This is a genomic window from Allobaculum sp. Allo2 (assembly GCF_022701175.1).
GTDB lineage: Bacteria > Bacillota_I > Bacilli_A > Erysipelotrichales > Erysipelotrichaceae > Allobaculum > Allobaculum fili.
Genome location: NZ_CP078088.1, coordinates 166,432 through 389,851, shown reverse-complemented (window position 1 = coordinate 389,851; position 223,420 = coordinate 166,432). Strand labels below are relative to the sequence as shown.

Sequence of the window (223,420 nt, the reverse complement as noted above, 5' to 3'; positions counted from 1 at the left end):
TCCCCGCTTTCCACCCAGACGGGGATAACTGCAAGTCACGCCGATTCAGGGCGGACGAACCAGACCATCGCAAAAAAGCCGCAGACGAATCTGCGGCTTTTAAACATCATCTGAACAGACAGTTCCAGAAAGAGGAGAGGGGAAAGAAAGAATGGAAGACTGCATCTGGAAAAGAGACAGGCGGATAAGAAACGGGGATAAGAAACAGGGAGAGACAGGGAAAAAGAAGGCTGTGCGGATGCATGGAGATCCGGCTGGATCGAGAACCGAAAGAAGAGCAGAACGAACAGCGGCGAGAATACTGCGCTGAAAATATACAGATAATAAAAGCTGAAAATATACAGATAATAAAAAAATATACAGATAATAAAATAGGAATCGGGACGAAGCAGAAATGCTGACAATCCACAGAAAAGAAGATCACCGCTGTATTTTCGGGTGCAGGCAGGACCTGCCGGGGTCTGTGGGGGAAGAATCCGAAAAAAGGCGAAAAAGATTGGAAAAACCGCCTGTTTACAGGTGATTGCGCGTGTCGTTTCTGTTATCCTTGTTTACAGATTGCCACGATACAGGATCGCTGCTGTTTAGCGGTGAACAGATAGGAATCGATCAAGCTGCGCAATCCATTTTTCTTTTATATTTCGCATGAATGAAAAGGACCTTTAAGAAAATCACCCCTGAAACGGCTTCGTGCGCGTTGACATCCTTTTTCATCATGATATAGTGACATGCGCAATTAATAAGAAAATAAGAATCACTCTTATAGAACGAAAGGAATTGAGTCGACATGAAACGTACTTATCAGCCAAGTAAAATCAAACACCAGAGAACTCACGGCTTCCGCGCTCGTATGGCTACCAAAGGCGGACGCAAAGTATTAGCAAGAAGAAGAGCTAAAGGCAGAAAGGTTTTATCCGCTTAATAAATCACCTGCAAAGGTGATTTTTTCTCTGTCTGAGTCAATGAAGAAACATCAGAGAATCCTTAAGAATGCAGAGTTCTCATCCATCATTTCCAAACGGAAGTCCTTCGTCTGCCCGGCCATGATTGTGTATACGGCGCCGAAAAAGGAAGAACATGCCCGTGTTGGGATCAGCGTCGGCAAGAAAGTTGGAAAAGCGGTTGTCCGCACCCGTGTAAAACGCCAGCTTCGCGCGCTGATCGATTCTGTATTCACCTTTGACGAGATCGTTTGATTCCATTGTTATTGTCCGCCCTGCCTTTTTAAAGATGGATTACGAACAGAGACACAAGATGCTCTCTGAACTGCATGAGCGGGCCCGCCTAAAATACGAAAGAGGATCCCATGAAAAAATCGCTTCTTGAAAAATCACGGATTCTGTTTCTGTGCGTACTGGTATCCCTGGGTCTTGCGGCCTGTTCCAACCCGCGAGGATCTGACGGAAAAACCAAACTCGACCAGATTATTGCTCTTAACCAAGAGACCATTAATAAGGAACAGGTCAACATTTCCGAAATCACGGATGAAGATCTGAAAGCCGAAGTCGAATCTTCAGAATCAGAAACAGTAACTATTGAACCCACCAGCTGGTCCTCCTCCTGGAAGAGAGGATGGTTTGACGGTCTGATCGTCTGGCCGATCGCCCAGCTGATCAACCTGTTTGCCAGCTTTACCGATGCCGGCTGGGGCATCATCCTGGCAACGCTCCTGATCCAGCTGCTCATTTTTGCGTTCACGTTCCGTTCGCAGATTTCCCAGCAGCGCATGCAGGAAATCCAGCCGGAAATGACGCGCCTGCAGGCCAAATACGAAGGCAAGAACGACGAACGTTCGAAAATGCTGATGGCGCAGGAAATGCAGAAGCTTTACAACGATAACGACATTCATCCGTTCGGAAGCATGCTCGTTATGTTCATTCAGCTGCCTGTCATGATGGGTATGTTCTACGCCACCATGCGTGCGGCAACGACCGTATACGGCTCCTTCATGGGCATGCCGCTGTCGGAAACGCCGCTGGCCGGTTTTCAGCATCTCGACTGGGGCATCATGACCGTCTACATTCTGATGATCGTCATGTCCATCCTGCAGATGCAGATTCCGAAATGGCTTGGCAAGCTGGATGTAAAAACCGGCCGTGTCAAAGCCCAGAAGGAAGAACCGAAAGCGGGCGGCATGATGGCCAACACCATGAACATGACCATGTACATGACGACGGCACTGATCGCCTTCATGTATATTTCCTGGCCGATTGCGATGTCCTTCTACTGGCTAGTTTCGTCCATTATCCGTGCCTTCACCAGTGTTCTCAGCCACTACATTTCGCTGAATCAGAGAGAAAAACGTGAAAAAGAAGAAAGAGTACGCGATACCGAAGGCATTCTGAAAAACAGAAAGAAGCAGGGATAGGAAAGTATGGAATTTGATCGTTTTCCGGGAAAACTCTCGATGAGGCTCTCGCCGCTGCCTGCAATGCGAAAAATGCGGCTGTTGAAGAACTCACGTATACCGTTGTAGAAGAAAAGTCTGGCTTCCTCGGTCTCGGTCGGACGATCACCATTGAAGCCTGGGCCGAAAGCGACATTATCGTTTTCCTTCACGACTACATTCAGACCTATTTTGACAACGCCGAAATGGATGGAACCGTCTCGATCAGAACTCGATGACACCGGCTTCTATCGTATTTCTGTCGATACGAACGCCAATGCGGTTCTGATCGGACGTCAGGGAAGAACGCTTCAGGATTTCACCGTCCTCGTTCGTTCCGCGGCCAGCGCGGTCTTCAAGAAACATATCCGTCTGATGATCGACGTCAACAGCTATAAGGAAGAGCGCTACGAAAAAGTCGCACGCATGGCGATCCGCGTTGCCCGTGACGTACGCCGCACGAAAGTGGACGCGGTTCTTGAACCGATGCCTGCCGATGAAAGAAAAGCCGTTCATAACGCCCTGAGCGATATGGATGACATTTCCACCAAGTCGCATGGCGAAGGACCGGAACGCCGTATTCATATTCTGTATACGCCCGGAAAAGTCAGCGAGCCCGCTGAATAATCCGATTTACGCCAAATGAATTCCGAAAGAAAAGGGATTGCTTCCCCTTTTTTGTGCAGATTCGAAAGCAGCAGGAAAAACGACAGGAAACAGGAAAAGGACAGAGAAAATCAGAAAGGCAGAAATCCGTTTCTGGATTTCTGCCGTATACAGAACTCTTTTTCCTTTTAAAATTCTTTGTCTTCCGGACTCAGAATATACTCCAGCGATCCGCGCAGCCGCTGATCCATGGCGATCATCCGCTCTTTCCCGATGAATTCTGGATTGTAGCCCAGCGTCAGAAGGATATCTTCCGGCGTGGCATGGCGTGTGCGCAGGCGCACATACATCAGACAGAACACCTGGGTGAATTCGATGGTATCGTTTGTCACGCGCTGGGTGTACGGATTGCCCTGAAGCGCAATAATCTGTTCCAGCGTAAATCGCTTGTTTGGCATTTCTTCACCTCTTTCATACATTCATGCATGAATAGTGTTTAAACAGTCAGCTGACATTCTGATTATATCGAAGTACATTTAAATCAATGTCTATAAAGACCGAAACCGTGGTCTTTTTCTGTTTCATGACTATTTCAAATTCTGTTAAAGTTATAACTAATTTATTTATAAAAGAATACTGTCTTCAAAAGACAAGACGGTATGGGGAATAAATGGACAGAACTTCGTTTTCAATCCGGATCGCAGGCAGAGGTGCTGGCATTCATCGATTTGACAGGGTTTGTCTTCAATCTGGCAAAAGCGAATTTTCATGTATTCCATGGGAAAAAGCATAAGATAGGAACATCGAAAACGAAGCCGAAACAGGAAGCAGAAACAAGCCGAAGCACAGCGCAATTTGCGCAGCAAGCGGATCTTTGTATCGTGCCGGATCCCGGCAAAAGGAGAAATTTATGAAACTGATTGTCGGCCTGGGAAATCCAGGCGAAAAATATTCGCGTACCCGGCACAATGCCGGGTTTATGGTCATGGACCGGCTGGCCGAAAAAGCCGGCGTGGAGATCAATAAAAACAAATTTGAAGCCCAGTACGTCAAAACCCGCATCAAGGGGAAGACGTTATTTTGCTGAAGCCGATGACGTATATGAACAACTCCGGCTTCGCCGTTCGCGCCTGCATGGACTTTTTCAAAATTGAACCGAAGGATCTTCTGGTCATTTATGACGATCTTGATACCCGGTAGGCGCCATCCGTCTGAAGCCGTCCGGATCCGCCGGCGGTCATAACGGAATGAAAAGCGTAATCAGCGCGGCGATGGGACAGGATTTTGACCGGATCCGCGTCGGCATCGGCCGGGATCCGAAAATTAAGATTATTGATTATGTGCTGACCCGCTTTCGCGCTGATGAAATGGACGATCTGAACGCGGCGATTGATCAGGCGGTCAAAGCGGCCTGGTTTTCCATTGATCACGGCTTTACCCAGGCGATGAATCGCTACAACGTGAAGCCGAAAAAGAAAAGAGCGACCCGGAAGCCGAAAAGCTCGCCGCCGCGCTGAAAAAGCAGAACGCGCAGACGTTCCATTCCGGAAAAAGGATGTTCTTTATCAGGAAGAGACCGGCCGGAGTCTTTCGGACTCTGCCATCGCCGAGCAGCTGAAAAAGAAGCGCTCGCCGCACAGGAAGCATCTCAGAATGCATCCGCTTCGTATACCTATCAGAGAGAAGAAACACTGGATAGACAGAATAAATCCGAACAGTAAGGAGTAAGGCCATGCTTTCCGACCAGAATATCAATCCCATTCTGAATTACATCGAAGCCAATCCCGTTACAAAGGAAATGATGTCGATTCATGGAAATGTCGGCAACCTCGGGGAGATGGAAGAAGCGCTGCTTCTGGCCGCTGCTTTCCTTCAGGATGGAAAAACACGCATTGTTGTGAAGAAAAATAAGTACGAAGCCCAGCAGCTGTACCGTCGTCTGGCGATGCTGCTGCAGGAAGTCGTACTTTTCGTCATGGATGAGTCTCTGCGTCTGCAGGCGATCGCAGCGTCTCCCGAAGAGAGGGAAGGCCAGCTGTCCGCTCTCGTGCAGATGCGTCAGGACTTTCAAAAATCATCATTACCAATACCGCTGCCTACACCCGCTTTCTGCCGGATGTGAACTACTTTGACGAAAGCTGCCTGACCATTCGTACCGGGCAGACGCTTTCTCGAAAGCGCTCATGGAGCATCTGCTGTGTATCGGCTATGCGCACGTCAACTACGCGCAGACCCCGGAAGCTTTGCTTCCCGCGGCGGCATTCTCGATGTTTACTCGCTGAATTACCCGGATCCGATCCGTATCGAATTTTTGATACGGAAATCGACTCCATCCGCTTCTTTAACCCGGATACCCAGCGGACGATCCGCGCCACTGATGAAGCGGTGCTCGTTCCGGCCAGCGATATTTTGTTCAGCGACGAACAGATTGAAAAACTTAAGGAAATTTTGCCGGTCAAACTGGAAGAACAGCTGAAACGCACAGATCCGGCGGGGCAGGAATTTTTACGGGATGCGATCGAAAAGGATCTGGAAGCGATCGAAACGCACGATCCGCAACCTCATCTGTACCGCTACTACGCTTGGCTCGACAGCGCCTCCGTTCTCGATTATGCGCCGGACGCGATGACCGTATTCTCCACAGTGGAAGGCGTAGAAGAAAACGCGAAAAAGACTGTGCAGGATAACGTGCAGTTCATGCAGGAAGAAGTCGAAGATTTCCACGCGCTGCCCAGATACATCCTGTTTCATGATCTGTACAAACTCGAAAAGAAGTCCGAGCCGCTCAAAATTCATACGTTCCTGGATCACGATCATCCCGTCCAGTCGGGAATTGAAAACATCGACGCTCCGGGTCTGAACTACCGGCAGTGGGTTCTTGAAGAAGCCAGAAAGGACAATGTCTATTTTGCGCTCGAGCGCGAAGACGTCGATCTGCTTAAGGAAAAGATCGATATTTCTTCACTGAAGCTGACCGATCCGATTTTTTATCAGGGCTTTCGGACCCCGGATTATATGGTGTATACGCGCCGTGAAATTTTCTCGCATCTGAACCGTAAAGTGCCGTATCAGAAGACGTTCTCCCGTTCGAATGCGCTCAATAACATTATGGAACTTGAGGCCGGCGACTATATCGTCCATGCGGAATACGGAATTGGACAGTATATCGGCGTGGAAACCCGCGAGCAGAACGGAGTCAAGCAGGACTATCTGCACGTTATGTACCGCGGCAACGAAAACCTCTTCGTTCCGCTTTCTCAGTTCCAGCTGATCCGCAAGTACGTGTCCAAGGACGGTGCAGTCAAGCTGTCCAAGCTGGGCACCGGCGAATGGGAAAAGACGAAAAGAAGGTTAACCAGAAAGTCGAAGAAATCGCCGGGCGTCTGGTCGAACTGTATGCCGCCCGTACGGAAGACATTGGATTTGCGTTCCCGAAAGACGACGCGCTCGAGCGGGAATTTGATGAATCGTTTGAATACGAATCCACGCCCGACCAGCTGCAGGCAACGGCGGAAATTAAAGCCGAGATGGAAAAGGCCAAGCCGATGGACCATCTGCTGATCGGCGACGTCGGGTATGGAAAAACCGAAGTGGCCATGCGCTGTGCCTATAAGGCGATCTGCGCCGGCAAGCAGGTGGCGTTCCTTTGCCCGACTACCATTCTTTCCATGCAGCACTACCAGACGCTTTTAAAGCGTTTTGAACCGACCGGAGCGCGCATCGCGCTGGTCAACCGCTTCATTTCCACAAAGGAAATGAAAAAGATCCGGGAAGATCTGGCAAACGGACAGATCGATATTGTCGTCGGTACGCACCGGCTGCTGTCCAATACCGTCAGCTTTAAGGATCTTGGCTTTCTGATCATTGACGAAGAGCAGCGCTTTGGCGTTCGTCACAAGGAAAAAATCAAGGAAATGAAAAACTCGATCGACGTGCTGGCGCTTTCGGCTACCCCGATTCCGCGGACGCTGCAGATGTCGCTGATCGGCGTTCGCACCATTTCCCAGCTGACCACTCCGCCGGCGCACCGTCATCCGATCCAGACGTACGTTATGGAAGAGCGCGGTCCGGTAGTGGAAGAAATCATTCAGCGCGAGCTTTCCGCAGCGGCCAGGTGTTCTTTTGCACAACCGTGTCGAAGACATTTACCTCAAGGCGCATGAGCTTCAGCAGAAATTCCCGGATATTTCCATTGGCGTTGCCCACGGAAAAATGAGCCGTGAACAGATTGAAGACGTCATGACAGAATTTGCGCGCGGTAAATATCAGGTGCTCGTCTGCACGACGATTATCGAAACGGGACTCGATATCGCCAACGCGAACACGATCATTATCGAAAACGCAGACCGTTTCGGTCTGGCCCAGCTGTATCAGATTCGCGGCCGTGTTGGCCGACGGGAAAAACTGGCGTACTGCTATCTGCTTGTAACGCCGGACAAGCAGCTGAGCGAAGAGTCGACGAAGCGTCTGAAATCGATCAAGGAATTCACGCAGCTCGGTTCCGGTTACAAAATCGCGATGCGCGATTTGACGATCCGTGGTGCCGGCGACATGCTTGGTCCAAAACAGGCTGGATTTATCGATTCCGTCGGTCTCGATCTGTACCTCGACATGCTTTCCGATGCCATCGCCCGCAAGAAGGCAGCCGCGGGTCAGCCGGTCGATGAAGAACTGAAAGAAGCCGAAGAAACGGCGGAAGCCGACAGCGCCAGAAGCGCGAATGTGCAGATTCAGGGCTATATTCCGGAAAAATTCTCGGATAACGACGGCGACAAGCTGGCGCTCTACCAGGAAATCCGGGCCATTCGCACCGAAAAGGAACTCGAAGACTTTGAATTCCGAACGGCCGACCTGTTCGGAAAAATTCCAAAGGAAGTGCAGGCTCTGTTCGATGCCAAGCGCCTCGATCTGTTCGCTTCGCGTCCAGGCGTCGATGAAGTCAGCGAACAGAACAGCCGGATTCAGATTGTCATGAGCGCATCCTGGAGCCGGAACGAAGACGGCCTCAAGCTGTTTGAAGCCATGAACGCTCTTTCCAAGGAAATCGCGCTCACCTTCAAAAATGGACGAATTCAGGTCAGCCTGCCGAAAAAGAAAAACTATATGGCTCAGCTCAAACAGGTGATTTCGGTCCTGTCCGATCCGCTCTTTCGAAAGGGGTAAACCATGAGACTTGATAAATATCTGAAAACCGCGCGCATTCTCAAACGCCGCGAAGCCGCTAAGGAACTTGCCCTTCAAAAACGCATTCAGCTCAACGGACGCACGGCGAAACCGTCGAGCGAAGTCGAAGAAGGCGATGTGATCTGCATGGAGTTTGGCAACCGGCTTCTGGAAGTGAGGGTGCTCGATACGCCGAAACAGGCGTCCAAGGAAAAAGCGCTTCTGATGTTTGAAGTGCTGCGCGAAGAGAAAAAGACTATGATGCGCCGGCTGAATGAGACGCGCGTTTTGCGCGATCCCGTCCACGGCTATATCCATATTGATCTGCAGGTCATCTGGAAGCTTCTCGACGCGCCGGAATTTCAGCGTCTGCGCCGCATTCATCAGCTAGGGGCGTTATGGCGGTTTACCATACCGCGGAACATTCCCGCTTTTCCCACTGTCTGGGCGTGTATGAAATCTGCCGGCGCATTCTGAACGAAGTGCCCGGCGTGACGGATACGCTCGATGAATTCGAACAGACCGCGGCGCTTTGCGCGGCGCTCCTGCACGATCTGGGTCACGGACCGCTTTCGCACAGCTATGAGGCGATCTCCCATATTCACCATGAGGCCGTTACGTGCCGTCTGATTACGAACCCCGAAGGCGAAGTGTATAAAATTCTGACCGGGGAAAATCCGAAACTGCCCGCCATGGTGGCTGCCATTCTGGAGCATCGATCCGGCTGCGCGCTTCTGGAAGATCTGATCAGCTCGCAGCTCGACTGCGACCGCATGGACTATCTGCTTCGCGACGCCTACGAAACAGGAACGAGCTACGGCCGCTTCGATCTGGAACGCATACTGCGTACTCTGCGTGTGAAGGACGGCCGTCTGTGCATTAAAAAAGCGGCGTCCATTCGGTCGAAGACTACATCATGGGCCGCTATCAGATGTACTGGCAGGTGTATCTCCATCCCGATGCGTTTGGCTACGATCTGCTCGTTCAGGCTTTCTTTGGGCGCTATGCCAGACTGCGTCAGGAAAACTTTGAAGAATACGGATCGAAAGCGCTCGAGCCTGTATTTGATCAGCCCTTTGATCCGGAGCGCTTTCTGGAGTTGGACGATTACGTTCTGATCAGCGAAATCGGAGCGGCGAAATCCGCCAAGGATCCCATTCTTGCCGATCTGGCCCATCGCATATGTGATCGGCGTCTGCCGCGCTGGGAAAACGAAGCTAGTCCCGAGCGAATCGAAGCCATTCGCGAAAAGACGCGAAAAGCGAGTTTTGATCCGGATTACTATGTTCATCTTAAACCGATTCGACTGGAAGAATTTCTGCCGTATCAGGAAGAGCAGTCCAAGCCGATTCTCGTTCTTGACCAGGAGAGACTGCTTCCGCTTTCGGACTGTTCGGTGGTGGTGCGGTCTTTGCTGGAAATGAAAAATCCCCAGCAGATCCGTGTGTATTTCCCCAAGGAAGTCCACACCGCTTCTTCGTAAACGCCGCCTGTATTCGGACGGCAAGCCTGTCTGGCATACCTGTTGAGTCTGTCTTTTCCTGTTTTCTGCAGCGGTCCTTCTTCCCGCGAGAAAACGGGATTTTGCGCAGAGGGGCAGACGAGGCGCGTATGGGCGGATTTTCACGATGAATAAAGCCGGAGAGATGGGTAATCCGTTGAAAAGAAGAATCTGTATGTTAAACTTTTCTTCGCTATGAAAAGTCAAGCCGCTTTATGCGAACTCACTGCGAAAACCGAGATTTTTAAAGGAGAAGCGGAGTTTGAAGAAAGAACAAAGGAATTTTTGTCACCATGGAAGCCGAGGACTGTCACTGCGTCTGGAAAATTCTTCCGAAAGGCATTGTGATTGAAAATCAGCAGGAAGCGCTGAGCGTGCTTTCCCTGTTTGATTCCGGCAAGGGCCGGGTGCGAATTTTCAGCGAATTCGGCGAACTGGAAGCCGTCTTGAGCGATGTGCGCATTGTCCGCGAACCGCATCGGATTCTGGTGAGCTACAAAATTGAAGAAGAAGCTGAATTTCAGTTTGAACTGCAAAGCGAAGACTTCTGTTTTATCGAACACGAACCGGCTGCCCCTCAGGGCGGAACGGATGACATAAAACTGGCATGAAGGAGTGAACAATATGTCTGCTATGGATCTGCAGCTGGCCAACGCTCTGGCGTCCGCCGCAAAAAGCCTGGGATCTGAGCCTGGAGCCCGGGAAATTACCATTGAAATTCCCAAACGAAAAGAACAGGGCGAGTATGCGACAAACCTGGCGATGAAGCTGGCGCGTACCCTCCGCAAAAAGCCGCTGATTATTGCGCAGGAACTGGTTGCTGCGCTCGATGACGATTCCATCGAAAGCGCCGAAATTGCCGGACCCGGCTTCATCAACTTCACGATGAAAAAGATCAGTATTCCCGCGTCATCCCGACGATTCTGGAAAAGGAATCGGAATACGGACAGTTTGAACCCAACGGCATCCGCGTGAATCTCGAATACGTTTCCGCCAACCCGACCGGCGATCTGCACCTTGGTCATGCCCGCGGCGCGGCGTGGGGCGATTCCGCTTCGCGCGTTATGAAGAAAGCCGGCTATGACGTAACCCGCGAATACTATGTCAATGACGCAGGAAACCAGATTGCCAATCTGGCGCAGTCCTATGGGCCCGCTATGCGCAGGCGCATGGCCAGGAAGCCGAAATCGGTCAGGACGGCTACATGGGCGAAGACGTTAAAGTCAAAGCCGAAGAAATTGCCCGCGAGCACCCGAATGTCTATCTCGAACCGACGAAGGAAACCCTCGATTTCTTCAGAAAAGAGGGAATTGCCTACGAGCTGGACAAGATCCGTCATGACCTGGACCGCTTCCGTGTTCACTTCGATGTATGGACTTCCGAACAGGCTTTACGCGACGCTGGAAAAGTGGACACGGCTCTTGAGATTCTGGAGCGAAACGGTTATACCTATGAGCAAGACGGGGCACTCTGGTTTCGCACAACGGACTTTGGCGACGACAAAGACCGTGTTCTGCGCAAGCAGGATGGTTCGCTGACGTATCTGGTTCCGGATATCGCCTACCATAACGACAAGTGCGAACGCGGCTTTGACAAGCTGGTCGATTTCTTTGGTGCCGACCATCACGGCTATATTCCTCGTTTAAAGGCATCCATGGCCGCTATGGGAAATGACCCGGATAAACTGGATGTGGATATCATTCAGATGGTTCGTCTGGTCCGCAACGGGGAAGAAGTCAAGATGTCCAAGCGTTTAGGAAATGCCTGGACGATCATGGACCTCGTCGATCTGGTTGGCGTGGACGCAGCCCGCTACATTTTCAGCAGCAGAGCCCTCGACAGTCATCTCGACTTCGACCTGGATCTCGCCGTTGCTCAGTCCAACGAAAACCCGGTTTACTATGCGCAGTACGCGCATGCACGAATCTGTTCGATTCTGAAAGCCGCTCAGAGTGAAAACTATCCGACCGTACAGTCTTATGAAGGCCTCGTTCACGAGAAGGAAATTGATCTTCTCAAAACTCTGGCTCAGTATCCGAACGTCATCGAACAGACCGCTCGCACCCGACAGGTTCACAAGATTTCGCATTATATTCAGAACCTCGCTTCGAAGTTCCACAGCTTTTATTCCGCATGCAAAGTCAACGACCCGTCTAACCCCGAACTCAGCGCTCAGCGTCTTGGTCTGCTGCAGGCAACCCGCATTGTGCTGGCCGACGCTCTGAGTCTGATTGGTGTATCCGCACCTGAATCCATGTAATTTGTGATCACGAGGAGATAATCGTATGAAAAAATCTATGATCGATAACGCGTTCGACATTTTAACCGATGAAAAGAAGCCCATGCAGTTCATGGACCTCTGGCACATCGTAGAAGAGAGAATGGGATTTACCCCTTCTCAGGCCGATGACAACATCGCACAGTTTTACAGCGACCTGTCCATTGACGGCCGCTTCGCTTCCCTGCCGAAAAACACATGGGACCTGCGTACGCGTCAGACCGTAGCATCGACGGTTGTGGATACAGATTCGCTCAGCGTTGAGGACGAAGAAGACTTCGTTCCGGCTGACGATGACGAAACAGAAGAAGAAGTCGTCGAAGAAACAGAATCGGAAGAAGAATAGTCTTCTCGAACTCTTCCGACCTTCGCCTGCCGACAAGAGTAAATCAGACCGGCATTCGAAGAAAACATACAGATCAGATAAATAAACGGAGCTGCTCTTCCACCTGAGAAGAACAGCTCCGTTCTTTATGTTTCCTGTTTTAATAAGCAAAGCCGGTGCGGCTTTCTGTAAGAGCCTCCGGTTTTTGCGGATCTATCTGGCTGCCGATTCTAAGATCGAGTTGGCTTCGTCTGCGTCTTTTGAAAGCTCTTCTCGCCGCTGTCGGTAAGAATGTCGCTGCGGTCGGTGAGCAGATCGGTCGGTTCTACGGTGACTTCAATCGTATAGCCGTCTACTTTTCCGGAAAGCCGGAGAATATCGGTCAGCGCGGATTTGGCGTTGCTTTCCGCGGCTTCAATGGCTCCGTTGGAAAGCATTTCTTCTTCCTGCTTTGACTTTTCCACTTCAAGATTGTCATAGATTTCTTCAGCGGTCAGCGGATTGAAGATGTTGTTGCTCGCGTCATACACTTCGATCGATCCTGGATCGATTTCGTTGGAAAGAATCTGAATGGCCGGGCAGTGCACATGAATGATTTTGTTTTCTTCGTCCGTGTCGACTTCAATCTTCTTTCCGTTGATGCCAAGCAGGGCTTTTCCCTGGAACGTATAGAGCAGCCGTTTTCCGGTAAAGGGGATGTTCCATTCCTGAAACTGCTTGGCCCCTTCAATTTTTCCAATGCCGGTGTAGTAGTTGTAGCAGGTCACAATGTCGTTGGACTCTGCGAAAACATTGGAAAGGGTTGTCGACTTCTGCTCGTACCGGTCTGTAACCTGAAAAAATTTCGTAAGGCCGACGCCTGCGACCAGTCCGACAGCCAGAATGACCAGCATGAGAACGGCGTTAAAACTGAGAGAATGCTTTTTCCGCTTGCGGGGCATTTTCCCTGCGGAGTTCTCGTTCGTACTTCTGGTACGTGCGGATTCGGCACCGCTTTTTCCCGATTCGAAGAATTGTTTTTACTGGATCTGACATATCTGCTTTCGCCTCCTTAACTGTCTGTCTCTATAAAATTGAGGGATGCAGGGAAACAGGAATTGTAAGATATGAGAAAAATGGGCGCCTGTTCTTTGCCTGCAGCGTTTTGCATCTTCCAAGCAGGTGAATGCGTAGTTATTATACTTGAAAAGAAAATGTAACGCTTTAGGAAAAAATTAAGAAAAATAAGCAAATTCTGAGCACAAACCGAGAAAATGACGATAACTAAATCGTATTTTAATAGATTAAATTTTGAAAGCGGTGACAAAAACCGCAAGGATTATGGCCTAAAAGTCCGCTTTGTTTGCGAATAAAAAGCCTCCTGTACAAGGATAGTCTCCTGCGGTTTGCCTCTCGGCGGCAAATCTCGTATATTTTCCTGACCGGCCGGCTCTGGAAAAACGGGCTTTGTTCTCCGTCAGGGGCCCAGATTGCCCGGCCTAATCCGGATGGGTATACTGAATTTATGAATAAAGACTCTTTTAAAAACGAACTGGCTGCCAAAGGACTGAATCTGTCCGCAGAACAGCTCGGTCAATTTGAAACGTATCTTCACCTGATTCAGGAGTGGAATCAGAAAATGAATCTGACCGCCATTACCGATGACAGTGAAATCTGGCAGAAGCATTTTTACGACTCCGTTGTCCCGTTTTTACATACATCGTTCCAGACGCTCTGCGACGTCGGTTCCGGTGCCGGCTTCCCCGGCATTCCTTTAGCCATTGCCTGGCCGAATCGTTCTTTTGTTTTAGTGGAACCGCTCGCCAAGCGCTGCCGTTTTCTGAATGAAGTCAAAACCAGCTTCATCTGGATAACGTAGAAATCGTCAACGCGCGGGCCGAAGACTTTGTGAAGGAGCATCGCGAACAGTTTGACGCGGTTTCGGCACGTGCCGTCGCGCGTCTTTCGATTCTGCTCGAGCTCTGCGTCCCGCTGGTGAACGATTCCGGTACCTTTATCGCGCTCAAAGGCGCAAATGGAAAAGAAGAGCTCAAAAATGCGGCTCCGGCTTTAAAGGCGCTGCCGGTTGTGCTCGACCATGAAGAAGAATTTGAACTGGGCAACGATGAAGGAACCCGCATCAATTTTTATTTTAAAAAGACGGGAGAAGTTCCCGCAAAATATCCCCGTCCGTACGGAACGATTAAGAAAAACCGCTCGAGGTGACGAATGGCTAAAATTATCGCAATTTCCAATCAGAAAGGCGGTGTCGGAAAAACGACGACCGCCATCAATCTGTCCAGCGCCCTGTCCTATCTGGGCTTGGACGTCCTGCTGGTGGATTTCGATTCGCAGGGAAACGCCTCGCAGGGGCTCAATGCGGTGAAGTCCAATCAGCAGCCGACCATTTACAACGTCCTGCTTGAAGAATATCCCGTTCGCGATGCGATCGTGCATGGCGAAAAGACGAATATCGATATCCTTCCGGCCAACATTTCGCTGGCCGGTGCCGATCTGGTCATGGATCGACTGAAAACCGGAAAGGAACAGCTGCTGAAAAACGTTCTGGATCCGCTGCGCGACGACTACGATTTCATCATCATCGACTGTCCGCCTTCACTCGGCCTTCTCAATACGAACGCCCTGACGGCGGCCGACAGCGTTCTGATTCCGGTACAGTGCGAATACTACGCGCTGGAAGGTGTGACGCAGCTGCTGCTGACGATCCGCCTGGTTCAGAAGACCAGCAACCCCAATCTGAGCATTGAAGGCATTCTGATGACGATGTTTGACTACCGTACCCGCCTTTCGGTCGATGTTTCTCAGGAAGTTCGCCAGACGTTCGGCCGTCTGGTCTATCAGAATTCCATTCCCCGCAACGTTAAGCTTTCCGAAGCGCCCAGCCGTGGCGTATCCATTTTCGAATACGATACAAAGTGCAAGGGGCCAAAGCCTATGCGGCTCTGACCCGCGAAATGCTGCACATTGAAGAGGTAGATGAAGCATGAGTAAAGACAGCAGTCATCTCGGCAAAGGCCTCTCTTCGATTTTCGGCGGCGATATCACACAGATGCTCGACGACATCCAGAACGGACAGAATCAGCCGGCCGCCCAGGTCAGCGAACCGCTCCGCCTTCCGCTCAGTCAGATTCGCCCCAATCCATATCAGCCGCGAAAAGTCTTTGATCAGACCGCGCTCGAAGAACTGGCTGCTTCCATTGCCGAACACGGCGTTTTCACGCCGGTTCTGGTCAAGAAAAGCATTTCGGGCTACGAACTGATCGCCGGTGAACGCCGTTTGCGCGCCAGCCGTCTGGCCAATCAGGAGACGATTCCGGCCATTATTGTGGATTTCGATGATCAGCAGATGATGGAAATTTCGCTGCTGGAAAACATTCAGCGCGAAAACCTGAATGTCATTGAAGAAGCCAAAGCCTATGATCAGCTGATCAAAAGTCTGCATTACACCCAGGAACAGCTGGCTGCCCGTGTCGGCAAAAGCCGTGAACATATTGCCAATCTGCTGCGTCTGCTTAAACTCCCGGACGAAGTGTCTCAGATGGTCGTCGACAAAAAGCTGTCCATGGGTCATGTCCGCGCCCTCCTTCCCTTAAAGGAAAAAGCAAAATGACCCGGCTCGCGCACGATGCGTTTGAACAGGGCTGGTCCGTTCGTACGATGGAATCCAAAGTCCGTCAGGTCATCGAGCAGAAAGACGCTCACGAAAGAAAAAATGCGGATCTGGATCCAGACGGGGAAGAAACAAAAGAAGAAAAAGAGAAAGCCCACAAGGAAAGTCTCTTTATTCAGGAAGCCGCAAATCAGCTGGAAGGCTACTTCCAGACTTCGGTAAAAATCCGCGCCCATTCCATTGATATTCATTTCGAAGACAATAACGATCTGACCCGGATTCTTGAACTTCTTTCGCTGACCGAAACCGAAGAAGAGTAATTCCCGAGAAAAATTGAAAACAAAAACCAGAAAAGAAAGCTCTGACCGACTGGAAAACCTCCAGATCCGGTCAGAGCTTTCTCGTTTTCTTCCGTTTTCCCTTCTTTTTACGACATGCGGGTAGAAATCTGTTTTCGACTGTGGTTAACTCGGTATGAACAGACAGAAAGGCCTGGTGAGAGGATGAATTCTATTTCCTGCAAAGTACGTTAATCCAAGCATGTTCCTGATCTGTTTTGTCATGGCCGGATGGCGCAATGACATTTTGTATCGGACTGTGCCTGGAAGCAGGAAACCATCCACTGTCCGGTCTAAATATTTGAATTGCCTGTTTTTTTGAACAGGCAGACTATGAATTCTTTTTATGACTTGCAAGACCGCGGGAGATTTCCTGCGGTCTTTTGCGAGTTCGGAATGTTTCAAATTCGCCTGTGTAAAAGTTTAAGGAGGAATGCATATGTCTATGATTCAGATTCGTGATTTGACGTTCAGCTATGAAAATGGGGCTGAACCGGTATTTGAACATTTCAATGCGGATCTTGATCCCCGCTGGAACCTGGCGCTTTGTGCACGAAACGGCCGGGGAAAAACGACACTGTTGAGACTTTTGCTGGGAGAACTGCAGGGATCCGGTACCATTTCTTCCCCGTGGAATTTGCGTACTTTCCGTGTCCAGTATCGGAAGAAGAACAGCTGGTCGCGGATGTGCTGCAGGAAATTGCCCCGCAGCCACAGCAGTGGGAATTTGTCCGGGAGCTGAATGCCCTCAAGCTGGATGAAGATATTTTGTGGAGGATTTACTCGACCCTTTCCTATGGCGAGAAAACAAAAGTACAGCTTGCGGCTCTCTTTTTAAACGAAGGAAAGTGTCTTCTGATTGATGAACCGGCCAACCACCTGGATACCGTCGGCCGTCAGGTTCTTTCTGCCTATCTGCACGATAAGCATGGCTTTATTCTGGTCAGTCATGACCGTGTACTGCTCGATGGCTGTACGGATCATGTGCTGGCCATCAACCGGTCGAGCGTAGAACTGGTCAAAGGAAGCTATTCAAGCTGGAAATCCGATTTCATCAGCCGGCAGAATACGGAAGATGCCCGCAACACCCGTCTGAAAAAGAAATTTCCGCCATGCAGAAAAGCAGTCGGCAAAGCGCCGACTGGTCAGGTCGCATTGAAGCGTCCAAATACGGAAACGCTCCAGTTGACCGCGGCTTTATCGGTCATCGGGCAGCCAAGATGATGAAGCGTTCGAAATCGATTGAACGCCGCCGCCAGAAAGCCATCGAAGAAAAATCCGCTCTGCTTCAGGATTTTGAAGAGAGCGAATCGCTTCGTCTTTCGCCAAGGAACGATTTGCATGGCACCCTGATTTCGGCGCATGATGTGGTCTGCTTTTATGATTCCCGACCCGTCAACAAGCCGGTCAGCTTTCCCCTTCATGAAGGCGACCGCATTGTACTCGACGGCTCGAACGGTTCAGGCAAATCTACCCTTCTCAAACTGATCCGCGAAGGAGGAGTTACGTATACGGGCGAGCTGTTCAGTCCTTCTCGTCTGATCATTTCCTGGGTTCCGCAGGATTCTTCCTTTTAAAGGGAACGCTGCGCGAATTTGCGGAAGAATCGAAAATTGACGAAAGTCTGTTTAAGTCCATCCTGCGCAAGCTCGGATTTGACCGGACTCAGTTTGAAGTACGCATGGAAGATTTCTCAGCGGGGCAGAAGAAGAAAGTGCTGATTGCCCGCAGTCTGTGCGAAAGCGCGCATCTCTACATATGGGATGAACCGCTCAACTATATCGATATTGAATCGCGCGAGCAGATCGAAGCGCTGATTCAGGAATATCACCCAGCGATGCTGCTGGTTGAACACGATCTGGCTTTCCAGCATGCGGTTGCTGATGAAATTGTTCCGGTTGAAAAGCGGATCGCAGGACCAAAGAACAGGACTGATTTTGAATAACCGAAAATCGATTCCTGGAAAGCAAACCGGCTGGCGCATTTTGAAGCTGCGTCAGCTGGTTTTGTTTGATACGGAATGCGAACATCCGGAAGTTTCCGGCTTCAGGACAACAAGAACTGATTCCTTAATTGCTAGCCTGAAAATTACGGAAAACTCAGATTCCGGGATCGCCAGTATGGCGCCAGCGGTTCAGTAAAAAGCGGATGCGCAAAATCGTTTTATCCATGCCGTGTTCGGCCAGATAGGTCAGAAGATATCGGATCTGGCGTTCGGTGTCGGGATGAAAAACTGTGCTGGAAAGATTGTTTTCAAAATACTGCAGGGGACTGTCGTCTCGATACTTATCCTTGAGATACGTCTGGGAAGCGGCTGCGCGATCGCAGAACATCTCGACAACGTAGTTAAATTCCATCGCGCGAGGAACCATTCCGTGCGGTCCGTTATCCATCCAGAATTCCCAGTGATGCGGATTTCTTCCCTTGTGATGGAGCCAGGAAAAGGAATAGCCTTCTGTTTCCTTCTGGGCATTGATTGGGGAGCGGTAGCCCTGGTAATAGCGAAAGCCGGTTTTGAGTTCGACGGGAGTGTATTTGGACAGATCATGAAGCAGGCCCTGTTTATACAGGCCGCAGCGAAAACACAGTTCCATGACCCGAAGCTTATGATCGTTAATGGTAAGCAGATGACCTTTGATTTTTTCAAGCTGGTTCATAGTTTCATACTAGTGATCTGTCGGCGCGCGCGCAAACAGATCCTGATTCTCCAGTTCAAACCTGAGATCGAAATAATTACTTGCGTTCCAGAAAAATGGACTCTGTGCAGGCAAAGCCATATACAGAGTCTGGAAAGTTTGAAGATCTGAAAATTAAGCCAGTTCCTTTCTGGCTGCATCCAGAGCAGAGGCAATAACACCGTCCATGTCGTAGTAACGGTATTCGCCAAGACGGCCGCCAAAAAGAACATTCTTGCGCGTATTCGCCAGTTCTTTGTAGCGGGCATAGAGCGTACCGTTCTTTTCATCATTGATGGGGTAGTACGGTTCATCACCTGGCTTCCATTCGCTGGAATACTCGCGGGCGATGATGGTGCAATCGCTGCCGAGATCTTCGAAATGCTTGAATTCGAGAATGCGGGTAAAAGGCGTTTCGCGATCGGTGTAGTTCACAACCGAAGTTCCCTGAAAATCCGGTTCATCGAGCGTTTCCATTTCAAAACGGACGGAACGGTATTCGAGATGGCCGAGGGAATAATCGAAAAATTCATCAATCGCACCGGTGTAAACAATCCGATCGGCAAGCGCGTCCCATTTTTCACGGGCCTTCAGATAATCGGTATTCGTGAGCACGTCCACGCCTTCGAGCATGCGTCCGACAAGATCGGTATAGCCGCCCTGCGGAATGCCCTGATAGAGCGCATTGAAATATCTGTTGTCATACGTCAGACGTACCGGAAGACGGCGGATGATAAAGGGCGGCAGATCTTTGCAGTCGCGACCCCACTGTTTTTCCGTGTAGCCTTTTACGAGTTTTTCAAAGACATCGCGTCCGACCAGAGAAATCGCCTGCTCTTCCAGGTTTTTCGGTTCGCCGGTGATTTCCTGACGCTGCTTTTCGATCATGGCTCTGGCTTCCTTCGGGGTGCGGACGTCCCACATTTTATTGAAGGTATACATATTGAAAGGCAGGGAATACATCTCGCCTTTAAAGTTGGCGATGACGCTGTGGGTGTAGCGGCTGAAGCGGGCAAAGCGATTGATGTAGTTCCAGACTTCTTCATTGTCCGTATGGAAAATGTGTGCACCGTATTCGTGGACATGAATGTTATGGTCAAGACGGGTATACACGTTTCCGGCAATATGAGGACGACGTTCGAGAACGAGAACCTTCTTGCCGGCATCGTAAGCCTGGCGGGCAAATACAGCACCGTACAGGCCGGCGCCGACAATCAGATAGTCATAATGGGAATGCGATAACGGGTTCATGAATACTCTCCTTATATTTGACTGCCGCCTTCTTCATGGAAAATAAAGAAGCAGGGCAGGGAATAAACCGGTTAGACAGAAGGGTCTGCGCTTAATGGAGCGGAAGAAATTCTGTATGAACTGGACATTCATTATGTCCGGTATGTCTTTCCAATTGTCGCATATTGCCATTCGAATCACATCTGACACCAACTGACCGGCTGTGTTTTTTTCACGCAGGTTTTCTATACAAACCGAAAAAACGGGATAAATACGGCATAATGACGGAAAAAAGAGAAATTGTTTTCCGGGTTGCGATGGAAATTGGGGATTGCTATAATGCATAGGCACTTACTTTAAATCAGCACCTGATTTAAGGCGGAAGGAGGATATGGCGATGAAAAAGGGAATCCATCCTAATTACCATACCGTAACTGTTGTATGCTCTTCCTGCGGTAACACATTCGAAAGCGGCTCCACCATCAAAGGTGACACCCTTCGCGTAGATACCTGCAGCAACTGCCATCCGTTCTACACAGGCCGTCAGCGTTTCGCGGCTGCCCAGGGACGTATTGAAAAGTTCAACAGAAAATACGGACGCAACGACAAGAAATAAGCTTAACGCTGTTTCAGGATCATTTTGCACACAAGGCGCTCATAACGAGCGCTTTTTTATTATGTGTCGATGAAGTTTAGCGCGGTTCTTTTTCCGTTTTTCTTTTGTCTGTGCTTTCTTTTGCCTGCGTTTTCTTTGGTCTTTGTTCTCGTCTTTATTCGGATGACTTTCTTTCGTATATCCAGACAGCAGGAGATCCAGTCCTCGGACGGACCGTTCGACTGGCAGTACTGGAAAAGGCGGAAACAGAATATGGAAAATGACCCATTCAAAAATCAGACGACGCATTCCGCTCAGCGGATTTCAAAGAAGGAAGAAAGTCCCAGACGGGAATGTCTGCGCTGCCACAACCGGGATCCGAAGCTTTTCTTTTTCCATGACGGTTTCTGGTACTGCCGCAAATGTCTGGATTTTGGCGCGCTGAAAGCCGGACAGAAACCACAGGCGCCCAGTCTGTCCCATCGTGTGTGGAAAGGAAAGCCGGTTCTGGAATTTGAACTGACGCCGCTGCAGAAAGAAGCATCCGCCCGATCGCTTTCCATTTTGCAGAGCCATCGGGATCTGCTCGTGTACGCGGCAGCTGGATGCGGAAAAACGGAACTGACGCTTGAAAGCATCTGCGCGTATCTGGCCCAGGGCAAGAAAGTGTGCTTTGCGATTTCCCGCCGTCAGGTGGTGATGGAAATCGCCGAACGGCTTCGCAAAAACTTTCCAGAGCTGCACATCGTTCAGATCTGCGAGGGCTTTACCGATGAAACGGACGGCGATCTGATCGTGTGCACGACGCATCAGCTTTATCGTTTCCCCTACAGCTTCGATCTGCTCATTCTGGATGAACTCGACGCGTTTCCGTATGCAGGAAACGAAGTGCTGGAAGCGATCGCCCTCCAAAGCTGTATCGGGCAGCGCATGCTGCTGTCAGCCACACCGGACGCGAAAAGTCTGGAAGCCATCGAACGGGGTGAGATGGAAATGGTCAATCTCTTCTTGCGGCCCCATCGTCATCCGCTTTGCGTTCCTGTCGTGAAACGAGGATCGAAGCTGAAGCAGGTGCTGATTTTAATCGCGTACTGCCGCCGGTACATTCAAAACGGCAAGCAGGTTCTGCTTTTTGTCCCCGTATTGCGGATACCCGCTGGATGAAGCCGGTCATCCGTCTGTTTTTTCCCTGCTCTGTTATTCATTCCAAAACGAAAAACAAAGATGAAGTCATGGCTGAATTTCATGCCCGAAAGACGATGGTTCTCATATGTACAACTCTTCTCGAACGGGGAATCACCGTTCCCTCCGTCCAGGTCGCGGTGTACCGGGCCGATCATCCGGTGTTCACCAGCGCCTCTCTGATTCAGATCTTCGGGCGCGCCGGGAGAAGCTTCAAAGATCCCTCCGGCGAAGGAATCGCCTTAATCGAATCGCCCTCCAGAGCGCTCGATGCCTGCATTCGCCAGCTGCGCTACATGAATTCTGTCTCTGGTGCGGATCAGAATTTTCCGGCTGCGAAACGCTCCCGTTTCTTTTAAGAGGACCGGATGCGCTCTGCCCGCAGTGCGCGGCTTTACGGGAAACGGCCAATATCGATATCCGTAAAAAGGGCGCCGTCTGCGCATTTTGTACTATCGAAACAGCGAATGCGACCGCATTCTGCGAAGAATTTTGCAAAACGGCGATCTGGAAGCCGCCTCCGGTTTTCTCGATGGCCACGAAGACGAACTTTCTGCGCTTTGCCGGCGTCCGGTTCGCGTGGCTGAGGCAGAAGCGTGTTCCACGCAGGTTTTTGAAGCGTTTTTGGACGGCGCGCGCTGTTGTGGCAGAACCGGCTGGCGCAAAAGCGCCGGTTAAAGACAGGCCGACGAAAGCGGCCTTCGACTTTCTATACAGCCTTAAGCTATACGGGACTTTCGTATGCGCAAATCGAGGAAATCCTCGAAGATAACGACTGCCGGGAAATCTGGATCCTGATGCAGAAGAAAGAAGATGCCGACCGAAAGCATCTGAAGCGCTGTCTTAAAAGGTGAAGGGAAAAAGACAGGATGACAGATCGAGCAGCGGGATAAACGATCAATCGGAGCATCCGCTCAATAGCGCATCCGACAGGACTCAGAAGTGGCGATCGTACAGAAAAGCCGGACGCAGATCCGGCTTTTTGACGGGCAGGCGTAAACAAAATGCAAAAAGGAAATGATAATACGATCGTCTGTACTTCGTCTTTAATCGGTTTTTCATCCAAATCGGGCATCGTTTCTATCCGTTTTTCCGAGATTTATGCAGGGGAAGGCAAATGTTAGCAGAACTTTTAGAGAAGCCGAAGAAAGAATCAGGCATTATAAAGAAAGCCTCTGCCGCCAAAATCCGGGTCGATATTCTAAAAGAAAGCGAATAACCCACAATGATTTTTCTTTAGGGTTGAACGGCAGGATAAAGGCGCAAATTCAGTACAATAAACTAAAAGGGGTACCTGTATACAGAGTCAGGAGAGCGCGAAAGCCTTTCCGTATTTCGAACACATCGATTTCATAGAAGATACAGAACAAAGGCGTGCAGACCGGCTGTCGGATCATGCACCCGGAATATAAAGGGGGTTTTTCAATGAGCGATCAGAACCGTGATGATAATTTTGATTCCCTGCTGGATTCATTGAGCGGAAACGAAGAAATTGAAAAAAGATGGATGATTTTGCGCGGAACAAAGAACGGATTGAACGCATTCAGCGGGCAAGAGAAACATCGGAACAGTTCCAGCAGACGTATTCGTCGGCCGCACGCAATAAAGCGCGTTCGGAAAACGAAGCGGCGAAAAATGGAACGCCCCAGGTGATCTATACAGAAAAGCCTGGCAGTGCGCCAAACGGATCCGATTCGTTTTTGCGTCCAAAGAAGAAACCGCCCCTTCGGCGGAAGACCAGTATGCCCAGAATGCGGGGATGACCCGCGAGTTTGGCGCGCCGCAGAGCGCTCCGGCTCAGCCGGGCGAGCAGACGCGCGTGTTTAACGGCGCTGCGCCGGCAGAAGAAGACGAAATCGGTCAGACCAAACCGGTAACGATGCACAGCGATGAAATCGCCGGTCTGCTGGAAAAGATGAACCGCTCCTTCACCGGGAATACGTACGCGAGGACGAAGACGACGATTACGACGACTATGACGATTCGTACGACGACGAAGAGGACGATTATGACGACTACGATGAAGAAGACCGTCATGTAAGAGTCCGTCACCACGATTCCCGCGGCTCTTCGCGTCCGGCGCCTTCCCGCTCTTCGCATTCACGTAAAAAATCGAAAAACAATATGAGGACCGTCGGCATTATTGCTGGTATCGCGCTGGCGATCGCTGTGGTTTCGGTCGGCGGCTACATGGCGGTTCATTTCATGAACTCCGGCGCGCAGACCCAGACCAGCAAAGGCTACAACGACCTCCTTAGCTGGGCAGAAAGCTTTAACGGCCTTACCGATGACAACAAGCAGCAGGTTCTGGATTTCCGTTCCGTGTATGACAAGCTTTCCGAAGATGAAAAGCGAAAAATCAATGAACAGCTGCTGGCGAGAACGTCCAAGACGTTTGATGAACTGCTTGCTGAAGCCGGCGCTCAGCAGAAGCCTTCTTCTTCCAACTCCGATGTGAAAAACGCGGAACGAAAAGCGGAACTCCGCGATGAAATCGAGTCGCTCAGCGGCGACGTGGCGGTTCTGCAGGGCAAGCTGGACGGTATCAATAAGCGAAAGAACGATGCGGAAAACACGTACAACTCCAAAAAGAATGCGTACGATCAGGCAGTTCAGGCCACAAACACAGCCCAGAGCAAAGTCAATCAGATTCAGGACGATCTGAACAGCTATCCAAGCGCGGACAGTATTCGTGCTCAGATCAAGGATCTCCAGGATCAGATCAACGCCATTAATGCCGGCGACGGATCGGATACTGGCGGTTCAGGTGCGGACAAAGAGCAGCTGCAGTCGCAGATCAACAGCCTTCAGAAAGATCTCGACAGCGTCAATTCGCTCAACAGCCAGCTTTCTTCCGCGACCAATACGCTGATCGATGCCCAGCGCTCCGAATCGGATGCGAAGTCCGCAATGGATTCGGCCTACAACGACTGGCAGGCGATTGTGGCAGAAGCCTCCCGGTAGAAACCGAAATCAATAACAAGAACAACAAGATCAACGAGCTGCAGAGCGAATACGATTCCATTGATTAATGCGATCGGTTCGGACGGAAAAAGAAAGTCCGTCGGATCGGCTCCAGAACCGTTTGAAAAGCCGGAAAAAGCGAAATTGTCATCGCTTTTCCGGCTTTTTCCATGCCGGCATGCCGCAGACATGGTCCTTTGAAGACGCTTTGAGGAGAATCTGCTGTTTTATCAAAAGCCATTTTTGATTTTGTCTAAAAACCCTGAACAAAGAGGAGGAATGTCGGGGATGTGTTAGAATACCTGCGAAAGGTGGTCCCATGACAAAACGGAATGCGATTATTCTGGCTGCCGGCAAAGGAACCCGGATGAAGTCGGAAAAAACAAAGTAATGCATGATCTGATTGACCGACCGATTCTGGCTTATCCTCTTGGCGCGCTGAAAAAGCAGGCGCAGAGAGGATTGTCATTGTTGCCGGCTATCAGGCACAGTCCTTAATGGACGCTTTCCCCGAAGAAGAGTTTGCGCTGCAGAAGGAGCAGCTCGGAACCGGACATGCGGTCATGCAGGTTTCGGCCCTCAAGGACGAAGACGGCTATACGCTCGTCATGAATGGAGATGTCCCCTGTCTCCAGCCGGAAACCCTCGAAATGCTTTATGACCAAGCACAGGGAAAGGCTCTTGTTCTTCTGAGTGCCATACTGGAAGAGGGCGGAAATTACGGAAGAGTTGTCCGCGATGAAACCGGTGCGGTAAAAGAGATCGTCGAAGCTCGCGACTGCACTCCCGAGCAGAAAGAAATCCGAGAGATCAACGCGGGCGTTTACTGCTTTAACAACCGAGATCTTTTGATGCGCTCAGCGAGCTGACAACCGATAATGCCCAGAATGAATACTATCTGACGGATCTGGTTCGAATTCTCAATGAAAAAGGCAAGCACGTGGATGCCATTGCCGCTTCGGATCCGGATGAGATGGCGGGCATTAATACCGTCAGCGAACTGTACGATGTATATCGCTGGATGAAAGACAGAATTAACCGCAGACATATGTTAGCCGGCGTGCAAATTGTAGATCCGCAGCGAACGGTTATCGGCCAGGATGTGAAAATCGGTCACGATACCGTGATTTATCCGGATACGGAAATCCTTGGCAAAACGGCGCTGGGCAATTATGTCGAAATTTTCCCCAGACCTGGATTAAAGACAGTGTCATCGGTGATGGTGTCCGCCTGCAGATGTGCAAAGTCCAGAACGAAATGATTTCAAATGCCCTGGATGAGGAACCCGCAGGAAATGAGGAAGGAACAGGTACGCAAGCATGTTAAACAAAGATGAGCTTAAAAATTCAACCGTTGTATTCGCGCTGACCAGCAGCCGCGATCTGGCCAGAGAAATCTGTGAGATTCTTGAAATCCCCTTGGAAAATGTGATGTTCATCATTTTGCTGATGGAGAAATTCTTGTTGAACTCGGTGAGTCTGTACGTGGAAAAGACGTATTCTTTGTACAGAGTACCAATCGCCCGGTAAACGCCAATCTTATGGAGCTTCTGATCGGTATCGATGCCTGCAAGCGTGCTTCGGCTCGTTCCATCAACTGTGTTATTCCGTATTTTGGCTACGCCAGACAGGACCGCAAGGCGAAACCGCGTCAGCCGATTACAGCCAAACTGGTGGCTTCGCTTCTTGAACGCGCCGGTGCAAACCGCGTGATCACCATGGATCTCCATGCTGCCCAGATTCAGGGCTATTTCGATATTCCGGCAGATGACATCAATACGCTGTCTCTGATCAGTGAATACCTCAAACACAAACCAGGTCTGAACATCGAAGATGTTGTCGTTGTTTCTCCTGACCACGGCGGAACCGTTCGTGCCCGTCGTCTGGCTGACCGCCTCGGCGCTCCGGTTGCCATCATTGACAAGCGTCGTCCAAAACCAAACGTTGCGGTTGCCATGAACCTGCTTGGTGAAGTTGACGGAAAAGTTGCAGTTGTCATCGATGATATGGTCGATACCGCCGGCACACTGACCAGCGGCATCAACATGCTTTACGAAAAAGGCGCGAAAGAAGTTATCGCAGCCTGCGCACACGGCGTACTTTCCGGACCGGCGATTGAACGTCTGAAAAACTCCGGCCTGAGTGAATTCATCGTTACGAACACCATCGATCAGACTGAAAACGCAAAACTGTACGATGAAATGGTAGTTCTTTCCGTTGCTCCGCTTGCAGCTGCTGCCATCGAAGCGGTTGAGCTCAACGAATCGCTGTCCTACGCGCTGCAGACAGCTCTCGTTCACGAAGACGACAACCGTCACTAATTCCAAATCGAATTGGAAACGCTCGTCTGGGATTTCTGGAACTCTCCAGTCTTCCGCGGGATATAAATCGACAAAAGAAAACCGCCGTCAGGCGGTTTTTGTTTCAGAATTTACGATCGAATCCGCTGTCGGCTGCGGTCGGCTTCTGATGGTCGATTCGCGGGAATGCATTCTGTGGAATGCGTTTATTCGGATCCGTTTTGAAAAAGAGACAGGAAGTTGGCGCGGATCTGTCGGGCCAGATCATCGGAATCCATTTCTTTTAACTCAGCCATTTTTTCAAGCGTCGCTTTGACATAGGCAGGCTGATTTCGCTTGCCGCGATACGGAACCGGGGCGAGATACGGCGAATCGGTTTCGCTTAAAATTCTTTCGGGCGGACAGGCGATGACATTGGCAGGCCCCTGTTTATTGTTTTTAAAGGTGATGGGTCCCGCAAAGGAAATCATGGAATCCAGTTTGAGGGCTTCTCTCATGGTTTCCGTTGAACCGGAATAGCAGTGGAAGATGATCGGCGTACGGGCATGGGCTTTAAGAATATCCAGGGAATCCTTTGCGGCGTCCCGCATATGTATGGAAACCGGAAGCCCCGTTTCGGCCGCGATATCGAGCTGAGCTTTGAAGAGGGCCTTCTGTTCTTCTTTAAACGACATGTCCCAGTAATAGTCCAGGCCGATTTCGCCCAGAACATCCATATTGCCGCAGGCGGCTTCTTTTCTCAGCTCTTCGAGATCTTCTTCTGTGATCTCTCTGGCGTCTTCAGGGAAAAAGCCCCAGGCGACTTTCAGATTTTCGGGATACTGTTTTTTCAGCGCAAGCGCCCGGTCGTATTCCTTACGGTTCGTGCACATGATCATCATCAGATCTACGCCCTGTTCCAGGGCGCTTTCGATCAGCGGCACCGCGTTTTCGTACAGTTCGTCACACGTAAGATGGCAATGCGTATCGGTGATCATGCTACTTGCTTACTTTCTTATAGCCGAGCGATTCAATGATGTCTTCCATGGCTTCGCGCGTATCGTCGCGGTTGAGTGCGAATTCGATCTGCGCCTGGAGGAAGCCTTTGCGATCGCCGACGTCATAGCGTCTGCCGTCGAACTGGCAGGCGTAGACGGTATCTTCCTTGGCCAGACGGTCAATGGCATCGGTCAGCTGGATTTCGTTGCCTTTGCCGGCTGCCTGGGTTTCGAGCTTTTCGAAAATGTCCGGTCCAAGAACGTAGCGGCCAAGAATGGCCATGTTGCTTGGCGCGTCTTCCTGCGCGGGCTTTTCAACGAACGTGGAAACGGTCATCAGGCCGTCTTCGATTTTTCCAGCGGGTCGATAATGCCGTACTTGGAGACATTTTCTTCAGCGACTGGCTGAACGCCGACAACGCTGCATCCGGTCGTTTCATACACGTCCATGAGCTGGCGAATGGAGCCTGGTCCACCGGCATTGATGACGATGTCATCGCCGAGCAGAACGGCGAACGGTTCATTGCCGACAAAGCTCTTGGCACAGAGAATGGCGTGGCCAAGACCTTTTGGCGTTTTCTGACGAACCGATACGATGTTGACCATATCGGTAATTTTCTGGATCATTTCCAGATGTTCCAGATCGTTGCTGGCTTTGAGCTTTTCTTCCAGTTCAAAGGAGCGGTCAAAATGGTTTTCAATGCTCTGCTTGTAGGAATTGGTAATCAGGCAGATTTCTTCGATGCCGGAATTTACGGCCTCTTCAATAATGTACTGAATCGTGGGAATATCCACGATGGGAAGCATTTCCTTCGGGATGGCCTTGGTCGCCGGGAGAAAGCGCGTTCCAAAACCTGCTGCCGGAATGACCGCTTTGCGGACTTTATGTTTCATAGGTTCTCCTTTACCCGCATATCCTGCGGAGCGAAAGTGAAATATTCATAACGCTTACCTATTATTCTATCCGGAACGGATAGGGGCTTCAACCTTGCCCGGCGCAGGGGAAATTGTCCGAAACCTCAGAGTGGGCACAAAAAATCATAAAAGACTTGACAAAGGGTGAGCGAAAAGCTGTTTGCTATAATGAAAACGATACGAACAAGAATACAGACTCAGAGGGAAGGATGAGATAAACAATGGCAAAAATGGAAGAACGTCTCGACAGGCTTGCAGCGCGTCTGGATGAGATTAATGAAAAAATGATGGATCCAACGGTTGTCAGCGATCGCCGGCAGATGTCCAAACTTGGACGGGAAGCCAACGAACTGACACCGATTGTAGAAACCTATAACGAATACAAAGCAGCAGTTTCGGAACTGGAGGACGCCCGCGTGCTTCTCGAAGAACATGATAAGGAAATCCGGGAAATGGCCCAGATGGAAATCACGGAACTCGAACCGAAAATTGACGATTATATTGCTCGCCTCGAACTTCTGCTCGTTCCGACCGATCCGAACGATTCTCATAACGCATTCATGGAAATCCGCGGAGCAGCCGGCGGCGACGAAGCCAATATTTTCGCAGGTGACCTGTACCGCATGTACGCCAAGTACGCTGAAGGCAAAGGCTGGAAAGTCGAAGTGACGGATGCAGAAGAATCCGAAGCCGGCGGCTATTCCCTGATTGCTTTTAAAGTCAGCGGCCAGCATGCCTATGGCACTTTGAAATATGAGAGCGGATCGCACCGTGTACAGCGCGTTCCAAAGACTGAGTCGCAGGGACGCATTCAGACTTCGACCGCGACAGTTCTGTGCTATCCGGAAATTGATGAAGAAGATTTCGATATCGATATGAACGATCTGGAAATCGAGACCATGCGTGCGTCCGGAGCCGGCGGTCAGCACGTAAACAAAACGGACTCCGCTGTCCGCGTTATTCATAAGCCGACCGGCATCGTCGTTAAATGCCAGGACGGCCGTTCCCAGCATGAAAACCGTGCGACGGCTCTGGCAACGATCGCTGCACGTGTCAAAGAAGAACATCAGCGCGCCATCGACGAAAAGAACGAGGCAGAGCGCAAGACCAAAATCGGTACCGGCGATCGCGCGGAAAAATTCGTACGTACAACTATCCGCAGAACCGTGTCACCGATCATCGCATCGGCTATACCGTAAACCAGCTCGACCGCATTATTGACGGCCGTCTGGAAGATCTGATGCAGGCGCTGCAGAAAGCGGACCAGCAGGCGAAGCTGGCTGGAGAATCGCTGTCATGATGCGTTACCGCGATCTTCTGAGCGAAGGCAAGGATCGCATGGTAGCGGCTGGTCAGTCCGATCAGGCGGCGATGCTTCTGCTCAACGAGCTCTGCCAGAAAAAGGACATCAATCTGTATATGGATATGGATGAAGAAGTCGATCCGGAAATTCAGACCGACTATCTTGAGGGGATTCACCGCATGGAAAAAGGCGAACCGCTCGGCTATGTCCTTGGCTATGAAAACTTTTATGGATACGACTTTACCGTCAATGAAAACGTGCTGATCCCCGTCCGGAAACAGAAGAACTGACCGGGCAGGTTCTGATTCAGTGCGATGTGCTGTGCGAGCAGATTGAACACCCTGTTGTGTTTGATGTAGCCACCGGAAGCGGCGCCATCGGAATTACCCTTTCCCTGGAAAACGATCAGATCGACGTGTTCGCTTCCGATATTTCCCGGGAAGCCCTCGAAACGGCCTACGCCAACAATGAACGGTTAGGCGGTTCGGTTGTTTTTGTACAGGGCGATATGCTGGATCCGTTTATTTCCCGCAATATGCACTGTGACCTTCTGGTGTCTAATCCGCCTTATATTCCGAAAAATGAAAAAATGGATCACAGCGTTGTGGACTATGAACCGAACGTGGCGCTGTTTGGCGGCGAAGATGGCCTTTACTTTTACCGGAAGATTTTCCAGAAAGCGGATCAGGTGCTCAATCCGGGCGGCGTGATGTGCTTTGAAATGGGCTGGGACCAGGGCGATCGTCTGAAAACGCTGGCTGCCAAGTTCTTCCCGGAAGCGGAAGTAACAGTCCTTAAGGATATCAATGGAAAAGACAGAATTCTGATTGTTCAGATGGAGAAAGAAGGAACTAAACATGACCATGCGTAACGATCCGTGCTGGTGCGGAAGCGGAAAGAAATACAAAAAGTGTCATGAAGCGTTTGACCGGACACTGATGGACCTGAAGAAAAAAGGGTGCAAGGTGCCCACGCATAAAATGATCAAGTCCGAAGAAGATCTGAAGTGGATCCGTGAAGCGGCGAAAGTCAATAACGGCGCGCTCGACCTGGTGCAGTCCAAAATCAAGGCGGGCATGACGACCAACGAAATTGACAAGATGGTTCATGACTACACGATCGAGCACGGCGGCATTCCGGCCTGTCTGGGCTACGAAGGCTTTCCGAAAAGCTGCTGCACGTCGATTAACGATCAGGTTTGCCACGGCATTCCAGACGATACCGTTCTGGAAGACGGCGATATTGTCAACGTCGACTGCACGACGATCGTAAACGGCCATTATGCGGATGCATCGCGCATGTTCTGCATTGGCGAAGTCAGCCCGGCAGCCAAAAAGCTGGTGGATGTGACGAAAGAATGTCTGGAAGCAGGCATTGCGGCCGTGAAGCCGTGGGGACATCTTGGAGATGTCGGCGCAGCAATTCAGGAAATCGCGCACGCCAACGGCTATTCCGTCGTTCTGGACTACTGCGGTCACGGAGTCGGCAACGACTTCCATGAAGATCCGATGGTCCAGCATGTGGGAACACGCGGGACGGGCATCATTCTTGCACCGGGAATGGTGTTCACCATTGAACCGATGATCAATGAAGGCGTATGCAGTCTGTTCATCGACGCTGATAACGACTGGACCTCCTATACGGATGACGGCAAGCTCTCAGCACAATGGGAACATACGATTGCGGTTCACGATGACGGCGTGGAAATCATCGCCTGGTAAGCTTCAAAAACAGATTTTAGTTTTTCAATACGGCAGGATACTTTCAGAAAACGAAAGTATCCTGCTTTTACGAATCTGAGGATAGCAGCTACTCTCCGATCCGCACATGGCGACAGGGAATAGCCGTCCAAACGTGTCTTAAAAAATCAGAATCTTAAAAAGAAACGAATAGAGTGAAAAAATCCATATAAAAATGGTGAATTGGATGAATTGAAATAGTAAACGCAACCATTGAACTGATAAAAACGAGCGTTCCATTTACTGTTTCAAAAATCTACTTTTCCTCTCAATTTCCTTTATCTAAGCCAGGAAACTGAGGGGATTTTTCTTTACCAGGGCCGCGTTTCGCCTTTTCTGTGCTTCCATGCTAAAATTTTTGAGTTGGAAGGACTAAATGCAACCACGACAAAAAGAGCAGTTGATTAGTGTATTTTTTGCTCCGATACTAAATGCAACTGCCAAATATGTGAATTAAGGTGTGTTCGTTCTCCTTCTTAACTCTAGTTATTGTTTAGCGAGTTAACAGATCTGGCTTCAAGTGGACAGAAGCCGGATCTATTTTTTGATTCCTAGTTTTTCCAGAATTTCAGAAGATTTTTCCAGAAAGCGGAAACAATCGTACGGGGTATGACCGTGCAGACTTTTTAATCCATATGAGTTGATATGCGAGATGGCGATGTTCAGCTGCTCCTGACTGGTCAGTCCCAGCTTGACTAAATCAAAAATATGGCTGCCTCGGTTCTTCAGGAAAATTCTCCTTAAAAGAAGATGTTTGTTCTCAACGGAGGTTTTCTGGATGGACTGCATCGGATCGCAGTAAAACACTTTCACACCGAGTGCTTCGATTTCTTCGACTGCAGTAAATTCTGAACCGCGATCGGTCAGAATCACCGCGAACAGTCGTCGGAAAGTCTGGGCTCCAAGCTGATCGTGGAGAGTTTTAAGCCCTTCATACATCGCCTGAGCGGTCTTTTCTGTGTGGTAGACAGCGAGAAACAGATGGTGCGGATCGCGAAATAGAAAAGTCTGCATGAATGGCCCGTTGGTTACGTCGTTATAGACCGTATCCATTTCAACTACCGATACATTTGGGTGTGAAGCGAGGTGTTTCTGAAAATCCTCATAAGTTCGGCCTCGAACCACAGAATTGTCTTTCCGCTTTTTCGTTTTGATAGAGGGCTTGAATCGGATTTCTCGCTTTACCTTAAGGGGAGATCGATATTTAAGACTCCCTGATCGGCTAATTCCCGGTGTTCGATCCAGGTATAGACAGTACGCTCCGTTACTGGGATCTCTGGGCAGCGCTGACAGATAGAGGAAAGAGACTGCCCGTTTTTAACTCCTTCACTGATGATGCGTTTCACATATTGGAATTCTTCACCGGTAAGGTTGATCCCAGTGCGTGATTCTCTAAGAGTTTCTTCGTACTCCTCCTGCGCCTGTTTCGCTTTGTAGAGGCGCTTTTCGAGTTTGCATCGCCGAGGCCGATGGGCTTTAGGACATCCGTTGCACAATCCTTTTTGTCTCTGAATTCGCGAGGAATCGGCTTTCGCTTTTTACATGGAGATTTACAAATCCCGTTGTCAGGGCTGCATTCATGAATACAGACGCAATCCCAGATGACAGCTTTACCGTTGGAATCAGATTCCTTAAGACACGGCTGAAAGGAAATGTGCGTTTTGACTTCGCGGCTGACGGTGCTTTTAGACTTGTCGATCTGTCGGGCGATTTCAGGCATAGAAAGCCCCTGGTCCAGACTGTCTTGAATCAGTTTTCGAGTGACAGCGTTGAGATGTTTTTGATTAGGCATAAGGCCCTCCTGTCTGTTTTGGAAGGAGAACATAGAAGACTGGCCGAATCGGTCAGTACATTTTTCGCTAAACAAGAACGACCTTAGGTTATCTGGACTGAAGGACTAAACGCAACGATTGTGGTTGAAGGACTAAATGCAACGAGAAAGAGTTCAATGGTTGCATTTACTATTTCAATTCACTACCTTCTTTTCGTACACAAAACCAACATTTTATCAGTGCCCGAAACCTGCAAAATTACAGTACCCTTAACAGAAGACATATGGCTTCACCTTTAAGATGAAATAACCAACGGCCGGAATCCCCGTATTTATAGCGGATTCCGGCCGTTTTGCGTTTCCTTTGAATTATTCAGGTCATCAGTGATAAAGTAAGCGTCAAATAAAAGACGGGTATTTTCTCGACCGCCTCCTTGGGATAATTCCTTTATTCAAGGAGGCTTTTTCATGGAATCAATCATCCCTGCAATCGATCTCGGTATCGATTTCTCCAAAGTTAAAAACATCTATCTGGCTCAGATGCCTGCTGACCTTCGCAAAGGAATTGACGGTTACGTCTCCCTGGTTCAAGGACCTCTCGCTCTGGATCCGCTGGATGGATCCCTCTTTCTCTTCGTTAATCGACAGAAGAACAAGATCAAAGGTATCCTTCGTGACGGAAATGGATTCTGGCTTGTTTATAAGCGACTCTCCAGATCTTCCCTTCAGTGGCCTGTCAGCACTGACCAGTCCGACTTCATGCGAATTGACTGTTCGCAGCTGGCTTCTCTGCTTTCCGGTCTGTCGATTGTTCCCCAGCCGGCATTTCTGCCACGAACTTATAAGTATGTTTAAACCAATTTAAAAGGATGATTTTCTTGAAGGAATATCAAGATAAATCATCCCATTTACTTTATCTATCGCTCTAAATATGTTAAAATTAATACATGAATGTGCCGAACCCTTACCAGACAATCCGCAACGAGCTCCTCGAAGATCTTCATCATCAGATCAGCACCATGACGGAAGAAGAGAAAGACAAATTTATTGAGGATATGTACCTGGATCTCTATTTCGCTAAAGAAATCAATAAAGCCGTGAAAAGCGGCCGCTTTGGTCCTTCTACGGAAAAGATGGTTCCCTTGAAACTGGATTACTCTGAAAACGAGGACGGCGGCCCAGATATCAATATTCTGAATAAACAGCTGGCTCAGCTTGATCTGAAAGCCGATGTTTGTTTTAACCGGGCTGCGAAATATCAGGAAGAGGGAGACCGCTATCGTAAAGAAGCTGAAGATTTAAAGCTCAGTTCTGTTGAAGGAAGCAAGAAAAACCTTCCACCAAGTGCAGAAAGCAGGAAGCGGTCAAAGAAACCACTACCTTCAGTGTAGAAGGGGAAAAGCGCATTTGCCCAGTTTGCGGCTGTGAGATGAAAACTGTTGGAATGAAACGTCACTATAGGATTCATCGGATTCCCGCTCGCTATAGGCTGGAAGAAGTGCTGCGTGAGACAGTCGCGTGCCCAAACAAGTGTACGGATGAAAACGGGAAAGCCATCATCCGCACCGCCGAACCTGACGAGCCTGCACTGATCGACAAGAGTGTCGCAACTTCCTCTATGGTCGCGGGAATTGCCTACGATAAGTTCGTAATGGGAACCCCGGCCTATCGTCAGGAAAAGCACCTGAGTCTCACGGGACTGCCGATCAGCCGTCAGACCATGGGCAACATCCTGGAAAAAACTTACGATCTTTATCTGAAGCCCCTCGTAAAACAAATGATTGAGGATCTCCCAAACTGTAACGTCGTCCATATGGATGAGACGGTTTTAAAGTGCACGGAGGTTAAAGATCGAAAACAGTCTTCTATGGTTGTCGCCGTCAGCGGAATCTATGAAGAGAACCAGATGGCTGTCTATAAGTTTTTCCCTTACAAGAAACAGGAGTTCGTAATCGCCCTCCTTGGCGGTTCTTTTCGTCATGCCCTTATGACAGACGGGCTTTATGCATATGCCAACTACTATGGCCCCTGCAGAAAGCTCAACTGTATGGCCCATGCGAGAAGAAAGATCTTCGAAGCCATCAAAGTCCGGTCAGACTTCGCGCAGTATCAGGCAGACGTCCTGAAGTGGGAAAAGACCACACTGGAGAACGACGAAGAGGCCGCAGAAGCGGCAGCCCAGCTGGACGAAACAGAGAGACCCGAACCAAGTCCGGGTCTCCAGATTCTGCTCACAGCCCTGTCTCTGTTCGGGAAGCTCTACCACATCGAATCCCACGTTGCTTCTTACTCGCACGAGGCGAGAACCGAAGTTCGGCAGGAACTTTCAAAGCCCTGCTTTGAAAGACTCACAAGAGTCATGATGGAGATTCAGAGTGGATTCGAGGAAAGAAGCACCGCCTACAGAGCAGCCAAGTACTTCATGGATCGAGCGAACTCGTTGGGAAGGTACCTGGAAGACGGTGATTATCCGATCGACAATAATGTGGCAGAAAGAGCCGTAAAGCCATTCGTGATCAATCGCAAAAACTTCCAGACTACGAAGAGTATCAAAGGTGCGGAAGTCGTCGCAGCGTTTATGACTTTGTTTCGATCGGCTGAAATGAACGACTTAAATCCAGAGCGCTACATGGAGTACGTTCTGGATGAACTCAAATGGTTCAAAGACGATGAAATCGCGGTAGATGTATTGAAGTCACTTCTGCCGTATTCAAAGGATTTACCTGAATATCTTCGAATTGGATACCGTGGACCGGATCCGAAGTATGAAGAAAACGATGAAGAATAAAAAATACGCCAAGCGGGATCTCGAAAGGGATCCCGTTTAGCGTATCTAATATTCAGTCTCGCGTATACCCGTCGATTGTTTGACACTTACGTGATAAAAACGACTGATGCCGGTTTAGTGTAGACGCTTTGTTTCACTTTACCAGCAGCATTTATTAACATTTTTGGTTGTCCCCGAAGACGGGGGATTATGGGCTTCAAGGATCTGAGTTGAACTGTAAGCGCAGCTGGCAGCATAGTTTGTCCCTTCAATCCCTCCAGAGGACATATGGGACGGTCTGCCCCGTGAAAACAGCCAGGTTAACTGACCAAAACAGGCCAGAATTTGATTACCCATAGCGACCGGTTTCTGTTCCGTCCTGCTTCAGCGATTTCAGACGCTGATCAGGCTGAAAAGAATGCTATGAAGCCGGCTTCTTTGCCTGCCGTTTGGTGCCTGACTGGGTATAAACATGAAGAGAATTTAGAATACAGCACTGATAAACAGAATAAAGCCGTTCCCGGGCAACCAGGGAACGGTGAGGTGAAAAACTGCGGCAGTATGAGCAGTAGCTTTCGGGAGTACAGTCTTTTTCACAGCGGTGTTTCGTACAGAAGATTCAGTTTTCCAACTGCTCCTGATGACTGAACAGATCTGTACAGTATTCGCCGGTAAAGCATGCCATACAAAGAGCGCTGGGTTCAGCAGCATTCTGCAGATCTTCCGGGGAAAGAAAGTACAGTGTATCAGCCTGAATGTAATCTTTCATTTCTTCCAGAGTCATCTGTGCACCGATGAGCTCCTTTTTCGTGGAGGTATCGACCCCATAAAAACAGGGAGAAGTAATGATGGGAGAAGCAATGCGTACATGTACTTCCTTAGCTCCCGCTTCCCGCAGAAGATTGACAATACGTCTTGAAGTTGTGCCTCTGACAATGGAATCATCAATGAGAACCACTCTTCTACCATCTATGACTTCTCTGACAGGAGAAAGTTTCATTCTGACTCCTCTGTCCCGCATGGCCTGAGTTGGTTGAATAAAGGTACGGGTGACAAAGCGGTTTTTGACCAGACCATACTGGAAGGGCAGGTCTGCTTCTTCGGCATAACCCATGGCAGCGGAAAGGGAAGAGTCAGGACATCCGATGACCACATCAGCCTGCAGATCTTTGTCCTGTCTGGCCAGCAGGCGGCCGGTTTCCTTGCGCAGAGCATGGACATTTTTGTCTTCAATGACGGAATCCGGTCTGGCGAAGTAAATGTATTCCATGGCGCACAGGTGATGATCTCTTTTGGGGGTATAGAAGGAAGAGCGGGGAAGACCGTCTTTGAACACCACCATCTGTCCTGGCAGAACATCGGTATGACGGTAGATGCCCATGACTTCAAAGGCGCAGCTTTCCGAGGAGATGATCCAGCCCTGCCTGTTTCGGGCATAGCTTAAGGGGCGCAGACCATGAGGATCTCGGAAGGCGATGAGGGTGTCATCCTTCATCACCAGAATGGAGAAGGCCCCTTCCAGGCGCTGGGCAGCCTTTTTCACCCGTTCTTCCAGGGTGCCGGTCTGCTTTTCAATGAGATGCAGAATGACTTCGGAATCACTGGTGCCCTGAAAAATCGCGCCGGCTGCTTCCAGCTCCTTGCGCAGTTCTCTGTCGTTGACGATCTGGCCGTTGTGGACCAGGGCGATGTCGCCCTGATAGCCTTCTGCGGCAATGGGCTGAATGTTTTCATATTCCTGTCCGCCGGCAGTAGAATAGCGGACATGACCTACAGACAGATCTCCTTCCAGCTGATCCAGATCTTCCCTGGAAAACACATCCACTGTCAGGCCCTTGCCTTTGAATACCTGGATTTTTCCATGACTGGCCACCGCGATGCCGCTGGCTTCCTGTCCTCTGTGCTGTAAAGAGTGCAGACCATAGTAAGTCAGGCTGGCGGCATCCTGGCACTGATAACATCCAAAGACACCGCATTCTTCATGAAGTTCATCAAACATGAGAAGTTCTCCTTTCATCATTCAGGTTGTGAATCCGCGAAATCATACAGGTCATACGGGTATTCCCCGTTAAAGCAGGCAAGACAGGCATCGGAAGGCAGGCAGGTTTTGAAGGTGTCCAGATCCAGGAAGGAAACGGAATCCGCATCAAAGACTGTCTTCATTTCTTCCAGATTCCACAGATGACCGGCCAGCTGATCCTTTGGAATAAATTCAGTTCCCGAATAGCAGGAATGGGCAATGAGAGGCGAAGCGATGCGCAGGTGAACTTTCCTGGCGCCGGCTTCCCTTAACATCTGGCAGATTCTTCTGGCAGTCTGTCCTTTCTGAACTGAATCATCCACCAGGAAAATGGATTTGCCGCTGACGATGGAAGAGATGACATTGAGCCTGGAGCGCATACCCTGTTCGCGCTGAACGGCCGTGGGCCTGACATAGGTGGAACCGATATACCGGTTCTTGATGAGGCCGATTTCATAAGGCAGACCCAGTTCTCTGGCAAAGGCGGCTGCTGCAGGCAGCGCAGTATCGGGAACACCGATGACCAGGTCGGCTTTTACAATTTCCTGTCTGGCCAGGGCTTTGCCGGCGGCTTCTCTGGAGAGGTGAACGCTGCTGTTTTCCATGCTGGAATCGGGCCTTGAATAGTACACGAATTCCATGGCGCACACATGGCCAAGAGGAGGCTGGATCTGCTTTCGCTCCAGACCGTGCTTTCCCAGAATAATGAGTTCGCCGGGCAGGATTTCTTCGATGGACTCTGTCTCCATCATGGTGAAGGCGCTGCTTTCTGAACCAAAGAGAATACTGCCTTCCGGGGTGGAGGCCATATACAGAGCCCGGATGCCATCTTTGCTTCTTACGGCATAAAGCGTGTTTTTGGTCATGAGCAGAAAGGCAAAGGAGCCCTTGAGCATCTGCACGGTGCGTTCAATGCGCTCGGCTAAAGTGCCTCTGGAAATCTGAATCAGATGGGCAATGATCTCGGCATCGGAAGTGCCCTGGAAAATCAGGCCTTCCTGCTTCATGGCTTTGCGAAGGCTGGGTCCATTGAGCAGCATACCGCTGCAAACCAGGGCGAACTGGCCCTGGAAGGCTCTCACCGCCACAGGCTGCAGGTTTTCCTTCTGCCTGTCGCCGGGAGTGGCCATACGTACCTGTCCGATGGCGGAACGGCCTTCCATGGCGTCCAGCACCTGTCCGGTCATGTTTTCGGAAAGAAGACCCTTGCCTTTATGAAGGGAGAGGGTTTCTCCGTTGGATACTGCCATTCCGGCACCGTCACTGCCCCGGTGCTGGAGAGAGTGAAGAAGATAGTACAGAACATGGGATGCATCCAGCATGTTGTAAACACCGGCCAGACCGGAACAGTTCTGTACGCTGTGTCCATGACTCATCGTGTGTCTCCTTTTTATGCGGCTTCTGGCCGCAGCTGTTTAAACAAAAGCGCGCCCGGAAAAAGGGCGCAGAGAACGGACAGAAAAAGAGACTGAAGCAAATGATTCTGATGAACAGACGTTCCATGCGGCCTGCATAACAATCCCTTCCTTCTGTAAAAATGACTTCATTATTCTAGAAAACTTCAGGGCGGTGTGCCATACGAAAATGAATTTGATATCGGTTTCTTTCTGAAAAATCAGAGCCTTTCTGACAGATCCATCTTCGAAAACCGGGATCAGAGAATATCGATTCTGTTCCGGTACTTTTCCAGATACTGGCTGTTGCAGCTATCGCCGTGATCCACGTTGCCGGACACCCAGATTTCAGGATTGACACCGGCATCCAGCAGCCGTTCCACTCCTTCTCCCATAAGGCCCACCAGCAGATGCATCCCCACGATGGTGGAAGGAGAGCAGAAGCGGTCACCTTCGACCAGTCTAGGATCCTCCAGAACGGCATCGCCTTCAATGGCGCAGCAGTCCAGCACCACATCACTGATATCCTTCAGCTTCAGGCCACTGGAATGTCGGGAAACGGCTTTGTTGGTATAGTCCATGGACGTCAGGGCAATGACCTTCATGCCTTTTTCAGGGGATGCCATGGCCATATCTATGCCGGCGGCATTGCGTCCGGAAATGGAGACAATCAGCATGATGTCTTCCGGTCTGGGGACAAAAGATTCCAGCACCTTATGGGCTGCATTTTCCTGGCACTCTATCAGCTGGCAGAGCCAGATATCCGGATAAATGACGTACTGGGGAACCAGAATGGCGTTCACAGGCACCAGTCCGCCGGTGTGGCAGCAGAGTTCTTCGCCAAACATCTGGGAGTGACCGCAGCCAAAGACGTGAAGCACGCCACCTTTAGCCATGGACTGCGCAATCAGATCAGCGCCTGGTCAATGGCTTCTTCCTGCTGCAGAGTGGCTTCCGTCTGTTCTCTGCAGACTTCAAAAATTTTCTTGCCTGTTTCATCTATCTTTCTCCTGGCAATTCTTCCGAAGTTCCACTCCCGGCAGAGGGACTGAGGCGGGATACAGTTTGCTGCAGACTGCGGCTGAATCTTTGTTAAGTTCATTATGCTTTAGGAATAATATGGTTCAATGAAAAAACCTTTGGGATCGAAGGGCTGACATTCTAATTGCGTGATGCATCCATAATCTTCAAAAGAAGTAACCATCGTCGCAGTAGCCATACGCCTGTCTTCTAATCGTCTTGATCTTATTGTTGACTCCTTCGATCTTTCCAGTCGAAATCCCATAAATGGCATGTGAAAGGATGCCCTGATAGTGGTTTTCAATCAATCGGGCAAACCATTCAAAGTGTTTGCTCTTCGTACCTCTACACGTATCAATCAGGTTGTTAAGCAGCACTGCCATCTCTGATTTGTTTCTGCATTTGAAGGCTTGTTCAAGCTGGATTTTGACGATATCGCAAGTGGTGAATAAGGTATTCAGTTTCAAAAGCTCCTTGTATCGTTTAACGTATCCTGTTTTAGCCAGTACTGGTTTCAGGCCAAAAGGGTCTTTTCCACTCGCAGCACAGTTTCCGCTTCGCCGCGTGCGTCTTTTGTTCCAGCGTTGCAAGCGAGGACATCAGAATATACTTTGATCCCTTAAGCTGCCTGGCCTGTTCGATTTTATCATCGGCAGTCAGATCCTTTTGAACATCTTTACGAACTTCAGAGGTTACTTTATCGTTGAAATTCTACACGATATTAAAATAGTCAAAAACGATAGAGATATTCTCACAACGTTCTTCAAACGCTTCCTGAAAGTCGGAATTCATATCGCATGCGACTGCTTTGACATGGCTCATCCATTCGCTTCCTACATGGTCGATGAAATCATAAACAACCTGCTTCTTCTTACCTTTGGCGATCCAAAGCACATGCCTGGTTTCTAGATCGATGATATGAGTTGCGTATTGATGTTCGTTTTGAAGCTTGAACTCATCAATAGCCGAAAAACGACTATAGGTATCAGATTTCTTTAAGGATGGACCCTTTGAGTTCTCTTCGACATACAGTCTGCTCAGCCTGGCTTTATCAACGGCCTTTACCAAGTGCGCCCCTACGCCAGTCAGTTCCGCAATTGTCTTCAGAGTAAAGCGTCCGCTGGCAAGCAGATCTTCAATATAGATTTCGAGATTTCTGGTAATGGAATGATGATCTGCCTTGAATGGAATTGTCTGCATAAGCGTGTTGTGACAGTGCTCACAGAACAAGCAATGAATCTCGACAGTGACATGTGTATAGGCATTGCCAAATGGAATATGGCGAAGTGTTCGAGTATGTGAAGACTTGATATGCATCTTCTTTCCACAGATCGGGCATCGGGCAGATGAGGTCATCTTCTGACAGGGCTGGAAGACTGTCGATGCGCTGATTCAGATCATGTCCATGTGAATGTTCGGGATGGGTAACAAGACTGTTCTGGGTAAAACCTGGCAGGTAAGAAGGTAAATAAACGAAACCTTCATAAGCAGGTGCTGCTTGAAAAGTAGAAGCTAAGTCGATAGGGTGCGTATTGGATCTCCTGTGTCTGGCGTGTCTTGGTCGACTCTTCCAGCATACGGGAGATCCTTTTTACTTGTCATTTTTTGGTTGTACTGGGGTGATCCCACACAAATTTTCAAAGAACCCATTTTTCGCTAAACAAGAACGACCTTAGGTTATCTGGATTGAAGGACTAAATGTAACGAGAAGGGTTCAATGCCTGCATTTACTCTTTCAATTCACCGCGAGAAAAAAGTGGGGTCATCCACGCCTTATTGCTTGCGCAAGATCCATAGCTGCGGTATAAATAGAAGGCTGTTTTTCTTCTCCAGCAAAAAACGCGAGAGAGAAAAACAGATCGTTCAGCTAATGTGAAAATATTTTAAAAATTCACAAATAATGCTTGCATCGCTTCGATGCCCGTGTTATTATAGTTGAGCGCTGAGGGAATTGCTTCTCTCAGTCGTCAAATCACCTTTAGATATCGAAGAAAACAGCTTAAGTGAAATTATTAAAGAAATTCACAAATAAGTTGTTGACAGAGATTTCTGCAGATGATATGATAAGTAAGCCTTGTGAGAGACATTGAGTTTCTCACAAACAGATGGCTCTTTGAAAACTTTACAGACAGATCAAGAAATTCGAAATACACAACGTCGATTCTTAAAATCACAATAAGTACTCGAACAATCATTTATTCACGAAACATAAACGCATAAGCGTTTGAGTCAATATCAAATGGAGAGTTTGATCCTGGCTCAGGATGAACGCTGGCGGCATGCCTAATACATGCAAGTCGAACGGATATCTTCGGATATCAGTGGCGAACGGGTGAGTAACACGTAGATAACCTGCCCATACCCGGGGATACGCTTTGGAAACGAAGTCTAAAACCCCATAGGAAAGAAGAAGGCATCTTCTTCTTTTGAAACAGGCGTTTGCCTGGGGGACGGATGGATCTGCGGTGCATTAGTTAGTTGGCGAGGTAACAGCTCACCAAGACGATGATGCATAGCCGGCCTGAGAGGGCGATCGGCCACACTGGGACTGAGACACGGCCCAGACTCCTGCGGGAGGCAGCAGTAGGGAATTTTCGTCAATGGGCGCAAGCCTGAACGAGCAATGCCGCGTGAGCGAAGAAGGTCTTCGGATCGTAAAACTCTGTTGCGGGGGAAAAAGGAAGGGAAGAGGAAATGCTTTTCTTTTGATGGTACCCCGCCAGAAAGTCACGGCTAACTACGTGCCAGCAGCCGCGGTAATACGTAGGTGGCAAGCGTTATCCGGAATGATTGGGCGTAAAGGGTGCGCAGGCTGCGCGTCAAGTCTGAAGTGAAAGGTACGGGCTTAACCGGTACAGGCTTTGGAAACTGGCACGCTAGAGGACAGGAGAGGGCGGTGGAACTCCATGTGTAGCGGTAAAATGCGTAGATATATGGAAGAACACCAGTTGCGAAGGCGACCGCCTGGACTGTTGCTGACGCTCAGGCACGAAAGCGTGGGGAGCAAATAGGATTAGATACCCTAGTAGTCCACGCCCTAAACGATGAGGAGCAGGTGTCGGAGGGAGGACCCCGGTGCCGAAGCTAACGCAGTGACTCCTCCGCCTGGGGAGTATGCACGCAAGTGTGAAACTCAAAGGAATTGACGGGGGCCCGCACAAGCGGTGGAGTATGTGGTTTAATTCGAAGCAACGCGAAGAACCTTACCAGGCCTTGACATAGGACGCGAAGACTTAGAGATAAGTTGGAGGTTACCGTCCATACAGGTGGTGCATGGTTGTCGTCAGCTCGTGTCGTGAGATGTTCAGTTAAGTCTGGCAACGAGCGCAACCCTCGTGATATGTTGCTACCATTGAGTTGAGAACTCATATCAGACTGCCGGTGACAAACCGGAGGAAGGCGGGGATGACGTCAAATCATCATGCCCCTTATGGCCTGGGCTACACACGTACTACAATGGCGTCTACAAAGGAAGCGAACCTGTGAAGGGAAGCGAACCCCATAAAAGACGTCCCAGTTCGGATTGAAGTCTGCAACCCGACTTCATGAAGTTGGAATCGCTAGTAATCGCGGATCAGCATGCCGCGGTGAATACGTTCCCGGGCCTTGTACACACCGCCCGTCAAACCATGGAAGCCGGCAACGCCCGAAGCCGACGGCATAACCCTTAAAGGGAGTGAGTCGTCTAAGGCGGGGCCGACGACTGGGGTTAAGTCGTAACAAGGTATCCCTACGGGAACGTGGGGATGGATCACCTCCTTTCTAAGGAGAAAGTACAAGGAAGTCCATAGGCGAAAGCCGATGGCAAAGAGTAATGAGTGAGGATTTGTCTGTGAGGTTTTGGAAGAGCGATCTTCCAGAGAATGGATCTTTGAAAAACGAGCATCAGTAAGAAGACATAACAGAAGGTCTAACGAAAAGTTGAAGAGTAATAAAGATTTAACCGAAAGTTGGAAACAGTTAGTGGAACAGTTCTTACGAAATAGAAAAATCTCGAAACAAGCATAACTAGAACCAAAGTTAGAGAACTAGATCAAGCAAGGAAGGGCGTACGGAGGATGCCTTGCCACTCTTGAATGATGAAGGACGCGCCAGGCTGCGAAAAGCCGTGCCGAGCTGTCAGGGAAGCGACGACACACGGATATCCGAATGGGGGAACCCGGCTGGTTTTATAGCCAGTCATCCATGCAAATGGAGAGAAACCCGGTGAACTGAAACATCTAAGTAGCCGGAGGAAAAGAAAACAAAAGTGATTTTCCGAGTAGCGGCGAGCGAAAGGAAAGAGCCCAAACCATAGCGATATGGGGTTGTAGGACCGCTGGAAATGAAAGACGAGCGAACGGGAACGCGATGGAAAGCGCGGACAGAGAAGGTGAAATCCCTGTACCGGCAAGCGAGTCAAGTAAGGAGCGGAATCCTGAGTACAACGGGACACGTGAAATCCTGTTGGAAGCAGGCGGGACCATCCGCCAAGGCTAAATAAGTAAGAGTGAGCGATAGAGAAGAGTACCGTGAGGGAAAGGTGAAAAGAACCGCGCAAGCGGAGTGAAAGAGAACCTGAAACCGTATGCCTGCAAGAAGTCAGAGCCCGACCAAGGGTGATGGCGTGCCTTTGTAGAATGAACCGGCGAGTTGCTTTTGAATGCAAGGTTAAGCGGGAAAACGCGAAGCCGAAGCGAAAGCGAGTCTTAAGAGGGCGACAAGTAGTCAGGAGCAGACCCGAAACCGGGTGATCTAGCCATGGGCAGGTTGAAGCAGAGGTGAAACTTTGTGGAGGACCGAACCGACCATCGTTGAAAAGCTGGCGGATGACCTGTGGCTGGCGGAGAAATTCCAATCGAACCCGGAGATAGCTGGTTCTCCCCGAAATAGCTTTAGGGCTAGCGTCAATGTTATGGCTGCGGAGGTAGAGCGCTGAATTCATGATGGCCCCATCCCGGGGTACTGAATGGAATCAAACTTACGAATGCCGCAGCGGGAAGTCGTTGGCAGTCAGAGTGCGGGTGATAAGGTCCGTGCTCAAGAGGAAACAGCCCAGACCGCCGTTTAAGGCCCCAAAATGACAGCTCAGTGGAAAAGGATGTGGGGACGCACGGACAACTAGGAGGTTGGCTCAGAAGCAGCCATCCTTGAAAGAGTGCGTAACAGCTCACTAGTCGAGTGGCCCTGCGCCGAAAATGTACCGGGGCTAAGCTGTCTGCCGAAAGCGCGGATTAAGTACTGAAGTATTTAGTGGTAGGGGAGCGTTGCATGTTCATTGAAGCGTTACCGTAAGGGGATGTGGAGGACATGGAAGTGAGAATGCCGGTGTGAGTAGCGAGATGCAGGTGAGAATCCTGCACACCGAAAGCCCAAGGATTCCGGGGAAGGTTCGTCCGCCCCGGGTCAGTCGGGACCTAATGCGCAGCCGACAGGCGAAGCAGATGGAAAGCAGGCGAAGATTCCTGCACCTGAGATAAAGGCGATGGAGTGACAAAGACGGGAAGTGTGACCCTCTTAATGGATTGAGGGCGAAGCGCGGCAGTACCGGTCCAGGCAAATCCGGACCAGGAGGTACAGAGCGTTACAGGTAAGCGAAATCCTTGGAAAGTAGCGAAGCACATGGAGCGGCTTTCAAGAAAAGCTTCTAGCGATACTTTATCTTGGCCCGTACCAAAACCGACACAGGTGGGCGGCAAGAGAATTGTAAGGTGAGCGAGAGAACTGTTGCCAAGGAACTCGGCAAAATGGCCCCGTACGTTCGCAAGAAGGGGCGCTCGAGAGAGCCGCAGTGAAAAGGCCCAAGCGACTGTTTAACTAAAACACAGCTCTATGCAAAGCCGTAAGGCGAAGTATATGGGGTGACACCTGCCCGGTGCTGGAAGGTTAAGGGGATCTGTGAGTCCGCAAGGAGGAAGCAGTGGTCCGAAGCCCCAGTGAACGGCGGCCGTAACTATAACGGTCCTAAGGTAGCGAAATTCCTTGTCAGGTAAGTTCTGACCCGCACGAAAGGTGAAACGATTTGGGCGCTGTCTCGGCAGCAGACTCGGTGAAATCTTAGTACCTGTGAAAATGCAGGTTACCCGCAACTAGACGGAAAGACCCCATGGAGCTTTACTGCAGCCTGGTATTGGGTTTTGGATGATCATGTACAGGATAGGCGGGAGGCGAAGAAAAGAGTACGCCAGTATTCTTGGAGCCGACGTTGGGATACCGCCCTGATGATTTGAAGCCCTAACATAGAGAGAAACTCATAGACAGTGCCAGGCGGGCAGTTTGACTGGGGCGGTCGCCTCCCAAAGAGTAACGGAGGCGCCCAAAGGTGCGTTCAGTCTGGATGGAAACCAGATATAGAGTGTAAATGCATAAGCGCGCCTGACTGCGAGGCCGACAAGCCGAGCAGGGACGAAAGTCGGGATTAGTGATCCGGCGGTGCCGAATGGAAGGGCCGTCGCTCAACGGATAAAAGCTACCCTGGGGATAACAGGCTGATCCCGCCCAAGAGTTCACATCGACGGCGGGGTTTGGCACCTCGATGTCGGCTCATCGCATCCTGGAGCTGGATTCGGTTCCAAGGGTTGGGCTGTCCGCCCATTAAAGCGGTACGCGAGCTGGGTTCAGAACGTCGTGAGACAGTTCGGTCCCTATCTGTTGTGGGCGCAGGAGATCTGAGGGAAGCTGTCCTTAGTACGAGAGGACCGGGATGGACCTGCCAATGGTGCACCGGTTGTTACGCCAGTAGCATAGCCGGGCAGCCAAGCAGGGATCGGATAAGCGCTGAAAGCATCTAAGCGCGAAGCCGAGCCCAAGATAAGATCTGCGGTATATAAGACCCCTTGAAGACGACAAGGCGATAGGCTGGAGATGGAAGCGAAGCGATTCGCGGAGTTGGCCAGTACTAATCGGTCGAAAGCTTAATCTAAGATTCGAGAAAGCTATACGCAAGAAGCCACTACGAAACCAACGATCGCGTTAGATCGTTATGTTGGAAGACTGATGTTTGTTTTTGGAAGATCCATTCAAAAAATCTAAGTACGGTGACGATAGCCTGCAGGATACACCCAGAAACATATCGAACCTGGCCAGTTAAGCTGCAGAACGCCGACAATAGCCGCAAGGCAAAGATAGGAAGTTGCCGAACATGAAGAATCCCCGAGAGATAAAGGAGAAATCCGATATCTTTCGGGGATTTTCTTTATTGTCTCGTCGGTTTCAACCTTCGAGCGGGTCGGATACTCGATTACGGCAACTGGAAGTCAGTCTGGGCAAGCTGACGAATACGGGTCTCGTCTTGCCCAGTCATGCCGTATCTGTGCCGCAATGGGCACTTCCTGCTCATAAAAACGGTCTCTCTTGGATACCGGATTGCTGCATGGGGCGTTTGCAGAGCGTATACAACGTGTACAGCTTGTACAGTTCGATCTGCTGCAAAGCTGTGTCCAGATAAGGCCTTAGCTAATCCGGAATGGGCGCTCCACAAAGCAAACGTTTTCTCTTCGCTAAACATCAAACGGGCGGTCCCGTTCTGTATCTGCCGTTTTACATGATCCTGTTTTATGGTAGTTTCCAGGTATAGCCGCTGGGCTTCGGCATCTTCATTTTCTTCCCGTTCGCAAAGAAAACCCCTGCGGTCCGGTTATGTCCGGTCAGCAGGGGTTTGGCGTTTCTTATGGAAAATCAGGCTTCAGGGGTTACGTGTTTCTCGTTCCATGAGTTGAGAAGATCTTTCAGAGATGGAATGGTGGAGAAGGTATCGATCGAGTAAACGAAGGCACAGTCGGTGTACAGATCCGAGCCGAGAACCAGATCCAGATCGTCGTAGTAGTAACGGGGATCGATGATGGTAATCGATGAGAAATACGGAAGGAGATACTGGATCATGCTGTTGGCATAGGAATCCTTGAACAGCAGCAAAGTCCGATCGGTCTGGGCATCGGTATCGATCCGTATGCGGGACTGGTTGGCGCCCAGGAAAACCTGATACTGATCCTTGGTTTTCAGCGCATCCTTGTTATAGATCGAAGACGACTGCGTACCGTCCGCCCAGGTCACAATGTAGCCCGGGTTGTTTTTGGATACTGCGATTTCGATACGGTCTTCCAGACCGACGGATCCGGTTTTGGACGCGAGCGTTCCTTCGAACGTATCGGAAACCGGCATGCGATCGAAATCTTCGGGATTGGGCGCGATGCCCATGGAATTCAAAAGCTGAATCGACGCAATTGCCGCACCGAGAGAAGTCCAGTGATGGTCAGTTCGATAGTAGATGTATTCGTTTTTCTGATCGCTTAAGCCGGAGCGGACATCTACGCCGGCCGGTCCGTTCAGCGACGAATAGATCAGATCGAACGATGGATTGACATCGCGCGCCTGCGCATCGAGCGGCAGTTTCTGCGGCTGAATGGTGGCGGCAGATGGTGCTGTCAGCACGTAGCAGGGAATGCCCTGCAGGGAAGAAAACTGATTGATCGCATCCACGCTGGAGCGGATAAGATCTTCATTCGCCTCTTCCGGATTCGCGAGCAGCGCTCCTTTCCGAGAAAAACAGAATTCAGCTCACGCTGACCGGACAGCTTTCGAATCAGATAGTTCGCGTGAAAAACGTATTTCGGCCGGGAATCTGGTCCGTGAACCAGGTGTTCATTTCCTCGCCGGTTTTTCCGGTTTGCAGCGCATTCAGCGACCAGTCTGCCCCCTGGCCAGCGAACGGTTTTCAACATCGGAAAACGAGCGGTCGGGCTCAATGAGGAAAGGACAAGCATTCCCGCCAGAAGAACGCTCATCGAGGGAACCAGATAGGGATTGGTTCTTTTCTTTTCTTCATTGGGAAGTCTCCTTTCTAAAACGCCGCATAGAGGAAGGTCTGCGCCGTAGCGCTCACCAGGAACGATACGCAGATCAAAAGACAAGGCACCAGCTGACGGTAACCAGAACCGAGCTGGCTTTCGGGAACAGGCGATGAACCAGACGGCCCAGATAGACGCTCAGACCCGAAGAAAGCACAATCGCAAGGATCAGCAGGAAAATGGACTGACAGAGCACAAACAGCGCGTCTGCGTCTGCAAAAGACGATACGCCGATAAAGAAGTAACGGCCGATGACGGAAAGTCCGCCAAGCAGCGTCGGCGAGAAGAAGAAGGTCCAGCCGATCAGCTGCGTCAGCACGAGATAAATATGACGAACCCAGTGCGGCATCTTCTCCATGAACTTGTTGATCCACTGGTTTTCCGCCAGAATCAGAGCGCCCTGATACAGTCCCCACACCAGGAACGGAAGGGTTGCTCCATGATACAGGCCGGTCAGTACCCACACCGTCAGGACGTTCAGAATCCAGCGCGTATGACTGACGCGGTTGCCGCCCATCGGAATGTAGACGTACTGCCGGAACCAGCTGGTCAGTGAAATGTGCCAGCGTCTCCAGAATTCCTGAACGGAAAGCGCCATGTACGGCAGGGAGAAGTTGGGATCGATCGTAAAGCCAAAAAGCGAACCGATGCCGCGAGCCATGCGGGAATAGCCGGAAAAATCGAAATAAAGCTGGAAAAAGTAGGCAAATCCATACAGCAGGGAACCGACCCAGCTCGTATTGCTGGCGAGGGCCGCAAAGATCAGAGCAAAGTTATCCGCAAGGATGACTTTACGAAAGAGCCCCTGTAAAAACAGCGTCATGCCGTCGAACGTCTTCTGTCTGGATGTCGGATGATCTTCAAGCTGTTCCTTCATTTTGGCGTAATGGGCAATCGGTCCCATGTTAATGCGGCCAAAGAACGCGGCGAAGACACCGAATTCCACAAAGGAAGCCGGTGCTTCGGCTCTTCCGTAATAGACGTCAAACAGGCAGGACATGCAGGAGAACATGTAAAACGAAAGTCCCATCGGCATCAGAGACGGCAGGCGCGAAAGCGTTGGGCTTAAAAAGCCAAACCAGACGCCGATATAGCGATAGAACAGCACGATGAACAAATCCACGCCAATGGCTGTCCAGAGCATGATTTTGCTCGTGTGTTCGTCTTCGCTGGCGCCGATCGTATGGGCAGCTCCATAGTTCCAGAGCAGAATGATCAGAAGCGTAAGCAGAGACGTCAGACCGCCCCACGCGTAGAAGAGCAGGGAAACGATCAGAATGTAGAGATTGGCCAGGTGCGTACGGCTGACATAGCGATAGAGCAGCCAGACGACGGGCAGAAAGCCAAACAGAAAGGTCAGATCCGTAAATACCATAAATCCATCATCCTTCCTTTAAGGCCAGTTCAAACGTCGACTGGATCTGTTCCGGATGGTCGCCGGTATAGTAAAGTGCGTAGTTGTCCTGGACATCGACCAGGGCGTTTTCCATCAGGCCGGCCTGTTCAGGGGCATAGCCCGAATAAATGTCATGCTGGGTGGAGATGCGGGACTCGACCGCCTCTTCAAATTTCTGCGCCTGTTCCGGAGTGGAAAAACGTACGAGCACCAGTTCGCTGGCGGACATGGCGTCGTCCACACGGTACATGGCCGCATTCTCGAATTCATCCGGATTGAGATTGATGTAGCGGCGAATTTTTGACGCCGATACTTCCGGATAGACGGCGGAATCAAGCGTTTCGGTGAGTTTCGCCTGAACGGTTTCAAAAGGGACTTCGGAATGAATCTTTCCGCCAAAGAGCTGAAAACCGAACAGCGCAAGCAGCAGAACCAGAGCCGCGCCCTGTAAAAACAGATAGCGTCTGGATTTAGAGGAAGACTGAAAATGCATGGGCAGGCTCCTTTCGCTAAAACAAAAACAGGGAAAACAGTCCGTAAGGACTGAAAAGGTCAGAATCCGCATCCAGTCCAAAGGGAAAAGGAAAGCGGAATTTCAGAAAGATCCAGAAGGTTAATTCATGCCGGCCATGATCATGTTCTGGGCCCATTCGGGGTAGAAGCTGGTCAGAAAGTGAATGCCGTCGCGTTCATAAATGTTCGCGTGCCCGCCTTCGCTGAGGGAATCGTTATCCACATACGTCCAGCCGCGGCGTTCGCACATTTCCCTGATCTGCCGGTTGTAATCATCGATCTTCGTCCAGCGCGGATTCTGTTCTGTCTGTTCTGGAGAAGCGGAAATGATCGAGTTGATAATGATCTGCGTATTGGGAGAAACCGCGAGAATCTTATCGATGTTTTCTTCATAAATTTCGGCATAGCCGTTGTCGCCGCGATCCGCGCCGACATTGAGTTCCATATCGTTTACGCCATAGGAAAAGTAAATTTTCTGCGGCTGAACCTGAGCAATCTGATCCACAAAATCGGGAATGTTCAAAATCGTATCGCCGGCATGGGCGTCGACCTGTTCGGCGGGCAGGAAGCTGTACGCTTCAAAACCGTACATGCGGGAATCCCCAAGAAGCAGAGAATTGCCAAAAGGGAGAAGATCGAGCTCTTCCCGGACTGAACGGCTGCCAGCATCCGCTCTCTTCGCCGTTCGGAAAGCGAAGAGGAGAGGTCCTTAGTATCTTTTGTCGCCTGCGCTTCGAGATAGTCGCGGCCGGCTTTCAGATCGCTGTTGGGACGCGATAAAAGAAGACGGCAGTCCCGATCAGAATGCAGGCAGCCAGAAAGACGGGCAGACCAATTCTGGAAAAGCGGGAGCGGCTGGATTTTTATCGGCAGCCGGTTTCTTTTTTCGTGCGCGCAGAAGGCGATGCCGCATTCTTATTCTGTCTCATACACACCTCATCAAAATCTATATCGACTGGAGTTTCTTTTAAATTCCAGATTTATACAAAACCAAAAAAATGGGAAACAAAAAGATGGCTGTTCGCCATAAATTTGCCGATTCCTGAACGGAAAGAACGGAAGGCGACGGGATAAGTTTGAAAAAGGCGCGCTTCCGTTTTCGCCAGAAACTTCTGTCGAAAAAGAAACAGTCGCCAAAAATTCGTATTCGCGTTCCTTGCTCATTATCGCATATTTCCAGGGACTTAGCCGTCCCGATACGGCAAAAAGAGGGAAGCGCCTTCGGTTATCAAACGAAGGAACACATTCGCCAGACCAGTGGAAACTTCGTGCGCTTCCAGGCCGGTTCCGTTTGAGTGATCGGCTTTGAAATTGCCCGGAACTGTTGATTTCCTTATCGGATCTGGACAGCATGTACGCTCATTATAGGGGATCCGTACGGGAAAAGAAGGTCAATCTCCGGTTTTCTCCAATTCCCTTTCGAAAACGGGTAAAGCGCAGAACACCGTTCTCAGTACGGTTCCTGCGCGCTCGTCTGTACGGTCAGCTTGTAGTACGTGCGGGCGGTCAGCTTATAAATCAGATAGTAGACCAGCGAGAACACGGCGAAGCAGAGAATGGAGATCGTATAAAACAGACGATCCGGAATTCTTGTCATGCCCGTAAGAATCAGCCGCAAAATCGGCAGAGCGAACAGCGTATGGATCAAGGCCACATTTAAAGGCAGAAAGAACAGAATGCGCGTCTGCCGGGTAATCAGCCTGCGCAGTTCCTTTCGCTCAAAGCCGAGGTTTTGCAGGATCGTAAAGCGTCTTCGGTCTTCACTGCCTTCGGAAAGCTGCTTGTAGTACATGATCAGAATCACCGCAAGCATGAAGAAGGCACACATGTAAATGCCGAGCAGAAACAGCGCGTTAAAAGCTCCATGACGTCACTTCGATAGGACGTCCGAAACTGACAGTTAACACGGAAGGCATCCGAGTAAACCGCTGGATCCAGCCGTTTCGCAAATTCTTCTTCCAGGTGCTGCTGGAGGACGGGATCGTCCGCGCCGGGAAAATCGATCAGAACCTGCCAGCGCTGATTTTGCGAATCCATCGTTTCCGGAATATGTCCGGCGTAAAGATAGCGGGACATCAGATAGGCAGGGATAGTTCCTTCCAGCGTTTCGATCAGGCTGTCGTCTTCCACAATTTCATACATTGCCGCCATCGAATCGGATCCGGAAGCTTCTGTCGCGGCGCTGCTCAGCGGAATATACAGCTTCAGCGGGTCCGGCTGGACGGCTGTTTCGGTCAGCGCCAGCAGCTGACCGTCCTTAAGGGAAAGATGCGTTCCATTCATGCGATTCAGATCGTCAAGGTCGAGTATGGCCACATACTGGTCGGAAACATCGGCACAGAGCATCCATGCAGTGTGCAGGACGTGCACGGAAGACGCATCGATCGAAAGGTCCTGAAGAATGTCTTTGGAGTCCTGTTCAAGCTGCGTGCTGTCAAAAGCCAGCGGTTCTTCACTGAGCAGATCGATATCCACTTCGACAGGCGCAGGCATGACGGCCTGCACATTCATTTCCATGCCCGTCACCAGCGACAGTGTGGAGGACATGGTCACAATGAGCATGGTCGACAAAATAGCGATATTGGCCAGCGCCCATGCGTTTTTGCGCAGACGAAATTTCTGTATGGACAGCGAGACAAAATGGTCCGGCGTGTAATAAAACCGTTTCCACTTCTGAAGCAGGCTCAGAAACGCCTGAGCGCCATACAGAAAGGTGAGCCAGGTGCCGATAATGACGAGAAAGACCGCCGCAAAAAACAGGAAAAGCGCCGCACTTGGAGACTCGGTCAAAAGCGCAATGAGATAGCCGCTCACCAGACAGGCGAGCCCCGCCAGAGCGGCGATCCAGTGGGTCCGGCGGCCGCTTTGCGAGACGTGAGAGGCCTGCATGGATGCCAGCGGATCGCTGCTCCACAGCTGCAGAAACGACCACAGAAAAAGCGCCCCGTAACAGAAGGCGGTCCAGCAGCACAGACCGCGCAGGCCGAGCGGGGAAATGTGCAAAGACGTCAGAGGCAGCACTTCAATCATGCGGCAGATGAACAAATACAGAATCTGATCAAAGCTGACGCCAACGAGCAGAGAAGCCGGTACGGTCACCAGAGCAAACAGACCCAGCTGATAAAACAGAATGCGGTAGAGGTGGCGCTTCTCCATGCCAAGCACCATCATCAGGCCGTTCTGTTTCTGGTTGGCCGAAATCCAGGCGGAATTGAGATAGAAGAAAAGAATCAGAGTAAAAAGATCAGAAGCGGCAGTTCGAGGAGGAGCATTTCCCGATACCAGGAAATGCCGTAAATCGGTGAGGCTGAAAACATCGGGTTTTCGATCATCGACAGGACGGAATACACCATGGCGCCCATAAGAATGCCGCCGCCCGCAAACGGGACGGAAAGCCTGTAGTTTTTCTGAATGAAGTGCAGGGCGAGATGGAGATAGAGACGTTTTTCATAAACCGTGCTCCTGACGGTTCATTAAAAGCAGTGCGTCCGTAATTTTCTGGGCAAACTCGCTCTGGCTTTGCCCCCGCGGTAAATCTGATGGAAAATGCGGCCGTCGCGAATGAACAGCACCCGGTTCGCAAAACTGGCGGCCATGGCGGAATGCGTCACCATGACGATCGTCTGGCCGCGCGCATGAAGCCGCTCAAACAGCTCAAGCAGCTGATGCGAGCTCGAAGAGTCGAGCGCGCCGGTCGGCTCATCCGCTAAAAGCAGATCGGGATTACAGATGAGGGCTCTGGCCGCTGCGGCCCGCTGTTTCTGTCCCCGGAAATTTCAAAGGGGTATTTATTGAGGATGGACTGAATGCCAAGTTCATTGGCGATGGAGCGCATTTTTCTTCCATTTGCGCCGGAGCTGTGCGGTTTAAAACAAGCGGAAGCAAAATGTTGTCGCGAAGGGTAAAGGTATCGAGCAGCGCGTAGTCCTGAAAGACAAAGCCGAGATGATTGCGGCGAAACGCGCTGCGCTTTTTGCGGAAAGGGAATAGAGATCTTCGCCATCGATCAAAACGCTTCCGCTCGTCGGAGCGTCGAGCCCGGCGAGAATATGGAGCAGCGTAGATTTTCCAGATCCGCTTTCGCCCATGATGGCGGTAAATTCGCCGCGCTCAATGGAAAAGCTGACATCCTGCAGCGCCAGCGTACTCAAAGAGGAAAAAGACGAACGATAAATTTTCTGAACATTGCGTACATCCAGTAAAGCCATGTCTTTCTCCTTTCTCTTCTGGACACCGGGCTGCCGCTTTCAGGCAGCTTTGGCTTTTCCAGAGTCTTTCCTGCATGCAGACAGGCAAATAAGCAAATGCAATTATGCAAAAATGATTTTTCATTTAGGGGATCAGTCGCTGATCCAGGAGCTGACCGGGAAAGTCAGCCGCACATCCAGACCGCAGGGCCCCGGCAAAGGCGGTGCTGGTGAGCAAGCCGGTGCATTCGGATCCTGCCGACGGACAGTGCTGTCCACCCCTTCATCCAGATCTTCTTCCCCTTCGACATCGCTGTCGTCTTCGGGTGCATCGAGATAGACCAGCGGACAGCTGCGGTTTTCGAGTTCAATGGAAATGGAGAGCTGATCGCAGACTCCTTTGACCAGAAACAGGCCCAGACCGCTCGAAGCGGACATGTGCGTTCGGCCGTTTTCGCCGGTAAAGCCTTTTTCAAAAACGCGGGGCAGATCCGATTCTGGAATGCCCGGTCCTTCATCCCGGAGGATGCACGTTGCCCCCTCGGAAACGATCTGAATGACGGAAAAGTCCGGGGCGTATTTCAGGGCGTTGGACAGAAGCTGCTCAAAAATAAAGGTCGCCCACTTCTGATCGGTACACACTTTTTCGCCGCGCAGATCGGTTTCCAGACGGATGTGCCGCCGAATGAACATTACGGCGTTTTCCCGCAGAACGGGACGGATGATGGATTCGAGAGAATACCAGCCGATCTGAAAATCGCTGCCTTCCATGCGTACGTACGCCATGGCCAGCGAAATACAGGAATCGATGCGCTGGCATTCGTGGTCGAGCGCGTCCGCATGCAGCTCGGGCAGTTCGAGCTGCAGATGCAGAGCGGAAAGCGGCAGCTTGATCTGATGCGCCCACAAAGAAAAGTAGTCCTGCATTTCGGTACGCATCTTCTTTTCCTGCGTCGACTGCTTCTGCATTTTTTCTTTCTGGTCCGCCATCTTTTTCACGCAGGCGTCCACTTCGACTGGATAGAGCGAAGGGTCAAAATCTTCGGCCTGAAGCAGATGCCGGATGCGGTGCAGACGGCCTAAATAAAACCCGCACCAGATGATCAGAGCGATCGCACTGAGCATGAGATACAGAATGGCGGGTTCAACCGGCAGCTGATACAGCCACAGTAAAGCGGCCATTAAAAGGCCGCTGACCAGCCACGCGGCAAAGAGCAGACGGTTTTCGCGCAGCATGATTTTTAAGTAGTCCCAGTACTTGTGTTCCATAAATGCGCCTTTCTTCCTTTCTGCTCCATTTCCGTTTTGGCTTTTACTTTACGGCTTCCAGAACCCAGAAGCCTTTTTCGCGCAGCGGGCGTTCGACTTCAAAGCCGAGCGACTCCAGATAGTCCACAGCGCTCTGGGCGCCATGCTGCTTGCGGATGACAATATACAGCGTGCCGCCTTCCTTTAAGTGGTCATACGCCTGCGCAAACAGGGAATAGATGACGGTTTTGCCCGTACGAATCGGCGGATTGAGCACGATCGAGTCATACAGCGCGTCGTTGATGTGATCGGCTTCCATGATTGTTCCGTCAACGTGATTGGCTGCATAGTTTTCTCTGGCCAGATGGCAGGCCTGCGCGTTCGGATCGATCCCGGTAATTTTGCACGGGTGAAAGCGGGAAAGAATCACGCCGATCACGCCGATGCCGCAGCCCAGATCGAGGACGTTTTCCCCAGATCAGCCGCACGGTGCTCAACAATGTACTCGCAGAGAATGCGCGTTCCGGTATCGAGCCTGTCCTTGGAAAAGACGCCGTCGGAAGAGAGAACGCGAAAGGACTGTCCATTCAGCTCAAAGGTAAACGGTGTTTCGGTGCGATCCAGATTCGGATCGTTTTCATAATAGTGAGACATAAAAATCTCCTTTCCATACGCCCTGTTCCTGGAAGAAGAGGGCTGAATTCAGCCGACTGAGAAGAAGATCGGACTTTGTTTTCAGTTTGGCGTCTTTTCGGGTAATTCTCAAAAATATCTGCCTGAGCAATACGGACTTTCCGCACGCCATGAGAAATGGAGAGGATCTTTTCGCATCCCGTACGTCCAGTATGACCAGAGAAACGAAAGAAAAGCGCCATTCTCTTAAAAAGAAAGGATAGCCCGCAAAGCGCGGACTATCCTTGAAATTTCTTAACGACAGATGAACTAGTCCTGCGGACGGGTTACCTTGAAAATCTGGGCGCCCAGAGCCGGAAGCTGGACGTTGATGCGCCAGGGCTGGCCTTCGAGCGGGAGATGGAACGCGCGCAGAACCTGCGGCTGTTCGTTTTCAATGCGTCCGCCAAAGCGGGACCACTGCGTATTGATGACTTCCTGATACATGCCCTGGAACGGAACGCCGAACTGGAGCGTGTACGGGTTGGTGGAGAAGTTGATGATGAAGACGAAGACATCCTTCGAACCCTTGCGCATGAAGGAGAAGGTGTTGTGATCGGAATCATCGGCGTTGATCCACTGGAAGTTGGTCGGATCGTAGCCGTAGAAGAAGGCGTCGTTTTCGGTGCATACGCCGGTCATTTCCGCGAAGAAGCGTTCGAACGAAGAATGCATCGGGTACTTGCGCAGGAACCAGTCGCAACCTTTCTGCTCATCCCATTCGCGCAGCATGCCGAGCTCGTTGCCCATGAAGTTCAGCTTCTTGCCAGGATGTCCGAACATGTACGTGTACAGCGCGCGGGCCTGTGCGAACTTGTCTTCGTAGCTGCCCCACATCTTGTCGACGATGGTCGCTTTTCCGTGAACGACTTCATCGTGGCTGAGCGGCAGAATGAAGTGTTCGGAATAGAAGTATGCCATCGAGAAGGTGATGTCGTTGTGGTGCCATTTGCGGTAGATCGGGTCGAGCTTGAGATACTTGAGGGTATCGTTCATCCAGCCCAGGTCCCACTTGTAGTCAAAGCCAAGACCGCCGTCGAGAGTGGACTTACAGACGTTGGGGAAGTCGGTGGAGTCTTCCGCAATCAGCATGATCTTGCCCTGGTATTCGGAGTTCAGCATGTAGTTCATGCGCTTGATGAAGTCGGTCGCGCCTTTGTTTTCCCCATCATCTTGTTGCCTTTCCAGAAAATGGCATTGGAGATGGCGTCCATGCGCAGACCGTCAAAATGGTATTCCTTCAGCCAGTAGTTGGCTGCGGACATGAGGAAGGAACGTACGGTTTCTTTCCAGAGGTCGAAGTTGGCGGTGCCCCATTCGGAGTTGGCGTCTTCGGGCTTGGAGTATTCATACAGCGGCGTGCCGTCAAAGCTGGCAAGCGCGTAGGCGTCTTTACAAAGTGAACCGGTACGAAGTCCATGATGACGCCGATGCCGGCTTCGTGCAGACGGTTGACGAACTCTTTCAGTTCGATCGGGGTGCCGTAGCGGCTCGTTACCGCAAAGAACGCGGAAACCTGATAGCCCCAGGAACCGTCAAGGGAATTCGGAAAGCGGCATGACTTCCACATGAGAGAAATGGTACTTCTTGCAGTGCAGAATCAGCTCATCGACGATGTCGCCGTAATGAACGAAGAGCCCTTCTTCGTTCTGGCCCGGATCGTTTTCGAGTTCTTCGACACGAATGTTCTTGTCGCGCCAGCTGCCGACGTTCATTTCATAAATGGAGACGGGAGAATTAAACCCTTTGTTCCGGTTTTTCATCCATTCCTGGTCCGTCCAGCCGTCAAAGGCAAGGTCGGTGATAATCGAATCATGATCGGGACGCAGCTTGGCCTGGAAGGCAAACGGATCGATCTTGTTATTGATCTGACCGTTCTTGGACGTGATCTGATAGAGATAGGCTTCTCCCGGCTTCGCGTTTTTACGGTAGCCATCCAGACGCCGTTCTCATCCTTTTTCATTACATCTTCTGTTTCGTCCCAGCTGTTGAAGTCGCCGATGACCGAAACGGCTTTGGCATTGGGGGCATATACGCGAAAAGCGATCCCGTCGTCCGCGGCATGCGCACCGAAATATTCGTAGGCGTTCAGTTCCCGCCCCTGAAAAAAAGCGGTGAGATCCATGGTTTTCATAAATGTCCTTTCTCAATCGGCTATCGGACAGCCAAGGGCAGGCTGCCCGACCGATTTTGTATCTTTTCCTGATCATATTAATGAACGAAAAAGCCAAAATTCGGGAATTTGGCTTTTTATTAAGCGTTCTCTTTTTGAATATTCTCTTGTTTATTGTAGCGGAAAATGAAGGAATGTGAAAAGAGACAACAAAGGGATCTGCCGGTCTCAATGCGCCATAAAACATTTTTTAAGGGCTTTCAGACGGTTCGGGCCAGAGAGGTCAGGGGTTATCGGGCGTTCGAATTGACAGGATCTTTCTTCAGAGCATCCGCACTGGATTCCTGGCTGGAAAAACCGTTTTCTGCAGGGGATTCCAGAGACGGTCCCGGCATATTGTGGAGGCGCAAATCGGGATGATCGCTGGCGGCATCTTCGCGCAGAACCTGCTCGTATTCCGTAAGAATTTCATCGAGTTGGGCATACGTCGTGATTTTGGAAAGGCGATCCTTGTAGGCGTGGCTGCGCGGCAGTCCCTTGAGATACCAGCTGGCCAGACCGCGCATCTGCGACAGCGCCACCCTCTCGGGCAGATCTTCGCAAAGGTAGTGGGCATGACGCCGGCAGGCATCCATGCGCATGGACAGCGTGAACGGATGGGATGTCCCGTTAAAGTAGTCGGCGCATTCCTGAATCAGATACGGATTGCCGACCACGCCGCGGCCGATCATGACGCCGTCGCATCCGGTTTCTTCCATCATGCGGACGGCATCATCCACGCTCAGTACGTCACCGTTGCCGATGACCGGAATGGACACCGCGTCCTTGACCTTCTTAATCCAGGACCAGTCGGCTTTTCCTTCGTACATCTGGGCGCGTGTCCGGGCGTGCAGCGTAATTGCGCTGGCCCCGGCGGCTTCCATGGCTTTCGCCATTTCGACGCAGTTGATCGAGGACGAGTCAAAACCCAGACGCATTTTGACGGTGACCGGCTTCTGGACCGCATCCACGATAGCGCGCACGATCTGGCTGGCGTAATCGATGTCCTTCATTAGATAGCTGCCGGCTTTTGCCTTGATGACTTTGTTGACCGGGCACCCCATGTTGAAATCGATGATGTCGCAGTCGGTTTCCTGATCGAGAATTTTTGCCGCGTGAACGATCGTGTCGATATCGTGGCCGAAAATCTGAAAGGAAACCGGATGATCATCCGCTTCGCACGCCAACATGCGGCGGGTTCTGGCGGAATCGTAGTACAGAGCCTTGTCGGAAACCATTTCGTTGCAGACAAGCCCGGCTCCGAATTCACGCGCAATGCGCCGGAAGGCCCGCGTCGAAACGCCGGCCATCGGGGCGATGACGATTGGAGAGGGCAGCTCAATTTCCCGAATCTTCAGCGACATGGGACTCCAGTTCTTCGGTTTCTTCGAGATGCTTCTCGGTATCGTTGAGAATTTCACGCAGTTCGTGTTCGTTGAAGTGATACGTGCTGCTGCAGAAATTGCAGGTGACTTCGGCACCGTGGTCTTCTTCGATCATGGCTTTGATCTGATCGGGCGCTACAGTATGCAGCAGACCGGCGGTCTTTTCCTTCGAGCAGGTGCACTTGAAGGAAATCGGGATCGTTTCGAGCACTTCGGTATCGTCAAACAGGTCTTCGGCCAGAAGCGCCAGAGAGGCGTCATCGTAATCCTGAATGATGGCCGTCATCGGTTTAAGGCCGCTTAAAACGTGCTCGCAAATGCGGATATTGGTATCGTCCGCATCCGGCATCATCTGCAAAACGAGCGCGCCGGCAGCGAGCACTTTGCCTTCTTCGTTCATGCGAACGCCGACGCTGACCGCAGTCGGGGTCTGTTCACTCAGAGTGAAGTAGTAGGCGAAGTCCTGACCGATTTCTCCGTTCTGGAGTTCTACGGTGCCGGACCAGTTTTCCGACATCGAAAGGTCCTTGGTTACGGTCAGCGTACCTGGCAGACCGATCAGGCTGCCGGCGGTTACGTTGGGATCGCCGTCCAGGCCGGCTTCCGGGTTGTCGACAAAGCCGCGGACGGTACCGTCGGCCTGCGCATCAACGACGATGCTGCCCAGTTCGCCCTGGCCCTGGATGTTGATCGTTAACATTTCTTTTCGCTTTTCAGCATGCTTCCCATGATGGAAGCGACAGAGAGCACACGACCAAGAACATCTGCGCTTGGCGTGCTCATGCGGAAGCGGTCCATCGCTTCCTGAACCAGATCGGTCGTCCGGTTAATATACAGGCGGACATGGCCGTCGAGAGCCATGGCTTTGACAAGAGAATCTTTCATGTCTGTACCTCTTTTCTATGCATTTTGTATCCGATTTTAAAACTTCGACTAAACGCGCCGGGCACGACGCGTTTTCGATTTCATGAAGCCTGTACGCATAAAATCGTATGTAAACCATACGGATTCAGACAGGCTTTTATATTTCTTTATTATAGTCAGTTTCTGCTAACACTCCGTTTGGAAAGCCTGATCGAGCCGCTAGGCGATACAGGGCATTTTTCAAACTGCAGGAAAGAAAAAGCACTCGCTTTCTCAGTCGAAAGGGAGTGCGATTTTTATAAAGAATGGAAAGCCCGAAGCTGCGGAACTAGTGCTTTTGGTCAGCTCGTTGAGCGCTTCGTCCATGTCTTCCTGCGAAAGACCGCGATGCGCTTCCGGTTCGGAAGACGTCTGACCGCCGTCTTCTTTTGGAAGAGCGGGCAGCGCAGCATCAGAAGACGAATCGGAATGGCTTTCGTTCGCATCCGAAGAAGCCGCCGGTGCTGTTTCGGCCGGTGCCGGCTTTTCCGGCGCGTTTGGATCGGTAAGCGTTCCGTAGTTCATCAGGTTGTTGATTTCTTCGCTGGTGAGCGTTTCGTGATCGTACAGGTTGTGAGCGATCAGATCGAGCAGTTCCCGGTTTTCTGTCAGGATCGCCTTGCACTTTTCATGGCACGAATCGACAATCGAACGGACTTCGCGGTCGATTTCGGTCGCAACACCGGCGGAGTAGTCGGAGCCTTTCGTGTAGTCGCGGCCCAGAAAGACGTTGCCTTCCGGATCGGCGTACTGAATCGGGCCGAGCGAGGACATGCCGTAAACGCGGACCATGTTTTTCGCGATGGACGTCAGACGTTCGATATCGTTGACCGCTCCGGCGGAAATTTCGCCAAAGACGATTTCTTCCGCCGTACGGCCGCCAAGCAGACCGGTAATTGTCGCTAACATTTCCGATTTGCGGTGGAAGTATTTTTCCTCACGCGGCGTCATCAGGTTGTAGCCGCCGGCTTCACCGCGCGGAATGATGGTGACTTTCTGCACGATGTCGGCATCTTCGAGCTTCAGACCGATAACCGCGTGACCGGCTTCATGATAGGAAACCAGCCATTTGTCTTTTTCGGTGTATTTCTTCGATTTTTCGCCGGGCCCATCATGACGCGGTCAATCGCCTCGTCCAGATCGGTCTGGGTAATTTTCGCTTCGTGGTTGCGCACCGCGAGGATGGCACTTTCGTTAAGCACGTTGGCCAGATCCGCACCGGAGAAGCCCGGGGTACGCTGAGCGAGATTTTTCAGGAAACGCCAGGTTCGAGTTTCTTGTCCCGGGCGTGTACTTCCAGAATGGCTTCACGGCCGCGCACATCCGGCAGAGAGACCGTGATGTTGCGGTCGAAACGTCCCGAACGGCGCAGGGCCGGGTCGAGAACGTCCGGACGGTTGGTCGCCGCGATGACGACGATGCCGTTGTTGTTGGACATGCCGTCCATTTCGACGAGCAGCTGGTTGAGCGTCTGTTCGCGTTCATCGTTGCCGCCGCCCATGCCGGCGCCGCGCTGGCGGCCGACCGCATCAATTTCATCGATGAACAGGATGCACGGAGCGTTTTTCTGCGCGTTCTTGAACATGTCGCGGACGCGGCTTGCACCGGTTCCGACGAACATTTCCACGAAATCCGAACCGGAAATCGAGAAGAACGGAACGTTGGCTTCGCCGGCAACGGCTTTGGCCAGGAGCGTTTTACCGGTTCCCGGAGGACCGACCATCAGGATGCCTTTTGGAATGTGGGCGCCCATGTCGGTAAACTTTTTCGGCGAGCGCAGGTAGTCGATGATTTCCTTGACTTCCTCTTTTTCCTCATCGCAGCCGGCGACATCCTTGAAGCGGACTTTGACGTCGTTTTCAATGCGGGCGCGGGATTTGGAAAATTCAAACGCCTTGTTGGCGCTCCCTCCACCGCTCATTTTCGAAAGCATGAAGTAAAACAGGACGCCGATCAGCAGCAGCGGAATGATCTGCGCAAGCAGGCTGACCCAGAGGCTGTTGGCGGAAGGATCGCTGACGGTAATCGTACCGCCGTTTTTTCGAGAGTGGTCGTGAGCCATTCCATGTTTTCTTCCGTGTTCGGAACGATGGTGGAAAAGGCTCGCTTGTTGGCGCCGCTGGTGTAGACGCCTTCGACTTTGATAATGGAGCTTGAGATGTTGAGGGTGGATTCGTCAAAATGCGCGGTATCCGCGATTTTCTGAAAATCCGTATAGTTCATTCGGTTGACGGATCCCCGCGTGGAGAACCCGATAATCGAAATGAGGATGATAATCACAAAAAGCGTGGGCAGATAATTCAGCCATTTTTTCATGGAAGCTCCCTTTCTTTTTCTATTTCCTGGTTTGCGTAGTTACGTGCCGTTCGCTTTTTCAAAGCGTCGCTTTGCCCGTTCAGACGCGCATAAGCATGCCGTCTTAGCGGTAGGCTTCTTCTTTCAGTACGCCGATGTAGGGCAGGTTGCGATAGCACTGGTTGAAGTCGAGTCCGTAGCCGACAACGAATTCGTTGGGCACTGTAAAACCGACATAATCCGCTTCAATATCGACAACGCGGCGGTCCGGCTTGTCGAGCAGAGACACGATGCGCACATCGTTTGCGCCCTTGTTTTCGAGCAGACGGCGCACTTCACGAATGGTGCGGCCGGTATCGACGATATCTTCCACGATCAGAACGTTTTTCCTTTGACAGACAGGTCGGTGTCCTTGTTGATTTTGACATCGCCGATCGATTCGGATCCGGAATAGCTGGAAACGGACATGAAGTCGATTTCAATAGGGTGACGGAAATACTTGATGAGTTCCGCCATGAAAGGAACGCTGCCTTTGAGCAGACCGATCACGATCGGGACGATCCGCTTTTCCTCATAGTCGGCTTCAATCTGGCCGGCGAGTTCCTTGCAGCGAGCTTCGATTTCGTCTTCGCTGATCAGAACGCGTTCAATATCTTCACTGATCACTTTTGACATGATGAAATGTACCTATCCTTTTCTGTTGTATATTTGAAGTTTCTTCTTGTTCTGGAAGTTTCTTCAATGCAAAAACGGCCCGTCTGATCCAGAGAGCTTCTGTTCAAAGCTCTTCTCTTTGCACCTGGTCAGGCAGGCGAAAAAGCGTAAGAGATCGGGTCAACGCAATGCGAAATCCTCGGAATCTGGATGAAACACGCGCCCGCATTTTCTTTATTTTCAGCCTGCAGGGCACACGAAGAGGATTTTATTCAAACGCAATGCTTAGGGGAAATTTTACCATAAAAATAAGGGCTTTTCCACATAATGATAAACATCACAGCCCGTATCCATCGCAAAGAGAACACCTTGATCCGAAGCGATCACCCGATAGAGATCGCGCTCGATAGCCGGGATTTTTCTGGAGATCATGCGCCGGCGAAGATGAAGTCTTCCACCGCGCATTTCAATGGTATCCCCGTTTTCCCACGGACGGATGAGCAGGGGAAATCGTCATCCGAAACCGAGAAAGTTTCCATACGGGTGCCGTGCGTGCTCAGCTTCATGCCGTACCAGACGTAGTCCATCTCGCAAAGCTGCTGCAGCTGGGCAAGCGAGCCGACATAAAAGGGAAGCGGAGGCGCTTCCTTTTGCGCAGACAGATTTTGCCGTCCACGTTCTGAATCCAGAAATTTTCGATTTCCTTTCGCCTGCCGCTTTGAAGCTGTTCGATCAGCTCTTCCATATGGCGTCTGGAAAAATGATGCTTCACATGCGCAAAGAGCAGCTGATCGAGAAGCAGCCAGCCATCCTCCCTGTTCAGATCGTCCATCGTTACGCCCTGTCCGCTTCGCGTTTGGGCGTTTTCCTTTCGCCTTTCCAGTTTTCGATTATCGGCTTCCATTTCGCTCAGCCACGCCTGTTTCTGGCTGGCGCTGGCGGGTTCGATTGTTGCGTGGCGGATCTGATTGCGCCGGTAGTCGTTTTGAAGATTGCTTTCGTCAATTCCGTACGGCAGACGGCGCCGGTCCATTTCCTGCTGAATTTCGGCTTTGGAATACGCCAGCAGCGGCCGATACAGCCGAAGGCCTTCGTAGTCAGTCCATTCCTGCAGACCGTAATGGCTGACGATGGCGTTTCGCTCCTTTTGCATCATCCACGTTTCGATCGAGTCGTCCATATGATGGCCGAGCGCAATCGTGTCCGCTCCCGTCATTCGACAGAGCCGGACAAAAAGCCGTACCGGTCGGCTCTGGCCTGCGCCTGAAAATTGCCGGCTTCATGGACGGCCGGATGCAAAATCCACAGGGTTTTCTGGTGCTCGGCCGCAAACTGACGAACGATCGCCTCATCGCGCGAAGCACTGGGGCGATGGTGATAGTTCACGTGGGCAATAAAGTAGGGGACATGGCGGGATTCGAGAAACCAGAGCAGGGCCATGGAATCCGGACCGCCGCTGACGGCTGCACAGATCATGGCTTTATTGTAGCGAGTGCCCAAAACAATTCACGCAAAACGGACCTTCGCTTCGCTCCGACCAAAAAGCCGGTGCCAAAGACACAAAGGTCCGAAAGGGAAAACGGCTTAAAAATAAGTCCCGTACATTAAGGAGAAAACGGCCTGTGTACTCAGCCACGCCAGGCCAAGCGAGCAGAGAAAGAGCAGAACGATCGGTCGAGAGCCGCTGTTCTTTCGGGCATCCCTGGAAAAATCCAGACTTTGCAGGCCGTAAAAGGCGAGGCAGAAAAACGCCGCAAAGACGATCATGTACAAAATGCGGCTGCTGTTCATCGAATCGGTCCTATGTACGCGGGATAGACAAAGGGATAAATTTCCGCGAGATTTTCGCAGGCTTCTTCCATGACGTCGTCATCGACGCAAAAGCCCATCAGACACGAACCGGAGCCGGTCATCAGAACGCGGACCAGGCCGTTGTCCTGCATCTGTTCCTTCTGTTCGACCAGTTCGTCGAGCGCTTCAAACGCCTGCGGCTCAAACGCGTTGACCATCGTCTGATACAGCAGACCGATGTCCTTTTGCGGACCGCATCCGAAACGATATCGATATCTAAAGCCGAAGACGGGGCGCTTTCAAAGCGTGCGAACGCCTCGGGCGTCGAGATGCCCTTTACGCCCTGTACGAGCAGAACCGGAATGTGCCAGTCGCTCGCAATTTCCTTTACCTGTTCGCCGGCACCGCCTATGCGAGTAAAGGCGTTGTGCAGGCAGCAGGGAACGTCGGCTCCGACCAGAAAGCCGAGCCGGTCCATGTCTTCCATGGACAGACCAAGCTGTTCCATGTCGTTGAGCGCCTGAATCAGCGCGGCGGCATCGGCGGAGCCGCCGCCCAGACCGGCTTTGTCGGGAATGGACTTGGTCAGGGTAATGACATAGTGATTTTTCAGACCGGCATGCTCGCGAAGAACGGCCAGCGCTTTATGCAGGGTGCTGCTGCCTGGCAGCTTGAAGCCGACGGCAGAAATGATATCTTCTTCCGTATTGGACGGTTCGATATCGAGTTCATCGTAAAGAGAGACCGGCGCGTTGACCATATCCATGATGTGGTAGCCGTCCGTGTCCCGTACGCCGAGAATATCGAGAGCCAGATTGACTTTGGCATAGGCTTTAACTTTCATAATTCACCTTAAACAGGCGGATGAAATCATCCACGCTCAGCTGCTGGGCCCTGGTCTGCAGGGGAATGCCGGCTTTTTCCAGCATGGCCTGCGCTTTGGCTTTGTCTTCGGTCCAGCCTTGAAGATTGTTATAGATGGTTTTGCGGCGCTGCGTAAAGCAGGCTTTGACCATCGAAAAGAAGCACGCTTCATCTTCTACGGGATGTTCGTTTCGAAACCGAAACTGCAGCACCGTACTGCCGACATTGGGGGACGGCCAGAAGACGTTGCGGTTGACGTCCATGACTTTGCGGATCGTGCAGCGATACTGCGTGATGACGGAAAGCGCGTTGTAGGACGCCGATCCGGCGGTAGCCGCAAAGCGGTCGGCGACTTCCTTTGCATCATGACGGTAATGGCGGCGATCGGCTCGGTCGCTTCAAACAGCTTGAAGAGAATCGGTGTTGTTACGTAGTACGGAAGATTGGAAGCAAAGCGGACGGGCAGTCCTTCTTTGGCAAACGGCGCCAGAAGCACATTGACATCCACATTCAGAAAATCTTCCTGAATGATTTCGAGATGATCGCTGCCGATTTCTTCTTTTAAAATGGGCGGAAAGCGCGGATCGATTTCAAACGCGATGACTTTTTCGTTGTCTTCGCAAAGATACTGGGTCAGGGCGCCAATGCCCGGACCGATTTCGATCATGACGCCTTTTCCGTCGCCCGAAGCTTCCCGGGCGATTTTTTCAACGACGCCAGGTTCGACGATGAAGTTCTGGCCAAAGCTCTTTTCGTCTGCGCGTTCCACTTTTCCTGGATTTCGCGCGTCCGGCTTTTGGTAGCAATTGGACGATCGATCATAAAACCTCCTCAATCTGCGTACGGGTGACGCCCATCGCGTTCAGCCGCTTGAAGCACGTTTTCGCGTTGCAGGGGCCGATGCGGAAACGATCGCAGACTTGTTTTCGAAAGGCGGCGTCGCCTGTCAGGCCCAGATCGAGAAAATCGTTCCAGGAAAGGGTGGACAGACGCTCGTCGTACGAAATGAGATGCGAAAGGCTTTCGGCGAGATCTTCGTATTCGGCATGCTCGACGCCGACTTTCTTGTCGGTTTTGGCTTTGTCGCGATCGATATAGGCGTGTTTCACGCCGGGAATTTTGCGGGAAATGATGCTGCGGATGTGTTCGCCCGAGCGGTCGGGGTCGGTAAAGACGATGACGCCGCGGCTTTTCTGCGCCGCCGCGATCCGATCGAGAATCTGACCGGTGACATGACTGCCGCACGTTTCGATCGTGTCGCAGTCAAAGAAGGTTTTCAGCCTTCGCGTATCGCTGCGTCCTTCCACGACAATGACTTCATGAATGTGCATGGACACACTCCTTTCCAGGAAAGAAAAAGATTCGAAAAAGAAATACGTAAAAGCGATTCGTTCCAATGAACCGAAAAGCGATTCCGAACGAAACGTCCTCCCGTATAAAAAGCATAAAAGATAAAAACGCGTAAAAGAATCAGGAGGCAGGAAGAGACAAAAAGCCAGGAGAGATCCCCTGGAATTGTCTTCTGGAGTACAGACTCAGGCTTTTGGCTTGGCGGAACTGGCCTTGGCGAGTTCAGCGGCCGTTCCGGACTGCGTTGTACCTTCCGGCTTTTTCTGATGATGGAGCAGTCCGGGATTTTTCTGGGGATTGTCGCTCCACGTAAAGCCTTCGCCGCGGACTTCGTGAACGGAGTTGGCGATCACAAAGGCGTGCGGATCGATGTCCGCGATTTCCCGCAGCAGCTGGCCGTATTCACGGTTGCGTACGCAGCACATCAGAACCGGGCGCTCCTGTTCGGACCAGGCCCCTTGGCGGAAAGAATGGTTACGCCGCGGCTGAGGGTATTGAGCAGGAACGTCTGGATTTCTTTATGCTTATCGGAAATGATCATGACATTCTGCGCGTTTTCACCGCCGAACGTCGAAATCCAGTTGATCGCAAAGGAAGACGCAAAGACAGCGGCCAGACCAATGAGGATGGAATTCAGACCGAAAATCCAGAGACCGGAAAGAATGGTCAGCGTATCAACGATCATGACGCACTGGCCGGTCGGCAGACCGGCGTACTTGTGGATTAAAAGCGCGGGAATGTCCATGCCGCCCGTACTGGCATTGACACGAAAGACCAGACCGAGGCCGGCACCGGTCAGCAGACCGGCATAGACGGCGGAAAGGACGGGGTCCACTTTTTCAAAGGGCGTCACATCCAGCATGGAAAAAGCGAGACGAGCGTCGGGTAAAGAAATGTGGAAATGAGCGAACTTGCCGCGAATTTTCTGCCCAGACAAAGATAGCCCAGAACGAACAGGGAAATGTTCAGAATGGCAATCATGGGCACGCGTCCAATCGGCAGAAAAGAAGAGAGAACCATGGACGCGGTCGTTACGCCGCCGCACAAAATGTTCTGCGGCAGAATAAAAAGACCGAAGCAAAGGCCACCAGCAGGTTGCCGGCGATGATCAGAAGCAGGCGGCGCATATTGGAAGCATTAAAATTAAAATAGGAACGAAACGTTTTCATAGATCACACCTTCTGTTTAGTATATCATGCACGCCTGCGCCACAATCTGTGCGCGCGACGCGCACAGAAAATAAAATCCGGCTTTGCATGGCGAAAAGAAATCCCGTGCGTGTCCGGTACCATAAGACTGTATTCCAAGGAAAAACGGTGACAGGAAGCCGCAGAGTCTTCAGAATAAATGCGCAAAATGCGCGCATGAATAAATTTATATTGCGTAAAAATAGATTTTAGTATAAAAGAAAAACAGCCGACCCATTCGGTTCGGCAGAAAGCGAGGGTCATAAGATGAACTTTGAACCCAGCACGACATGGATTGCCCCTTCGGCGCTCCATCTCAGCCTCTATCGAAAAATCATTGAAGAAAACGGAAGCTGCCTCAATCAGAACGTCATGACGCTCGACACCTGGCTTGCCCAGTCGCTGTCCCGTCCCCGCACGCCTCTGATCCGGCTTCTTTACGAATACAGCGCAAGGCTGGACGATCTGTCGCCCGACAACCTGTTTTATGCCTCCCGCAGAGATTATGACTTTCTTCGCGAATGCGAAAACTTCATGCTTCTCTGTCAGCTTTACGATCTCAAGGACTTTCCCGTCCGAACGCGCCGCGAAAAGGATCTGAAGGAAATTATCGACCGGCTCATGCCCGTAAAACTGTGGGTAGACCAGGCGAAAACCCAGGCGTTTGAAGGCGCTTCAAGTCTGCGCATTCTCCTTACGGAAAGCACGCTCATTGACCGGTACTGGATCCGGCTTCTGGTTTCCAAAGGCGCGCACGTTGAAAAAATGCGTCATCATAAGCGGTTTTACTACTGGTCGTGTTCGAATGCGCGCAAGGAAATGGAAGTGTGCGCGGATGCGATCGTCCGCAATAAACTGGATGCTTCGACGTGCATGATCGCACTGGCCGATCCCGAACAGCGCTGGGTGCTGGCCAGAGCACTCGAATCGCGCGGCATTCCGTTTACCTTTATTCAAAATGACGGTTCGCGAAAAATTGTCGATCAGTGGAAAAGCGCGCTGACCTGGGTCATGAAAAAGGATGACGAATCCCTCATGGCGCTTCTGGAGACGCTCTATCCGATGGCCGCCTGCGATCTGCGCCGCTATTTGCGCCTCTTTGGAAACGAGGGGACGACGCTGCAGAGTCTTACATGGCGTCCCAACGCGCTGATCAGCGAAGAAACGTTTCTTTCTCTGCAGGCGCTTGAAGTCAGCGCCTCCCAGTGGAAGCCAGTTCTCGAATCGCTGCAGGCGCTCGATCTGAACTCCATCGACACCATCGGCCGTCTGATCATGGACCAGTCCCCGGATCCCAGTCCGGACGATCTCAACGCCTTTGAAGGCGTCATGAATCTGATTACCGCAGTACGCAGCGAACTGCATAAGCCCGAAGATCTCGCCCTTCTCATTCGCGAACTCGATAATCTGCAGCCTTCGCAGGCCATGAGCGAACTCAACGGGGTTCTGATCGGTTCGCGCGCGCAGATTTGCGGACTGTACGAAAACGTATTTTATATCGGAGCCGACGCAGCGCATTTCCCAGGCTCGCAGGTGCGCGGCGGCATCTTTGATGAAGCGTACATGGACCAGCTGAATTTCCCTTCGCTCGAGACACGCACGCAGGAGCATTTTGAAATGCTTACGCAGGTTCTCGAAGAGCCGGAAAGCCTGTTTCTGATGACGGCGCAGTCCGATTATATGGGAAAAAGCATCGATACGAGCCATGAGCTCAATACGTGGCTCGGTCTGCTGCCCAAGTTCATGGCGCCGGCGGAGCCGATTTCCGATCCCCGGCCGTCCTTTACGTTAAAGGGCATGCACGCGTCTTCGCTGTTTGCTTCCCAGGACGGCATTTTGCAGACTAGACCGCGCTCGCTGGCCGCCTTTGAAGACTGCGCTCTCAAAAACATGCTCCAGTACGGGCTCCGTCTGAAAAACCGCCGACGGAGCGGGATCTGTTTAAGGTCAGCTCGGATCTGCTCGTACGCATGGTCGAAGAGGCCGGAAGCCGCTTTGGCGTTTCGTGCGATCAGCTGAGCCGCGAGCAGATTGAAACGCTGCTTACCGACGAATTTTCCTTTGCGCGCGAACTGTTTGCCGAGCGCCGCAAGAGTGAACTCGATGCGCTGTATGCGCAGAGTCTTCTTCGCATGGAGCGGATTTTCCATTCGCTCAAGCCGCTGAGCGCCATGAAACTGACGATGGTGCCCGGCAGTCCGGATGTGCAGATGAAGGAAGAGTATGACGGTCTGGCGATGAATATCGAAGGCCCGATTGCCTCTTCGTCCAGAAACCGGGCGGTGTTCAATCTGGTCGATACCGAGCCGTCGCCCTTTGTTTCCGATTCGCTGCCGCAGGCGACGATCAATCTGTCCATGCAGCCTTCGGCCATGCCGCAAAAGCGTTCGCTCTGCGCTACGGCCGCGGCGCTTCGCCGGTTCTTGCCGAATCCATCGGAACGCAGGAAGCCCTGATAGACGGCCAGCGCGATCATCTGCGCCATGCGCTCGTCGCTCAGAATTTTGGCGAGGACGCTCAGGGCATGCGCGCCGAACTGGCAGGCCGCGTACCGACGTATGTGAGCACGCAGGAAAAACTGAGTTCGCAGGCCGAACAGCTGGCCGACAGCCTGCAGAAAAACGACATTCAGCCGTATCATCGTCCGGCAGCCTGTCAGCACTGCCCGTACAAAACGATCTGCCGCAACGCGGCTCAGGAAAAGGAGTAACGCCATGGAGGATTCCACAAAAACGAAGCCGTCCAGCAGGCCCTGGAAAACGATGCGCAGCTGGATCGGTCCCAGGACAGCCAGATGCAGGAACTCCCGAAAAAGCCGCTCGTCTTTTCGCCGGCCCAGCAGAAAGTCATCGACTCGCGCAATAAGAATCTGCTGGTCAGTGCCAGCGCGGGCGCCGGTAAAACCGCCGTTCTGGTGGAACGGCTCTGCCGTCTGGTCGTGGACGATCATGTCCCCGTCTCGTCCATTCTGGCGGTGACCTTTACCGAAGACGCGGCTGCCGAAATGAAAGTCCGTCTGAAAAACCGTCTGATGGAAGCAGCGAAAACCGACCCGTCTCTGAATAAGGAAATCGGGGCGCTGGAAACTGCCATGATCTGTACGATCCATTCCTTCTGCCTGTCCATCGTGCAGCAGTATTACTTCGTCGCTGGCCTTCCGTATTCGATGGTCAATCGCATCGATAACGATCTCGCGGACAGTCAGGCGCTTGAGGAAGCGGTGGAGCAGAGCATGCAGGCACTCGATCCCGCCAGAAGCGCCGAACTGCTTCTGTACATGGAAGCGTGCGGTCAGAAGGAAGAACATCTGCGCAGCCGCCTGCTGCGCTATTTGTCGCTGGCCGAAAGCAAGGCCGATCCGGACGGGTGGATGAACGCCTGCCGCCATGAGGCGGAAGACATGTCCGCCTGGTTTTTGAAATACTTTGACGTGCGCTGTGAGGCGCTGATCGATATTTTTGAGGAAATGATCGAAGAAGTGCAGGTCATGGACTTTGCCAAAGCCGCCAAGCAAAGCGAATACATCGAGCGCTTCTCCCGGAAAGTCGAAGCGCTCGAGCGCTGTCGCGAAGCGCTGGCCAAAGGGGATTATGAAGCCTTTGGCGCGCAGTTTATCGAATATGCGGAAACAACGGACAAATTCACGCCCACCATTAACAAGATTTCCTTTAAGGACATTCAGACCGACTCCCGTAAGTTTGAAAAGGAAATCGCCGATGTCCTCTTTACCAGAAAGCAGTATGAGGAGTCCGCAAAACAGATCGAGCGCGTGCGCAATACGTTTATCGATCTGGCCATCGATGTGCGCCGCCGCTTTCAGGAAATCAAAAAGAAAGCCGGCTTTATCGACTTTTCCGATATGGAACTGTACGCATGGAAAATTTTGCAGGATCCCGAAACCGCCAAAGCGCTGCGCGATCGCTTTGAAGTCATTCTGATCGACGAATACCAGGATACGAACGACTTGCAGGAGACGATCATTCAGGCCATCGCCCGCAAAAACAATGTGTTCCGCGTCGGCGATATCAAGCAGTCCATTTACGGCTTCCGTCAGGCCAGACCCCAGCTGATGAAAAATCACCTGGAGCATCCAGGCGAATACGACGAGATTGTAGCGATGCAGGAAAACTACCGTTCCAGCGACAGTCTGATCCGCTTCAACAACGACTTCTTCCGCCATCTGATGAACGTCGACGGTCTTCCTTCCCAGTTTTCGGCCATCGATACGGCGGTAACCGGCAGTGCGCGCCAGAAGGAACAGGCGCAGAAGCCGGTGCGCTTTCTGTATACCGAGTTTGGAAAGGATGCGCGCCTTGGCGAAAGCCTTAGTGCCGCGGGAGCCCAGAAGGAACACCGGGAAAACCGGTTCGATCTGATCGCGCAGGATATCGAAAACCACGTGAAAAAGAAGGCATCGCCCTGCGCGACATCGCAATTCTTACCCGCTCGTCCACGTCCCACGACAAGATCAAGAAGGCGCTGGAAGCCTGGGGCATCCGTTCCGTGCATCATGTGCGCCATGGCTTTTATACGAACAAGGCGGTGCAGGTCGTTCTTTCCGCCATGCGCGTCATTGAAGACGAACGAAACGACATCGCGCTGATGTCCGTGCTCGCTTCGCCGCTGACCGGCTTTACGCAGCAGGATATTTTGCCGATGCTGAGCGGCAGCGAAGACGGTCAGTCGCTGTACACCCGGCTTCGTCAGAGCGAAAAAGGCTACGAACTGTTAAAAATCGTGCGCGACCTCAAAACGCTGAAGGATCTGAGTCTGCCCGAAATGATTGTCGGCATTTATCAGATCCGCGGCTTTTACGACTATTCCACTTCGGCGCAGGACAAGACGAACCTCGATCTGCTTCTGGAAAAGGCGGTTTCGGCTCAGGGCCTGCTCGATCTGGAAGGCTTTCTGTCTTCAGCCGCGCTCGAAGAAGATCTCGATAAGACCAGTGAAGCGATGCCTTTTGGCAAGGAAGAAGACGCGGTGCATATTTCCACCATTCACGCCTCCAAAGGCCTGCAGTACAAGCTCGTCTATATTCTTTGCGAACAGCGGCAGAGCGACATCGAAGGCATGAGTCCGATTCTGCTCGATGCGGATCTGGGCGTCGCCTTCAAGGCGCTCGATCCGAATACGATGCTCAGTCACAAAAGCGCCGCAACGATCGCCTTCGATACGAAGCGCTTCTTTGAAGAGCAGCAGGAAAAGATGCGTCTGCTTTATGTGGCGTGCACCCGTGCGGAAGAAGAATTAGTCTTTGTCGATACGCTCAAAAACGAAAATCTGTACGACGGCACGCTGAACCTGTATCGAATTCTGGCCAACAACGGCTTTACAAGCTGGTTTTTCTCCCTGTATCATCGAAACCCGATTGATCTGGTGGACTTTGAAGACGTGCCGGAGCTGCTTCAGCGTCCCGATCGCGGCGTCAGCCATCATAAGAAAATTTCCATTCGCCGCTATCAGGGACCCAGACAGATCGTCTATTCGCAGACCGCCTCCAAAACCAAGGCCCACGCCTCCTGGCCCAAAGGCGGCTATGGCAAAGGCGTCGAAAGCGGACTGGCCAAAGAGCGCGGCACCCTCTTTCATGAAATGGCCGCCACATTGCCCTGGCCGTATACGCGCGAGGACGTAGAAGAGCGCCTTCGCCAGTCCGGACTCGGTCTGTCGTCTGGCGATGCGGACTTGCTGCTGCGGCTGAACGACAACGCGACGTACGCGAAGTGGATGGAACTGCCCCATGAATTTGAATGCCCCTACTGTGTCATGGAAAAGGGTACGATCATTCACGGCTACATGGACCTGGTCGTTTTTGACGGCGACACGATCGACATTCTCGACTTCAAGACGGACGCGGCCTTTGATGAACAGTCGCTTGCGGACCGCTACCGCGGCCAGCTCGAAACGTATCGAAAAGCCATGCAGAGCATTCATCCCGACCGGAAAGTGCGCGCCTGGATTTACTCCTTTGAACTGGCGTCTCTGTTCGAAATCTGATCAAAACCGGCCAAAATCCGGATAAAATGTGGGAAAGAAATCCAGATCAGGAAACGATGAATAAATCCTGTACAATGCCCTAATCTTTATTGGATTGCTTTACAGACCGCTTACAGGATGCGAAAAATCATACAGTTTTAAGCAGAACGTAAGACTTGTTTTGAAAGCCTTTCGTTCTGTTATTTTACTTTTCAGGATTGGAAACGAGGACAATGACCGGTAAAACTAGCGGTTTCTGTAGATATTATTTTCCAATCGTCCTTTACTTTTCACTCGAATCCGTCCTTTTTCAAACGGTGAACCGCAAAAGAATCCCTTTTCCGTACACCCTTACATCCATCATTGACCCATCAAATGTCAGAAATTGAAAAATATTCTGCTCCATTATACTGTGTGTGTCCGGAAGACAAAGACCGGGATCTTTGTACAAGCGGACAAATGATAAAGGAGGATTCTTCAACCTTATGGAAAAGCTTTTCCATCTTAAAGAAAAAGGAACGAACGTAAAAACCGAGATCATTGCCGGTATTACCACGTTCCTGGCCATGGCGTACATTCTGGCTGTAAACCCGATGATTCTTGGGGATGCTGGCATGAAACCAGAAGCTGTATTCATGGCAACTGCACTTTCTTCCGCTGCTGCCTGTCTTCTGATGGGTCTGCTGGCTAACTATCCGGTTGCTCTTTCCGCCGGTATGGGTGTCAACGCCCTCTTCTCCTATACGGTCGTTCTGACCATGGGCTATTCCTGGCAGGCTGCACTTGCCGCTGTTTTTATTTCCGGTCTTGTATTTGTTCTGATTTCCGTTACCGGAATCCGTAAGAAGATCATCGATTCCATCCCTGTTCAGCTCAAGCTGGCCATCGGTGCCGGTATTGGTTTCTTCATCGCGTTTGTCGGCCTGAAAAACGCCGGCATCATCGTGGCGAACGAATCGACGTTCGTAGGTCTTGGCTCCTTCGTAGATCCGCAGGTTCTGCTGGCTCTGCTGGGCATCATCATCACAATCGTCTGCGTTGTCCGCAAAATTCCAGCCGGCGTATTTGTCGGCCTGATCATCACCGCGGTGATCGGCGTTATCCTCGGCCTTTGCGGCGTAGACGGCATGCCGGCCATCAACGGTGTTCTCACCACAAACTTTGACATGAGCGCTGCCGGTGCGTTCGCAAGCGGATTTGGCGAACTCTTCTCCCATCCGATGAATGCGCTGGTAGTTATCTTCTCCTTCCTGTTCGTAGACTTCTTCGATACCGCCGGAACTCTGGTTGCGATCGGAAACGAAATCGGTCTCGTTAAGGAAAACGGCGAACTCGAAAATGCTGAGCAGGCTCTGCTGGCTGACTCCATCGGTACCTGCATCGGTGCTGCTCTGGGTACTTCCACAGTAACCAGCTTTGTTGAATCGTCTTCTGGTGTAGGCGTAGGCGGACGTACTGGTCTGACTGCCGTAACTACAGGCGTTCTCTTCATTCTGTCCATCTTCATCAGCCCGCTGGTTCTCGGCATGATTACCAACGCGGTAACTGCTCCGGCTCTGGTTGTTGTCGGCGTCATGATGGCGCAGCAGCTCAAGGGCATCCAGTGGGATGATCTGACGATCGCAATTCCGGCGTTCATCACCATCATTTCCATGATCCTGATGTACTCCATTTCCAACGGTATTGCGTTTGGCTTCATCGCCTACGCAGTGTGCATGGTCGCTGCCGGCAAGATCCGTGAAATCCATCCGACCGTATGGATCCTGATGGTAATCTTCGTGATCTACTTCGCTTCGCCTTACCTGATGGCTTAGTCCATACTAAAAAACAATCGATCGAATATCCGCCTCAGACGGAATCCATACAAAAAGAAGCAGGGAAATCCCTGCTTCTTTTATATCTGTATCGTAGTGATTTTTTAATGGATCGCAGGTCGTATGCCGGCCTGCTTTCTGTTTTTCCCGTTCTGGAAAAGGGTTTAGACGGACTGGCTTTTCGACTGGCCATTCTGTGTTGCGCCGGACTGCGCGTCCCAGTCGCCGTACGTGTCTGTATCCGGTCGTCTGGACGGACGGTTTGGACGGCCGCCGTTCTGGCCATTGGAATTTCCGCTTTCTCCATCCGGACGTTCTGGGGGCATCATGCCTTCAAAATCGTCGGGCATGTCTTCCGGATCAAAGTCATCCGGCATGTTTTCGGGGTCAAAATCGTCCGGCAGATCTTCCGGATCAAACTCCTCCCGCATCTGGCCGCGGCCTGGACCGCCTTGCATGCCGCCCGGGCCCATAACGGAAATGTTTCCGACTGTGGTCAGGCCTTCTTCCACAGTAAAGAATTCGCTCTTTGTGCCGTCCAGCCAGAGTTCGGCGTCCTTTCCAGCTGTGAGGTCCTTGCAGGAAAGAGTCAGCGTGATCGAAGCGGCATTGCCTGTCTGGGTATTGTTCCAGGTGATCAGCGTTTTTCCGTTCTGCTTCAGTTCGAGTTTCTTGAAGGAAGAGGCTGCAATCATGACGGTGTTCTGGGCGGCATCAGTCGGTTTGGTCGCCGTCGTGGAAAGACCGACTACCGTTCCGCCGCTGATTTTAAAGGTGCCGCGATCCGTATCGAAGGCGCCTTCCGGATTCTGAAGAGCGGCCGCGTAAATTTCGCCGCCCGAGATGAGCAGATCGCCGTTCGAATCGACGCCGTCATTCGTTTTGGAAACGAGGGTGAGCTTGCCGCCCTGAATGATCAGGCTGTTGGCGGCATTGAGGCAGTCATCGGTACTGTTGATGGTATACGTTCCTTTTTCGATGGTCAGCGTGTCCTTGGATTCGATGCCTTCGCTTTCGGACTGGATCGTGTATGTGCCGTCTTTCAAGGTAACGGCGCCTTCGGCGCGCAGACTGTCGCCCTGGCTGGTGATCGTAAAGGTGCCTTTTTCGATGGTCAGCGTATCGTTGACATCTACGCCTTCATCTTCGGACTGAATGGTCAGATCGCCGTTTTGAATGGTCAGCGCGTCGCTGGCGTGAATGCCGTCTTCTTCAGCACTCAGCGCATACGTTCCGTTTTGGACAACGAGATCTTCTTTGGCTTTGACGGCGGAGCCGGCGGCATCGGAAATCGTCAGTTTCGCGCTGCCCGAAAGGGTCAGCGGCGCACGGGAATAAATCGCCGCGTCAAGAACGGCAATTGTACTGTCTTTGGCATGCGAGTTCGAAGAAACGGTGCTGGCTGCACTCGTTTCGATCGCCACGTCTTTCGCGTTGCGAACAAAGATTGCCGGGCCGTCGGTTACCGAAAGGTTGGCGCCGTCCAGCTTTAAAGTCACGCTCTGGTCTTTGGCGTCCACGACAACCGGATACTTGCCGGTTCTGGTCAGCGTGTACGTGCCACCGTTTACGATTTTCAGACCGGAAGACGCGGAAGACAGATCGATAGTACTGGAAGATACGCTTTGAAGGTCGGCGATTTCAATATCGTCGTCAACTTTTTCGGACGTGTCTTCCGTTTTCTCTTCGTTCTGTTTTTTATTGAACCGATCCTTTTCGTTCTGGATCGCGGAAGAATCGGTTTCCGGCGTGTTTTTTGAAGGTACACATCCCGCCAGCATGGATGCGGCCAGCGCCGCGCCAAGCAGGGCGCGAACGCCATATTTTCGATGGGTTTTAGGCATGGTCTAATGTATCCTGTGTTGGATAGATTTCGAAGAAAAATCCGGATCCGTCCGGATTTTTCTGATTTCAGGCAGAGGGAAATCCGCCTTACCCTTCGGATTTTTGATCCAAAGTTCAAAAAGCAGATGAAAGGATAAAAATGGAATTGTGGGAAAACAACAAGCAAATAAGGTTTTAATATTGTCTTTTATGGACAATATGGATTGGCTTTGCCTGCAGGAAGATTTTCCTGCCTGACTTTTAGAGCTGTTCGCCGCCGTCGTGCAGATCGAGCAGGGTGACGGAAAGGTTTCCGTTTTCCGCGCGGATTTCGTTGAGCAGGCGCGTACTCTCAAAATGGCTGTTGGGAAGGAACGTATAGGAAAGTTCGTACAGCGTGCCCATGCCGGCGGTTTTCATCTTTTCAAGGTGCACCTTTTTCCAAAGCGCGAAAGAATGTCCGTATAGACTGCTTCGTTTGGCATGGATTCGGGCACAACGATCTGAATCTGCATGAGGCTGCGGCGCGAAAAAATCCAGGCGGCCAGAAGCATGCAAAGGTCCATGCCAATGCAGAGATCAAGCGCCGCAAGGCTCGCCCCGCAGGCACAGAGCAGACCGGTGACCATCGAGTAAATGATGCAGATCATGTCCGTTCCTTTGGCCGGCAGAGAGCGGAAGCGGACCAGGCCAAAGACGCCGAGGACCGCGATGGACGTGCCGACTGAGCCGTTGACGGCAAGCAGGCACGAACAGACGAGCGGCGGCAAAAGGCGCAGGTCAGAAGCATGGAGCGGGTCGGCCGAAACGCGGCCAGACAAAGCAGAGCGCCGACAATGCCGATTCCAAACGCGGCAAGAGTCGGAAGAAACAGATTGGTAAAAACGAGTTCAGTCATCGTATGGGTTCCTTTCTAGTGAATTTTTCTGAAAAAGTCTTTTGAAAGCGGACTGTCTGGGGAGGACAGTCCGAGACGAATCGGCTGGATCGGGAAAATCGTTTTCTTTCGATTCAAACCGCCGGAAGGCGGTCGGTTTTCTGAATCTGGCGGGCATACGCCGCCCCGGCTTTGGAAAAGGAGCCGGGCACAATGCCGGGACGCTCAAGCAGGCGGCAAAGTTCTAAGGGCAGCGGACGGGAACACTTGATCTCAAAAATGTTCCATCCTTTTTCGAGCAGCGGGACATCGTCGGGATCGCGATACAGACCCGGGCGAACATCGCGATAAAACAGCTGGTCATCAAACGTCAGCCGCAGCGTGGGATCTTCCTTCCACACGTAGCAGAAGCGATGGGCGTACAGCGTGAAGCGCGGCCGTACCGGCCAGGTGTTTAAAAACGAAGCGATTTCTCTAGTGACGGAATTTTCGCCGGCATGTTCTGGATGGTCATAAAAGTTCTGAAGCGAAGCTTTCGTAAACGGGTGCCTTCGCTTAAACGAGCAGCCGCGAATTTTCTTTTTCAGCTCGAAAAGAAAGCATCCTCCTCGCTATATACGGGCTTGTAGGCGCGCAGTCTGGCTTTGCACTTGTAGTCGGGCTTGCCTTCGCAAAGGCGCATGAGATCAAAGTGTTCGGTATCGAGGTAAATCGTGTAAATATCGCATTCAAAGTAAGTGTCCGGAATGAGGTGCTCTCCGGCTTCTTTTAAAAACGCCGCCTTGGCGTCTTCCTCGATTCGGTATTTCAGTTCTTTTCGAATAAACGTTTCCATGGCCTCATCTTGCCGGGAGCGTTTCAAAGGATTGTTAAAATTCTTAAGAAAATCCAAAGAAGCGAAAAAAGCCCGTCCTTTTCAAAAAAGGCAGGCAGACAAATCGATATACTGCAAAAGAGGAACAAAACCGGCAAAACGGCATACAAATGCGAATAAAAAAAGCGCCTGTCGTTCAGGCGCATTAAATCTGGTGAAGAGCGGCTAGTCGGCCTGGGCTTCTTCCCACGTCCGTCTTTCCGGAGAAAGATTATCGACGTAGTAGCGTACCGTCAGCTTGCCGGCAATTCTGGATTTGACTTTGGGTTCTACCACAAAGCAGTCGCCTTCCAGCATCTGCGCCAGCATGACCTTGCAGGCGCAGGAAAGGTTTTTCGATCCCGGCTCGCATTCGTCCTGCATCTCTTTTGCATTCACTTCAATGTACAAATTCAATGCGTCATGAGCATTCTGTTTTCTGGTTTTCAGATACTGCTCATACTGCTCCTGAGTCCATTTTTCCATCGTTTTGCATCTCCTTTCGCTTCGGCAGCTCTTCGCTAGGAAGAAATGCCTTAGCTATCATAGATTGTTTGAAAGTGATGTCAAATATTGCATGGAAAGGACACAAAATGAAAGCGGCTACGAAAATTCAGGATGGCTGGACATGCGTCCAAACGAGAATGAAAGACGAGGAAAAAGAGTGCTTTTTGGCGTTAGGGCTTAATGACGGCGTCGGCTTCCATCATGCATTCCGTCATGTCCTTTAAGGATGTCGGCTCGCCGCATTCGAGATTTGCGGCCAGAGAATAGAAGACCAGACTTTCCTCGTTGACCAGAACTTTGCAGCCAAGATCCGCCAGCGCCTTGAGAGGCTTGAGAAGTTTCGAATCCTTGCAGGCGAGAACGACCGCCGAGTTATAGAGCAGGATGGCCTGCGGGACATTTACGCTTTTGGCGAGCGTATCGAGAAAGTCTTCCATCAGCGATTCGCCCAGACGCGGATTGCCCTGACCAAAACGGCTGGAGTTAAGAACGACAATGCGTGCGTTTGATTCTGACATGTAAATCCTCCTTGGATCCGAATCCCGGCGACAGGCCGTATTCGAATTTCTGTTTCCTTGAGTATTATACGTAAAACGAAAGAACCCATTCCAAAACTTCTGCTTTTGGGCGGTCCGCCTTTTTGCCCACACGGATCCGGAGAGATTTTTGAATGTCTGTTTTACAGGCATTCGTTTTTTATGCACATTGATTTTTACAGGGGCTCTCCGTACAATTTTGAAAGATTTAAAGAAAAGAGTGTTTTCAGGCGCCACAACGCCTGAAAGGAAAAGGGAAAAAGCGGGTATGAAGAGAGTGTGCGGAAAGATCGCTTTGTGTTTGATGGCGGCTGTTCTGGCTGTCGGGCTGTCCGGTACAGGATGCAGTGAACGGCTGATGGCGCAGGAAAACAGGACGGAAATCGATGGAAATGCATCGGTTAAAGCTCTGACATCTTCGCAGGCTTTGCGGGAAATGATGAGCCGCATTCAGGATGGCGTCGATCTGCGGCTGGCCAACGCCATTTCGCCCGGCAGACCGTCCGCAAAGGCAATGCGCAGGCGCTGCAGGAAGCGCTGAATGAGGAGATGGACAAAATTATGGAAGAATACGCCATCGATGAAGATTCAACGGGCATCGCCATCCATTCGCTGGACGGTTCCATTTCCTGGACGCTCAATGAAGATGAGCTGTATACCGGAGCGAGTCTGTACAAGCTGCCGCTGGCGATGATCTGGTATGACCGCCTGGAGAAAGATCCGTCCCTGCTCAAAAGCCCCTGCTGTACCGGGCCGACATGTACGAAGATGTCTCTGTTATTGCCTCACGCTATGCGGCCGGTTCGTATATCGATCTTGAAGAACTTCTCGAACAGGTTATTCTGACTTCGGACAATACCGCCGGCCACATTTTGTTTGAACATCTTGGCGGCTGGGAAAAGTTCAAATCGATCATGAAAGAACGCTGGCCGAACCATACAGAAGACAAAGACTTTGTTTCCATGGACAATCTGATGAGTCCGGGCGTTATGGTGGATGTTCTTCTGGAAATCGCAGCTTCGCCTGAGCGGTATGAAGAGCTGATTGAAGATATGGAAAACGCACAGCCGGCCAACTATCTCAACCGTTTCCTCGATCGGCCGATTGCCCAGAAATACGGAGCCTATGGCTCACAGGTCAACAGGGCCGGGCTCGATCTCGAAGCATCCTGTCCGTATGTCCTCTGCGTAATGACCGACGATATTCAGGCGGAAAAATTTGTCGGCGATCTGGCGCTGCGCGTGCAGAGTCTTCTGGATACCGAAGAGAAGCAGGGGAGTAGTTGAGGAGCGTTTCGGTGTTCCTGTTTCCATTCCCGTTTAAAAAGAATACGATAGGACTAATGGCCTGCGGATGGATCATCGGCAGGCTTTCTTTGACGGTACTCGCACGCGTTCCGGCAGGAAAGCCGCTAAGACACCGAAAATACAAATACGTAAAAAGAAAAAACGGAAAAGCAGAACGCGCAAAACGAGGCACATTGGATCGGCGCGCAGTGGGAAAACCAAAGCAGATCCCGAAGCACATGCCAAAGCGAATGCCGAAGCCCAGCGGAAAATAAAAAAGCTGAAGGCGTGCCGCATGGCTTCCTTCAGCGTTAAGTTCTCGTGGCGGAGACGGTGGGATTCGAACCCACGAGCCCTTTCAGACTACCTGATTTCGAGTCAGGCCCGTTATGACCACTTCGATACGTCTCCGTGTTGCGTTCAATATTCTACCATATATTTTCAGAAAAGAAAGAAGGCAAAATTATGGTTACCTGGCTGGTCAACCGAATTCTCCGTAAGGAAAAAACAGACGATATGACGAAACTGCGTTATATCATCAGCCGGCTCTTAGGCTGGGTGGGCATTGCCCTCAACTTTACACTGTTCCTTTCGAAATACATTATCGGCGTTCTCGTCGGCAGCGTTTCGATCTGCGGCGACGCCATCAACAACTTAACGGACTCGCTGAGCAATGTGGTTTCGATCATTTCGTTCAAGATTGCTGAAAAGCCGGCGGATAAGGAACATCCGTACGGGCATGAGCGGACGGAAACGATCGCCGCGATGTTCATGGGCATGGTCATTGTCTATCTGGGCATCGACATGGTGACGCAGTCTTTCCAGAAAATTATTCATCCGACGCCGGTTCATTTTGAGTGGGCCGCCGTCATCATTCTGGTGCTTTCCATTTCGGTCAAGCTGTACATGTACGCTTATAACCATAAGTACGCGAAGCTGTATAAAAGCGAACTGCTGGAAGCCAACGCCATCGATTCGCGAAACGATGTGATCGGTACGGCGATGGTTCTTCTTTCCACGCTCATTTCCCGCTTTACCGGATTCGATCTGGACGGTTACATGGGTGTCGTTGTATCGGGCATTATTTTCTATTCGGCCTGGGGTCTGCTGCGCGAAGACAGCAACATCCTTTTAGGTGAAGCGCCGACGCCGCAGGAAATGAATCAGATGATCGATCTGATCATGATCAATCCGATGGTCATCGACGTCCACGATATCGCCATCCATAAATACGGTCCCCGCTACAAATACGCGACCGCCCACGTAGAAGTGGACGGCACCCTTAATCTGATGGACGTCCATCAGGAAGTGGACCGAATTGAACGCGAAGTCATGAAAGTCATGGGCATCGAGCTCGTCACACACGTCGATCCGGTTCTTCTGCACGATGAACAGACGACCCGCGCGGAAGAAAAGCTTACGGAAGCCGTGCGCAAAACGAATCCGAACTGGATGATTCAGGACTTCCGCATTGAAGAGACGCCGGAAAATCAGATGGTTCTCTATTTCGATCTGATCGTCCCCTATGACGAAAAGCGTTCCAAAAGGAAATCGAAGACGTACTGAAATCCCGTCTGAACGACGACAAAATCGCCTGGATGGAAATGCGCATCGTCCATCCGTACTCCTGATTGAATTCTCAGCCCCCATGGCTGGCTTATCGTTTACATTTATTCACACGAAAGCGCCGGCTCGTTCTTGCAGCGAGCCGGCGCTTTGATATGTCTGGGAAATGGAAATCCTGAAATCGCAAATGAAATTCGGAACAGAGAAAGCGGATTTCTGTCTATTCCGAGAGCCATCCGGCCGCGAACCATCCGGCGGCAGCGGCGACAAGACCGATCAGAAGCTGTCCGATGGAGAAGGACGCCCAGCTGGTCTTGAGCAGAATGGCGATCGGGCTGGCGCAGATCAGGCCGATGATGGCCCACATTGTCTGCAAATGCCATTTGTTCATAATCCACTCGATCAGCTTGGCGATCGCAAAGATGCCAAGAACGACGCCGATCGCAAAGGGGACGCCAAGAATGACGCAGTGACCGATCATGCCCCAGTCGAGCTTGAGCAGAGCGGTGATGCCGTCGGACACCAGGTTGATGACGGGCTGATAGTATCCCATCAGCATGAGCATCATCGAACCGGAAACGCCTGGGATAACCATAGTCGCCGCCGCGATGACGCCGACGATGAATAACATGAACAGGCCGAAAAAGTTCGTATGCAGAACGACATCATTTCCTGAGCTTTCGTTAACGACGGCCAGCACGACGATCAGCACGAAGAAAGCCGCAAAGCAAAGGCCGCAGGAAAGCTTGAATCCCTTATGCTTCACGTGCTTGAAAATCGAAGGCAGAGAGCCGAGGATCAGACCGCAGAAGCCCAGGTTGGTCGCGATCGGCCAGCGCGCCAGCAGAAACGAAAACAGCTTGGCTAAAAGTGCGAGCGCCAGAACGATACCGATCAGAATAGGAAGCAGGAAACGGAAGGACTTTTTGAAGTCCGAAAACAGATGCGTTACCGAATGAATCAGTTTGTCATAGATGCCCATGGAGACCATCATGGTGCCGCCGGAAACGCCGGGGATGATATTGGCTACGCCAATGACCATGCCGCGCAGGACATCCATCCAGAAACTGGAAATTTTCATAATTACCTCTCTTTAAAGCCGGTTCGCAAACCGGCGCTGAAACCCAAGTATTATATAACATCCGCTTAACACCCGCCGGGCCGACCTGCCACGGGTCTTCCTTACAGTTTTGTCTGACAGCGTCTGCAAAACGCATCCTCAAAAGAAAACTGTTGTCCAATAATCAGAAAAAGCCGGCAAAAACAAAGCCGCAGGCGATGCCCATCGGCATAAAAGAACGCTTTCAGACCCTCATCGCAGAAGGCGGTTTTTCCTCGATTTACGAAAACGGGGTGCGAATGTAAAAAATTCGATTATTTGACGTTAGAAATTGCAATGGAACGCATCGCGCATATAATGGGCTTTGCGTTTATATAAGTTATATTCTTTGTTTAGTATTGCTAAACAGCGACTGAGCCCGCAAGGGCTTGGCGGTATGGACGCCCCGGAAAGGAGAGGACAATGGATTTGAAAATCGGAGCGCGGATTCGCAGCCTCAGGCAGGCGAATTCCTGACGCTTGAAGAGCTCGCCAGCCGATGCGAGCTGACCAAGGGATTCCTCTCCCAGCTCGAGAGGGATCTGACTTCGCCTTCCATTTCTACGCTGGCCGATATTCTGGAAGCCCTGGGCACCAGCCTTCCGGAATTTTTCAGCGAAGAGCCGGAAAGCCAGATCGTGTTTCGACAGGATGATTTCTTTGTCGATGAAAGAGACGATCATACGATTACCTGGATCGTTCCCAACGCGCAGAAAAACGAAATGGAACCGATCCTGGTCCGCATTGAACCGTTTAAATCCTCGATGACGACAGCCAATCATCAGGGGAAGAATTCGGCTATATCCTTCGCGGAACCGTCTGTCTGACGTTTGAAGACGGACGGCGCATGACGGTACGCACCGGCGAAACGTTTTATACCGACGGCAGCGTCCGCCACTGGCTGGAGAACCCCTATAAAACGCCCGCACTCGTTCTGTGGGTTTCGACACCTCCGGTGTTCTAGAAAGGAAAGAGATGGAAAAAGACAATACCCTGATTCAGTTCAGGAACATCCAGAAGAGTTTTGATGACCAGATTATTCTCAAGGGCATCAATCTCGACATTAACAAAAACGAGTTTGTCACTCTGCTTGGCCCTTCGGGATGCGGCAAGACGACCCTTCTGCGAATTCTTGGAGGCTTCCTTTCTCAGGATGAAGGAGAAGTTTACATCGAGGGAAAAGAAATTTCTTCGCTGCCCCCGTACAAGCGGGAGCTGAATACGGTCTTCCAGAAATACGCGCTCTTTCCGAATATGAATGTTTACGAAAACATCGCGTTCGGTCTGCGCATCAAAAAGTATCGGACGACATTATCGAACAGAAAGTCATGCGTATGCTTCGTCTGATCGGACTGGAAGGCTATGAAAAACGGGAAATTACCCAGCTTTCCGGCGGCCAGCAGCAGCGTGTGGCCATCGCCAGAGCGCTGGTCAATGAACCGAACGTGCTTCTGCTCGACGAACCGCTCGGCGCGCTGGACTTAAAGCTGCGCAAGGAAATGCAGTACGAGCTCAAGCGCATTCAGCAGGAAGTCGGCATTACCTTTATTTTTGTTACCCACGACCAGGAAGAAGCCCTGACGATGTCCGACAAGATCGTCATCATGAAGGAGGGCGAAATCCAGCAGGTCGGCTCGCCGGTTGAAATTTACAACGAACCGGTCAACGCCTATGTCGCCAACTTTATCGGCGAAAGCAACATTTTGCCCGGCACGATGGTCCAGGACGAACTCGTCCGCTTTGACGAACAGGATTTTGAATGCGTCGACAAGGGCTTCAAGCCCGGCGAAGCGGTCGATGTCGTCATCCGTCCCGAAGACATTGATATCGTTCCCGTCGGTCAGGAAAACTGACCGGTACCGTGGAATCGGTTCTGTTCAAGGGCATGCTTTACGAAATGATGGTCGAAACCGTACCAGGCACCCACGTAACTGTGAACATGCACATCACGACCGAAGATGCCAACCAGAAAGACGACGGCCACATCCACATTTCCGGAAACAGCTTCTATCTGGACGTGGAAGATATGGAAGGCATCGAAGAAAAGGATCTGATCGCCCGTGCCGACGCGCAGGCCTGGAATGACGAAACCGATGAACAGCTGTCCATCGAACACGTCGAAACCGACCTGGAAAACAAGATCGGTACGTATTCGATTACCTTCACGACGCAGGGCGGCCTGTCGATTACCAAGACCATTCAGGTCATCGACCAGCAGATCGTCCGCGATGAAAAACGAAACGAGGGCGTTTCCGCCTTTAACTTCTTTAAATCCAAGGATGAAATCAAGGAATCCGTGGCGCTTGATACCGACCTGAAAACGTGGGCGAACGCGCAGGGCTGGCGTCTGAACAACGAAGACCAGTCCATTCCGCTCGATGTCACCTACGATTTCGATCCGGAAAAAATTGAACCGGGCGTTTACCCGGTAACGTTCTGGACCAAAGGCCGCGAGTTCAAGATTCATACGACGGACTTTTATAAGGAAGGTTCCCGTGTCGGTCTGACGTTTGGTCCGGAAGACATTCACGTCATGGAGAAGGAAGGCTATACCTCATGAAGACCTGGCGCAGACTCGCAATCCCGTATCTGATCTGGGGAACCGGGATGCTGCTGCTCCCGATGCTCCTGATCGTGTTTTATTCCATTGTCCAGCCGGGAAACGAAGTCACGACTTTCCGCTTTTCTCTGGACAGCTACATCCGTTTCTTTACGGATCCCAACTTTCTGATCATTCTCGGCCGCTCGCTGAGCGTTGCGATCAAGACGACCGTTCTCTGCCTGCTGATCGGCTATCCGGTGGCGTACTGGATCAGCCGCTGCAAGCAGAAGACGCAAAATCTGATCGTTCTGTTCATTACGCTGCCGATGTGGATCAACATGCTGGTAAGAACGTATGCCTGGATCGGCATCCTTTCCAAAGGCGGACCGGTTTCGATTGTCCTGAGCTGGTTTGGCATTAAGGACGCGGAAATTCTGTATACCGAAACCGCCGTTCTGATCGGCATGGTCTACAACTATCTGCCGTACATGGTGCTGCAGATTCACGCGTCGCTGACCAAAATGGATCCCTCGCTGGTCGAGGCGGCCAGCGATCTGGGCGCTTCGCCGTTCCAGACGTTCTGGCGGGTTATTTTCCCGCTGTCGATTCCGGGTGTCATTTCCGGAATTACCCTCGTCTTTCTGCCGGCGATTTCCGCCTTCTTCATTCCGAAACTGCTCGGCGGAGGCGGCTGGTTCCTGATTGGAAACGTCATTGAAAACCAGTTCATCACCGTCGGCGAATGGAACTTCGGTTCGGCGATTTCCGTCATTATGGCGATGATGATGATGATTCTGATGTCCCTTGTCCGCAAGGCGGACCGTAAGGCGGCCAAGGAGGGCAAAGCATGAAAAAGACGCCCCGTCGGCGCGCTGCTGACGACGCTGATGATGATCTTCTTTTATGTGCCGATCCTCTTCATGATCATCTTCTCGTTCAACAGCTCCAAATCGCTGACAAGCTTTACCGGCTTCTCGCTGCGGTGGTATGAGCAGATGTTTGCCTCGCATGACATGATGAATTCGCTTTATGTCACCATCGTCATTGCGGTTCTGGCCACCGTCATTTCGACGATCGTCGGAACGATCACCGCGATCGGCCTGCGCTATTCGAAAAGCTGGTGCGCTCCTACGTCACGCAGATCAACGATCTGCCGATGATGAACCCGGATATCGTGACCGCGATCGGTCTGATGCTGCTGTTCATCACCTTCCATATCGAACGCGGTTTTGTCACTTTGCTTCTGGCGCACATCGCGTTCTGTACGCCGTATGTCATTCTTTCGGTTACCCCGAAACTGCGGCAGCTTGACCCGAACCTGGCGGATGCGGCCATGGACCTTGGCGCCACGCCGTTTCAGACGCTGACTAAAGTCATCGTTCCGGAAATCATGCCGGGCATTGTCTCGGGCGCACTGATCGCCTTCACGATGAGTTTTGACGACTTCATCATTTCCTACTTTGCGACGGGAAAAGGCGTCAAGAACCTGTCGATCATGGTGTACACGATGGCCAAGCGCGTCAATCCGTCCATCAACGCGATTTCCACGCTGCTTGTCGCTCTGATCACGATCATCTTGCTGGCGGTCAACATCATCCCGGTCGTTCGCAAGCGCATGGAAGAAAAGCGCATGAAAGACCCCAATTACGTGCCTTCGGCACACAAGCACACCGCGCGCAATTCGCTGATCGGTGCGGTCATTGTCGCGCTGGCGTGCTGCCTGTTCTTCTTCCGCCCGGATCGCGGTACGCAGGCGTTTGCGGGCCAGACGCTGCATCTGTATTTGCCTGGCGAATACATTTCGGATGAAATGCTTTCGAACTTTGAGCAGCAGACCGGCGCTCAGGTTGTCGTGGACAACTTTGACTCCAACGAACAGATGTACATCAAGGTGGCGAACGGCGAATCCTTCGATGTGCTGATTCCTTCAGACTATATGATTCAGCGTCTGATCGACGAAGACCTGCTGATGAAGCTCGATCCGGAAAAAGTCGATGAAGCGATCGTTCAGCTCGACGATCAGGTATGCGATCTCGCCTACGATCCCGGAAACCAGTATTCCGTTCCGTATTTCTGGGGTACGGTCGGCATTGTGTACGACAAGGAAAAAGTGTCCCAGGAAGATCTCGAAAAAGACGGCTGGAACATTTTCCGCAATCCGAAGTACAAAGGCGATGTATACCTGTACGATTCGGAGCGCGACCAGTTCATGTCCGCTCTGAAAAATCTGGGCTATTCGATGAACACGTCGGATTCCCAGGAGCTCAAGGACGCCTTTGACTGGCTGAGCGATGTGGTCCGCACGATGGAACCGGAAATCGTAACGGATGAAATCATCGACAACATGGCCAACGGCCGCAAGGCGCTGGGCATGGTGTATTCCGGCGATGCGACGTACATCCTTCAGGAAAACGACCAGATGGGCTACTATCTGCCCAAAGAAGGCACCAACCTCTGGGTCGATGCCATGTGTATCCCGAAGAGCGCGGCCAATCCGGAACTCGCCTACGCCTTCATCAACTACGCAGCGTCCTACGAAGCGCAGATGATCAACTCGTCCTACGTCGGCTATACCGCGACCAACAAGGAAGCGGAAGACGAACTGGCAGCCACGGAGTTTGACGGCACCAACGCCTACATTCCGCGTACCGGCTATGCGAAGGACGAAGTCTTTGAATACAATCCGGACAGCCGCAAGACGATTGCGCAGTACTGGAGTCAGGTCAAGATCATCGCATCCAACAGCCGCTAGCCAGCGTGTCCTGAAGCGAAAAACCGATGGATCGAAAATCGATTTGATCCGGAACATCCATTTGCAAAACGAATAAAGTCCCGAATGCGAAGCGGCAGAAACCGGTTCGATTCGGGACTTTTACATGTGCAGTGCAGAGTGCAGAAACCGGATGGATCTTTGAAAAGAAAGCCGGATTCAGATCGCGTAAATCGAAATGAGAATCAGTGAAGAGAAAAACGCGCAGGCAAAAGGAATCCAGAGAACAGCCGCAGGCGGCTGTTTCGGTTCGCTTTGCGACGTGTCGATCAGAACGCGGATGCGCGATTCAAGAGCACGGGTCGACGTGCTGCGGGAAAAGGCGGAGAGCCGCACAAAGTTGGTATGCGGAAACGTGCGGGAAGACGGAGCCGCAAAGCGAAGCACCGTCCGGGAGTAATTGAGACGATTTAGCGGCGTGCGCTGTTCGGTGATCTGTCGATCGACGCGGATTTCGCTGAACAGTTCCAGCACGGGACGAATCCGCGTGAGGCCCGGCAGCCACCAGTAGACAATCGTCAGCGTCAGATACAGCTTTTTCAAGAGCGCGTCCTCGTTGCACAGATGACACACCTCATGCAAAATGATGAACTCATATTCGTCTGGATGCATCGGCACGTCCGGCAGGATGATAGCCGGATGATGATCGAGGCGTACAAAGGAAAACGGAACGGACGGAGAAATATAAAGATCAAAGTCCGGACCGCAGTAGTCCGGGATGAAATCGGTAATCGCGTACTGTTTTGCGGTATCGAGAACCATATCCATCAGAACCTGTTCTTTCTCATATCGTCGCCGGTATCGCACAAACGCAATAGCCGCGCCGGCCAGCCAGATCCAGCTCAGCCAGCCAAAGCCGTTCGTACCAAGAAACGACACGGTTTCCAGGTGGTGATCGATCAGAGGAAAGAGGCCATTCCAGGGCAGCTCGACCCCGAGCTGAAAGCTGCAGGGAAGAAACATGCGAAAGAAATAGGTGCACAATACCGCCATAAAAGGCAGGGATGAATGCGGCTGGCCAGAGAAGAATTATGAAGAAGTACAGCCAGCACAGCCATCAGACATATACAAAACAGAAGCGCCATGAATACCGAATAGACAGACAGCAGCATAATGTACCTTCTTTCCATATTCGGAGTTGCAATTCAGAGGCTTAAAAAATGGAAGGGACGGATCGCATGCTGCATTGTGCGGGGAAAACCGCATGCAAATCCAAGTGGTTCTATTTTAGCAAAAAAATGCTCATCAAACTCAAAAGTATAAAATACGCAATTTTTTAAAGGAATATATCTATTCGATGAAAATTTGAAATTATTCGCTAAAAATACAATCATGACGGAAAATCCGTATATCCATTGGACCTGCGCTGTTTTTGCTATTAATACATCCGCTTACATTTGTCTAAGCCCGCGGGAAAATATACCAAAAATTCATACTGACGCTAAAAAAATAACGATTTGGAAACGAAAATCAGCATTTGGAAAAGCGCTTCCAGAAAAGAGCGTTTTTTGCGAGTTTGTTTAAGTAAACTTCTGAGAAGACCGATCGAAAAGAGCGTGCTACAATGGCTCTGCAAGCACTCAGGGGATGTGAGTGCTGATCTTTATGCACTCGCTGCAGTTTTCTGCACCGCTCAGAGAACAGGCATTATCCGGGATATCGATGGAAGTTTCTTTTACGATGTTTTTGATTTTGAAGGCTGCAGTCTGAATCGACTCCGATTTGCGGCGCCTTGCTTCTGTCCGGTTTTCCATCGGATTTCCCATCCGAAAAAGGCGGAGCCGCAAGTCGATTTCGCCGGTGTACAGACTGTATGGAACATAAAGAATCACGGTATAGAAAGGATGGTCCTATGGAAAAAGAGATGGAAAAACAAGTCTTTGACGTTTCCGGCATGACGTGTGCTTCCTGCCAGGCAGCCGTTACCCGGGCCGTTTCCAAACTGGACGGCGTCGAAAGCGCGGACGTGTCTCTGCTCGCACAGAACATGCGGGTGGAATACGATCCAAAGCTCGTCAATCCGGCCGAGATTGAAAAAGCGGTAGCCGATGCCGGCTATTCCGCCACGCTTCAGCAGGCGGAAACGGGTTCCTCCAAACCGGAAAGTGCCGCGCAGATCTGGGAAGATCGAAGCGAACGCATTCGCAAGGAAACGGAAGACAAAAAGAAAAAGCTGATTTGTTCGCTTATTCTGCTGGCAATTCTGCTTTGCTTCTCCATGCTTCCAATGCTGGGCGTGTTCTCCTTTTTCATGGATATGGAATGGATGATGGCCGATGCCTGCATCCAGATGTTCCTGTCCACGGTAATCCTGTTCATTCAGCGGGATTTCTTCACGCACGGATTTAAAACTCTGCTTCACGGCAGCCCGAATATGGATACGCTCGTTGCGGTCGGCTCTTCTGTATCCTTTATTTACGGCTTTTACGGCCTGCTCACCATGGCGTACGGCTATGGAACGATGGATCATGAACTGATCCATTCCGGCATGAACGCGCTGTACTTTGAAAGTGCGGCGATGATCGTTACCCTGGTTTCTCTGGGCAAGTATCTCGAAGCGCGCTCCAAATCCAAAACCGGCGACGCGCTGGCCAAACTGGTCAGTCTGGCGCCGAAAACCGCATTTGTAAAACGCGGGGATGACTTTGTGGAAATCCCGGCGGAAGACGTCCGCGCCGGAGATCTGGTCCGCATTGTTCCGGGTGCCTCGATTCCAGTCGACGGTACCGTTGTGGAAGGTTCCGGTACGCTGGACCAGTCGGCCATTACCGGCGAATCGATGCCGGTCGAAAAAGCCATCGGCGACGAGGTCATGTCCGCTTCGACCAACCTGAACGGTTCGTTTGTCATGCGGGCGACGAAAGTCGGTTCCGATACGACGCTTTCTCAAATTATTTCGCTGGTCGATGAAGCCGGCAACTCCAAGGCACCAATCGCGCGTCTGGCCGACAAGGTTTCCGGCGTGTTCGTTCCGGTCGTTCTCGGCATTTCTCTTGTTACCCTGATCGGCTGGCTGATCGCCGGCCACAGCATTGGCTTTGCGCTGAACTGCGCGATTTCCGTACTCGTTATTTCCTGCCCGTGTGCGCTGGGTCTGGCCACGCCGCTGGCCATCATGGTCGCGACCGGCAAAGCCGCGCAGTACGGCATTCTCGTCAAATCCGCCGGCGTGCTCGAAGAACTGGCGAAAGTCAATACCGTGGTTCTCGACAAGACCGGAACCATTACCCGCGGCAAACCGGCCGTCGTATCCCTCACCCTGTTTGGCGATCGATACGATGCCGATGCGTTTATGACGATTGCTGCTTCGGCGGAATCCGGTTCGGAACATCCGCTGGCTAAAGCGGTTCTGGAAGAAGCCAAAAGAAAACCGCAGTCTGTATGCGGCCTCGGATTTCAAGGCCTTTGGCGGACGCGGTCTGGAAGTTATGGTGAACGGCATTTTCGTTCAGGCCGGCAACCAGGCATTCATGAACGAAGAACATGTAGCGCTCGATGAAAAAGCGCTCGAAGCTGCTTCAGAAATTGCGCGCAAAGGCGGAACGCCGCTCTTCTTCGCCTTTGATCATGAACTTTGCGGCATCATCGGCGCGGCCGATGAAATTCGTCCGACCTCGCGCGATGCCATCGCGTTGCTGCGCAAGGAAGGCATCGATGTCATTATGCTGACGGGGGACAACGCGCAGACCGCCAAGGCGGTTTCGCAGGGCCTCGAACTCAGCAATGTCATCTCGGATGTTCTGCCGGGCGATAAAGAATCAGTTATTCGCAAACTGGAAGACGAAGGCAAGATCGTGGCCATGGTCGGCGACGGCATTAACGATGCCCCGGCTCTGACTCGTGCTGACGTCGGCTTTGCGATTCAGTCCGGTACCGATATCGCGATGGAATCCGCAGATATCGTTTTGATGAAAAACAATCTGCTCGATGTCGTTACTGCCGTTGGGCTGTCCCGCGCCACCATTCGCAATATTAAGGAAAACCTGTTCTGGGCGTTCTTCTACAACATCCTGGGCATCCCGGTTGCCATGGGTCTCTTCTACCCGATTAACGGCTGGCTGCTCAACCCGATGATCGGCGCTGCAGCGATGTCCTTCTCGTCGGTTACCGTCTGCCTCAATGCCCTGCGTCTGCGCTTCTTCAAGCCGGCCAAGGCGATTTCCCAGATGGAAAGCCCAGAAGCCGAAAAGCAGCAGGAAGCCATCCAGATTTCCAAACTGCCCGCTGTGCCGTCCGCTGAGATGACCGCCTCTGCACTGGCATCCGAAGTGAGTGCCGCTTCCACCGCACAGAAACGGGCAGAAACAGCCCAACCGTCCGAACCGGCGCATAAAGGCCTGAAGGGAACCCCGCTCGTATGGGGCGATGCGAAATCCGCAAAAGCGGCTCAGGCAGCGCCTGCAGCGCGCAATGCCGAACCGGCGGCAGAACAGACCGTTCGCTTTGACGTAGACGGCATGACGTGTGCGCATTGCCAGAAGCATGTAACGCAGGCTTTGCAGAAGATCGATGGCGTACGCGCTGCAGAAGTCACGCTGAAACCGGGCGAAGCCCTCGTTCTGGCCGATCGTCCGATTGAACTTTCGGCCTATGAAGAAGCGGTAAAGGACGCCGGCTATGAAACCCGCACAGCCATTCCGCAGATGAGTGCCTTCCTCAAGGATTTCCATCCGCAAAACGAAGGCGAAATTACAGCTTTATTTGATGATTTAAAGAAAGACTATCCAGAACTGACCTGGATGGTTTACAGTGCCCCGGCGCAGCAGATTACCCTTTGCGGAGATACGCTGCCCGAAGAAGGCGATATTTTGAAGAGATCGCAAAACTGGAAAAATCCAGCAACGAAGCAGGCGAAGGAGGTGAGATGATGACTCTGACTATTGACGGCATGTCCTGCCAGCATTGCGTTGCCCGCGTTGAAAAAGCGCTGCAGGGCGTAGAAGGCGTTGAATCCGTAAAAGTGGATCTCGCCAGCGGCAAGGCAGTTGTAACGGGAAAGATCTCAGCGCAGCTGCACTGGCAAAAGCCGTAACCGCAGCCGGCTATTCGGTATCCGCAATCGATGACTGATTCAAGGATTGAAGCCGAAAACAAAGTTTTTTCACTGTATTACACTGGTAAAGTTTCAGAAAAGTACAAAAAGGGTGCCGAAAGGCACCTTTTTACGGCTGAAAGGCAGCGGTTTTTCAAATGGGATGATCGTACGCGTTTAGGCGAACGGCCTGGCTAGTTCTGTCCGTTTCCGAAGAAGGTCGGATCGTACAGGACGATATCCTGCGCCTTGAGCGACGCGGGAACATCGATCAGACGCTGGTTGGACGAGCCGCAGAACAGAAGTGAGAGATCTTTCTTGGCTTCCACAAACGGGCCGTCGACGAGGACGTTCAGGCTGTTCAGAATGGTGTCGGTCCATGGGGTGTGGCGACGGCCGCCATCGAGCAGGTCGCGGTCGAGAATGTAGCCGGTGTACATCCAGATCGTTTTTCCGGGAGTTCTTCACGAACGCGCGCAACCAGATGGGATACGGCTTCCTGATTGGAAATTTCAAACGGATCGCCGCCAAGAACGGTCAGGCCGTCGATGTACTTCGGAGCCAGCGCTTTTAAGATTTCGTCTTCGGTCTGGGATGTCCATGGCTTTCCATAGTCGAAATCCCAGGTTTCCTGCTGGAAGCAGCCAGGGCAATGATTGAGGCATCCGGAGACGAAAAGCGAAACGCGGACACCGGTACCATTGGCAATATCAAATTTTTTAATTTCACCGTAATTCATGATAGTTTTCCTTTACATTTTTATATATGAATATAAATCCAGTTATCTTTTTCGCATCTTCAGCGGCTGAGTCACCAGACAGGCGGCCTAGGGGTTGAGGGTGCATAGCCAATACTAACGGGCAGAGAATTTTCTGTCAAAAATACCGTACACCCGACAAGCGCAGATGGAGTCTGCAGAAATCTGCGCCCGCGCAAAGTCGCGGATCCCGCCGATTCCAGACCCTTTCATCGAAAAAGCCGGGAGCAGACGGTAAAATCAGAAGAGAGAACGAAAAAGAAGAAAAAGCGGCGATCCGTCTGTGAATCGCCATAAGGAGAAAGCCATGTACGCCGTATACAATCTGACCACAAGCCCTAACGTGAGCGTTGAAGACCAGTCCGGCCCGTTTCGCGTGCTCAAGCACAAGCTGGATTATTCGATCCCGTATGAAAACGCCATGGAAGCCTGGTTTGCGGCGAAAATGGGCAAGCATAAACGCCAGCTCGTCTGTTCGCTCGATGTCGATGACGTGCGCATTGCGGAAGGCATGATGCAGTGGATGGTCGGTTATTGCGAAATGGACAGCGGCGTGCGCAACGTGACTTCGCTGTTTGGGAAAATGATTACCGGCAAAATGACGGGGCAGAAAGCCGTCTCCCCTGCTATCGCGGGAAGGCACGATCGTCTGCGAGCCGGTAGACGATGAGATTTTGCTGATCGATCTGGCGGAGTGGCCTGACGGCATCGTCATTTCGCCCAACAGCTTTCTTGCCTGCTCCGGCGGCGTACGCCAGAGCGTCACCAGCCGGACGAGTCTGTCTTCGGCCGTATTTGCCAAGGAAGGCCTGTTTTCCATGCGTCTGGATGGAGAGGGCACAGCGGCCATTCTTTCGCCCTGCGTGGAAGAACAGCTCATTCTTGTGGAAATTACCGACGATGTGCTGCGCGTGGACGGCAGTTTCGCGATCGCCTGGTCGGGCAGCCTGACGCTGACCGTGGAAACGCCGGGCTCTTCAGCCACAGCGTCCTTTCTCAGCAAGGAAGGACTTGTGAATACGTACCGAGGAACCGGCAAGGTCCTTCTCGCGCCATTTATCCGGGAAGAGCTGTCCGAAGACGCTTTAGCAGATTCTGCATCCAAAAACGAGAGCGCTTCTTCCAATACGGTCAGCTGAATGCCGAAATGAGGCCAGATTTGGATTTTGTAGGAAATTCTTGATTATTTTTGTCTGTTCTTTTGTATAATCGTTGTTCAAAAAATTTCGTTTTACTAAAATGAAGATGGTGGAAAAGTGGTTAAACTCAATCGGCGATTTAACCGGATTGAATTTTTACGCAATAGGGAGATGAATTTATGGAACAAAACGGACTGACCAAACGCGAATCCCAAATAATGAATATTCTTTGGAACAGCGAACAGCCTATATCTGCACACGAAATTCTGCTGGCTTCCCGGAACTCAGCCGGAATACGATCCAGATCGTACTCAAAAATTACAGACGCTCGGATTTATTGAGGTAGCTGGATTCAGCTATCACAAAAATGCACTGACGCGTACGTTTAAGCCGATTATTTCGCAAAGTCAGTACATTGCCCAGTCTCTGGCAGATAATGCCTCTTATGAGCTGGCGATGAACTTCATTCGTCAGACCGAGGATTCAGCGATTCTTGATGAACTGGAAAAGCTGATCCAGGAAAAGCAGAAACTGCTTCGGTGCGAGAAAGACCGCGGCGAATGATCTAAAGGAAAAAATAAATACGTGGGCAAGCTGACCGCCTGTCCGCAGAAACAAGCCTAAAGGCCCGCATTCTGGATTTTATAACCAGGATGCTTTTTTAATGCTCATAAAAAATAGTTCTATACATTTTTGCCAAAAAGGCTGGAAAATGTCAAAAATGTACTATGAGCGCTCAAAATGCACGGCTGAACTCATCGGATATATCATCGTATTCATACCAAGAGGCCTAGTAAAATGGGAAAGAATAATACGAAAGATATGAAAATACGACGAGAACGGCTTTTGATGCTCGGACAGAGACCGTTTCCGATCACCATCGAATGGAAGGCGATTCCGGCCCCTGTTCTGTACGTCAGGGAGGATCTGTCCCTGCATATTTCTCTTTCGCTATATGAGAAAGAAGAAGAAATTCTGTCGAGTCTGCAGTCTCGAGAAGCGGATCTTCTCTGTCAGATTGCGACGCGGATTCGAAACCGGGACTTTTCCCGTCCAATCGATCTGGGTGAGGAAAACGGGTATCCGTTCTCTGTGCGCACAATTTTCGGTTTCCCCTGTCACGAAGAAATTTTACCGGGTAAAGATTTCTGCAAGCTTGAGGAAAGCGTATACCGCATCTATACGTCCAGCCTGGACGTTTTTGACCACATCCGTACGCTCATTCGCGAAGATCTTAATGCGCGCCTGCAGATCGCCTATAAAGAAGCCTGGGCCGATTCGGCGGATCGTCTGGCAGCCGCCGGACTGGATGGACCTTTTCCCGTACTGGAGATTCATGCCGATCAGCCATGGCCGATGCAGGTCGATCTGGATCGGAAGATCGTTCAGGTGCATCCCTACGTCGTGGAATATCCCAGAGAATACATTCTCTATTCCGCGCTTTCCGCTCTGGCTCACCTGGCCTGCGAGGAAGATGAGCAGGCGTACGCGTTTTTGATGGATGAACTGCTCGAAGACTGGGAAGAAATCCGCGAGCATGGCCGCAGAGTGTCCGGCGACCGTAAGCGTTCGAAGCAGCAGTCCTCACTTTCCTGATCCTCGGATCAAGCGTTGGAAACAGAACAGCCCCGCTTTCTTTCCAGTTCGTTCTGGCAAAGAAAGCGGGGCTGTATATTTTGTATTCCGTCCGGCGGGTGTTCTTGAAGCAGCCTGTTCAAGGGAGTGTTCAAGGATGGCCCGCGTATTCAGAGCGTTTATTTGGCAGGGCGTCGATTATTTCGCGCCTTTATTGTTTTTGCGGGTGATGATGAAGAATGCGCCAAGGGCAACGAGAGCGCCGATGAACAGACCGATCATCGGGTACAGGTTCGTCTGGGTAGCTGTGTCTGCACCGCTCGATTTGGGCTGTGCCGCTTTTTCTACGTTAAACGGATCGGTGTTCCAGTTGCGTTCGATCATGCCGTCGTTAAAGCCGAGAATGATCTGTTCGGTTCCGCTGCCGGAAGCAGGCGGGTTGAAGGAAAGGATCGCGCTGATCTTGGTGTCCGGTTTCATGTTCTTCACCTGATCGGCGTTGAAGGTAACGGTATAGACTTTCTGTTTCTTATCGTTGGTGGATTCGGCAATTTCCGGTTTTACTTCGGTTCCGTCCACTTTCACGGTTTTAACGCCTGTGAGATACGTACCCTGTTCCTGGGTGAAGGTCAGAACCATTTTTTCCGGTTTGTTTTTGAGCGTCAGATTGATGGTCATCGTCTGATCGTTCTTGTTGTAGGATTCGTAGCCGGTCACTGGGTCGCAGACAAAACGGAACGCATGCTTGGATTCGTAAGGAATGGTATGAATGCCGTTGTCGACATCGGCCAGGATACGGCTGTCACCGGCAGGAGCGTTGCGGTTCAGCTTCAGGACAAACTTGATGCTTGAGGTTGCTGTCATGGCATCTACGGCACTCTGCGGGAGCGTTACGAGAACGCCGTTTGTGCTGGCAGCGGTTTTGGTGCTGGATTGGGAGCTGGACGAATTCGAAGAATCCGAAGTGCTGGAATCGGCTTTGCTTTTCGTCTGAAGTTCGGTTTTTACGCCGTCAATTTCTTTTCCGTCTACGGTAACGGTGACTTCCGGCAGACGGGCGGATTCGCTGGAGCCGGAAGTCTGATCCTTGATCAGCAGAGCTTCCGGACTGGATTCAAAGCGAACGCTGAGCGATTTTGGCTTCTGGCTGGCTTTGAGATCGAGCGTCCAGGTCGCATCCTGTGCGGAGTAATTGCTGGAAACGGAGGACCAGTCGCTGGTCAGTTCAAAATCGCAGCTCTGTTCCTGCATTTCGTCGTGGGAAGCGTCAGTCGCGTTTTTACCGGCATACACCTGGGAAGTGGTACGGATTTCTACATCCTTGCTTCCGGAATAGGCGTTGAAGGTGAAGACGACAACGTCGCCGTCGCGCAGATCCTAAGCCGATCCGCGGAGAAGGAATACAGGTATTTTCCGTCGAGGTCCGAAGTCGTCTGATCGCGTCCGTCGATCTCGATCGCTTTGTTTGCGACCGTAATGGAAGCGGGTTCCGGATCAATTTCAGCATCGCCGCCGGCGGTCTGAACCCAGTTCAGCTGGAAGGCCAGCGATGTCGGAACTTTTTCACGGTAAACGTGCAGGTCAGCGTGTTCTTTTCCTTGTCAAAAGCGGAGGATGTGTACTCTACAAACTCCGATTTTTCTTCCGAAGAAGAGTCGGAAGAATCCGAAGAGTCCGAGCTGGAATCGGAAGAATCCGCAGCCGGATTTTTCTCCGTCTGATTGTTCTGGATTTTTCTACGGGAATCGGCTTGGACGGAGTACCGGACGGGCTGGTTCCCGGATCGTTTTCCCTTTCAGCGCCTCTTCGTTTGCGGCATCTGCAGCGGAAGAATCCGTTACGGTCGAAGTTTCTTCTTCCGGTGCGGTATTCTCCTGAGCAAATAAAGGGAAGGTTCCCAGAGAAAGAGAGGCGGAGAGCAGCAGAGCTGCCAGAGAGCGGACATTAGATTTCATATCAGCAATTTTTCCTTTCTTAAACACCCGGACCAGCACAGGGCAGCGTCTTGAACAGACAGCCGGCCGCTGCGGAAGCGGGCAAATGAAAAAGCAGAGTCAGAATTCAGCCCGGGCTCTTCTCAAAAAAGCGCGGGGCGAAAGATCTCCTGCATAGCAGGATACGGGATGCCGCGAAAGCTGTCAGTTCAAAAACAATTGCACAGCCATTTTCGCGGATTGATTCGCCCTCTATTCTACTAGCCAATTCGGGCGAAAACAAACGCATATTGAAAACGCAAACAAATGAAAGAAATGAAGCAAGCCGGGTTAAAAGATACAGAACGCTTCAAAGAGCGTATCCGGAATGTAAGCGTCAAATAAAAGACGGGTATTTTCTCGACCGCCTCCTTGGGATAATTCCTTTATTCAAGGAGGCTTTTTCATGGAATCAATCATCCCTGCAATCGATCTCGGTATCGATTTCTCCAAAGTTAAAAACATCTATCTGGCTCAGATGCCTGCTGACCTTCGCAAAGGAATTGACGGTTACGTCTCCCTGGTTCAAGGACCTCTCGCTCTGGATCCGCTGGATGGATCCCTCTTTCTCTTCGTTAATCGACAGAAGAACAAGATCAAAGGTATCCTTCGTGACGGAAATGGATTCTGGCTTGTTTATAAGCGACTCTCCAGATCTTCCCTTCAGTGGCCTGTCAGCACTGACCAGTCCGACTTCATGCGAATTGACTGTTCGCAGCTGGCTTCTCTGCTTTCCGGTCTGTCGATTGTTCCCCAGCCGGCATTTCTGCCACGAACTTATAAGTATGTTTAAACCAATTTAAAAGGATGATTTTCTTGAAGGAATATCAAGATAAATCATCCCATTTACTTTATCTATCGCTCTAAATATGTTAAAATTAATACATGAATGTGCCGAACCCTTACCAGACAATCCGCAACGAGCTCCTCGAAGATCTTCATCATCAGATCAGCACCATGACGGAAGAAGAGAAAGACAAATTTATTGAGGATATGTACCTGGATCTCTATTTCGCTAAAGAAATCAATAAAGCCGTGAAAAGCGGCCGCTTTGGTCCTTCTACGGAAAAGATGGTTCCCTTGAAACTGGATTACTCTGAAAACGAGGACGGCGGCCCAGATATCAATATTCTGAATAAACAGCTGGCTCAGCTTGATCTGAAAGCCGATGTTTGTTTTAACCGGGCTGCGAAATATCAGGAAGAGGGAGACCGCTATCGTAAAGAAGCTGAAGATTTAAAGCTCAGTTCTGTTGAAGGAAGCAAGAAAAACCTTCCACCAAGTGCAGAAAGCAGGAAGCGGTCAAAGAAACCACTACCTTCAGTGTAGAAGGGGAAAAGCGCATTTGCCCAGTTTGCGGCTGTGAGATGAAAACTGTTGGAATGAAACGTCACTATAGGATTCATCGGATTCCCGCTCGCTATAGGCTGGAAGAAGTGCTGCGTGAGACAGTCGCGTGCCCAAACAAGTGTACGGATGAAAACGGGAAAGCCATCATCCGCACCGCCGAACCTGACGAGCCTGCACTGATCGACAAGAGTGTCGCAACTTCCTCTATGGTCGCGGGAATTGCCTACGATAAGTTCGTAATGGGAACCCCGGCCTATCGTCAGGAAAAGCACCTGAGTCTCACGGGACTGCCGATCAGCCGTCAGACCATGGGCAACATCCTGGAAAAAACTTACGATCTTTATCTGAAGCCCCTCGTAAAACAAATGATTGAGGATCTCCCAAACTGTAACGTCGTCCATATGGATGAGACGGTTTTAAAGTGCACGGAGGTTAAAGATCGAAAACAGTCTTCTATGGTTGTCGCCGTCAGCGGAATCTATGAAGAGAACCAGATGGCTGTCTATAAGTTTTTCCCTTACAAGAAACAGGAGTTCGTAATCGCCCTCCTTGGCGGTTCTTTTCGTCATGCCCTTATGACAGACGGGCTTTATGCATATGCCAACTACTATGGCCCCTGCAGAAAGCTCAACTGTATGGCCCATGCGAGAAGAAAGATCTTCGAAGCCATCAAAGTCCGGTCAGACTTCGCGCAGTATCAGGCAGACGTCCTGAAGTGGGAAAAGACCACACTGGAGAACGACGAAGAGGCCGCAGAAGCGGCAGCCCAGCTGGACGAAACAGAGAGACCCGAACCAAGTCCGGGTCTCCAGATTCTGCTCACAGCCCTGTCTCTGTTCGGGAAGCTCTACCACATCGAATCCCACGTTGCTTCTTACTCGCACGAGGCGAGAACCGAAGTTCGGCAGGAACTTTCAAAGCCCTGCTTTGAAAGACTCACAAGAGTCATGATGGAGATTCAGAGTGGATTCGAGGAAAGAAGCACCGCCTACAGAGCAGCCAAGTACTTCATGGATCGAGCGAACTCGCTGGGAAGGTACCTGGAAGACGGTGATTATCCGATCGACAATAATGTGGCAGAAAGAGCCGTAAAGCCATTCGTGATCAATCGCAAAAACTTCCAGACTACGAAGAGTATCAAAGGTGCGGAAGTCGTCGCAGCGTTTATGACTTTGTTTCGATCGGCTGAAATGAACGACTTAAATCCAGAGCGCTACATGGAGTACGTTCTGGATGAACTCAAATGGTTCAAAGACGATGAAATCGCGGTAGATGTATTGAAGTCACTTCTGCCGTATTCAAAGGATTTACCTGAATATCTTCGAATTGGATACCGTGGACCGGATCCGAAGTATGAAGAAAACGATGAAGAATAAAAAATACGCCAAGCGGGATCTCGAAAGGGATCCCGTTTAGCGTATCTAATATTCAGTCTCGCGTATACCCGTCGATTGTTTGACACTTACTCCGGAATCGCCCATGAAAAAGCCTCTTTCCGCATTGGAGAGAGGCTGAATTCTTTCAATCAGGCTTCCGGTTCGGGAAGTACGGGGAGCGGTTCTTCCGCTGGCGGCAGATCCGGAACGACTGGATCCGGTGCGGGCGGAGTCGGTACGGGATCGGGCAGCGGATTGACAGGCTGCTGCACCGGCGGCGTTACCTGCGGCGTATTGTCAATCGGCGCGTCATAGCCAGGATCTTCCTGGATGGCGTCGGTATAGCCGGGATCCGTATCCGGTTCGTTCTGCGGCTGGTCTGCTGTACTGGACGCGGCGGAATCGGCCTGCGGGCGGTTGGCTGCCTGGTTGTCGACGTCATCGGCGCTTCCGGTCGAACCGTCGATTTCCTGCGGGCTCTTGCCTTCGAGAACGCCGTCAATACGCTTCTTAGCGGTCGCTACGGTTTCGTAGTCCGGAACCATGACGTAGGCGTTCTGTCCAAGTTCCGCACAGAAGTTTGTTTCGCCTGTTCCATCGAGCGAGTAGGTCAGGAACGTCCAGTCCGGATTATCCTGAATCTGTTTCTGGAGAAGGGCCTTGATTTCCTCTTCGGAAAGGTCGGTCTGGAAGGCGCCGCTCAAAGCGTCCATTAAGGACGGGTAGCTGGTAATGATGCTTGGGGAAAGCACCTTTCTGGCGACAGCCATGAGAACCTGCTGCTGGTTTTTCACGCGCTGACGGTCGCCTTCGCTGTAGGCGTAGCGTTCACGGGCGTAGGCAAGAGCCTGTTCGCCGTTGAGGTGGTTCATGCCTTCCTGTACGCCATAGCGGGAATCCGTGTAAAACGACGGAACCGCATAGCCAGGCGCAACATTAATATCGATGCCGCCTAAGGCGTCAACGAGGTTGATGACCGAACTGAAGTTGACCTGCATCGTGTAGTTGATTTCGATGCCGAGCAGCTTCTCGATCGTGGCTTTTGTCGTTTCGGTACCGTGCAGACCGGTGTGCGTCAGCTTGTCCATCTGGCCCGCTGCGCAGCCGTTTTCAGCCGGGCAGGCGGTTTCGACGTAGTAGTCGCGGGGAATGCTGGTGAGAAGAACCACATGGGTTTTCGGGTTGACGGAAGCGATCATGTTCACATCGCTTCGGCCGACTTCGCCAAAGCCGTTGCGGGAATCCGTTCCGGTAATCAGCACGTTAAACGGCGTCGAGTTGATGTCGTCAACGGTTTTTGTGGTCGTCGTGCTGTTCGTTTCAAAAGCGGCGGAGAAGACGACTTTCGTATCGTCGTAGAAGCTCTTGAAACGGTCATCCGAGTCGGAAATCTGACCGCGGTAGGCGGAAGGAAGAATCATCGCTTCGATCTGGTGATCGTAAAGCGCGTTGGCCATATCGACGATGCCGTCGTATTCGGAGGCGTTGAACGGAACGTTCTTGCTGTTGAGAACGTTGACCATGTCGTCCGTATACGTACGGGCAACGGTACGCAAAATGCCGATTTTCTTGTCCTTGAGATCTTCGACATCATTGCAGCTCGAATCTTTCATGGCAATAATTTCCACCACGTACTGCGAAGCCGGGGAAAGATCGGTCACGGTCGAAAAGAGGCTGGTGGCTTTGGAAACATAAAAGCCGCCCATGCCCATGGCCGCAATAATCACGACGGTAAGAATCGTTACCGGAATGCGAGCGCCTTTTTTCCGGGTCAGCCAGATTTGCATCGCAATGATGAGAATGGCCAGAACGACCAGAATGGCGCTCAGGCCCCAGGTGATCTGGGTAGGAAAGATATTCAGGGTGATCAGTTCATAAACCGCAAAAGCCGTAAATCCGGCCAGCAGGATCGAAAGAATAATCGAAGCCGCCTGGAATCCTCTGGAAGGATGGCTGGATTTTCTGGGGTGAACGTGTCGCATAACATACCTGCCTTTCTGAAGGGGATGGATAAAGCTGAAGCAAAGGGTTCGAATCCAGTGAAGATACGATGTTCGGTCTGCAAAATCCGCCGGCAAAAGCCGCGGGGCAGACGGAAAACTGTATACGTCCTTTATCTTAACAAAAGTCAGGGGACAAAGGGCGACGTCTGCCGCGCGCAAAGGCGTGCCGGCAGTTTATAGCTTTTCATTTTAAGCAAAAACGGTCGGGGATGAAACCGACAGTTCTGTACGTTTCGCCAGAGCGGCCCCGCTTAAAATACCGGATCGCGTAAGCCATACCAGCCTGCGGGTGAATTCGGTTGGCTCGTATTGAGCAGACAAAGATCCGTAAAGACTGTACGCCAGCCATGGGCAGTCCGGCTAAAAGGAAGAGGAATATTTTTCGAGAAAAACTTGGCTTTGAGAAAAGCGCTTCCTTTTGAACCAGTTGACCGGTTCGGTGCTGGTCAGCGGAATTTCGATGCAGCAGATTTCATTGGTATCAATCCAGACATCGAGCAGAAATTCGCTGATCCGTCCGGGCATGCGGGCCGCAAACGCGTCTTTTTCTTCGAGATGCGCCCGCCGCATGACTTCTTCAAGCACCCCAAAAGAAACGTGCAGTACGCGTCGGCCAGGGAACGCTCCATTAAAAACATATTGAACATGTGACCGCTGCGTTTTTCAAGTGGGCATACAGCGCCGGTTCGTATTCGGGATACTGATCGCGGATCACCTGCGCCAGCAGATCGAGATCCGCCGGATCGAGCGTATGCGCGTAATGCGATTCGAGCGTTTCAATATAGTAGCGTCGCTTTTTGGGCAGAATGACCGGGCAGTCGTGCAGAAGTTCGACGGCCTGTTTTTGCGAAAGCACCTTGCATTTTAAAGACGGGATGGGCGCGTCGCCTTTGAAGTGGCGGCGATAATGGGCCAGTCCAAAGGCATCGCACGATTCGTCCAGATTTTCCACGCCCAGTACAGGGCGGTCAGCTCGCTTAAATACGGATTGGCCGACGAGATCGAGTCGCCCTGATCGTCGCGGGCAAACCCGATGGAGTCTTTGCCTTTTGCGCCCGCCTGTACAGGCAGATACAGCGGATCGTCCGGCATGGGATACGGCTTATGGGCGGCAACCACAATTTTAGGGTGGTCAGCTTTCTTCGCGGAAAGTTCAGGGAAGGGGTGGACATGAACGCCTCCTTTTACTGGTTTCGTATTGGTTTCGCAGCTGCTTTTGTTTTTGCTTTAGAAAAAAGGCAATGTCATTAAGTTAAGATTTCTCAGACCACATCAGCGTTAAGCAGTGATGTGGTCTTTTTCTACTCTTCAAGTCAAATCTCGAATGATTCGAGTTTTTCACTTTTTCTAAAAATCTATTGACAAATTTCTGCCGCCGCGCGTCTGCTTCGCAGCCGATGGGGAGAACTTAAAGGAGTTTTCCCTATGACTGCTATCGCCAAAGAATGTTCTTTCTTCAGAAACACCTTCCTCAATATCATCAGCTCAGAAACGGCGAACCCTGCCAATTTTACTTCTCAGTCCGCCTTCACCCGTAAGCGGCAGATTGACCTGCATGAGCTTGTCCTTCTTCCGTTTCAGCTGACAGAGGAATCCCTCGCTGCTTCCTTTCCCTGGATCCTGTTTAAGGGCGGATCATCTGTTTCAGCCTCTGCTGTGTCTCAGGCCCGTTCCAAAATCAACTCTTCACTTTATAAAAACGTCTTCAATCGGTTTAACAAGGCAACTTCCAGCTCTGATGTTAAAACCTTCAAGGGTTATCGCCTCCTCGCTGTAGATGGAAGCGAGATTCAAGTTCTTCCTGAACAGGACAATGACATCACCTATGGCGCTTCTAAAAAGGCAAGAAGAGGCACTTTGTTCATTTGAATGCCGAATTCGACGCCCTCAACTCCGTCTTTACTGACGCGCTGCTTCAACCCGGCTCTGAGAAGAATGAAGATTCAGCTCTTCTTGAACTCGCTCAGCGTTCTTCATTTCAGAAAGCCATCTTCATCGCTGATCGGGGATACGAAGCTCTTATGTCTTTCTATCGCCTGCAGAAGGAACATGTCCCTTTTGTCATACGTATCAAAGACGAGACATCATCTACAAGCATTCTCAAGTACTATAAGACTCCCGAGTCAGAAGAGTATGACATTCCTTTCAATGTGATTCTGACCAGTAAAAACAACAGGCATGTCAAAGACCATTGGGATGTCTATAAGTACATCTCTTCGTACAGGAAGCAGCCTGAATTTGACGGTCAAACGACTGAACTCCCTTTAAATATCAGGGTTGTGAGGTTCAAAGCTGCCTGCGAAGGGAATGAATCATTCATTACCGTCTGCACCAATCTGTCGGAAGCTGAGTTTGGGACCGAGGACATCAAGCAGATCTACCGTCTGCGCTGGCAGGTTGAAGTCGGCTTCAGGGGACTGAAACGAAACACCGATCTTGAATGGACTCATTCAAGGAAGCTTGATCTGGTCCAGGCAGAGATCTATGCCAAAATGACTCTCTACAATCTTTGTTCCCGTTTGCGCAACAAGGTAGAAAGATCTCGTCAGCACCAGAAGCGCATCGCTCAGGCCAAAAAGCACAAGCAGAAGGCAGATTTCGGATTCATCATCAAAACGATTCAACAGTGGCTGTTCAAAAAAGCCAGAATCAGCTTGAGTACACTGGAAGATCTTCTTCTGGCCAGGATATCTCCGATCAGAGAAGGAAGAGCTGATACCAGAAAGAAGAAGTGACAGATTTGAAAACCGAAAAGTCATCAGGATGATTTTTTCAACAGGTAGAAAATCATCCTTTTCGTCATGCCTGAGACGCAAAATATAAGAAATGACAACGCTCATGAACAGGGTATACGATTTTTATCCCTCCTTAACTTAATGACATTGGAAAAAAGGATACAAAAAAGGATACAAGGGGATACGCGACAGGGAATTCTCGATAAAGAACAAAACTGGGAGCGGGTAAAGCAGCATCCGTCTGGATCAGCGGGCGATGAGCTTTCGAAGCAGCTGCATCAGAATGGATTCTCTGCGAAGCAGAAGCACGACGCCATAGACGCCAAAAACAGAATGGCGCAGACAGCCAGACGCCAGAACGGACCCGCGTTCAGAAGGGAAGAGCTGATCAGCAGAACCGGCGAGGCAAAGAGCATGCCCCAAAGAAGCGGCCCCCATTCGATACGCCGGGACAGGCGCCTGAGCGGGCGGCGAAGCCGCGCAAACTGAATGATCAGTACCGCCGTTTCGGCAGCCAGCGTTCCAATCGCCGCACCGGTACTGCCCAGCAAGGGGATCAGAGCCAGATTAAGAAGAAAATCGACCAGCGCTCCGCCGATGACGGAATACAGGACTGTTTTTTCTTCGTTCTGGGGGACAAGAATCTGCATGCCGGTAATATTGGTCAGTCCGATCAGCAAAATGGTCGGCATGAGCACGATCATCGCCGGAATGGCGGGAAGAAATTCCGCACCCGAAAGCAGAAGGATGACGTCTTTGGCCATATTGCTGAAAAAGAGACAGCAGGGAATGGAAAGAGAAGGACAAAGGAGAAGGCCTTCGAAACGAGTTTCCAGAAGCCTTTCATCTGATGATGCCGGGCATAAAAGGAAAGGCGCGGCAACAGTACAGTACCAAGAGAAGTGGTCATCGTCACCAGAATGGTTTTGACCTTGACCGAGGCGTTGTAGTAGCCGACGGCTGTATTGTCTTTCATGAAGCCGAGCATTACGACATCCAGACTCGTATAAACGGAAGAAGCCACGGCCATCGCAAAGAAACGAAGCATCGGCCTGAAGTGCTGACGGAAGTTCCATTTTCCCCGCTTTTTAAAAGGCACCAGTTTGCGAAGGTACCAGAAGTTGATCAGGCCCGAGCCAAAGGAGCTGATGACCGTTACCGCCGCGTACAGATTGACATCATGGGCGGAATGCACCAGCAGAAACAGCAGGACCAGACCGAGCGCCTTGAAAAACATGCCCGCCATCGAAATGTAGGTCAGCTGTTCAAGCGCCTGGAAGACCCAGTTCATGCCGATGATGTTCAGAAAAATCGCCGCGGAACAGATGATGTACATCGTCTGCTCGCTGGCAAGCGACGGGACGAGAATAAGCGAAAGGAAAAAGCCCCGTAGGCGACGGCGCCCATGATCAGGTTGAGAATGAGAAGTTCCTGCACAGTCATGGACAGTCTGACGGGATCATCCCGTACCGACGCGCACGCTCTCACCCCGTAGACAGGTACGCCAAGCATAGCCGCCATAGTGAAATAGGAAACGTAGCTGGTTCCCATGGCGACCGCGCCGGTCCCGGCTGGACCAAGTACGCGCGAGGCGTACGGGAAGGTGATGAGCGGAAACAGAACGGACGAAATGTTGAGCAGGAAATTCATGAAGAAGTTGACCGTGATGGACGGCCGGTTCGAAGCGCGTTTCGACATGGAAGGATCCTTTCTTCAGAATTTCAGATGCACATGGTGCAGAATGCACCGTGAGCCGATGGCACACAAACGCATAGAAAGAAAGCTCGAATCGGTTCGAGCTCTCTGAAACGCCGTAAAAATAAAGTTTTTCTGCTTTTTCCATATACCTGAGGAAAACTTAGACGGGCAGAAATGCCCGGGCATCTAAAAACGAGGCGAAAAAACCGACGTTATGATAGTACATAATAGACAATTCCGCATGGTCTGTACATTTGGCCATGCGAAAATAGACAGGCTAGACTAAAAAATACACAGGTAAATCCCTCCGGCCTGCGGCCCGGAACGCAGATTTCCGGGGCATGCGAGCAGAAAGGCGTGCGAAAATACCCGTGCAAACGCCTGTGTGAATGTACGCAGTTGCGTGAACAGAAAGGAAAGAAAAAGATGACCCGACTTGGCAAAATCAAACTGATCGCAGAAGTCCTCTGGAATCTTTTTCTCGTGTTCTTTCTGCCCTTTACCAGCCCGATGAAAGTCAAGATGCTTCTGGCCTACATCATCATCAACTGGATTTGCGGCCGCTACCGTCATAAGGCGTTTCTTATCTGGGATGAAGTCCGCTATATCGCGCAGGCGTATATCGGAATTTTTCTGGTTGACCTGCTTCTCTTTTCCTTGTGCGATCTGACGTGGGCAAGTTTTGGCTGGCTTGTTCTGTATTTGGTTCTGAGTCTGATCGGCGTGCTGCTTATCAACCGCTACGCCCACCTGATCTTCTGGAAATTCGTGAAGGAAAACGTTCTGATCGTCGGCACGGGCGAGATTGCGGCCAATGTCTACGACGTCTGCAAGCACAACCGTTTTTCGCTGCTCGACGTGCGTGGCTTTATCCGTCTTTCGCCCGATGAAAAAATCGAGCTGCCCGAAGCCGTCCAGAAGTCGGTCGGCATTTACCCGTTAAGCGAACTCGAAAGCCAGATTCGCCAGAAGAAAATTTCAACGGTCATTGTGGCCGATGAATTTGTACCGGTCCCGGCGCTCAAAAAGCTGATGAACCGCATTCAGAAATGCGTCAAGAAAATCAAGTACATCCCCGTCATGGACGGGCAGATCAATTTTGCGACGACAATCGATGATTTTGACGGGCAGCTGATGATTTCCACCGCCAGCGGAAAAATGACGTGGGCGCAGAAGGCGTTCAAGCGCATGGTCGACATTCTGGCTGCCATTCCCGGCGTGCTGCTTTTGCTTCCCATGACGATTTACGTCTGGCACGTCAACCGCAAATACCATAATGAAGGGCCGATTTTCTTTTCGCAGGAGCGGATCGGCAAGGACGGCAAGCTCTTTAAAATTTACAAATACCGTTCCATGGTCATGAACGCGGATGAAGTTCTCGAAGACATGCTGAAAAAGGATCCGAAACTGCGGGAAGAATATGAAAAGAACAAGAAGCTCGAACACGATCCGCGCATCATTCCGGCCTGGGATCGTCTGCGCAGAAAAAATGTTGATGAGTTTCCGCAGTTTATCAACGTTCTTAAAGGCGACATGTCACTGATCGGACCGCGTCCGTACCTTCCAAGAGAACAGAAAGATATGGATGGCCATTACGAGGACATCATTCAGACCAAGCCTGGCATTACCGGCATGTGGCAGACCCATGGCCGTTCCAATGTCGATTTTGAACGGCGTCTCGAACTCGATTCGTACTACTACCACAACTGGAGTACGTGGCTCGACCTGACGCTGCTCGTACGCACACTGAAAATGCTGCTTTCCCGCGAGGACAACGGTGCCCGCTGAAAGCAGCATTTTTGGTTTTATTCTGGATCCGAACTGGATTCTGGATCAGGCTCGGATCCGAAACGCTTTTCGTTTTCCTGTAAAACTGAGAATCCCTGAAACTTGTCGTGAAGAAAAACATGGTAAACGTGCCCTGAGCGATGCGTTTGCCGGTTTCATCAAAGATTTCTACCGTATAGACCCCCGTCGACTTGCCGGCGTGAATGCGGCTCGCCTCAGCCGTAAGCCGGCCGGGTTTAGCAGCCGAAAGGCAGTTCATGGATGAACTGAGTGTCACAACCTGCCCGCCATCCGCGGTGGCGCAGACGCCGGCAGCCATGTCCGCCAGCGTGGCCAGGACACCGCCATGGACCATGCCGTAAATGTTGATCAGCGAAGCCGTGGCGTTCAGTTCAGCGCACGCGTGTCCGTCACTGAGCGCCGTAATCGCCAGTCCGTTTTCCTTGAGAAACGGGTTGTGCGTATTGATGAATTCAATCGTCTTTTCGTACGATCTCGAATGATCCTTCATAAATTTCCTCCTTCGCAGGCGAACAGCCTTTTACTTCCCGTTCTTTTCGAAAGGAAACAGGATGAATCGAAGCATTGTAAGCCGATCACTGATAAGATATCGAATATACATTCCAAAAGTCAGATCCTCTGATTCGATGGATAAAATAAAAACGTTAAGAAAAAGAAAAACAGCAGGGTTTTAAAATCCTGAAAACGGAAAACTGAGGTGGAAACGAAATGGATATTTTCTTCTGGATTATCGCAGCTCTTCTCGTCGGCATGGGCGGATTTACGGGCTACACAAACTGGAAGCTTTATTTTCAGTCCAGAAAAATGAGAGAACACGTACTGAAGACGCATCAGAATGCGAAGGAAGTCCATGTGGGGACAGTTCGCATCTGGATGTATGCGGCGATGTTCGCGGCATGTATCGGTCTAGGCATCATGATTCTGGTCATGCCGGCCGCAAGCGAAGCGGTGGAAGAAACCCGCTATTCGCAGGCGATCGTCTATTTTGGTCTGGCGGTCTTTGCGGCAGCCATGTTTGGCGAAGCGCTCTGCGACGGTACGATTGTCCTTACGCCGGATGCCATTTTGTATGAAGCGGATCTGATCCGTTTCAAGAACATTCGCGCCATAAAACCGGCCAAGGGCTGGTTCAAATCGAGCATGATTTATCTGACAAACGCCAAGGAGCTTGCCGTCAGCAAGAAAATGGCTGCCTGGACGATGGAAGAATGGGAGAAATGGAAAGAAGAGAAAAATCCGCTCCCAAGTCCCGTAAGGAACGCCGTCTGGAAGCCCGCAGAAAGAGAGATGCGCAATGAGGAAACTGATCCTTTTAGGGGAAGGCTCATTTGGTCCGGCGCTGCTGGACAGCACGCTGGCCATTACCGGTCTGGAAGCGGATGAAGATACGTTCGCCATTCCAGGCGATAATGTGGATCGCATACGGCAGACGATGGATTCCATCTGCAACACCGTCCACAACAAGGACTCGCTGCTGATTCTGTGCGATGCTGCCATGTCCAAGGCCATGCAGGAAGCGTGGCTTATTCTCGAAAAGCGGCACATGATCGAACGCATGTTCATTATCGCCGGCGCCAACGTCCCCTGCGTGAGCGCGGCGCTGCGCTATAAAGATCAGATCGCTTCCGATGGTGAACTCAGTCAGGTTCTTCTCGCCGAAGGCCGCAGCGGACTCACCCCGATCGGCATCTAGGTCATCCATCCTGACCCGATCCATAGTTGTCGGGACAGCTGAAAATCACAAATGGAAAACGAAAAAGCAGGAGCCGTCCTGCTTTTCTTTTTAGCCGGCTGTTTCTCAGAAGAAAGCGGGAGCAGCTCGCGCTCTCCACGGTGTACGCTGCAGAATCCATTGACCCGGGCATATCAATTGAATCGGATTGTAAAATATGAAATTCGTTCAAATATATCATTTAAAAAGATTGAGAATGAAACGTTTTAACCGGGCATGAGACGTACGGGGAGAAACGAGAATGCTAAGATACAGGTGAGCAGTAGAACAGCTCGCTTCACAATCATATTCCCTTTCTTTAAAAACTTTCTTGAGTAGAGCCGGAGCAAGCCGGCTTTATTTTTTGGGCTGTATGAACAATCTGGGGTACACTCAGCGCACAAAAGAAAAATATTCGCTAAAATTACCCGATGACATGAAGGCAAGGTTCTTAACTTTCTCTTATTACAGAACGGTAAGTCCTTTTTCAGGCGGCTTTACAGGTACAATGCATTTGAAATCCGAAGAGGGGATTTCAGACGCGTTTTTTAAAGCCAGGACGGGCGCATGAAGCGCTTCGGTCGGCCCAAAAGGGGAAAAGGGCCTGTGCTATAATCGAACGGAGGAAACCTGACTATGAAGCAAGACAAATTACTGATCACCATGTTCTCGAGTGCCGACTCAGTAGCCGGTCAGGGTGTGGGAAGCGCCTATGAGGAGCAGGTTCGCCTGATTCAGGAAGGAGCTTCCGACCTTTTGACGTGGAAATCAACAAGTGGACATCGAATCCGGATATCCAGCATTTTCATACGCTGGATCCCGCGTTTCTGATCCGCCTGAAAAACAAAAGGTCCGCCAATATTGCTTACTGCCATTTTCTCCCCGATACCCTGGAGGAATCGCTGAAAATTCCAGAGTTCCTTTATCCGACGGCCGAAAAATACATTATCAATTTTTACAATTCCGCCGACCGCCTCGTCGTGGTCAACCCTTCCTTTATTAAGGAACTGGAAAAATACGGAATTGACCGATCGAAAATTTATTACATTCCGAACTATGTTTCCAAGGAAAAATTCCATCGCCTGCCCGAGGCCGACCGTCTCGAAATGCGCCAGCGCTACGGGCTGAAGCCGGATGATTTTGTCATTCTCGGCTGCGGCCAGGTGCAGACGCGCAAAGGCGTGCAGGACTTCGTCGCCACGGCGAAAGCCATGCCTGATGCCCAGTTTGTCTGGGCCGGCGGCTTCTCCTTTGGTCCAATGACCGAAGGCTACGAAGAACTGAAGAAAATGATGGACAATCCGCCAGCCAACGTGACCTTTACCGGCATTGTCGAGCGGGAAGAAATGGTCCGGATTTACAACATGGCGGATGTTCTGTTCATCCCCAGCTATAACGAGCTTTTCCCGATGACCATTCTGGAGGCAGTCAATCTGTCGCTGCCGCTGGTTACCCGGGATCTGGATCTGTACCGGGATATCCTCTTTGACGACTATCTGCGGGGCAATTCCAACGAAGAGTTTTGCGAACTGCTCTCCGCTCTGAAAAACAACGAAGAGCTGTACACCTTCTGGTCGCACAAGAGCGATCACTTATCCGAATTCTATTCCCGCGAACACGTGCTGGATCTCTGGCGAAAATTTTATGTGGATGCGTGGAAGGAAAAATTCGAGACTCCAAAGGAGCCCGCACATGCGCCCGAATAAAAAGTCTTCTGGAATATTCTTCTGATTGTCGCGGTAACCGTTGTGGCGATGTATTTTGCGCTGAAAGACAACTTCAGTCAGATTGTCGCCGCCATCGCGCAGATGAATATTTTCTCCCTGATTTTTGTTCTGGGGTGGGGCCTGGCCATCAACGTCGTGATCGGCGCGGGCTACATGGTTCTGGCAAGACATTACCAAAAGAATTATTCGCTCAAGCAGGGAACCGTCGTCGCGTTTACGGGAACGTTCTTTGCGGGAATTACGCCGTCTTCAACCGGCGGCCAGTTCGGTCAGGTTTACGTCCTGAAAAAGCAGGGCTTTTCCTACAGCGACAGCGTGGGACTGCTCTGGGCAGATTTCATTATTTATCAGACCGTCATGATGATTTACGTGACGCTTCTGTTCATCTTCCGCTTTACGCACTACGTCAATCTCAATGCGTGGGTGTGGATCGTTGCCGCGGGCTATCTGGTCAATCTGGTCGTCATCGCAGCGCTGTATACCCTCGCGCTGTTTCCAAAATGTATATCTGGCTTTCCGGCAAGCTTCCCATTTGGCTTTCGAAGCTGCATCTGATTAAAAATCCGGAAGAGCAGGTCAGCATCTGGATGGAACAGGTGACCGGCTTTACCGAGCAGATCCGCAGTCTCTCTAAAAACAAGACGCTTGTTCTGAAAACCGCTCTCGTCAACTTCGTTCGTCTGACGATGTACTTCTCCCTGCCGTATCTGGTGGCGATTGCCCTGGGCATCCCGCTGTCGATCGATCAGCTGATCGATACCATGGCGCTGGCTTCCTTTGTCACGATGGCCAACAGCTTTGTTCCCCTGCCCGGCGCAAGCGGCGGTACAGAAGTGTTCTTTACGATGCTTTTTCCGGCATGCTTGGAAAGCTGACCGGTGCCGTGCTTCTCATATGGCGCTTTGCTTCCTATTACATCCCTGTAATTGGCGGGGCGCTGGTGTTCATGATTTTCAAAAACCGCATGACCGCCAAAGAAGAAAAGGAAAAGCTCAGCGAAATTTCAGCGGATCTTTCATCGAGCGGCGATGGAGAGGCAAAAGCCGAATCGAATGTCCGTCCGGATTCGGAAAAAGCCGATCCAGACCTCGATTCGAAGACCGAAACGCCTGCTTTGAACACGGAATCTTCTTCGGGCAGCGAGCCGGCAACGCCGCAAGGGGATGCCGGCAAAACTCGGAACATGTCCATCGTATCTTTGCCCTCCGCGCTTTCGGCATCGGATGCGCCCTGCGCAAAGATCGAACCTGGAATCTGAACAGCGTGTAAGCCGCCTGCGATTTCGGATCACAAGCGGCTTTTTTCTGGGCGCTTTGCCGTGGACAAGGCGTATAATCGTTAGCTGAATACACTTTTGTACAGGTAAACTGTAAAAGAAGAAATCCCAGAAAAACCGATACAAAAGGCGTGCATGCGGAGTTGCCCGGCGGCACCCGTGCACACACCGTATGCATGAGAAAAGCGGGAATTTGAAAAATGGCCCGCACCCACTAAGACGCAGACCCCTTTCTTCGGGGTGTTCGCCGATCAGACATTAAGACGATAGATACGTTTAGAGAAACAGAAACTTTTTGAAATAGAAGGTTTTCGAAACCGAAATTCTGAGAAATAGAAATCTTGAGAAATAGAAATTCAGGAAAGGATGAGGAAAATGAGAATCGCACTGGTCAGTGATACGTATGTACCGGATATTAACGGTGTGGTCAGTTCGACGGTGACGCTGAAAAACGCCCTCGAAAAGGCCGGCCATACGGTTTTTGTGATCACAAACCACGCCGGAACCAAAATCGACTATGAGGACGGCATTCTGCGTCTTCCGGGATTCCGGCTCAAAAGTCTTTACGGCTATAAGGTCTCTTCTCCCATCAATCTGGGTGCTGCCGCCTATATTGAAGAGATGAATCTGGATGTGATTCATCTGCAGACCAATTTTGGCGTCGGCCTGTACGGACAGCACATGGCCAAGACGCTGTCCATCCCTCTGGTCGAAACGTACCATACGATGTTTACCGACTATACCCACTACATCAATCCGCGCGGCAACGAAAAGATCGACCGCTTTTCCAAGGACGCCATCAAGGCGGCCAGCCGCAAAGTCTGCAACAATGTGCAGGCAGTGGTGGCGCCGAGTGAAAAACGCGCGAAGCGCTTATTGAATACGGTGTGCTCGCGCCGATTTACGTTATTCCGACCGGTCTGGATTTAAGCCGGTTTACCGACATTGATCCGCAGGACGAGGAAGTCCGTGCCATTCGTGCTCGGGTGAGTGAGGATCCCGAAGCAGTCATTCTCGTCTTCGTTGGCCGTCTGGCCAAGGAAAAGTCGCTGGAAATGCCTATTGATGCGATCTCATCGTGTTCCAATCCGCACGTTCATCTGGCGGTTGTCGGCGATGGACCGGACGCGGACTACTACAAGGCGTATGCTGCTGCAAGACCGGGCAGCGAGCGCATTCATTTTCTGGGTGCCGCTCCCGCGACAGCATTGGGAAATACTATCAGGCGTTTGACGCGTTTGTTTCCGCCTCTCTCTCCGAGACGCAGGGCATGACGTATCTGGAAGCCATGGCTGCCGGCCGCATGGTTTTCGGACGCCGTGATGAAGTGCTGGACGATTTGCTGGAAGAAGGTAAAACCGGCTTTTACTTCAACAGCCCGGAAGAACTGAATGTAAAAATTGAACAGTTTATCGCGCTCGATCCCGCCAAAAAGAGGAAGCCCGTGAGAAATGTCAGGAGAAAATCCGGCCGATGACCGCGGAAAACTTCGCTTCGGCCATGGAAGGCGTGTACCGGCAGGCGATTGAAGACTACTCGCACACGTTTGAAGTCAGCCGCATTCAGTTTTCCGGCGACTATATCCTTCTGACGCTCGAACGCGATTCTTCCGATGAGCCTGTCAAGCTGCTCATGCCCATGGACGATTTCCACGATCTGAAAATCGCCATCGGCACCAAGCTCGACGGCTATCTGGTCAGCAGCTATCTGGACCTGCAGAAATTTTACTGGTGCATGTATAAAACCAAAAATCGTCTGGCTGGCCGCGACATGACGCGCAAGCAGGCCGTCGACTACTGCATGCTCAAGCTCAAGGCGCCGCTTCCGATTGCCGAGCAGGCTGCCGATGAACTGGTCGCCGCCGGTCTCATTGACGACCGCCGCTACGCGATGGAAAAAGCGGATTACTGCCAGTCCTGCGGTCTGAGCCGCAAGCAGGTCGAATCCCGTCTGTACAAAGTCGGCATCGACCGGGAAATTATCCGGGAAGCGTGCGCCAGTCTTTCCGAGGAAAAAGAACACAGTAACGCCGGTCAGGCTGCCCGCCGCCTGGCCCGCACAATCAAAACCAAATCCAGCAGGGAAACCCGAAGAACGGTAACCCAGAAGCTGATGGCGCGCGGCTATTCGTTTGAGGCCGCCAAGGACGCGGCCGAAGAGCTGGTCTTTGACGAAGACGCGGACGCCAACGCCCTGCAGGCGGCATTCGCGAAAGCCATGCGGCTGAACGCTTCCCGACCGCCCGAACAGAAAAAAGAGCGCATCCGGATGTACTGCCTGCGGCAGGGCTTCGAACGGGCCGATATTGATGAGCTTTTGGAGAGTGAAAATTTATGATCAGTGAACTTCTTGCGGAAGGGAATATTACCTTTCCTGCCTGATCGCCCGCAGTGAAATCGGGCGAAGCAATAAAAACGTGCCTTACCTCTCCTTCGATCTTCAGGATTCCAGCGCCGTGCTCGACGCCCGCTACTGGAATCTGACCGAAGAAGAAGCCCGTCAGTGGAAAGAAGGCATGGTCGTCGAAGTGAGCGGCGAACTCAAGCGCTACCGCAACGCGTGGCAGCTGCGCGTGTTCTCGATTCGTCAGATCGAGGGCAACCCGGTCGACTATACCCCAAGCGCTCCTCTGCCGCGGCAGTCGATGGAAGAAGAAATCAACCGTCTGATTGACGGCATTTCCAGCCAGGCGATTCACGATATCGTTCGCATGGTTCTCGATGAAAACTGGGAAGACTTCTTCACGTTCCCGGCAGCCGTGCGCAACCATCATCACTGCCCGGGCGGTCTGGCCTGGCATACGCTGGCCATGGCGCATCTGGCGCAGAGCCTTCTCGATCTGTACGAATGGCTTAACTACGACTTGCTGCTCGGGGGCGTTCTGCTCCACGATGCGGCCAAAGTCGAAGAATATACCGATCCGGTCGTTCCGGAATATTCCACATCCGGCAATCTGGTCGGTCACATTTCTCTGGGCGCGCAGTATATTGACCGCGCGGCCATGAAACTCGGTCTGGAAGACAGCGAGGAAGCAGCGCTGCTCAAGCACATGGTGCTCAGTCACCACGGCAAGCACGAATATGGATCGCCGGTTCTGCCGATGATTCCGGAAGCCGAAGCGCTCAGTGCCATCGACAATCTCGATGCCCGCCTGTTCATGATTCATGAAGCGGTGGAAGTGCTGAGCCGGGAACCTTCTCCCAGCGCAATCCGCGTCTCGATAATCGGATGTTCTACCGCAAAAGCTGGGATGACGACAGCACGCACCGTCCGTACACCCAGGACTTCCTGAATACGCAAAGGAAACGGCCGGCCGTTCCCAGAACAAGCCGGATTCCGAAGCGGCCAAAGCGCAGTCGGGACAAGAGCAGCAGCCGGAACAGGCTGAAAAAGCTGCAAAAACGGAAAGAGCCGAAAGAGCCGAAAAACCGGGAAAAAGGAGAAGACTCCAGAACGTCTTCCAGATCCCGCCGGGATTCGGACACGGGTTCTTCCCGCCCAAGAAGCAAGGAAAAAGTCTGGACGTTCTAGAATTCAAAAATCCGGAAAATCCAGAATCCGAAGGATTCGCATTAAAAACCGAAAGACGATACGAAAACAGGGAGCCATCTCCTGTTTTCTATATGCCGGGTTTTCTATATGCCGGTCTGATTTTTGCAAGCCAGTTCAAACTGCGCAAAACCGGCGCAGTCAAACCAATAGGGTCATGCGCCGAAAAACCGTACTTTAAAGGAAAAACAGGGTAAAGTGATTCCTGTCGGCCAGATCCTGCGCAAAAGCACCCGATGGCTGAAGTCTTCCTCCCAAACGGGAGAAGATCGCAAACGAAAACCTGAATAAACGGGTTTGTGCAAAACCCGGACACCGAATACAGAACACAGAAAAGGAGAACGTATGAAAGTTGGATTTGTATCTCTTGGATGCTCCAAGAACCTTGTGGATTCCGAAGAAATGATGGGCATGCTGAAGGCAGCCGGCCATATTCTCGTCTCGGATCCGCGCCATGCCGAAGCCATTATCGTCAATACGTGCGGGTTCATTAACCCCGCCAAGGAAGAAAGCATCCGCACCATTTTTGAAATGACGCGCTATGCCGACAAGGTCATCGTGACCGGCTGCCTGGCTCAGCGCTATGAAAAGGAACTGCGCGAACAGATCCCGGAAGTGGCCGCCGTTGTACCGCTCAAGGACTATGCCAAGCTGCCTGCCATTCTGAAAGATATTTTGAATCAGGAAAGCGAAGTTCCTTACCTAAAGCAGTATCGGACAATTTCCGGCAACCCGTGGAGCGCGTATGTAAAGGTAAGCGACGGTTGCTCTAACCGGTGCGCTTTTTGTGCAATTCCTTTGATAAGAGGAAATCAACACAGTAAGCTTATACATGAAGTAAGGGAAGAAGCGGAATACCTTGCTTCCAGCGGTGTCACTGAGCTCACCCTGATTGCTCAGGATACGACCAAATATGGCCTCGACAACTACGGTCAGCTGATGCTCGCCGATCTCCTTCGTGAGCTCAACGACATCGAAGGCATTCACTGGATTCGCATTCTTTACATGTATCCGGATGAAATCGAAGATGACCTGCTCGAAGCCATGCGCGCCAGCAAAAAGTCGTTCCGTATTTCGATATCCCCATGCAGCATGCGAACAACCGTCTACTGAAGAAAATGAATCGCCGGGGAACGAAAGAGGACGTACTCGCTCTCACCCGCAAAATTCGAGCAATGTTTCCGGAGGCAGTGCTTCGAACTACTGTGATTGTCGGATTCCCTTCTGAAACGGAAGAAGAATTCAATGAACTGCTGGACTTTATCAGGGAGGTTCGCTGGGACAGACTGGGCGCCTTCACCTATTCGAGGGAAGAAGATACCCCGGCCGATAAAATGGACGATCAGATTGATGAATCGATCGCCGCGGACCGTCTGAACCGCCTGATGGCTGTTCAGAAAGAAATCAGTCAGGAAAGCAACAGAAACAAAATCGGGAAAGTGATGGAAGTTCTGGTGGAAGAACAGGAAGCGCTGACCGGCCGCTATCGCGGACGTTCCATGGCGGACGCCCCGGATGAAGTGGATGGTCAGGTAATCTTCACTGCCTCTTCTCCAGTCGAATGCGGAACGTACGTTCCGGTTCGCATTACCGATGCCACTCAATATGATCTGATTGGAATCTATGAGGGATAAGTTCCTCTCAGAAGAATTCATGGAGCGGCATGGTTGCATTCAAGGAGGTTGTTGACCATGACCAAAGAACAGTTAGTTGATGCTTTGAAAGCAGCCGTCGGAGGCACGCCTTACGGCGACATGCTCGTGGACGAAGCAGCTGTAACGTATGACGATAAGGATAAAAAGTACGGACAGGATATGAAAGATCGCCTGGACGAACGCCTTGGCATCCTGAAAGCCTACGAACGCATTCATAAAGACGCCGGCGCAGACGCGAAAGCCACTGCCGAAGCCGACAAGATTGCGATCGTTGAAAAAGCGCTCGCTGCTCTGAAATAACAGACCATCAACAGGTTCATCCTGAAGAATACCTTGTTCAGAAAATGCCGTTCTGGCAGATCCTGAACGCTTTCATCCCATGGATGGAAGGACGACCGGCAAAACCGGCATGATAATGAGCTCGTTTGTGCTCATTGGGAGAATACAATCATGACCAAAGAAGAACTCGTCAGCACACTGAAAGCCGCAGTCGGCGGCACCGCTTATGGTGATTCCCTTGTGGAAGAAGCCGCAGCTACCTATGACGATGCTGACAAGAAATACGGACAGAACATGAAAGACCGTCTCGACGAAAAACTCGGTGTTCTGAAAGCGTATGAGCGCATCCATAAAGATGCAGGTGCAGAAGCTAAAGCTACAGCCGAAGCCGACAAGATCGCTATCGTAGAAAAAGCTCTCGCCGCTCTGAAGTAAGAGTACCGGCCTATACCGATAAAAAGATCGTTTGATCCAGGAGATAAAAATCATGACTAAATCCGAATTCGAAGCAAAACTGAATGCCGCTGTAGGCGGAACTGCATATGGTGACGAAATCGTAAAAGACCTCGTTGATCATTTCGACGAAACTGGCAAATACGCACAGACTGCCAAAGATCGTCTGGATGACAGAATGGGATCCCTCAAAGGCTGGGCTAAACGTCATGCTGACGAAGGCGACGCTGCTGCCGCAAAAGCAGAAGAAGCCAAGATTGCTATCGTAGAAAAAGCACTGGCTGCTATTGAATAAGCGCAAGCCAATCCAAAACCGAATAAAAGACCCTTACGGGGCATGGACAATGTCCATGCCCCGTTTCTGACTTTTTAAATATAACGGCCGGGCTGTCTTTCCTCTGGACAGGATCACAGGACACCTGTCCGAAAAAGGAACCGACAGAATGCGGGCCGGGAAAGGGAGTGTCCATCGTGTACGATGAGCTGGAACTCCAGGAATTTCACGCCCTGGCGCCTGTCGTATCGGATACAAGCACCACGCTCATTCTCATGTCGATGCCAAGCGTCGATTCCGAGCGGGAACAGTTTTATTTTGCGGACACCAGCAATCGCTTCTGGCCGCTGATGTCCACGCTTTATCACATGCCAGCCAAAACCAGGCAGGAGCGCCTCGATCTGCTTGCGAAAAATCACATCGCGCTGTGGTCGGTCATTCAGTCGTGCCTGCGCCACGAAAGCCGGGAAGATACGATGCAGGATATTGTTCTCAATGATGTCCATGCCTTTTTGAAACAGTATCCGAAAATCAGTCGGATCGTCTGCATCAGCCACGATACGTACCGGCTTTTGCAGGAAGCCGATGCACAGGCTGCTGCCATGGCTTACGAAGTGCCGTCGCCCTCGCCTGCCGATCTCTGGTACGATTCGACCGAAAAGCTGATGGCGGCCTATGCCAGAGCGCTTGGTCTTCGCTAGACAGGCTATAAACAAAGACTGGAATCCGTCAAAAACAAAAGTTCAGACGGGATCCGATCAAAGATCTGACGATAAAATCCGGCAAAGCGCCGGATTTTTTATGGGGAAACAAATGGTCAGAACCGCGCAGACCAAGCGTGTCCTATACAATGAAACAGAACGGAAATCGACAGCGAAGAGTTCAGGATTTTTGATTCCAATTTACGATAAGGAGATTCACTATGGAAAAACTGTACTGGGCCAAAGTCAGAGAAGATGCCCAGATCCCGTCAAAGCGGCAGGAAGATGCCGGATACGATTTGTATCCGTGTTTTGAAGAAGACTTTATGCGCATTGATCCGCTCCACACGGTTCTGATTCCGCTTGGAGTGGCTTCGGCTTTGATGACAATTATGTTTTATTCCTCAAGGAACGGGGAAGTACCGGAGTGAAAGGCATGTCCGTTCGCGCCGGTGTCATCGATTCCGGCTATCGCGGGGAATATATGGTACCGATCACCAATGTGAACGATCGCCCGCTGCTCATTATCAAAAAAGCGGCTCTGTCGGCGATGAGCGAAGACGAAAAAGCCGGCTTTATCCTGTATCCGTACGAAAAGGCGTGCGCGCAGGGTGTCCTCCTCGTCATTCCAGAGCTGGAAACGCAGGAGATTTCTCTTCAAGAACTGCAGGCCATTCCGTCTTTGCGCCAGGCTGGGCGCCTGGGAAGCAGCGGAAAGTAGACACGAAGAAACAATCAAAGACGCTAATCCAGGGAGAAAAACTCGAATTGAGAGGAAAGAGAGAAGAGCAATGATTATTTTCGGAACTGATTTTGATGACACGCTGTATTTTCATCATCAGGGCGGCGTTCGAGAAGAAGACGCGAAAGCCATTCGCCGCTTTCAGGCAGCGGGAAACCAGTTTGGACTGGTAACCGGCCGTGCCCGGACGATGAGAGGGCTGCTCGAAGATATGAGCGAGCATAAAGTGGATTTTGATTTCTGGATTTTTTCCAATGGAGCTCAGGTGTGCGATCGCTCCAGTCGGATTTTGTACCAGCGTTTTCTGGATCCCGCTTTTGTGCGGGAAGCGGTCGAAGACATGCCGGATGTCGGCTTCATTTTCCATGGAGAAAATGAACTGATTCGTACGCCGAAGAAAAATTATCCAGATTTTCCAACGCGCATTGTCCGTTCGGCTTCCGAATTTGATCCCTCACGCATTCTGGCCATTTCTTTTTCCCATATAACTCCAGAAGGCGCTCAGCTCTTAAAAGAAACCCAGAAGCGAGACGATGTCATCGCGGTGGCGAACTCGCGATTTGCGGATTTCAATCCCGTGGGCGTAACGAAAGGAACGGCCTTAAAAGCACTCGCTGCACAGATCGGAAAACCCGGGGATTTTACAGCGGCCATCGGCGATTCCTTCAACGATCTGAGCATGCTGGAAGAAGCGGATGTATCCTTTACGTTTCCAGACAGTCCAAAGGAAGTTCAGGAAGCGGCAACGCATATCGTAAGCGGCATTGCCGAAGCAGTGGACATTCTGCTTCGTCTGCAAAACAATCCGCACGCCGAGTCCAGATAGCCAGTAACTGCCCGGCCAGCGCAGTTTGGAAGTCCAGCACGCAAGCTGGCGATATGCAAAGCAAAAACAGAAACAGGAACGAAATAAAACGCCCAGAGCGTCCGCTTCTCCTTCTGCAGAAAGGAAAGCCGGAACTCTGGGCGTTTCATTTTATATAAGGGGATTTGTAAGACAGGAGATTCTTGATGAAGTCAGGAAATCCTAGTCGGCAACCGGCTCGAGCCATTCGGTTGAGCAGTCTGTTCCTGGAATTTCAAAGGCAAGGTGAGAGAACCAGGAATCGTTGGCAGCACCATGCCAGTGCTTAACGCTGGCGGGGATTTCGATGATGGTTCCCGGTGTCATTTCTACGGGATCTTTGCCCCATTCCTGATACCAGCCTCTTCCGCCGACGCAGATCAGAACCTGACCGCCGCCGGTTTTCGCGTGGTGAACATGCCAGTGGTTTTTGCATCCCGGTTCAAAGGTAACGTTGGAAATCGGAAGCGGTCCGCCGGAAACGGGAGCCAGCCAGCTGCGGCCGTCAAAATACTGCGCATAGGCATCGTTTGGCTTTCCAACCGGGAAGAAGATGGTCTTCGCGTAAGCCGCCAGTGCGGCATCTTTGCTGGAATCCCTGGCTTCGGGTTCGTCGTTCCAGATCGCTTTGGCGTGGTTGAATACGGCCCAGGCTACCGGCCAGCCGGCATAGAAGCCGCCCTGGGTAATCAGCGCGGAAATTTCTTCTTTTGTTACGCCGTTTTCTTTCGCGAAGCCGAGATGGTGATCCAGAGAAGCGTCGCAGAGACCGCGTCCCATGAAGATGGAGATGACGATCATGCTGCGTGTTTTGGGAGGAAGGGGCGGGTCGTTCCAGACCTCTCCAAAGAGAATGTCATCGTTATAGCGGGCAAAGTCCGGTGCAAATTCGCCAAGGGCATTGCGGCCCGCAGTCTGTACAATTTTAGCCATGATAAAGTCCTTTCCTGAACGGATTCATTAATCGCAAAAACAAGTTCACAAATACAAGTTCACAAAACAGGGTCGATCAAAATCGAGACTCAGGCATGGAATCGAAAATTGGATTTCGAATCGATGCGTTTACGCATACAGAGAGCGCCTCTTTGCTAGTTCAGGCTTTCGATCCACGCATTCAGCTGGGCGTCTGTCGTCTGCGGCGTGATGCGCAGGCCCTGTTTCCAGTCAATTTTCGGGAAGTTGCGCTCCAGCTGGCTTTCTACGCCTTCCATGCCGGATCCGCCGGATGTAATAAAGGGAGCCACTTTCATTCCCGCTGTATCCACCTTGCTCAGGAAGGTGTTGATGATGGAAGGAGCCTGATACCACCATACGGGGAATCCGATCAGCAGCGTATCGCAATCCAGATGGTCTGGAAGCGTCTTGACGTCTACGGGTGCCATCGGTTTTTCATCTCGAGCGTGGAACGGCTCGTTTTATTCGTCCAGTCGAGATCGCTGGCGGTGTACGGAACGGCCGGTTCGATTTCAAAAACCGGCGAATTCGTCAGATCGCCTAGCCGTCTGGCCGCTTTGGCGGTAATGCCGCTGGCAGAGAAATAAACAATTTGAATGTTCATTGCATACCTCCAGAGAACAGATCGGATTGGACATTCTGTCCCATGTCCGCATTCGATGTACTTCTGTTCTTTCTGACTTCAGTATTATCCTGCCCTCACCTTATGTCAATATAGATGAATACCTATCTTTATATTCGAATATTGCATTAGCGTTATAGATAATCTGCAGTTTAAAAGGCCAATAGAAAAGCCGCCATTTGGATCGATGGCGGCTTTTATGAACGATGCAGAAAAAGAACAGAAACAGATCCATTTGACAGAGCAAAGGAAGATGAAGTCTTCACTCAGCGGGACGAATCTTCGCTGCATTCGGTCTGTGAAGGACACGAACACGTTACGCCTTCGCTGGTAAGATATGTCAGAAACTTATCCATTAAAGGCGGCTGCGGAAAGCGTTCCTTCCAGGCAATGGTCAGACAGGAAGACATCGCCGGCGAAAGCGGAAGAACTTTCAGGTCCGGATGATCGTAGGCGGGCACATTGGCAATGCTTAAACCAATGCCAATGCCGTTGCGGACCATGAGAGCGCATGTGGAAGACAGCGAGGAACTGCCCGCATAGCGGATGCAGCGTTCGGTTTTGTGAAGCCAGGAAAGAATCTGGGTTCGGATTTCCTGGCGATACGGCAGAATCAGGGGCTGGCCGGCAAGATCTTCCGGCGTGATGACTTCCTTTTCGCAGAGCGGATCATCGCTTTTCAGAATTGCACCCCAGCTTTCCCGCTGTTTCCAGCAGAGCGTTTTGTACCCGTCCAGACATGTAGGAAGCATGAAGAGTCCAAGATCGGCCAGACCGTGGTCGATCATTTCGCGGATCGTCGTTCCGTTGCCGGTCACAAACTGAAGACGTACGCCGGGATACAGTTTCTGGAAGCGCGCGGCGATCTGAATGAGTTCATCGGTTGCCGCAAATTCGCCGCAGCCGATGATCAGTTCGCCCGCGATCGGGTCATCAAAAGACTGAAGTTCTTTCATCGTCCGTTTTTCCAGATCCAGCATTTCCTGGGCGCGGCGCGCGAACATCAGACCTTCCCGGGTCAGATGCAGAGACTTCGCCTGCCGCTCAAAAAGCGGGGCGCCAAGATCTTCTTCCAGCTTCTGGATCTGGCGGCTTAATGTCGGCTGGGTCAGATTCAGGACTTTGGCCGCTTTGTTCATGCTGCCGGCTTCAATAATGGATAAAAAATACTGACACGCTTTGAGATCCATACACTCACCTGAACCCTTTCTCTGTTTATGCTGCTGGCTGCGGAACCGTCAAAAAACGGTATCCGGATCAGATACATGTTAACAAAAAATGAAGGAATCACATATGAAGTGCCGAAGAACAGCGTATCCATGAGCACCCCTTTTGCCCCAAATCTGAACAGATTGATCAAAATAACCAGAAAGTCCAGAACGACTCTCGCTTTGTCCAAATTGCAATCCAGTCAGGCACCAGAAAACAGGAAGGTCGGCATGCGCACCGGAAAGGTTCGCCAGCCTGTCAAAGGAAACAGAGCGGCGCGACATTCGAAAGCGGCAAAAAGAAGGCCAGACCGAAAGGCAGAGCAGGGATGGCAAAAGTGCATAAAAAAACTGACCTGAGTATTCTCAGGTCAGGAACTGTTCTGGTTGCGGGAGAAGGATTTGAACCAACGACCTCCGGGTTATGAGCCCGACGAGCTACCAGACTGCTCTATCCCGCGATATGTATGGCGGAGAAGCAGGGATTCGAACCCTGGCGCCGCTTGCGCGACCTACCGGTTTTCAAGACCGGACCCTTCAACCACTTGGGTACTTCTCCATAAAAATGAAAATGGTGGCTAGGGTGAGACTCGAACTCACGACCTTCCGGGTATGAACCGGATGCTCTAGCCAACTAAGCTACCTAGCCAAAATATAAAGATGAAAATGGTCGGGACGACAGGATTTGAACCTGCGACCCCTTGCACCCCATGCAAGTGCACTACCAAGCTGTGCTACGTCCCGATAAAAATGGCGCGCCATGCAGGAGTCGAACCCACAACCTTCTGATCCGTAGTCAGACGCTCTATCCAATTGAGCTAATGGCGCACTTCGTTAACGCATGGTCTATTATAGCAAACCTTCACCCGTTGACAACTCTAAAGACACAAATTCAAAAATAAAATGACGTCCGCCCTTTTTGAAAAATACAGGCTTTCCAGAGGCTTTCCCCGAGGGGAATAAAAGGAAAAGGAAGCGCCGGCAGCGCGTTATCCGGACCAAGATCTTCTGGATCCGGCACCGATCCTGAGTACGAAACAGTCTGGCTGTCACCGTCCAAATGAACATAGGGAGCTTTAAAAGGGCTTTCATTTGCGATTAAGATTCTTTTATAATAAAAACGTTGAAGTGCCCGATCAAGATTTGTACGGATTGGGACAAAAAGAGGAAAAAGATGAAAAATACGAAATGGCTTCGACGCATTGGCGGAAGTCTGCTTGGCGGAATGATGGCGATGAGTTCCGTCTCGATGCAGATGGTTCTGCCTGTGTCTGCTGAAGAAGCAAACTCGGATTCCAATCAGATGGTGTCCGAACCTGAAGTTGTTCCTGTAAGCGTGATCGATTCCGATAAGCGAACCGTGAACCTGAATGCAAACTGGAAGTTCACCTTATCCGACCCGGCGAATGCCCAGAACAGCAGCTTTGACGACTCCAAATGGGACAGCGTAAACCTTCCGCATGACTATTCCATCGACCAGGACTATACTCCGGCCGGTGAAGCCGAGAGCGGCTATAAGCTCGGCGGCGTGGGCTGGTACCGCAAGGTATTCACCGTTGCCCCAGACTTTAATAAACGCATGGTTGTCGAATTCAACGGCGTTTACATGGACTGCGAAGTGTACATCAACGGACACAAACTCGGCGGCCACCCCTATGGCTACACCGGTTTTGCCTTTGATCTGACCGATTACCTCAATAAAGATGGCGAAAACGTACTGGCTGTACGTGTAAACCATCAGACTCCGTCTTCCCGCTGGTATTCCGGAAGCGGTATTTACCGTGACGTTACGCTGACGATTACGGATGACGTTCATGTCGGCTATGACGGCATTGCGGTAACGACCCCAAACCTGGAGACCGAAAAAGGCGGCAATGTAACAACGCATGCGGCTGCAGATATCGTCAACGATTCCAGCGCTTCCAAAACGATTACCGTAAAACAGACCGTACTTGACGGAAGCGGCAATGCGGTTGGTACAGCATCGAAAGATGTAACACTGACGGCCGGCGAAAAGCAGAATGTTGCGCTGGATGTCATGGTTAACAACCCGACACTCTGGAAAACCAATCTCGCCAAAGACGAACATGCAGCGCTCTATACGCTGAAAACCGAAGTTGTTGAAAGCGGCAAGACTGTTGATACAACCGAGACGACCTTCGGCTACCGCTACTACTCTTACGACAAAGACACTGGCTTCTCGCTGAACGGCGAAAAATGAAGTTTAAAGGCGTCTGCATGCACCACGATCAGGGTTCTTTAGGTTCCGCCGCTGAAAAGCGCGCCATCGAGCGTCAGGTGCAGATCCTGAAGGAAATGGGAGCCAACGCCATCCGCGTGACGCATAACCCGGCTGATCCTTACCTGCTTGAAGTGTGCAGCCGCGAAGGCATCATGGTCATCAATGAACTTTTTGACGGCTGGATCGGTGCCAAGAACGGCAACTACAACGACTATGCGCGCTTCTTTGAACAGACGGTCGACGCCGACAACGAAATTCTGAATAAAGAAGAGGATGACAAGTGGTTCGAGTTTGATACCCGGGCTGCCGTACAGGAAAGCCGAAACGAAGCGTCTGTCCTCATGTATTCGCTCGGCAATGAAATTTTTGAAGGGTCCTACGACTGGAGCGCGCAGAGTGCCCGACTGGCCAATGCGATTATGGATGTGGTCGAAGCCAACGATACCGGACAGTTCCTTACGTTTGGCGGAAACCGTCTGAAAAGCGGAACGCAGGAAGACGCGGTAGCCAACGCGATCGCAAACAGAGGCGGTCTGATCGGCTTTAACTACACCGTCACATCGCAGTACAACTCCAAACGAAGCCAGAATCCAACCTGGAAAGTGTACGGAGGCGAAACGGCGTCCCATATCAATTCCCGCGGCGTATACAACGTACTCTCTAGCGGTGCGCTCAACGCGGACAATCTTCTGACCAGCTATGATTATTCCGCGGTCGGATGGGGCCATACAGCGAGCGACTCCTGGTATACCGTTATCACCAACGACTACAACGGCGGCGAATTTGTCTGGACCGGCTTCGACTATCTCGGCGAACCGACGCCAAAAATGGAGTAGGTACTGGATTTACCGACGGTAACCGTTCGCCGAAAAACTCCTACTTCGGCATTGTGGATACCGCGGGTCTGCCCAAAGACAACTACTACCTGTATCAGAGTCTCTGGAATGACCACGAAACAACACTTCATGTTCTCCCCGCATGGAATAAAGATGTAGTTGTCAATAACGGAAACGGAGATGTTCCGGTCGTTGTATATTCCGATGCACCGACAGTCGAACTGTTCTTTACAGCGGCTGGAAGCACGACACGTCAGTCTCTGGGCAAGAAAACCATGACGGAGCATACGACAGCCGCTGGTTACACCTACCAGATGTATGAGGGAAGCGATAAGGAGAGCACAACCCACCGCAATCTGTATCGCACCTGGAAGGTTCCGTATGCGAACGGCAAGATTGAAGCTGTTGCCTACGACAAGTCCGGAAATCCAATCACAACGGAAACGGTTGGCCGCAGTTCTGTAGAAACAACCGGCGCGGCATCGGCAATCGATATGACAGCCGATCGTCCGAATATTGCAGGCGACGGTGTCGATCTGTCCTATGTAACGATTGATATTACCGATTCTGAAGGACGGATTGTTCCTTCCGCAAAAAATAAAGTCACGGTTCGCGTAGAAGGCGCCGGTGAACTGGCTGCTCTCGATAACGGTGTTCAGCCGGATCAGCAGAGCTATCGCGACGACAACCGAAAAGCGCAGGCGGGTCAGCTTGTCGCCATCATCCGTTCCAACGGAAAAGCCGGAGACATTAAAGTGACCGCATCCGCTGACGGTCTTGAATCCAAGACGATCATGCTCAATGCGAGCGAAGTTGAAGGTGGAGGCGGCGAAGCGCTGAGCAGTTTTGAATACTCCCGCAACTACTATGTGAAGAAAGGGAAAAACCCGTTCTTCCATCTGCCGTTAAAGCGAATTATGCAGACGGCACCTCTGAGAATGTGGCCGTGACCTGGGATACGATTACGGACGACCAGGTAGCTGAATCCGGCAACTTTACTGTAAGCGGAACGGCAGAAGGCCATACAGTTTCGGTAAGCGTCTATGTCATCGATCAGGTGGCTGCTCTTCTGAACGTATCGACAGCCGTTTCCAAAGGAACGGTTCCAGTACTTCCGGAAAGCCGCCGCGCGGTTCTGAACGATGGCGAAATTCTGGATGCAAGCTTTGCGGTAGACTGGCAGATGCCAGACGATTCCGCCTTTGCAGAAGCAGGCAATTTGGTTATTCCCGGAACGGCCAGTGTATTTGGTCAGTCTGTTCCTGTCAAAGCGTTTGTCCGTGTTGCGAATGCAACCGTGACGCTTGGCGACAGTATTTCTGGAGCAGCTCATCTGAGCCAGAACATTCCAGAGGACAAGCAGAGCGATACGCTGGAAGCCATTATTGACGGAAGCACCGTGAAGCAGGATGTGAGCGGCGGACCGAACACATCCATCTGGTCCAACTATGACTACTGCTACACCACACCGGAAAATAACACGGCCCAGATCACGTTCCGATACGATACGCAGCAGGCGGTTGGACAGATCAAAGTTCACTTCTCTCAGGACAGCTGGTCTGCTTCCTACCCGGATGCCAATACAACAGCCTTTGAAATCAGTGAGAATGGTACCGACTGGACTGAGCTGACGGTGAAAGAAACGATCGGCGATGAAGTAAATAATGTTAAGTGCTATACCTATGACTTTGCGCCGACGCGCTACACGTATCTGCGCATGACCGTAACCAACACCGCAACGAAGAAGCCGAACGGAAACAACCCGTGCACGGCCATTACGGAAGTGGAACAGTTCGGCTTTACCAGCACGCTCGTTGTAAACCAGGCGGCAGAACTGGACACCCTGACGATTGACGGAACCGCGGTTTCGGCAGATCTCCTCGCTTCTAAGGAAATCCCGACGTCCAAACAGACCGCTGCCGTTGAAGCGGTGTCCAAAGGCAACGGTGCCGTTACAATGCTTCCGGCTGAAAACAAGAAACAGGTGATCCTCGTTGAAGCCGAAGACGGAAGCAAGATTTCGAAATACACCATCCTGTTTGGAGTTATGGATCCAGAAGACGATTCCAGAGATATTCCGGTTGAAAAGCTGACCGCAGCAGCCGGCTCAACCGAACCTAACCATGGACCAGAACGTCTGCTCGATAACAATACGTCCACAGACTGGCATTCCAGTTACAAGGGAACCAACCGTGACGACCTCTGGGCAGAGTTCGCGATCGACGGCGACTACATGGTCGACGGTCTGCGCTATCTGCCAAGAATGACCGGCGGCGATAATGGAAGAATTACCAAATATCGCATTGATGTTCTCGATGAAAACGGCGAATGGAAAACCGTAACTACTGGCAGCTGGGCAGCAACCGACGGCTGGAAGAACGCTTCCTTTGCACCGGTGAAAACGACGAAAGTTCGTCTGTATGCGGTAGAAAGTATGTCGGATCAGTCCTACGTATTTGCGTGCGGTCTCGAAATGCGTCTGACTGGTGAAGAAGATGTTGTGGAAACAAATCTGGATTACAGTCTCCTCCATACCGCAATCGATGAGGCGGGCAAACTGAATGCCAGCGAGTTTAAATCCGCTTCTGCATTCACATCCGCTCTGGATGCCGCAAAAGCCATCGATAACAAAGCCTCTCATCAGGCAGATATTGATCAGAAAGCCGATGCGCTCAACCAGGCGATGCTCGATCTGCGTCTTACCCCTTCTGCAGGCAAGCTTGACTCTCTGAAGTAAAGAAATGCTTTGTCCTTTCTCCGATCTTTGAGAGAAACGGAATCTAAACACGAACCGCGTCCTTTAAAGCCATGAGCTTTGCGGGACGCGGTTTTCTGTCTCAAAGCGTTCGCAAAAAAGGGGAAGAGTGTAAGCGTCAAATAAAAGACGGGTATTTTCTCGACCGCCTCCTTGGGATAATTCCTTTATTCAAGGAGGCTTTTTCATGGAATCAATCATCCCTGCAATCGATCTCGGTATCGATTTCTCCAAAGTTAAAAACATCTATCTGGCTCAGATGCCTGCTGACCTTCGCAAAGGAATTGACGGTTACGTCTCCTGGTTCAAGGACCTCTCGCTCTGGATCCGCTGGATGGATCCCTCTTTCTCTTCGTTAATCAACAGAAGAACAAGATCAAAGGTATCCTTCGTGACGGAAATGGATTCTGGCTTGTTTATAAGCGACTCTCCAGATCTTCCCTTCAGTGGCCTGTCAGCACTGACCAGTCCGACTTCATGCGAATTGACTGTTCGCAGCTGGCTTCTCTGCTTTCCGGTCTGTCGATTGTTCCCCAGCCGGCATTTCTGCCACGAACTTATAAGTATGTTTAAACCAATTTAAAAGGATGATTTTTTGAAGGAATATCAAGATAAATCATCCCATTTACTTTATCTATCGCTCTAAATATGTTAAAATTAATACATGAATGTGCCGAACCCTTACCAGACAATCCGCAACGAGCTCCTCGAAGATCTTCATCATCAGATCAGCACCATGACGGAAGAAGAGAAAGACAAATTTATTGAGGATATGTACCTGGATCTCTATTTCGCTAAAGAAATCAATAAAGCCGTGAAAAGCGGCCGCTTTGGTCCTTCTACGGAAAAGATGGTTCCCTTGAAACTGGATTACTCTGAAAACGAGGACGGCGGCCCAGATATCAATATTCTGAATAAACAGCTGGCTCAGCTTGATCTGAAAGCCGATGTTTGTTTTAACCGGGCTGCGAAATATCAGGAAGAGGGAGACCGCTATCGTAAAGAAGCTGAAGATTTAAAGCTCAGTTCTGTTGAAGGAAGCAAGAAAAACCTTCCACCAAGTGCAGAAAGCAGGAAGCGGTCAAAGAAACCACTACCTTCAGTGTAGAAGGGGAAAAGCGCATTTGCCCAGTTTGCGGCTGTGAGATGAAAACTGTTGGAATGAAACGTCACTATAGGATTCATCGGATTCCCGCTCGCTATAGGCTGGAAGAAGTGCTGCGTGAGACAGTCGCGTGCCCAAACAAGTGTACGGATGAAAACGGGAAAGCCATCATCCGCACCGCCGAACCTGACGAGCCTGCACTGATCGACAAGAGTGTCGCAACTTCCTCTATGGTCGCGGGAATTGCCTACGATAAGTTCGTAATGGGAACCCCGGCCTATCGTCAGGAAAAGCACCTGAGTCTCACGGGACTGCCGATCAGCCGTCAGACCATGGGCAACATCCTGGAAAAAACTTACGATCTTTATCTGAAGCCCTCGTAAAACAAATGATTGAGGATCTCCCAAACTGTAACGTCGTCCATATGGATGAGACGGTTTTAAAGTGCACGGAGGTTAAAGATCGAAAACAGTCTTCTATGGTTGTCGCCGTCAGCGGAATCTATGAAGAGAACCAGATGGCTGTCTATAAGTTTTTCCCTTACAAGAAACAGGAGTTCGTAATCGCCCTCCTTGGCGGTTCTTTTCGTCATGCCCTTATGACAGACGGGCTTTATGCATATGCCAACTACTATGGCCCCTGCAGAAAGCTCAACTGTATGGCCCATGCGAGAAGAAAGATCTTCGAAGCCATCAAAGTCCGGTCAGACTTCGCGCAGTATCAGGCAGACGTCCTGAAGAGGGAAAAGACCACACTGGAGAACGACGAAGAGGCCGCAGAAGCGGCAGCCCAGCTGGACGAAACAGAGAGACCCGAACCAAGTCCGGGTCTCCAGATTCTGCTCACAGCCCTGTCTCTGTTCGGGAAGCTCTACCACATCGAATCCCACGTTGCTTCTTACTCGCACGAGGCGAGAACCGAAGTTCGGCAGGAACTTTCAAAGCCCTGCTTTGAAAGACTCACAAGAGTCATGATGGAGATTCAGAGTGGATTCGAGGAAAGAAGCACCGCCTACAGAGCAGCCAAGTACTTCATGGATCGAGCGAACTCGTTGGGAAGGTACCTGGAAGACGGTGATTATCCGATCGACAATAATGTGGCAGAAAGAGCCGTAAAGCCATTCGTGATCAATCGCAAAAACTTCCAGACTACGAAGAGTATCAAAGGTGCGGAAGTCGTCGCAGCGTTTATGACTTTGTTTCGATCGGCTGAAATGAACGACTTAAATCCAGAGCGCTACATGGAGTACGTTCTGGATGAACTCAAATGGTTCAAAGACGATGAAATCGCGGTAGATGTATTGAAGTCACTTCTGCCGTATTCAAAGGATTTACCTGAATATCTTCGAATTGGATACCGTGGACCGGATCCGAAGTATGAAGAAAACGATGAAGAATAAAAAATACGCCAAGCGGGATCTCGAAAGGGATCCCGTTTAGCGTATCTAATATTCAGTCTCGCGTATACCCGTCGATTGTTTGACACTTACGGAAGAGTCGCTATGCTGGGGAGGATATCGGACAGGCGATACGTCCGGACAGACGTATGGAATCAAAGGGGAATTGCGGTATGAAACGACTGATCCTGCTTCGTCATGGCGAAAGCGAATGGAATAAGGAAAAACGGTTTACCGGCTGGTCGAATGTGAATCTGAGTCCAGAAGGACACCGAGAAGCTATAGAAGCCGGTAAAAGGATGAAAGAAGAAGGCATCCAGATCGATCGGGCCTTCACTTCGCGGCTCAAACGCGCCAATCAGACGCTCGATCATGTGCTGAATGAACTCGATCAGAAAGAAATGCCGGTAACGCGCAGGTGGCACATCAATGAGCGAAGCTATGGGGCGCTGCAGGGTCACACCCAGGCGGAAACAATTGCCAGATATGGAAAAGCCAGAGTGGATGCCTGGCGCAGCAAACTCGACGCAAAGGTACCACTGCTCGATCCAGATGATCCGCGCACCCCTGGACAGTCTTCGGAATATGCGGATGTACCGAAAGAACAGCTGCCGCTTGGCGAATCTATGCAGATGGCGATGGATCGAATCGTTCCGTTTTACAGGGAACAAGTCGTCCCCTGTCTGGAAAAGGAGCAGACCGTACTGATTGCGGCGCATGGAAACATCCTTGGCGTTTTGCTGAAATATTTGATTGAAGACGCCAATAAGGACTTGAAAGACGTCGAACGCGATCTTGGCATTTCCTGATCTATGAACCGCCAACGGGCGTTCCGATGATCTGCACGTTTGACGAGAAGGGAAAGCTGGACAAAATTGAGTGCCTGGCGGATCCGGAAGAAGTTGCAAAGCGTGCCGGACGAATCGGATAGGTAAGCTCGATCCAGAAAAGCGAAAACAGACAGAAAACTTGAATAAAAATCGAAGAATAGCAGAAGAATAGAGGCCCCGGATCCTGTCTATGGATTCCGGGGCCTTGTCTGTATGGAAGAGAATTTAAGATTTCGGTATTCTGGGTCGAATGAAGAGGGCAAGGCTATGACCAGAACCGGGCATAAAAAACGCACCCCGAATTGGGTGCGTGATTTACAAAGTGGTGGTCTCTGTCGGAATCGAACCAACGACACAAGGATTTTCAGTCCTTTGCTCTACCAACTGAGCTAAGAGACCACATGGTTGCGGGAGAAGGATTTGAACCAACGACCTCCGGGTTATGAGCCCGACGAGCTACCAGACTGCTCTATCCCGCGATGTGCTTAGATATAATAACCGAAAGGATGACTGGATGCAAGAAATTTTATCACTTTTTCAGAAATCAATCGGTGCTCCTGCAACAACATTCCTTAAGGACTGTAGGTAACTGGTGGACCCTGCAGGACTTGAACCCGCGACCATCCGGTTATGAGCCAGCTGCTCTTACCAACTGCGCTAAGGGTCCATGAAAAATAAAACATAAGAAATGGTGGCTAGGGTGAGACTCGAACTCACGACCTTCCGGGTATGAACCGGATGCTCTAGCCAACTAAGCTACCTAGCCAAAATAATAAAATGGTCGGGACGACAGGATTCGAACCTGCGACCCCTGGTCCCAAACCAGGTGCACTACCAAGCTGTGCTACGTCCCGATAAATGGCGCGCCATGCAGGAGTCGAACCCACAACCTTCTGATCCGTAGTCAGACGCTCTATCCAATTGAGCTAATGGCGCAAAGTTTGAATATGACTTGAAAATCTTTATTGCTGTCAAACAGCTTATTCATACTATAAGAAAAACCTCTGAGATGCAAACAGGAAAAACAAAAAAAAAGAAAAATAAAATATAGAAGGCTATAAAATGAGAACGTAATACGAATTTATAGCCGAATGGACAGAAAGCACCGGCAGATCCAGGCCGCTCTGCCCCTTGTGGAAGAGGGCTTGTGTCCTGCGGTATACTGAAAAGATAGAGGAGTGATAAAAATGCTCAAAAAGAACAAGTAGAAGTACTCCTGAACCGCGCCATGAAATCGGAAGCGGATTTTGCGGAGATTTTTGAAGAAGAAACCCACACGCAGTCGATGACGCAGCTCGATGACAACGTTGAGAATATCAGCGCGAGCGTACGCGCCGGAGCGGGGATTCGTCTGTATAAAGGAACTTCATCGGTTTACGGCTACACCGATGAAATGGATATGGAAGTTCTCGAGGGCATCGTAGACGATCTGCGAAGCGCCATCGGGAAAAAGAAGAGGGAAAAACGTCGTTCTGAATGAACTGAGCCGGGCGGAAAACATTTCCCCAGTCGAACAGGACCCGTTCAAGACGGAAGACGAGAAAAACTCGCTCTGCTCGATCGGGCCATCAAGACGGCCCGCGGCTATGATGAACGGATTTTTAAAGCCAGCGCTTCGCTGTCGTCCATTCATCAGGACGTGCAGATCGCCAATTCGGACGGTCTGTTCAAGGCGGATACAAGACAGAGAAGCCGTATGGCCGTTCAGGCGTATGCGCGCGAAGGCGACAATGTGCAGTCCGCCTACACTGCACCGGGCGCTTCCAAAGGCCTCGAATATTTTGAAGGTGACCATTCGCCAGAAGAGATGGCGAAAGAGGCGGCTCGAATTGCCCTCGTACTGCTTCGCGCCAAACCGGCGCCCAGCGGTGTGATGCCGGTCATTATTGATAACGGCTTTGGCGGCGTCATTTTCCACGAAGCCTGCGGCCATTCCCTTGAAGCGACCAGCGTCGCCAAAAACTTTCGGTATTTTCCAACCGGAAAGGCGAAAAATCGCCAGCGAAAAAGTCAGCGCCTGGGACGATGGAACGATTCCGGGCGAATGGGGTTCCCAGAACATGGATGACGAAGGCAACCCGCAGCAGAAACGACTGCTGATCGATCACGGCGTTCTGACCCAGTACATGGTTGACCGTCTTAACGGCCGCCGCATGAATACGCCGTCTTCGGGAAGCGGCCGTCGCGAATCGTACAAGTACGAACCGACTAGCCGCATGAGCAATACGTTCATCGCACCGGGAACGGATAAGAAAGAAGACATGTTCAAGGACATTTCCTTCGGTCTGTACTGCCGTTCGATGGGCGGCGGTTCGGTCAATCCGAACACCGGTGAATTCAACTTCGGCGTAAACGAAGGCTACCTGATTGAAGACGGAAAAATCACCGATCCCGTTATCGGCGCCATGCTGATCGGAAGCGGTGCAGAAATTCTTCAGAACATTGATATGGTCAGCGACAACCTGGAACTCGCGCAGGGTATGTGCGGATCGGTTTCCGGATCGATTCCGACCAATGTCGGCCAGCCGGCCATCCGGGTCAGCTCCATTACTGTAGGAGGTACCGCAAATGAATAAGCAGGCATGGATTGAACGGTCAGCCCAGCTTGGACTGGAAGGCCTCGAAATCGCGCAGACGCGGCAGACGTCCCGTTCTCTGCAGTGGTTTGACCATACGATGGATTCGTTTACGACATCCCGTATTCTTTCCACTTCGCTGCGCGCCATGGCCAATGGAAAAATCGTTTCGACATCGCTCGAAAAAATCGAAGACGAAGACATGGACGAAATTCTCGGTCAGCTTCGCGATAATGCCGACCGCATTTCGGAATCGGAAAAGGACGTTCTTGTCGGACCGATGGAATGCGAAGAGACCATTTCGAAAAAGACCTGGAAACCGGCCGATCCGGCGCACATTAAGGAAGTGCTCGCGTCTCTGGAAGACAAGCTTCTGGCTGCCGACAGCCGCGTCAGTCTGGTCAATGAACTTTCTTTTGAAAGCGCCGAAGTGAGCAGCGAGCTGACCAACTCGCTGGGGACGGAAGTGTCCAGCGCCTACCAGTATCAGGTGATCGCCGCGCAGATTACGATGCGCGATAACGGGGAAGTATATGACGACTACCGTGTAGAAATCGTCTACGATCTCGATGATTTCGATCAGGACGCGTTCGTAAAGCGTCTGGTTACGCGCGTGCAGGACCAGATCGGCGCCAAATCGCTGAGCAGCCGCACCTGCAAAGTCATCTTCAACAACGAAGCCATGTCGACGCTCTTCTCCTGCCTGGAAGGGATGTTTTACGGTACGTCGATCGCCCGCGGCATTTCGCCGTTATGCGGCAAGGTCGGCCAGAAAATCTTCTCGGATCAGATCACGATCGTGGACGATCCGCGCAATGAAGACGCGCTCTTCTTACGGAACTATGACGACGAAGGCCGTCCGACATATACAAAAACAGTCGTTCGCGACGGCGTTTTTGAAACCGTTCTCCACAACACCAAGTCTGCGCTGAAAATGGATGCCGAATCCACCGGCAACGGATTCCGTTCCGGCGGCGGTGCAACTACCGTTTCCAGCATGAACCTTTATATTGTGTCGGGCCCGAATTCTTTTGACTCTCTTTTGAAAAAAATGGACAATGGTGTAGTGATCAGCGAACTTGCGGGAATGCATGCCGGCATTGATTTTGTCAGTACGAACTTTTCTTTACAGGCCAAGGGCTATCTGGTGGAAAACGGCCGGAAAGTTCGTCCGCTGACTCTGATTACTGTAGCCGGAAACTTTATCGATCTGATGAATCATGTAGAGGCTGTCGGCGATGACCTGAAATGGGAAATGCGCAGCACAGCCGCTCCATCCATTCTCTTCGAGGAAGCTGCTGTTGGAGGAAATGAAGAATAATTATGGAACAATATCAGAACGACATTCTGCTCGAAGCGCTTGTCCGAATGAAGGAAACCCATGCGGACGAAGACCTGCTCAAAGCAGGACAGGCGCTCATGGATACCCGTGTGTATGTCCCTGCCAAATGGGATAAGGAACCGACCAAACTGGAGAACGGAAAAATTCAGTTCCCGAAAGATGCCAAAATGGCATTTATGACGGCTGCAAGTCAGGACGGAACGAAAATGTTCCCGGTATTCACCAGTGTTGCCGAAATGAAAAACGCTTTCGGCGAACCGGGCGTAAACTGCCTGCTGCTTTCTTCGGAACAGTTCCTGCCGATGGTAAGAAGCGCGAAAGGCGATGTCGACGGCATTGTCGTTGACCCGGCTGGCGTAAACGTACGCTTCCCGTCCGATTTCCTGATCGGTTTTGCGGATGCCTACAAGACACCGCTCAAACAGGAAAACCTGGCCCAGAACAGTAACGTATACCTGCGCGACCTTACGGGCGACCAGCAGGATCTCGAAGCGGCTCTGATTTCAGCCGGCTTCCATGACAAGGCGATCAACGCCATTTACATGAAGGAGCGTCTGAAAGATCCGAACAAACCGGATACAACGCTGTTCATCCTGGTGGATGCCAACGAAAAAGACACTGGTATTTTCACACGTCTGACTGCGGCCATCCGCGGCGTCGTAAAAGATCAGGAACTCGAATTCATGTTCAGCGATTCCAAGCTCGGACAGGATATCGCCCGTACTTCCAAACCGATTTACGTGCGCGCGTTCTAGTTTAAGACCCATCGCTGCATCTAAAAACACTCAAAACCGAAAGCTTCTGTGCAGGCGTATGCGAATCTCTGCACAGAAGCTTTTTCGTTTGCGTCTCGAAAAATCTCAGGCAAAGCAATACCTTTTCGAACGAAGATGACTAGAGTAGAGGGTCGATATCGACAGGAGCTCTCCCATGGTGCGAAAAGATGGGAGCGTCTGTCTCGAATCTCCTGGATCGGTATCGTAGACTTAGATTTCCCAGAAAAAAAGGAGGAAATACCTATGAACGCAAACCTTGCCAGATCGGGAAAACACTCAGCTTCCAGAGTCTGGGAATGGACGGCACTGATTTCCGGAATCGCAGCCGTACTCTGCTTTGGACTCTTCGCCCTGATCGGCTCAACACTGGATGCCCAGGGAGTTCTTCATGAACCTTTCTTCCTGGTCCCCTGCGGCTGGGCGCTTCTCTTCGTATGCCTGGCCAGCGCGGTTGCAAGCTTCGCCGCAAAATGTTCCAGAAGCCGCTCGTAAGCCGCATACCGTATTGATCCCGAATGATATGTCCCTCTTTCTGGAGGGATTTTTTATGCCCGGGCGCAGGACAAATCGTCTTTTCCGGAACGATTTTTCTGCCGCCGGAGGGTGTACAGCTATTCCGGCTTAAACCGAAAATGCAGAGATCGTCACGGGCATTTCCCCGTGATAAAGTGAAAACAGCCGCATGATAAAGTGAAGTCAGAAATTTAGGGCGCAAAGCTATACAGAAAACGAAGAAAGGAGCCGTCGATATGGAAAAAGAAATCGGAAAAAAGAAGACACGCTCAATCCCGGGGCTGCATGCCTCTTTCAGCTGCCCATTCCTGAGCCGGTACAGAAGGTACTCGATACGCTGAACGCCAATGGCGAAGAAGCGTGGCTGGTCGGCGGCTGCGTACGCGACAGCCTGCGCGGGATCGCGCCAAACGATTATGACATCACGACGACGCTCCGTCCCGAACAGGTGATGGCCCGTTTCGAACACGTCGTTCCCACGGGAATCGAACATGGCACCGTTACCGTTTTGCAGGACGGCTGTCCGATCGAGGTGACGACGATGCGTAAAGAAGGGACGTATCGCGATCATCGCCATCCGGACGCGGTTTCCTTTACCCGCGATATTCGTGAAGATCTCGCCCGCCGCGACTTTACCATTAACGCCATGGCCTATCATCCCGAAAAGGGCTGATCGATCCGTACGGCGGTATCGATGATTTGAAAAACGCCAGATCCGGGCGGTCGGCGATCCGAAAGGGCGTTTTGAAGAAGATGCCCTTCGCATGTTTCGCGCCTGGGCTTTCGCGGCCCGGCTTCAGGGCACGATCGAAGAAAACACGCTCAAAGCCATTCATGAAAAAGCGCTCTTTCTTCCACACTGGCTGCAGAGCGCGTCGCGCCGCTGATCGAAACGGTTCTGCGCGACGATCCACGCCTGATCGAACCGATGGCGGATCTGCTTCGACCCTGGATTCCGGAAGTGGAAGTAATGGCCAGTACGCCGCAGTGTACCCCGTATCATTACGGCGGGGTGCTCACGCATACCATCGATGTGCTGCGCTATTTGCCTCATCGCGATCCCGTTCTGCTCTGGGCGGCTTTGCTGCACGACTGCGGCAAGCCGGATGTGCGCTTCCACGATGAAAACGGCCGCGACCATTTCCATGGTCACGAACAGGCGTCGGCCCGACACGCCAAAGTCATTCTTTCCCGTCTTAAGCTGCCAAAACAGCTGCAGAAAGACGTGGTGAAACTGATCCCGGATCACGATACGTTTTTCGACCCGCGTACCAGAGCCTCTATCGAATCCTGGTCCAGAAAGGATATACCAAGGCACTGTTTGAAAAGCTGATGGATTTGCAGGAAGCCGACATTGAAGCGCACGCGACCAAGGACCGACGCGAACGCCTTGACCTCTTCCGCGCCTATTTTGAACAGGAAAAGGACAGGCATCCCTTTACCATCGCCGAGCTGAAAATCAACGGCGATGACGTCATTGCCCAGACGCATCTCCAGGGCAGTCAGCGCCGGGATGTTCTTCTCGAAGTGCTGCATCAGGTCATTCTCCATCCTGAATGGGAAACCCGAGAAGATCAGCTTCGCCTGCTCAGATCGGCAGAAAAAGTCGTACGCAATGCCCAGAAGAGCAAGTAAGGCACTGCAAGGCTCTGTAACACTCTGTAAAGCTCTGTGACACTTTGTTTTGGTTTTGTTTTGTAAAAATGGACGACGGTTCATGCGTCATTTCATGGCTAAGGAACACCGTCTGGATGAAGAAAGCAATCAGGCGCCTCAAAAAGGCGCCTGAATTTATTAAAATGGGGTACAGATTGTATGGTCCAGGCCGGATTTTAAAATCCCGGGCCATGCGGGAAAGATTTAAAAAGAAAAAAGGGAAAATTATGAACGGATTTCTTGTGGCTTTAATGATTGTCATGATCGTGCTGCTGGCGCTGGTCGGCTACGCGGTGTATTCGCTGATGAATTCAGTCAGCGATCTGTATCACATCGTGGAAAAGGACGGCGACTACAAGGAGATTCATCTGCGGCGCATGGGCAGCCAGCTGGAACAGGTACGGCTCGATACGAGTTCTGCCCGCGAACGCTCGGAAGATCTGGCGGATGAAGTCCATTCCATTACCCAGGTCATGGCCAACGCCAAACGGCGCGGGACCTGGGGCGAATACCAGCTGGAATCCATCGTACGGACGTATCTTGGGGACAGTCCGTATTTGTACAGCACGCAGTACCATCTGAAAAACGGACGCATCAGCGACGGCGCCTTTCATATGCCGCAGTCCGATCAGGTTCTGTGCATTGACTCGAAATTTCCAATGGAAAATTACCTGCGGATGTGTGAAGAACCCGAATCGGCGGAGTATTATGAAAAAGAATTCAGAAAGAATATAAAGAAACACATCGACGATGTAGCCGATAAATACATCACGGAAGAGACGCTCGATGAAGCGCTCCTCTTTATCCCCAGCGAAGCGGTTTACGCCTACCTTTGCGGGGAAGGAGCGATGCTGCAGCAGTACGCGCTCTCCCGCCATGTGCTTCTGGTTTCGCCGACCACGCTTTGCGGCGTCGTCTTCTCGCTGCAGGCATCGGCGCGCAGCTTCTACCGCGCGGCCAATATGGAAGCGTTCGAAAAGGAAGTCCGTTCGCTGGAAATCAAGGCCACCATGCTTTGCGAAAACGCCGGCAAGACGTGCCGTACGAGCGCCCTTTTACAAAAACAGCTGGCCGCTCTGCAGGAAAGCGCGGAAAAGCTGCTCGCGCAGATTTCGCAGAACGCCGATCCGGTGTTCAGCGACGATCAGAGCTTTTACGATTTTGACGGCGAAGACTAAAAAGATACTGCACTTTCGACGAATTCTTAATTTTGAAGATAGCTCCAAAGGCATAGGCAGCCATCGCAAAACAAAATAAAACAATGGAAAATGCGTGATTCGAGGAAATGGAGGGGATCATTACCAGCATGAAATCCATGAGTGAACTAGCACACGACTTTCTTCTGGACGTCCTTCATGAGCAGGCGATCTGCGTGGACGCAACGCTCGGTCTGGGCCGGGACTCCCGCTTTTTCTTGATCATCGTGCGGCGCATGTCTTTGCCTATGAAGTCCAGCCGGAGCTCTATGCGGCCAGCTGCGAAAAATGACTGGTCCGCGCATTACCGCCTGGCTGCATTCCCACGAATTTATGAAAGAAGACCTTTCTGAATACGAAGGGCAGATCGATGCGGTGATCTTCAATTTTGGCTATGACCCCCATTGTCTGCACGGCGTATCCACTCTGCCAGAAAGTTCTGTAAAAGCCGTGAACGCCGCGGCAGATCTGCTTCGGCCCAAAGGCCGGATGGCTCTGGTTTTCTATCCGCTCGCGCCAGGCGATCAAGAACGAAAAGCGGTTATGGAAAGCCTTCTTTTACGTGACGATCTCGAACTGCTCGAGTGTCGGCGCCCCGATCGCGAAGCCTGTCCCGTTCTGCTTTGCGTTATCAAACGATTTTCAAAATCCGCATCCCGCCCGGACGTTTGAAGGAATATAATCTAATCAGGATACTAATATCAAAAATATTCAATAATAATAAGCATAATAAACGAAAAAAAGTGCCAAAAGCGCTATAACCTGAGTACCGGAAAGAGCCCCCGCTTTCCAGCACAGATGATCCGAACGCGAGTCTTTCCCTTTGCCTGATTGTCAAAGTTTCCCGTTGGGAAGCCCGCCTTGCGTTCTGGGGACAGGCTGCAGGCAAGCCTGAATGCCGCTGCGTCATACAGCGAAACGGGAATAGGTACTGAATATGGATAATACAAATCACAAACGTGTAGCGGTCACCAAGTCACAGCTGACCCATCACTGGCAGGAACGTCTGAATGGAAACAATCTGACCGAAATGGTCATGCGCTATAAAGACGCGGATTACTTCCGCCGCAAAGATCCGACCCTCGATCCGGAAACTAAGATTTATGAGCACATCGTCAAGGAATCTGAGCCGGGCGAAGGCCATCTCAACTGGGGGCACATTACCCTGTATCCGGGCAAGGTGGATGACCAGTACTTCTGCACGAAAGGTCATTTTCACGTCAATCCGGATGCGGAAGAATATCTGCTCTGCATGAAAGGAACCGGTCTGGTCATGTTCCTCAGCCGCGACGGCGAATGCTGGTGCGAAGAACTGGAAGAAGGCAGTCTCCACAAGATTCCGTCGAACATTGGACGCCGCCTGATCAATACCGGCGATGAACCGCTGATGCTTTCGCAGTGTCTGCCGAGCAATGCCGGCTTCGATTTCGATTCAATCGACGAACATCCCTTCACCTGTCATGTCTATGACGACAACGGCGAACTGGCCATTGAAGTGGATGTCGAAGATACTCCGGAATCCGTGGACGCGCTCCAGGAAGAAGACATTATCGCCTTTTTAAAGTCGTAGGATTTCAAGTCCTGAGAAATCGGGACTTTTTCTTTTGCCGAAAAAACATCCGCAAACCGCAGCAGGAGAGCGGAAAATCCACTAAGCGAAACGGCACCAAATTTTACTTTTTCCGTACTGAAAATAATTGTGTGCTATCCTTTCGTATACAAATGGACGCCTGTCCTTTTTACAGCACGTTTTCGTGGAGGCGTTCACCGACAAAAACGGAGAAATTCGTCCGTTTGCACGATCAGGAGGTACACGATGGAAAAGACACTGTCCGCCGGCAATCCACTAGGCACCGAGAAAATTTCGAAGCTGCTGTTTCGCTATTCGTTCCCGTCCATCATCGCGATGCTGGTGAGCTCGCTCTACAACATCGTTGACCAGATTTTTATCGGCCAGGGTCTTGGCTATCTGGGCAACGGCGCGACGACGGTCGTCTTTCCGCTTTCGACCATCTGTCTGGCAATCGCCCTGCTTTTAGGCGTGGGTGGCGCGTCCTGCTACTCGCTGCAGCTGGGCGAAGGACGTCCGGATGAGGCGGCAAGAACGGCCGGAACGGCGCTCAGCTTCATGTTTTTAAGCGGGCTGATTTATCTGGTTCTTGGCGAGCTGAGCATTACGGCTCTGCTGCCGGTTTTGGCGCCACCCCGGAAAACTACGGCTACGCGCTCGAATACTCCCGCGTCATTTTGCTTGGCATGCCCTTTCTCATTGTCAGCAACGGCATTTCCCAGCTTTGCCGGGCGGACGGTTCGCCTTCCTTTTCCATGTTTTTCATGGTGGTCGGCGCTATTGTCAACTGCATCCTGGACCCGATTTTCATTTTCGTCTTTCACTGGGGCATGGCCGGTGCGGCGTGGGCGACGATTATCGGCCAGATCGTGAGCTTTGTCATCGCACTCTTTTATCTGCCGCGCTTCAAGCATGTGCATATGAATGCGGACAGCTTCAAAATCCGCATGGCGCCGCTGAAGAAAATCTGCAACCTGGGTATGGCTTCAGCGCTCAACCAGGCGGCGGTTCTTGTGGTTCAGATTTTTCTGACCAACATGTTCAAGTACTACGGGTCCCTGTCCGTTTACGGCGCCAATATTCCAATCGCGGCCAGCGGTGTGGCCTTCAAGCTTAACGGCCTCTTCATTTCCGTCATTGTCGGCATTGCGCAGGGCCTTCAGCCGATTGTCGGCTACAACTATGGCGCCGCGCAGTATGGGCGCGTGAAGGAATGCATGGTCAAGGGTCTGATTTCGGTCGTCGTTTTAGGAACGCTTGTCGAAGTGCTCTTTCAGTGCTTTCCCAGACCGCTCATTCTTCTGTTTGGAACCGGCGATGAACTGTACGTCCGCTTTGGTGTGATCATGCTTCGCGTATACCTGATGGGCATCTGCATCCAGGGCGTTCAGTCGCTCAGTTCGACGTATTTTGCGGCCATCGGCCAGCCGGGCAAAGGGGTGTTTGTCTCCCTCTCCCGCACGATCATTTTCTTCATTCCGCTCGCCTTCGTCTTTTCTTTGATGTGGGGAATTGAAGGACTGGTCGTTTCCCAGCCGATCGCCGATCTGCTTTCCGCTCTGCTCGCGTTTATTCTCGTGCTTCGCTCATGGAAGCAGATGAAGCAGCTCAAGGAAGGCGTCATCGAAAACCGGTTTTAGGCACAGAGCTCTCACTTTCGGAAGGTTTTCCTCTTTCCAGAGTTCTGCAGGAGTCTTTGAAAATTCAATACTACGCAAAATGGTCTTTTCCTCTCGCCCGATTCGGCGACTGGAAAAGACCATTTGTTTTTCTTTTTCAAAATGGTGAGGACTGTCCTGCCTTTGGCTTCCGCGTTTGGAGCGCTCAGTGTCTGGCTGAGCCCGACTTTGCGGTTCCAGTTGGAGTGCTTTCTGGCGCGGGATTTCCCTTCGGTTCATCTTCGACTTTGACGAGCGCCTGACGAATGCGGTGTCCCTGAATGCGCCGGATCTGAATGGACAGCGGTCCGATGCGGGTTTCAAGCTGGCTGCCGTCTTCGGGAATGTAGCCCATGGAGCCGAGCACGTAGCCGGAGAACGTTTCAAAATCATCAAGGTGCAGGTCCATGCCCAGCGCCTTGGACACATCGTCCAGATCGGCTTCGCCGTTAATGCGCCAGACGCCGCGCGGAAGCCGGACGATATCCGCCTGCCGCTTTTCTTCCTCTTCGGACAGATCGCCGAAGAGCTCTTCGATAATGTCGTGCAGGGTGACCAGACCAACGACACCGCCGTATTCGTCGAGAACGATGGCGATGTACGTGTGGCGCTGCTTCATCATGCGCAGCAGCTCATCGGCGGTATTGCTTTCGGCAACGAACAGCGGCTTGTCGACCGCGTGATCGAGAATGGTTTTCTTGCCCCAGCCGTTCAGACGGAAATAATCGCGGGTATCGAGCACGCCGACGATATCGTCGTCGCTTTCGTTGGTGATCGGATAAAACGTATGCCGGTTAGCCATGATGATCTGCTTCCACTTGGACGGATCTTCCTTCATGGACAGGCACACCATATCGGAACGGTGGGTACAGATTTCATCGAGCGACGTGTCGTTGAGATCGAGCGCGTTTTCGAGTACTTCGCGCTGTTCTTCCATTTCCGGAACCGAGGAAGCCTCAATCAGACGGACGAGTTCATCGTCGCTGTCCGCAGCTTCTTCCGGCAGCCAGAAAAACAGCTTGAGCAGCGGTTTCTGCAGGGAATTCATGCTGGCGGAAGAAAAGTGAATGCGTTTGGAAAGATGCACCCAGATCAGACCAAGTATCAGTTCGATCGCCATGAGAATCCAGAAGGAAGCCGGGCCGTTGAGCACCGCCGCTACCGCAGGCAGCTGGACGAGCAGCCAGGCGCTGAGCACTTGAAAGAGCAGAGCGAGAAAGAGATCCATGGCCGTATAGCGGGCGTCATCTGCCGGCTGCATGGTCAGAGTCAGAAAAAGAGGGCTGCCGCAAACGAAAGAATGGACAGACTTATATACACCAAGAACATCAGCTCCATTTCCAGAATTTTAAACAGAAGATTGTATGGAAAAATACGATTTTGAAAGTCGATTTTTTCCTGTTAAAAACGTGTTGTTCCCTCGAAAGGTGAACTGATTATACCATGCACCGGTTTTTTGAAAACGGGCGCACAGAGCGCTCAGAAAAAGCTGGAAAGAAGCGTCATTTTGCGCGTCCGGGCAGAAAAAATGCCTGCTTCCCGAAAAAGCAGGCAAAGAAAACAAAGGAGAAAAGGGAGAAAAGCAATACGATAAAACAGGTTTCGGATCGCGCCGCTAGATGCGCGTTGAGGCGTTTTCCGAATTTGGCATCGCGGCAAGCGAAGGCTGCAAAGAGGAAGAACCCAGGGCGCGCAGCAGCGTCTGCCGGGTGATGATGCCGATGAAGATGCTGCGGTCATCGACGACGGGAACGAAGTTCTGGTGGAGGGCGGTTTCCAGAATGTCGTCAATGGAAACGCTGATGTTGACGGGCGGCATGAAGTCGTCGCGAATCAGGTCGGTTACTGTATAGGATTCGAGCGTCTTTGCATCCGCGCCTTTCTGCAGGATGAACCACAGGAAGTCGCCTTCGCTGACGGTGCCGACGTATGTACCGTCCAGACCGATGACCGGAATGGCGGTATAGCCGTGTTTGTACATCAGTTCGAGGGCTTCGCGAAGCGGAAGATTCTCGTAGAAGAAGACAAGATCTTTTTAAAGGTGAGATAGAAAATAATGTTATTGTTCATGGAATTCCTCATTTCCAAAATCATTCTAAAAAGAGATTTCAAAGGATTAGCGCCTAAATATGTGAAGATGACGAAAGCGCATACACGCCAGAAAGGACCCCAAATTTTACGAGACGATTTCGGCGAAATTCGAAATCGCCTTATTTAACGGATAATTGTGCCCGAATAATTCTAAATCTCTGACAACTGGTCCAAAATATAGACGAATGAGAGAAAAAGAGAGACCACACTCTTCCCATAATCGGAATCAAAGCGGATTTTTCGGGCTTTCTGGCGATGGAAAAGGGGCTGGTCTTTTACGGAAAGGAAACTGAGACGATGAACCCCTTTAATTCTTCTGCGCATCGATTTTCGCACAGAGTGCGAAAACGGGCGAGAACGATGTCCAGGATTTTAAACCGCGCCCTTGTGCTGCTTCTGATCCCGCTGCTGACGGCATGCGGCGCTTCTTCCGTCGAGGATGCAAGCCGGTCGCAAAGTTCGATTTCCATTTCGCAAAGTCAGCAAACGTCTTCCCTGCAAAATGAGTCCAGCCTGTCTTCGCAAAGTTCGCAAACGGCCGCGGCAGACAGTCAAAGCGAGCCGTACGCGCCTGGCTACGACTTTACCGCGGACGACATTCCGCCCTATACCGGAAATCCGGTGGCGATCATACATGACAACGTCCCGTTTTTTGAAGAAAACGAAGAAACGACGCAGGCTTTCCAGCATTACTTCGATCTGGATGCGTTTGGCCGAGCGACTATGGGCTACGCCTCTTTAGGTCAGGAAATCATGCCGGAGGAAGATCGCGGCGATATTTCGTCCGTGCATCCGACCGGTTTTGAAAACAAGGAATATCCGTTTGTGGAAAACGGCTATGTGTACAACCGCTGCCATCTGGTGGCTTACATGCTTTCCGGTCAGAACGCCAATCCGCGCAACCTCATTACCGGAACCCGGACGATGAATACGAAAGGCATGCTTCCGTATGAGACACAGGCCCGGGACTATATTGAACAGACGGGAAACCACGTCATGTACCGGGTGACCCCAATTTACAAAGGAAACGATCTGGTTGCTCAGGGTGTCCTGATGGAAGCCAAATCTGTCGAAGATGACGGAAAGGGACTGCAGTTCTGCGTCTTTGCGTACAACCGCGAACCGGGTGTGGCCATCAATTATGCTGACGGATCTAATGAAGCGGACGGAACCATCGCCGTCGGCGGAACGGGTCAGGAACAGGCCGCTCCTTCTGGCGACGATGCCCAGGCACCCGCCCAGGCTCCGGCTGCCGAAGCGTCCTACGTCTGCAATACGAATACGCATAAGTTCCATCACCCCGACTGCAAGTCCGTCGCGGATATGAAACCGAAAAACCGCAAGGATGTCGTTGCCAGCCGGGATGCGCTGATTGCGGAAGGCTATCAGCCCTGCAAACGATGCAACCCGTAAGTGCGCCCAGTCCGGCAGTAAAAAACGTGAAAAATGAGGAAACAGAAAAACGGAGTGTCGAAAACCGGTCGGCACTCCATTTTTACTGCGCAGAACATAGTTTCGGATTCGAAGAGATCCATTCGGAAAATGGCGCAGAAGAAGGAAACGGCAAAGTCCAGAGGCGGAATATTCCTGCAGGAACTGGGATGGCAATTGAATCTTTGACAGTTTTTCAGGTGAAAAAAAGTCTATATCTTCTTTATATAAAGCGAAAATATCCTTTTTAGTTTTTTGCAAATCTGTAGCTACACATTTTGGTTCTGTTTTCCTGCAGGATGTTTTTCTTTGCGCAGCCATTGAAACTTTGACAGTTTTTTGGCCTAAAAGTCTGTATTTACTTTATGTAAATCGGATATCGGGCTTTTGGCTTTTGTCGATCTGTAGCTGCACTTTTTGTTCTGGCTTTCCCGCATACCATTCTCCGTTTGTCTGGCGCGGATCATCTGATTTCCCTTTTCCTGCGCAAAGTGGAGTTCCGGATTCGAAGAGATCCATTCAGAAAATGGCCTGGAAGAAAGAAAGCGGTGCAGTCCAAGGGCGGAAAATTCCTGCAAAGACTCGCGTCGCCATCGAATCTTTGACAGTTTTTAGGGTAAAATGGATGTATATGCTTTATGTAAAGTGGAAATTTCGTTTTTACTTTTGCCGATCTGTATCTACGCTTTTGGCTCTGCTTGCCCCTATACCATTTTCCGTTTGCCTGACGCGGATCGTCTGATTTTTCTTTTTACTGCGCATGGTATAGTTCCTAATTCGAAGAGATACATTCTGAAAATGATCCAAAAGAAGGGAAATGGTGCAATCCGGAGGGAAAAATTCCTGCAGGGTACGACGCTTGAAATTTGTTTGTCATCCTGCGGGGACTTGCGCTATAATCCAAAAGATCAAATTGATCATCACCATGGATCTGGACATCAGGGAGGTAAGTGAATGAATCCAAAGTCGCTTCTCACTATGAAGGATTTATCCAATCAGGATATCCTCGATATTCTCAATGATGCGAAGGTTTTTATAGTTCTCAATCAGATTGGCAGGTTCCTGTTTCATCCAGGAAACTTACTGCTAATCTTTTTTGAGCCTTCGACTCGTACACACTACTCATTTGAAAGCGCGGAATACCAGCTTGGACTGCAGGCCGCCGACTTCAACCCCGAATCGTCTTCGCTGACAAAGGGGAAACGCTTTACGATACCGTGCGCACTTTTGAGGCGCTCGGCTACGGTGTTCTGGTCATCCGGAGCGCCCAGGACGAATATTTCCGCGAACTGGAAAATATTGAAGTTCCCATCATCAATGCCGGAGACGGCAAGGGCAATCACCCGACACAGTGCCTGCTCGATCTGCTCACGATTTACAACGAATTTGGCCGCCTTGATCACCTCAACGTGCTCATCTGCGGCGATGTCGCTCACTCCCGCGTTGCGGCCAGCGACAAGGAAGCCCTCGAACGCTTCGGCTCGACAGTCCGCTTTGCGGGACCGAAAGAATGGGAACGCGAAGGCTACCCGTTTGTGGATCTGGACGAAAACATTGAATGGGCTGACGTCCTCATCCTGCTGCGCATTCAGCGTGAACGCGGCGCCCGCCTCGAAAGCCTGAGCGACGAGGAATACCTCAGCCGCTACGGCCTGACGAAAGAACGGGAAAAGCGCATGAAGGATCATGCGATCATCATGCATCCGGCGCCGGTCAATCGCGGCGTGGAAATTGATACCGATCTGGTGGAATGCAGCCGCAGCCGCATTTTCCAGCAGATGAAAAACGGGGTCCTCGTCCGCAAGGCGGTTGTCCGCCGTGCTCTCGGCTTCGAGCCTTTTGGCCGAAGCAAGGCCTGAGCCATAAAAAGCCGGCGAAACCGGCCAGAAACACTTACGAATCCAGGAAAGATAAGACGGAGCCTTCCGTTAAATCTACGATAAATAAGAGAAACCCGAATAAAGGAGGAAATCTCTGTGAACACGAAACCCGCATTTTCCGGGCTTCACCCCATCAAGATCAAGAACGCCCGCATCTTTTATGACGGTTCGCTTCAGAATCTGGAAATGTTGTTTGATCAGGAAAAAATCCTTCAGATCGCGCCAGAAATTGAAGTCGATGACGATGTGGAAATTATCGATGCCAAGGGCCTGGCTGTACTGCCCGGTCTGGTTGATACCCACGTGCATCTGCGCGAACCAGGCTACGAAGCCAAGGAAACGATTGCCGCGGGAAGCCGGGCGGCGGCTGCCGGCGGCTTTACGACGATCTTCGCGATGCCAAACCTTCGCCCGTATCCATCAACTGTAGAGACGATGGAACCGTATCTGGAAAAATCGCGAACGATGCCGTTGTACGCGTGATTCCGTTTGGAACAATCACCGACGATGAAGCCGGCAGGACGCCGACCGACTATGCGGCGCTGAAAAAACTCGGCATTCATCAGTTTTCGGATGACGGCGTCGGCGTAGCGAGCGGCGATGTCATGCAGGAAGCCATGAAAAAGGCAGTGGAAGCCGATGTGCTCTTTTCCTGCCATACCGAAGACATGAACTATCGCGCGCCGGGCGCTTCGGTGCATGAAGGTCCGTACGCGAAAAAGAATGGCTGGATCGGTATTCCGAGCGCCTGTGAAAGCGCCCAGCTCATTCGCGATCTCGGCTATGCACGCCAGATTCCGGTGGCTTACCATGCAGATCACATTTCCGCAAAAGAAAGCGTGGAAGCACTGCGGCAGGCCAAGCGCGACGGCGTCAACTGCACCGCCGAAGTGACTGCACATCATCTGCTCCTGGAAGACAGGGACGTTCAGGATGCGATGGAAAAAATGAATCCGCCCCTGCGTTCGCATGAAGATCGCATGGCGCTGATTGAAGGGCTGGAAGATGGAACGCTGGATTTCATCGCCAACGACCATGCCCCGCATACGATGGAAGAAAAACGCGGCCGATGGACAAGGCGCCCTTTGGCATCGTTGCTCTCGAAACCGCCTTCCCGCTGCTGTACACCGAGTTTGTGGACCGCCAGAAACGCTGGAGTCTGAAACAGCTGCTGGAGTGGATGGCCGCAAAGCCCGCGAAGCGCTTCGGTCTGGAAAAGACCGGCGAGCTGCGCGAAGGCTATCGCCCGGATTTCTTCCTGGCGGATTTTGATCGAACCTACACCATTGACCCCGCCGATTTTGAATCGAAAGGGAAAAATACGCCGTTTGGCGGCTGGACAGCGAATGTGTGCGTCATGCAGACGTGGTCGGAGGGCCGCCCGGTATGGACCAGAAAGGATAAATAAATAGAAAGGATAAATAAATATGGAAGACAGACTGCTGATTCTTGAAGACGGCAGCGTCTGGAAAGGCAAGGGCTTCGGCTCCGACAATTTCCAGATCGGCGAGCTTGTTTTCAACACCTCAATGACCGGCTACCAGGAGATCCTTACGGACAACTCCTACTGCGGTCAGATCATTCTGATGACGTACCCCCTCATCGGAAACTACGGCGTAAACCGCGACGACTGGGAAAGCATTGAACCGGCTGCGTTCGGTTTCGTTGTCAAAAATCTCTGTGACGACTACTCCAACTGGCGCGCCTGCGAATCGCTCGACCAGTTCTGCAAAAACGAAAATATCCCAGGCATCAGCGAAGTGGATACCCGCGCGCTGACCCGCCGCATCCGTGAACACGGCACCATGCGCGCGACGATGGCCAATGTCGACGCCGATGTGGACGCAATTGTGAAAACGCTGCAGGAAACGGAACTGCCGCACGATCAGGTAAAGCGCGTAAGCTCCTCCAAGCTTTACTCGGTACCAAACCGCGGACCGAAAGTTATCCTGATGGACTTTGGCGCCAAGCTGGGCATCGTGCGCGAACTGTCGATGCGCGGCTGCGACATCGTCGTTGTTCCGTATAACACCGACTGGAAAACGATCATGAACTTCCGCCCGGACGGTGTCATGCTCACGAACGGTCCTGGAAACCCGGAAGATCTGCCGGAATCGATTGAAACGATCCGCAATCTGATCGGAAAAGTACCCATCTTCGGCATCTGCCTGGGCCATCAGCTGATCGCGCTGGCCTGCGGTGCCAAAACCTACAAGCTGAAATTCGGCCATCGCGGCGGCAACCATCCAGTTGTTGATCTCGAAGACGGCCATGTGGAAATTACCAGCCAGAACCATGGCTATGCGGTCGATAAGGACTCGCTGAAAGGAACGGGTCTGAAAATGACGCATGTCGCGCTGAACGACAAGTCCTGCGAAGGCATGATGCATACCGAATACCCGGTTTTCTCGCTTCAGTTCCATCCCGAAGCCAATGCCGGCCCGAACGACTCCAAGAAAATGTTTGACCGCTTCATGGCGCTGATGGAAGAAGAAAAGGAGAAAAAGAAGAATGCCTAAACGTACGGATATCCATAAAATTCTCGTTATCGGCTCCGGCCCGATCGTCATCGGCCAGGCTGCCGAATTCGACTATGCAGGAACACAGGCCTGCCAGTCGCTGCGTGAAGAAGGCTATGAAGTCATTCTGATCAACTCCAACCCGGCGACCATCATGACCGACTCGGTTGTTGCCGACCAGGTGTACATCGAGCCGATTACCCTCGACTTTGCCAAACGCATTATTTATAAGGAACGCCCGGATGCCGTTCTTGGCTCCCTCGGCGGCCAGACTGGTCTGAACCTGGTTGTTGAACTGGCGGAAGACGGCATTCTCGATGAATACGGTGTCGAAATCCTCGGTACCGACCTTTCCGCCATCAACAAGGCGGAAGACCGCGAACTCTTCCGTTCGCTCATGCGTGAAATTAACGAACCGGTGCCGGAAAGCGACATCGTCCACACCGTGGATCAGGCAGTGGAATACTGCAGAACCCTCGGCTACCCGGTCGTTGTCCGTCCGGCCTACACTCTGGGCGGAACCGGCGGCGGATTTGCGGACAATGAAGAAGAACTGCGCACCATCTGCGATGCCGGTCTGAAAATTTCCCCAGTTCACCAGTGCCTGATCGAGCAGTCGATTGCCGGCTACAAGGAAATCGAGTACGAAGTTATGCGCGATACCAACGACAACGCGATCGTGGTCTGCAACATGGAAAACGTGGATCCTGTCGGCATTCATACCGGCGACTCCATCGTTGTCGCTCCGGTACAGACGCTGACCGACCGCGAAAACCAGCTGCTTCGTTCAGCTTCGCTGAAAATCATCCGCGCCCTGAAAATCTGCGGCGGATGCAATGTACAGCTCGCCCTCGATCCGGAAAGCTTCAAGTACTACGTCATTGAGGTTAACCCGCGTGTATCCCGCTCTTCGGCGCTGGCGTCCAAAGCCACCGGCTATCCGATCGCGCGCATTTCGGCCAAACTCGCAGTCGGCCTGACCCTCGATGAAATTCTCAACCCGATTACCAAATCGTCCTACGCCTGCTTCGAACCGGCGATTGACTACATCGTTTCCAAGTTCCCGCGTTTTCCCTTCGACAAATTCCCGAACGCCGACCGTACCCTCGGTACGCAGATGAAGGCGACTGGTGAAGTCATGTCCATCGGCCGTACGTTTGCGGAATCGTTCCTCAAAGGCGTACGTTCGCTGGAAATGAAAGTCGATCATCTGTACTTAAAGGATCTTGACGAACTGTCCAGGGAAGATCTCGCCAAGCTGATCACAGGCAAGAGCGATCTGCGCATGTACGCGCTGGGCAAATGGCTGCGCGACGGTGGCACGATTGAAGAACTTCACGATATGACGAAGATCGACCCGTTCTTCCTGTGGCATCTCGAGCGCATCATCAACCTCGAATCCCTGATGATGGCAAAACCGATGGATGTCGAAACGCTCGCCATCCTCAAGCAAAACGGCTTCTCCGATTCCTACATCGCCAGAGCCTGGAACGTGCCGGAAAAGGAACTGTATGACCTGCGTCACGCCAATGGCATCGTTCCGGTTTACAAAATGGTTGACACCTGCGCCGGCGAATTTACTTCCGCCACCCCGTACTTCTACTCGACGTATGAGCAGGAAAACGAAAGCATTCCTTCCGACAATAAGAAAATCATCGTTCTCGGTTCCGGCCCGATCCGTATCGGTCAGGGTGTCGAGTTTGACTACGCGACCGTACACTGCGTCGAATCGCTGCGTTCGGCCGGCTATGAAGCCATCATTATCAACAACAACCCGGAAACGGTATCGACCGACTTCTCGATTTCCGACAAGCTGTATTTCGAACCGCTGACGACCGAAGATGTCATGGAAGTCATCGATCTCGAAAAACCGGAAGGCGTCATCGTTCAGTTCGGCGGCCAGACGGCCATCAACCTGGCAGCTTCCCTTGCCGAACACGGCGTCAAGATTCTCGGTACGTCGCTCAAGAGCATTGACCTTGCGGAAGACCGTCATGAATTTGAAGCGATGCTTAAAAAGCTTGATATCCCGCAGCCGCAGGGCGAAACCGCGGTTACCGTTGAAGAAGCGCTCGACATCGCCAAGCGCATCGGCTATCCGGTTCTCGTTCGTCCGTCCTACGTACTGGGCGGCCGCGCTATGGAAATCGTTCACGATGACGATGAACTCGTGAAATACATGGGCAACGCGGTTAAGGAAATTTCCCATGACGCTCCGATTCTGGTCGACAAGTACATCGTCGGCAAGGAGCTGGAAATCGATGGCATCGCCGATGGAAAAGACGTCTATCTGCCGGGCATCATGGAACATATCGAACGCGCCGGCGTCCATTCCGGCGACTCCATTTCGGTCTATCCGCCCCAGACGATCAGCGACGAAGTAAAAGTACTATTATTGACTACGCCATCCGGATCGGTCAAGGTTTCGGATTCATCGGACTGTACAACATTCAGTTTATTGTTGATCATAATGATCAGGTGTATGTTCTCGAAGTCAATCCGAGATCTTCAAGAACCGTTCCGTTCCTGTCCAAGATTACCGGTACGCCGATGTCCCATGCGGCGACGATGGCGGTACTTGGCCACTCCCTGCGCGAACAGGGCTATGAACCTGGCTATCGTCCGGAAGACGCGCACCGCGTCTTCGTCAAGGCACCAGTCTTCTCCTTTGCCAAGCTGCGCAGCGTAGACACCGTTCTTGGACCGGAAATGAAATCGACCGGTGAAGCGTTAGGCTCCGATATCAACCTTGAAAAGGCGCTGTATAAAGCCCTGGTTGCCGCTGGTATTAAAGTTTCTCCGCACGGCAACGTCCTGCTGACGATTGCGGATGCGGACAAGGAAGACGCACTGCCGCTGGCTAAGCGTTTTGCGACGATCGGTTACGGCATTTACGCCACCCCGGGTACGGCTCGCTTCCTGCGCGAACATGGCCTGTTCGTTCACGACGCTGCCAAGATTGAAAATCAGGGCGGCGATGTGGAATCGGTTGTGGATGTCATCCGAAACGGCCGCGTCAACTTCGTAGTGAACACGATGAGCCGTCATTCGCGCAAAAACGAGGACGACGGATTTATCATCCGCCGCGTGGCTTCGGAAAATAACATTTTCTGCATGACGTCCCTCGATACCGCCAACGCGCTTCTCAAAGTTCTTGAATCCCTTTCCTTCTCGATGATTTCCATGAACGAAATGGGGAAATAAACATGAAACAATCCAACGCAGAAATCCTTAACAATACCCCCATCGCCGATTCGGTTTACAAAATGGTTCTGAAAACCGACCTCGCCGCGCTGGCCAAACCGGGCCAGTTTGTGGATGTGGCGCTGCCCGGCTACTTTCTTCGCCGCCCGATCTCCGTATCGTGGGTGGAAGAAGACCGCCTGACGCTGGTTTACAAAATCATGGGAAACGGAACCGACAAAATGTCGACGATGGAACCGGGCACCTGCCTTTCGCTGCTCGGTCCGCTGGGAACCGGTTTTCCGATCACGGATCAGAAAGAAGTTCTGATCCTGGGCGGCGGCGTCGGAACGCCTCCAATGCTGTATACCGCAAAAGCCTATCTTGAAAAAGGCGCTAAAGTGGATGTCGTTCTGGGCTTTAACAGTGCCGGCGATGTCTTCTACGTCGATGAATTTGAGCATCTGGGCATTTCGCCCGTCATCTGCACGATGGACGGCAGTGCCGGCATTAAGGGCACCGTTCTGGACGGCGTTCGCGCTAAGGGCATCGAGACGGATTTTGTCCTCTCGTGCGGCCCGCTTCCGATGCTGCGCGCCGTCAGCAATGCCTACACCAAAGGCTATGTATCGTTAGAAGCTCGCATGGGCTGTGGTTTTGGCGTATGCAACGGCTGCGTCATGACGGATCGCAACGGCATGCAGGTTCGCGTCTGCAAGAACGGACCCGTATTCCCGATTGGAAAGGTGGTACTGTAATGGATCTTTCTGTACAGCTTCCAGGTCTGAACCTGAAAAACCCGGTTATTCCTGCCTCGGGAACCTTCGGCTTTGGCCGTGAATTTTCGATGATTTACGATCTGAGCCTTCTGGGCGGCTGCTGCGTCAAAAGCATTACGCCCGATCCCCGCGCCGGCAATCCTCTGCCGCGCATCGCGGAAGCTCCGTCGGGCATGATCAACGCCATCGGTCTGCAGAACCGAGGCGTGGAATTCGTCAAAGCCCGCGAACTTCCGTTTCTGGAACAGTTTGATACCGAAGTCATCGCCAACGTGGCGGGCGCAAGTCTGCAGGACTACGCGCTGGTCATTGAACAGCTGCGCGGCATGGACGTTATCAAGGCGTTTGAGCTGAACATCTCCTGCCCGAACGTTTCCGCCGGCGGCATGGCCATCGGTACCAATCCCGAACTGGCTGCGGAAGTCACCCGTATGGCGAAGGCCGTTGCCGACAAGCCGGTTTACGTGAAGCTTTCGCCAAACGTAACGGATATCACGAAAATCGCGCAGGCGGTGGAACAGGCCGGTGCTGACGGTATCGTTCTGATCAATACCGTTCCGGCGATGCGCATCGATCTGCGCACCGCAAAACCGCTGCTTGGCAACGTCACAGGCGGTCTTTCCGGACCGGCGATTAAGCCGATCGCCATCCGTGCGGTCTACCTTTGTGCACAGGCTGTAAACATTCCAATCATCGGCTGCGGCGGCATTACATGCGCCGAAGATGTTCTGGAATTCCTGTACGCAGGCGCAAGCGCTGTGGAAATCGGCAGCGAAAATCTGGTCGATCCGTGGGCATGCCCGCGCATTATCGATGAACTTCCTGCCGCTCTGGCCAGATACCGTCTGAACTCGGTCAAGGAAGCCATTGGCAAAGCGCTTCCGAAAAACTAAGTCTTTTAAAAACGAAGAAGCCGGTCGACTGCCGGCTTCTTTTGAGGCGAAACGAAGAGAAGAAAAGCCCTTTTTCGTACGAAAGCTGGATTCTTTGTCATTTTCAGACAGGATTCGATACAGTAAAGGCGATCGAAAACTGCACCGCCAGGCGCGACCTGCTGCGCCTGGCTCGATTCGATCCGTAAATGCCTGTCCGACTACGCTCGAAAGCGCAGAACGGCGAAACATCAGAAGAACACGAAAGCGAGAGAAGGAGAATTTATGAGCAAAACAATTATTGCGCTGGATTTTTCCAGCCGTCAGGAAGTCCTGGATTTCCTTTCCCAGTTTGATCAGCCCGTCACCGTAAAAATCGGCATGGAACTGACGTATGCGGAAGGTCTGGACATGGTCCGTGAAGTCAAGGCGATGGGTCATGACGTTTTCCTCGATCTGAAGCTGCACGATATTCCAAACACCGTAAAAGGCGGCATGAAAAACCTGGCGGCTCTGGGCGCCGATATCGTCAACTGCCATGCGGCCGGCGGCATCGAAATGATGAAAGCCGCCAAGGAAGGCATTGAACTCGGTGCCGGCGAAGGCAAGAAGCCGCTCGTCATCGCGGTAACACAGCTGACCAGCACGTCGAAGGAAGCGATGAACGAACAGCAGGGCATCCCTGGCGAAGTCATCGATTCCGTCATTCGCTACGCCAAAGCGGCCAAGGAAGCCGGTCTGGACGGCGTGGTCTGCTCCGTCCATGAAGCCAAGGCGATCAAGGAAGCCTGCGGCGAAGATTTCCTTACTGTAACCCCGGGCATTCGTCTGGCCACCGATTCCAAGGACGACCAGAAGCGCGTCGCCACCCCGGAATTCGCCCGCAAACAGGGATGCGATTACATCGTTGTCGGTCGTTCCATTACTAAGGCAGCGGATCCGAAAGCCACGTTTGAAGCCATCGAAGCGGTGATGAACGCGTAAGCAGGGCCGCTTTCCATGAAAAAATCGATTGCGGCCGGCGGAATGATTGCGATTGCCGCGTATTTGTTCCTTCGTGCCGAAGCGCCGCTGGGCGCCCTCTTTTCGGCTTCGGCCTGGCGTTTGTCATCATTTATCAGCTTGATCTCTTCACCGGGAAAATCGGCTTTTTCGGCGAGCAGGACCTGCCGTTTCTCCGTATTCTTCTGGGCAACCTGATCGGTGCCGGAATTGTCTGTCTGCTGCTGCGCACGAACACGCCGGTGATTGAAACCGCGCAGGCACTGGTGGAAAAGAAAGACGCCCTGAGCTGGTATGTCGCCCTCATTAACGGGACGTTTTGCGGCGTTCTCATGTATCTGGCGGTCAGCTCCTGGAAAAGAGGCTTTCACGCTGGATGCTTCCTTTGCGTCACGGTATTTATCCTCTGTGGATTTGAACACTCCATCGCCGACTTCGCCTATATGGCGCTGGCCTGGAAATGGTCGCTCAACCTGCTCTGGATTTTGCTTGGCAACGCGCTTGGCGCGGTGATCTGCCGTCTGATGGTCGAAGACAAAGCCATCTTCCGCTGGCCGTCACTGCAGGCAAAAGCCAAAAACTAAGCTCGAAACGCTGTGTTTCAAAGCTGCATTTCAAAAGGAATGGTAATCCGTCTGGACTGTCCGATTGTTCGGCAAAATCCAGACGGATTTTTCTATAGCCGCATACCCAGAGCAAGGAAGAAAGGGTACCCTGAAAACTGGACACGAAAGAGAGAAAAGAAAGGGAAGCGGGAAGAGGAAAAAGGTAAGAGGAAAAAGATGATAAGGAAAGCTGAAAACAGGAAAAGGCGCTCGACCGGCTGTAAAAACAGCGGGCAGAGCGCCTGAAATGGGTCTGGTACTGGAATGACTTCTTTTCAATTATTCAACAGCTTATTCAACAGCCGCTTCGGCTTCTTCCTGTGTGAAACCAAAGTCGAGCAGCGTCTGGATCGCTTCGTCGTGATCTTTCTTGTCGAGACGATTCAGCATTTCTTTCGCGTTTTCTACCCAGTCAGCTCCGTATTCGTCAACGGCGCTTTCTGCGGTGGATTTGGAATAGCCCATGTCGATCAGCTGATTGATGACCGACTGACGGGAGAACGGCGTGTTGGCGAGAATGTCGCCTACCGCATAAATTGCCGGTTCTGCAGGTTCTTCTTTCGCGGAAGAAGTGCCTTCGCTCGTAATGGCGGAAGCGTCGGAGACAGCGGATGATCCGGCTGCAGACGAAGTGCTGGAGTCTGCAGGCTTGCTGGAGCAGCCGGCCATGGTAAGCAGCAGAGCTGCGCTCAGCAGTGTATAAACGGTCTTTTTCAAAATATAAATCCTCCAAGATCTATGTGGATGTCCTCCATTCGCCCGGAGGCATCCGTCTACTAGACAGGATACAGTCTGAAGCGGATTTGAGAAAGGCCAGAATTGAAAATACCGGCTGTGACGAAGCACACCCGCAATTTATGTGTGAGATTCAGAGAGTTTGTTCCTGTTTAAAAATCTGAAGCTTCGTGACCGGTTCCGGAAGCATCTGAACTTCCCGTTCCATTCCGAAAAACAGGCTTACGTGTTCTGGACAGTTTTTCGTCAGATAAAGCCGCCAATTATCCAGGGACAGAACGTTCGTCCCGTTTTCTTTCCTCCGGACGATCTTTCAGAATTGGACGAAAGCGGCTCTTTATTGGAGTACTATGAACAAATAAGGAGCTGAGCGAGCCTTTGACGCCATTTTGCGGGCTTCCAAGGCCGGGTGCAGCGTTTCTGCTTTTGGATAAATATGAAATATATGAATAGTTTTGAACAAATAAGAAAGAAACTGAACGAAAATAGATGGAATCAAAGGATAAAAAGAAAATTAATGAATAAATTTGAATAAATATGGTTGATTAACCGCTTTCATCGCCGTATGATTTCACTGTAAGAAAACCAGGTGAACAGAGGTGAAAGAAATAGAAAAGAAATGAAGGAAAACAGAAAATGATGACCGAAGAAAGACACGAGAAAATTCTGGAGTATTTAAAAGGAAAAGAAAGAGCATCGCAGCAGGAACTGCTCGATCTGCTCGGGACGTCCGAGAGTACGCTGCGAAGAGATCTGATGGCGCTTGAAGAACAGGGGCTGCTGCATCGGGTACGCGGCGGCGTGACCTGCAAACCGAGAACCCATGTTTCCGACAGTCAGCTGGCGAGCCGCCGGGACCAGCATCAGAAAGAAAAAAGGCGATTGCCCTTCAGGCAGCCGCGCAGATTCAGGATGGCGAAACCATTTATCTGGATGCTGGAACAACGGTGGAAGCACTCCTTCCTCTGCTGGCCGGAAAGAAGATCCGGGCGATTACCGATTCCATTTCCCATGCCGTACGGCTGATGGAGCTCGGCGTTCCGGTTTCCGTAACCGGCGGAGAGCTCAAATCGATCACCAGTGCGCTGGTGGGGGAAGAAACACTCGAATTTCTGGACAAGTACCGATTTTCCAAAGGATTTTTGGGACCAATGCCGTCACAGAAGACGGAGAACTGCTGACACCGGATGTACGGGAAGCGAGTGTAAAGAAAAAGCGCTGGAGAGAACGCTGGAAGCCTATGTGCTTGCCGATTCTTCCAAGTTTGATCAGATCGCGGCCGTTCGGTTTGGCGACCTGTCACAGGCCGTTCTGATTACGGAAAAAACGCGCAGATTCCGGATGGATTTCCCGGACTGGTTCTTCGAAGCACGGGCGAAACGGTTTCGGAGAACGAAGACGAAATCCAGTAAAACCCTCAGGACAAAGCAGCTCTGTCCGGCGTGACGAACTTGCACCGATCATCAGAAAAACAGGAAGCCCAAACAGCGGTTTTGGGCGAATCGAGGTAAGCCAGGCTCGATCGTCCCGGTATCTCTGTCTGGGAAAAAGGAAAGGAGAACTTCATGATCTACACTCTTACCGCCAATCCTTCGCTGGACTACATCATGCGCGTCGATCATTTCGAAACCGGCGAAACAAACCGGGCCGAAGAATGCGCACTGTATCCAGGCGGAAAAGGCATCAATGTATCCACGATCCTTGGACGGCTCGGCCATGAAAATACAGCCCTTGGATTTGTGGCCGGATTTTCCGGACAGGAACTTGTGCGCATGCTGGAAGAGCGCCGCTTTAAAAGGACTTCATCGACTGTGCCGGCTATACCCGGATTAACGTCAAGCTCAAATCCGGCAGGGAAACGGAAATCAACGGATGCGGTCTGCAGCTTTGTGAGGCGGACGTGGAAAAACTGAAAACCCGCATCCGAAGCCTGAACGAAAAGGATGTGCTGATTCTTTCTGGAAGCGTTCCGGCTGGAATGGATTCGATGTTCTACCGTCATCTGCTCGATCTGACCAAGGACTCCGTGCTCAGTGCGGTAGACGCCACGGGCGATCTTCTGCTCCATACCCTCGAGCGGCATCCGTTTCTGATCAAGCCAAATCAGGATGAGCTGGAAGCTCTGTTTGATCAGAAACTTGAATCCGTCGAAAGCCTTGCCCGGGCGGCCCGCAGACTTCAGGACATGGGGGCAAAAATGTTCTGGTTTCCCGCGGGGCGAAAGGTGCACTGCTTGCCGGAATGGACGGCGCGTTTTATACGGCTTCCTGCCCGCAGGGAAAACTGGTCAATTCCGTCGGGTCGGGCGACTCGATGGTTGCGGGATTTATGGCTGGCTATCTCGATACCGAGAATCTTAAAGAGGCGCTTGCTCTTGGCGTCTACTGCGGATCGGCTACCGCCTTCTGCAGCGATCTGGCCCAGTACGAAGATATTCAGCGGCTTCAGAACGAAAGTCTGATCGAGATTCAGCAGTTTACACTCTGATCGATTTCAATACACTGCACACTGCTTTCCTGCCGGCCGATCTGGAATTTCCGGAAGCGTCGGATCTGTGTTCGCCTGCGATGTTTTCCTTACTCAAAACAGGATGCAGATGTGCAAAGAGACACCCGATTTACCTTAAGCGAAAAAGACGGACGGAATCGTCCGGCAGAGGAAAGGAAAACACATGAAAATTCGCGATTTGCTGGCAATCGAAAGCATCGATGTGCATGCTTCTGCTGCCGATAAAAACGAAATTATCCGCAAAGCGATTGATCTCATGGAAAAAGCGGAAAAATCGCAGAGCGCGCTCCCTATGAAGAACAGGTTTATAACCGGGAAAAAGAAAGTACGACGGGTGTGGGCATGGGGATCGCGATTCCCCATGGCCGCAGCGCAGCCGTAAAACAGCCAGGTCTGGCCGCCATGGTCATTCCAGACGGTGTGGATTATGACTCTCTCGACGGACAGCCGGTGAATCTTCTGTTCCTGATTGCCGCACCGGAGGCGGAAACGTTCATCTTCAGGTGCTGGCCCAGCTGTCGAGAATGCTGATGAATGAAGAGCTTTCCAGCGCACTCAAAAGGCGCAGACACCAGAGGAATTTTTGAATCTGCTCAATGAGGCGGAAGAAGCCCTCGATCAGCCGGCGGCAGAAAAACGGCGACGGCAGAAAAGAGCCGGCAGCCGGCGCAAATCCGGATGCAAAGGTTCCTTATATTGTGGCGGTTACGGGATGCCCGACGGGAATTGCGCATACGTATATGGCTGCAGAGTCCATTGAGAAAAAAGCTAAGGAAATGGGATACCGGGTCAAGGTGGAAACACGCGGATCCGGCGGCGCAAAAATATACTGACGGCGGACGACATTCAGAATGCCGATGGAATCATTGTTGCGGCCGATACAAAAGTTCCTATGGATCGATTCAACGGAAAACGCGTGATTCAGACCGCTGTTGCCGATGGAATTCATAAACCGCAGGAGCTGATCGAACGCTCCCTGGATCCGGCCGCTCCGGTATACGAATCCGGCAATGCATCGCATGCAGAAGGATCGGAAGAAAAAGAATCCGGCTGGCACAAGGTGTATAAAGACCTGATGAACGGCGTTTCGCACATGCTTCCCTTTATTGTCGGCGGCGGAATCATGATCGCTATTGCCTTCCTGATTGACGGCTTTTGCGTAGACATGAACATGCTGGCTGAATCCGAGCGGCAGCTGTTTGGTACGATTACGCCGGCGGCGGCTTTCTTCAAGAGTGTGGGCGATATTGCGTTTGGCTTCATGCTCCCGGTTCTTTCCGGATACATCGCCATGTCGATTGCGGATCGCCCGGGGCTGATGGTCGGATTTGTCGGCGGCGCCATTGCCGCAAATGGAAAATCCGGATTCCTTGGCGCGCTGCTGATTGGATTCGTGGCCGGCTATGTAATTAACGGTCTGAAAAAGATTTGTACCAAACTCCCGGATTCCCTGGAAGGCATTAAGCCGATGCTGATCTATCCGTTCTTCGGTGTTCTGATCACCGGTGCAATTATGATGTTCCTGGTTGAACCGCCAGTCGGCTGGCTCAATACACAGCTGAATCTCTGGCTCGAATCGCTGAACGGCGTTTCAGGGGTGGTTCTTGGTGCTCTGCTTGCCGGAATGATGGCCATCGATATGGGCGGCCCGTTCAACAAAGCGGCGTATGTATTCGGCACGGCTTCTCTTGCGGCTGGAAATTATGCCGTAATGGCTTCGGTTATGATCGGCGGCATGGTTCCTCCCATCGCCATAGCTCTTGCCTCATGGCTGTTTAAAAACAAGTTCACAGAAGATGAGCGGAAAACAGCGCCGACGAATGTGGTCATGGGACTGTCGTTCATTACAGAAGGTGCAATTCCATTTGCGGCGAGCGACCCGCTTCACGTGCTTCCCGCGTGTGCGATTGGTTCCGCTCTTGCCGGCGCGCTTTCTGAACTGTTCGGATGCACGCTGATGGCACCTCATGGCGGTATCTTTGTTGTCCTGACCATCGGCAATCCGCTGATGTATCTGGTCGCTCTTGCAGCAGGCGTAGCTGCTGCAGCTCTGATTCTTGGTTTCACCCGCAAGCCTGTAAAAGCAGCGGCCTGAAATCCGAGTTTGTAAACCGGATAAAAGACACCTGAAAAAGAGGCGGTGCGAACAGGCTGGCAAAAAAATGACCTGTTTGACACCGCCCTTTTACGCGATCGATCGCAGGAAACGATCTCTCAAAAGACGGGAGCGAGAAAGAACAGAAAACGCCGGCTGTGGCGAAGCACAGCCGGCGTTTATGTGTGGGATTAAGAGTGTTTGTTGAGGGACGTCACCGTGACGGGACGTGCGGGACTATAGCTGGTTAGGCGATAGCAGCGAGGGCTTTTTAACGAGAGCGATCTTTTCAGCTTCTACAGCTGCAGCTGCGTCGTTGCCTTCAGCTTTGTGTTTCTTTTCCCAGCCTTCCAGGGAGCCGAGTCTTTCGTCCAGACGATCTTTAGCAGTCTGAGCGTACTTGCCAGTTTCGTCGAAGTGAGCAGTGAGGTCAGCGATTACTTCGTCGCCGTATTCAGTGCCGCCGATTGCAGCTTCCAGGGTTTTGGTGAATTCTTCTTTTGTCATGATAGATGACCTCCTTAAGTGTTTAATCATACTGACCGATGGATTATCTTAAGAATTCGTCGGACGATTTCTTCGGATTTACTCCAGCGGGGTTCTGCATATTCCAAACCGGAGAATCCGAAGATTCGTTCCGATGAATGGATAATTTAGAATAGTGAATCAATTAAGCGATGAGACTGAGCGTCCATCGTTTGCCGGGATCCCTGTCCGGATCCGGCATGCCTTGCGATTGGGATTTACTTAATTGCGGCAAGGGCTTTGAGAACGATCGCAATCTTTTCGGCTTCATCAGCAGCTTTTGCGTATTCGCCTTCTGCTGCATGTTTCTGAATCCAGCCGAGAAGGGAGCCATATCTCTCGTCCAGACGGTCTTTGGCAGTCTGTGCATATTTGCCAGTTGCGTCGAAGTGTTCAACCAGGTCGGCGATTACTTCTGCACTGTATGCATCTGTACCCAGAGCTGCATCAAGGACTTTCTTGAATTCTTCTTTAGTCATTGAGAAACATCTCCTTTTCTTTACGCATTCATAATACTAGCTGACACGTATCATTCCTTTTGTATGCCCAAATATTTTTCGGAACGATACATGAACAAAAAGCCTTATTCGCTTGATTTATATCGACTATAATGATTTGTTTTATAGCTTTACCTAAGTCAGAAAACAAATAAAAAAACTTAACCGGAGTAAAAAATAGACATTTCACGAAATTGAAATAAAGATCATATTAATAACCAGGAAATGCGTACGGGCAAAGAAGCAAGACAGTGTTCCGAGGCGAATGATAGCCGGAAGCCAGCGGTGAATGCATCCAGACAAGCAAAATGACCAGCAAGGTCCGGTCATTGTCCGCTCCCTGGCAAGCGGTGCAGAGGGTACAATATAGAAAAGAAAAAGCGGAAAAGACTTTCGCGAATATCGGCTCAAGGCATTGAGCAGGAAGGAGTGCCCCCTATGCAAAATACAAAGTGGATTGTGGTTCTGATCAGCGCCATGATGGTGATCGCCGCTCTGGCTGGAGTCGTTCTAGGCATTCGAGAAGAATTTGAAGGCACAGAATCCGACGAACAGTAAAGCGGCTTCGCGCCTGCGTCCTGAGCGAACAGCGCAAGATCAGATGAGGACGTAAAACGACATTTCAAACGAAAAGAGGACTTTGCCCCTTGCGGCCAGACTCTATGTGTCTGCCATAAGGCAAAGTCCTTTTTCTTTGTCCGATCCGTCTGAGCGGTCCGATCATTTAAAAAGGAATTTGGAGTCAAAAGCCGGACTCCTCTAAACCGCTGCCGGTTTTGGCGGCGGATCTGATAAGATTGAACAGGAAAAAGATCGCCCGCATTCCCGGATCCAAAGTCTTTTCTGGATCCATATCCATATAAAATCCATATAAAAAGCGCCTTGCCCTTTCAGGCGAAGGCATCTGCGGCGGTCCATGCGTTAATTCGAAGCCAGTTAAGGAGAAAAGAAAATGGAAGACTACAAACAGGAATTCATTGATTTCATGCTGGATAGCGGCGTGCTGAAATTTGGTACCTTCACGCTCAAGTCCGGACGGATCTCGCCCTTTTTCATGAACGCCGGCGGCTATGAAAACGGTCGTCAGCTGCGCAAGCTCGGCGAGTTTTATGCGAAAGCCATTCATGATCGTTACGGCGATGACTTTGATGTGCTCTTCGGCCCGGCCTACAAGGGAATTCCGCTGGCCGTCGTTACCGCGGAAGCGTATTACGACCTCTTCGGCAAGGAAATCCGCTACTGTTCCGACCGTAAGGAAGAAAAAGATCATGGCGCGGATAAAGGAAGCTTCCTGGGCACAAAACTCAAAGACGGCGACCGCGTCATCATGATCGAAGACGTGACCACCTCCGGCAAATCCATGGATGAGACGGTGCCAAAAGTCAAAGGCGCAGCAAACGTGGAAATCAAGGGCCTGATGGTTTCGCTCGATCGCGCTGAAAAAGGCCAGTCCGATACGTCCGCGCTTGGCGAAGTCGCAAAGAAATACGGCTTTGAAACCGCGGCGATCGTATCGATGCCGGAAATCGTTTCCTGCCTGAAAGAAAACAAAACGCTCGATGACGAGATGATTTCGAGAATTCGCGACTATTATGCACAGTACGGCGCGTCGGATCGCACGTTCGATTTTTAATTCCGTTCGGTAATCGATATCTCTCTATACAACGCAAACCGGATCTTTTTGAAAGGCTCCGGTTTTTGTTTTGCGCTTTTGTGGGAACTGGTGGTCTTTATGCGTCTTTAAGCGGCTATAATTTATTTAGGAATAAAGCAGACCAAAACGGAGTACAGAGGGGCCTCCGCAAAGAAATTGAAAGCCAGACCCTGGCGACGGCAGCTTTCAAAATCGGAGCGGACCCGGCATTCATTGGCAATATAATGGCTTTTCGGTCTGCAAAACACACATCAGGATCCAACGGGATCTGGAAAGAGGTACGTATGACTGCAAACATCATTACCATTACCCGAGAATTCGGATCGGGCGGCCGTACTATCGGCAGACTGGTCGCCGCAAAACTCGGCTATGACTTCTACGACTGGAACCTGGTCGAAAAGATCGCCGCGCAAAGCGGATTCGCTAAAGAGTTCATCGAACAGAACGGCGAAGAGCAGGACCGCTTCATGACCATGCTCGCCAGCAGCAGCTTCAGCTTCAACCTCAACGAACAGCTGTTTGAAGCGCAGACCAAAGTCATCCTGGATCTGGCCAAAAGGGACACTGTGTCATCGTCGGCCGCTGCGCCGACTTCCTGCTGCGCAATGAACCCGGCGTACTGAGCTGCTTCATCTGGGCGGATGAAGAAAGCCGCAAGAAGAGAATTCTGACCGAATACGGCGAGCGCGACGAAAGCATCGACAAGCGTCTGCGCGATAAGGATAAACGCCGCAAGGCGCACTATCAGTACTTCACCGGCCGCAAATGGGGCAAGGCGTTCTACTATGACGTCTGCCTCGATACAAGCCGCCTGCCGATCGAAAGCTGCGCGGATACGATCGTCGCTCTCGCCAAAGACTGCACGGGCGCGGTTCGTCATACCAACGAAGACTAGCTGATCCGGCAACCGCGAACGCAAACCCGCTCAGGTATCCCTAAATCCCTATTTCTGAATTTCAGCAAAAAAGCAGAAGCTGCATCCGATCCGTTCGGAGAGCTTCTGCTTTTGCGTATTCCCGACGCGGATACGATCGACTGCTCCAGGAAAAAGGCTGCCCCGAAAGGACAGCCTGCAGATCGTATCGGGATCTGAAAAGTTTAAAGCGGTTATTTTGCGGAAGCGTCGTCGTCTTTATGCATGGCAGCAACGGCTTTCGGGAACATTGGACGGAAGACGAAGATGGCCAGAAGCAGAGCGATGACGGCTGCTGCGCAGGAGATCAGCAGAACGGTATCGATACCCTGTGTCATGCCGACGTTGCCCGGTGTAGCCTGGGTCAGTGCGTTGTAGGCAATGGAGAACAGAGCGGAAGCGATAACGCCGCTGAGGGAAATGATAAATCCAACCAGGGAAGTACCGATGCCAAGATCCTGCGGTTTAAGCAGCATCTGCGCTGCAGGGATGGACGATACGGTACGGAAGGAATCGGCGATTCCGGTCAGTGCGAGCATGACGAATACGAACCATACCGGCATGTTCGGACCGATGAAGACGAGCAGTCCAGTCGGGATGATGACCAGAATAGCGCAGTAAGCAAAGGCTTTCCAGAAGTTCGAAAGCTTCTTGGCGATCCATACACCGGCAGCGCCAGGAACGAGAATGGAAAGAATCGTACGCGGAATCTGAACGGTACCGCTGATGGAAGCCGGCTGGCCCATCAGCTGCTGCATAGCCTGCGGAACGTAGGCGTTAATGGCCGTCAGGTAAACAACGCAGAGACCGGTGATCAGCAGAACGATAACGAACGTCTTGTTCTTGAAAAGATTCAGAGGAATCAGCGGAGAACTGATTTTCTTTTCCGCGATCAGCAGCAGAATGAAGCTGATAATCGTAATGGCTGCGCAGGTGAGGACGAAGGCAGAGCCCCAGCCGAGAATGGCACCGTAGTTAAGCCAGAAGACAAGGGCAAACAGGCAGATGCCCAGAAGCAGTGCGCCGATCCAGTCCAGATGAACGCCTTTATGGGTTGCGCCGTTTGGCAGATAGCGATAAATCAGATAAATACCGATAGCCAGGAAAATTGTCGGGAAAGCCGAAGCCATACCGGTCATGCCGTGGTCCATAAGCCAGCCTGCGCCCCAGGAACCGATAAAGCTTCCGATGGCCAGTGCGCCGGAAAGGAAACCTACGTATTTCGGGACTTCTTTAACCGGGAAAATCTGACGGACGGCGATAAACGGAACAGCCGAGAACGCGCCCTGGCATGCCGAAAGAACGACACGCAAAATCAGATACATGGAAAGCGAAGAGGCAAAGGCGAGACCAATGCCGCAAATGCAGTTGATCAGACCAAACCAGAGAACAAGTTTCTTAGCACCGATGCTGTCCATCAGCGATCCGCCGATCAGAGTCATCAGGCAGAGCGAAGCGGAAGTCAGCGCGGTAACGAGTGAAAAAGAGTCCATGCCGTTGAGACTTGCAAGAACCGGTCCCTGAATATTGGCGAGGGAGAGGCCAAAGGCCGCCATGGACAAGGCTAACATCAGACAGCCAAGATATGCGAGGTTGCGCTGGAGAGGGGTTAAGCCGTTTTGAGTTGTGGTATCAGACATAAATTACTCCATCATTCCTTTTCTGTTTGTCCTCCTTTCTTCTTTCTCTTTTTCATGACCATCTTATCAATAAAATGCTTACTGTTAGTTTCACATACTCAAAGAAATTCCGCCGCAATGCGGCGGAATAAAAATGACGCTGAAAATGAAAAGTACAGAGATATGGACACATTACTCAAAAGATAGGATTGGAAATGCGGACATTTTGCAAAAGACGGCGACAGAAACCGCCAGTGCTGGGTCTTCTGTACAGACGACGGATCCTCCATAGCCGGCTTTTGCGCCAGCCTGTTCGATCCCGCCCTCAATCCCGAAGAGCAAGCGTCATCCGGCCTCAGTTCGACCTCAGTCTTCTGCCTGATCTTCCAGCAGAGGCGCGTATTTTTCTTAAGCATGCCGGTATAAATGTGCGGATCAAACGGTTTGCCGCTGACTTCTTCGACAATTTCCAGCATGGTTTTCGAGGCGCCATAGCGATGGACGTTCTTTTCCAGCCAGGCCGCGATGTCTTCAAAGCGGTTTTCCAGAATGAGCTGCTCTGGATCGATGTCCCGCTCCATGGCTTCATAAATCTGGGCCGCGTAGGCAGAGCCAAGCGCGTAGCTGGGGAAATAGCCGAGATCGCCGGAAGACCAGTGCACATCCTGCAGGACGCCTTCACGGTCGTTTTCGGGTCGTGCGCCGAGATACGTTTCGTAAAGATCGTTCCAGAGCTGCGGAAGCGTCGCATAATCGAGGGTGCCTGCGGCCATTTTCTTTCAATTTCATAGCGTATGAGAATATGGAAGGGATAGGTGAGCTCATCCGCGTCGGTTCGAATCAGCGAAGGACGGCACGTGTTGACCAGTGTAAACAGCGTATCGGCATCGACCGTTTCGAGGGCTGGAATTTCTTTTCGCAAAGCGGGAAGCAGCACGCTCCAGAACGCTCTGGAGCGGCCGATGTGATTTTCCAGCAGACGGGACTGGGATTCGTGGGCAGCGCAGCCGACGCCTTCCACGAGCATCGTCTTGTCAAAAGCCGCTTCCGTCTGCAGATGATACAGCGCGTGCCCGTATTCGTGGACGGTCGAAAGAATGGAACTGACAAACTGATCCGGTTCATAGTGCGTGGTGATTCGGACATCGTCGTGGGACAGAAAATCGGTAAACGGGTGCTCGGTCGTGCTGATCGCCAGCCGGTCCCGATCGGCTTTCAGAAAATCGAGAACTTCACTGGCCAGTTTTTCCTGCTGCGCGTCGCTCACCGGCGCGTGCAGAAGAGAAAGATCTTTTGGCCGGGCCGCAGCCGCTTTTTTGACGAGCGGACCGAGATCTTCGAGGATCGCTTCAAAAAAGCATCATATTTTTCCTGATTCATGCCCGGTTCGTAAAGACTGAGCAGATAATCATAAGGATGGGCCGGATCAAAGCGCGGCGAATACGACGCCGCCTGCAGCGTATACGAAATGACTTTTTCGAGCGCGGGGCGAAAGCGTTCATAATCGGACTGGACTTTGGCTTCGTGCCAGATCGTCTCGCTTTCGGCCGCGCTTTCCTGCCATTTTCTGTAAAGCGGGAAGGAATCTCCGGGTGTCCTGAAGCTTTTTCAGGCGCAGCCCGACTTCTTTCTGTTCGAGCGATCCGTCTGCCATGGCGGCATATTCTTCTTCGAGCCAGGCGATCGTTCCGGGATTGTTTTCGAGATTAAAGGCGAACTGCGACAAAATCGTCAGCGCCTCATTGGTCCGGGAAGCCCCTTTTTCGGGGCAACGGTATACTGATCGACATAGACTGTCGAGCAGGCCAGCGTATAGGCGCCCAGCGTATCAAGAAGCTGCTGGTAGCGCGGAGAAAAATTGAGTTTCATACAGATGGGATTCCTTTCAATTTGGCCGTATGCTGCCGTTTGGGCAGCAAGGGCCTTCTTTGTTTTCTGTTTTTCGTATTTTCAGTTTGTTTTTATTTGGCTTTGCGTTTCTATTTTACAGGGAATCCGGCCCGTGCCCGTCTGTACTCTGTACATTGGACAGGAAGGCACTGCCTTTCCATTTTGCTGATGCATGCAGGGAATAGCGATGAAGGAGTTATTGAACGCCTGCGATTTCCCGGGATTTCCCTGTTCCTGAATCTGCATATAGAACACATATTGGACATATAGATTAAGACAGACCGTAAGTTCTAGATCGGTCGGGCGGTGTTTGGCAGCCGCCTCAGGAGGTTTTTATGAAAGTACGCCGTTTCATTCTTACTGCGCTCTGCGCGGCGCTGCTGGTTTCGCTGACAGGCTGTTCCAAACCCAAATCGTCGACGGATTCCGCGTCGACCGGTCCAGGGACGCTTGGCGATGACGTTCTCAAAGTCGGCATTACCCAGAAACTGACGGGAACGTTCTGTCCGATGTATGCCGCGTCGATGTATGACCAGTGGGTTGTCAACATGGTGTATCAGTCCATGCTGGCGTACGACGCGGACGGATCGCTGGTGCCGGTTCTGGCCAGCGAAGCGCCGGAAGTGTCCAAGGACGGAAAAACGATCCGCTTCCATCTCAAGGAAGGACTTCGCTTTTCAGACGGATCGGAACTGGACGGCGATGACATCAAGTATTCCTTTACGCTCATGGCGGATCCGGAATACGTGGGCGGCATCAAGGACGGCACGTACGATTTCATTGAAGGCTTTGAAGCGTGCCAGGACGGATCGGCCAGAGACATTTCTGGCATTCAGGTTTCGCACAACGGTCTGACCGTTACCTTTACGTGCGCCCAGCCGGATAGTGACGCGGTCGCTTCGATCGGCACGGTGTTCATCGTGCCGGAAGGTCAGTTTCCGTATTCCCGCGGCAATCTGGACGCCTATAAAAACCTCGAGCCGGAGCAGGCGATTGGAACCGGTCCGTATGTGATCGATCAGTACGATTCTTCGTGGGGCGCTGTGCTGAAGAAAAATCCGGACTGGAACGGGGATGGCCAGTATCCGATCGAATCTGTGGCGATGCTGACGATTGAAGCGGGTACGGAAGTGCAGTCGCTTCAGGACGGAACGATCGATCTGATTCCGGCAACCGCCAATCCGGACATCATCGCGCAGGCTTCGGCCCTCGATAATGTGGAAACGAGCCACTATTTGCGCGCAGCCCAGGGCTATATCGGCTTTAACTGTCAGGAAGGCGTATGCGCCGATCCGGCGGTCCGGCAGGCGCTGGCCTATGCGACGGATCAGGAAAAATTTGTCGAAAAGTACTACGCGTGGCCAAGTATTTCCATGGATGCGGATCTGGAAAATGTAAACGTCGGCTATGTGCCGAAAACGTTCTGGTCACCGATTGCCCACGGTCTGGGCGCGGTGACAACGGGAGATAAGGAAATCGACGGCCTGATCGACTACAGCTATGATCCCGACAAGGCCAGTGCGATTCTTGACGCGGCTGGATGGAAAATGGGCGACGACGGCATCCGGGAAAAGGACGGCAGGCGTCTGGAAGTCCGTTTCCTCGCCAGCAAGAACAACTCCGTTTTAAAAACTCTGCTTCCGATGCTGGAAGTATCCTGGCGCAAAATCGGAGCCGAACTGCGCACAAACACGATCAGCTTCAACGCGCTGCTGACGACCGTCAGTCCGTCGAGCGAAGAGCCGATCGACGACTGGGACGCGTTTTTCATGGTGTCCACGTATTCGGGTCAGAACAACTCGGCGATGAACCTGTACGAAGGCTATACCGATACGGCCAATCACCGCATTGCGGGCGGAACAAACTACGCGCACATCTTTGATGAAGCGCTCAACGCCGATCTGAGTGCCGGCAAGTCCGCCGTCAATCAGAAAGAGTCGGTTGAAAACTACCAGAAGGCGATGATTCGCGCCTCCGAGCTCTGTCCGTATGAAGCCATTTATGGAAACTACGTCTTCAACCTGTACAGCCGCCGGCTGCAGGGCATGAAAACCGGTCCGCTCAAGACGTGGTCCCAGGCACTCGCGGATGCGACGCTGGCCAGTTCGGATTCCGTTTCTTCTTCTGCCGATTTGTCGCAGAACGAATCCGATTCGACGAGCGATTCAGACGATTCCTCCCAGATTGCTTCCGCCGCCTCTTCGGATGCTTCCAGTAGCTAAATGGCTCCGGCTGCAAAAATCCGCACTCGAAAAAATGAATTGCCTGCAGAGGGTATTGTCGATCCATGACGCCTGTTAAAATAGACATAGGTGCGGCCCAAAAGACTGTTTTTCATCCTTTCGAAACAATAGATGGGCGAATGAGATCTATTGCATATACAGAAAACAGAAGCCGCAAAAGTGAATCGAATAAGGAGAAAAAGGGAATTATGAAAAAGGGAAAAAGCGGGCGTTCTGTCTGGCTCTGAGCGGACTTCTGGGCAGTTCGCTGCAGGCCCCCGTATCGGCTCTGGCAGCGGACAGCTACACGGTATACCGTCTGTACAATCCAAACAGCGGCGAACATTTCTTTACGCAGGTATCCAGAGAGCGAAATCAGCTGATTGCGGCCGGCTGGCGCAATGAAGGCACCGCCTGGCAGTCATCGGCGGACGGCTGGTACGTGTATCGTCTGTACAATCCGAATACCGGAGACCACCATTACTGCATGGATACGAACGAACGCGATGCGCTGGTTCGTTTTGGCTGGCACTACGAAGATGTCGCGTTCGCGTCTACTGATCTGGCGTGGACCGCAGTCAAGGAAGCGTCCGGCAAGCCGGTGTACCGCCTGTACAATCCAAACGCGTGGACGGCGACGCATCATTTCACGCGGGATGTCAACGAAGCCAATGCACTGCTGCGCCTGGGCTGGCGCTATGAAGGCGTCGCCTGGTTTTGCGAAGGCTGATCGCCGGCTTTAGATCCGGACCGGCTGAATTCTGAGTTTAATCAAGCAATACGGCAGCTTTTCCCCATGCGGAAAGGCTGCTTTTTCACCCCCTGCCAAAAGCGAGTACGAACAGCCGGGTAAAGTAGAGATACGAAGTCAAGGAAGGACAGAGCGGCTTCGATCGCTGGAAAACCTGTACATCTTTGCGCAAATCCTCTGGAAATGGTGTGGATTTGAAAAAGAAAAGAGTAAAAATTGGCAACTGCTATACTGGAAGGTACACCTGTTAAAAAAGCGACGAAAGGAAAGAAAAATCCCTTAGCGGGGCCTTTTCTTTTGAACAGGAACCACAGGATCTGCGAAAAAGCGGTTTGGCGAAAAAGAAACCGCATAAGCAGGGACCATCGATTCCTTATCCTTTTCTGGAGAATCTGGAAATTGTCTTTTCCCGCCTGAGCGCGTAAAACGAAATGACAAAACAGAGGGCGGCTCTGAAAAAGGAAAAGAAAGGACGCATCAATCGAAGCGTCTGAAAGGAGAAAGAGAAAAATGAAGTCTTGGATTCGCCTGACTGCAGCAGCCAGCGTACTGCTTGGCGTTTTTAGCGTGCCGGTTATGGCCCAGGAAGAAACGGGCGGATGGACACGCGTTCATCGGGTTTCTCATGTGGTGGACCGGCTGGAAGGCCGTCCGACCTTTGTGAACGGCACCGCAACCGCGCCGCTGAGCGCTCCGGAAGGCAATGCGATGTATCGCCTGTACAATCCTAACTCCGGCGAACATTTTTATACGCAGGATCGCAACGAACGGGATTATCTCGTCCAGGTCGGCTGGACGCTCGAAGGTCTGGGCTGGTATGCCCCAAACGTCTCAGGCACGCCGGTGTATCGTCTCTACAATCCAAATGCCGGCGATCATTTTTACACCGCCGCTGCACGGGAAAAAGATCATCTCGTTTCGATGGGCTGGATCGATGAAGGCACTGGCTGGTATTCCGCCGATGCCCTAAACGGCACGCCGCTGTATCGTTCCTACAATCCCAATGCGCAGACCGGATCGCACAACTACACCCAGGATGCGCGCGAATACGAATTTCTGGCCGGACAGGGCTGGAAGAGCGAAGACATTGGCTGGTATGGCATTTCCACGGTAATTCCCACGCAGGGCTACGCGAAAGCGCTCGAACAGAGCATGACCGAATATCAGGCGGCTCTGAGCGACGCGGCGAAAAACGCAGCCTTGATGGTCTGTACGAAAGGCGGACACCCTTGCAGCGCTCATGCGCAGCGCGGATGCGATGTCGGATGGACGGACTCTGGCGTTCCAGAACGGCAGGCTTGTCGGCTGGTCCGATCCGGGACAGAGCCTGATCGTACTGAGCGCCTGGGAAGCGAATCGTCCGATTCTGATTTACTCGCCCTGGAAGCGGCAGCTGATGCTCGCGGACACGGTGAGCGGCGGTACGCTGTCCGCAAACGGATGCTTCTTGAGTACCAAAGCGGGTACCGACCAGTTCGCAACGGCTTGCGGTACGCTGCGAAACGGACGCTTTAACGGAAACGCGGTTCGCTTTGAACGCTACGATACCGGCTATCTGTATCAGGATGAACTGAGCGCGGGCGAAGCGATCGATAACGTAATGAACGGAATCGTCCAGTTCAGCACCGAAAACGTGCAGCCAAAGGACGGTCAGCCCAATACGTACAATTGGAAAATGAGCGTCGATCACGGCACCGCGAAAACGGAGCTGAAAAACGATCTGTATCTGGTTTCCATTCCGGATCCGTTCGGCTATCAGATTTACTACGACTTCCAGCCGCACAATCTGAAGTACTGGTACGAATAACTGCGAAGAAAAGAGAAATCAGACCAATGAGCGATTCATGCGGCAGTCCAGGACTGCCGCATGTGCTTTTCCGGATGCGGGGTTTCAGAATGTTTGTCCGAAGGCACCAGAAATCCAAAGCGGGAGGACTTCGAAAAGGACTTCAAATCGGTGCAAAAAGCCGTCAAGCGGATTGCGAAGATTATCAAATTCGAAAGAAAAAGACGCGAAGAGCGCGCAAACGTATAATGGAGAAAATCTCGGTCCATACACAGACTGCCCCTTCTGTCTGAAATCAGAGGCAAAGACGGAAACCGGCTATGGATCGAAGCGGACTGAAATCGAGTCTGCAAGTGAGGATTGTATGCATAAAGGAAACCGTCTGATCGCCGTTCTGCTTTCCCTGTTCCTTCTTGTGCCCAGCCTGTCGCTGATGGCGAAAGAACCGCTGGTCATCGATGACGCGGATTTGTTTACGGCCGAAGAAGAAGCCGTTCTGGAAGAAAAATGCGAACAAATGAGCAGCGACTACAACACGACTGTCTGGGTTTATACGTCCAGCGTTCCCCAGTATTCGGACAATTACGCCAGAGACATGCTCGAGTCGACCGGCGAATCGGAGTATCCCGCCGGCTATCTGGCGTACGGCATCAATATGTCGGACCGCTCGTACTGGGTAGACGCCTACGGCGATACGGTTCGCAGCATTTTTACCCAGAGCAAGCAGGACCGTCTTTCGGATGCTGCGGCGGACAAGCTGAAAGAGGGCAATTATTTTGAAAGCGCCATGACCGTTCTCGAAAAGGCGGATAAGCGCTTCTATTTAAAGACCACGTCCATGGGCTGGCTGAAAAAGCCGTTTGTGGAATGGAAAACGTCCCTGCTTCTGATCGGTCTGTCCCTGATTCTCTCTCTGGTCATTGCCCTGATCAGGACGGGCGTCAAAGTCGGCAGGCATAAAGACAAAAGCTGGCGCGCAAGGCTGCGGAATACGAAGACGCGCTCAATCTCAAACATAAGGAAGACCGCTTTGTGCGTGCCTACCAGACACGCGTCAAGGTGGAAAGCGACTCCCAGTCACGGCGGAGGATTTTCCGGCGGCGGTTCGGCTGGCCATACCGGAAGCGGAGGTCATTTCTGATGGAATACAAATGCAGCAACTGCGGCGGCGAACTGCAGTTTGATCCGGAATCCGGCAAGCTGAAATGTCCGTTCTGCGGCCGCGTTCAGGAACTGAACGAACAGGAAAACGCCGGCCAGTCTCAAAAGGACTGGTCGATCATGAAGTCCATGAAGATACAAGCGCTAGCCAGTCCGGTATGAAAGCCTTTGTCAGGGCGACCGACGGCAGTACGGAAAGCACGGAAGATCTCGTCGTGTACGAGTGCCCGCACTGCGGCGCGGAAATTGTGACCGATAAAACGACGTCCGCTACCACGTGTCTTTTCTGCAAGACCCCGCTGGTCATTGAAAAGCAGACAAGCGGCAAGTTTGCCCCCAAATACGTAGTTCCTTTTGAAATCGATAAAAAGCGGCTTGGCGAACTGTATGAACAGTACATTGCCAAAAGCCGTTTTATCCCGATGAATACGCTTCGGAAAATGTCATCGATAAAATCCAGGGCATTTATTTGCCATACTGGCTTTACGATCTGCAGATGAACGGCATGATGAGTGCGCGCGGCGAACATACGATTACGACGCGGCGCGGCAAGTACATGGTGACCGATCACATGGTGTATCAGATCGAACGCGGCGGTTCCATGGATTTCTGGAAAATTCCGGTGGTGGCATCGTCCAAGGCAAGCGAGGAAGCGATGAACGCCATCGAACCGTACAACTACGACAAGCTCATGCCGTACAATCCCGGCTATCTGCCCGGCTTTCTGGCGCAGCGTTACGATCAGGATTCCGATACACGCGCTGCCCGATCGGAAGAACGCGCCAGAGAATCGTTTGAGTCTGCGCTCACCAGCACGATGGGCGGCTACGAAGGACTCCACGTCACCGGCAGTCAGATTCGCCGGGCGCTGAAAAGCGCGGACTACGCCATTTTGCCGGCGTATCTGCTTTACATGGACTACAAGCGGGATCAGGGCGAAGATCACGTCATCGCCGTCAACGGACAGACTGGTCAGATCGCCGGCAATATCCCCGTGGACAAGGGAAAGCGAAACCGCTACTTCATACTCTGCTTCCTTTTGTCCTGGCTCATTCTGGCCGTGGTCATGATTGGCGTGTTCATGATGATCGACTGATGTACGAGTAAAGATTTTCAGGCGAAGGCCGGGCTTTACCGCCCCTGGCTTTCGCTTTTTGTGCGCCGCTTTTGCGCACGCAAAGGGAAAAACCGGTGCCCGGCGAAAAATCGGTCAGAAAATTCACCAAAAGTGTGTCCTGAAATCGCTTGACAATCCCCGCAGGATATCAGAGAGGGGAACGTTTCCCTTCGTTGTATAATAGGAAGACTATGAGACAGGACACGCTTTTTGATCCGATTTCCGGCGATGAGGAATATCGCGAGAACCCGGATCCTTCGAAAAAGACGGATTTATGCTTCGTCCGCTTGCCGATCGGATGCGGCCCGATACGCTGGAAGAATACTGCGGACAGACGCACCTGATTCAGCCCGGATCGCTGCTGTGGAACTGCATTGAAAAGGACACGCTGCCTTCGATGATTTTCTGGGGCCCGCCCGGAGTGGGCAAGACGACGCTGGCGAGCATCATCGCCAAAAGACCCAGAGCCGGTTTGTGACTTTTTCAGCCGTACAGACGGGCATTAAGCAGATCCGGGAAATGATGGCGCAGGCCGAAACCGATCGGAAAAACGGCAAGCGCACCGTCGTGTTTATCGATGAGATTCACCGCTTTAACAAAGCGCAGCAGGACGCCTTTCTGCCCTGGGTAGAAAAGGGAAGCATTGTCCTGATCGGCGCGACGACGGAAAACCCGAGCTTTGAAGTCAACAGCGCCCTGTTATCGCGCTGTAAAGTTTTCGTTCTGAAATCCCTGCAGACCGACGACATTGTCCGGCTGCTCCATCAGGCGATTGAATCGCCAAAGGGATACGGCGGAACAGCGATTCACATGACGGACGATCAGATTCACGCCGTTGCGACGTTCGCCCATGGCGACGCCCGACTGGCACTGAACACGCTGGAGATGATTATCACCAACTCGCCGGATGATATTTACGGCGTTCACGTCGATGAAGACATTATCAAGCAGGTCCTTGGCGTACGGACGCTGCTGTACGATAAAAAAGGCGACCGTCACTACGACATGATTTCCGCCCTGCACAAATCGATGCGAAACTCGGATGTGCAGGCGTGCATGTACTGGCTGGCACGCATGTTAGAAGGCGGTGAAGATCCGCTCTACATTGCGCGAAGAGCGGTGCGCATGGCCAGCGAAGACATCGGCATGGCCGACAGCCGGGCACTGGAAATTACGATTGCCGCCTATCAGGCGTGCATGTATCTCGGCATGCCCGAGTGCGCCATTCATCTCGCCCATGCGATGACGTATCTCGCCCTGGCGCCCAAAAGCAATTCTCTGGAAACGGCGTACAACGCCGCCAAGGAAGACGCGCTCAAGACGCTCGAAGAGCCGGTGCCGCTTCACATTTGCAATGCACCGACTTCACTCATGGCGGATCTCGGCTATGGCGACGGGTACGAATATTCGCATGACTATCCTCTGCACATGACCGACATGGTCTGCCTGCCCGACAAGCTCAAGGACCGCGTCTACTACCGGCCTGGCACGCTGGGCAGCGAAGCCAAAGTCGGCCGGCGCATGGAACAGATTGCGCAGATTAAGAAAAGTATTTCCCAGAACAGGAAGAAGGCTGAAAAGAGTGAACATGACCCTGCATCTTGAAACCCTTGACGATACCAAAAGCTTGCCGAAGCGTTTGCCCGGCAGCTTAAAGATAAAACGATGACCATCACCCTCGATGGCGATCTGGGCGCGGGCAAAACCGCGTGGACCCGCTTTTTCGGACAGGCGCTGGGCGTAAAGCGAACGATCAACTCGCCCACCTTTACGATTATGAAATCGTATAAAACCGCCGACGGGACCCCGCTTTACCACATGGATGCCTACCGCCTGGAAGGCGCCCACCAGGACCTCGGCTTTGAAGAATGCTTCACAGACGGTCTTTGCGTCGTCGAGTGGGCAGAATACATTGAAGAACAGATTCCATCGGATCATATTGCGATGTCTCTTGCGGAAACCGGCGAGACGAGCCGCGATGTACAAATCGAGGCGACCGGCGAAGAAAGCCGCAAAATCGTGGATGAAATCATGAAGGAGTATGCCTGATGAAAACCCTTGTTATGGATACGGCCTGGAAAAATCTGGTGATCGCGCTTTTTGAAGACGGAAACCTGGTCGAAGGCCTTTCGAAAGAAGCATTCAAGAAACAGAGCGAAAGCCTGCTGGCAGAACTGGAAGTTCTGCTCAGAAAAGCCGGCTGGAGCCTGAAGGATATTGACGAAGTCATTGTGACCGACGGTCCGGGCTCCTATACTGGCCTGCGGATCGCCATGACGACCGCCAAAATTCTCGGAACGCAGTCCCATGCGAAAGTGCGCACGATTTCAACCCTGCAGCTTTACGCGGGAACCGCCCCAAGGCCAACGTCATCCTCGATGCCCGCGCCAGCCGCGCATATGTAGGCCATCTGGAAAACGGGGTGGAGCTCTTCAAGGAAATTTTGCCTGTTGAAGATCTGCCGGCCTATTTCCAGGATCATCCGGGAGTGCTGTATGGCGAAGGCGAGCTGATCGGACAGACCGCCCAGCCATCGGATTTCCTGGAAAACGCCCGGGCCCTGCTGCCGCTCGCCAAAGACGTGGAAAATGTGGACGCACTGACGCCCTGCTATATGAAAGAAAGCCAGAGGTATCTGGCGTGAGCAAGGTCCGCCCGATGACGCAGGCCGATCTTCCCCGCATCGCCGAGCTCGAACAGCTCTGTTTTGAAGACGCCTGGCCGGAAGAGTCGTTTGCGTTTGAACTGGAGGAAAATCCCTTTTCCCACCCTCTCGTTTTCGAAGAAGAGGGAAAATCATCGGCTACGCCATACTGTGGATCATGTTTGAACAGGCGCAGCTGGCCAATATCGGCATTGATCCCGCCTGCCGCAAAAACGGCTATGGACAGACGCTTCTGCAGGCCTGCATCGATCATGCAAAAGAAGCGGGCTGCGAAACGTTCAGTCTGGAAGTGCGCGAGTCCAACACGCCAGCCAGAATGCTGTACGAAAAGGCTGGCTTTGTCTTTCTGCACCGCTCCAAAGGCTATTACGCCAACGGCGAAGACGCTCTGGTCATGGCTATTGGACTGTAAACCATAAATGCGGACGACCTGAAGAGTCTTTGCGTCTGTATCGATTTTTCGCTTTCTAAAAGGGAAAGAGAAACCCGAACGGAATCTTCAGAGCCAGTCCGGATCCCCTAATGGAAGGAACCAAACGGAATGATTGTATTTGGAATAGAAAGCAGCTGCGACGAAACCGCCGCAGCCGTTGTCAAGGATCAGAAGGACGTGCTTTCGAGCGTCGTTTCTTCACAGATTGACACGCATAAACAGTTTGGCGGCGTTGTTCCGGAAGTCGCCAGCCGCCTGCATGTGGAAAATATTTCCACCGTCATTGATCAGGCGATTACGGATTCCGGACTGACCTGGGACGATATCGATCTGATTTCCGTCACCCAGGGCCCCGGCCTGATCGGCTGCCTTCATGTCGGCGTACAGGCGGCTAAGACCCTGTCGCTGCTGACCGGAAAGCCGCTTGTCGGCGTTAACCATCTGGCCGGCCACATTTATGCCAACAAGCTCGATACCGACCTGAAATTTCCGCTGCTCGCACTTTTGGTGTCCGGCGGAAACTCGGAACTCATTTACATGAAAGACGAGACGAGCTTTGAAATTCTCGGCGAGACGCAGGATGACGCCATCGGCGAAGCGTATGACAAAGTCGCCCGTGTCCTCGACCTCGGCTATCCGGGCGGCCCGAAAATTGACCGCCTCGCTAAACAGGGCCAGCCGATTTACAAGCTGCCCCGTCCAAAAGCGCCTGGCGAATACAACTTCTCCTTTTCCGGTCTGAAATCCGGCGTGCTCCAGTTTGTGAAGCGCATGGAGCGGGAAAACAAGGAATGGAAAGTCGAAGATCTGGCCGCTTCCTTCCAGGAAACCGCGCTCGAAGAAATTTTCACCAAAGTGCGCAAGGCGATCGAAAACCATCCGGATCTGAAGCAGATGATTGTCGGCGGCGGTGTAAGCGCCAACAGCCGGCTGCGCGAAAAAGTCGCTGAACTCGCGAAACAGTATCCGAACATGGAATTCAACGTCCCGCCTATGAGCTGCTGCACGGACAACGCGGCGATGATCGCGATCGCAGGCGAAATCGCCTGGAGTCATGGACGGCGCGCGGATCAGACCCTTTGCGCGGATTCGTCCCTCGATCTCGATTTTTAAGCCATCCGACTAGACTATTTCATCAAACGGGCTTTATCTTTCGGACTTTTGATTCGTCGGGCGAATTGTTCACGGATTGGGCAGCGCATACTGGAAAAGAGCGCATTCGTTTGATCCGCCTGTTTTCGGTCGATATAATCGAGATCAAGCGGTGAGAGACCGCAAAACCGTTTGATTCATCAAAACACCATAAGAATGAGAGGCTGACTAATGGCAGATAAGATTATTGTTCTGGACTTTGGCTCCCAGTACAACCAGCTCATTGCCAGACGGATTCGTGAGTTCGGTGTCTATTCCGAACTGCATCCCAATACAATGACGCTGGATGAAATTTTAGCCCTCGGCGATGTAAAAGGCATTGTTTTTCCGGAGGCCCCAACTCCGTCTATGCCAAAGACGCGCCGCAGTGCGACCCCGCAATTTACACATCCGGCATTCCTCTTCTCGGCATCTGCTACGGCATGCAGAGAATCATGGAAGACCTCGGGGACAGGTTCTGGCATCCGACCGCAAGGAATACGGACGCACAGAAATTACGGTAACCCGCGAAAACCTTCTTTTGACGGACTTCCAACCGAACAGACCGTCTGGATGTCCCACGGCGACCAGGTATCCCGTCTGGCTCCCGGCTTTGAGCAGATCGCAAAAAGCGAAACCTGCCCGTTTGCGGCGGCGGAAAATACAGAAAAGAAAATTTATGCGCTCCAGTTCCACCCCGAAGTACGCCATTCCGTGTATGGAAATGACATCCTGCGCAATTTCGTCTTCAAAATCTGCCAGGCCGAGGCAAACTGGTCCATGCACGATTTCATTGAAGTACAGAAAAAGAAAATTAAGGATCTTGTCGGCGATGACAAAGTTCTTCTTGGTCTTTCCGGCGGCGTAGACTCTTCCGTTGTCGCCGCTCTGCTTCACGAAGCGATCGGCGATCAGCTGATCGCGATGTTCATCGACCACGGTCTGCTGCGCAAAGGCGAAGCGGAATCCGTAATGGAAACGTTTGGCCGCAACATGAACATCAATCTGGTCAAGATCGACGCCAAGGACCGTTTCATGAAACGTCTGGCCGGTGTCAGCGATCCGGAACAGAAACGTAAAATTATCGGCAGCGAATTCATTTACACCTTTGATGAAGAAGCCGGCAAGATCGCGCAGGGCGAAAACATCAAATGGCTCGCACAGGGTACCCTGTATACCGACGTCATTGAATCTGGAACCCATTCCGCGCAGACGATCAAGTCCCACCACAACGTCGGCGCTCTGCCAAAAGACATGGAATTCAAGCTTATTGAACCGCTGAACACGCTGTTCAAGGACGAAGTCCGTGCGCTTGGCGAAGAACTCGGTCTGCCGCACGAAATGGTATGGAGACAGCCGTTCCCAGGACCAGGTCTTGGCATTCGCATCATCGGCGATATCACCGATGAAAAACTGGAAATCGTTCGCGAATCCGACGCCATTCTGCGTGAGGAAATTGCCAAAGCCGGTCTCGAGCAGGACATCTGGCAGTACTTCACCGCGCTGACCAACATGCGTTCGGTCGGCGTTATGGGCGACCAGCGTACATACGACTACGCGGTAGCGATCCGTGCGGTTACATCCATCGACGGCATGACCGCTGACTGGGCGAAAATCCCATGGGATGTGCTCGGCCGCGTATCCGATCGCATCATTAATGAAGTTCCGCACGTAAACCGCGTACTGTACGACATTACCTCCAAGCCGCCTGGAACGATCGAATTCGAATAAGACCAAAGCGGGAAAATGCTCGTTTTTTCTGAAATCCGGGAAAACGGGAAATTTAAAGAATGCTCTGAAGGAGTCAAAGCGGATGTGAATGCATCTTCTTTGACTCCTTTTTCGGCTTTTGCAGCACAACAGGTTTGCGGCGTTGAACGAGCGGTACATTTTACAAAGAAAAGGAACGGAGAAAACGGACAGCAGGAAACAATACGGAAGCTCAAAACGGAGATTATGGAAATGGACGGAATGTATTTTTAAAAACGAACCGGCTCGAATTTTCAAAATGGACGCCGTCGGATCTGGCTCTGGCGCGCCGGCTGTGGGGCAATGAACAGGTTACTCGCTGGATTTGCGCAGGCGGCCGCTTTGACGAAGACGAAATCGCCGCCCGGCTGGCTCAGGAAATCGAAAACGATAAAGAATATGGCGTGCAGTACTGGCCGCTTTTTGAGTGTGCTTCCGGCGAGTTTGTCGGATGCTATGGACTGCGGCCGCATGGAACAAAAGCCGGAGAGTATGAGCTGGGCTTTCATCTGCTTCCCGCGTTTTGGGGACGCGGCTATGCCGTGGAAGCTGCGCCGGCCGTGATTGCGTATGCGTTTTTGACGCTGAATGCCGATTCTCTGTTTGCGGGCCATCGCCCGGAAAATAAAAATCCGCGCGCTCTTACAAAGCTTGGCTTTACGTATGTCGGCGATGAATTTTATGCGCCGACCGGTCTGTATCATCCGTCCTATGCATGCCAGAGGGCGGATCGAATCTGAGGAAATACAATCAAAGCTGAAAAACGGCCCGCTCTGACTTTGGCCCGGACCGATACAGAACAAGGAGAAACCCAACATGTTTGAATTTACAGAACTGGATCTGCGCCAGCCCAATCCCGCTCGAAAGGCGGAAGGGGAACGTACCGACCGGCTGATTTTTGAAATGGGACAAGTCATGCCCGAAAGCGCGGAGTATAAAGCGCTGCTGCACGAACTGCTGCCGGATTTAGGAGAAGGTACGCGCGTTCGTCCGCCGTTTTACTGCAATCTCGCATCCAATATTCATATCGGAAAGCACTGTTCCATCATGCCCTTCTGCAAGTGCATGAGTGCGGGCCAGATCACGATTGAAGACGATGTGCGCATTGCGCTCAACTGCGCGCTGATCACAAACAATCATGATTTTTATGAACGCGATATTTTGACCGTCGCGGATATCCGCATCAAAAAAGGCGCCTGGATCGGCGCCAATGCGACGATTCTTCCCGGCGTTACCGTCGGAAAATACGCCGTCGTCGGTGCCAATTCGCTGGTCAACCGGGATGTGCCCGATTACGCCGTTGTTGTCGGCAGTCCGGCCAGAGTCATCCGCATGCTGGATGCGGACAAGTTCAAAGACTGAAGAAACGAAAAGGTCAGACAGAATATCCGCTAGCCGTATGGTCCAATCGAACAGGCCAGATCGATCGCCCAAAGCCGGTCTTTTCATGACCCAATGCAGAAGCAGGAGCGCCGTTTCCAGAACAGGAAACGCGCTCTTTTTGATGGGCAGATCTGGCCAGGCGGCCAGGCGATGAAAAATGAAAATGTCTTCTAAGGATAGTTTCTCGACCAGATTCTTATAATTTTATGCAGGTCAAAGGTATACTTTCTCAAACCGATCCCCAAAGCGGCTCCATAACAGGCCGGCGAGATCGGCGCTTTGAAAACGAAATACAAAATCCTGTCCCCGGAAAGAATGTCCACGAAAAACGGATCGGCCTGAAGCGGTCGAGACGATTCGAAACACGCTGAACCAGTCTCTTTGTCCGGGGATAAAGAAGGAATCCATTTATGAATCTTGAATTTATGCAGAAAACGATACGTAAAGCCAGAGGACTCGAAGACAGCGATCTGGTTCTGAAAAACGCGAACATCGTCAATGTCTTTACCCACACGATCGTATCCAAAGATATTGCGATCAACGACGGAAAAATTACGGGTATCGGATCGTATACCGGCAAGGAAGAGCACGATCTGAACGGCGCGTATGTTTTGCCGGGTCTGATCGATGCCCATATTCATATTGAAAGCACGCTGGCTTCGCCCCTTCGCGTCTCTTTGCCGCTTTTGAAGCGGGGAACGACGGTGCTGATGGCGGACCCGCATGAAATCGTCAATGCCGGCGGAAAAGCCGGGCTGGACTACATGCTCGAAGAAGCCGCGCTCTCTCCGCTCGATATTTATGTGATGATGCCCTCTTCCGTTCCCTCCACCGGTTTTGAAACGAACGGCGCCGGCGATTTTATGGCCCGGGATATGGAACCGTATGTGAAAAATCATCAGGTGTTTGGCCTGGGCGAAGTGATGCGTTTTCACGATGTGCTGAACGGAGATAAGTGCATGCTGGAAATTCTGGAAACGTTTGAAGGCCGGCCCATCGACGGGCATGCGCCCGGCGTTCATGGCCGTGATCTGATGGCGTATCGGCTGGCGGGCATTACGAGTGATCACGAAGCGGTCAATGCCGACGAGGCGATCGAAAAGCTGGAAGCCGGTCTGCATCTGTTTTTGCGGGAAGGATCGGGCGCGCAAAATCTCGAAGCCATCCTGCAGGGCCTGATCGAAAAAGGCGTATCGCTGGAAAACTGCTCGTTCTGTACCGATGACAAGCATCTCGAAGAAATCGAAACGCGCGGTCATATCGACTGGTGCCTGAAAAAGGCCGTGGATGTCGGGGCCGACCCGATCGAAGCCGTCTGCATGGCGACCATTCAGAGCGCCCGCCATTTTGGATTGAAAGAACATGGAGCCGTGGCTCCCGGCTATCTGGCGGATCTGGTCATCGTCAAGGATCTGAAAGACTTTGAAATTATCGATGTATACAAAACGGAAAGCCGTACGCGCAGATCGAAGAGGAATTCACCAAAGCCATGTCGTCTTCAGAAAACGCGAAAACCGAAGCAGAGCGGCGGAAACGCTTTGCGCCGCTGTATCACAGCGTGCATCTGCCGACGTTCCAGGCGGACGATCTGCCGGTATTCTCGGGCGATCTGCACCGGATTGAACTCATTCCAGGCGAACTGCTCACGCGCGATGGAACGATGTACGTCGAAGATGGAGAAGATCCGCTGGCCATGCTGGGCATCAGTCAGCTCGTTCTTTGCGAACGCTATGGAAAAACCGGTGCTGTTCAAAGCTGTCTGGTCAAAGGGTTCGGTCTGAAAGGCGGGGCCATCGCTTCCTCGTTTGCGCATGACGCGCACAATGTCATCGCGATCGGGGATAACCGCGAAGATCTGGCCTGCGCGATTAACGCCCTGACCGAGATGAACGGCGGCTATGCGCTGGCTTCTCATGGACGCGTTCAGGCGGCTCTGCCGCTGGAAGTCGGCGGCCTGATGAGCGAAGCCGCACCCGAAGAAATTGTCGAGAAGCAGAATCGTCTGATTGCGCTCGCACAGTCCATGGGCATTGAAAAAGGCGTAGACCCGTTTACCAGTCTGGCCTTCCTGGCTCTGCCGGTAATTCCGGAACTTCGTCTGACGGACAAAGGGCTGTTTGACACTGTAAAGCAGACGTTTGTGTCCAGCGGAGCCACATACGAGTAGGGCGGCTTTTCCGACCGGTTTTTACCTTTCTCTCCTGACTGAATCCGGTTTTGAACGGCAGCGGGCGTCGCGTGGAGGAAGCGCGCCCTCGTTTTTGAAAAATAGCTAACTAGATTGTTGAAGCAAAGCGACAGCGGAAGGAGAAAAATCAATTTCCGGTTAAAAGCGAACACATTTAAATCATTCCTTTCGGTTTTCCCAAATCCAACCGTTATTTGAATTGCGATTCGTATAATGGTGGAAAAGAAGAAAGGAACTCTTTATGAACAAGATTGTAAAGGGTCCGTAGTCGCACTGGCTGCTGTTTCCATGGCGGCCTGCTCCAGCGCACCAGCTGGCGGCACAGACCAGAGCAACACATCGGGATCTTCCACTGGTTCCCAGGTTCTTAACCTGATCAAGGAAAACGATGTCATTACCATGGATTCCTCCCTGGCAACCGACGGTACGTCCTTTGAAGCCATCAACATGGTTATCGAAGGTCTGGAAACCACTGATCCTGAACACAACATCGTCCCGGCTCTTGCCGAAAGCTACGACGTATCGGACGATGAACTGACGTATACCTTCCATCTGCGTGATGCCGAATGGTCCAACGGCGATCCCGTTACCGCGGCGGATTTCGAATACGCATGGAAAGATACCATTACCGACCCGACAGCGGACTATGCGTACCTCTTCACAACGGATGGCGCCTGCATCAAAGGTGCAGATGAAGCCATGGGCGACCCGGAAAAGAAAGATGAAATCGCAGTTACCGCAAAAGACGACAAGACACTCGAAGTTACGCTCAGCCGTAAAACTCCGTATTTTGTATCGCTGACCACATTCCCTCCGTTCTACCCCATCAACCAGAAATTCGCAGAAGAACAGGGCGACCAGTACGGTCTGTCTCCGGAAAATCTGCTGTTCTGCGGTCCGTTCGAACTCGAAAACTGGACCAAGGGCAACTCCCTCAAATTCGTCAAGAACCAGAAATACTGGGGCGCTGACGATGTCGCCCTCGATGAAATCAACATTTCCGTTGTTCCAGATCCATCGACCGCCGCACTGACTTACGAAAACGGATCGGCAGACTATGCCCGTCTGAACTCTTCGCTCGTTGATAAATACAAAGACGACGAAGCCTTCACTTCTGTACTGGGAAGCTTCCTCTGGTACCTCCAGTACAACTTTGAAAACGAAGATCTCGCCAACGAAAACCTGCGCAAGGCGCTGACTCTCGTTGTCGACAAAACCAACCTGACCGATGAAATCCTCAAAGACGGATCCATCCCAGCTGAAGGTTTTGTAACCAAAGCACTGGCCAACGGACCAGACGGCAAGGACTATCGTGAAACCGCTGAAGCCTACTTCGCCGGCGATTACGAAGACAACCTTGCAGAAGCGCAGAAACTGTTTGATCAGGCGAAAAAGGAACTCGGCAAGGACACCATCAGCCTGCGTTTCCTGTTTGAGCCAAGCGATCCTGCTAAACCAGCCGCTGAATTCATCCAGTCCGAATTCGCAAAACTCGATGGTCTGAACATCGAAATGATTCAGCAGGAAAAGAACGCCCGTCTGAAAACCCAGCAGAACGGCGACTTTGACATCGTTCTCACCCGCTGGGGCCCGGACTACGCAGACCCGACTACATATCTGAACGTTCTGCTCCCAGGCGGATCCTTCAACTTTGGTAAATACCCGAACACCGCTTATTCCGATAAGCTCGATGAAGCCGCAAGCGCTGCATCGGCTGAAGAGCGCTGGGAACTGCTGAAAGAAGCAGAAAAGATCGCCATGGACGACGTGGCTGTAGGCCCTGTATTCCAGACCGGTGCATCCGATCTGCTGAACCCGAAAGTGAAAAACCTCGTCGACAACCCAGTTGGCGTACCGTTCGTTTACAAGTACGTAACGATCGAAGAGTAATTTTTCGCCCAGTTCACGATAAAAACTCATACTGAAAAAAGCCGGATACCCATTCCGGCTTTTCTATATATAAAATTCGAAAAGAACGATCGAAATACGACAGAAACCTTCAGGAAAGAGAGACAGTCTCTTCTTTTGAAAATGGGAGAAGCCAAATGAAAACTTTACTGTTCAATGCGCACATTTACGCGCATCCAGATGATACGGCGCTGCTGATCAATGATGCGCGAATCGAGAAAACGGGAACCCTGGAGACCCTTCAAAACGAGTCGGATGAGTGTGTGGATGCAAAAGGCGCCTGGATTTATCCGGGATTTCATGATTCGCACCTTCATCTGATCATGACCGGACAGGCACTCAGCTGCGCGCCGCTCCAGAACGCGAGAAGCATGAAGGACATTCAGACGCTCGTTCAGGAACAGATCGACAAAAGCGAGCGGATCGTCCATGGCATGGGCTGGAATCAGGAAGATCTGAACGAAAAACGGATGCCGACCCGAACGGATCTCGACGCCGTCAGCGCCGACATACCGATTGTCATCGAACGCTCCTGTACGCACATTCTTACGGCCAACAGCGCGGCGATGCAAAAAGCCGGCTGCTGGAAAGAAGACGGCATTTTCAGCGAGGACGATTGCCTCCCTTTATGAAGCTGCTCGAAGAAAACGAAGAAGAACAGCTCAACGCAGCCGTCGATCACTGCCTGGAAAAGGGGCTGACCGCGGTGCAGCCGGCGGATTTGAAAAGCGGAAACTGGAGACGCCGCCTGCCGCTCTATAAAAAGCGTCTGAAAAATCCGGATTCATCATCAGGTCAACATCAACGATCCAAAAGAAATGCGCGAATTCATGGGCGCGTTTGAAGCGTATCGCACTCCGACGCATACGTACGGTCCGTTCAAGGGCTTCGCGGATGGAGCGCTGGGCGGACGAACGGCCTGGATGCAGGAAGACTATGCGGACGATCCGGGCAATCGCGGCATCCGTACGATGGATGAAGCCGCGATGGACGCCTTCGTCCGTTCGTGCAAGGAACTGGACCGGCCGGTTGTCTTTCATGCGATCGGCGATCAGGCCATTCGCCAGATTCTCGATGTCTTTGCGCGCTATCAGGATGCCGAAAATACGCTTCGCTGGGGCATTTTGCACGTGCAGATTACTGATGCCGATCTGGTACAGCGGCTGATCGACCAGCACATCTGCGTTTACGCGCAGCCGGTATTCTGGAAAGCGGATCAGGCGGTCGTTGAATCGCGGGTCGGAAAAGAAAAGGCTGCGACCAGCTACGCGTTTGGAACGCTCAAGCGCGGTACGCACCTGTCCATGGGGACCGACTGCCCGATTGAAGACTGCGATGTGTTTGAAAATGCCTATTGGGCCCTGCATATGCCCGATGCGCTGACGATGGACGAAATTCGATCGGCCGTAACCGAAGAAAGCGCCTATATGTCCCATCAGGAAAACGAGCTGGGAAAAATCGAACCGGGTTTTCTGGCCGATCTGACGTTCCTGGATCAGGAATGGACCGAGACAAGCCGTCCAGAGGTACTGGGCACGATGGTCAACGGAAAGCTGAACACAAAGTTTTAGCCGGTCTTTGTACATTCGCCCTGCGCGCCCGTTCTCGGTTTCCGATGCTTTGCATCCTGTTCTCTGCCAGCAGCTTTCGGTTCTCGTTTTACACATACAGAGTTCAGACGACGTCAAAAGACAGAGTCGAAAGGCCGAACGGAACACAGATCGAAAACGCTTTTTTCAGGGAGTTTTTGAGCGGGATGGGGCGAAATTTGAGAAATTCCCGCCGGGCCGACGCCGGCGGGAGGCAAACTCTCTATAATGAGTTTTCAAAGTGGAGGATATGTCTATGAAATATGGAGCACGCCGCGTAAAAGAGATCAGCGCTCCGTCGTTTTCGGATCTGTTTGCGGCTAAGGAAGCCTATACGGCAAGAACGGGAAATTCCGTCATAGATTTTTCGATCGGATCTTCCAATATTCCGCCCTGCGACGCGGTAAAGCAGGCCATCGCGAACGCGTGCCTGGACGATGACAATTATCAGTATTCGCTCTCGCCCCGTGCCGATCTGCTTGAAGCCGTGCAGGAATGGTATGCCAGCCGCTATGGCGTTTCGCTGGAAGCGGAAGAAATTTTCCCGCTGAAAGGCAGCCAGGAAGCGCTTAGTCATATCCCGATGGCGTTATGCGATCCGGGCGATCTGGTTTTGCTTCCGGATCCCTGCTACCCGATTTACCGTACCGCGCCTTCTCTTGCCGGTGCGGACGTGTACTACATGCCGATGAAACGGGAAAACGATTATCTGATCGATTTTGACGCGATCCCGCAGGATGTCGCAAAGCGGGCGCGCATGATGGTCGTTTCCTATCCAAACAATCCGACCGGTGCCGTCGCCAACGACGCCTTTTATGAGAAGCTGGTCGATTTTGCCACCCGCAACGACATCATCGTGGTCCACGACAACGCCTACAGCGAACTGATTTTTGACGGCGAACCGGGCAAAAGCTTTCTGGCGTATCCCGGAGCCATGGAAATCGGCATTGAACTGAATTCCTTTTCCAAAGCCTATTCGATGGGCGGCGCGCGCATGGCGGTCATGGTCGGCAATAAGGATCTGATCGAACCGTACGCCAAGCTGCTTAACACCATCGATTTTCAGAGCTTTGCGCCGATTCATCAGGGCGCCATTGCGGCTCTGAAACAGTCCGGGGATTTCTCGCGGCAAGTCTGCGCGGAATACAAGCGCCGGGCCGAACTGCTCATCGACGAATTTGGCAAAGCGGGCTGGGCCATCGATCCCGTGAAATCGACGATGTTTGTCTGGGCACCCATTCCGGATCGCTATGTGGATTCTTCCGAATTCCTGAACGTTCTTCTGGAACAGACGGGCGTTCTGGTCAATGCGGGAACCAGCTTTGGCAAGGAAGGGGAGCGCTTCGTGCGTTTCGCCCTCGTTCGTTCGGATGAGGAAGTAAAGGAAGCTGCATGGCGGATTGCCGAGTCGGGCCTTTTCCGTTAAGACACGCGGAGAGGGAATGAATAAACAGAAAGAACGTCTTTAAGCACCTGGAAATCCAGGTGCTTTTTGCGGTGCGCAACCTGCAGGACAGAGACAGTCGGTCGGAATGCGGGAGTTGAAGAGAATTTTTATGCATGCTATAAATATAGCCACGCGCAAAAAAGATTAAAAATCCGAAAGATAAGGCTCGATCGGGCATTCTGCTTCGATGCATCGAGCCGGAAAGAAGGAGGGGACAGAGGATGAAAATGACAATTGCGGATCACTTTACCTTGCCGAAGATTTTACGGTTTGCTTTACCGAGCATGGTGATGATGGTGTTTACTTCGCTGTATACCATTGTGGATGGTCTGGCGGTTTCCAACCTGGTCGGCGATCAGGCCTTTTCCTCCCTCAACCTGATCTGGCCGGCGGTCGGGATGCTTGGTGCGTTTGGCTTCATGATCGGCAGCGGCGGCAACGCGCTCATCTCCAAGACGCTTGGCGAGGGCAAGCAGCAGCTGGCGTGTGAATACTTTTCGATGCTGATCGTATTTGAAGTGCTGGTCGGCATTGTGGTTGCGGCCGTTACCCTGGTCTTTCTGGAACCGATCAGCCGCCTTCTGGGTGCGACCGATGAGCTGATGGCCGACTGTATTTTGTATGGGGCTCCGCTTATTGCCGTTCAGGCGTTCTTCTTTCTCCATACGTCGTTTCAGTCTTTCCTCGTAACGGCGGGCAAGCAGAAACTGGGACTGGCGATTACGCTGTTTGGCGGCATTTCCAACATGGTTCTGGATTTTGCCCTGATCGGCTGGGGACACATGGGCATTTTCGGCGCCGCGGCGGCTACGGCGATCAACTGGATTACCAGTTCCATCATTCCGCTGATCTGGTTTTTCCGGCATAAGGAAGCGCCGATTCATTTCGTCCGCTTTTCCTGGCGCTTGAAGGCGCTTGGGCAGTCGTGCTTTAACGGCATGAGCGAAATGGTCACCAACCTTTCGGCTTCCTTTGTACTCATGCTGTATAACGGGCAGCTGATGCGGCTGATCGGATCGGACGGCGTCAACGCGTATGGCGTCATTCAGTACATCACGTTTCTTTGTACTGCCGTCTTCTTCGGCTGCACGATGTCCGTTGGTCCCTGCATCGGTTATCAGTACGGGGCGCAAAATCATAAGGAACTCAAAAACCTGCTGGGCATTTCCATGAAAATCACGATCGTCGGCAGTCTGCTCGTTTTTGCAGGCGCAGAAGTGTTCGCCCGCCAGCTGAGCATGGTTTTCGTTTCCTATTCGCCGACGCTGATGAATCTGACGATTCACGCGATTCGCATTTACGCGTTCAGCTTCCTGTTTACGGGTTTCAACATTTTGATGTCGGGCTTCTTCACGTCTCTCAATAACGGAGTCGTTTCTGCGATTCTTTCGCTGACGCGTACGTTCTTCTTTCAGACGGCCTGCATTCTCGGACTTCCGTTTCTCTTCAAGCTTGAGGGTGTATGGCTGGCATCGCCGGTTGCGGAAGGCCTGTCCGCCATTGTCGCCTTCTGGTATTTGTGGAAGATGAATCCGCGCTACGGCTACTGGGATCGTCCGCACGGCAAGGCTTTGGAATAAGGACATAGCTCAGATCGTTTGGCCGGAATTCCTGTTCTCCATAGATTTCCTATTCTGCTTTATTTCTCTTTCCAGAAATTCAGGCGGCTCGCCTCTGTTTTCGAACAGAAACGAGCCGCCTTTTTCCATGCGCCTCTGGGATTGTTTACCATATTTTACCTGCTGATTTACTGGATTTTTAGTCGATGCCAAAAGAGATGTCGGGATCGCCGCGCGTAAAGAGAAGGGATAGATTTGTCCTTTTGTGCGATACATAAAGGTTATGATCGATTTTTATCCTGTGCATTTTTGCTTTTTGCCCAATTTACAGAAAAACACACGCGTTTTCGAATTCGACGAAAAATGTGACTTGATCCGAAAGCGCTTTCGGAATAGCGTAAAGGTACAGCGGTTTTAGTAAAACTGAGAAAGTCTGTCCTGCCGTCTGGCCTGCCGGAATCGAAACCAGGTTTTGGCAGCACGGGAGGGTCAGGACACGACCGCATCACCATAAGGAAAGGAAATTTATGCACAAATCTTTTCGAAAAGGAACGAGCTGTCTGCTTGCTGCACTGCTGATGGCTGGTACGCCGATGTCGATTCTTGCGCAGAGTTCCCCGCTCCCGCGCAAAATGACGCATCCGACGACGGTTCGCAGGAAACGACAAAAATGGCCTCATTTGTCGACGGCTTCATGCCGATGACCATTCTGAGCGAACTCAAAGACGATGTCTGGGGCGTTCCTCTGGTCGGAAAACGCGACCAGGACAACGGTCTGGAAGACCGCACCCTGGCGAACTACTGCTACTGGGACGGCACCATCCTTAAGGGAACGGATGCCGAAACGGGCAAGGATAAATACTACATGTTCGCCTCCCGCTGGGATCAGGCCAACGGCCACAGCGGCTGGGGCGGATCGGTAGCGGTCTATGCGACCAGCGACAATCTGGAAGGCCCGTATACCGATCAGGGCATGCTCTGGCCGGATTACTACGAAGGCGCCGGTCATAACGTCTTCGCTTTTGAAATTTCCAAAACGGATCCAGCCTATAAGGAAGGCTATCGCTACGCGATTTCCGTCAGCGATACCGGTCTGCACGGCGATCAGATGAACGGATCCATTCATATTTCCAAATCGCTCGACGGACCATGGGAACACGTCGGAATCATGGAGACCGACGGCAAGTTCCGTCTGAGCAACGTTACCATTACCCAGCGTCCGGACGGCACGTATCTGGCGACCGGCCGTGACGGTGATATTGCCACTGCTGCTTCGGTACGCGGTCCTTGGACGACGCAGCGTCAGAAACTGTGGTGGGACATTCCGGGAATGAACACGAGCGCGCTGGAAGACCCGGTTCTCTGGTATTCCGACGGCATGTATCACATTGTTGTAAACAACTGGCAGGAAAAGTATGCCTACTATCTGACGAGCTACGACGGCGTTCAGGACTGGACTCTGCATACGGGTACAGCCTACAGCGCCGAAACGATGGCTCAGCATCTGCAGTACACCGATGGAACGAAAAACTCCTGGACCAAACTGGAACGTCCGGGCGTCTACATTGAAGACGGGACGCTCAAAGCCATGACGCTGGCCGTTATTGACTCTGAAAAGGACGATGACCGCGGCAACGATGAACACGGAAGCAAGGTTATCGTTATTCCCTACAACGGAAAAGCGCTCGCTGAATTTGCGAAAACCGATGAATATACCCCGGCTTCGACAAACCGCAAAGGTCTTGCGGCTCAGTCGGATACCCATATTCAGTCCTGGGGTGAGGAAGCCGGAAAGAACTATGGTTCCGAAGCCTTCCTTCAGGTTCAGGGCAACGCTTCGCAGGGCCTGCTTGGCGAAGGCGAACGACCCAATTCCGATTACGACTGCAAAATTGCTTTCGTTCGCTATGCGTTAGATCAAAACACTCTGCCTTCCGATCTTTCCAGGATCGATGCGGATCTTTCGATCATTTATCAGTCCAGACATGCAGGAAGCGCCACAGAAGAAGTGCTGCAGGCGGCTGTGGCGGACTCGAACTGGGTCGCCGGCGATGGAACCGATAACGGCGGCGGAAGCACCTCCGTAGAAAACGCCGTGACATGGTACAACCAGCCGGCGGTAGACCAGGATCTTGGCAAAGCCGAATCAGAAACGTTCTCGGTGGATGATACGGATACGGAAGTTCGTATCCCGGTCGGCACACTGATTCAGAAGTATCTCGAGAAAAATCCGGATGTCACAGAAATCACGTTTGCGATCGCAACGAAAAACGGTACGCGCCTGCACATTGGATCGAACGAATCGTCCAATGACCAGGGTGTAAAACTCGTGTTCGCCTCTACACCGGAGACACCGGAAGTGACCGGCATTGCTCTCGACAAGGATGAACTCGATCTCCATCCGGGCGATACGTATTCTTTGCAGGTGACGATCACACCGGAAAATGCGACCAATAAAAGGTCACCTTCACTTCGTCGAACCCGGCCGCTGCGACCGTCGATGAAAACGGAAAAATCACAGCTGTAGCCAAAGGCGGAACGACTATCCGTGCCGTCACAGAAGACGGCGGCCTCATGGCCAAATGCGGCGTGCGGGTAACACCCGTCGGCGCGACGATTATCGGTCTCGATTCCGTGACCGTATATACACCGTCCGGCTTTGATGCCCGTCTGCCGCAGACCGTTTCGGCAAACTGGTCTGACGATACAACGACGGAAGAAACCGTCGTATGGGATACCGAAGGCAAGTCTCTCAGCTCGAACGGAACGCTGGAAGGCACCGTCAGCGGCACAGCGATCAAAGCTTCCTGCAAAATCGAAACGGTTTCTCCGCTGCTTTCCTGGGTAGTCGACTGCAACAACGCCGGCTCCCCGCGCTATTCCAAAGCCGTAGAAACCAGCCATATCCTCAACGAGACTTATGATCAGAAATATGATCCGGAAAACGGAAAGACATGGGGCTACGTCGAGGATCTTGGCAAACACAGCAGCTCAAGCGTGAATGACAGCTACGATTCCGGCTGGTACGCCTATAACAATCAGGCCATTCAGTACGCGTTCCCGCTCAAAGCCGGCACGTATTCGATCCGCCTTGGCTTTAAGGAATGGTGGAAAGATTCAACGTCCAGCCGAAAGATGGATATTTATATGAAGCAGGGCGATACCGAAACAAAACTCGGTTCGTCCAACACCTGGAACGGCGGCAACAACTGGAATACCTTCACCGGTCGGGCCACAGTTTCCGGCGACAGTGATTCGATTCTTGTCATTAGAAAGCAGTCCGGCCAGCCCGACCCGACGCTCGCTTTCATCGAAATTTCGAAAGTGCTCGATACCGACGCTCTGCAGGATGCGGTCAATGCGATCAAGGGACTCGATCTGAGCAAGGCTTCGGCAGCGGACATCAAGGTGCTTGGCGATCTGCATCAGTCCGCTCTCGATGCGCTGCGCAATCCGGAAACGACGCAGAAGGGTGTAGACGATCTGACCAAATCGCTTACCGACAAGATTCAGGACATCACCAACCCGGCGAAAACCTGGACCGAACAGGAAATTCAGGCCAACGACGGCATTCTTTACGTCTTCAACGCCGGAACTACGGATCCGTCCGTAACTCCATCCAATATCAAGCGCGGTCTGTATCAGTCTTCGGTTTCCCAGAAACTGAAAACCGATACGCTGACCGGTCTCAAATGGGGTCTCGAGGAAGACGGCGTACATTCCATTTCGGCCGCCGGCGGCAATTCCACCTCGCTTGAAGACAGCTATCTGTACACCAGCGATTCGATCGACTACGTCAGCGGAGAGTCCGGCTTCAAATTCAGCTTTGAACTTCCAGAGCGCGTCAATGACGATTACACCGTAACTCTCGGCTTCAAAAACCCGTGGGATACCCGTCCAGTCGATGTCGTTCTCGAAGATCAGACGGTAAAATCGGGTCTTACCCTGACCAAGGGTCAGCTCGTTGAACAGACCTGGGACGTTACCGTAAATGACGGCGAACTCAATGTATTCGTTCATAACCCGAACCGCACGAGCCAGTACGCCGACCCGCTGATCAGCTATGTCATCGTCAAGGCAACTCCGGAATGGACCAGCGAAACCCTTTCCGCTCTGCTCGCAAAACAGGCAGAAGACATGACCGATCGCACCTTCGGCAAGGACAGCCTCGACGCCTACAACGCCCAAAAGCTGAAGCGCAGGCGCTCATCACCAAAGAAGGCGCGACGCAGGAAGAACTGCGCGATATGTACCGCGCGATGGAAAAAGCCTACGACAGCTTGAAGGAAACCTTCACCTACACGTCCTTTGGCGGCGATTCGAACCGCGCCTGGGTCGACAACAACGGCAATTACATTCAGGCTCACGGCGGTCAGGTCCAGAAACTGAAGATCGACGGCCAGGAAAAATGGGCGTGGTACGGCGAAGACCGTGCAAGCGGCTATACCCCGATGGCCGGTGTTCATCTGTACACGTCCGATGACCTGTACAACTGGACCGACGAAGGCGTTGTCCTCCGTACCGTTCCGGTGAGCAGCGAAGACTACGGAAAAGATCAGAATGAAGGCTACAAAGCCGATTACTCCATCTTCGAAACCGATCCGTATTTCAGCGCCCTCTATGGCGACTGCGGAGATCAAGAACCAGACGATCCGCAGTACGAAAACAAGGCGGAAGAAACCTACTGGAATCTCGCCAACGACCGCAGTGTCATGGAACGTCCGAAAGTCATTTATAACGAAGATACCGGCAAGTATGTCATGTGGTTCCACTCGGATGGACGTACCCCGTCCAGCGGCGGAAGCTACGGCCGTGCCCGCGCCGGCATTGCGGTTTCCGACAGCGCTACAGGTCCGTTCAAGCTCGTTTCCACCGTCCGTCTCTACGCGGCGGAACATGTATCCGATCATGGATCTGACGGTACCGGCGGTGCAGTCCGTGATATGAACCTGTTCCAGGACGAGGACGGAACGGCGTATGTGATTTACTCCTCGGATATGAACGCGACGATGTATATCGCCCGCCTCAATGACGCCTACACCGGACTGGCGAAGGATCGCACAGGCGGCGTGGACGGAACCGGACTGTCGGCAGAAGAAGTCGCCGCTACCGATTACACCCGCAACTTCATCAATTCTTCCCGCGAAGCTCCGGCTATGTTCAAATACGATGGCAAGTACTATCTGATGACGTCCGGATGCACCGGCTGGGATCCAAACCAGGCGCAGTACGCCATGGCGGATCATCCGCTCGGCCCATGGACCGTCGTCGGCGATCCTTGTGTCAATGACACGTCCAAGACAACATTCCATACGCAATCCACCTGCTTCATCCCGGTAGATCTGGAAAACGGCAAGTTCATTTACATGGGCGACCGCTGGACCAGAAGCTCTCTGGGCACATCCGGCTACGTATGGCTGCCTGTCGAAATTGGCAAGGACGGCAAGATGAGCATCCGCAGCGCGACCAACTGGACGCTGGAAGATCTCAAGGCTTCCGCTAAACTTTCCTTTACAGCTCTCGATGCCCAGATTCAGATTGCCCAGGCAAAAATGAAGCGGACTACACGCCAGCTTCGTGGGCAGCCTTCAAGGCCGTTCTCGACGAAGTTGTCGCCGGCCGTGATGCCCTGAGCACACAGACCGATATCAATGCTGCAAAAGCCCGTCTCGAGCAGGCGATCGAAGGCCTTGTAGCTAAATCCAGCCTGAATGTGGATGCGCTGAGCACAGCGATTGTTTCGGCGGACAAGCTGATCCGCAGCGATTACATCGGCGCAACCGACTGGGATGCGTTTGATGAAACGCTCGCCAGCGCCAGAACCGCTCTGGAAAATAAGAACAGCCAGGACGAAATCGACGCTGCAGCCAAAGCGCTGAACGACGCGATGGATGCGCTGGTTACAAAAGCCAGTCTGAATACCACAGCACTGAGCGCCGCAATCGATCGAGCAGAAAAACTCGACCGCGACAGCTATGTGGATACGACCGACTGGGCGGCTCTGGATCAGAAAGTAAACGCCGCGAAAAAGCACTGAGCGACAAGAACAGCCAGGCCGATCTCGATGCGGCGGCCAAAACGCTGAACGATGCTCTGAACGCACTCGAAAAGAAAGCCGTTCTGGACTACACGCTGATCGATCAGATTCTTGCCAAAGCCAATGCGCTCAGGACGGCAGACTTCGGCAAAGCCGGGCAGGATACGATTGCTGCACTGAAAGCCAAAGCACTCGAAACGAAAGATGCAGCAGACGATCAGGCCAAACTGGATGCCTCCTGCATCACGCTCAACCGTGCACTGCTCGCTCTGCGCAAAACGCCGTCTTCGGCAAACCTTCCAAAGTAAGGTTCAGAAGTACGTTTTAGAAGCAGGTTCAAGAAACAGGTTTTCGACCCTGCTTCTTCCTTCTTCGCTTTTTCAAGCCAGACTGTGATCTTCTGCAGTCTGGCTTTTCTCTGTTCCGGGCGCTTTCTGTGCGCCGTTTTGGCCAGCTGTCCGCGACTTGGCTGGAACTGCACAGAAAAAGCCGGAAGAGGCGACTGCATTATGCAGTTTCGCCTGTTCCGGCTTTACTGTCCTTTACGGCCGTACTGGCCAGGCAGCACAGCTGAAAAATGGTGAAAAGAAAGAGAGCGGTTATTCGGGCAGGGTGTCCGGATCGGGAAGCTTGCGCAGATCGAGCAGCAAGGAATGAATAGCGTCTGCCGCATCGTCGATCGCCTCTTGCGACTGGTAGTCGCGAAGGGCAGCCCAGCCTGCTTCTACTGCGGTTTCGAGAGCGTCCTGCGCACTCGATTTGTTATGGAAAGAAGACATATCGCCTTCAAGCAGCGAACTGGCTTTTGCCATCGCGGTTTGTAAATTGTCCGTAAAGAGGGCAGTTTCGTCGTCGCCGGCTGCAAGAATGCGAACTTCGGCCGCACTGCCAAATCCGCCGGTACCGCGAATGGCGCGCAGTCGGACATAGCGGGCGTAAACCGGTGTGAACAGCGTACCTTTCCATTCCTTGGGCGTAGTCCAGGTTCCGGATTTGACTACACGCAGACTGTCTGGATCCATGCCGACGGAAATTTCGTATTCGGTAATATCGCCGTTCGTACTTCCTGTCGGCCTTGGCAAATAGCGCAGACCGCTAATGGCTTTGACATCCTGCAGATCGATGAGCAGATAGGCATCGCTCTGCCCGGAGGAATGCCAGAAGGTGTTTTCCCTGCCGTCGGTAGCGTTGGCCACATCGCCCCAGCTGGAAATGCCGCCTTCAATGGCTTGGGCGCCGGCGATATCCCGGGATGCATCGGTCCAGTCCGCACTCAGCTGGCCGATGGAACCAAGATAGGTTGTGCGGCGGGTGTACATTTCCACATCGTAGTAGCTCCTGGCCGGCTGTCCCTGATCATCGCGGACAATGTGTTCCGTATACAGTTCGCCGGCCCGGTCGCTTTCGGATACTGTGTATTTGAATTTGAACTTGTTCGTGCCGTTGCCGCTGACATAGACGGCCTGACGCGCTTCGGCAGGAAGGAGCGTATTGAGCGGCTGGAAGGTGAGGCTTAACGTTGGTTCGCCGCTGACGAAAACCGGTTCGTTCAGTTCAAAGGTGATTTCAAACGTATCGCCGGCTTTGACCTGATTTTCATCGCCGTTTTTGTGATCGCATGTCACGATCATGTTCGTTTTAGCCGGAACGGTTGCGGCCGGTCCGTCGTCATCGAGCAGATAGTCCATGGAAAACTCGGTATAGCGCATGGCCAGCGCGCCGGCTTCATCATCGGCTTCGTAAATCAGGCCGATCACGCCGTCGTCAACGACTTCCAGACAGCCGTACTGGTTGGAGCCGATGGAATACTGCTTCGGCGTTTTCCAGTCGATCGTTCCGTCGGATTGAATTTCGCCCACGGTTGTGGCGCCGTTCGTGCGTCCGGGGCCCTGAGCGGTGGCGAGAATCACGTATTCCTTGCCGTTGTAGTTCGTGTGGGTCGCGGCAACCTGACAATACACATCCGTAACCGCCGTCTGAGTGATTGCTCCCCACGTTTCGCCGCCGTCGGTGGATTTGCTCATTTTGACTTTGCCCGAATAGTTGCGCATGAACATGAGCAGGGAACCGTCATTGAGTTCAACGACCTGGTTTTCGGTCGTTACACCATACTGGCCGACGGACGTTTCGCTGCTGATGTCGGCGCCTGCGCATTCGAGCGGCGAGCGGGCGCGTGTCCACGTTTCGCCATAGTCATCCGAGTATATGATGCTGGAGGCCTGCGAGTTGAAGTTGTTGGCGATGGAATACGTCGAGAAGACAAGGCGTCCGGCGTGTTCGCCGTGTTCGAGCTGAATGCCGCGTCCCGGACCGGTTCCGTTAAACTTCATCCAGTCTTCCTTGACCTGATCGGTGATCAGTCTTGGCGAAGACCACGTTTCGCCGTCGTCATCGGAATACGTAAGCATCAGATGCTGGTTGCGGACCGCATGCAGGTGACCTTTATCTTCGCCGCTGTACATCCAGCAGCTTCCCCAGTCTTCGCCATTCGGGCCGGTCAGCCAGCCGTAGTCGCGGTTTCCGATCGATCCGTCTGAATTTTCCCGGAAGGTCGCTCCCGTATCTTCGCCGGCAGCGTTAAAGATGTGACCGCCTTCGCGTACGGTGTACACTTCGGATTCGTCATCGTTAAGCAGTTTCAGATACTTCTTGCCGTTCACATCCATATAGCCGTGACCAAGAGAAAGGTCGGAACCGTTCATGAGGCAGGCGATGTTCTGCGGGAAGAAGTCCACCAGACAGAAGACACGGTTCGTACCGTCCGGCAGAGTCGCGTTGAGCAGTTCGGCATCGATCGTATTGGAGTCTTTCTGTTCGCTGCCGGTTCCTTCAATATCCGGCATGTCGATGATGACCTGGCCTTCTTTCCACTCGCCGTCTACCCGGCGGCGAACGATAGTGTCGATGTTGTACTGGTCCATCTGGGTATCGTTGCGCTTGTCGGCTGCGGTCACCAGGACGCCGCTGTTTGTGCGTACCAGACAGGGAATGCGGTAGTATCCGGACCCGTAGTCGCCTGGCTGAACGAGGGAAAGAATGCTCGTTCGATAGCCCGTTTTCGGAAGCCGGCCGGTCGTAAACTGAGTTACATTGGCTGCTTCTTCTTCCAAAAGCGCGTGATTGTAAAACTTCACGGCGGTAATGTCGCCATTCAGCGCGGCATCCGCGCTCTTGCCCAGTTCAATTTGCGTCAGACTGTTTAAAGACAACGGCTGTTCGATCACTTTGGCCGCCTGCCTGTCGAGGACAACGGAAACGCCGGTGCTCGTAAAGTTCACAACGGCGGTATGAGCGCCGCCAGTGTACAGCGTGCCCGCCGGATAATCGAGATTTACGGACTGTACGGTTCCGCTGGCCGTGATCTGAAGCTGGAGGGAATCTCCTGTCGTACCTAGCGTATAGATCGTCGAAGCATCGGCCGATTTCAGACTTGCGATAGGCATGAAGCCTTCGGCGCTGCTGTTTACCCGGAAAATGACCGCCGCGCTGCAGCCGTCTGTCGCATTCAGTCCTTCGGGAAGCGGTGCCGTTTTGCCCTGCATCTGACTGCCGTCAAAGGAAGCGCCGCTGATTTCTGCAAACGCTTCGGGAAGAACGTCGCGCTGTTCGAGTTTTACGGCGACATTCGTCATGGTTCCGTTGAAAAACCAGTTGTCGGACATGGAACTTTTTCCGGTGCGGTCCATGCCGCCAAGGGTCATGCGCAGATCGGTATACCCGCAGTTCATTAAAGTTAAAGCCCCGCTCTGACGGGAAGCGATCAGTTCTTCGCCGTCAACCGTCAGAAAATAGCCTTTGCTGGAAACGACCAGTTCAAATTCGTGTTTGTCGGTTCCCACCTGCAAATTGGCTTCCTGCGATACTTTGTAACTCGCACCGGTGACTTTACGGAATTCAAAACCGATTTTGTTTGTGCCCGGGCGGACATAAAGCGTCATGTAGTCGTTGGCGTTGTCATTGCCGCAGACCGACATCAGCGCCACGATGGCGTTATTGGAAGCGTTCGCCTGGAAGGTTCCGGACCAGATCATCGTATCGGCTTCGCCATAGGCGGGAAGCTGATCGGTAATGCTGACGCGTGTCGAAGCCGTTCCGTCAAACGTATAGGATTCGGCCAGTTCGGTTTCTTCCGCCAGAACGGGAAGCGTATGGAGCAGAGGGGAAACCGGGGAGGCAATCAGCAGAAGGCTGAGCGCCGCCGAAGAAACTCTTCGAAATCGTTTATTCATCTTTTCCTTTTCTCCTTTGTGTATCGTGTGTATCGAAAGTGAGTCAAAGCGGGTTTGTCTGTCGTCTGCAGGCGCCCGATTCCTGCACCGTACGATCGCTTTCACTTGTTTTCATCATATCCATAGCCAGAAGAAGGTTCTTTTCATTTTTGAGAGTGTTCTTTGCATTCTTGCAGCAGGAAAGCTCAATTTGACTATCACTGTCCTTGGAACAGAGCGCAGAATTGCGCAAAATCTGCGGCTTTTCGCCATGGAGACAGGCAAGTCTTTCCGGAGAACTTGAAAACGGGAAAGGAAAGGCGAAAAATCTGTTATTGAATTCCGCTTCTGGACGGAAGACGATCCAAAAAAAGCCTCCAGAAATCTGGAGGGCGGAACAGCAGAGTATCCGAGTAAAGAAAAGAGAGAGGAGTATTCATGTCTATTGAAAATGTACGCAAAGCATTTGGAGCGCAGAATATCGCCGATCGAATCATTGAACTCGATCAGTCCAGCGCGACCGTAGAGCTTGCCGCACAGGCGCTGGGGTGCGAGCCGGAACATATCGCCAAAACGCTTTCCTTTTATGGACCGGAGAACGATACGATTCTGATCGTGGCTGCCGGCGATGCGAAGGTCAATAACGGAAAATTCAAAAGAACGTTCGGACTGAAACCCTCCATGCTCAATGCCGAAGATGTGGAAGGGCGAACCGGTCATGCGATCGGCGGCGTGTGTCCGTTTGCTAATCCGGAAGACGTTCGCGTCTGTCTCGATGAATCGCTGCGCCGCTTTGACTATGTCTATCCAGCCTGCGGCAGTTCGAACAGCGCCATTCGTATGAACCTCGAGGAACTGTATCGATACGCCAATGCCGAAAGCTGGGTCGACGTCTGCAAGATTTTGGAACAGGCTTAGACAGGTAAAGGAATCGATCAGGAAAAATACAGGATGCGGTTCGCAGAACGATCCATAAAGACGAAGGTGACAGCTATAGCCAGCGATCGAGGATCCCTTTTCGAAGGAAACGGGATTACGGGAAACTGGTTTCAGAATTAAGAACCGCCTGACCCCTCGATTGCAGAAAACGCCATTTCGGAAAAATCCCTCATTCTCCTTGATTGAAGGAGAAAACAAAAATAAGAGAGCGGGGACTGGTGAAGGAAACGCGAAAATGCGCTGGCTGAACTCTTGTTCGCTGCGTTTACTCTTTCCAATGAGCGAAGAGAAGGAGAGACGCGATTCACCGGAAAACGGTGGAATAACCAGGAACAGAAAGGAAAAAGGAGATCCATTTTCAGCAATTTGCTGGAACGGATCTCCTTTTGTATGGATTCAGCACACGGGGTACGGGTATTTTCAATCGTTAATGCAGGTATTAATGCAGGTACTAATGCAGGGGGTCCTCCTGCGGGTTCTTTGGCCGAAGCCAGAATGGCGCGGATGGTATCGAACAGAACGGGTTTGAGTTCTTCAATCGAACAGGGGATGCCGTACACAATCGAGGAATAACAGACGGATCCGGTCAGTTCGAGAATCATGAAATAGACGAGCTGGGCATTTTCAAATTTCACGCCGCATTCGCGGGCCTTGGCTTCAAAGCGATTCGCCAGATCGAGACCGCCCTGACCCAGGGTGCTCTGCAGTTCCTTATGGAAGACGCCCATGGAAAGGCTGCGGCGGATCAGACGCAGAAGCAGGGGATTGTCGGAGAGCTGCTGAAGAATGCGGGAAATCATGAAAATGACCGCATCGTCAAAGTTTCGGATATCTTCCTCGTCGAGCTGGTCCTGCGCATTACGGACAATGCGCTGGGATTCCCGGTCGACCAGATAGTCCCGGATCTCTTCCTTATCCCTGAAAAAGAATAGAAAGTGCCTTTCGCTACGCCGGCCCGGTTGGTAATGTCCGAAATGGAGACTTCCGCCAGATCCCGGCTGGAAAGAAGGGCAAGCGCAGCGCTGAGCAGGCTGTTTTTTTATGAAGTTTATTCTGTTCGGCTTTTCCTGACATGGCTTCAGTATACACCCGAACCTTTAAAAATATAAAAAATGACTGATAGTCATTTTTAGGCATAGGGAATAAAGTGTCTGAAAGGGATACGGGCGTAAATATTGACCGATGGTCAAAAACTGAATAGGATGGGTGATGTGAAAGGAAACCAGTGAAAAACAGGTACTTACGGTTATGGAAAAGTGTTCAAAATTTATTGTTAAATACCGGAATATTATCTTGCTTGTAGCTACGCTTCTGCTGATTCCTTCGGTTATTGGATATATGAATACGCGTGTTAACTACGATATTCTGACATATCTTCCAAAGGATTCCCCTCGATTGTGGCGCAGGATGTGCTGAGCGACGATTTCAACCTGGCGGGTACGGCGATGGTCGTTGTAGACGACATGCCGGACAAGGATGTGGCCAGGCTGGAAGAGCAGATTTCTCAGATCGACGGCGTCGATACGACGCTCTCCAAGACAGATGTCGTGGATGCCCAGATTCCGGCAGATGTTCTTCCTTCTTCGCTGACGGATGCCATCTATTCGGACGGATCGACGATGATCATCGTCACGTTCAAGGATGCAGCGGCCAGCGATTCCACGATGAATGCGATCGAGGAAATTAAAAAGCTCTGCAGCGACAACGTGCATGTCGCCGGTTTTTCCGCTATTACAGCGGATACGAAAGCGATGGTGGATCGGGAAACGCCGATTTATTCCGCCATTGCGGTTCTTCTGGTTTTAATTGTTCTTTCGCTCGGACTGAAGTCCTGGCTGGCGCCATTGATCTTCATTCTGGGCATGGTTTATCCAATTCTGTACAACATGGGAACCAATATTTTCCTTGGCGAGATTTCCTACGTCACCAAGGCGCTGAGCATGATTCTGCTGCTGGCCGTTTCCATGGACTACTCCATCTTCCTGCTGCACCGCTATCAGGAAGAGAAAAATAAAGGCGATTCCAAGGAAGACGCCATGGCCCGGGCCATTCATGCGACATGGCTTTCCATTACCAGCTCTTCCATTACGACAATCGCCGGCTTCCTTGCTCTGCTGGTCATGCAGCTGACGCTTGGACGCGATATCGGTATCGTCATGGCCAAAGGCGTTCTGTTCGCCGTGCTGTGTACGATTCTGGTTCTGCCTTCTCTGCTGATGTTCTTTGACCCATGGATTGAAAAATGGCAGCATCCGGTTCTGATCCGTCCGCTGCCGAAATTCTCCGACTGGGTTGTCAAGCATCGCAAAGCAATTCTGGTTGTCTTTGCCCTGCTGTTTGTTCCGGCCTTATGGTGCAACTCCCATACGGCACAGTATTACGACCTGGCTGCTTCTCTTCCTGCCGATCTTCCGGCGGTTGAGGGCACCAACGAACTGAAAGATAAATTCGATATGACGACTTCGCATTTCATCATGGTCGATCAGGATCTCTCCGCGTCCAAGACGCGTCAGATGGTCGATGAAATCGAAAACCTCGATGGAATTACGAGCGTAGTCGCCTATGAAAAGTTTGCCGGACCGATGATTCCTTCGGAACTTGAACCGGATGCCATCCGGGATGTACTCGAAGCCAACGGCCGCAAGCTGATTCTCGTCAATACGTCCTATCGTTCAGCTACCGATGAGCTGAACAATCAGATTGAAGATCTGTATTCCATTACACAGAAATACGATCCGAACGCGCTGATCGCCGGCGAGGGCAACATGACGCGCGATCTGATCAAGGTTACCGACATCGACTTCAAGATGGTCAACCTTGTTTCCATCCTCGCTATCTTCATTATTATTGCCCTTACCTTTAAATCGGTATCGCTGCCAATCCTGCTCGTGCTCTGTATTGAATTTGCGATTTTCGTCAACATGGGCATTCCGTATCTGACACATACCGAACTGCCGTTCATCGCCGGCATCGTTATCGGCACCATTCAGCTGGGTGCCTGCATCGACTACGCCATCCTGATAACGTCCAGATTCCGTGAAGAGCTCGCTGCGCATCAGCCGCCAAAAGAAGCCATTACGACGGCGATCACCCAGACGATGCCTTCCATTATTACTTCCGGTATGTCCTTCTTTGCGGCCTGCTCGGGCGTAAGCCTGATTGCCCGCATGGACCTGATCAAATCGCTGTGCACCCTGCTTGGCCGCGGCGCCCTGATCAGTGTCATCGTCATTCTGACGGTTCTGCCGGCTCTGCTTCTTACGTGCAACAAGTTCATCACCAGAACCACAAAAGGCTGGCCGAAAGCTGCACCGGAAGAAGACGCATCGAATTCGGATGCCAAAGCCGAAACTGCCCAAACGGTAAACACACAGGATTCCAAAACTGCTGCACAGACAGTGAATGACGTGAATTCAGAAAACCAGCCGCATTCTCCAGCCGGTTTTCGCCTGGACCAGCAGACCGGTCTGGCTTAGAAAATCCGCAGATTTTCCATCTTATCCTCATCTGTTCTATACAGGCAGGATGCCCGCAGTAAAAAAGCAGCTTGTCCACATGGCGCAGGCTTCCCATTGCCTGGCCGACAAGAATCAGCCTCCAGAACCATTTCCCGTTTGAAGGACCGAACGGGAAACGGACAGCGGAGGGAAAGGAATGCTATTTCGAATATGAAAAACTCAATTCAGAAACTCGGAGCCGCTCTGTTAAGCAGCGCTCTGTCTCTTTCCGCACTTCCTGTTAGCGTACTGGCCAGGGAAGCGGAACCTTCCAACGCCAGCCGCACGATCCTTCAGGAAGAAAGTGCAAAATCCAAAAAGGATGCGAAAGACACCACAAAAACCGAAACGGTTTACTCGTTCCTGGATGAAAACGGCAATATTTCCAAAACGATCGTTACGTCCTGGCTGCACAATCCAAACGGACTCGGCGAGATCAGCGAAAATCTGAAACTGAGCGACGTACAGGATCTGAAAGAAGACAACAAGCCGACCGTTTCCGGCGACGTCTACACATGGAACGTAAACGGCAACGATCTTTACTATCAGGGTACGTCCAGGGAAAAACTGCCGGTACAGATCAAAGTTACCTACAGCCTGGACGGAAAAACGATGACGGCCGAACAGCTCAAAGGCAAAAGCGGTCATCTGAAAATGAACGTGGAATTCGTTAACGATCAGAAGAAAACCGTTAATCTCAACGGAAAGAACGTCATCATTCATCCGCTCTTTGCAGCGGGCGGTCTGATGGATCTCGACGGCAAGATCTTCTCCAATATTTCCTGCGAACAGGGCGAGACCATTAATGACGGCGAACGCGAATTCCTGATGTTCGCTGCACTGCCTGGATTAACCGAAACAATGGACAGCGCCGGCCTTTCTTCCTTTACCGATAAGCTTGGCGCCAGTGATGATGTGACGATCGAAGCCGATGTAAAAGACTTTGAAGTGCCGCAGATGTATTTCGGTGCAACCAATGAAATCCAGCTTTCCGAACTGAGCGATATGGACGATCTGAGCGAACTCACTTCGAAACTGCAGCCGCTCTTTGACGGCGCTGACCAGCTTGTGGACGGCGCAGCCAAACTGAGCGACGGTGCCGATCAGCTGCTGGACGGAACAAACTCCCTCACCGACGGCATGGGCGCTTTGAAAGACGGTTCCGGAAAACTGCATGACGGTTCTTCCCAGCTGAAAGACGGAACCGCAGCCGCACAGGATGGCACCGCGGATCTCGAAGCCGGCGCGAAACGTCTGGCGGAAGGAACCGATGCTCTTGTTTCTGGTTCCAGCAAGCTGACCGCCGGAACTGCACAGCTCGAAAGCGGTGCAAAATCTGCCCAGGACGGCGTCAACAAGCTGTCCAAAGGCAGCGACGATCTGGCTGCCGGAACCGAACAGCTGGAAAGCGGATCGAAATCTCTGAGCGACGGTACGTCTCAGTTCAAGACAAAAGTTGATGCCCTTACCGGCCGGGACGGCTAGCTGTATCAGCTCGGCAATTCCTTCCTCGCTTTGAACAACGGCATGAAGAGCGCAAAATCCGGCGTATCGGAATTTACGAAAGCCGCTTCCGATAAGAGCGGTGAAGCCGCCGATGGCGCAGCGTCCTTCAAGACCCAGTTTGATCAGGGCGTGCAGTCTTTGCAGACTGGAGCCGATCAGGCCAAGGATGGTTCCAAACAGATTTCCGATGGTCTGAGCGCTCTGAATACTCAGATTTCCGGGATGGATCCGGCCAAGCTGTCAACACTGAGCACCCAGCTTTCCGGCGCTCTGACGACTCTGCAGGGTCAGAAGACGACGCTTGCGAACGATTTGCAGACGCTCAATACGATGAAGACCGCACTGAATAGTGCAAGCGCCAATGTCGGAACGCTTTCTTCGGGTATTCGTACGGACGTCAATACAATCAACCAGGGCGTAACCTCGGCCAACGCGCAGATTCAGGCAGCTAACAAGGAAATTGCCGATCGCAATACGAAACTTGCGGCGGCTTCCAACGCCAAAACCGGTGCGTCCAATGCGATCACCGCAGCACAGACCGCCAACAGTCAGGCCGCCACATCCGTATCGACTGCCTCTTCGCAGGTTGAAGCCGCACGTCAGGCGATTGCCGCTGCCGCTGCATCCACAACCGATGAAGCGACCAGGGCTGCCCTGAATGCCATTTCTCTGCCGCAGCTCTCCGGTGCGCTGACCAGCGTACAGGCTGCCGGAAGCAGTCTGGCCACCGCCAAGACTTCGGTAGACGATCTGCCGGCTTCGATTGCTCCGCTGCAGACGGCAATTACACCGATTTCCACAGCCAATGTGGAAAGTCTTTCCCAGAAACTCAGCCAGATTTCCACGATCTCCACTTCACTCGATGGAGCCGTCCAGCAGCTGACCAGCCTGGATCACGATATCGATACAGCCATTACCGCACTGACCGGCGTACAGAATGGTCTGAACCAGATCAGCGCCAGCGAGGATTTCACTAACCTGAGCGCTTCGCTGACGAAACTCCAGCAGGCAACCGACAAGTTAAGTACCGCTGCCTCCCAGCTGCATACCGGCATCTCCACACTCGATGACGGTGTCGGCGAACTGACAGCGAAGACGGATGACGGCATTGACCAGCTCGAAAGCGGTCTGCGCACATTAAGCCAGACGCTGTCCACAAAAGCCGACGACCTGAATAAGGGTATGGATCAGCTTGCGGATTCGACCCAGAAACTGGCCGACAGCCGCACGACACTCATTGATGCCGCCACATCGCTGAGCACCGCTGCCGCGTCCATGAATGACGGCGCAGCCAAACTCGCCAGCGGCGCTTCGAGCGTCAATGCCGGTGCCAAGGCGCTGCAGGCCGGTCATCTGGAACTGATCAACGGCGTAACCGTATTAAGCAAGGGCGCGTCGGATGTACACAGCGGCATGAACGATCTGAACGCTGGTATCGCCCAGACGCACGACGGCGCTTCCCGTCTCTACGCCGGATCGAGCGCTCTGCATGCAGGCGCTGTACAGCTGAATCAGGGAGCCAGTCAGCTGTATGACGGAGCAAGCCAGCTTGATGACGGCATCACCCAGGCGCAGGATGGCGCCGCACAACTCAAGGATGGCGCAAGCCAGCTTGATGACGGTGCGCGTCAGCTGAAAGACGGAACCGTCAAACTCAATGACGAAGGCATGAGCCAGCTGAAAAAGCTCTGAACTGGGGCGAAGAAGAAATCGCCATGTTCAAGGACCTCTGCAATGAAACGATCCGTTTCAACGAAGAGTACTCCACCTTCGCCGGTGCACCGGAAGGTGCCAAGACTTCGGTTCGCTACATCTTCAAAGTCGAAACCCCGGACACCAGGAAGTCGGACAATAAGAAATCGGAAGACAAGAAAGCCGACGATTCCAAAGCCGACGATTCAAAAGCTGACTCCAGCGAAAGCGAAAGCAGCGAAAAGTAAGGAACGAAGAAACGCTCGATGAAAATCGATGCGAACCCGTTTCGTTCATAAATTCTGAACGACAGAACTCTGTCCAGGCACAATAGGCTGATCCAGCCTGAGGGAACTTCAGAACCCTCAGAAGGATCAGCCTTTTTCGGCCGCTTTCCAAAATGAAATCCGTTTTGCGAATAAGTACAGCACAGAACGAGAAAAACGGCACAGGCGTATCGCTCGGTAACCGGACTTGAAAGAGGCAGGACCGCCGCTTTTCCAGGCGGGAGCGGCTCTCGAAAAAGCGCAAAAAGGCCTTTATATACAACTAAGATAAGAAATTGACCCGATCCGATACTTGAGAAAAAGAGTCGGAAAGGACGGCGAGAAAACAGAACTGACATTATGCGAACCGCATTTTTATATGGTCAGTTGAAAAGAAAGACGGACACCGATCGGGTAGTATGGCACTAGAAAACTGCAATATAGTGATCGACATATTTACCGGACGCATAACGAAGGAAACTTCACAGCCCGGCAACATAGAATAAGGAGATTGTGCATGAAACGAAAACATATTTATCCGATTCCCCCAGCCTATGGGTCAACGCGTCCAAAACTTGGACATCGTCTTGGCGCCTGGGTATTAAGCCTGACGATGGCGTTTTCCTTTCTTTCGCCGACAGCCATGCTGGCAAAGGAAAAGCCGGATTTTACCGACGCACCAAACGGTACAGTAACTGTCGAGGACGACTCGGTTCGCTACGCGTTTGATTCGACGCAGATTCAAAACGATGCTGCATCGGAAGAAGAGGCAGAACCAGAAAACGAACAGCCGCTCGATCCGGTGTACAAGGAAGATCCAAGCGGACCGGACGGTTCGGATATTCTTCCCGAATACAACGAAGATTCTCCCGAAACCCGTACCCGCGTTATGGATACGACCCGCATGCCGTACAGCGCCATCTGCAAGCTTCGTCTGGAATTTGTAGACCAGAACGATGAACACCGCTATTACGTCGGTACCGGCTTTGTCATTGGTCCAAATACGGTTCTGACGTGCGGCCACTGTATTTACGATGTGGAACACGGCTACGGCTGGATCCAAAGCATTCATATCACCCCGGGTGCCACCGATTATTCCGCACCGTTTGGCGCGTGGACGAGTGAAGATGTTGAATATTTCGAAGTCGATAAAGGCTGGCTGAACGACGCCCACGAAGCCAACGACGTGGCACTGATTGTACTCAACGACGACATTGCCGCCAAAACCGGCAAGCTTCCGCTTTCGATTGACGGCGCCAAGGCCCAGCGGCTGCATCTGAGCGGCTATCCGGCGGAATACAATCACGAAAATGACATTTCGACCCAGTACGAAAGCTGGGGCAGCGATGTGGAAGTGTTTGACCGCATTCTGGAATCCAACACGTACGGCAGCGGCGGCCAGAGCGGATCGCCGATGCTGAACGAAAACGGCGAAGTCGTTTCTCTGTTTGCCTACGTCTATGTGTACCGTGACCGTTCCGGCGGACCTCTGATGGACCGTGAACGTCTCGTCTGGATCGCGCAGAACTCGCGTGTACCGGATCCGGTCTTCCGTCTGTATAACCCGAATTCCGGCGAACATTTCTACACGCTGAATCTGCAGGAAGCCAATTACCTCGATCGGGCCGGCTGGAATGCAGAAGGTCTGGCCTGGTCTTCCTGCGACGAAGACAACGCGATTCCGGTCTTCCGTCTGTATAACCCGAATACCGGCGATCATCACTACACCATCGATGAGAAGGAATACAACGCGCTGCAGGGCTTTGGCTGGCGCGCAGAAGGCGAATCCTGGAAAGCTGCACTGGAACATTATGAACATCCGGTTTATCGTCTCTATAACCCGAATGCCGAAACCGGCAGCCATCATTTCACTCTCAGTGAAGATGAACGCGATAATCTGATTTACTACGGCTGGAAATACGAAGGCATCGCCTTCTACGCTGACTAATCCCGAAACTGTCCCTTGCGGACAGTTTTTATGGGCTCCCTTTTCCAGAGCGGAAACGATGAAGGTTCAAAAAGGAGACAGAATGGAACGAAGGAAAATCTCTGCTAAAGAAGAAGCAGAGGATTACAATGAAAAACGTCTGTAACCAGTATGTAAGATAGTGAAGCAAGGCTTCACTCATCCGCATAAGCCGCAAAGCCATTCCGGTTTAAATGGGCGGGACACCGCCCGGCAGGTACAGACCGAAGGCGGCTGGCCAAAACCGCCCAACCCAGGCCAAAACAAAGACAAAACGGTGCGAAACAAAGCCAGAAGAAAACCAGCCAGCGGTAGCCAGCCCGGATGGAGGAGGGAACAGAAATGAATATTCGAAGAGCGGATCTTCACGATCTTGACGTCATTGACAGCCTGCTCAGTCAGGTTCTGGAAGTACACCATCAGGCGCGCCCGGATCTCTTTAAGACCGGCGCCCGCAAATACACCGACGAACAGCTCGAAACGATTCTTCGCGAGGAAAAGACACCGGTCTTTGTTTACGAAGATGAAGAAGGACAGGTTCGCGGCTATGCGTTCTGCATTTTTCAGGAGCATCCCAACGACAATATCCTCACGCCGATCAAAACGCTCTATATCGACGATCTCTGCGTCGATCAGAACATCCGCCATCAGCACATCGGCCGTCATCTGTATGAATACGTCTGCGACTTCGCACGAAAGAGCGGCTGTTACAACGTGACGCTCAACGTATGGGCAGACAATACTTCGGCCCTTCACTTTTATGAGTCGCTCAATCTCAAGCCGCAGAAAATCGGCATGGAAAAGATTCTCGAGTACCCGTCCGAGAGGGAAAATCGCGAATAAAATCGCATAGATCGCTGCAGATTCATGCAGATTCGCACAAATCCGCAGATTCACGGAGATTCAGCAGATCGACAGAGATCCGCACATCATCCGGTGAGACCTCAAAGAGGACACAGGAAAATCGCCCGCAAGGAGAAACGCTTTGTTTCTTTCTGCGGGCGATTTTCGTATGCATGGATTTTGAAACGGGGACAGCAGAGGAGGACAGGAGCGGAAAAACGGAGGATGACTCTATATCCTGGGATCCTGACTGTTCTATTTGGATTCGGTGTCTGTATCTTCCGGCAGACGCTTGATGGAAAAGGAGGCCTGATCGGAATTGTTCTGGATCTGGTGGACCTGAAAGCCGTTTTCTGCAATCTGCTGGTTGCGGCGATCGCGGCGATGGAACGAGGCGCGATCGTTTCGGGAAGCGGAAGCTTTCAGAATGGAGCGGGCCAGACGGTCGGCTTCTTTAGGATCCACATCTTCCAGACCGGATTCTTCCGAGCTGCTCTCTTCGTGAGCCGGCGCAGTTCTTCGTTCCGGAGAAGGGGCCGCCTTGCGTTCGATCGAAGAAGCTGCGGATTCTGAAGGAGCAGAAGAGGGTGAAGAGGCAGTCGGTTCAGAAGACGTCGTCTGTGTGTCTGCAGAGGACGAGGAAGGAGCCAAATGAATATGGGCATCTTCAGCGGGAAGGACCGGTTCAGCCGGTTCGTTTTCGTTCGTGTCCGTCGGTACAGACGCTTCCCTCGGCTGTTCGGTCTGCGCGGCTGCGTCTGGTTCGTTTGCGGCAGCATCTGGTTCGAGTTCTTCCTGTTCAGAAACCGATTCCTTCTCATCGTCGCGTTCTGCCGGGATCGCATCGTCCTGTGTATCGGCTGTGAAAGTTTCTTCTGCTTTTGCCGGCGTTTCTTTCGGACTTTCGTCGGGATTCTCGTCCTCGGCTTTGTGCGCTTCAGATTTCGCATCGTCTGCATGTTCCAAAGAAGCATCCGATCGGTTGGATCCTTCGTCTGCCGGTGCGGTTTCGCCAGCCGGCGTTGCAGGGGCGGAAGGGGTCAGGACAATGTCCTTGGCCATCTGGTTTCTGGTCCACAGTTTCGCGCCGAAAAAGGAAAGAATTTCCAGAAGCAGAAGGATGACGGATTCGATCTGAATGACCGGCAGTTCCAGCATGAATACGGAAAGCGCGCCGACTACATTCAGAAGCATCAGTCCTGCGCCGCATTTGCGCAGGGCGTCTCCATAAATTTCCTGAGCGCGAATCCAGCGCTTTGTGCCCGGTTCAAGATCCGGGCTCGAATAGCCGGAAAGACTGTCATACTCTTTCGCCTTTAAAAAGCCGAGAATCTGGGTGCCTTTCAGAAAAATAAAAAGGAAAGCAGAAAGTTGCAGAGAAAATACAGAATATTCATGGTGACTCCTTATCGTGTACAGATACTGTTGAACAGCGGCCGGGAAAGAAACCGGGCCGTTTTTAAGATTCCCGTGGTCGGACAGGCTTTGAAAATCAAAAAATCCCAGACTGACCGCGTTATGGGTGCCTATCCAAAATACCGGAAAAGAATAGTAAAGTTTTTAATAAGCCTCGGTTTTCCAGACGGCCGATGGATGAAAAGAAATTGAGCGGCCGGTATAATTCATATTACAGGTTTATTTCCGGTTTCCGGGCGATTTGAGCGAACGGCACGATCGGCGGGAAACCGTTTTATTCAGGAAAGGGAAAAGATATGTCAGATAATTCGGGTAAAGATCTGCTCCCCATGCTTCTGCCCATGGCGCTGGCCTTTGTTCTGCATCTGGGGTTCATTTTCAAACTCCTTTTTATTATTCCAGTCATTTACTATGTCGGCCATTTTTAGGTCAGGCCAGAACGCGAACGGAGTACGTTTCCCCGCAAAAGCCGCAAAACAGCGAGTATAACGAGGCGATGTTCGGCTATTCGCATCCGGTCGTCATGCCGTATGCCTTTTATTATCTGGAAGGGCTGATGATGTATCTCTATTCCTTCCTTCTGTTTTTCGCACCAGGCCTCAGCCGCTATTTTTCCAACTGGGGCTCGGTCTACCTGGGCATGGGGGCACTGAAAGCCGGTCCGCGTACGTATTCTTCTCCTGCGAATTCTTCGCAAAGCCATGCGTCCCGTACACAGGCGCGGCCGTCTCAAAAGCCGCCCATTCCGAAAAAGCCGCCGATTCCCAATGTGAAAGACACACGTGCTTCCAGCGGAAGCGGGCAACTTTTCCCACGACCGGAGAAAAAGGCCCGGCCAGTCGTTGACGAGGCCAAGGAGACGCAGCGCGCGATCGAGCGCAATCTGCTGACACAGATCGAAAACAACGACCGGGAACTGCACCGCATCAAGGACAATTCCGAGGCCATTCTCGAAAACATTTTTGGTGGAAGCAAACTGTCGATTGCCCGTTTCACAGCTGGACTGGATGAAGCGATCGCCATGTCCCAGAACAATCTCGAACAGGCCAGACAGTATGTGAAGATTGGTCATAACATGGACATTTTGCGCAAATACTATGAACGTTCCGTCCAGATCAATAAGAAAGCCGCCGATCT

242 protein-coding genes, 12 tRNA genes, 2 rRNA genes and 31 pseudogenes (1 of these 287 cut by a window edge) are annotated in these 223,420 nt (G+C 51.8%); 183 read left to right on the top strand and 104 right to left on the bottom strand.

The window, feature by feature from the left end:
- Positions 1-787: 787 nt before the first annotated feature.
- The 5 genes and pseudogenes from rpmH (at position 788) to KWG61_RS02415 (ending at position 3,013) form a co-directional block, all read left to right on the top strand.
- The gene (rpmH, locus tag KWG61_RS02435) at positions 788-922 is read left to right on the top strand and encodes a 50S ribosomal protein L34 (protein WP_230225730.1); all 135 of its coding nucleotides are present in this window, start codon (positions 788-790) and stop codon (positions 920-922) included.
- 40 nt (positions 923-962) lie between these two features.
- Entirely contained in the window at positions 963-1,196 is a 234-nt protein-coding gene (rnpA, locus tag KWG61_RS02430; protein WP_242744825.1) for a ribonuclease P protein component, read from the top strand.
- Between the two features lie 110 nt (positions 1,197-1,306).
- Positions 1,307-2,368, top strand: a complete 1,062-nt coding sequence (locus tag KWG61_RS02425) for a YidC/Oxa1 family membrane protein insertase (RefSeq protein ID WP_230266968.1) — start codon at positions 1,307-1,309, stop codon at positions 2,366-2,368.
- 80 nt (positions 2,369-2,448) lie between these two features.
- Positions 2,449-2,625 (top strand): annotated as a pseudogene (locus KWG61_RS02420) (protein jag); the annotation flags it as partial.
- Positions 2,597-3,013 carry a R3H domain-containing nucleic acid-binding protein gene (locus KWG61_RS02415; RefSeq protein ID WP_242744824.1) on the top strand — a complete coding sequence of 139 codons (417 nt, stop codon included), beginning with the start codon at positions 2,597-2,599 and terminating at the stop codon, positions 3,011-3,013. The pseudogene KWG61_RS02420 and the gene KWG61_RS02415, both read left to right, overlap by 29 nt.
- Before the next feature lie 167 nt (positions 3,014-3,180).
- Here KWG61_RS02415 and KWG61_RS02410 read toward each other — a convergent pair whose 3' ends face one another.
- A complete protein-coding gene (locus KWG61_RS02410; RefSeq protein WP_230266970.1) occupies positions 3,181-3,450 on the bottom strand; it encodes an HTH domain-containing protein in 270 nt (89 codons plus the stop codon).
- 201 nt (positions 3,451-3,651) lie between these two features.
- Between KWG61_RS02410 and KWG61_RS02405 the strand changes: the two genes are divergently transcribed.
- The 14 genes and pseudogenes from KWG61_RS02405 (at position 3,652) to rpoE (ending at position 12,280) form a co-directional block, all read left to right on the top strand.
- On the top strand, positions 3,652-3,906 hold the full coding sequence (locus KWG61_RS02405; protein WP_230266971.1) for a hypothetical protein: 255 nt from the start codon (positions 3,652-3,654) through the stop codon (positions 3,904-3,906).
- Positions 3,903-4,509 (top strand): annotated as a pseudogene (gene pth, locus KWG61_RS02400) (aminoacyl-tRNA hydrolase). Before KWG61_RS02405 ends, pth begins: the two are co-directional and overlap by 4 nt.
- 215 nt (positions 4,510-4,724) lie before the next feature.
- Positions 4,725-5,114, top strand: coding sequence for a hypothetical protein (locus tag KWG61_RS02395; RefSeq protein WP_242744823.1), 390 nt, complete (start codon positions 4,725-4,727; stop codon positions 5,112-5,114).
- Entirely contained in the window at positions 5,111-6,553 is a 1,443-nt protein-coding gene (locus tag KWG61_RS02390) for a CarD family transcriptional regulator (protein WP_242744822.1), read from the top strand. The genes KWG61_RS02395 and KWG61_RS02390 overlap by 4 nt, the downstream gene beginning before the upstream one ends.
- Positions 6,520-7,155: a DEAD/DEAH box helicase gene (locus KWG61_RS02385; RefSeq protein ID WP_242744821.1), complete on the top strand. Its 636-nt coding sequence runs from the start codon at positions 6,520-6,522 to the stop codon at positions 7,153-7,155. Before KWG61_RS02390 ends, KWG61_RS02385 begins: the two co-directional genes overlap by 34 nt.
- Positions 7,115-8,155 carry a helicase-related protein gene (locus KWG61_RS02380; protein WP_242744820.1) on the top strand — a complete coding sequence of 347 codons (1,041 nt, stop codon included), beginning with the start codon at positions 7,115-7,117 and terminating at the stop codon, positions 8,153-8,155. Before KWG61_RS02385 ends, KWG61_RS02380 begins: the two co-directional genes overlap by 41 nt.
- A 3-nt stretch (positions 8,156-8,158) precedes the next feature.
- Entirely contained in the window at positions 8,159-8,632 is a 474-nt protein-coding gene (locus KWG61_RS16935; RefSeq protein ID WP_367614239.1) for a S4 domain-containing protein, read from the top strand.
- Entirely contained in the window at positions 8,605-9,273 is a 669-nt protein-coding gene (locus KWG61_RS02370; RefSeq protein ID WP_242744819.1) for an HD domain-containing protein, read from the top strand. The genes KWG61_RS16935 and KWG61_RS02370 overlap by 28 nt, the downstream gene beginning before the upstream one ends.
- On the top strand, positions 9,255-9,638 hold the full coding sequence (locus tag KWG61_RS02365; protein ID WP_242744818.1) for a hypothetical protein: 384 nt from the start codon (positions 9,255-9,257) through the stop codon (positions 9,636-9,638). The genes KWG61_RS02370 and KWG61_RS02365 overlap by 19 nt, the downstream gene beginning before the upstream one ends.
- Before the next feature lie 311 nt (positions 9,639-9,949).
- Positions 9,950-10,267 (top strand): hypothetical protein, encoded by a 318-nt coding sequence (locus KWG61_RS02360; protein WP_242744817.1) that lies wholly within the window; start codon positions 9,950-9,952, stop codon positions 10,265-10,267.
- A gap of 13 nt (positions 10,268-10,280) precedes the next feature.
- A complete protein-coding gene (locus tag KWG61_RS02355) occupies positions 10,281-10,631 on the top strand; it encodes a hypothetical protein (RefSeq protein ID WP_242744816.1) in 351 nt (116 codons plus the stop codon).
- Positions 10,628-10,738: pseudogene (locus tag KWG61_RS15805) on the top strand (hypothetical protein); the annotation flags it as partial. The gene KWG61_RS02355 and the pseudogene KWG61_RS15805, both read left to right, overlap by 4 nt.
- A 122-nt stretch (positions 10,739-10,860) precedes the next feature.
- Positions 10,861-11,916, top strand: coding sequence for an arginine--tRNA ligase (gene argS / locus KWG61_RS02350; RefSeq protein WP_256460753.1), 1,056 nt, complete (start codon positions 10,861-10,863; stop codon positions 11,914-11,916).
- Positions 11,917-11,941: 25 nt separating this feature from the next.
- Positions 11,942-12,280, top strand: coding sequence for a DNA-directed RNA polymerase subunit delta (rpoE, locus tag KWG61_RS02345; protein ID WP_230266977.1), 339 nt, complete (start codon positions 11,942-11,944; stop codon positions 12,278-12,280).
- A gap of 209 nt (positions 12,281-12,489) precedes the next feature.
- Here the strand turns inward: rpoE and KWG61_RS02340 are convergent, their stop codons facing one another.
- The gene (locus KWG61_RS02340) at positions 12,490-13,200 is read right to left on the bottom strand and encodes a DUF4230 domain-containing protein (protein ID WP_242744815.1); all 711 of its coding nucleotides are present in this window, start codon (positions 13,198-13,200) and stop codon (positions 12,490-12,492) included.
- Between the two features lie 563 nt (positions 13,201-13,763).
- Between KWG61_RS02340 and rsmG the strand changes: the two are divergent.
- The 7 genes and pseudogenes from rsmG (at position 13,764) to KWG61_RS16925 (ending at position 18,152) form a co-directional block, all read left to right on the top strand.
- Positions 13,764-14,464: pseudogene (gene rsmG / locus KWG61_RS16930) on the top strand (16S rRNA (guanine(527)-N(7))-methyltransferase RsmG).
- 3 nt (positions 14,465-14,467) lie between these two features.
- Positions 14,468-15,246: pseudogene (locus tag KWG61_RS02325) on the top strand (ParA family protein).
- The gene (locus tag KWG61_RS02320; RefSeq protein ID WP_242744811.1) at positions 15,243-15,869 is read left to right on the top strand and encodes a ParB/RepB/Spo0J family partition protein; all 627 of its coding nucleotides are present in this window, start codon (positions 15,243-15,245) and stop codon (positions 15,867-15,869) included. The pseudogene KWG61_RS02325 and the gene KWG61_RS02320 overlap by 4 nt, the downstream one beginning before the upstream one ends.
- Positions 15,866-16,189 (top strand): hypothetical protein, encoded by a 324-nt coding sequence (locus KWG61_RS02315; RefSeq protein ID WP_242744810.1) that lies wholly within the window; start codon positions 15,866-15,868, stop codon positions 16,187-16,189. The genes KWG61_RS02320 and KWG61_RS02315 overlap by 4 nt, the downstream gene beginning before the upstream one ends.
- Before the next feature lie 648 nt (positions 16,190-16,837).
- Entirely contained in the window at positions 16,838-17,431 is a 594-nt protein-coding gene (locus KWG61_RS16670) for an ATP-binding cassette domain-containing protein (RefSeq protein ID WP_305138084.1), read from the top strand.
- Positions 17,428-17,784, top strand: a complete 357-nt coding sequence (locus tag KWG61_RS16665) for an ATP-binding cassette domain-containing protein (protein ID WP_305138083.1) — start codon at positions 17,428-17,430, stop codon at positions 17,782-17,784. The genes KWG61_RS16670 and KWG61_RS16665 overlap by 4 nt, the downstream gene beginning before the upstream one ends.
- A complete protein-coding gene (locus tag KWG61_RS16925; RefSeq protein ID WP_367614314.1) occupies positions 17,676-18,152 on the top strand; it encodes an ATP-binding cassette domain-containing protein in 477 nt (158 codons plus the stop codon). The genes KWG61_RS16665 and KWG61_RS16925 overlap by 109 nt, the downstream gene beginning before the upstream one ends.
- A 154-nt stretch (positions 18,153-18,306) precedes the next feature.
- On the opposite strand, the gene KWG61_RS02305 is transcribed toward KWG61_RS16925, so the two are convergent.
- Together KWG61_RS02305 and glf are read right to left on the bottom strand one after the other, a co-directional pair.
- On the bottom strand, positions 18,307-18,864 hold the full coding sequence (locus tag KWG61_RS02305) for a DUF5662 family protein (RefSeq protein ID WP_230266983.1): 558 nt from the start codon (positions 18,862-18,864) through the stop codon (positions 18,307-18,309).
- 153 nt (positions 18,865-19,017) lie between these two features.
- Complete coding sequence (gene glf, locus KWG61_RS02300; RefSeq protein WP_230266984.1) at positions 19,018-20,133, bottom strand: UDP-galactopyranose mutase; 1,116 nt, start codon at positions 20,131-20,133, stop codon at positions 19,018-19,020.
- 376 nt (positions 20,134-20,509) lie between these two features.
- Between glf and rpmE the strand changes: the two genes are divergently transcribed.
- The 10 genes and pseudogenes from rpmE to KWG61_RS02250 all read left to right on the top strand — a co-directional run bounded on the left by rpmE (position 20,510) and on the right by KWG61_RS02250 (position 27,173).
- Positions 20,510-20,728, top strand: coding sequence for a 50S ribosomal protein L31 (gene rpmE / locus KWG61_RS02295; protein WP_230266985.1), 219 nt, complete (start codon positions 20,510-20,512; stop codon positions 20,726-20,728).
- A gap of 252 nt (positions 20,729-20,980) precedes the next feature.
- Complete coding sequence (locus tag KWG61_RS02290) at positions 20,981-21,871, top strand: DEAD/DEAH box helicase family protein (RefSeq protein ID WP_242744809.1); 891 nt, start codon at positions 20,981-20,983, stop codon at positions 21,869-21,871.
- Complete coding sequence (locus KWG61_RS02285; RefSeq protein ID WP_242744808.1) at positions 21,868-22,248, top strand: helicase-related protein; 381 nt, start codon at positions 21,868-21,870, stop codon at positions 22,246-22,248. The genes KWG61_RS02290 and KWG61_RS02285 overlap by 4 nt, the downstream gene beginning before the upstream one ends.
- Before the next feature lie 88 nt (positions 22,249-22,336).
- Positions 22,337-22,567 (top strand): hypothetical protein, encoded by a 231-nt coding sequence (locus tag KWG61_RS02280; RefSeq protein ID WP_242744807.1) that lies wholly within the window; start codon positions 22,337-22,339, stop codon positions 22,565-22,567.
- Between the two features lie 824 nt (positions 22,568-23,391).
- Positions 23,392-23,652 carry a hypothetical protein gene (locus tag KWG61_RS02275; protein ID WP_242744806.1) on the top strand — a complete coding sequence of 87 codons (261 nt, stop codon included), beginning with the start codon at positions 23,392-23,394 and terminating at the stop codon, positions 23,650-23,652.
- Positions 23,649-23,930 carry a hypothetical protein gene (locus KWG61_RS02270; RefSeq protein WP_242744805.1) on the top strand — a complete coding sequence of 94 codons (282 nt, stop codon included), beginning with the start codon at positions 23,649-23,651 and terminating at the stop codon, positions 23,928-23,930. The genes KWG61_RS02275 and KWG61_RS02270 overlap by 4 nt, the downstream gene beginning before the upstream one ends.
- Positions 23,931-24,013: 83 nt before the next feature.
- Positions 24,014-24,853, top strand: coding sequence for a hypothetical protein (locus KWG61_RS02265; protein ID WP_242744804.1), 840 nt, complete (start codon positions 24,014-24,016; stop codon positions 24,851-24,853).
- Between the two features lie 497 nt (positions 24,854-25,350).
- Positions 25,351-25,722 carry a sugar phosphate nucleotidyltransferase gene (locus KWG61_RS02260; protein WP_242744803.1) on the top strand — a complete coding sequence of 124 codons (372 nt, stop codon included), beginning with the start codon at positions 25,351-25,353 and terminating at the stop codon, positions 25,720-25,722.
- 71 nt (positions 25,723-25,793) lie between these two features.
- On the top strand, positions 25,794-26,114 hold the full coding sequence (locus tag KWG61_RS02255; RefSeq protein WP_242744802.1) for a hypothetical protein: 321 nt from the start codon (positions 25,794-25,796) through the stop codon (positions 26,112-26,114).
- A 58-nt stretch (positions 26,115-26,172) separates the two neighbouring features.
- Positions 26,173-27,173 (top strand): annotated as a pseudogene (locus KWG61_RS02250) (ribose-phosphate diphosphokinase).
- Between the two features lie 185 nt (positions 27,174-27,358).
- On the opposite strand, the gene KWG61_RS02245 reads toward KWG61_RS02250, so the two are convergent.
- Complete coding sequence (locus tag KWG61_RS02245) at positions 27,359-28,129, bottom strand: TatD family hydrolase (RefSeq protein ID WP_230266992.1); 771 nt, start codon at positions 28,127-28,129, stop codon at positions 27,359-27,361.
- A gap of 1 nt (position 28,130) precedes the next feature.
- Positions 28,131-29,023: pseudogene (gene galU / locus KWG61_RS02240) on the bottom strand (UTP--glucose-1-phosphate uridylyltransferase GalU).
- 242 nt (positions 29,024-29,265) lie between these two features.
- Between galU and prfA the strand changes: the two are divergent.
- The 4 genes and pseudogenes from prfA (at position 29,266) to KWG61_RS02220 (ending at position 32,068) form a co-directional block, all read left to right on the top strand.
- A pseudogene (gene prfA / locus KWG61_RS02235) lies at positions 29,266-30,344 on the top strand (peptide chain release factor 1).
- Positions 30,341-30,637: a hypothetical protein gene (locus KWG61_RS02230; RefSeq protein WP_242744801.1), complete on the top strand. Its 297-nt coding sequence runs from the start codon at positions 30,341-30,343 to the stop codon at positions 30,635-30,637. Before prfA ends, KWG61_RS02230 begins: the two are co-directional and overlap by 4 nt.
- Before the next feature lie 26 nt (positions 30,638-30,663).
- Positions 30,664-31,218 (top strand): peptide chain release factor N(5)-glutamine methyltransferase, encoded by a 555-nt coding sequence (locus tag KWG61_RS02225; protein ID WP_242744800.1) that lies wholly within the window; start codon positions 30,664-30,666, stop codon positions 31,216-31,218.
- Positions 31,205-32,068: a methionyl aminopeptidase gene (locus KWG61_RS02220; protein ID WP_230266996.1), complete on the top strand. Its 864-nt coding sequence runs from the start codon at positions 31,205-31,207 to the stop codon at positions 32,066-32,068. Before KWG61_RS02225 ends, KWG61_RS02220 begins: the two co-directional genes overlap by 14 nt.
- Before the next feature lie 555 nt (positions 32,069-32,623).
- On the opposite strand, the gene KWG61_RS02215 is transcribed toward KWG61_RS02220, so the two are convergent.
- From KWG61_RS02215 to KWG61_RS16920, 3 genes are all read right to left on the bottom strand, one after another.
- Positions 32,624-33,139, bottom strand: coding sequence for a transposase (locus tag KWG61_RS02215; RefSeq protein WP_242744799.1), 516 nt, complete (start codon positions 33,137-33,139; stop codon positions 32,624-32,626).
- A gap of 128 nt (positions 33,140-33,267) precedes the next feature.
- Positions 33,268-33,432, bottom strand: coding sequence for a hypothetical protein (locus KWG61_RS02210; RefSeq protein ID WP_242744281.1), 165 nt, complete (start codon positions 33,430-33,432; stop codon positions 33,268-33,270).
- Positions 33,429-33,878, bottom strand: a complete 450-nt coding sequence (locus tag KWG61_RS16920; protein WP_367614313.1) for a helix-turn-helix domain-containing protein — start codon at positions 33,876-33,878, stop codon at positions 33,429-33,431. The genes KWG61_RS02210 and KWG61_RS16920 overlap by 4 nt, the downstream gene beginning before the upstream one ends.
- A 447-nt stretch (positions 33,879-34,325) precedes the next feature.
- On the opposite strand from KWG61_RS16920, the gene tnpB (KWG61_RS02205) reads away from it, so the two are divergent.
- From tnpB (KWG61_RS02205) to KWG61_RS02195, 3 genes are all read left to right on the top strand, one after another.
- Entirely contained in the window at positions 34,326-34,712 is a 387-nt protein-coding gene (tnpB, locus tag KWG61_RS02205) for an IS66 family insertion sequence element accessory protein TnpB (RefSeq protein WP_230268547.1), read from the top strand.
- 92 nt (positions 34,713-34,804) lie between these two features.
- Entirely contained in the window at positions 34,805-35,248 is a 444-nt protein-coding gene (locus KWG61_RS02200) for a hypothetical protein (protein WP_242743428.1), read from the top strand.
- A gap of 38 nt (positions 35,249-35,286) precedes the next feature.
- Positions 35,287-36,645, top strand: a complete 1,359-nt coding sequence (locus KWG61_RS02195; RefSeq protein WP_242743384.1) for a transposase — start codon at positions 35,287-35,289, stop codon at positions 36,643-36,645.
- A 598-nt stretch (positions 36,646-37,243) separates the two neighbouring features.
- Here KWG61_RS02195 and purF (KWG61_RS02190) read toward each other — a convergent pair.
- From purF (KWG61_RS02190) to KWG61_RS02165, 6 genes are all read right to left on the bottom strand, one after another.
- The gene (gene purF, locus KWG61_RS02190; protein ID WP_230268478.1) at positions 37,244-38,623 is read right to left on the bottom strand and encodes an amidophosphoribosyltransferase; all 1,380 of its coding nucleotides are present in this window, start codon (positions 38,621-38,623) and stop codon (positions 37,244-37,246) included.
- Positions 38,624-38,640: 17 nt separating this feature from the next.
- Positions 38,641-40,020, bottom strand: a complete 1,380-nt coding sequence (purF, locus tag KWG61_RS02185; RefSeq protein ID WP_230268479.1) for an amidophosphoribosyltransferase — start codon at positions 40,018-40,020, stop codon at positions 38,641-38,643.
- 278 nt (positions 40,021-40,298) lie between these two features.
- Positions 40,299-40,934 (bottom strand): sugar isomerase domain-containing protein, encoded by a 636-nt coding sequence (locus tag KWG61_RS02180; RefSeq protein WP_230268480.1) that lies wholly within the window; start codon positions 40,932-40,934, stop codon positions 40,299-40,301.
- An 11-nt stretch (positions 40,935-40,945) separates the two neighbouring features.
- On the bottom strand, positions 40,946-41,140 hold the full coding sequence (locus tag KWG61_RS02175; protein WP_230268481.1) for a hypothetical protein: 195 nt from the start codon (positions 41,138-41,140) through the stop codon (positions 40,946-40,948).
- Between the two features lie 85 nt (positions 41,141-41,225).
- Complete coding sequence (locus KWG61_RS02170; RefSeq protein ID WP_256460752.1) at positions 41,226-41,648, bottom strand: transposase; 423 nt, start codon at positions 41,646-41,648, stop codon at positions 41,226-41,228.
- Positions 41,649-41,769: 121 nt separating this feature from the next.
- Positions 41,770-42,258 carry a transposase gene (locus tag KWG61_RS02165; protein ID WP_242744797.1) on the bottom strand — a complete coding sequence of 163 codons (489 nt, stop codon included), beginning with the start codon at positions 42,256-42,258 and terminating at the stop codon, positions 41,770-41,772.
- A 1,036-nt stretch (positions 42,259-43,294) separates the two neighbouring features.
- Between KWG61_RS02165 and KWG61_RS02160 the strand changes: the two genes are divergently transcribed.
- Both KWG61_RS02160 and KWG61_RS02155 read left to right on the top strand, forming a co-directional pair.
- A 16S ribosomal RNA gene (locus KWG61_RS02160) occupies positions 43,295-44,820 on the top strand.
- A 269-nt stretch (positions 44,821-45,089) separates the two neighbouring features.
- Positions 45,090-47,959, top strand: a 23S ribosomal RNA gene (locus KWG61_RS02155).
- The 16S and 23S rRNA genes sit together here, the layout of an rRNA operon.
- Before the next feature lie 755 nt (positions 47,960-48,714).
- Here KWG61_RS02155 and KWG61_RS02150 read toward each other — a convergent pair.
- The 4 genes from KWG61_RS02150 to KWG61_RS02135 form a co-directional block, all read right to left on the bottom strand.
- The gene (locus KWG61_RS02150) at positions 48,715-49,563 is read right to left on the bottom strand and encodes a DHHW family protein (protein WP_256460827.1); all 849 of its coding nucleotides are present in this window, start codon (positions 49,561-49,563) and stop codon (positions 48,715-48,717) included.
- Positions 49,564-49,935: 372 nt separating this feature from the next.
- Entirely contained in the window at positions 49,936-51,258 is a 1,323-nt protein-coding gene (locus KWG61_RS02145) for an MBOAT family protein (protein WP_242744795.1), read from the bottom strand.
- A gap of 7 nt (positions 51,259-51,265) precedes the next feature.
- Complete coding sequence (locus KWG61_RS02140) at positions 51,266-51,772, bottom strand: DUF4358 domain-containing protein (RefSeq protein ID WP_230267286.1); 507 nt, start codon at positions 51,770-51,772, stop codon at positions 51,266-51,268.
- Positions 51,773-51,892: 120 nt separating this feature from the next.
- Positions 51,893-52,384 carry a GDSL-type esterase/lipase family protein gene (locus KWG61_RS02135; RefSeq protein ID WP_242744794.1) on the bottom strand — a complete coding sequence of 164 codons (492 nt, stop codon included), beginning with the start codon at positions 52,382-52,384 and terminating at the stop codon, positions 51,893-51,895.
- A 212-nt stretch (positions 52,385-52,596) separates the two neighbouring features.
- Here KWG61_RS02135 and KWG61_RS02130 point away from each other — a divergent pair, with 212 nt between their 5' ends.
- A complete protein-coding gene (locus tag KWG61_RS02130) occupies positions 52,597-52,866 on the top strand; it encodes a hypothetical protein (RefSeq protein ID WP_242744793.1) in 270 nt (89 codons plus the stop codon).
- A 376-nt stretch (positions 52,867-53,242) separates the two neighbouring features.
- On the opposite strand, the gene KWG61_RS02125 is transcribed toward KWG61_RS02130, so the two are convergent.
- From KWG61_RS02125 to KWG61_RS02010, 30 genes and pseudogenes are all read right to left on the bottom strand, one after another.
- Entirely contained in the window at positions 53,243-53,620 is a 378-nt protein-coding gene (locus KWG61_RS02125) for an FtsX-like permease family protein (protein ID WP_242744792.1), read from the bottom strand.
- Positions 53,593-54,993 (bottom strand): hypothetical protein, encoded by a 1,401-nt coding sequence (locus tag KWG61_RS02120; RefSeq protein ID WP_367614312.1) that lies wholly within the window; start codon positions 54,991-54,993, stop codon positions 53,593-53,595. The genes KWG61_RS02125 and KWG61_RS02120 overlap by 28 nt, the downstream gene beginning before the upstream one ends.
- A 29-nt stretch (positions 54,994-55,022) precedes the next feature.
- Positions 55,023-55,154, bottom strand: a complete 132-nt coding sequence (locus KWG61_RS15800) for a hypothetical protein (RefSeq protein ID WP_256460751.1) — start codon at positions 55,152-55,154, stop codon at positions 55,023-55,025.
- A gap of 85 nt (positions 55,155-55,239) precedes the next feature.
- Positions 55,240-56,000, bottom strand: a pseudogene (locus KWG61_RS02115) (ABC transporter ATP-binding protein).
- A gap of 132 nt (positions 56,001-56,132) precedes the next feature.
- Complete coding sequence (locus KWG61_RS02110; RefSeq protein ID WP_230267290.1) at positions 56,133-57,248, bottom strand: HAMP domain-containing sensor histidine kinase; 1,116 nt, start codon at positions 57,246-57,248, stop codon at positions 56,133-56,135.
- 43 nt (positions 57,249-57,291) lie between these two features.
- On the bottom strand, positions 57,292-57,666 hold the full coding sequence (locus tag KWG61_RS15795; RefSeq protein ID WP_256460750.1) for a methyltransferase: 375 nt from the start codon (positions 57,664-57,666) through the stop codon (positions 57,292-57,294).
- Entirely contained in the window at positions 57,663-57,881 is a 219-nt protein-coding gene (locus KWG61_RS15790; protein WP_256460749.1) for a methyltransferase, read from the bottom strand. Before KWG61_RS15790 ends, KWG61_RS15795 begins: the two co-directional genes overlap by 4 nt.
- Positions 57,882-58,169: 288 nt before the next feature.
- Positions 58,170-59,021: an alpha amylase C-terminal domain-containing protein gene (locus KWG61_RS02100; RefSeq protein WP_242744790.1), complete on the bottom strand. Its 852-nt coding sequence runs from the start codon at positions 59,019-59,021 to the stop codon at positions 58,170-58,172.
- A gap of 5 nt (positions 59,022-59,026) precedes the next feature.
- Positions 59,027-59,164, bottom strand: coding sequence for a hypothetical protein (locus KWG61_RS02095; RefSeq protein ID WP_242744789.1), 138 nt, complete (start codon positions 59,162-59,164; stop codon positions 59,027-59,029).
- Positions 59,140-59,469, bottom strand: coding sequence for an alpha-amylase family glycosyl hydrolase (locus tag KWG61_RS02090; RefSeq protein ID WP_242744788.1), 330 nt, complete (start codon positions 59,467-59,469; stop codon positions 59,140-59,142). Before KWG61_RS02090 ends, KWG61_RS02095 begins: the two co-directional genes overlap by 25 nt.
- Positions 59,435-59,662, bottom strand: a complete 228-nt coding sequence (locus KWG61_RS02085) for a hypothetical protein (RefSeq protein ID WP_242744787.1) — start codon at positions 59,660-59,662, stop codon at positions 59,435-59,437. The genes KWG61_RS02090 and KWG61_RS02085 overlap by 35 nt, the downstream gene beginning before the upstream one ends.
- A complete protein-coding gene (locus KWG61_RS02080; RefSeq protein WP_242745512.1) occupies positions 59,659-60,024 on the bottom strand; it encodes a hypothetical protein in 366 nt (121 codons plus the stop codon). The genes KWG61_RS02085 and KWG61_RS02080 overlap by 4 nt, the downstream gene beginning before the upstream one ends.
- Positions 60,025-60,302: 278 nt before the next feature.
- Positions 60,303-61,415, bottom strand: a complete 1,113-nt coding sequence (gene dusB, locus KWG61_RS02075) for a tRNA dihydrouridine synthase DusB (RefSeq protein WP_230267293.1) — start codon at positions 61,413-61,415, stop codon at positions 60,303-60,305.
- Positions 61,390-62,136: an Hsp33 family molecular chaperone HslO gene (locus KWG61_RS02070; protein ID WP_256460748.1), complete on the bottom strand. Its 747-nt coding sequence runs from the start codon at positions 62,134-62,136 to the stop codon at positions 61,390-61,392. The genes dusB and KWG61_RS02070 overlap by 26 nt, the downstream gene beginning before the upstream one ends.
- Positions 62,130-62,321, bottom strand: a complete 192-nt coding sequence (locus KWG61_RS15785; RefSeq protein ID WP_256460747.1) for an Hsp33 family molecular chaperone HslO — start codon at positions 62,319-62,321, stop codon at positions 62,130-62,132. Before KWG61_RS15785 ends, KWG61_RS02070 begins: the two co-directional genes overlap by 7 nt.
- A gap of 252 nt (positions 62,322-62,573) precedes the next feature.
- Positions 62,574-64,655 (bottom strand): annotated as a pseudogene (gene ftsH / locus KWG61_RS02065) (ATP-dependent zinc metalloprotease FtsH).
- 103 nt (positions 64,656-64,758) lie between these two features.
- Positions 64,759-65,073 carry a phosphoribosyltransferase gene (locus KWG61_RS16915; protein ID WP_367614311.1) on the bottom strand — a complete coding sequence of 105 codons (315 nt, stop codon included), beginning with the start codon at positions 65,071-65,073 and terminating at the stop codon, positions 64,759-64,761.
- A complete protein-coding gene (locus KWG61_RS16910; RefSeq protein WP_367614238.1) occupies positions 65,010-65,309 on the bottom strand; it encodes a phosphoribosyltransferase in 300 nt (99 codons plus the stop codon). Before KWG61_RS16910 ends, KWG61_RS16915 begins: the two co-directional genes overlap by 64 nt.
- A gap of 276 nt (positions 65,310-65,585) precedes the next feature.
- Positions 65,586-65,753 (bottom strand): hypothetical protein, encoded by a 168-nt coding sequence (locus tag KWG61_RS16905; protein WP_367614237.1) that lies wholly within the window; start codon positions 65,751-65,753, stop codon positions 65,586-65,588.
- A complete protein-coding gene (locus KWG61_RS02055) occupies positions 65,717-65,875 on the bottom strand; it encodes a hypothetical protein (protein ID WP_242744786.1) in 159 nt (52 codons plus the stop codon). Before KWG61_RS02055 ends, KWG61_RS16905 begins: the two co-directional genes overlap by 37 nt.
- Positions 65,851-66,728 (bottom strand): annotated as a pseudogene (gene tilS / locus KWG61_RS02050) (tRNA lysidine(34) synthetase TilS). The gene KWG61_RS02055 and the pseudogene tilS overlap by 25 nt, the downstream one beginning before the upstream one ends.
- Positions 66,729-66,872: 144 nt before the next feature.
- Positions 66,873-67,079: a DUF1146 domain-containing protein gene (locus tag KWG61_RS02045; RefSeq protein ID WP_230267297.1), complete on the bottom strand. Its 207-nt coding sequence runs from the start codon at positions 67,077-67,079 to the stop codon at positions 66,873-66,875.
- Positions 67,076-67,297 carry a hypothetical protein gene (locus tag KWG61_RS02040; RefSeq protein ID WP_242744785.1) on the bottom strand — a complete coding sequence of 74 codons (222 nt, stop codon included), beginning with the start codon at positions 67,295-67,297 and terminating at the stop codon, positions 67,076-67,078. Before KWG61_RS02040 ends, KWG61_RS02045 begins: the two co-directional genes overlap by 4 nt.
- Positions 67,201-67,923, bottom strand: coding sequence for a 4-(cytidine 5'-diphospho)-2-C-methyl-D-erythritol kinase (locus tag KWG61_RS02035; protein WP_242744784.1), 723 nt, complete (start codon positions 67,921-67,923; stop codon positions 67,201-67,203). Before KWG61_RS02035 ends, KWG61_RS02040 begins: the two co-directional genes overlap by 97 nt.
- Positions 67,913-68,712 (bottom strand): annotated as a pseudogene (gene rsmA, locus KWG61_RS02030) (16S rRNA (adenine(1518)-N(6)/adenine(1519)-N(6))-dimethyltransferase RsmA). The gene KWG61_RS02035 and the pseudogene rsmA overlap by 11 nt, the downstream one beginning before the upstream one ends.
- Before the next feature lie 49 nt (positions 68,713-68,761).
- The gene (gene rnmV / locus KWG61_RS02025; RefSeq protein WP_230267299.1) at positions 68,762-69,274 is read right to left on the bottom strand and encodes a ribonuclease M5; all 513 of its coding nucleotides are present in this window, start codon (positions 69,272-69,274) and stop codon (positions 68,762-68,764) included.
- 204 nt (positions 69,275-69,478) lie between these two features.
- On the bottom strand, positions 69,479-69,718 hold the full coding sequence (locus KWG61_RS02020) for a DUF2179 domain-containing protein (RefSeq protein WP_242744783.1): 240 nt from the start codon (positions 69,716-69,718) through the stop codon (positions 69,479-69,481).
- A complete protein-coding gene (locus tag KWG61_RS02015; RefSeq protein ID WP_256460746.1) occupies positions 69,718-70,155 on the bottom strand; it encodes a YitT family protein in 438 nt (145 codons plus the stop codon). The genes KWG61_RS02020 and KWG61_RS02015 overlap by 1 nt, the downstream gene beginning before the upstream one ends.
- Positions 70,143-70,340, bottom strand: coding sequence for a YitT family protein (locus KWG61_RS15780; RefSeq protein ID WP_256460745.1), 198 nt, complete (start codon positions 70,338-70,340; stop codon positions 70,143-70,145). The genes KWG61_RS02015 and KWG61_RS15780 overlap by 13 nt, the downstream gene beginning before the upstream one ends.
- Complete coding sequence (locus KWG61_RS02010) at positions 70,325-70,462, bottom strand: hypothetical protein (protein ID WP_242744782.1); 138 nt, start codon at positions 70,460-70,462, stop codon at positions 70,325-70,327. The genes KWG61_RS15780 and KWG61_RS02010 overlap by 16 nt, the downstream gene beginning before the upstream one ends.
- A gap of 285 nt (positions 70,463-70,747) precedes the next feature.
- Here KWG61_RS02010 and KWG61_RS02005 point away from each other — a divergent pair, with 285 nt between their 5' ends.
- From KWG61_RS02005 to KWG61_RS01980, 6 genes and pseudogenes are all read left to right on the top strand, one after another.
- Positions 70,748-72,499, top strand: a complete 1,752-nt coding sequence (locus KWG61_RS02005; protein ID WP_242744781.1) for a hypothetical protein — start codon at positions 70,748-70,750, stop codon at positions 72,497-72,499.
- The gene (locus KWG61_RS02000; RefSeq protein ID WP_242744780.1) at positions 72,451-72,936 is read left to right on the top strand and encodes a hypothetical protein; all 486 of its coding nucleotides are present in this window, start codon (positions 72,451-72,453) and stop codon (positions 72,934-72,936) included. Before KWG61_RS02005 ends, KWG61_RS02000 begins: the two co-directional genes overlap by 49 nt.
- A 68-nt stretch (positions 72,937-73,004) precedes the next feature.
- A complete protein-coding gene (locus KWG61_RS01995) occupies positions 73,005-73,190 on the top strand; it encodes a PD-(D/E)XK nuclease family protein (RefSeq protein WP_242744779.1) in 186 nt (61 codons plus the stop codon).
- An 84-nt stretch (positions 73,191-73,274) separates the two neighbouring features.
- Positions 73,275-74,546 (top strand): annotated as a pseudogene (locus KWG61_RS01990) (UvrD-helicase domain-containing protein); the annotation flags it as partial.
- A 347-nt stretch (positions 74,547-74,893) separates the two neighbouring features.
- On the top strand, positions 74,894-76,480 hold the full coding sequence (locus tag KWG61_RS01985) for a 3'-5' exonuclease (protein ID WP_367614310.1): 1,587 nt from the start codon (positions 74,894-74,896) through the stop codon (positions 76,478-76,480).
- Positions 76,481-76,944: 464 nt separating this feature from the next.
- Positions 76,945-78,273, top strand: a complete 1,329-nt coding sequence (locus KWG61_RS01980; protein ID WP_230267303.1) for an NCS2 family permease — start codon at positions 76,945-76,947, stop codon at positions 78,271-78,273.
- A gap of 164 nt (positions 78,274-78,437) precedes the next feature.
- Here the strand turns inward: KWG61_RS01980 and KWG61_RS01975 are convergent, their stop codons facing one another.
- From KWG61_RS01975 to KWG61_RS01940, 8 genes are all read right to left on the bottom strand, one after another.
- The gene (locus tag KWG61_RS01975) at positions 78,438-80,117 is read right to left on the bottom strand and encodes a carbohydrate-binding domain-containing protein (protein WP_230267304.1); all 1,680 of its coding nucleotides are present in this window, start codon (positions 80,115-80,117) and stop codon (positions 78,438-78,440) included.
- A gap of 241 nt (positions 80,118-80,358) precedes the next feature.
- Positions 80,359-80,517: a hypothetical protein gene (locus KWG61_RS01970; protein WP_242744778.1), complete on the bottom strand. Its 159-nt coding sequence runs from the start codon at positions 80,515-80,517 to the stop codon at positions 80,359-80,361.
- Entirely contained in the window at positions 80,514-80,810 is a 297-nt protein-coding gene (locus KWG61_RS01965; RefSeq protein WP_242745510.1) for a DUF4956 domain-containing protein, read from the bottom strand. The genes KWG61_RS01970 and KWG61_RS01965 overlap by 4 nt, the downstream gene beginning before the upstream one ends.
- On the bottom strand, positions 80,744-80,995 hold the full coding sequence (locus KWG61_RS01960) for a hypothetical protein (RefSeq protein ID WP_242745755.1): 252 nt from the start codon (positions 80,993-80,995) through the stop codon (positions 80,744-80,746). Before KWG61_RS01960 ends, KWG61_RS01965 begins: the two co-directional genes overlap by 67 nt.
- A gap of 113 nt (positions 80,996-81,108) precedes the next feature.
- Positions 81,109-81,549 (bottom strand): VTC domain-containing protein, encoded by a 441-nt coding sequence (locus KWG61_RS01955; RefSeq protein ID WP_256460826.1) that lies wholly within the window; start codon positions 81,547-81,549, stop codon positions 81,109-81,111.
- 8 nt (positions 81,550-81,557) lie between these two features.
- Positions 81,558-81,809: a VTC domain-containing protein gene (locus tag KWG61_RS01950; RefSeq protein ID WP_242744777.1), complete on the bottom strand. Its 252-nt coding sequence runs from the start codon at positions 81,807-81,809 to the stop codon at positions 81,558-81,560.
- 204 nt (positions 81,810-82,013) lie between these two features.
- A complete protein-coding gene (locus tag KWG61_RS01945) occupies positions 82,014-82,313 on the bottom strand; it encodes a hypothetical protein (RefSeq protein WP_242744776.1) in 300 nt (99 codons plus the stop codon).
- 191 nt (positions 82,314-82,504) lie between these two features.
- Positions 82,505-82,852, bottom strand: coding sequence for a hypothetical protein (locus KWG61_RS01940; RefSeq protein ID WP_230267308.1), 348 nt, complete (start codon positions 82,850-82,852; stop codon positions 82,505-82,507).
- Positions 82,853-83,138: 286 nt separating this feature from the next.
- Here KWG61_RS01940 and KWG61_RS01935 point away from each other — a divergent pair, with 286 nt between their 5' ends.
- From KWG61_RS01935 to KWG61_RS01925, 3 genes are read left to right on the top strand one after another with little or no spacing between them, the layout of a single operon-like run.
- On the top strand, positions 83,139-83,411 hold the full coding sequence (locus tag KWG61_RS01935; RefSeq protein WP_242744775.1) for a hypothetical protein: 273 nt from the start codon (positions 83,139-83,141) through the stop codon (positions 83,409-83,411).
- An 8-nt stretch (positions 83,412-83,419) separates the two neighbouring features.
- The gene (locus KWG61_RS01930) at positions 83,420-83,716 is read left to right on the top strand and encodes a hypothetical protein (protein ID WP_242744774.1); all 297 of its coding nucleotides are present in this window, start codon (positions 83,420-83,422) and stop codon (positions 83,714-83,716) included.
- Positions 83,629-84,156: a serine hydrolase gene (locus KWG61_RS01925; RefSeq protein WP_242744773.1), complete on the top strand. Its 528-nt coding sequence runs from the start codon at positions 83,629-83,631 to the stop codon at positions 84,154-84,156. The genes KWG61_RS01930 and KWG61_RS01925 overlap by 88 nt, the downstream gene beginning before the upstream one ends.
- A gap of 72 nt (positions 84,157-84,228) precedes the next feature.
- Here the strand turns inward: KWG61_RS01925 and KWG61_RS01920 are convergent, their stop codons facing one another.
- Positions 84,229-84,453 carry a hypothetical protein gene (locus tag KWG61_RS01920; RefSeq protein WP_242744772.1) on the bottom strand — a complete coding sequence of 75 codons (225 nt, stop codon included), beginning with the start codon at positions 84,451-84,453 and terminating at the stop codon, positions 84,229-84,231.
- A gap of 25 nt (positions 84,454-84,478) precedes the next feature.
- Positions 84,479-84,567, bottom strand: a tRNA-Ser gene (locus tag KWG61_RS01915).
- A gap of 54 nt (positions 84,568-84,621) precedes the next feature.
- Between KWG61_RS01915 and KWG61_RS01910 the strand changes: the two genes are divergently transcribed.
- Positions 84,622-85,722, top strand: coding sequence for a cation diffusion facilitator family transporter (locus tag KWG61_RS01910; protein ID WP_242744771.1), 1,101 nt, complete (start codon positions 84,622-84,624; stop codon positions 85,720-85,722).
- A 220-nt stretch (positions 85,723-85,942) separates the two neighbouring features.
- Here the strand turns inward: KWG61_RS01910 and KWG61_RS01905 are convergent, their stop codons facing one another.
- Positions 85,943-86,803 carry a DUF368 domain-containing protein gene (locus KWG61_RS01905; RefSeq protein WP_230267311.1) on the bottom strand — a complete coding sequence of 287 codons (861 nt, stop codon included), beginning with the start codon at positions 86,801-86,803 and terminating at the stop codon, positions 85,943-85,945.
- A gap of 152 nt (positions 86,804-86,955) precedes the next feature.
- On the opposite strand from KWG61_RS01905, the gene KWG61_RS15775 reads away from it, so the two are divergent.
- From KWG61_RS15775 to KWG61_RS01880, 6 genes and pseudogenes are all read left to right on the top strand, one after another.
- On the top strand, positions 86,956-87,087 hold the full coding sequence (locus KWG61_RS15775; protein ID WP_256460744.1) for a hypothetical protein: 132 nt from the start codon (positions 86,956-86,958) through the stop codon (positions 87,085-87,087).
- A 163-nt stretch (positions 87,088-87,250) separates the two neighbouring features.
- Positions 87,251-87,785, top strand: a pseudogene (locus tag KWG61_RS01900) (helix-turn-helix domain-containing protein).
- Positions 87,786-87,796: 11 nt separating this feature from the next.
- Positions 87,797-89,381: pseudogene (locus KWG61_RS01895) on the top strand (ABC transporter ATP-binding protein).
- Positions 89,378-90,214 carry an ABC transporter permease gene (locus KWG61_RS01890; protein ID WP_230267313.1) on the top strand — a complete coding sequence of 279 codons (837 nt, stop codon included), beginning with the start codon at positions 89,378-89,380 and terminating at the stop codon, positions 90,212-90,214. Before KWG61_RS01895 ends, KWG61_RS01890 begins: the two are co-directional and overlap by 4 nt.
- 36 nt (positions 90,215-90,250) lie before the next feature.
- A complete protein-coding gene (locus KWG61_RS01885; protein ID WP_242744770.1) occupies positions 90,251-90,523 on the top strand; it encodes an ABC transporter permease in 273 nt (90 codons plus the stop codon).
- Positions 90,484-92,115 (top strand): extracellular solute-binding protein, encoded by a 1,632-nt coding sequence (locus KWG61_RS01880; protein WP_242744769.1) that lies wholly within the window; start codon positions 90,484-90,486, stop codon positions 92,113-92,115. The genes KWG61_RS01885 and KWG61_RS01880 overlap by 40 nt, the downstream gene beginning before the upstream one ends.
- A 177-nt stretch (positions 92,116-92,292) precedes the next feature.
- Here KWG61_RS01880 and KWG61_RS01875 read toward each other — a convergent pair whose 3' ends face one another.
- Together KWG61_RS01875 and KWG61_RS01870 are read right to left on the bottom strand one after the other, a co-directional pair.
- Entirely contained in the window at positions 92,293-93,012 is a 720-nt protein-coding gene (locus KWG61_RS01875) for a M56 family metallopeptidase (RefSeq protein ID WP_242744768.1), read from the bottom strand.
- 701 nt (positions 93,013-93,713) lie between these two features.
- Entirely contained in the window at positions 93,714-93,965 is a 252-nt protein-coding gene (locus KWG61_RS01870; protein WP_242744767.1) for a hypothetical protein, read from the bottom strand.
- Between the two features lie 32 nt (positions 93,966-93,997).
- Here KWG61_RS01870 and KWG61_RS01865 point away from each other — a divergent pair, with 32 nt between their 5' ends.
- Genes KWG61_RS01865 through KWG61_RS01855 form a run of 3 tightly spaced genes read left to right on the top strand, consistent with a single transcriptional unit; the run spans position 93,998 to position 97,165 of the window.
- Positions 93,998-95,632 (top strand): cation-translocating P-type ATPase, encoded by a 1,635-nt coding sequence (locus KWG61_RS01865; RefSeq protein WP_242744766.1) that lies wholly within the window; start codon positions 93,998-94,000, stop codon positions 95,630-95,632.
- Positions 95,562-97,001 (top strand): HAD-IC family P-type ATPase, encoded by a 1,440-nt coding sequence (locus tag KWG61_RS01860; protein ID WP_242744765.1) that lies wholly within the window; start codon positions 95,562-95,564, stop codon positions 96,999-97,001. The genes KWG61_RS01865 and KWG61_RS01860 overlap by 71 nt, the downstream gene beginning before the upstream one ends.
- Complete coding sequence (locus tag KWG61_RS01855) at positions 96,998-97,165, top strand: heavy-metal-associated domain-containing protein (protein WP_242744764.1); 168 nt, start codon at positions 96,998-97,000, stop codon at positions 97,163-97,165. The genes KWG61_RS01860 and KWG61_RS01855 overlap by 4 nt, the downstream gene beginning before the upstream one ends.
- 194 nt (positions 97,166-97,359) lie before the next feature.
- On the opposite strand, the pseudogene nrdG reads toward KWG61_RS01855, so the two are convergent.
- Positions 97,360-97,904: pseudogene (gene nrdG, locus KWG61_RS01850) on the bottom strand (anaerobic ribonucleoside-triphosphate reductase activating protein).
- Between the two features lie 325 nt (positions 97,905-98,229).
- On the opposite strand from nrdG, the gene KWG61_RS01845 reads away from it, so the two are divergent.
- The 3 genes from KWG61_RS01845 (at position 98,230) to KWG61_RS01835 (ending at position 100,657) form a co-directional block, all read left to right on the top strand.
- Positions 98,230-98,592, top strand: a complete 363-nt coding sequence (locus tag KWG61_RS01845) for a hypothetical protein (protein WP_242744763.1) — start codon at positions 98,230-98,232, stop codon at positions 98,590-98,592.
- Positions 98,593-98,596: 4 nt separating this feature from the next.
- A complete protein-coding gene (locus KWG61_RS01840; protein WP_242744762.1) occupies positions 98,597-99,061 on the top strand; it encodes an AIM24 family protein in 465 nt (154 codons plus the stop codon).
- 822 nt (positions 99,062-99,883) lie between these two features.
- On the top strand, positions 99,884-100,657 hold the full coding sequence (locus tag KWG61_RS01835) for a hypothetical protein (protein ID WP_230267320.1): 774 nt from the start codon (positions 99,884-99,886) through the stop codon (positions 100,655-100,657).
- A gap of 177 nt (positions 100,658-100,834) precedes the next feature.
- Here the strand turns inward: KWG61_RS01835 and KWG61_RS01830 are convergent, their stop codons facing one another.
- Both KWG61_RS01830 and KWG61_RS01825 read right to left on the bottom strand, forming a co-directional pair.
- Positions 100,835-101,929, bottom strand: coding sequence for a hypothetical protein (locus tag KWG61_RS01830; RefSeq protein ID WP_242744761.1), 1,095 nt, complete (start codon positions 101,927-101,929; stop codon positions 100,835-100,837).
- A 443-nt stretch (positions 101,930-102,372) separates the two neighbouring features.
- Positions 102,373-102,591: a hypothetical protein gene (locus KWG61_RS01825; RefSeq protein WP_242744760.1), complete on the bottom strand. Its 219-nt coding sequence runs from the start codon at positions 102,589-102,591 to the stop codon at positions 102,373-102,375.
- Positions 102,592-103,015: 424 nt separating this feature from the next.
- Here KWG61_RS01825 and tnpB (KWG61_RS01820) point away from each other — a divergent pair, with 424 nt between their 5' ends.
- The 3 genes from tnpB (KWG61_RS01820) to KWG61_RS01810 all read left to right on the top strand — a co-directional run bounded on the left by tnpB (KWG61_RS01820) (position 103,016) and on the right by KWG61_RS01810 (position 105,335).
- The gene (gene tnpB, locus KWG61_RS01820) at positions 103,016-103,402 is read left to right on the top strand and encodes an IS66 family insertion sequence element accessory protein TnpB (RefSeq protein ID WP_230268547.1); all 387 of its coding nucleotides are present in this window, start codon (positions 103,016-103,018) and stop codon (positions 103,400-103,402) included.
- A 92-nt stretch (positions 103,403-103,494) separates the two neighbouring features.
- Positions 103,495-103,938: a hypothetical protein gene (locus tag KWG61_RS01815; RefSeq protein ID WP_242743428.1), complete on the top strand. Its 444-nt coding sequence runs from the start codon at positions 103,495-103,497 to the stop codon at positions 103,936-103,938.
- A 38-nt stretch (positions 103,939-103,976) separates the two neighbouring features.
- A complete protein-coding gene (locus KWG61_RS01810; protein WP_242743384.1) occupies positions 103,977-105,335 on the top strand; it encodes a transposase in 1,359 nt (452 codons plus the stop codon).
- A 149-nt stretch (positions 105,336-105,484) separates the two neighbouring features.
- On the opposite strand, the gene KWG61_RS01805 is transcribed toward KWG61_RS01810, so the two are convergent.
- The 4 genes from KWG61_RS01805 to KWG61_RS15760 all read right to left on the bottom strand — a co-directional run bounded on the left by KWG61_RS01805 (position 105,485) and on the right by KWG61_RS15760 (position 108,457).
- A complete protein-coding gene (locus KWG61_RS01805; RefSeq protein ID WP_230268518.1) occupies positions 105,485-107,317 on the bottom strand; it encodes an LCP family protein in 1,833 nt (610 codons plus the stop codon).
- 381 nt (positions 107,318-107,698) lie between these two features.
- Entirely contained in the window at positions 107,699-107,923 is a 225-nt protein-coding gene (locus KWG61_RS15770) for a DUF4422 domain-containing protein (protein ID WP_256460743.1), read from the bottom strand.
- Between the two features lie 43 nt (positions 107,924-107,966).
- On the bottom strand, positions 107,967-108,290 hold the full coding sequence (locus KWG61_RS15765) for a DUF4422 domain-containing protein (protein ID WP_256460742.1): 324 nt from the start codon (positions 108,288-108,290) through the stop codon (positions 107,967-107,969).
- Positions 108,203-108,457, bottom strand: a complete 255-nt coding sequence (locus KWG61_RS15760) for a DUF4422 domain-containing protein (protein ID WP_256460741.1) — start codon at positions 108,455-108,457, stop codon at positions 108,203-108,205. Before KWG61_RS15760 ends, KWG61_RS15765 begins: the two co-directional genes overlap by 88 nt.
- A gap of 306 nt (positions 108,458-108,763) precedes the next feature.
- Here KWG61_RS15760 and KWG61_RS01795 point away from each other — a divergent pair, with 306 nt between their 5' ends.
- Together KWG61_RS01795 and KWG61_RS01790 are read left to right on the top strand one after the other, a co-directional pair.
- The gene (locus KWG61_RS01795) at positions 108,764-109,207 is read left to right on the top strand and encodes a hypothetical protein (protein ID WP_242743450.1); all 444 of its coding nucleotides are present in this window, start codon (positions 108,764-108,766) and stop codon (positions 109,205-109,207) included.
- Positions 109,204-110,073, top strand: coding sequence for a transposase (locus tag KWG61_RS01790; protein ID WP_242743677.1), 870 nt, complete (start codon positions 109,204-109,206; stop codon positions 110,071-110,073). The genes KWG61_RS01795 and KWG61_RS01790 overlap by 4 nt, the downstream gene beginning before the upstream one ends.
- Before the next feature lie 278 nt (positions 110,074-110,351).
- Here KWG61_RS01790 and KWG61_RS01785 read toward each other — a convergent pair whose 3' ends face one another.
- The 3 genes from KWG61_RS01785 to KWG61_RS15755 are packed head-to-tail and all read right to left on the bottom strand — an operon-like array spanning position 110,352 to position 111,771.
- A complete protein-coding gene (locus KWG61_RS01785) occupies positions 110,352-110,777 on the bottom strand; it encodes a polysaccharide biosynthesis C-terminal domain-containing protein (protein WP_242744759.1) in 426 nt (141 codons plus the stop codon).
- Positions 110,774-111,409: an oligosaccharide flippase family protein gene (locus KWG61_RS01780; protein ID WP_256460740.1), complete on the bottom strand. Its 636-nt coding sequence runs from the start codon at positions 111,407-111,409 to the stop codon at positions 110,774-110,776. The genes KWG61_RS01785 and KWG61_RS01780 overlap by 4 nt, the downstream gene beginning before the upstream one ends.
- Entirely contained in the window at positions 111,376-111,771 is a 396-nt protein-coding gene (locus KWG61_RS15755) for an oligosaccharide flippase family protein (protein WP_256460739.1), read from the bottom strand. The genes KWG61_RS01780 and KWG61_RS15755 overlap by 34 nt, the downstream gene beginning before the upstream one ends.
- A 426-nt stretch (positions 111,772-112,197) precedes the next feature.
- Between KWG61_RS15755 and KWG61_RS01775 the strand changes: the two genes are divergently transcribed.
- Positions 112,198-113,559, top strand: coding sequence for a sugar transferase (locus KWG61_RS01775; RefSeq protein WP_230268027.1), 1,362 nt, complete (start codon positions 112,198-112,200; stop codon positions 113,557-113,559).
- A complete protein-coding gene (locus tag KWG61_RS01770) occupies positions 113,549-113,824 on the top strand; it encodes a hypothetical protein (protein ID WP_242744758.1) in 276 nt (91 codons plus the stop codon). The genes KWG61_RS01775 and KWG61_RS01770 overlap by 11 nt, the downstream gene beginning before the upstream one ends.
- Here KWG61_RS01770 and KWG61_RS16900 read toward each other — a convergent pair.
- Positions 113,738-114,070: pseudogene (locus KWG61_RS16900) on the bottom strand (PaaI family thioesterase); the annotation flags it as partial. The gene KWG61_RS01770 and the pseudogene KWG61_RS16900 overlap by 87 nt on opposite strands.
- Before the next feature lie 218 nt (positions 114,071-114,288).
- Here KWG61_RS16900 and KWG61_RS01765 point away from each other — a divergent pair.
- The 19 genes and pseudogenes from KWG61_RS01765 (at position 114,289) to KWG61_RS01670 (ending at position 126,773) form a co-directional block, all read left to right on the top strand.
- On the top strand, positions 114,289-114,963 hold the full coding sequence (locus tag KWG61_RS01765) for a hypothetical protein (RefSeq protein WP_242744757.1): 675 nt from the start codon (positions 114,289-114,291) through the stop codon (positions 114,961-114,963).
- The gene (locus KWG61_RS01760) at positions 114,875-115,273 is read left to right on the top strand and encodes a hypothetical protein (protein ID WP_230268024.1); all 399 of its coding nucleotides are present in this window, start codon (positions 114,875-114,877) and stop codon (positions 115,271-115,273) included. The genes KWG61_RS01765 and KWG61_RS01760 overlap by 89 nt, the downstream gene beginning before the upstream one ends.
- A 779-nt stretch (positions 115,274-116,052) precedes the next feature.
- A complete protein-coding gene (locus tag KWG61_RS01755) occupies positions 116,053-116,997 on the top strand; it encodes a glycosyltransferase family 4 protein (RefSeq protein ID WP_242744756.1) in 945 nt (314 codons plus the stop codon).
- A 48-nt stretch (positions 116,998-117,045) separates the two neighbouring features.
- Positions 117,046-117,573: a lysylphosphatidylglycerol synthase transmembrane domain-containing protein gene (locus tag KWG61_RS01750; RefSeq protein WP_242744755.1), complete on the top strand. Its 528-nt coding sequence runs from the start codon at positions 117,046-117,048 to the stop codon at positions 117,571-117,573.
- 32 nt (positions 117,574-117,605) lie between these two features.
- Positions 117,606-117,893 carry a flippase-like domain-containing protein gene (locus tag KWG61_RS01745; RefSeq protein WP_242744754.1) on the top strand — a complete coding sequence of 96 codons (288 nt, stop codon included), beginning with the start codon at positions 117,606-117,608 and terminating at the stop codon, positions 117,891-117,893.
- Complete coding sequence (locus KWG61_RS01740) at positions 117,878-118,276, top strand: hypothetical protein (protein ID WP_242744753.1); 399 nt, start codon at positions 117,878-117,880, stop codon at positions 118,274-118,276. Before KWG61_RS01745 ends, KWG61_RS01740 begins: the two co-directional genes overlap by 16 nt.
- Positions 118,277-118,669: 393 nt before the next feature.
- Complete coding sequence (locus KWG61_RS01735) at positions 118,670-119,224, top strand: glycosyltransferase (RefSeq protein ID WP_242744752.1); 555 nt, start codon at positions 118,670-118,672, stop codon at positions 119,222-119,224.
- Positions 119,225-119,349: 125 nt separating this feature from the next.
- Positions 119,350-119,771, top strand: a pseudogene (locus KWG61_RS16895) (glycosyltransferase).
- Complete coding sequence (locus tag KWG61_RS01720; RefSeq protein WP_242744750.1) at positions 119,768-120,631, top strand: RecX family transcriptional regulator; 864 nt, start codon at positions 119,768-119,770, stop codon at positions 120,629-120,631. Before KWG61_RS16895 ends, KWG61_RS01720 begins: the two are co-directional and overlap by 4 nt.
- Before the next feature lie 79 nt (positions 120,632-120,710).
- On the top strand, positions 120,711-121,586 hold the full coding sequence (locus tag KWG61_RS01715) for a 3'-5' exoribonuclease YhaM family protein (RefSeq protein ID WP_242744749.1): 876 nt from the start codon (positions 120,711-120,713) through the stop codon (positions 121,584-121,586).
- Between the two features lie 602 nt (positions 121,587-122,188).
- A complete protein-coding gene (locus tag KWG61_RS01710) occupies positions 122,189-122,956 on the top strand; it encodes a radical SAM protein (RefSeq protein WP_256460738.1) in 768 nt (255 codons plus the stop codon).
- A gap of 5 nt (positions 122,957-122,961) precedes the next feature.
- A complete protein-coding gene (locus KWG61_RS15750; RefSeq protein ID WP_256460737.1) occupies positions 122,962-123,477 on the top strand; it encodes a TRAM domain-containing protein in 516 nt (171 codons plus the stop codon).
- Positions 123,478-123,534: 57 nt separating this feature from the next.
- Positions 123,535-123,798, top strand: a complete 264-nt coding sequence (locus KWG61_RS01700; protein WP_230268018.1) for an FRAT-87 protein — start codon at positions 123,535-123,537, stop codon at positions 123,796-123,798.
- Between the two features lie 150 nt (positions 123,799-123,948).
- Positions 123,949-124,212, top strand: coding sequence for an FRAT-87 protein (locus tag KWG61_RS01695; RefSeq protein ID WP_230268017.1), 264 nt, complete (start codon positions 123,949-123,951; stop codon positions 124,210-124,212).
- 52 nt (positions 124,213-124,264) lie between these two features.
- Positions 124,265-124,525, top strand: a complete 261-nt coding sequence (locus KWG61_RS01690; protein ID WP_230268016.1) for an FRAT-87 protein — start codon at positions 124,265-124,267, stop codon at positions 124,523-124,525.
- A 176-nt stretch (positions 124,526-124,701) separates the two neighbouring features.
- Complete coding sequence (locus tag KWG61_RS01685; RefSeq protein WP_242744748.1) at positions 124,702-125,205, top strand: DNA-deoxyinosine glycosylase; 504 nt, start codon at positions 124,702-124,704, stop codon at positions 125,203-125,205.
- A gap of 221 nt (positions 125,206-125,426) precedes the next feature.
- On the top strand, positions 125,427-125,636 hold the full coding sequence (locus tag KWG61_RS01680) for a hypothetical protein (RefSeq protein ID WP_242744747.1): 210 nt from the start codon (positions 125,427-125,429) through the stop codon (positions 125,634-125,636).
- Between the two features lie 5 nt (positions 125,637-125,641).
- Positions 125,642-125,926: a hypothetical protein gene (locus KWG61_RS01675; RefSeq protein WP_242744746.1), complete on the top strand. Its 285-nt coding sequence runs from the start codon at positions 125,642-125,644 to the stop codon at positions 125,924-125,926.
- 70 nt (positions 125,927-125,996) lie between these two features.
- Positions 125,997-126,773: an HAD family hydrolase gene (locus tag KWG61_RS01670; RefSeq protein WP_230268013.1), complete on the top strand. Its 777-nt coding sequence runs from the start codon at positions 125,997-125,999 to the stop codon at positions 126,771-126,773.
- 201 nt (positions 126,774-126,974) lie between these two features.
- Here the strand turns inward: KWG61_RS01670 and KWG61_RS01665 are convergent, their stop codons facing one another.
- The 9 genes from KWG61_RS01665 to KWG61_RS01630 all read right to left on the bottom strand — a co-directional run bounded on the left by KWG61_RS01665 (position 126,975) and on the right by KWG61_RS01630 (position 130,403).
- Positions 126,975-127,724: a carboxymuconolactone decarboxylase family protein gene (locus KWG61_RS01665; protein WP_230268012.1), complete on the bottom strand. Its 750-nt coding sequence runs from the start codon at positions 127,722-127,724 to the stop codon at positions 126,975-126,977.
- 155 nt (positions 127,725-127,879) lie between these two features.
- Entirely contained in the window at positions 127,880-128,173 is a 294-nt protein-coding gene (locus KWG61_RS15745) for a flavodoxin (RefSeq protein WP_256460736.1), read from the bottom strand.
- A complete protein-coding gene (locus KWG61_RS15740; RefSeq protein ID WP_256460735.1) occupies positions 128,161-128,349 on the bottom strand; it encodes a flavodoxin in 189 nt (62 codons plus the stop codon). Before KWG61_RS15740 ends, KWG61_RS15745 begins: the two co-directional genes overlap by 13 nt.
- Positions 128,350-128,633: 284 nt before the next feature.
- Positions 128,634-129,557, bottom strand: a complete 924-nt coding sequence (locus tag KWG61_RS01655) for a LysR family transcriptional regulator (RefSeq protein WP_230268010.1) — start codon at positions 129,555-129,557, stop codon at positions 128,634-128,636.
- A gap of 402 nt (positions 129,558-129,959) precedes the next feature.
- Positions 129,960-130,036, bottom strand: a tRNA-Met gene (locus KWG61_RS01650).
- Positions 130,037-130,043: 7 nt separating this feature from the next.
- Positions 130,044-130,134 (bottom strand) — tRNA-Ser (locus KWG61_RS01645).
- 13 nt (positions 130,135-130,147) lie between these two features.
- A tRNA-Met gene (locus tag KWG61_RS01640) sits at positions 130,148-130,224 on the bottom strand.
- 18 nt (positions 130,225-130,242) lie between these two features.
- Positions 130,243-130,319: transfer RNA gene (locus KWG61_RS01635), tRNA-Pro, on the bottom strand.
- 7 nt (positions 130,320-130,326) lie between these two features.
- Positions 130,327-130,403 (bottom strand) — tRNA-Arg (locus tag KWG61_RS01630).
- A 346-nt stretch (positions 130,404-130,749) separates the two neighbouring features.
- Here KWG61_RS01630 and KWG61_RS01625 point away from each other — a divergent pair.
- The 8 genes and pseudogenes from KWG61_RS01625 (at position 130,750) to KWG61_RS01590 (ending at position 138,718) form a co-directional block, all read left to right on the top strand.
- Positions 130,750-131,796 carry a glycoside hydrolase family 2 protein gene (locus KWG61_RS01625; protein WP_242744745.1) on the top strand — a complete coding sequence of 349 codons (1,047 nt, stop codon included), beginning with the start codon at positions 130,750-130,752 and terminating at the stop codon, positions 131,794-131,796.
- A gap of 17 nt (positions 131,797-131,813) precedes the next feature.
- Positions 131,814-132,653 (top strand): glycoside hydrolase family 2 TIM barrel-domain containing protein, encoded by an 840-nt coding sequence (locus KWG61_RS01620; RefSeq protein WP_242744744.1) that lies wholly within the window; start codon positions 131,814-131,816, stop codon positions 132,651-132,653.
- 53 nt (positions 132,654-132,706) lie between these two features.
- Positions 132,707-133,603: a DUF4982 domain-containing protein gene (locus KWG61_RS01615; RefSeq protein WP_242744743.1), complete on the top strand. Its 897-nt coding sequence runs from the start codon at positions 132,707-132,709 to the stop codon at positions 133,601-133,603.
- Complete coding sequence (locus KWG61_RS01610) at positions 133,504-135,390, top strand: Ig-like domain-containing protein (protein ID WP_242745503.1); 1,887 nt, start codon at positions 133,504-133,506, stop codon at positions 135,388-135,390. The genes KWG61_RS01615 and KWG61_RS01610 overlap by 100 nt, the downstream gene beginning before the upstream one ends.
- Positions 135,391-135,708: 318 nt before the next feature.
- Positions 135,709-135,981, top strand: a complete 273-nt coding sequence (gene tnpB / locus KWG61_RS15735; RefSeq protein ID WP_256460825.1) for an IS66 family insertion sequence element accessory protein TnpB — start codon at positions 135,709-135,711, stop codon at positions 135,979-135,981.
- Positions 135,982-136,072: 91 nt separating this feature from the next.
- Positions 136,073-136,516 (top strand): hypothetical protein, encoded by a 444-nt coding sequence (locus KWG61_RS01605; protein WP_242743428.1) that lies wholly within the window; start codon positions 136,073-136,075, stop codon positions 136,514-136,516.
- A gap of 38 nt (positions 136,517-136,554) precedes the next feature.
- A pseudogene (locus KWG61_RS01595) lies at positions 136,555-137,912 on the top strand (transposase).
- A 170-nt stretch (positions 137,913-138,082) separates the two neighbouring features.
- Positions 138,083-138,718 (top strand): 2,3-diphosphoglycerate-dependent phosphoglycerate mutase, encoded by a 636-nt coding sequence (locus tag KWG61_RS01590; protein ID WP_242744741.1) that lies wholly within the window; start codon positions 138,083-138,085, stop codon positions 138,716-138,718.
- A gap of 344 nt (positions 138,719-139,062) precedes the next feature.
- Here KWG61_RS01590 and KWG61_RS01585 read toward each other — a convergent pair.
- From KWG61_RS01585 to KWG61_RS01560, 6 genes are all read right to left on the bottom strand, one after another.
- Positions 139,063-139,138: transfer RNA gene (locus KWG61_RS01585), tRNA-Phe, on the bottom strand.
- 3 nt (positions 139,139-139,141) lie between these two features.
- Positions 139,142-139,218, bottom strand: a tRNA-Met gene (locus tag KWG61_RS01580).
- Between the two features lie 111 nt (positions 139,219-139,329).
- Positions 139,330-139,406: transfer RNA gene (locus KWG61_RS01575), tRNA-Ile, on the bottom strand.
- 22 nt (positions 139,407-139,428) lie between these two features.
- Positions 139,429-139,505, bottom strand: a tRNA-Met gene (locus KWG61_RS01570).
- 12 nt (positions 139,506-139,517) lie between these two features.
- Positions 139,518-139,593, bottom strand: a tRNA-Pro gene (locus tag KWG61_RS01565).
- A 5-nt stretch (positions 139,594-139,598) separates the two neighbouring features.
- Positions 139,599-139,675: transfer RNA gene (locus KWG61_RS01560), tRNA-Arg, on the bottom strand.
- Between the two features lie 292 nt (positions 139,676-139,967).
- Here KWG61_RS01560 and KWG61_RS01555 point away from each other — a divergent pair.
- The 15 genes and pseudogenes from KWG61_RS01555 to KWG61_RS16885 all read left to right on the top strand — a co-directional run bounded on the left by KWG61_RS01555 (position 139,968) and on the right by KWG61_RS16885 (position 150,008).
- The gene (locus tag KWG61_RS01555) at positions 139,968-140,219 is read left to right on the top strand and encodes a PmbA/TldA family metallopeptidase (RefSeq protein WP_242744740.1); all 252 of its coding nucleotides are present in this window, start codon (positions 139,968-139,970) and stop codon (positions 140,217-140,219) included.
- 72 nt (positions 140,220-140,291) lie between these two features.
- Positions 140,292-140,807 carry a hypothetical protein gene (locus KWG61_RS01550; RefSeq protein WP_367614309.1) on the top strand — a complete coding sequence of 172 codons (516 nt, stop codon included), beginning with the start codon at positions 140,292-140,294 and terminating at the stop codon, positions 140,805-140,807.
- Entirely contained in the window at positions 140,710-141,315 is a 606-nt protein-coding gene (locus tag KWG61_RS01545; protein WP_242745499.1) for a TldD/PmbA family protein, read from the top strand. The genes KWG61_RS01550 and KWG61_RS01545 overlap by 98 nt, the downstream gene beginning before the upstream one ends.
- Entirely contained in the window at positions 141,308-142,636 is a 1,329-nt protein-coding gene (locus KWG61_RS01540) for a TldD/PmbA family protein (RefSeq protein WP_230266926.1), read from the top strand. Before KWG61_RS01545 ends, KWG61_RS01540 begins: the two co-directional genes overlap by 8 nt.
- A 2-nt stretch (positions 142,637-142,638) precedes the next feature.
- Complete coding sequence (locus KWG61_RS01535) at positions 142,639-143,412, top strand: enhanced serine sensitivity protein SseB C-terminal domain-containing protein (protein WP_230266925.1); 774 nt, start codon at positions 142,639-142,641, stop codon at positions 143,410-143,412.
- Positions 143,413-143,676: 264 nt separating this feature from the next.
- A complete protein-coding gene (locus KWG61_RS01530; protein ID WP_230266924.1) occupies positions 143,677-143,925 on the top strand; it encodes a DUF3955 domain-containing protein in 249 nt (82 codons plus the stop codon).
- Positions 143,926-144,244: 319 nt separating this feature from the next.
- Positions 144,245-144,619 carry a hypothetical protein gene (locus KWG61_RS01525; protein WP_367614308.1) on the top strand — a complete coding sequence of 125 codons (375 nt, stop codon included), beginning with the start codon at positions 144,245-144,247 and terminating at the stop codon, positions 144,617-144,619.
- A 91-nt stretch (positions 144,620-144,710) separates the two neighbouring features.
- Positions 144,711-144,833 (top strand): hypothetical protein, encoded by a 123-nt coding sequence (locus KWG61_RS15730; protein ID WP_256460734.1) that lies wholly within the window; start codon positions 144,711-144,713, stop codon positions 144,831-144,833.
- A 41-nt stretch (positions 144,834-144,874) separates the two neighbouring features.
- Positions 144,875-145,279 carry an HD domain-containing protein gene (locus KWG61_RS01520; protein WP_242744739.1) on the top strand — a complete coding sequence of 135 codons (405 nt, stop codon included), beginning with the start codon at positions 144,875-144,877 and terminating at the stop codon, positions 145,277-145,279.
- Positions 145,279-145,581, top strand: a complete 303-nt coding sequence (locus tag KWG61_RS01515; RefSeq protein WP_242744738.1) for a hypothetical protein — start codon at positions 145,279-145,281, stop codon at positions 145,579-145,581. The genes KWG61_RS01520 and KWG61_RS01515 overlap by 1 nt, the downstream gene beginning before the upstream one ends.
- Before the next feature lie 248 nt (positions 145,582-145,829).
- A complete protein-coding gene (gene rmuC, locus KWG61_RS01510; RefSeq protein WP_230266922.1) occupies positions 145,830-146,780 on the top strand; it encodes a DNA recombination protein RmuC in 951 nt (316 codons plus the stop codon).
- A gap of 306 nt (positions 146,781-147,086) precedes the next feature.
- Positions 147,087-147,470, top strand: a complete 384-nt coding sequence (locus KWG61_RS01505; protein WP_242744737.1) for a class I SAM-dependent methyltransferase — start codon at positions 147,087-147,089, stop codon at positions 147,468-147,470.
- Positions 147,471-147,735: 265 nt separating this feature from the next.
- On the top strand, positions 147,736-148,368 hold the full coding sequence (locus KWG61_RS01500; RefSeq protein WP_230266920.1) for a glucose-6-phosphate isomerase family protein: 633 nt from the start codon (positions 147,736-147,738) through the stop codon (positions 148,366-148,368).
- 246 nt (positions 148,369-148,614) lie between these two features.
- Positions 148,615-149,414 (top strand): annotated as a pseudogene (locus KWG61_RS16890) (MATE family efflux transporter); the annotation flags it as partial.
- A complete protein-coding gene (locus KWG61_RS16885) occupies positions 149,406-150,008 on the top strand; it encodes an MATE family efflux transporter (protein WP_367614307.1) in 603 nt (200 codons plus the stop codon). The pseudogene KWG61_RS16890 and the gene KWG61_RS16885, both read left to right, overlap by 9 nt.
- Positions 150,009-150,192: 184 nt before the next feature.
- Here KWG61_RS16885 and KWG61_RS01485 read toward each other — a convergent pair whose 3' ends face one another.
- The 3 genes and pseudogenes from KWG61_RS01485 to KWG61_RS15720 form a co-directional block, all read right to left on the bottom strand.
- Positions 150,193-151,287 carry a hemolysin family protein gene (locus KWG61_RS01485; protein WP_242744735.1) on the bottom strand — a complete coding sequence of 365 codons (1,095 nt, stop codon included), beginning with the start codon at positions 151,285-151,287 and terminating at the stop codon, positions 150,193-150,195.
- A 354-nt stretch (positions 151,288-151,641) separates the two neighbouring features.
- The gene (locus KWG61_RS15725; RefSeq protein WP_367614306.1) at positions 151,642-151,845 is read right to left on the bottom strand and encodes a CBS domain-containing protein; all 204 of its coding nucleotides are present in this window, start codon (positions 151,843-151,845) and stop codon (positions 151,642-151,644) included.
- A gap of 81 nt (positions 151,846-151,926) precedes the next feature.
- Positions 151,927-152,049, bottom strand: a pseudogene (locus KWG61_RS15720) (CBS domain-containing protein); the annotation flags it as partial.
- A 365-nt stretch (positions 152,050-152,414) separates the two neighbouring features.
- Here KWG61_RS15720 and KWG61_RS01475 point away from each other — a divergent pair.
- The 14 genes and pseudogenes from KWG61_RS01475 to KWG61_RS01415 all read left to right on the top strand — a co-directional run bounded on the left by KWG61_RS01475 (position 152,415) and on the right by KWG61_RS01415 (position 164,367).
- Positions 152,415-153,530 carry a DNA/RNA non-specific endonuclease gene (locus KWG61_RS01475; protein ID WP_242744733.1) on the top strand — a complete coding sequence of 372 codons (1,116 nt, stop codon included), beginning with the start codon at positions 152,415-152,417 and terminating at the stop codon, positions 153,528-153,530.
- A 972-nt stretch (positions 153,531-154,502) separates the two neighbouring features.
- Positions 154,503-154,867 (top strand): annotated as a pseudogene (locus KWG61_RS16880) (aspartate carbamoyltransferase); the annotation flags it as partial.
- A 90-nt stretch (positions 154,868-154,957) separates the two neighbouring features.
- A complete protein-coding gene (locus KWG61_RS01465) occupies positions 154,958-155,407 on the top strand; it encodes a hypothetical protein (RefSeq protein WP_367614305.1) in 450 nt (149 codons plus the stop codon).
- A 117-nt stretch (positions 155,408-155,524) separates the two neighbouring features.
- Positions 155,525-155,911, top strand: coding sequence for an amidohydrolase family protein (locus KWG61_RS01460; RefSeq protein ID WP_242744731.1), 387 nt, complete (start codon positions 155,525-155,527; stop codon positions 155,909-155,911).
- The gene (locus tag KWG61_RS01455; RefSeq protein WP_242744730.1) at positions 155,908-156,591 is read left to right on the top strand and encodes a hypothetical protein; all 684 of its coding nucleotides are present in this window, start codon (positions 155,908-155,910) and stop codon (positions 156,589-156,591) included. The genes KWG61_RS01460 and KWG61_RS01455 overlap by 4 nt, the downstream gene beginning before the upstream one ends.
- Positions 156,564-156,836, top strand: a complete 273-nt coding sequence (locus tag KWG61_RS01450; RefSeq protein ID WP_242744729.1) for an amidohydrolase family protein — start codon at positions 156,564-156,566, stop codon at positions 156,834-156,836. The genes KWG61_RS01455 and KWG61_RS01450 overlap by 28 nt, the downstream gene beginning before the upstream one ends.
- Positions 156,837-156,855: 19 nt before the next feature.
- Complete coding sequence (gene carA, locus KWG61_RS01445) at positions 156,856-157,947, top strand: glutamine-hydrolyzing carbamoyl-phosphate synthase small subunit (protein ID WP_230266912.1); 1,092 nt, start codon at positions 156,856-156,858, stop codon at positions 157,945-157,947.
- A pseudogene (gene carB, locus KWG61_RS01440) lies at positions 157,940-160,485 on the top strand (carbamoyl-phosphate synthase large subunit); the annotation flags it as partial. The gene carA and the pseudogene carB, both read left to right, overlap by 8 nt.
- Before the next feature lie 30 nt (positions 160,486-160,515).
- Complete coding sequence (locus tag KWG61_RS16875; RefSeq protein ID WP_367614304.1) at positions 160,516-161,151, top strand: hypothetical protein; 636 nt, start codon at positions 160,516-160,518, stop codon at positions 161,149-161,151.
- A 2-nt stretch (positions 161,152-161,153) separates the two neighbouring features.
- Positions 161,154-161,888, top strand: coding sequence for a dihydroorotate dehydrogenase electron transfer subunit (locus KWG61_RS01435; protein ID WP_230266910.1), 735 nt, complete (start codon positions 161,154-161,156; stop codon positions 161,886-161,888).
- On the top strand, positions 161,888-162,802 hold the full coding sequence (locus KWG61_RS01430; RefSeq protein ID WP_230266909.1) for a dihydroorotate dehydrogenase: 915 nt from the start codon (positions 161,888-161,890) through the stop codon (positions 162,800-162,802). Before KWG61_RS01435 ends, KWG61_RS01430 begins: the two co-directional genes overlap by 1 nt.
- 264 nt (positions 162,803-163,066) lie before the next feature.
- The gene (gene pyrF / locus KWG61_RS01425; protein WP_230266908.1) at positions 163,067-163,765 is read left to right on the top strand and encodes an orotidine-5'-phosphate decarboxylase; all 699 of its coding nucleotides are present in this window, start codon (positions 163,067-163,069) and stop codon (positions 163,763-163,765) included.
- 15 nt (positions 163,766-163,780) lie between these two features.
- Entirely contained in the window at positions 163,781-163,981 is a 201-nt protein-coding gene (locus tag KWG61_RS01420) for a hypothetical protein (RefSeq protein WP_242744728.1), read from the top strand.
- Positions 163,891-164,367 carry a formate/nitrite transporter family protein gene (locus KWG61_RS01415; protein ID WP_367614303.1) on the top strand — a complete coding sequence of 159 codons (477 nt, stop codon included), beginning with the start codon at positions 163,891-163,893 and terminating at the stop codon, positions 164,365-164,367. The genes KWG61_RS01420 and KWG61_RS01415 overlap by 91 nt, the downstream gene beginning before the upstream one ends.
- A gap of 312 nt (positions 164,368-164,679) precedes the next feature.
- On the opposite strand, the gene KWG61_RS01410 is transcribed toward KWG61_RS01415, so the two are convergent.
- Entirely contained in the window at positions 164,680-165,105 is a 426-nt protein-coding gene (locus KWG61_RS01410) for a hypothetical protein (protein WP_230266906.1), read from the bottom strand.
- 654 nt (positions 165,106-165,759) lie between these two features.
- On the opposite strand from KWG61_RS01410, the gene KWG61_RS16870 reads away from it, so the two are divergent.
- The 9 genes and pseudogenes from KWG61_RS16870 to KWG61_RS01370 all read left to right on the top strand — a co-directional run bounded on the left by KWG61_RS16870 (position 165,760) and on the right by KWG61_RS01370 (position 169,726).
- Positions 165,760-166,149, top strand: coding sequence for a DeoR family transcriptional regulator (locus KWG61_RS16870; protein WP_367614236.1), 390 nt, complete (start codon positions 165,760-165,762; stop codon positions 166,147-166,149).
- A complete protein-coding gene (locus KWG61_RS01400; protein ID WP_242745493.1) occupies positions 166,047-166,304 on the top strand; it encodes a hypothetical protein in 258 nt (85 codons plus the stop codon). Before KWG61_RS16870 ends, KWG61_RS01400 begins: the two co-directional genes overlap by 103 nt.
- A gap of 384 nt (positions 166,305-166,688) precedes the next feature.
- Positions 166,689-167,036 (top strand): PfkB family carbohydrate kinase, encoded by a 348-nt coding sequence (locus tag KWG61_RS15715; RefSeq protein WP_256460733.1) that lies wholly within the window; start codon positions 166,689-166,691, stop codon positions 167,034-167,036.
- Positions 167,024-167,610 (top strand): annotated as a pseudogene (locus tag KWG61_RS16865) (1-phosphofructokinase family hexose kinase). The gene KWG61_RS15715 and the pseudogene KWG61_RS16865 overlap by 13 nt, the downstream one beginning before the upstream one ends.
- A gap of 184 nt (positions 167,611-167,794) precedes the next feature.
- The gene (locus KWG61_RS01385) at positions 167,795-168,013 is read left to right on the top strand and encodes a hypothetical protein (RefSeq protein WP_242744725.1); all 219 of its coding nucleotides are present in this window, start codon (positions 167,795-167,797) and stop codon (positions 168,011-168,013) included.
- Positions 167,905-168,162: a PTS sugar transporter subunit IIA gene (locus KWG61_RS01380; protein WP_242745491.1), complete on the top strand. Its 258-nt coding sequence runs from the start codon at positions 167,905-167,907 to the stop codon at positions 168,160-168,162. The genes KWG61_RS01385 and KWG61_RS01380 overlap by 109 nt, the downstream gene beginning before the upstream one ends.
- A 65-nt stretch (positions 168,163-168,227) precedes the next feature.
- On the top strand, positions 168,228-168,464 hold the full coding sequence (locus KWG61_RS01375; protein ID WP_242744724.1) for a PTS fructose transporter subunit IIB: 237 nt from the start codon (positions 168,228-168,230) through the stop codon (positions 168,462-168,464).
- A pseudogene (locus KWG61_RS16860) lies at positions 168,413-168,541 on the top strand (hypothetical protein); the annotation flags it as partial. The gene KWG61_RS01375 and the pseudogene KWG61_RS16860, both read left to right, overlap by 52 nt.
- Before the next feature lie 6 nt (positions 168,542-168,547).
- Positions 168,548-169,726, top strand: a complete 1,179-nt coding sequence (locus KWG61_RS01370; RefSeq protein WP_242744723.1) for a PTS fructose transporter subunit IIC — start codon at positions 168,548-168,550, stop codon at positions 169,724-169,726.
- A 237-nt stretch (positions 169,727-169,963) separates the two neighbouring features.
- Here the strand turns inward: KWG61_RS01370 and KWG61_RS01365 are convergent, their stop codons facing one another.
- From KWG61_RS01365 to KWG61_RS01355, 3 genes are all read right to left on the bottom strand, one after another.
- A complete protein-coding gene (locus tag KWG61_RS01365) occupies positions 169,964-170,233 on the bottom strand; it encodes an FRAT-87 protein (protein WP_242744722.1) in 270 nt (89 codons plus the stop codon).
- 236 nt (positions 170,234-170,469) lie between these two features.
- Positions 170,470-170,730, bottom strand: a complete 261-nt coding sequence (locus tag KWG61_RS01360) for an FRAT-87 protein (protein WP_230266902.1) — start codon at positions 170,728-170,730, stop codon at positions 170,470-170,472.
- A 760-nt stretch (positions 170,731-171,490) separates the two neighbouring features.
- A complete protein-coding gene (locus KWG61_RS01355; protein WP_242744721.1) occupies positions 171,491-171,652 on the bottom strand; it encodes a hypothetical protein in 162 nt (53 codons plus the stop codon).
- Positions 171,653-171,700: 48 nt separating this feature from the next.
- Between KWG61_RS01355 and pyrE the strand changes: the two genes are divergently transcribed.
- The 3 genes from pyrE (at position 171,701) to KWG61_RS01340 (ending at position 173,297) form a co-directional block, all read left to right on the top strand.
- Entirely contained in the window at positions 171,701-172,381 is a 681-nt protein-coding gene (gene pyrE / locus KWG61_RS01350) for an orotate phosphoribosyltransferase (RefSeq protein WP_230266901.1), read from the top strand.
- Positions 172,382-172,686: 305 nt separating this feature from the next.
- Positions 172,687-173,025 (top strand): AAA family ATPase, encoded by a 339-nt coding sequence (locus KWG61_RS01345; RefSeq protein ID WP_242744720.1) that lies wholly within the window; start codon positions 172,687-172,689, stop codon positions 173,023-173,025.
- Positions 172,974-173,297 carry an AAA family ATPase gene (locus tag KWG61_RS01340; RefSeq protein WP_367614302.1) on the top strand — a complete coding sequence of 108 codons (324 nt, stop codon included), beginning with the start codon at positions 172,974-172,976 and terminating at the stop codon, positions 173,295-173,297. Before KWG61_RS01345 ends, KWG61_RS01340 begins: the two co-directional genes overlap by 52 nt.
- A gap of 212 nt (positions 173,298-173,509) precedes the next feature.
- On the opposite strand, the gene KWG61_RS01335 is transcribed toward KWG61_RS01340, so the two are convergent.
- The 4 genes and pseudogenes from KWG61_RS01335 to KWG61_RS01320 form a co-directional block, all read right to left on the bottom strand.
- Complete coding sequence (locus KWG61_RS01335; RefSeq protein ID WP_230266899.1) at positions 173,510-174,955, bottom strand: MFS transporter; 1,446 nt, start codon at positions 174,953-174,955, stop codon at positions 173,510-173,512.
- Between the two features lie 98 nt (positions 174,956-175,053).
- Positions 175,054-176,467 (bottom strand): annotated as a pseudogene (locus KWG61_RS01330) (carboxypeptidase M32).
- On the bottom strand, positions 176,433-176,660 hold the full coding sequence (locus tag KWG61_RS01325; protein ID WP_242744719.1) for a hypothetical protein: 228 nt from the start codon (positions 176,658-176,660) through the stop codon (positions 176,433-176,435). Before KWG61_RS01325 ends, KWG61_RS01330 begins: the two are co-directional and overlap by 35 nt.
- A gap of 5 nt (positions 176,661-176,665) precedes the next feature.
- The gene (locus tag KWG61_RS01320; protein WP_242744718.1) at positions 176,666-176,803 is read right to left on the bottom strand and encodes a hypothetical protein; all 138 of its coding nucleotides are present in this window, start codon (positions 176,801-176,803) and stop codon (positions 176,666-176,668) included.
- A 356-nt stretch (positions 176,804-177,159) separates the two neighbouring features.
- On the opposite strand from KWG61_RS01320, the gene KWG61_RS01315 reads away from it, so the two are divergent.
- The 3 genes and pseudogenes from KWG61_RS01315 to KWG61_RS01310 all read left to right on the top strand — a co-directional run bounded on the left by KWG61_RS01315 (position 177,160) and on the right by KWG61_RS01310 (position 179,776).
- On the top strand, positions 177,160-179,046 hold the full coding sequence (locus KWG61_RS01315; protein ID WP_230266897.1) for an ABC transporter substrate-binding protein: 1,887 nt from the start codon (positions 177,160-177,162) through the stop codon (positions 179,044-179,046).
- Between the two features lie 238 nt (positions 179,047-179,284).
- Positions 179,285-179,455, top strand: a pseudogene (locus KWG61_RS16855) (hypothetical protein); the annotation flags it as partial.
- 33 nt (positions 179,456-179,488) lie between these two features.
- A complete protein-coding gene (locus KWG61_RS01310; protein WP_242744717.1) occupies positions 179,489-179,776 on the top strand; it encodes a hypothetical protein in 288 nt (95 codons plus the stop codon).
- Between the two features lie 41 nt (positions 179,777-179,817).
- Here KWG61_RS01310 and KWG61_RS01305 read toward each other — a convergent pair whose 3' ends face one another.
- Entirely contained in the window at positions 179,818-180,150 is a 333-nt protein-coding gene (locus tag KWG61_RS01305) for a hypothetical protein (RefSeq protein ID WP_242744716.1), read from the bottom strand.
- Positions 180,151-180,307: 157 nt separating this feature from the next.
- Between KWG61_RS01305 and KWG61_RS01300 the strand changes: the two genes are divergently transcribed.
- From KWG61_RS01300 to KWG61_RS01160, 28 genes and pseudogenes are all read left to right on the top strand, one after another.
- The gene (locus KWG61_RS01300; RefSeq protein WP_242744715.1) at positions 180,308-181,312 is read left to right on the top strand and encodes a hypothetical protein; all 1,005 of its coding nucleotides are present in this window, start codon (positions 180,308-180,310) and stop codon (positions 181,310-181,312) included.
- On the top strand, positions 181,245-181,604 hold the full coding sequence (locus KWG61_RS01295) for a hypothetical protein (RefSeq protein ID WP_242744714.1): 360 nt from the start codon (positions 181,245-181,247) through the stop codon (positions 181,602-181,604). The genes KWG61_RS01300 and KWG61_RS01295 overlap by 68 nt, the downstream gene beginning before the upstream one ends.
- 343 nt (positions 181,605-181,947) lie before the next feature.
- Positions 181,948-182,724, top strand: a complete 777-nt coding sequence (locus tag KWG61_RS01290; RefSeq protein ID WP_242744713.1) for a TPM domain-containing protein — start codon at positions 181,948-181,950, stop codon at positions 182,722-182,724.
- Positions 182,724-182,906, top strand: a complete 183-nt coding sequence (locus KWG61_RS01285; protein ID WP_242744712.1) for a Trm112 family protein — start codon at positions 182,724-182,726, stop codon at positions 182,904-182,906. Before KWG61_RS01290 ends, KWG61_RS01285 begins: the two co-directional genes overlap by 1 nt.
- Entirely contained in the window at positions 182,903-183,244 is a 342-nt protein-coding gene (locus KWG61_RS01280; protein WP_242744711.1) for a hypothetical protein, read from the top strand. Before KWG61_RS01285 ends, KWG61_RS01280 begins: the two co-directional genes overlap by 4 nt.
- A complete protein-coding gene (locus KWG61_RS01275) occupies positions 183,214-183,840 on the top strand; it encodes a hypothetical protein (RefSeq protein WP_242744710.1) in 627 nt (208 codons plus the stop codon). Before KWG61_RS01280 ends, KWG61_RS01275 begins: the two co-directional genes overlap by 31 nt.
- Positions 183,841-184,135: 295 nt before the next feature.
- A pseudogene (locus KWG61_RS15705) lies at positions 184,136-185,466 on the top strand (replication-associated recombination protein A).
- 60 nt (positions 185,467-185,526) lie between these two features.
- Positions 185,527-185,910, top strand: a complete 384-nt coding sequence (tsaE, locus tag KWG61_RS01260) for a tRNA (adenosine(37)-N6)-threonylcarbamoyltransferase complex ATPase subunit type 1 TsaE (protein ID WP_242744709.1) — start codon at positions 185,527-185,529, stop codon at positions 185,908-185,910.
- Positions 185,910-186,266 carry a tRNA (adenosine(37)-N6)-threonylcarbamoyltransferase complex dimerization subunit type 1 TsaB gene (tsaB, locus tag KWG61_RS01255; RefSeq protein ID WP_242744708.1) on the top strand — a complete coding sequence of 119 codons (357 nt, stop codon included), beginning with the start codon at positions 185,910-185,912 and terminating at the stop codon, positions 186,264-186,266. The genes tsaE and tsaB overlap by 1 nt, the downstream gene beginning before the upstream one ends.
- A 17-nt stretch (positions 186,267-186,283) precedes the next feature.
- Positions 186,284-186,505: a hypothetical protein gene (locus KWG61_RS01250; RefSeq protein WP_242744707.1), complete on the top strand. Its 222-nt coding sequence runs from the start codon at positions 186,284-186,286 to the stop codon at positions 186,503-186,505.
- A 178-nt stretch (positions 186,506-186,683) separates the two neighbouring features.
- On the top strand, positions 186,684-186,938 hold the full coding sequence (locus KWG61_RS01245; RefSeq protein ID WP_242744706.1) for an N-acetyltransferase: 255 nt from the start codon (positions 186,684-186,686) through the stop codon (positions 186,936-186,938).
- A 129-nt stretch (positions 186,939-187,067) separates the two neighbouring features.
- Entirely contained in the window at positions 187,068-188,072 is a 1,005-nt protein-coding gene (gene tsaD, locus KWG61_RS01240) for a tRNA (adenosine(37)-N6)-threonylcarbamoyltransferase complex transferase subunit TsaD (protein ID WP_230266888.1), read from the top strand.
- Positions 188,073-188,282: 210 nt separating this feature from the next.
- Positions 188,283-189,821, top strand: a pseudogene (gene guaA / locus KWG61_RS01235) (glutamine-hydrolyzing GMP synthase).
- 84 nt (positions 189,822-189,905) lie between these two features.
- Positions 189,906-190,073 (top strand): hypothetical protein, encoded by a 168-nt coding sequence (locus KWG61_RS01230; RefSeq protein ID WP_242744704.1) that lies wholly within the window; start codon positions 189,906-189,908, stop codon positions 190,071-190,073.
- A 20-nt stretch (positions 190,074-190,093) separates the two neighbouring features.
- Positions 190,094-190,579 (top strand): annotated as a pseudogene (locus KWG61_RS01225) (GNAT family N-acetyltransferase); the annotation flags it as partial.
- Positions 190,580-190,655: 76 nt separating this feature from the next.
- Positions 190,656-191,201, top strand: a complete 546-nt coding sequence (locus KWG61_RS16655; RefSeq protein WP_288339703.1) for an acyltransferase — start codon at positions 190,656-190,658, stop codon at positions 191,199-191,201.
- Between the two features lie 431 nt (positions 191,202-191,632).
- Entirely contained in the window at positions 191,633-193,003 is a 1,371-nt protein-coding gene (locus KWG61_RS01215) for an amidohydrolase family protein (protein WP_242744703.1), read from the top strand.
- Positions 192,916-193,389 (top strand): adenine deaminase C-terminal domain-containing protein, encoded by a 474-nt coding sequence (locus tag KWG61_RS01210; protein ID WP_242744702.1) that lies wholly within the window; start codon positions 192,916-192,918, stop codon positions 193,387-193,389. The genes KWG61_RS01215 and KWG61_RS01210 overlap by 88 nt, the downstream gene beginning before the upstream one ends.
- Positions 193,390-193,698: 309 nt before the next feature.
- Positions 193,699-195,300, top strand: coding sequence for a peptide ABC transporter substrate-binding protein (locus KWG61_RS01205; protein WP_242744701.1), 1,602 nt, complete (start codon positions 193,699-193,701; stop codon positions 195,298-195,300).
- 155 nt (positions 195,301-195,455) lie between these two features.
- Entirely contained in the window at positions 195,456-195,950 is a 495-nt protein-coding gene (locus KWG61_RS01200; protein WP_242744700.1) for an amidohydrolase family protein, read from the top strand.
- A complete protein-coding gene (locus KWG61_RS01195) occupies positions 195,947-196,162 on the top strand; it encodes a hypothetical protein (RefSeq protein ID WP_242744699.1) in 216 nt (71 codons plus the stop codon). Before KWG61_RS01200 ends, KWG61_RS01195 begins: the two co-directional genes overlap by 4 nt.
- Positions 196,137-196,889, top strand: a complete 753-nt coding sequence (locus tag KWG61_RS01190; protein ID WP_242744698.1) for an amidohydrolase family protein — start codon at positions 196,137-196,139, stop codon at positions 196,887-196,889. Before KWG61_RS01195 ends, KWG61_RS01190 begins: the two co-directional genes overlap by 26 nt.
- A 274-nt stretch (positions 196,890-197,163) precedes the next feature.
- Positions 197,164-198,333 (top strand): aminotransferase class I/II-fold pyridoxal phosphate-dependent enzyme, encoded by a 1,170-nt coding sequence (locus tag KWG61_RS01185; protein WP_230266882.1) that lies wholly within the window; start codon positions 197,164-197,166, stop codon positions 198,331-198,333.
- A 242-nt stretch (positions 198,334-198,575) separates the two neighbouring features.
- Positions 198,576-199,934, top strand: coding sequence for an MATE family efflux transporter (locus KWG61_RS01180; protein ID WP_230266881.1), 1,359 nt, complete (start codon positions 198,576-198,578; stop codon positions 199,932-199,934).
- Between the two features lie 649 nt (positions 199,935-200,583).
- On the top strand, positions 200,584-202,440 hold the full coding sequence (locus tag KWG61_RS01175) for a glycoside hydrolase family protein (protein ID WP_242744697.1): 1,857 nt from the start codon (positions 200,584-200,586) through the stop codon (positions 202,438-202,440).
- Positions 202,428-204,197: an Ig-like domain-containing protein gene (locus KWG61_RS01170; RefSeq protein WP_367614301.1), complete on the top strand. Its 1,770-nt coding sequence runs from the start codon at positions 202,428-202,430 to the stop codon at positions 204,195-204,197. Before KWG61_RS01175 ends, KWG61_RS01170 begins: the two co-directional genes overlap by 13 nt.
- Positions 204,161-205,171 (top strand): annotated as a pseudogene (locus KWG61_RS01165) (glycoside hydrolase family 43 protein); the annotation flags it as partial. The gene KWG61_RS01170 and the pseudogene KWG61_RS01165, both read left to right, overlap by 37 nt.
- Before the next feature lie 455 nt (positions 205,172-205,626).
- Positions 205,627-205,950, top strand: a complete 324-nt coding sequence (locus KWG61_RS01160; RefSeq protein WP_242744694.1) for a hypothetical protein — start codon at positions 205,627-205,629, stop codon at positions 205,948-205,950.
- A gap of 599 nt (positions 205,951-206,549) precedes the next feature.
- On the opposite strand, the gene KWG61_RS01155 is transcribed toward KWG61_RS01160, so the two are convergent.
- Positions 206,550-210,179 carry a discoidin domain-containing protein gene (locus tag KWG61_RS01155; protein WP_230266879.1) on the bottom strand — a complete coding sequence of 1,210 codons (3,630 nt, stop codon included), beginning with the start codon at positions 210,177-210,179 and terminating at the stop codon, positions 206,550-206,552.
- Between the two features lie 417 nt (positions 210,180-210,596).
- On the opposite strand from KWG61_RS01155, the gene KWG61_RS01150 reads away from it, so the two are divergent.
- Positions 210,597-211,076, top strand: a complete 480-nt coding sequence (locus KWG61_RS01150) for a YbaK/EbsC family protein (protein WP_230266878.1) — start codon at positions 210,597-210,599, stop codon at positions 211,074-211,076.
- Between the two features lie 137 nt (positions 211,077-211,213).
- Here KWG61_RS01150 and KWG61_RS01145 read toward each other — a convergent pair whose 3' ends face one another.
- Positions 211,214-211,897 carry a hypothetical protein gene (locus KWG61_RS01145; RefSeq protein WP_242744693.1) on the bottom strand — a complete coding sequence of 228 codons (684 nt, stop codon included), beginning with the start codon at positions 211,895-211,897 and terminating at the stop codon, positions 211,214-211,216.
- The gene (locus KWG61_RS16850) at positions 211,894-212,127 is read right to left on the bottom strand and encodes a TetR family transcriptional regulator (protein WP_367614300.1); all 234 of its coding nucleotides are present in this window, start codon (positions 212,125-212,127) and stop codon (positions 211,894-211,896) included. The genes KWG61_RS01145 and KWG61_RS16850 overlap by 4 nt, the downstream gene beginning before the upstream one ends.
- Positions 212,128-212,494: 367 nt before the next feature.
- Here KWG61_RS16850 and KWG61_RS01140 point away from each other — a divergent pair, with 367 nt between their 5' ends.
- The 6 genes from KWG61_RS01140 (at position 212,495) to KWG61_RS01115 (ending at position 220,867) form a co-directional block, all read left to right on the top strand.
- A complete protein-coding gene (locus KWG61_RS01140; RefSeq protein ID WP_242744692.1) occupies positions 212,495-214,573 on the top strand; it encodes an RND family transporter in 2,079 nt (692 codons plus the stop codon).
- A 192-nt stretch (positions 214,574-214,765) separates the two neighbouring features.
- Positions 214,766-216,079, top strand: a complete 1,314-nt coding sequence (locus tag KWG61_RS01135; protein WP_242744691.1) for a hypothetical protein — start codon at positions 214,766-214,768, stop codon at positions 216,077-216,079.
- A gap of 30 nt (positions 216,080-216,109) precedes the next feature.
- Positions 216,110-217,792 carry a hypothetical protein gene (locus tag KWG61_RS01130; RefSeq protein ID WP_242744690.1) on the top strand — a complete coding sequence of 561 codons (1,683 nt, stop codon included), beginning with the start codon at positions 216,110-216,112 and terminating at the stop codon, positions 217,790-217,792.
- Positions 217,793-217,815: 23 nt separating this feature from the next.
- On the top strand, positions 217,816-218,040 hold the full coding sequence (locus KWG61_RS01125) for a hypothetical protein (RefSeq protein ID WP_242744689.1): 225 nt from the start codon (positions 217,816-217,818) through the stop codon (positions 218,038-218,040).
- A gap of 535 nt (positions 218,041-218,575) precedes the next feature.
- A complete protein-coding gene (locus tag KWG61_RS01120; protein ID WP_230266873.1) occupies positions 218,576-220,006 on the top strand; it encodes a trypsin-like peptidase domain-containing protein in 1,431 nt (476 codons plus the stop codon).
- Between the two features lie 360 nt (positions 220,007-220,366).
- Positions 220,367-220,867 (top strand): GNAT family N-acetyltransferase, encoded by a 501-nt coding sequence (locus KWG61_RS01115; RefSeq protein ID WP_230266872.1) that lies wholly within the window; start codon positions 220,367-220,369, stop codon positions 220,865-220,867.
- 255 nt (positions 220,868-221,122) lie between these two features.
- Here KWG61_RS01115 and KWG61_RS01110 read toward each other — a convergent pair whose 3' ends face one another.
- A complete protein-coding gene (locus KWG61_RS01110) occupies positions 221,123-222,061 on the bottom strand; it encodes a hypothetical protein (RefSeq protein ID WP_242744688.1) in 939 nt (312 codons plus the stop codon).
- Positions 222,062-222,579: 518 nt separating this feature from the next.
- On the opposite strand from KWG61_RS01110, the gene KWG61_RS15695 reads away from it, so the two are divergent.
- The gene (locus KWG61_RS15695) at positions 222,580-222,711 is read left to right on the top strand and encodes a hypothetical protein (protein ID WP_256460732.1); all 132 of its coding nucleotides are present in this window, start codon (positions 222,580-222,582) and stop codon (positions 222,709-222,711) included.
- 68 nt (positions 222,712-222,779) lie between these two features.
- A protein-coding gene (locus KWG61_RS01105) for a hypothetical protein (RefSeq protein WP_242744687.1) crosses the window boundary here: on the top strand, positions 222,780-223,420 show its 5' portion. It continues 112 nt past the right edge of the window; only the first 641 of its 753 coding nucleotides appear in the window; the start codon lies at positions 222,780-222,782; its stop codon lies beyond the right edge, outside the window.

Excerpts from the sequence above, each read along its gene's own strand:
- rpmH (WP_230225730.1), top strand. The coding sequence starts at position 788 with ATGAAACGTACTTATCAGCCAAGTAAAATCAAACACCAGAGAACTCAC.
- rnpA (WP_242744825.1), top strand. The coding sequence starts at position 963 with ATGAAGAAACATCAGAGAATCCTTAAGAATGCAGAGTTCTCATCCATC.
- KWG61_RS02425 (WP_230266968.1), top strand. The coding sequence starts at position 1,307 with ATGAAAAAATCGCTTCTTGAAAAATCACGGATTCTGTTTCTGTGCGTA.
- KWG61_RS02415 (WP_242744824.1), top strand. The coding sequence starts at position 2,597 with ATGGAACCGTCTCGATCAGAACTCGATGACACCGGCTTCTATCGTATT.
- KWG61_RS02410 (WP_230266970.1), bottom strand. The coding sequence starts at position 3,450 with ATGCCAAACAAGCGATTTACGCTGGAACAGATTATTGCGCTTCAGGGC.
- KWG61_RS02405 (WP_230266971.1), top strand. The coding sequence starts at position 3,652 with ATGGGGAATAAATGGACAGAACTTCGTTTTCAATCCGGATCGCAGGCA.
- KWG61_RS02395 (WP_242744823.1), top strand. The coding sequence starts at position 4,725 with ATGCTTTCCGACCAGAATATCAATCCCATTCTGAATTACATCGAAGCC.
- KWG61_RS02385 (WP_242744821.1), top strand. The coding sequence starts at position 6,520 with ATGGAAAAGGCCAAGCCGATGGACCATCTGCTGATCGGCGACGTCGGG.
- KWG61_RS16935 (WP_367614239.1), top strand. The coding sequence starts at position 8,159 with ATGAGACTTGATAAATATCTGAAAACCGCGCGCATTCTCAAACGCCGC.
- KWG61_RS02360 (WP_242744817.1), top strand. The coding sequence starts at position 9,950 with ATGGAAGCCGAGGACTGTCACTGCGTCTGGAAAATTCTTCCGAAAGGC.
- KWG61_RS02355 (WP_242744816.1), top strand. The coding sequence starts at position 10,281 with ATGTCTGCTATGGATCTGCAGCTGGCCAACGCTCTGGCGTCCGCCGCA.
- argS (WP_256460753.1), top strand. The coding sequence starts at position 10,861 with ATGGGCGAAGACGTTAAAGTCAAAGCCGAAGAAATTGCCCGCGAGCAC.
- rpoE (WP_230266977.1), top strand. The coding sequence starts at position 11,942 with ATGAAAAAATCTATGATCGATAACGCGTTCGACATTTTAACCGATGAA.
- KWG61_RS02340 (WP_242744815.1), bottom strand. The coding sequence starts at position 13,200 with ATGCCCCGCAAGCGGAAAAAGCATTCTCTCAGTTTTAACGCCGTTCTC.
- KWG61_RS02320 (WP_242744811.1), top strand. The coding sequence starts at position 15,243 with ATGAGTAAAGACAGCAGTCATCTCGGCAAAGGCCTCTCTTCGATTTTC.
- KWG61_RS02315 (WP_242744810.1), top strand. The coding sequence starts at position 15,866 with ATGACCCGGCTCGCGCACGATGCGTTTGAACAGGGCTGGTCCGTTCGT.
- KWG61_RS16665 (WP_305138083.1), top strand. The coding sequence starts at position 17,428 with ATGATGAAGCGTTCGAAATCGATTGAACGCCGCCGCCAGAAAGCCATC.
- KWG61_RS02305 (WP_230266983.1), bottom strand. The coding sequence starts at position 18,864 with ATGAACCAGCTTGAAAAAATCAAAGGTCATCTGCTTACCATTAACGAT.
- glf (WP_230266984.1), bottom strand. The coding sequence starts at position 20,133 with ATGAACCCGTTATCGCATTCCCATTATGACTATCTGATTGTCGGCGCC.
- rpmE (WP_230266985.1), top strand. The coding sequence starts at position 20,510 with ATGAAAAAGGGAATCCATCCTAATTACCATACCGTAACTGTTGTATGC.
- KWG61_RS02290 (WP_242744809.1), top strand. The coding sequence starts at position 20,981 with ATGGAAAATGACCCATTCAAAAATCAGACGACGCATTCCGCTCAGCGG.
- KWG61_RS02285 (WP_242744808.1), top strand. The coding sequence starts at position 21,868 with ATGAAGCCGGTCATCCGTCTGTTTTTTCCCTGCTCTGTTATTCATTCC.
- KWG61_RS02275 (WP_242744806.1), top strand. The coding sequence starts at position 23,392 with ATGGATGATTTTGCGCGGAACAAAGAACGGATTGAACGCATTCAGCGG.
- KWG61_RS02270 (WP_242744805.1), top strand. The coding sequence starts at position 23,649 with ATGACCCGCGAGTTTGGCGCGCCGCAGAGCGCTCCGGCTCAGCCGGGC.
- KWG61_RS02265 (WP_242744804.1), top strand. The coding sequence starts at position 24,014 with ATGAGGACCGTCGGCATTATTGCTGGTATCGCGCTGGCGATCGCTGTG.
- KWG61_RS02260 (WP_242744803.1), top strand. The coding sequence starts at position 25,351 with ATGGACGCTTTCCCCGAAGAAGAGTTTGCGCTGCAGAAGGAGCAGCTC.
- KWG61_RS02245 (WP_230266992.1), bottom strand. The coding sequence starts at position 28,129 with ATGATCACCGATACGCATTGCCATCTTACGTGTGACGAACTGTACGAA.
- KWG61_RS02230 (WP_242744801.1), top strand. The coding sequence starts at position 30,341 with ATGATGCGTTACCGCGATCTTCTGAGCGAAGGCAAGGATCGCATGGTA.
- KWG61_RS02220 (WP_230266996.1), top strand. The coding sequence starts at position 31,205 with ATGACCATGCGTAACGATCCGTGCTGGTGCGGAAGCGGAAAGAAATAC.
- KWG61_RS02215 (WP_242744799.1), bottom strand. The coding sequence starts at position 33,139 with ATGGATACGGTCTATAACGACGTAACCAACGGGCCATTCATGCAGACT.
- KWG61_RS16920 (WP_367614313.1), bottom strand. The coding sequence starts at position 33,878 with ATGCCTAATCAAAAACATCTCAACGCTGTCACTCGAAAACTGATTCAA.
- tnpB (WP_230268547.1), top strand. The coding sequence starts at position 34,326 with ATGGAATCAATCATCCCTGCAATCGATCTCGGTATCGATTTCTCCAAA.
- KWG61_RS02200 (WP_242743428.1), top strand. The coding sequence starts at position 34,805 with ATGAATGTGCCGAACCCTTACCAGACAATCCGCAACGAGCTCCTCGAA.
- KWG61_RS02195 (WP_242743384.1), top strand. The coding sequence starts at position 35,287 with ATGAAAACTGTTGGAATGAAACGTCACTATAGGATTCATCGGATTCCC.
- purF (WP_230268478.1), bottom strand. The coding sequence starts at position 38,623 with ATGTTTGATGAACTTCATGAAGAATGCGGTGTCTTTGGATGTTATCAG.
- purF (WP_230268479.1), bottom strand. The coding sequence starts at position 40,020 with ATGAGTCATGGACACAGCGTACAGAACTGTTCCGGTCTGGCCGGTGTT.
- KWG61_RS02180 (WP_230268480.1), bottom strand. The coding sequence starts at position 40,934 with ATGGCTAAAGGTGGCGTGCTTCACGTCTTTGGCTGCGGTCACTCCCAG.
- KWG61_RS02175 (WP_230268481.1), bottom strand. The coding sequence starts at position 41,140 with ATGAACTTAACAAAGATTCAGCCGCAGTCTGCAGCAAACTGTATCCCG.
- KWG61_RS02165 (WP_242744797.1), bottom strand. The coding sequence starts at position 42,258 with ATGCAGACAATTCCATTCAAGGCAGATCATCATTCCATTACCAGAAAT.
- KWG61_RS02145 (WP_242744795.1), bottom strand. The coding sequence starts at position 51,258 with ATGGTATTTACGGATCTGACCTTTCTGTTTGGCTTTCTGCCCGTCGTC.
- KWG61_RS02140 (WP_230267286.1), bottom strand. The coding sequence starts at position 51,772 with ATGCATTTTCAGTCTTCCTCTAAATCCAGACGCTATCTGTTTTTACAG.
- KWG61_RS02135 (WP_242744794.1), bottom strand. The coding sequence starts at position 52,384 with ATGTACGGTTTTGAAGCGTACAGCTTCCTGCCCGCCGAACAGGTCGAC.
- KWG61_RS02130 (WP_242744793.1), top strand. The coding sequence starts at position 52,597 with ATGCAGGCAGCCAGAAAGACGGGCAGACCAATTCTGGAAAAGCGGGAG.
- KWG61_RS02125 (WP_242744792.1), bottom strand. The coding sequence starts at position 53,620 with ATGTGTGCCTTCTTCATGCTTGCGGTGATTCTGATCATGTACTACAAG.
- KWG61_RS15800 (WP_256460751.1), bottom strand. The coding sequence starts at position 55,154 with ATGGGCGCCATGGTGTATTCCGTCCTGTCGATGATCGAAAACCCGATG.
- KWG61_RS02110 (WP_230267290.1), bottom strand. The coding sequence starts at position 57,248 with ATGGAACACAAGTACTGGGACTACTTAAAAATCATGCTGCGCGAAAAC.
- KWG61_RS15790 (WP_256460749.1), bottom strand. The coding sequence starts at position 57,881 with ATGTCTCACTATTATGAAAACGATCCGAATCTGGATCGCACCGAAACA.
- KWG61_RS02100 (WP_242744790.1), bottom strand. The coding sequence starts at position 59,021 with ATGCTGAACTCCGAATACCAGGGCAAGATCATGCTGATTGCGGAAGAC.
- KWG61_RS02095 (WP_242744789.1), bottom strand. The coding sequence starts at position 59,164 with ATGTCCGCAGCCAACTACTGGCTGAAGGAATACCATTTTGACGGTCTG.
- KWG61_RS02090 (WP_242744788.1), bottom strand. The coding sequence starts at position 59,469 with ATGTGGAAGTCATGCCGCTTTCCGAATTCCCTTGACGGTTCCTGGGGC.
- KWG61_RS02085 (WP_242744787.1), bottom strand. The coding sequence starts at position 59,662 with ATGAAAAACCGGAACAAAGGGTTTAATTCTCCCGTCTCCATTTATGAA.
- KWG61_RS02080 (WP_242745512.1), bottom strand. The coding sequence starts at position 60,024 with ATGGATCTCACCGCTTTTTTTCAGGGGCGGGAACTGAACGCCTACGAA.
- dusB (WP_230267293.1), bottom strand. The coding sequence starts at position 61,415 with ATGTCGCTGAAGATTCGGGAAATTGAGCTGCCCTCTCCAATCGTCATC.
- KWG61_RS02070 (WP_256460748.1), bottom strand. The coding sequence starts at position 62,136 with ATGTTAACGATCAACATCCAGGGCCAGGGCGAACTGGGCAGCATCGTC.
- KWG61_RS15785 (WP_256460747.1), bottom strand. The coding sequence starts at position 62,321 with ATGAAAGATTCTCTTGTCAAAGCCATGGCTCTCGACGGCCATGTCCGC.
- KWG61_RS16910 (WP_367614238.1), bottom strand. The coding sequence starts at position 65,309 with ATGTCAAAAGTGATCAGTGAAGATATTGAACGCGTTCTGATCAGCGAA.
- KWG61_RS16905 (WP_367614237.1), bottom strand. The coding sequence starts at position 65,753 with ATGCGCGGTGGAAGACTTCATCTTCGCCGGCGCATGATCTCCAGAAAA.
- KWG61_RS02055 (WP_242744786.1), bottom strand. The coding sequence starts at position 65,875 with ATGGACTACGTCTGGTACGGCATGAAGCTGAGCACGCACGGCACCCGT.
- KWG61_RS02045 (WP_230267297.1), bottom strand. The coding sequence starts at position 67,079 with ATGAACAGCAGCCGCATTTTGTACATGATCGTCTTTGCGGCGTTTTTC.
- KWG61_RS02040 (WP_242744785.1), bottom strand. The coding sequence starts at position 67,297 with ATGGTCAACGCGTTTGAGCCGCAGGCGTTTGAAGCGCTCGACGAACTG.
- KWG61_RS02035 (WP_242744784.1), bottom strand. The coding sequence starts at position 67,923 with ATGAAAGTTAAAGCCTATGCCAAAGTCAATCTGGCTCTCGATATTCTC.
- rnmV (WP_230267299.1), bottom strand. The coding sequence starts at position 69,274 with ATGCACATTCATGAAGTCATTGTCGTGGAAGGACGCAGCGATACGCGA.
- KWG61_RS02020 (WP_242744783.1), bottom strand. The coding sequence starts at position 69,718 with ATGTGCTGCGTACGCAACCGTGAATACGGCCAGCTGCTGCGGGAAATC.
- KWG61_RS02015 (WP_256460746.1), bottom strand. The coding sequence starts at position 70,155 with ATGCTGGATGTGACGCCCTTTGAAAAAGTGGACCCCGTCCTTTCCGCC.
- KWG61_RS02010 (WP_242744782.1), bottom strand. The coding sequence starts at position 70,462 with ATGAAAACGTTTCGTTCCTATTTTAATTTTAATGCTTCCAATATGCGC.
- KWG61_RS02005 (WP_242744781.1), top strand. The coding sequence starts at position 70,748 with ATGAACTTTGAACCCAGCACGACATGGATTGCCCCTTCGGCGCTCCAT.
- KWG61_RS02000 (WP_242744780.1), top strand. The coding sequence starts at position 72,451 with ATGGTCGAAGAGGCCGGAAGCCGCTTTGGCGTTTCGTGCGATCAGCTG.
- KWG61_RS01995 (WP_242744779.1), top strand. The coding sequence starts at position 73,005 with ATGCGCGCCGAACTGGCAGGCCGCGTACCGACGTATGTGAGCACGCAG.
- KWG61_RS01980 (WP_230267303.1), top strand. The coding sequence starts at position 76,945 with ATGGAAAAGCTTTTCCATCTTAAAGAAAAAGGAACGAACGTAAAAACC.
- KWG61_RS01975 (WP_230267304.1), bottom strand. The coding sequence starts at position 80,117 with ATGCCTAAAACCCATCGAAAATATGGCGTTCGCGCCCTGCTTGGCGCG.
- KWG61_RS01970 (WP_242744778.1), bottom strand. The coding sequence starts at position 80,517 with ATGAAAACCGCCGGCATGGGCACGCTGTACGAACTTTCCTATACGTTC.
- KWG61_RS01960 (WP_242745755.1), bottom strand. The coding sequence starts at position 80,995 with ATGACTGAACTCGTTTTTACCAATCTGTTTCTTCCGACTCTTGCCGCG.
- KWG61_RS01950 (WP_242744777.1), bottom strand. The coding sequence starts at position 81,809 with ATGGAAACGTTTATTCGAAAAGAACTGAAATACCGAATCGAGGAAGAC.
- KWG61_RS01945 (WP_242744776.1), bottom strand. The coding sequence starts at position 82,313 with ATGGAAAAATGGACTCAGGAGCAGTATGAGCAGTATCTGAAAACCAGA.
- KWG61_RS01940 (WP_230267308.1), bottom strand. The coding sequence starts at position 82,852 with ATGTCAGAATCAAACGCACGCATTGTCGTTCTTAACTCCAGCCGTTTT.
- KWG61_RS01935 (WP_242744775.1), top strand. The coding sequence starts at position 83,139 with ATGAAGAGAGTGTGCGGAAAGATCGCTTTGTGTTTGATGGCGGCTGTT.
- KWG61_RS01930 (WP_242744774.1), top strand. The coding sequence starts at position 83,420 with ATGGACAAAATTATGGAAGAATACGCCATCGATGAAGATTCAACGGGC.
- KWG61_RS01925 (WP_242744773.1), top strand. The coding sequence starts at position 83,629 with ATGTACGAAGATGTCTCTGTTATTGCCTCACGCTATGCGGCCGGTTCG.
- KWG61_RS01920 (WP_242744772.1), bottom strand. The coding sequence starts at position 84,453 with ATGCGGCACGCCTTCAGCTTTTTTATTTTCCGCTGGGCTTCGGCATTC.
- KWG61_RS01910 (WP_242744771.1), top strand. The coding sequence starts at position 84,622 with ATGGTTACCTGGCTGGTCAACCGAATTCTCCGTAAGGAAAAAACAGAC.
- KWG61_RS01905 (WP_230267311.1), bottom strand. The coding sequence starts at position 86,803 with ATGAAAATTTCCAGTTTCTGGATGGATGTCCTGCGCGGCATGGTCATT.
- KWG61_RS01890 (WP_230267313.1), top strand. The coding sequence starts at position 89,378 with ATGAAGACCTGGCGCAGACTCGCAATCCCGTATCTGATCTGGGGAACC.
- KWG61_RS01885 (WP_242744770.1), top strand. The coding sequence starts at position 90,251 with ATGATGATCTTCTTTTATGTGCCGATCCTCTTCATGATCATCTTCTCG.
- KWG61_RS01865 (WP_242744766.1), top strand. The coding sequence starts at position 93,998 with ATGGAAAAACAAGTCTTTGACGTTTCCGGCATGACGTGTGCTTCCTGC.
- KWG61_RS01860 (WP_242744765.1), top strand. The coding sequence starts at position 95,562 with ATGGTGAACGGCATTTTCGTTCAGGCCGGCAACCAGGCATTCATGAAC.
- KWG61_RS01855 (WP_242744764.1), top strand. The coding sequence starts at position 96,998 with ATGATGACTCTGACTATTGACGGCATGTCCTGCCAGCATTGCGTTGCC.
- KWG61_RS01845 (WP_242744763.1), top strand. The coding sequence starts at position 98,230 with ATGTACGCCGTATACAATCTGACCACAAGCCCTAACGTGAGCGTTGAA.
- KWG61_RS01835 (WP_230267320.1), top strand. The coding sequence starts at position 99,884 with ATGAAAATACGACGAGAACGGCTTTTGATGCTCGGACAGAGACCGTTT.
- KWG61_RS01825 (WP_242744760.1), bottom strand. The coding sequence starts at position 102,591 with ATGAAATCTAATGTCCGCTCTCTGGCAGCTCTGCTGCTCTCCGCCTCT.
- tnpB (WP_230268547.1), top strand. The coding sequence starts at position 103,016 with ATGGAATCAATCATCCCTGCAATCGATCTCGGTATCGATTTCTCCAAA.
- KWG61_RS01815 (WP_242743428.1), top strand. The coding sequence starts at position 103,495 with ATGAATGTGCCGAACCCTTACCAGACAATCCGCAACGAGCTCCTCGAA.
- KWG61_RS01810 (WP_242743384.1), top strand. The coding sequence starts at position 103,977 with ATGAAAACTGTTGGAATGAAACGTCACTATAGGATTCATCGGATTCCC.
- KWG61_RS01805 (WP_230268518.1), bottom strand. The coding sequence starts at position 107,317 with ATGCGACACGTTCACCCCAGAAAATCCAGCCATCCTTCCAGAGGATTC.
- KWG61_RS01795 (WP_242743450.1), top strand. The coding sequence starts at position 108,764 with ATGACTGCTATCGCCAAAGAATGTTCTTTCTTCAGAAACACCTTCCTC.
- KWG61_RS01785 (WP_242744759.1), bottom strand. The coding sequence starts at position 110,777 with ATGATCGTGCTCATGCCGACCATTTTGCTGATCGGACTGACCAATATT.
- KWG61_RS01780 (WP_256460740.1), bottom strand. The coding sequence starts at position 111,409 with ATGTACATCATCTGTTCCGCGGCGATTTTTCTGAACATCATCGGCATG.
- KWG61_RS15755 (WP_256460739.1), bottom strand. The coding sequence starts at position 111,771 with ATGTCGAAACGCGCTTCGAACCGGCCGTCCATCACGGTCAACTTCTTC.
- KWG61_RS01775 (WP_230268027.1), top strand. The coding sequence starts at position 112,198 with ATGACCCGACTTGGCAAAATCAAACTGATCGCAGAAGTCCTCTGGAAT.
- KWG61_RS01765 (WP_242744757.1), top strand. The coding sequence starts at position 114,289 with ATGGATATTTTCTTCTGGATTATCGCAGCTCTTCTCGTCGGCATGGGC.
- KWG61_RS01760 (WP_230268024.1), top strand. The coding sequence starts at position 114,875 with ATGAGGAAACTGATCCTTTTAGGGGAAGGCTCATTTGGTCCGGCGCTG.
- KWG61_RS01750 (WP_242744755.1), top strand. The coding sequence starts at position 117,046 with ATGTATTTTGCGCTGAAAGACAACTTCAGTCAGATTGTCGCCGCCATC.
- KWG61_RS01745 (WP_242744754.1), top strand. The coding sequence starts at position 117,606 with ATGGAACAGGTGACCGGCTTTACCGAGCAGATCCGCAGTCTCTCTAAA.
- KWG61_RS01740 (WP_242744753.1), top strand. The coding sequence starts at position 117,878 with ATGCTTGGAAAGCTGACCGGTGCCGTGCTTCTCATATGGCGCTTTGCT.
- KWG61_RS01735 (WP_242744752.1), top strand. The coding sequence starts at position 118,670 with ATGAGAATCGCACTGGTCAGTGATACGTATGTACCGGATATTAACGGT.
- KWG61_RS01720 (WP_242744750.1), top strand. The coding sequence starts at position 119,768 with ATGACCGCGGAAAACTTCGCTTCGGCCATGGAAGGCGTGTACCGGCAG.
- KWG61_RS01710 (WP_256460738.1), top strand. The coding sequence starts at position 122,189 with ATGAAAGTTGGATTTGTATCTCTTGGATGCTCCAAGAACCTTGTGGAT.
- KWG61_RS15750 (WP_256460737.1), top strand. The coding sequence starts at position 122,962 with ATGAATCGCCGGGGAACGAAAGAGGACGTACTCGCTCTCACCCGCAAA.
- KWG61_RS01700 (WP_230268018.1), top strand. The coding sequence starts at position 123,535 with ATGACCAAAGAACAGTTAGTTGATGCTTTGAAAGCAGCCGTCGGAGGC.
- KWG61_RS01695 (WP_230268017.1), top strand. The coding sequence starts at position 123,949 with ATGACCAAAGAAGAACTCGTCAGCACACTGAAAGCCGCAGTCGGCGGC.
- KWG61_RS01690 (WP_230268016.1), top strand. The coding sequence starts at position 124,265 with ATGACTAAATCCGAATTCGAAGCAAAACTGAATGCCGCTGTAGGCGGA.
- KWG61_RS01680 (WP_242744747.1), top strand. The coding sequence starts at position 125,427 with ATGGAAAAACTGTACTGGGCCAAAGTCAGAGAAGATGCCCAGATCCCG.
- KWG61_RS01675 (WP_242744746.1), top strand. The coding sequence starts at position 125,642 with ATGTCCGTTCGCGCCGGTGTCATCGATTCCGGCTATCGCGGGGAATAT.
- KWG61_RS01670 (WP_230268013.1), top strand. The coding sequence starts at position 125,997 with ATGATTATTTTCGGAACTGATTTTGATGACACGCTGTATTTTCATCAT.
- KWG61_RS01665 (WP_230268012.1), bottom strand. The coding sequence starts at position 127,724 with ATGGCTAAAATTGTACAGACTGCGGGCCGCAATGCCCTTGGCGAATTT.
- KWG61_RS15745 (WP_256460736.1), bottom strand. The coding sequence starts at position 128,173 with ATGGCACCCGTAGACGTCAAGACGCTTCCAGACCATCTGGATTGCGAT.
- KWG61_RS15740 (WP_256460735.1), bottom strand. The coding sequence starts at position 128,349 with ATGAACATTCAAATTGTTTATTTCTCTGCCAGCGGCATTACCGCCAAA.
- KWG61_RS01655 (WP_230268010.1), bottom strand. The coding sequence starts at position 129,557 with ATGGATCTCAAAGCGTGTCAGTATTTTTTATCCATTATTGAAGCCGGC.
- KWG61_RS01625 (WP_242744745.1), top strand. The coding sequence starts at position 130,750 with ATGAAAAATACGAAATGGCTTCGACGCATTGGCGGAAGTCTGCTTGGC.
- KWG61_RS01620 (WP_242744744.1), top strand. The coding sequence starts at position 131,814 with ATGCACCACGATCAGGGTTCTTTAGGTTCCGCCGCTGAAAAGCGCGCC.
- KWG61_RS01605 (WP_242743428.1), top strand. The coding sequence starts at position 136,073 with ATGAATGTGCCGAACCCTTACCAGACAATCCGCAACGAGCTCCTCGAA.
- KWG61_RS01590 (WP_242744741.1), top strand. The coding sequence starts at position 138,083 with ATGAAACGACTGATCCTGCTTCGTCATGGCGAAAGCGAATGGAATAAG.
- KWG61_RS01555 (WP_242744740.1), top strand. The coding sequence starts at position 139,968 with ATGAAATCGGAAGCGGATTTTGCGGAGATTTTTGAAGAAGAAACCCAC.
- KWG61_RS01540 (WP_230266926.1), top strand. The coding sequence starts at position 141,308 with ATGAATAAGCAGGCATGGATTGAACGGTCAGCCCAGCTTGGACTGGAA.
- KWG61_RS01535 (WP_230266925.1), top strand. The coding sequence starts at position 142,639 with ATGGAACAATATCAGAACGACATTCTGCTCGAAGCGCTTGTCCGAATG.
- KWG61_RS01530 (WP_230266924.1), top strand. The coding sequence starts at position 143,677 with ATGAACGCAAACCTTGCCAGATCGGGAAAACACTCAGCTTCCAGAGTC.
- KWG61_RS15730 (WP_256460734.1), top strand. The coding sequence starts at position 144,711 with ATGTTTCGCGCCTGGGCTTTCGCGGCCCGGCTTCAGGGCACGATCGAA.
- KWG61_RS01520 (WP_242744739.1), top strand. The coding sequence starts at position 144,875 with ATGGCGGATCTGCTTCGACCCTGGATTCCGGAAGTGGAAGTAATGGCC.
- KWG61_RS01515 (WP_242744738.1), top strand. The coding sequence starts at position 145,279 with ATGGATTTGCAGGAAGCCGACATTGAAGCGCACGCGACCAAGGACCGA.
- rmuC (WP_230266922.1), top strand. The coding sequence starts at position 145,830 with ATGAACGGATTTCTTGTGGCTTTAATGATTGTCATGATCGTGCTGCTG.
- KWG61_RS01505 (WP_242744737.1), top strand. The coding sequence starts at position 147,087 with ATGACTGGTCCGCGCATTACCGCCTGGCTGCATTCCCACGAATTTATG.
- KWG61_RS01500 (WP_230266920.1), top strand. The coding sequence starts at position 147,736 with ATGGATAATACAAATCACAAACGTGTAGCGGTCACCAAGTCACAGCTG.
- KWG61_RS16885 (WP_367614307.1), top strand. The coding sequence starts at position 149,406 with ATGTTCAAGTACTACGGGTCCCTGTCCGTTTACGGCGCCAATATTCCA.
- KWG61_RS01485 (WP_242744735.1), bottom strand. The coding sequence starts at position 151,287 with ATGCAGCCGGCAGATGACGCCCGCTATACGGCCATGGATCTCTTTCTC.
- KWG61_RS15725 (WP_367614306.1), bottom strand. The coding sequence starts at position 151,845 with ATGCCGCCCGTCAACATCAGCGTTTCCATTGACGACATTCTGGAAACC.
- KWG61_RS01475 (WP_242744733.1), top strand. The coding sequence starts at position 152,415 with ATGAACCCCTTTAATTCTTCTGCGCATCGATTTTCGCACAGAGTGCGA.
- carA (WP_230266912.1), top strand. The coding sequence starts at position 156,856 with ATGGAAGACAGACTGCTGATTCTTGAAGACGGCAGCGTCTGGAAAGGC.
- KWG61_RS16875 (WP_367614304.1), top strand. The coding sequence starts at position 160,516 with ATGGCGGTACTTGGCCACTCCCTGCGCGAACAGGGCTATGAACCTGGC.
- KWG61_RS01435 (WP_230266910.1), top strand. The coding sequence starts at position 161,154 with ATGAAACAATCCAACGCAGAAATCCTTAACAATACCCCCATCGCCGAT.
- KWG61_RS01430 (WP_230266909.1), top strand. The coding sequence starts at position 161,888 with ATGGATCTTTCTGTACAGCTTCCAGGTCTGAACCTGAAAAACCCGGTT.
- pyrF (WP_230266908.1), top strand. The coding sequence starts at position 163,067 with ATGAGCAAAACAATTATTGCGCTGGATTTTTCCAGCCGTCAGGAAGTC.
- KWG61_RS01420 (WP_242744728.1), top strand. The coding sequence starts at position 163,781 with ATGAAAAAATCGATTGCGGCCGGCGGAATGATTGCGATTGCCGCGTAT.
- KWG61_RS16870 (WP_367614236.1), top strand. The coding sequence starts at position 165,760 with ATGATGACCGAAGAAAGACACGAGAAAATTCTGGAGTATTTAAAAGGA.
- KWG61_RS15715 (WP_256460733.1), top strand. The coding sequence starts at position 166,689 with ATGATCTACACTCTTACCGCCAATCCTTCGCTGGACTACATCATGCGC.
- KWG61_RS01385 (WP_242744725.1), top strand. The coding sequence starts at position 167,795 with ATGAAAATTCGCGATTTGCTGGCAATCGAAAGCATCGATGTGCATGCT.
- KWG61_RS01375 (WP_242744724.1), top strand. The coding sequence starts at position 168,228 with ATGAGGCGGAAGAAGCCCTCGATCAGCCGGCGGCAGAAAAACGGCGAC.
- KWG61_RS01365 (WP_242744722.1), bottom strand. The coding sequence starts at position 170,233 with ATGACAAAAGAAGAATTCACCAAAACCCTGGAAGCTGCAATCGGCGGC.
- KWG61_RS01360 (WP_230266902.1), bottom strand. The coding sequence starts at position 170,730 with ATGACTAAAGAAGAATTCAAGAAAGTCCTTGATGCAGCTCTGGGTACA.
- KWG61_RS01355 (WP_242744721.1), bottom strand. The coding sequence starts at position 171,652 with ATGCCTTCGCCTGAAAGGGCAAGGCGCTTTTTATATGGATTTTATATG.
- pyrE (WP_230266901.1), top strand. The coding sequence starts at position 171,701 with ATGGAAGACTACAAACAGGAATTCATTGATTTCATGCTGGATAGCGGC.
- KWG61_RS01345 (WP_242744720.1), top strand. The coding sequence starts at position 172,687 with ATGACTGCAAACATCATTACCATTACCCGAGAATTCGGATCGGGCGGC.
- KWG61_RS01335 (WP_230266899.1), bottom strand. The coding sequence starts at position 174,955 with ATGTCTGATACCACAACTCAAAACGGCTTAACCCCTCTCCAGCGCAAC.
- KWG61_RS01320 (WP_242744718.1), bottom strand. The coding sequence starts at position 176,803 with ATGAAACTCAATTTTTCTCCGCGCTACCAGCAGCTTCTTGATACGCTG.
- KWG61_RS01315 (WP_230266897.1), top strand. The coding sequence starts at position 177,160 with ATGAAAGTACGCCGTTTCATTCTTACTGCGCTCTGCGCGGCGCTGCTG.
- KWG61_RS01305 (WP_242744716.1), bottom strand. The coding sequence starts at position 180,150 with ATGCGGTTTCTTTTTCGCCAAACCGCTTTTTCGCAGATCCTGTGGTTC.
- KWG61_RS01300 (WP_242744715.1), top strand. The coding sequence starts at position 180,308 with ATGAAGTCTTGGATTCGCCTGACTGCAGCAGCCAGCGTACTGCTTGGC.
- KWG61_RS01290 (WP_242744713.1), top strand. The coding sequence starts at position 181,948 with ATGCATAAAGGAAACCGTCTGATCGCCGTTCTGCTTTCCCTGTTCCTT.
- KWG61_RS01285 (WP_242744712.1), top strand. The coding sequence starts at position 182,724 with ATGGAATACAAATGCAGCAACTGCGGCGGCGAACTGCAGTTTGATCCG.
- KWG61_RS01280 (WP_242744711.1), top strand. The coding sequence starts at position 182,903 with ATGAAAGCCTTTGTCAGGGCGACCGACGGCAGTACGGAAAGCACGGAA.
- tsaE (WP_242744709.1), top strand. The coding sequence starts at position 185,527 with ATGACCATCACCCTCGATGGCGATCTGGGCGCGGGCAAAACCGCGTGG.
- tsaB (WP_242744708.1), top strand. The coding sequence starts at position 185,910 with ATGAAAACCCTTGTTATGGATACGGCCTGGAAAAATCTGGTGATCGCG.
- KWG61_RS01245 (WP_242744706.1), top strand. The coding sequence starts at position 186,684 with ATGTTTGAACAGGCGCAGCTGGCCAATATCGGCATTGATCCCGCCTGC.
- tsaD (WP_230266888.1), top strand. The coding sequence starts at position 187,068 with ATGATTGTATTTGGAATAGAAAGCAGCTGCGACGAAACCGCCGCAGCC.
- KWG61_RS16655 (WP_288339703.1), top strand. The coding sequence starts at position 190,656 with ATGTTTGAATTTACAGAACTGGATCTGCGCCAGCCCAATCCCGCTCGA.
- KWG61_RS01215 (WP_242744703.1), top strand. The coding sequence starts at position 191,633 with ATGAATCTTGAATTTATGCAGAAAACGATACGTAAAGCCAGAGGACTC.
- KWG61_RS01210 (WP_242744702.1), top strand. The coding sequence starts at position 192,916 with ATGCTGGGCATCAGTCAGCTCGTTCTTTGCGAACGCTATGGAAAAACC.
- KWG61_RS01205 (WP_242744701.1), top strand. The coding sequence starts at position 193,699 with ATGGCGGCCTGCTCCAGCGCACCAGCTGGCGGCACAGACCAGAGCAAC.
- KWG61_RS01200 (WP_242744700.1), top strand. The coding sequence starts at position 195,456 with ATGAAAACTTTACTGTTCAATGCGCACATTTACGCGCATCCAGATGAT.
- KWG61_RS01195 (WP_242744699.1), top strand. The coding sequence starts at position 195,947 with ATGAAGCTGCTCGAAGAAAACGAAGAAGAACAGCTCAACGCAGCCGTC.
- KWG61_RS01190 (WP_242744698.1), top strand. The coding sequence starts at position 196,137 with ATGCGCGAATTCATGGGCGCGTTTGAAGCGTATCGCACTCCGACGCAT.
- KWG61_RS01185 (WP_230266882.1), top strand. The coding sequence starts at position 197,164 with ATGAAATATGGAGCACGCCGCGTAAAAGAGATCAGCGCTCCGTCGTTT.
- KWG61_RS01180 (WP_230266881.1), top strand. The coding sequence starts at position 198,576 with ATGAAAATGACAATTGCGGATCACTTTACCTTGCCGAAGATTTTACGG.
- KWG61_RS01175 (WP_242744697.1), top strand. The coding sequence starts at position 200,584 with ATGGCCTCATTTGTCGACGGCTTCATGCCGATGACCATTCTGAGCGAA.
- KWG61_RS01155 (WP_230266879.1), bottom strand. The coding sequence starts at position 210,179 with ATGAATAAACGATTTCGAAGAGTTTCTTCGGCGGCGCTCAGCCTTCTG.
- KWG61_RS01150 (WP_230266878.1), top strand. The coding sequence starts at position 210,597 with ATGTCTATTGAAAATGTACGCAAAGCATTTGGAGCGCAGAATATCGCC.
- KWG61_RS01145 (WP_242744693.1), bottom strand. The coding sequence starts at position 211,897 with ATGATTTCCCGCATTCTTCAGCAGCTCTCCGACAATCCCCTGCTTCTG.
- KWG61_RS01135 (WP_242744691.1), top strand. The coding sequence starts at position 214,766 with ATGAAAAACTCAATTCAGAAACTCGGAGCCGCTCTGTTAAGCAGCGCT.
- KWG61_RS01125 (WP_242744689.1), top strand. The coding sequence starts at position 217,816 with ATGTTCAAGGACCTCTGCAATGAAACGATCCGTTTCAACGAAGAGTAC.
- KWG61_RS01120 (WP_230266873.1), top strand. The coding sequence starts at position 218,576 with ATGAAACGAAAACATATTTATCCGATTCCCCCAGCCTATGGGTCAACG.
- KWG61_RS01115 (WP_230266872.1), top strand. The coding sequence starts at position 220,367 with ATGAATATTCGAAGAGCGGATCTTCACGATCTTGACGTCATTGACAGC.
- KWG61_RS01110 (WP_242744688.1), bottom strand. The coding sequence starts at position 222,061 with ATGCTTCTGAATGTAGTCGGCGCGCTTTCCGTATTCATGCTGGAACTG.
- KWG61_RS15695 (WP_256460732.1), top strand. The coding sequence starts at position 222,580 with ATGTCAGATAATTCGGGTAAAGATCTGCTCCCCATGCTTCTGCCCATG.